187 protein-coding genes, 4 tRNA genes, 3 rRNA genes, 2 pseudogenes and 1 riboswitch (2 of these 197 only partly in view) are annotated in these 230,686 nt (G+C 63.7%); of the genes and pseudogenes, 115 read left to right on the top strand and 81 right to left on the bottom strand.

Annotation, left to right across the window (positions count from 1 at the left end):
* Positions 1–1,864 carry the 5' portion of an FtsX-like permease family protein gene (locus CLU88_RS09415; RefSeq protein WP_099656365.1) on the bottom strand. The gene continues 851 nt to the left of window position 1, outside the view, so the window shows 1,864 of its 2,715 coding nt (coding positions 1–1,864); its start codon is at positions 1,862–1,864; its stop codon lies beyond the left edge, outside the window.
* Between the two features lie 243 nt (positions 1,865–2,107).
* On the opposite strand from CLU88_RS09415, the gene CLU88_RS09410 reads away from it, so the two are divergent.
* On the top strand, positions 2,108–2,539 hold the full coding sequence (locus tag CLU88_RS09410) for an Hsp20/alpha crystallin family protein (protein WP_099656364.1): 432 nt from the start codon (positions 2,108–2,110) through the stop codon (positions 2,537–2,539).
* A gap of 214 nt (positions 2,540–2,753) precedes the next feature.
* Here the strand turns inward: CLU88_RS09410 and CLU88_RS09405 are convergent, their stop codons facing one another.
* The 6 genes from CLU88_RS09405 to gdhA form a co-directional block, all read right to left on the bottom strand.
* Positions 2,754–3,449, bottom strand: a complete 696-nt coding sequence (locus CLU88_RS09405; protein ID WP_369827620.1) for an ABC transporter ATP-binding protein — start codon at positions 3,447–3,449, stop codon at positions 2,754–2,756.
* A gap of 42 nt (positions 3,450–3,491) precedes the next feature.
* On the bottom strand, positions 3,492–4,517 hold the full coding sequence (gene miaA, locus CLU88_RS09400; protein ID WP_099656363.1) for a tRNA (adenosine(37)-N6)-dimethylallyltransferase MiaA: 1,026 nt from the start codon (positions 4,515–4,517) through the stop codon (positions 3,492–3,494).
* A complete protein-coding gene (locus CLU88_RS09395) occupies positions 4,507–5,760 on the bottom strand; it encodes a multidrug effflux MFS transporter (protein ID WP_099656362.1) in 1,254 nt (417 codons plus the stop codon). Before CLU88_RS09395 ends, miaA begins: the two co-directional genes overlap by 11 nt.
* 68 nt (positions 5,761–5,828) lie before the next feature.
* Positions 5,829–6,668, bottom strand: a complete 840-nt coding sequence (locus CLU88_RS09390) for an alpha/beta hydrolase (protein ID WP_099656361.1) — start codon at positions 6,666–6,668, stop codon at positions 5,829–5,831.
* 225 nt (positions 6,669–6,893) lie between these two features.
* Positions 6,894–8,027, bottom strand: a complete 1,134-nt coding sequence (locus tag CLU88_RS09385; RefSeq protein WP_099656360.1) for a PilT/PilU family type 4a pilus ATPase — start codon at positions 8,025–8,027, stop codon at positions 6,894–6,896.
* 169 nt (positions 8,028–8,196) lie between these two features.
* Positions 8,197–9,540, bottom strand: a complete 1,344-nt coding sequence (gdhA, locus tag CLU88_RS09380) for an NADP-specific glutamate dehydrogenase (protein ID WP_099658758.1) — start codon at positions 9,538–9,540, stop codon at positions 8,197–8,199.
* A 278-nt stretch (positions 9,541–9,818) separates the two neighbouring features.
* Between gdhA and CLU88_RS09375 the strand changes: the two genes are divergently transcribed.
* A complete protein-coding gene (locus CLU88_RS09375) occupies positions 9,819–11,030 on the top strand; it encodes a glycerophosphodiester phosphodiesterase (RefSeq protein ID WP_233205421.1) in 1,212 nt (403 codons plus the stop codon).
* A 97-nt stretch (positions 11,031–11,127) separates the two neighbouring features.
* On the opposite strand, the gene CLU88_RS09370 is transcribed toward CLU88_RS09375, so the two are convergent.
* Entirely contained in the window at positions 11,128–12,231 is a 1,104-nt protein-coding gene (locus tag CLU88_RS09370) for a LysR family transcriptional regulator (protein ID WP_233205420.1), read from the bottom strand.
* Between CLU88_RS09370 and CLU88_RS09365 the strand changes: the two genes are divergently transcribed.
* Both CLU88_RS09365 and CLU88_RS09360 read left to right on the top strand, forming a co-directional pair.
* On the top strand, positions 12,230–13,441 hold the full coding sequence (locus tag CLU88_RS09365) for a M20 aminoacylase family protein (RefSeq protein ID WP_099656359.1): 1,212 nt from the start codon (positions 12,230–12,232) through the stop codon (positions 13,439–13,441). The genes CLU88_RS09370 and CLU88_RS09365 overlap by 2 nt on opposite strands.
* A gap of 36 nt (positions 13,442–13,477) precedes the next feature.
* On the top strand, positions 13,478–14,497 hold the full coding sequence (locus tag CLU88_RS09360) for a tripartite tricarboxylate transporter substrate binding protein (RefSeq protein WP_099656358.1): 1,020 nt from the start codon (positions 13,478–13,480) through the stop codon (positions 14,495–14,497).
* Between the two features lie 60 nt (positions 14,498–14,557).
* Here CLU88_RS09360 and mutL read toward each other — a convergent pair whose 3' ends face one another.
* On the bottom strand, positions 14,558–16,603 hold the full coding sequence (mutL, locus tag CLU88_RS09355; protein ID WP_199173437.1) for a DNA mismatch repair endonuclease MutL: 2,046 nt from the start codon (positions 16,601–16,603) through the stop codon (positions 14,558–14,560).
* A gap of 224 nt (positions 16,604–16,827) precedes the next feature.
* On the opposite strand from mutL, the gene CLU88_RS09350 reads away from it, so the two are divergent.
* Positions 16,828–17,478 carry a DedA family protein gene (locus CLU88_RS09350; protein WP_099656356.1) on the top strand — a complete coding sequence of 217 codons (651 nt, stop codon included), beginning with the start codon at positions 16,828–16,830 and terminating at the stop codon, positions 17,476–17,478.
* Between the two features lie 78 nt (positions 17,479–17,556).
* Here CLU88_RS09350 and CLU88_RS09345 read toward each other — a convergent pair whose 3' ends face one another.
* The 3 genes from CLU88_RS09345 to tsaE all read right to left on the bottom strand — a co-directional run bounded on the left by CLU88_RS09345 (position 17,557) and on the right by tsaE (position 20,006).
* Positions 17,557–17,796 (bottom strand): glycine zipper 2TM domain-containing protein, encoded by a 240-nt coding sequence (locus CLU88_RS09345; RefSeq protein ID WP_099658755.1) that lies wholly within the window; start codon positions 17,794–17,796, stop codon positions 17,557–17,559.
* A gap of 186 nt (positions 17,797–17,982) precedes the next feature.
* Positions 17,983–19,449, bottom strand: coding sequence for an N-acetylmuramoyl-L-alanine amidase (locus CLU88_RS09340; protein WP_199173436.1), 1,467 nt, complete (start codon positions 19,447–19,449; stop codon positions 17,983–17,985).
* Positions 19,446–20,006, bottom strand: coding sequence for a tRNA (adenosine(37)-N6)-threonylcarbamoyltransferase complex ATPase subunit type 1 TsaE (gene tsaE, locus CLU88_RS09335; protein ID WP_099656354.1), 561 nt, complete (start codon positions 20,004–20,006; stop codon positions 19,446–19,448). The genes CLU88_RS09340 and tsaE overlap by 4 nt, the downstream gene beginning before the upstream one ends.
* Before the next feature lie 12 nt (positions 20,007–20,018).
* Between tsaE and queG the strand changes: the two genes are divergently transcribed.
* Positions 20,019–21,080, top strand: coding sequence for a tRNA epoxyqueuosine(34) reductase QueG (queG, locus tag CLU88_RS09330; protein ID WP_099656353.1), 1,062 nt, complete (start codon positions 20,019–20,021; stop codon positions 21,078–21,080).
* Positions 21,081–21,196: 116 nt separating this feature from the next.
* Here the strand turns inward: queG and CLU88_RS09325 are convergent, their stop codons facing one another.
* Positions 21,197–22,102, bottom strand: a complete 906-nt coding sequence (locus CLU88_RS09325; RefSeq protein ID WP_099656352.1) for an AEC family transporter — start codon at positions 22,100–22,102, stop codon at positions 21,197–21,199.
* Between the two features lie 152 nt (positions 22,103–22,254).
* Here CLU88_RS09325 and CLU88_RS09320 point away from each other — a divergent pair, with 152 nt between their 5' ends.
* From CLU88_RS09320 to CLU88_RS09310, 3 genes are all read left to right on the top strand, one after another.
* On the top strand, positions 22,255–23,217 hold the full coding sequence (locus CLU88_RS09320) for a tripartite tricarboxylate transporter substrate binding protein BugE (protein WP_099656351.1): 963 nt from the start codon (positions 22,255–22,257) through the stop codon (positions 23,215–23,217).
* 259 nt (positions 23,218–23,476) lie between these two features.
* Positions 23,477–24,376 carry a site-specific tyrosine recombinase XerD gene (gene xerD / locus CLU88_RS09315; RefSeq protein ID WP_099656350.1) on the top strand — a complete coding sequence of 300 codons (900 nt, stop codon included), beginning with the start codon at positions 23,477–23,479 and terminating at the stop codon, positions 24,374–24,376.
* A 64-nt stretch (positions 24,377–24,440) separates the two neighbouring features.
* Positions 24,441–25,403 carry a tripartite tricarboxylate transporter substrate binding protein gene (locus tag CLU88_RS09310; protein WP_099656349.1) on the top strand — a complete coding sequence of 321 codons (963 nt, stop codon included), beginning with the start codon at positions 24,441–24,443 and terminating at the stop codon, positions 25,401–25,403.
* A 105-nt stretch (positions 25,404–25,508) separates the two neighbouring features.
* Here the strand turns inward: CLU88_RS09310 and CLU88_RS09305 are convergent, their stop codons facing one another.
* The 3 genes from CLU88_RS09305 to CLU88_RS09295 form a co-directional block, all read right to left on the bottom strand.
* Positions 25,509–26,792, bottom strand: a complete 1,284-nt coding sequence (locus tag CLU88_RS09305) for an EAL and HDOD domain-containing protein (protein WP_099656348.1) — start codon at positions 26,790–26,792, stop codon at positions 25,509–25,511.
* Between the two features lie 124 nt (positions 26,793–26,916).
* A complete protein-coding gene (locus CLU88_RS09300) occupies positions 26,917–28,185 on the bottom strand; it encodes an EAL and HDOD domain-containing protein (protein WP_099656347.1) in 1,269 nt (422 codons plus the stop codon).
* 85 nt (positions 28,186–28,270) lie between these two features.
* The gene (locus tag CLU88_RS09295) at positions 28,271–29,074 is read right to left on the bottom strand and encodes a ferritin-like domain-containing protein (RefSeq protein WP_099656346.1); all 804 of its coding nucleotides are present in this window, start codon (positions 29,072–29,074) and stop codon (positions 28,271–28,273) included.
* A 111-nt stretch (positions 29,075–29,185) separates the two neighbouring features.
* Here CLU88_RS09295 and CLU88_RS09290 point away from each other — a divergent pair, with 111 nt between their 5' ends.
* The 3 genes from CLU88_RS09290 (at position 29,186) to CLU88_RS09280 (ending at position 31,439) form a co-directional block, all read left to right on the top strand.
* Positions 29,186–29,710: a gamma carbonic anhydrase family protein gene (locus CLU88_RS09290; RefSeq protein ID WP_099656345.1), complete on the top strand. Its 525-nt coding sequence runs from the start codon at positions 29,186–29,188 to the stop codon at positions 29,708–29,710.
* A 58-nt stretch (positions 29,711–29,768) separates the two neighbouring features.
* A complete protein-coding gene (locus tag CLU88_RS09285; protein WP_099656344.1) occupies positions 29,769–30,761 on the top strand; it encodes an Hsp33 family molecular chaperone HslO in 993 nt (330 codons plus the stop codon).
* Positions 30,762–30,959: 198 nt separating this feature from the next.
* Positions 30,960–31,439: a CZB domain-containing protein gene (locus CLU88_RS09280; RefSeq protein WP_099656343.1), complete on the top strand. Its 480-nt coding sequence runs from the start codon at positions 30,960–30,962 to the stop codon at positions 31,437–31,439.
* A 186-nt stretch (positions 31,440–31,625) separates the two neighbouring features.
* Here CLU88_RS09280 and CLU88_RS09275 read toward each other — a convergent pair whose 3' ends face one another.
* The 6 genes from CLU88_RS09275 to CLU88_RS09250 form a co-directional block, all read right to left on the bottom strand.
* Positions 31,626–32,114, bottom strand: a complete 489-nt coding sequence (locus CLU88_RS09275) for a hypothetical protein (RefSeq protein ID WP_099656342.1) — start codon at positions 32,112–32,114, stop codon at positions 31,626–31,628.
* Between the two features lie 54 nt (positions 32,115–32,168).
* Entirely contained in the window at positions 32,169–32,447 is a 279-nt protein-coding gene (locus tag CLU88_RS09270) for a septum formation initiator family protein (RefSeq protein ID WP_099656341.1), read from the bottom strand.
* 82 nt (positions 32,448–32,529) lie between these two features.
* Positions 32,530–33,816, bottom strand: a complete 1,287-nt coding sequence (eno, locus tag CLU88_RS09265) for a phosphopyruvate hydratase (RefSeq protein WP_099656340.1) — start codon at positions 33,814–33,816, stop codon at positions 32,530–32,532.
* Between the two features lie 100 nt (positions 33,817–33,916).
* Entirely contained in the window at positions 33,917–34,207 is a 291-nt protein-coding gene (locus tag CLU88_RS09260) for a DUF1330 domain-containing protein (RefSeq protein WP_056173684.1), read from the bottom strand.
* Between the two features lie 3 nt (positions 34,208–34,210).
* The gene (gene kdsA / locus CLU88_RS09255; RefSeq protein WP_099656339.1) at positions 34,211–35,068 is read right to left on the bottom strand and encodes a 3-deoxy-8-phosphooctulonate synthase; all 858 of its coding nucleotides are present in this window, start codon (positions 35,066–35,068) and stop codon (positions 34,211–34,213) included.
* An 11-nt stretch (positions 35,069–35,079) separates the two neighbouring features.
* Positions 35,080–36,738 (bottom strand): CTP synthase, encoded by a 1,659-nt coding sequence (locus CLU88_RS09250; RefSeq protein ID WP_099656338.1) that lies wholly within the window; start codon positions 36,736–36,738, stop codon positions 35,080–35,082.
* Between the two features lie 93 nt (positions 36,739–36,831).
* On the opposite strand from CLU88_RS09250, the gene coaBC reads away from it, so the two are divergent.
* The 3 genes from coaBC to CLU88_RS09235 all read left to right on the top strand — a co-directional run bounded on the left by coaBC (position 36,832) and on the right by CLU88_RS09235 (position 39,326).
* Positions 36,832–38,046: a bifunctional phosphopantothenoylcysteine decarboxylase/phosphopantothenate--cysteine ligase CoaBC gene (coaBC, locus tag CLU88_RS09245; protein ID WP_099656337.1), complete on the top strand. Its 1,215-nt coding sequence runs from the start codon at positions 36,832–36,834 to the stop codon at positions 38,044–38,046.
* 125 nt (positions 38,047–38,171) lie between these two features.
* Complete coding sequence (gene dut, locus CLU88_RS09240; protein WP_099656336.1) at positions 38,172–38,618, top strand: dUTP diphosphatase; 447 nt, start codon at positions 38,172–38,174, stop codon at positions 38,616–38,618.
* A 198-nt stretch (positions 38,619–38,816) separates the two neighbouring features.
* Entirely contained in the window at positions 38,817–39,326 is a 510-nt protein-coding gene (locus CLU88_RS09235) for a glycine zipper 2TM domain-containing protein (protein ID WP_099656335.1), read from the top strand.
* 55 nt (positions 39,327–39,381) lie between these two features.
* On the opposite strand, the gene CLU88_RS09230 is transcribed toward CLU88_RS09235, so the two are convergent.
* Positions 39,382–39,906: a peptidylprolyl isomerase gene (locus tag CLU88_RS09230; RefSeq protein ID WP_099656334.1), complete on the bottom strand. Its 525-nt coding sequence runs from the start codon at positions 39,904–39,906 to the stop codon at positions 39,382–39,384.
* A 53-nt stretch (positions 39,907–39,959) separates the two neighbouring features.
* Here CLU88_RS09230 and CLU88_RS09225 point away from each other — a divergent pair, with 53 nt between their 5' ends.
* From CLU88_RS09225 to CLU88_RS09215, 3 genes are all read left to right on the top strand, one after another.
* Positions 39,960–41,099, top strand: a complete 1,140-nt coding sequence (locus tag CLU88_RS09225) for a cupin domain-containing protein (RefSeq protein ID WP_099656333.1) — start codon at positions 39,960–39,962, stop codon at positions 41,097–41,099.
* The gene (locus tag CLU88_RS09220) at positions 41,096–41,623 is read left to right on the top strand and encodes a hypothetical protein (RefSeq protein ID WP_099656332.1); all 528 of its coding nucleotides are present in this window, start codon (positions 41,096–41,098) and stop codon (positions 41,621–41,623) included. Before CLU88_RS09225 ends, CLU88_RS09220 begins: the two co-directional genes overlap by 4 nt.
* A gap of 249 nt (positions 41,624–41,872) precedes the next feature.
* Positions 41,873–42,139: a hypothetical protein gene (locus CLU88_RS09215; RefSeq protein ID WP_099656331.1), complete on the top strand. Its 267-nt coding sequence runs from the start codon at positions 41,873–41,875 to the stop codon at positions 42,137–42,139.
* Between the two features lie 153 nt (positions 42,140–42,292).
* Here CLU88_RS09215 and CLU88_RS09210 read toward each other — a convergent pair whose 3' ends face one another.
* The 6 genes from CLU88_RS09210 to CLU88_RS09190 form a co-directional block, all read right to left on the bottom strand.
* Positions 42,293–43,078: an MBL fold metallo-hydrolase gene (locus tag CLU88_RS09210; RefSeq protein WP_099656330.1), complete on the bottom strand. Its 786-nt coding sequence runs from the start codon at positions 43,076–43,078 to the stop codon at positions 42,293–42,295.
* A gap of 99 nt (positions 43,079–43,177) precedes the next feature.
* Positions 43,178–44,278, bottom strand: a complete 1,101-nt coding sequence (bamC, locus tag CLU88_RS09205) for an outer membrane protein assembly factor BamC (RefSeq protein WP_099656329.1) — start codon at positions 44,276–44,278, stop codon at positions 43,178–43,180.
* A gap of 38 nt (positions 44,279–44,316) precedes the next feature.
* Complete coding sequence (gene dapA / locus CLU88_RS09200; RefSeq protein ID WP_099656328.1) at positions 44,317–45,213, bottom strand: 4-hydroxy-tetrahydrodipicolinate synthase; 897 nt, start codon at positions 45,211–45,213, stop codon at positions 44,317–44,319.
* A gap of 30 nt (positions 45,214–45,243) precedes the next feature.
* A complete protein-coding gene (locus tag CLU88_RS09195) occupies positions 45,244–45,798 on the bottom strand; it encodes a bifunctional 2-polyprenyl-6-hydroxyphenol methylase/3-demethylubiquinol 3-O-methyltransferase UbiG (protein WP_099656327.1) in 555 nt (184 codons plus the stop codon).
* A 72-nt stretch (positions 45,799–45,870) separates the two neighbouring features.
* Positions 45,871–46,044 (bottom strand): hypothetical protein, encoded by a 174-nt coding sequence (locus CLU88_RS22975; RefSeq protein WP_158235589.1) that lies wholly within the window; start codon positions 46,042–46,044, stop codon positions 45,871–45,873.
* A 32-nt stretch (positions 46,045–46,076) separates the two neighbouring features.
* Positions 46,077–47,294, bottom strand: a complete 1,218-nt coding sequence (locus CLU88_RS09190; protein WP_099656326.1) for an MFS transporter — start codon at positions 47,292–47,294, stop codon at positions 46,077–46,079.
* 155 nt (positions 47,295–47,449) lie between these two features.
* Here CLU88_RS09190 and CLU88_RS09185 point away from each other — a divergent pair, with 155 nt between their 5' ends.
* Genes CLU88_RS09185 through parC form a run of 3 tightly spaced genes read left to right on the top strand, consistent with a single transcriptional unit; the run spans position 47,450 to position 52,679 of the window.
* On the top strand, positions 47,450–49,432 hold the full coding sequence (locus CLU88_RS09185) for a DNA topoisomerase IV subunit B (RefSeq protein WP_099656325.1): 1,983 nt from the start codon (positions 47,450–47,452) through the stop codon (positions 49,430–49,432).
* Between the two features lie 33 nt (positions 49,433–49,465).
* Positions 49,466–50,311, top strand: a complete 846-nt coding sequence (locus tag CLU88_RS09180) for a lytic transglycosylase domain-containing protein (RefSeq protein WP_099656324.1) — start codon at positions 49,466–49,468, stop codon at positions 50,309–50,311.
* Between the two features lie 10 nt (positions 50,312–50,321).
* Complete coding sequence (gene parC, locus CLU88_RS09175; RefSeq protein WP_099656323.1) at positions 50,322–52,679, top strand: DNA topoisomerase IV subunit A; 2,358 nt, start codon at positions 50,322–50,324, stop codon at positions 52,677–52,679.
* Between the two features lie 72 nt (positions 52,680–52,751).
* Here parC and CLU88_RS09170 read toward each other — a convergent pair whose 3' ends face one another.
* On the bottom strand, positions 52,752–53,210 hold the full coding sequence (locus CLU88_RS09170) for a RidA family protein (protein ID WP_099656322.1): 459 nt from the start codon (positions 53,208–53,210) through the stop codon (positions 52,752–52,754).
* Positions 53,211–53,454: 244 nt separating this feature from the next.
* Between CLU88_RS09170 and CLU88_RS09165 the strand changes: the two are divergent.
* The 3 genes and pseudogenes from CLU88_RS09165 to CLU88_RS09155 all read left to right on the top strand — a co-directional run.
* Positions 53,455–54,210 (top strand): annotated as a pseudogene (locus CLU88_RS09165) (ComEC/Rec2 family competence protein); the annotation flags it as partial.
* A gap of 143 nt (positions 54,211–54,353) precedes the next feature.
* Positions 54,354–55,811: a circularly permuted type 2 ATP-grasp protein gene (locus CLU88_RS09160; protein WP_099656321.1), complete on the top strand. Its 1,458-nt coding sequence runs from the start codon at positions 54,354–54,356 to the stop codon at positions 55,809–55,811.
* Between the two features lie 52 nt (positions 55,812–55,863).
* The gene (locus tag CLU88_RS09155; RefSeq protein ID WP_099656320.1) at positions 55,864–56,823 is read left to right on the top strand and encodes an alpha-E domain-containing protein; all 960 of its coding nucleotides are present in this window, start codon (positions 55,864–55,866) and stop codon (positions 56,821–56,823) included.
* Between the two features lie 25 nt (positions 56,824–56,848).
* Here CLU88_RS09155 and CLU88_RS09150 read toward each other — a convergent pair whose 3' ends face one another.
* A complete protein-coding gene (locus CLU88_RS09150) occupies positions 56,849–57,202 on the bottom strand; it encodes a VF530 family DNA-binding protein (RefSeq protein ID WP_099656319.1) in 354 nt (117 codons plus the stop codon).
* A gap of 61 nt (positions 57,203–57,263) precedes the next feature.
* On the bottom strand, positions 57,264–58,187 hold the full coding sequence (locus CLU88_RS09145; protein ID WP_099656318.1) for a LysR family transcriptional regulator: 924 nt from the start codon (positions 58,185–58,187) through the stop codon (positions 57,264–57,266).
* Between the two features lie 199 nt (positions 58,188–58,386).
* On the opposite strand from CLU88_RS09145, the gene CLU88_RS09140 reads away from it, so the two are divergent.
* The 5 genes from CLU88_RS09140 (at position 58,387) to CLU88_RS09120 (ending at position 67,381) form a co-directional block, all read left to right on the top strand.
* A complete protein-coding gene (locus CLU88_RS09140; protein WP_099656317.1) occupies positions 58,387–59,259 on the top strand; it encodes an alpha/beta hydrolase in 873 nt (290 codons plus the stop codon).
* A gap of 311 nt (positions 59,260–59,570) precedes the next feature.
* The gene (locus CLU88_RS09135; protein ID WP_099658754.1) at positions 59,571–60,833 is read left to right on the top strand and encodes an efflux RND transporter periplasmic adaptor subunit; all 1,263 of its coding nucleotides are present in this window, start codon (positions 59,571–59,573) and stop codon (positions 60,831–60,833) included.
* Between the two features lie 36 nt (positions 60,834–60,869).
* Complete coding sequence (locus CLU88_RS09130) at positions 60,870–64,112, top strand: efflux RND transporter permease subunit (protein WP_099656316.1); 3,243 nt, start codon at positions 60,870–60,872, stop codon at positions 64,110–64,112.
* 104 nt (positions 64,113–64,216) lie between these two features.
* Positions 64,217–65,710 carry an efflux transporter outer membrane subunit gene (locus CLU88_RS09125; RefSeq protein ID WP_099656315.1) on the top strand — a complete coding sequence of 498 codons (1,494 nt, stop codon included), beginning with the start codon at positions 64,217–64,219 and terminating at the stop codon, positions 65,708–65,710.
* A 234-nt stretch (positions 65,711–65,944) separates the two neighbouring features.
* Positions 65,945–67,381, top strand: a complete 1,437-nt coding sequence (locus CLU88_RS09120; protein WP_099656314.1) for an NAD-dependent succinate-semialdehyde dehydrogenase — start codon at positions 65,945–65,947, stop codon at positions 67,379–67,381.
* 220 nt (positions 67,382–67,601) lie between these two features.
* Here the strand turns inward: CLU88_RS09120 and CLU88_RS22770 are convergent, their stop codons facing one another.
* Both CLU88_RS22770 and CLU88_RS09110 read right to left on the bottom strand, forming a co-directional pair.
* On the bottom strand, positions 67,602–68,009 hold the full coding sequence (locus CLU88_RS22770; protein ID WP_143225971.1) for a hypothetical protein: 408 nt from the start codon (positions 68,007–68,009) through the stop codon (positions 67,602–67,604).
* Positions 68,010–68,100: 91 nt separating this feature from the next.
* Positions 68,101–68,505: a hypothetical protein gene (locus CLU88_RS09110; protein WP_099656312.1), complete on the bottom strand. Its 405-nt coding sequence runs from the start codon at positions 68,503–68,505 to the stop codon at positions 68,101–68,103.
* 129 nt (positions 68,506–68,634) lie between these two features.
* On the opposite strand from CLU88_RS09110, the gene CLU88_RS09105 reads away from it, so the two are divergent.
* The 5 genes from CLU88_RS09105 (at position 68,635) to CLU88_RS09085 (ending at position 74,835) form a co-directional block, all read left to right on the top strand.
* Positions 68,635–69,654, top strand: coding sequence for an IS110 family transposase (locus CLU88_RS09105; protein WP_099656311.1), 1,020 nt, complete (start codon positions 68,635–68,637; stop codon positions 69,652–69,654).
* Positions 69,655–70,320: 666 nt separating this feature from the next.
* Positions 70,321–71,115 (top strand): hypothetical protein, encoded by a 795-nt coding sequence (locus CLU88_RS09100; protein ID WP_099656310.1) that lies wholly within the window; start codon positions 70,321–70,323, stop codon positions 71,113–71,115.
* A 307-nt stretch (positions 71,116–71,422) separates the two neighbouring features.
* The gene (locus CLU88_RS09095; protein ID WP_099656309.1) at positions 71,423–72,466 is read left to right on the top strand and encodes a helix-turn-helix transcriptional regulator; all 1,044 of its coding nucleotides are present in this window, start codon (positions 71,423–71,425) and stop codon (positions 72,464–72,466) included.
* A 219-nt stretch (positions 72,467–72,685) separates the two neighbouring features.
* Entirely contained in the window at positions 72,686–74,314 is a 1,629-nt protein-coding gene (locus tag CLU88_RS09090; RefSeq protein ID WP_233205419.1) for a tannase/feruloyl esterase family alpha/beta hydrolase, read from the top strand.
* Between the two features lie 251 nt (positions 74,315–74,565).
* Positions 74,566–74,835 (top strand): hypothetical protein, encoded by a 270-nt coding sequence (locus tag CLU88_RS09085; RefSeq protein WP_143225970.1) that lies wholly within the window; start codon positions 74,566–74,568, stop codon positions 74,833–74,835.
* Between the two features lie 43 nt (positions 74,836–74,878).
* On the opposite strand, the gene CLU88_RS09080 is transcribed toward CLU88_RS09085, so the two are convergent.
* From CLU88_RS09080 to CLU88_RS09050, 7 genes are all read right to left on the bottom strand, one after another.
* Positions 74,879–77,044 (bottom strand): TonB-dependent siderophore receptor, encoded by a 2,166-nt coding sequence (locus CLU88_RS09080; RefSeq protein ID WP_099656306.1) that lies wholly within the window; start codon positions 77,042–77,044, stop codon positions 74,879–74,881.
* 184 nt (positions 77,045–77,228) lie between these two features.
* On the bottom strand, positions 77,229–79,352 hold the full coding sequence (locus tag CLU88_RS09075) for a TonB-dependent siderophore receptor (protein ID WP_099656305.1): 2,124 nt from the start codon (positions 79,350–79,352) through the stop codon (positions 77,229–77,231).
* 179 nt (positions 79,353–79,531) lie between these two features.
* Complete coding sequence (locus tag CLU88_RS09070) at positions 79,532–81,667, bottom strand: TonB-dependent siderophore receptor (protein WP_099656304.1); 2,136 nt, start codon at positions 81,665–81,667, stop codon at positions 79,532–79,534.
* A 138-nt stretch (positions 81,668–81,805) separates the two neighbouring features.
* Complete coding sequence (locus tag CLU88_RS09065) at positions 81,806–82,543, bottom strand: DUF4198 domain-containing protein (RefSeq protein WP_099656303.1); 738 nt, start codon at positions 82,541–82,543, stop codon at positions 81,806–81,808.
* Between the two features lie 275 nt (positions 82,544–82,818).
* Positions 82,819–85,014, bottom strand: coding sequence for a TonB-dependent siderophore receptor (locus tag CLU88_RS09060; protein ID WP_099656302.1), 2,196 nt, complete (start codon positions 85,012–85,014; stop codon positions 82,819–82,821).
* Between the two features lie 639 nt (positions 85,015–85,653).
* A complete protein-coding gene (locus CLU88_RS09055; RefSeq protein ID WP_099656301.1) occupies positions 85,654–87,231 on the bottom strand; it encodes an esterase-like activity of phytase family protein in 1,578 nt (525 codons plus the stop codon).
* A gap of 105 nt (positions 87,232–87,336) precedes the next feature.
* Positions 87,337–88,479: a porin gene (locus CLU88_RS09050; protein ID WP_099656300.1), complete on the bottom strand. Its 1,143-nt coding sequence runs from the start codon at positions 88,477–88,479 to the stop codon at positions 87,337–87,339.
* A 377-nt stretch (positions 88,480–88,856) separates the two neighbouring features.
* On the opposite strand from CLU88_RS09050, the gene CLU88_RS09045 reads away from it, so the two are divergent.
* Positions 88,857–91,010, top strand: a complete 2,154-nt coding sequence (locus CLU88_RS09045) for a M48 family metallopeptidase (protein WP_099656299.1) — start codon at positions 88,857–88,859, stop codon at positions 91,008–91,010.
* 278 nt (positions 91,011–91,288) lie between these two features.
* On the opposite strand, the gene CLU88_RS09040 is transcribed toward CLU88_RS09045, so the two are convergent.
* The 5 genes from CLU88_RS09040 to bfr all read right to left on the bottom strand — a co-directional run bounded on the left by CLU88_RS09040 (position 91,289) and on the right by bfr (position 96,840).
* Positions 91,289–93,478, bottom strand: coding sequence for a TonB-dependent siderophore receptor (locus tag CLU88_RS09040; RefSeq protein ID WP_099656298.1), 2,190 nt, complete (start codon positions 93,476–93,478; stop codon positions 91,289–91,291).
* A gap of 140 nt (positions 93,479–93,618) precedes the next feature.
* Positions 93,619–93,951 (bottom strand): DUF3325 domain-containing protein, encoded by a 333-nt coding sequence (locus CLU88_RS09035; protein WP_099656297.1) that lies wholly within the window; start codon positions 93,949–93,951, stop codon positions 93,619–93,621.
* 4 nt (positions 93,952–93,955) lie between these two features.
* A complete protein-coding gene (locus CLU88_RS09030) occupies positions 93,956–95,725 on the bottom strand; it encodes a PepSY-associated TM helix domain-containing protein (protein WP_099658753.1) in 1,770 nt (589 codons plus the stop codon).
* Positions 95,726–95,730: 5 nt separating this feature from the next.
* Entirely contained in the window at positions 95,731–96,039 is a 309-nt protein-coding gene (locus CLU88_RS09025) for a DUF3649 domain-containing protein (protein ID WP_099656296.1), read from the bottom strand.
* Positions 96,040–96,363: 324 nt separating this feature from the next.
* Entirely contained in the window at positions 96,364–96,840 is a 477-nt protein-coding gene (bfr, locus tag CLU88_RS09020; protein WP_099656295.1) for a bacterioferritin, read from the bottom strand.
* Between the two features lie 262 nt (positions 96,841–97,102).
* On the opposite strand from bfr, the gene ahpC reads away from it, so the two are divergent.
* The 8 genes from ahpC (at position 97,103) to CLU88_RS08980 (ending at position 106,395) form a co-directional block, all read left to right on the top strand.
* Positions 97,103–97,678 (top strand): alkyl hydroperoxide reductase subunit C, encoded by a 576-nt coding sequence (ahpC, locus tag CLU88_RS09015; protein WP_099656294.1) that lies wholly within the window; start codon positions 97,103–97,105, stop codon positions 97,676–97,678.
* Between the two features lie 181 nt (positions 97,679–97,859).
* Positions 97,860–99,428, top strand: a complete 1,569-nt coding sequence (gene ahpF, locus CLU88_RS09010; RefSeq protein WP_099656293.1) for an alkyl hydroperoxide reductase subunit F — start codon at positions 97,860–97,862, stop codon at positions 99,426–99,428.
* A gap of 302 nt (positions 99,429–99,730) precedes the next feature.
* Positions 99,731–101,977: a TonB-dependent hemoglobin/transferrin/lactoferrin family receptor gene (locus tag CLU88_RS09005; protein ID WP_099656292.1), complete on the top strand. Its 2,247-nt coding sequence runs from the start codon at positions 99,731–99,733 to the stop codon at positions 101,975–101,977.
* Between the two features lie 44 nt (positions 101,978–102,021).
* A complete protein-coding gene (locus tag CLU88_RS09000; protein ID WP_099658752.1) occupies positions 102,022–102,366 on the top strand; it encodes a hypothetical protein in 345 nt (114 codons plus the stop codon).
* Positions 102,363–103,484, top strand: a complete 1,122-nt coding sequence (locus tag CLU88_RS08995) for a hemin-degrading factor (RefSeq protein ID WP_099656291.1) — start codon at positions 102,363–102,365, stop codon at positions 103,482–103,484. The genes CLU88_RS09000 and CLU88_RS08995 overlap by 4 nt, the downstream gene beginning before the upstream one ends.
* An 8-nt stretch (positions 103,485–103,492) precedes the next feature.
* Complete coding sequence (locus CLU88_RS08990) at positions 103,493–104,398, top strand: hemin ABC transporter substrate-binding protein (RefSeq protein WP_233205416.1); 906 nt, start codon at positions 103,493–103,495, stop codon at positions 104,396–104,398.
* Positions 104,399–104,419: 21 nt separating this feature from the next.
* Complete coding sequence (locus CLU88_RS08985; protein ID WP_233205415.1) at positions 104,420–105,541, top strand: iron ABC transporter permease; 1,122 nt, start codon at positions 104,420–104,422, stop codon at positions 105,539–105,541.
* Between the two features lie 17 nt (positions 105,542–105,558).
* Entirely contained in the window at positions 105,559–106,395 is an 837-nt protein-coding gene (locus tag CLU88_RS08980; RefSeq protein WP_099656290.1) for a heme ABC transporter ATP-binding protein, read from the top strand.
* A gap of 220 nt (positions 106,396–106,615) precedes the next feature.
* Here CLU88_RS08980 and CLU88_RS08975 read toward each other — a convergent pair whose 3' ends face one another.
* Together CLU88_RS08975 and CLU88_RS08970 are read right to left on the bottom strand one after the other, a co-directional pair.
* The gene (locus tag CLU88_RS08975; protein ID WP_099656289.1) at positions 106,616–107,548 is read right to left on the bottom strand and encodes a hypothetical protein; all 933 of its coding nucleotides are present in this window, start codon (positions 107,546–107,548) and stop codon (positions 106,616–106,618) included.
* A 144-nt stretch (positions 107,549–107,692) separates the two neighbouring features.
* Positions 107,693–108,514: a pyruvate, water dikinase regulatory protein gene (locus CLU88_RS08970; RefSeq protein ID WP_099656288.1), complete on the bottom strand. Its 822-nt coding sequence runs from the start codon at positions 108,512–108,514 to the stop codon at positions 107,693–107,695.
* 257 nt (positions 108,515–108,771) lie between these two features.
* Here CLU88_RS08970 and ppsA point away from each other — a divergent pair, with 257 nt between their 5' ends.
* From ppsA to CLU88_RS08950, 4 genes are all read left to right on the top strand, one after another.
* Entirely contained in the window at positions 108,772–111,162 is a 2,391-nt protein-coding gene (ppsA, locus tag CLU88_RS08965; RefSeq protein WP_099656287.1) for a phosphoenolpyruvate synthase, read from the top strand.
* Between the two features lie 57 nt (positions 111,163–111,219).
* Positions 111,220–111,591 (top strand): DUF4212 domain-containing protein, encoded by a 372-nt coding sequence (locus tag CLU88_RS08960; protein ID WP_099656286.1) that lies wholly within the window; start codon positions 111,220–111,222, stop codon positions 111,589–111,591.
* A gap of 22 nt (positions 111,592–111,613) precedes the next feature.
* The gene (locus CLU88_RS08955) at positions 111,614–113,677 is read left to right on the top strand and encodes a VC_2705 family sodium/solute symporter (RefSeq protein WP_099658749.1); all 2,064 of its coding nucleotides are present in this window, start codon (positions 111,614–111,616) and stop codon (positions 113,675–113,677) included.
* A gap of 176 nt (positions 113,678–113,853) precedes the next feature.
* Positions 113,854–114,342 carry a hypothetical protein gene (locus tag CLU88_RS08950; RefSeq protein ID WP_099656285.1) on the top strand — a complete coding sequence of 163 codons (489 nt, stop codon included), beginning with the start codon at positions 113,854–113,856 and terminating at the stop codon, positions 114,340–114,342.
* Positions 114,343–114,440: 98 nt separating this feature from the next.
* Here CLU88_RS08950 and CLU88_RS08945 read toward each other — a convergent pair whose 3' ends face one another.
* The 3 genes from CLU88_RS08945 to CLU88_RS08935 all read right to left on the bottom strand — a co-directional run bounded on the left by CLU88_RS08945 (position 114,441) and on the right by CLU88_RS08935 (position 116,413).
* Positions 114,441–114,797 (bottom strand): FKBP-type peptidyl-prolyl cis-trans isomerase, encoded by a 357-nt coding sequence (locus CLU88_RS08945; RefSeq protein ID WP_099656284.1) that lies wholly within the window; start codon positions 114,795–114,797, stop codon positions 114,441–114,443.
* Positions 114,798–114,909: 112 nt separating this feature from the next.
* Positions 114,910–115,221 (bottom strand): helix-turn-helix domain-containing protein, encoded by a 312-nt coding sequence (locus CLU88_RS08940; protein ID WP_099656283.1) that lies wholly within the window; start codon positions 115,219–115,221, stop codon positions 114,910–114,912.
* Between the two features lie 271 nt (positions 115,222–115,492).
* On the bottom strand, positions 115,493–116,413 hold the full coding sequence (locus tag CLU88_RS08935; protein WP_099656282.1) for a LysR family transcriptional regulator: 921 nt from the start codon (positions 116,411–116,413) through the stop codon (positions 115,493–115,495).
* A 119-nt stretch (positions 116,414–116,532) separates the two neighbouring features.
* On the opposite strand from CLU88_RS08935, the gene CLU88_RS08930 reads away from it, so the two are divergent.
* From CLU88_RS08930 to CLU88_RS08920, 3 genes are all read left to right on the top strand, one after another.
* Positions 116,533–117,504 (top strand): hydroxymethylglutaryl-CoA lyase, encoded by a 972-nt coding sequence (locus tag CLU88_RS08930; RefSeq protein WP_233205414.1) that lies wholly within the window; start codon positions 116,533–116,535, stop codon positions 117,502–117,504.
* A gap of 18 nt (positions 117,505–117,522) precedes the next feature.
* On the top strand, positions 117,523–118,764 hold the full coding sequence (locus tag CLU88_RS08925; protein ID WP_099656281.1) for a CaiB/BaiF CoA-transferase family protein: 1,242 nt from the start codon (positions 117,523–117,525) through the stop codon (positions 118,762–118,764).
* 107 nt (positions 118,765–118,871) lie between these two features.
* Complete coding sequence (locus CLU88_RS08920; protein ID WP_233205413.1) at positions 118,872–119,945, top strand: tripartite tricarboxylate transporter substrate binding protein; 1,074 nt, start codon at positions 118,872–118,874, stop codon at positions 119,943–119,945.
* Between the two features lie 85 nt (positions 119,946–120,030).
* Here the strand turns inward: CLU88_RS08920 and CLU88_RS08915 are convergent, their stop codons facing one another.
* Both CLU88_RS08915 and CLU88_RS08910 read right to left on the bottom strand, forming a co-directional pair.
* Entirely contained in the window at positions 120,031–121,605 is a 1,575-nt protein-coding gene (locus CLU88_RS08915; RefSeq protein ID WP_099656279.1) for a methyl-accepting chemotaxis protein, read from the bottom strand.
* Positions 121,606–121,865: 260 nt separating this feature from the next.
* The gene (locus tag CLU88_RS08910) at positions 121,866–122,876 is read right to left on the bottom strand and encodes a tripartite tricarboxylate transporter substrate binding protein (RefSeq protein ID WP_369827618.1); all 1,011 of its coding nucleotides are present in this window, start codon (positions 122,874–122,876) and stop codon (positions 121,866–121,868) included.
* A 419-nt stretch (positions 122,877–123,295) separates the two neighbouring features.
* Here CLU88_RS08910 and CLU88_RS08905 point away from each other — a divergent pair, with 419 nt between their 5' ends.
* The 5 genes from CLU88_RS08905 to CLU88_RS08885 are packed head-to-tail and all read left to right on the top strand — an operon-like array spanning position 123,296 to position 127,941.
* Entirely contained in the window at positions 123,296–123,928 is a 633-nt protein-coding gene (locus CLU88_RS08905) for a PepSY-associated TM helix domain-containing protein (protein ID WP_099656277.1), read from the top strand.
* Between the two features lie 24 nt (positions 123,929–123,952).
* Positions 123,953–124,489, top strand: coding sequence for a DUF2271 domain-containing protein (locus CLU88_RS08900; protein ID WP_099656276.1), 537 nt, complete (start codon positions 123,953–123,955; stop codon positions 124,487–124,489).
* A 58-nt stretch (positions 124,490–124,547) separates the two neighbouring features.
* Positions 124,548–125,372, top strand: a complete 825-nt coding sequence (locus CLU88_RS08895; protein ID WP_099656275.1) for a DUF4198 domain-containing protein — start codon at positions 124,548–124,550, stop codon at positions 125,370–125,372.
* 50 nt (positions 125,373–125,422) lie between these two features.
* Positions 125,423–126,523, top strand: a complete 1,101-nt coding sequence (locus CLU88_RS08890) for an FAD:protein FMN transferase (protein ID WP_369827690.1) — start codon at positions 125,423–125,425, stop codon at positions 126,521–126,523.
* 17 nt (positions 126,524–126,540) lie between these two features.
* Complete coding sequence (locus tag CLU88_RS08885; protein WP_233205412.1) at positions 126,541–127,941, top strand: sulfite reductase subunit alpha; 1,401 nt, start codon at positions 126,541–126,543, stop codon at positions 127,939–127,941.
* A 228-nt stretch (positions 127,942–128,169) separates the two neighbouring features.
* On the opposite strand, the gene rpoD is transcribed toward CLU88_RS08885, so the two are convergent.
* Complete coding sequence (gene rpoD, locus CLU88_RS08880; RefSeq protein WP_099656274.1) at positions 128,170–130,551, bottom strand: RNA polymerase sigma factor RpoD; 2,382 nt, start codon at positions 130,549–130,551, stop codon at positions 128,170–128,172.
* 402 nt (positions 130,552–130,953) lie between these two features.
* Complete coding sequence (gene dnaG / locus CLU88_RS08875) at positions 130,954–132,999, bottom strand: DNA primase (RefSeq protein ID WP_233205411.1); 2,046 nt, start codon at positions 132,997–132,999, stop codon at positions 130,954–130,956.
* A 116-nt stretch (positions 133,000–133,115) separates the two neighbouring features.
* Between dnaG and CLU88_RS08870 the strand changes: the two genes are divergently transcribed.
* Positions 133,116–134,762 (top strand): acyl-CoA synthetase, encoded by a 1,647-nt coding sequence (locus tag CLU88_RS08870; protein ID WP_099658744.1) that lies wholly within the window; start codon positions 133,116–133,118, stop codon positions 134,760–134,762.
* A gap of 11 nt (positions 134,763–134,773) precedes the next feature.
* Here CLU88_RS08870 and CLU88_RS08865 read toward each other — a convergent pair whose 3' ends face one another.
* The 4 genes from CLU88_RS08865 to CLU88_RS08850 all read right to left on the bottom strand — a co-directional run bounded on the left by CLU88_RS08865 (position 134,774) and on the right by CLU88_RS08850 (position 140,159).
* Positions 134,774–135,355, bottom strand: a complete 582-nt coding sequence (locus CLU88_RS08865) for a DUF5329 domain-containing protein (RefSeq protein ID WP_233205410.1) — start codon at positions 135,353–135,355, stop codon at positions 134,774–134,776.
* A 228-nt stretch (positions 135,356–135,583) separates the two neighbouring features.
* Entirely contained in the window at positions 135,584–137,152 is a 1,569-nt protein-coding gene (locus CLU88_RS08860; RefSeq protein WP_099656273.1) for an alkaline phosphatase, read from the bottom strand.
* Between the two features lie 364 nt (positions 137,153–137,516).
* Complete coding sequence (locus CLU88_RS08855; RefSeq protein ID WP_099656272.1) at positions 137,517–139,046, bottom strand: diguanylate cyclase; 1,530 nt, start codon at positions 139,044–139,046, stop codon at positions 137,517–137,519.
* A 135-nt stretch (positions 139,047–139,181) separates the two neighbouring features.
* Positions 139,182–140,159 (bottom strand): NADPH:quinone oxidoreductase family protein, encoded by a 978-nt coding sequence (locus CLU88_RS08850; protein WP_099656271.1) that lies wholly within the window; start codon positions 140,157–140,159, stop codon positions 139,182–139,184.
* Between the two features lie 243 nt (positions 140,160–140,402).
* Between CLU88_RS08850 and surE the strand changes: the two genes are divergently transcribed.
* The 37 genes from surE (at position 140,403) to ntrC (ending at position 179,355) form a co-directional block, all read left to right on the top strand.
* On the top strand, positions 140,403–141,203 hold the full coding sequence (gene surE, locus CLU88_RS08845) for a 5'/3'-nucleotidase SurE (RefSeq protein WP_099658742.1): 801 nt from the start codon (positions 140,403–140,405) through the stop codon (positions 141,201–141,203).
* Positions 141,203–141,979 carry a protein-L-isoaspartate(D-aspartate) O-methyltransferase gene (locus tag CLU88_RS08840; RefSeq protein WP_099656270.1) on the top strand — a complete coding sequence of 259 codons (777 nt, stop codon included), beginning with the start codon at positions 141,203–141,205 and terminating at the stop codon, positions 141,977–141,979. The genes surE and CLU88_RS08840 overlap by 1 nt, the downstream gene beginning before the upstream one ends.
* A gap of 12 nt (positions 141,980–141,991) precedes the next feature.
* Positions 141,992–142,930 carry a peptidoglycan DD-metalloendopeptidase family protein gene (locus CLU88_RS08835; RefSeq protein WP_099656269.1) on the top strand — a complete coding sequence of 313 codons (939 nt, stop codon included), beginning with the start codon at positions 141,992–141,994 and terminating at the stop codon, positions 142,928–142,930.
* A 2-nt stretch (positions 142,931–142,932) separates the two neighbouring features.
* Positions 142,933–144,036, top strand: a complete 1,104-nt coding sequence (locus CLU88_RS08830; RefSeq protein ID WP_369827617.1) for an RluA family pseudouridine synthase — start codon at positions 142,933–142,935, stop codon at positions 144,034–144,036.
* Between the two features lie 148 nt (positions 144,037–144,184).
* Complete coding sequence (gene scpB, locus CLU88_RS08825; protein WP_099656268.1) at positions 144,185–144,925, top strand: SMC-Scp complex subunit ScpB; 741 nt, start codon at positions 144,185–144,187, stop codon at positions 144,923–144,925.
* Positions 144,918–146,339, top strand: coding sequence for a pseudouridine synthase (locus tag CLU88_RS08820; protein ID WP_099656267.1), 1,422 nt, complete (start codon positions 144,918–144,920; stop codon positions 146,337–146,339). The genes scpB and CLU88_RS08820 overlap by 8 nt, the downstream gene beginning before the upstream one ends.
* Before the next feature lie 78 nt (positions 146,340–146,417).
* Positions 146,418–146,843: a nucleoside-diphosphate kinase gene (ndk, locus tag CLU88_RS08815; RefSeq protein ID WP_099656266.1), complete on the top strand. Its 426-nt coding sequence runs from the start codon at positions 146,418–146,420 to the stop codon at positions 146,841–146,843.
* Between the two features lie 87 nt (positions 146,844–146,930).
* On the top strand, positions 146,931–148,052 hold the full coding sequence (rlmN, locus tag CLU88_RS08810) for a 23S rRNA (adenine(2503)-C(2))-methyltransferase RlmN (protein ID WP_099656265.1): 1,122 nt from the start codon (positions 146,931–146,933) through the stop codon (positions 148,050–148,052).
* Between the two features lie 26 nt (positions 148,053–148,078).
* Positions 148,079–148,912 (top strand): type IV pilus biogenesis/stability protein PilW, encoded by an 834-nt coding sequence (gene pilW, locus CLU88_RS08805; protein ID WP_099656264.1) that lies wholly within the window; start codon positions 148,079–148,081, stop codon positions 148,910–148,912.
* Positions 148,905–149,828, top strand: coding sequence for a RodZ domain-containing protein (locus tag CLU88_RS08800; RefSeq protein ID WP_099656263.1), 924 nt, complete (start codon positions 148,905–148,907; stop codon positions 149,826–149,828). The genes pilW and CLU88_RS08800 overlap by 8 nt, the downstream gene beginning before the upstream one ends.
* The gene (gene ispG / locus CLU88_RS08795) at positions 149,828–151,105 is read left to right on the top strand and encodes a flavodoxin-dependent (E)-4-hydroxy-3-methylbut-2-enyl-diphosphate synthase (protein ID WP_099656262.1); all 1,278 of its coding nucleotides are present in this window, start codon (positions 149,828–149,830) and stop codon (positions 151,103–151,105) included. Before CLU88_RS08800 ends, ispG begins: the two co-directional genes overlap by 1 nt.
* 125 nt (positions 151,106–151,230) lie before the next feature.
* Positions 151,231–152,502 (top strand): histidine--tRNA ligase, encoded by a 1,272-nt coding sequence (gene hisS / locus CLU88_RS08790; protein WP_233205588.1) that lies wholly within the window; start codon positions 151,231–151,233, stop codon positions 152,500–152,502.
* A 17-nt stretch (positions 152,503–152,519) separates the two neighbouring features.
* Entirely contained in the window at positions 152,520–153,206 is a 687-nt protein-coding gene (locus tag CLU88_RS08785; RefSeq protein ID WP_099656260.1) for a tetratricopeptide repeat protein, read from the top strand.
* A gap of 14 nt (positions 153,207–153,220) precedes the next feature.
* Positions 153,221–154,372 (top strand): outer membrane protein assembly factor BamB, encoded by a 1,152-nt coding sequence (gene bamB / locus CLU88_RS08780; RefSeq protein WP_099658740.1) that lies wholly within the window; start codon positions 153,221–153,223, stop codon positions 154,370–154,372.
* Positions 154,373–154,388: 16 nt separating this feature from the next.
* The gene (gene der, locus CLU88_RS08775; RefSeq protein ID WP_099656259.1) at positions 154,389–155,735 is read left to right on the top strand and encodes a ribosome biogenesis GTPase Der; all 1,347 of its coding nucleotides are present in this window, start codon (positions 154,389–154,391) and stop codon (positions 155,733–155,735) included.
* Between the two features lie 146 nt (positions 155,736–155,881).
* Positions 155,882–156,139, top strand: a complete 258-nt coding sequence (gene hfq, locus CLU88_RS08770; RefSeq protein WP_099658739.1) for an RNA chaperone Hfq — start codon at positions 155,882–155,884, stop codon at positions 156,137–156,139.
* A gap of 70 nt (positions 156,140–156,209) precedes the next feature.
* Positions 156,210–157,370: a GTPase HflX gene (hflX, locus tag CLU88_RS08765; RefSeq protein ID WP_099656258.1), complete on the top strand. Its 1,161-nt coding sequence runs from the start codon at positions 156,210–156,212 to the stop codon at positions 157,368–157,370.
* A gap of 53 nt (positions 157,371–157,423) precedes the next feature.
* Positions 157,424–158,758, top strand: coding sequence for an FtsH protease activity modulator HflK (gene hflK / locus CLU88_RS08760; RefSeq protein ID WP_099658738.1), 1,335 nt, complete (start codon positions 157,424–157,426; stop codon positions 158,756–158,758).
* A gap of 9 nt (positions 158,759–158,767) precedes the next feature.
* Positions 158,768–159,673 (top strand): protease modulator HflC, encoded by a 906-nt coding sequence (hflC, locus tag CLU88_RS08755; RefSeq protein WP_099656257.1) that lies wholly within the window; start codon positions 158,768–158,770, stop codon positions 159,671–159,673.
* A 140-nt stretch (positions 159,674–159,813) separates the two neighbouring features.
* Positions 159,814–160,962 (top strand): ATP phosphoribosyltransferase regulatory subunit, encoded by a 1,149-nt coding sequence (locus CLU88_RS08750; protein WP_099656256.1) that lies wholly within the window; start codon positions 159,814–159,816, stop codon positions 160,960–160,962.
* 27 nt (positions 160,963–160,989) lie between these two features.
* On the top strand, positions 160,990–162,366 hold the full coding sequence (locus CLU88_RS08745) for an adenylosuccinate synthase (protein WP_099656255.1): 1,377 nt from the start codon (positions 160,990–160,992) through the stop codon (positions 162,364–162,366).
* 16 nt (positions 162,367–162,382) lie between these two features.
* The gene (locus tag CLU88_RS08740; RefSeq protein WP_099658737.1) at positions 162,383–162,907 is read left to right on the top strand and encodes a phosphoribosyltransferase; all 525 of its coding nucleotides are present in this window, start codon (positions 162,383–162,385) and stop codon (positions 162,905–162,907) included.
* Positions 162,908–163,366: 459 nt separating this feature from the next.
* A 16S ribosomal RNA gene (locus CLU88_RS08735) occupies positions 163,367–164,895 on the top strand.
* Positions 164,896–164,986: 91 nt separating this feature from the next.
* Positions 164,987–165,063: transfer RNA gene (locus tag CLU88_RS08730), tRNA-Ile, on the top strand.
* A gap of 32 nt (positions 165,064–165,095) precedes the next feature.
* Positions 165,096–165,171 (top strand) — tRNA-Ala (locus CLU88_RS08725).
* Between the two features lie 371 nt (positions 165,172–165,542).
* Positions 165,543–168,421 (top strand): 23S ribosomal RNA (locus CLU88_RS08720).
* A 153-nt stretch (positions 168,422–168,574) separates the two neighbouring features.
* Positions 168,575–168,687 (top strand): 5S ribosomal RNA (rrf, locus tag CLU88_RS08715).
* Together the 16S, 23S and 5S rRNA genes with 2 tRNA genes alongside form the textbook arrangement of a ribosomal RNA operon.
* A gap of 92 nt (positions 168,688–168,779) precedes the next feature.
* Positions 168,780–169,529 carry a 16S rRNA pseudouridine(516) synthase gene (locus tag CLU88_RS08710; RefSeq protein WP_099656254.1) on the top strand — a complete coding sequence of 250 codons (750 nt, stop codon included), beginning with the start codon at positions 168,780–168,782 and terminating at the stop codon, positions 169,527–169,529.
* 105 nt (positions 169,530–169,634) lie between these two features.
* Complete coding sequence (locus CLU88_RS08705) at positions 169,635–170,588, top strand: YncE family protein (RefSeq protein ID WP_099658736.1); 954 nt, start codon at positions 169,635–169,637, stop codon at positions 170,586–170,588.
* 22 nt (positions 170,589–170,610) lie between these two features.
* Positions 170,611–171,393: a polysaccharide deacetylase family protein gene (locus CLU88_RS08700; protein ID WP_099656253.1), complete on the top strand. Its 783-nt coding sequence runs from the start codon at positions 170,611–170,613 to the stop codon at positions 171,391–171,393.
* Between the two features lie 45 nt (positions 171,394–171,438).
* Positions 171,439–172,452 (top strand): sterol desaturase family protein, encoded by a 1,014-nt coding sequence (locus tag CLU88_RS08695; RefSeq protein ID WP_099656252.1) that lies wholly within the window; start codon positions 171,439–171,441, stop codon positions 172,450–172,452.
* 41 nt (positions 172,453–172,493) lie between these two features.
* A complete protein-coding gene (locus CLU88_RS08690) occupies positions 172,494–173,405 on the top strand; it encodes an EI24 domain-containing protein (protein ID WP_099656251.1) in 912 nt (303 codons plus the stop codon).
* Positions 173,402–174,223 carry a molybdopterin-binding protein gene (locus CLU88_RS08685; protein ID WP_099656250.1) on the top strand — a complete coding sequence of 274 codons (822 nt, stop codon included), beginning with the start codon at positions 173,402–173,404 and terminating at the stop codon, positions 174,221–174,223. Before CLU88_RS08690 ends, CLU88_RS08685 begins: the two co-directional genes overlap by 4 nt.
* Positions 174,224–174,393: 170 nt before the next feature.
* Entirely contained in the window at positions 174,394–175,809 is a 1,416-nt protein-coding gene (glnA, locus tag CLU88_RS08680; protein WP_099656249.1) for a type I glutamate--ammonia ligase, read from the top strand.
* Between the two features lie 220 nt (positions 175,810–176,029).
* Positions 176,030–176,542, top strand: a complete 513-nt coding sequence (locus tag CLU88_RS08675) for a hypothetical protein (protein WP_099656248.1) — start codon at positions 176,030–176,032, stop codon at positions 176,540–176,542.
* Positions 176,543–176,615: 73 nt separating this feature from the next.
* Entirely contained in the window at positions 176,616–177,638 is a 1,023-nt protein-coding gene (gene glnL, locus CLU88_RS08670; protein ID WP_099658735.1) for a nitrogen regulation protein NR(II), read from the top strand.
* A 37-nt stretch (positions 177,639–177,675) separates the two neighbouring features.
* Positions 177,676–179,355, top strand: a complete 1,680-nt coding sequence (gene ntrC, locus CLU88_RS08665) for a nitrogen regulation protein NR(I) (protein WP_099656247.1) — start codon at positions 177,676–177,678, stop codon at positions 179,353–179,355.
* A 130-nt stretch (positions 179,356–179,485) separates the two neighbouring features.
* On the opposite strand, the gene xth is transcribed toward ntrC, so the two are convergent.
* Entirely contained in the window at positions 179,486–180,277 is a 792-nt protein-coding gene (xth, locus tag CLU88_RS08660) for an exodeoxyribonuclease III (protein ID WP_099656246.1), read from the bottom strand.
* A 317-nt stretch (positions 180,278–180,594) separates the two neighbouring features.
* Here xth and CLU88_RS08655 point away from each other — a divergent pair, with 317 nt between their 5' ends.
* Positions 180,595–181,926: a diguanylate cyclase gene (locus CLU88_RS08655; RefSeq protein WP_158235588.1), complete on the top strand. Its 1,332-nt coding sequence runs from the start codon at positions 180,595–180,597 to the stop codon at positions 181,924–181,926.
* A gap of 52 nt (positions 181,927–181,978) precedes the next feature.
* Here the strand turns inward: CLU88_RS08655 and CLU88_RS08650 are convergent, their stop codons facing one another.
* The 4 genes from CLU88_RS08650 to CLU88_RS08635 all read right to left on the bottom strand — a co-directional run bounded on the left by CLU88_RS08650 (position 181,979) and on the right by CLU88_RS08635 (position 185,867).
* Positions 181,979–183,463: an FAD-binding oxidoreductase gene (locus tag CLU88_RS08650; RefSeq protein WP_099656244.1), complete on the bottom strand. Its 1,485-nt coding sequence runs from the start codon at positions 183,461–183,463 to the stop codon at positions 181,979–181,981.
* 185 nt (positions 183,464–183,648) lie between these two features.
* The gene (locus CLU88_RS08645) at positions 183,649–184,158 is read right to left on the bottom strand and encodes a dihydrofolate reductase (protein WP_099656243.1); all 510 of its coding nucleotides are present in this window, start codon (positions 184,156–184,158) and stop codon (positions 183,649–183,651) included.
* 28 nt (positions 184,159–184,186) lie between these two features.
* The gene (locus CLU88_RS08640) at positions 184,187–184,807 is read right to left on the bottom strand and encodes a DUF4337 domain-containing protein (protein ID WP_099656242.1); all 621 of its coding nucleotides are present in this window, start codon (positions 184,805–184,807) and stop codon (positions 184,187–184,189) included.
* 205 nt (positions 184,808–185,012) lie between these two features.
* Positions 185,013–185,867 (bottom strand): thymidylate synthase, encoded by an 855-nt coding sequence (locus CLU88_RS08635; protein ID WP_099656241.1) that lies wholly within the window; start codon positions 185,865–185,867, stop codon positions 185,013–185,015.
* A gap of 466 nt (positions 185,868–186,333) precedes the next feature.
* Between CLU88_RS08635 and CLU88_RS08630 the strand changes: the two genes are divergently transcribed.
* The 12 genes from CLU88_RS08630 to CLU88_RS08575 all read left to right on the top strand — a co-directional run bounded on the left by CLU88_RS08630 (position 186,334) and on the right by CLU88_RS08575 (position 198,453).
* Positions 186,334–187,665, top strand: coding sequence for a sugar ABC transporter substrate-binding protein (locus tag CLU88_RS08630; protein ID WP_099656240.1), 1,332 nt, complete (start codon positions 186,334–186,336; stop codon positions 187,663–187,665).
* 196 nt (positions 187,666–187,861) lie between these two features.
* Entirely contained in the window at positions 187,862–188,722 is an 861-nt protein-coding gene (locus CLU88_RS08625) for a carbohydrate ABC transporter permease (RefSeq protein WP_099656239.1), read from the top strand.
* A gap of 12 nt (positions 188,723–188,734) precedes the next feature.
* On the top strand, positions 188,735–189,574 hold the full coding sequence (locus CLU88_RS08620; RefSeq protein ID WP_099656238.1) for a carbohydrate ABC transporter permease: 840 nt from the start codon (positions 188,735–188,737) through the stop codon (positions 189,572–189,574).
* 52 nt (positions 189,575–189,626) lie between these two features.
* On the top strand, positions 189,627–190,676 hold the full coding sequence (locus CLU88_RS08615; protein WP_099656237.1) for an ABC transporter ATP-binding protein: 1,050 nt from the start codon (positions 189,627–189,629) through the stop codon (positions 190,674–190,676).
* 60 nt (positions 190,677–190,736) lie between these two features.
* Complete coding sequence (gene dalD, locus CLU88_RS08610) at positions 190,737–192,176, top strand: D-arabinitol 4-dehydrogenase (protein WP_099656236.1); 1,440 nt, start codon at positions 190,737–190,739, stop codon at positions 192,174–192,176.
* A 35-nt stretch (positions 192,177–192,211) separates the two neighbouring features.
* Positions 192,212–193,141, top strand: a complete 930-nt coding sequence (locus tag CLU88_RS08605) for an AraC family transcriptional regulator (protein ID WP_099656235.1) — start codon at positions 192,212–192,214, stop codon at positions 193,139–193,141.
* Between the two features lie 239 nt (positions 193,142–193,380).
* Positions 193,381–194,898, top strand: a complete 1,518-nt coding sequence (gene xylB / locus CLU88_RS08600; RefSeq protein ID WP_099656234.1) for a xylulokinase — start codon at positions 193,381–193,383, stop codon at positions 194,896–194,898.
* A 263-nt stretch (positions 194,899–195,161) separates the two neighbouring features.
* The gene (locus tag CLU88_RS08595) at positions 195,162–196,193 is read left to right on the top strand and encodes a PfkB family carbohydrate kinase (protein WP_233205409.1); all 1,032 of its coding nucleotides are present in this window, start codon (positions 195,162–195,164) and stop codon (positions 196,191–196,193) included.
* 102 nt (positions 196,194–196,295) lie between these two features.
* On the top strand, positions 196,296–196,655 hold the full coding sequence (locus tag CLU88_RS08590) for a hypothetical protein (RefSeq protein ID WP_099656232.1): 360 nt from the start codon (positions 196,296–196,298) through the stop codon (positions 196,653–196,655).
* Positions 196,656–196,725: 70 nt separating this feature from the next.
* On the top strand, positions 196,726–197,427 hold the full coding sequence (locus CLU88_RS08585) for an alpha/beta fold hydrolase (RefSeq protein ID WP_099656231.1): 702 nt from the start codon (positions 196,726–196,728) through the stop codon (positions 197,425–197,427).
* A gap of 144 nt (positions 197,428–197,571) precedes the next feature.
* Positions 197,572–197,841: a hypothetical protein gene (locus CLU88_RS08580; RefSeq protein WP_099656230.1), complete on the top strand. Its 270-nt coding sequence runs from the start codon at positions 197,572–197,574 to the stop codon at positions 197,839–197,841.
* A gap of 96 nt (positions 197,842–197,937) precedes the next feature.
* Entirely contained in the window at positions 197,938–198,453 is a 516-nt protein-coding gene (locus CLU88_RS08575) for a GNAT family N-acetyltransferase (protein ID WP_099656229.1), read from the top strand.
* A 65-nt stretch (positions 198,454–198,518) separates the two neighbouring features.
* On the opposite strand, the gene CLU88_RS08570 is transcribed toward CLU88_RS08575, so the two are convergent.
* Positions 198,519–199,283, bottom strand: a complete 765-nt coding sequence (locus tag CLU88_RS08570) for an SDR family oxidoreductase (protein ID WP_099656228.1) — start codon at positions 199,281–199,283, stop codon at positions 198,519–198,521.
* A gap of 173 nt (positions 199,284–199,456) precedes the next feature.
* On the opposite strand from CLU88_RS08570, the gene CLU88_RS08565 reads away from it, so the two are divergent.
* On the top strand, positions 199,457–199,990 hold the full coding sequence (locus CLU88_RS08565; protein WP_099658734.1) for a GNAT family N-acetyltransferase: 534 nt from the start codon (positions 199,457–199,459) through the stop codon (positions 199,988–199,990).
* Between the two features lie 135 nt (positions 199,991–200,125).
* Here CLU88_RS08565 and CLU88_RS08560 read toward each other — a convergent pair whose 3' ends face one another.
* The 3 genes and pseudogenes from CLU88_RS08560 to CLU88_RS08550 form a co-directional block, all read right to left on the bottom strand.
* Entirely contained in the window at positions 200,126–200,593 is a 468-nt protein-coding gene (locus tag CLU88_RS08560) for a GNAT family N-acetyltransferase (protein ID WP_099656227.1), read from the bottom strand.
* A 52-nt stretch (positions 200,594–200,645) separates the two neighbouring features.
* Positions 200,646–202,076, bottom strand: coding sequence for an FAD-binding oxidoreductase (locus CLU88_RS08555; RefSeq protein ID WP_099656226.1), 1,431 nt, complete (start codon positions 202,074–202,076; stop codon positions 200,646–200,648).
* A gap of 130 nt (positions 202,077–202,206) precedes the next feature.
* Positions 202,207–202,617 (bottom strand): annotated as a pseudogene (locus CLU88_RS08550) (DUF2069 domain-containing protein); the annotation flags it as partial.
* Between the two features lie 176 nt (positions 202,618–202,793).
* Between CLU88_RS08550 and CLU88_RS08545 the strand changes: the two are divergent.
* Entirely contained in the window at positions 202,794–204,044 is a 1,251-nt protein-coding gene (locus CLU88_RS08545) for a YihY family inner membrane protein (RefSeq protein ID WP_099656224.1), read from the top strand.
* A 262-nt stretch (positions 204,045–204,306) separates the two neighbouring features.
* Here the strand turns inward: CLU88_RS08545 and CLU88_RS08540 are convergent, their stop codons facing one another.
* From CLU88_RS08540 to CLU88_RS08525, 4 genes are all read right to left on the bottom strand, one after another.
* Positions 204,307–206,040, bottom strand: coding sequence for a GDYXXLXY domain-containing protein (locus CLU88_RS08540; protein ID WP_233205408.1), 1,734 nt, complete (start codon positions 206,038–206,040; stop codon positions 204,307–204,309).
* Positions 206,037–207,074: a DUF2157 domain-containing protein gene (locus CLU88_RS08535; protein ID WP_099656222.1), complete on the bottom strand. Its 1,038-nt coding sequence runs from the start codon at positions 207,072–207,074 to the stop codon at positions 206,037–206,039. Before CLU88_RS08535 ends, CLU88_RS08540 begins: the two co-directional genes overlap by 4 nt.
* Before the next feature lie 85 nt (positions 207,075–207,159).
* Entirely contained in the window at positions 207,160–207,969 is an 810-nt protein-coding gene (locus CLU88_RS08530) for an alpha/beta fold hydrolase (RefSeq protein WP_099656221.1), read from the bottom strand.
* Between the two features lie 3 nt (positions 207,970–207,972).
* Positions 207,973–209,283, bottom strand: a complete 1,311-nt coding sequence (locus tag CLU88_RS08525; RefSeq protein WP_099656220.1) for an O-acetylhomoserine aminocarboxypropyltransferase — start codon at positions 209,281–209,283, stop codon at positions 207,973–207,975.
* A 116-nt stretch (positions 209,284–209,399) separates the two neighbouring features.
* Between CLU88_RS08525 and CLU88_RS08520 the strand changes: the two genes are divergently transcribed.
* Positions 209,400–209,852, top strand: a complete 453-nt coding sequence (locus CLU88_RS08520) for a CBS domain-containing protein (protein ID WP_099656219.1) — start codon at positions 209,400–209,402, stop codon at positions 209,850–209,852.
* A gap of 88 nt (positions 209,853–209,940) precedes the next feature.
* Here the strand turns inward: CLU88_RS08520 and CLU88_RS08515 are convergent, their stop codons facing one another.
* A complete protein-coding gene (locus CLU88_RS08515; RefSeq protein ID WP_099656218.1) occupies positions 209,941–212,187 on the bottom strand; it encodes an EAL domain-containing protein in 2,247 nt (748 codons plus the stop codon).
* 102 nt (positions 212,188–212,289) lie between these two features.
* Here CLU88_RS08515 and aroC point away from each other — a divergent pair, with 102 nt between their 5' ends.
* The 3 genes from aroC to CLU88_RS08500 all read left to right on the top strand — a co-directional run bounded on the left by aroC (position 212,290) and on the right by CLU88_RS08500 (position 216,506).
* A complete protein-coding gene (gene aroC / locus CLU88_RS08510; protein ID WP_099656217.1) occupies positions 212,290–213,387 on the top strand; it encodes a chorismate synthase in 1,098 nt (365 codons plus the stop codon).
* A gap of 86 nt (positions 213,388–213,473) precedes the next feature.
* Positions 213,474–214,676 (top strand): MFS transporter, encoded by a 1,203-nt coding sequence (locus tag CLU88_RS08505; RefSeq protein WP_099658733.1) that lies wholly within the window; start codon positions 213,474–213,476, stop codon positions 214,674–214,676.
* A 15-nt stretch (positions 214,677–214,691) separates the two neighbouring features.
* Positions 214,692–216,506 carry a bifunctional UDP-sugar hydrolase/5'-nucleotidase gene (locus CLU88_RS08500; protein ID WP_099656216.1) on the top strand — a complete coding sequence of 605 codons (1,815 nt, stop codon included), beginning with the start codon at positions 214,692–214,694 and terminating at the stop codon, positions 216,504–216,506.
* A 303-nt stretch (positions 216,507–216,809) separates the two neighbouring features.
* Here CLU88_RS08500 and nrdR read toward each other — a convergent pair whose 3' ends face one another.
* From nrdR to CLU88_RS08485, 3 genes are all read right to left on the bottom strand, one after another.
* Positions 216,810–217,259 (bottom strand): transcriptional regulator NrdR, encoded by a 450-nt coding sequence (gene nrdR / locus CLU88_RS08495; protein WP_044402746.1) that lies wholly within the window; start codon positions 217,257–217,259, stop codon positions 216,810–216,812.
* A 28-nt stretch (positions 217,260–217,287) separates the two neighbouring features.
* Positions 217,288–218,532, bottom strand: a complete 1,245-nt coding sequence (gene glyA / locus CLU88_RS08490; RefSeq protein ID WP_099656215.1) for a serine hydroxymethyltransferase — start codon at positions 218,530–218,532, stop codon at positions 217,288–217,290.
* Between the two features lie 37 nt (positions 218,533–218,569).
* Positions 218,570–218,720: riboswitch (ZMP/ZTP riboswitch) on the bottom strand.
* Between the two features lie 117 nt (positions 218,721–218,837).
* Positions 218,838–219,692: a lytic transglycosylase domain-containing protein gene (locus tag CLU88_RS08485; protein WP_099656214.1), complete on the bottom strand. Its 855-nt coding sequence runs from the start codon at positions 219,690–219,692 to the stop codon at positions 218,838–218,840.
* Between the two features lie 988 nt (positions 219,693–220,680).
* Here CLU88_RS08485 and CLU88_RS08480 point away from each other — a divergent pair.
* Positions 220,681–223,422, top strand: coding sequence for a DUF349 domain-containing protein (locus tag CLU88_RS08480; protein WP_099656213.1), 2,742 nt, complete (start codon positions 220,681–220,683; stop codon positions 223,420–223,422).
* Positions 223,423–223,430: 8 nt separating this feature from the next.
* Positions 223,431–223,880: a GNAT family acetyltransferase gene (locus tag CLU88_RS08475; RefSeq protein WP_099656212.1), complete on the top strand. Its 450-nt coding sequence runs from the start codon at positions 223,431–223,433 to the stop codon at positions 223,878–223,880.
* 204 nt (positions 223,881–224,084) lie between these two features.
* On the opposite strand, the gene CLU88_RS08470 is transcribed toward CLU88_RS08475, so the two are convergent.
* A tRNA-Leu gene (locus CLU88_RS08470) sits at positions 224,085–224,169 on the bottom strand.
* Between the two features lie 166 nt (positions 224,170–224,335).
* Positions 224,336–224,420, bottom strand: a tRNA-Leu gene (locus tag CLU88_RS08465).
* Positions 224,421–224,439: 19 nt separating this feature from the next.
* Here CLU88_RS08465 and rnr point away from each other — a divergent pair.
* On the top strand, positions 224,440–226,803 hold the full coding sequence (gene rnr / locus CLU88_RS08460; protein WP_099656211.1) for a ribonuclease R: 2,364 nt from the start codon (positions 224,440–224,442) through the stop codon (positions 226,801–226,803).
* A gap of 48 nt (positions 226,804–226,851) precedes the next feature.
* Here the strand turns inward: rnr and CLU88_RS08455 are convergent, their stop codons facing one another.
* From CLU88_RS08455 to CLU88_RS08445, 3 genes are all read right to left on the bottom strand, one after another.
* Positions 226,852–228,414 (bottom strand): NAD(P)H-hydrate dehydratase, encoded by a 1,563-nt coding sequence (locus tag CLU88_RS08455; RefSeq protein ID WP_099656210.1) that lies wholly within the window; start codon positions 228,412–228,414, stop codon positions 226,852–226,854.
* Positions 228,415–228,519: 105 nt separating this feature from the next.
* Positions 228,520–229,734, bottom strand: coding sequence for an FAD-dependent oxidoreductase (locus CLU88_RS08450; protein WP_099656209.1), 1,215 nt, complete (start codon positions 229,732–229,734; stop codon positions 228,520–228,522).
* Between the two features lie 52 nt (positions 229,735–229,786).
* A protein-coding gene (locus tag CLU88_RS08445; protein ID WP_099656208.1) for an amidase crosses the window boundary here: on the bottom strand, positions 229,787–230,686 show its 3' portion. It continues 444 nt past the right edge of the window; the window shows 900 of its 1,344 coding nt (coding positions 445–1,344); its start codon lies off the right edge, out of view; its stop codon occupies positions 229,787–229,789.

Genomic DNA, 230,686 nt, shown 5'->3' with positions numbered 1-230,686 from the left:
GGCCGGGGCGCACGCCATACAGGTCCACCACCGCTTCGCTCACATACACGCCGATCTGCCCCGCGGGCACGGGAAGGGCGGGGCCGGTGAGGGGCAGCACCTGGGCGGGGTCGCTGCCCAGCGGGCGGCTCAGCACGGTGAGGGCGGGGCGGGCGGCGCTCAGCTGCAGGGGGCTGGTGCGCAGGGGCGATACCTTGTCCACGCCGGGCAGGCGGGCCACCGCTTCGGCAAAGCCGGGGGGCAGCAGGGCGGCGTCGCCACCCGCGGCTTGCAGGGCCGAGCGCACGTACAGCGGCGAGGGCAGCACCGCGTCCAGCCACTGGATGACCGAGCCGCGAAAGCTGGCCACCATCACCGTCAGCGCCACGGCCAAGCTCAGGCTGGCCACCACGCCGCCCACGGCAATGGCGGCGGTGCCACGCATGCGGCGGGCGCGCTCCAGCGCCAGCAGGGTGAGCGGGTGGCGCACGGCCAGCGGCTGCAGGCGCTGCAGCAGCCAGGCCACGCCCCAGGGCAGCAGCGCAATGCCGCCCACCAGCAGCAGGCCAATCGCTACATAGGCCGCCAGTGGAATGCCAAAAACGGGCGGAAGCGCCGCCAATAAAGCGCTGGCAGCTATCAAAACCATACCAACCCAGCCCCGCCCAGCGCGCCCGCTGGCACTGCCCATGCCTTTGAGGGTCTGGGCCGGGGGCAGGGCCTGCGCGGCGCGGGCGGGCCACCAGCCGCCTGCCACCGCAGCGGCCACGCCCAGGCTGCCGTACAGCAGGGCGGCGCTCAAGCTCCACTGCAGGCGGGGCTGCACCCCGGCAAAGTAGCCACCGCCCAGGTCACCGCCTAGCAACTGCAGCGCCGCGCTGGCCAGGGCCGTGCCCAGCGCCAGCCCGGCCAGGCTGCCCACCACGCCCAGCAGGGCCGATTCGGCCAGCACCAGCGCCAGCCGCTGGCGCGGCGTGGCACCCAGCACGGCCAGCAGCGCAAACTGCGGCCCGCGCTGCGCCACGCTGAGGGCCAGCACCGAGAACACGAGGAAGGCCCCGGTGAACAGCGCCACCAGCGCCAGCACCGTCAGGTTGACGCGGTACGCGCGCGAGAGGTTGCTCACCCGCTGCGCGGCGTCGCCCGGCTCTGCCAGCGTGGCCTGGGCGGGCCAGCCGGGCAGGGCTTGCAGCGCAGGCATGACGGCGCTGCGGTCGGTGCCGGGCTGCAGTTGCAGGTCGATGCGGGTGAGGTGGCCCACGCGGCCCAGCAGGTCTTGCGCGGCGCCAATGTCCATCACCGCCAGTGGGGCGCCCGGCGCACTCACGGTGCCTGCCACCTGCACGGTCAGGGTTTGCAGGCCGGTCTGCAATTGCAGGCTGGGGCGGGGCTGGGTGCCCTCGGGCGGCACGCCCAGTGCCTGCAGGGCGGCGGGGTTGAGGTAGACGGTGGCGGGGGCAAAGAGCGCATCGCGCGCAGCGCCTTCCCACGTGCGGGGCATGAGGGCCGGGGCCATGGCGGGCAGCAGCAGGGCGTCGGCCCCCAGCAGGCGCAGGGGGATGGAGGCATTGCCTGGGGCCTGTGCCGCAGGGCGGGCCATGGCCGTGGCTTCCAGCACAGGGTTGGCGCGGGCCACGTCGGGGTGGTTGGCGATCTGGGCAAACAGGTCTTCGCCCAGCGTGCCCTGCATGGCGCGCACTTCCAGATCGGGCTGGCCGTTGACGGCGCGCACGGCCTGCGAAAACTCGTCCAGCGCTGATGCGTTGATGACGTGCACGGCAAACGCCAGCGCCACGCCCAGCATGACGGCAGCCACGGCGGCGGCGCTGCGCCAGGGGTGGTGGCGCAGGTCTTGCCACGAGAAGGTGCGAAGCAGTGCGAGCATGTGGGCATTGTGCCGCCGGGGTGGGGCTGGGCGAGCGGCGGGGGCCCTTTGAGGAGGATCAAAAGCCTTCTCGCTACCTCTTGAAATGGCGGAGGGCGCGCCGTAATTTGCGAGAGGTGAGTGCGTGAAGGCGTGCTGTGATCTTTGGGATGCCTTGCCGCACTCTGTGGTCTGGCGCGCATGCGGGGCTCAGCCCATGCGCCAGGAGGTTTGTTTCACTGACTTTCTTCAAGGAGCATCACCATGAGTTCTCTGATTCCCCGTGGCGGCAGTTTGCTGGACGAGTTCTTCAAAGATGTGGCGCCGGGCTTTTACGTGCGCCCGCTGCACGGCGACGGCCTGCCCTCGCCTGCACAGATCAAAGTGGATGTGAAAGAGTCAGACGGCGGCTACACCGTGCACGCCGAGGTGCCGGGTGTGGCCAAGGAGGACATCCATGTCTCGCTCGAAGGCAACGTGGTGAGCCTGCGTGCCGAGGTGCGCCAGCACGATGCGCAAAAGGATGGCGAAAAGCTGCTGCGGTCTGAGCGTTACTTTGGCTCGGTGGCCCGCAGCTTTGCACTGCCTGCTGACGTGGACGCCAGCCAGGCCAAGGCCAAGTACGACAACGGGGTGTTGACGCTGACCCTGCCCAAGAAGCAGGCGAGCAACGCGCAGCGGCTGCATATTGAGTAAGGGAGGGTGGGGTGAGGGCCCTGGCTTCGGCGGGCTCAGCCTGAACGGGTAGGTTGCTGTGTAGGTCGGGTTAGCGCAGCGTAACCCGACGCCCATACGGCTGAGCGCGGTGGGGGCGTGCTGTGAACGCGGCGTGCCCTGTGGGTGTCGGGTTACGCCCTTGCGGGCTAACCCGACCTACGAGGTCTGGGGGCGTGCAACGGCGTCGATGGGCTCAGCCCACCATGCCGCTGGCCGTCAGTCGCAGCACCCGGTCGGCCCGGGCTGCGGCGGCATCGGAGTGGGTGACCAGCACCAGCGATGCGCCGTGCTCGCGGGTCTGGGCCAGCAGCAGGTCCATGACCAACGCCGCCGTGGTGGGGTCGAGGTTGCCGGTGGGTTCGTCGGCCAGCAGCAGGCCGGGGCGGTGCACCAGGGCGCGGGCGATGGCCACGCGCTGCAGTTGCCCGCCGCTCAGTTGCTGCGGCAGGCGGTTGCCCAGCGTGCCCAGGCCCACGGCATCGAGCATGCGCTGCACGCGGGCGGGGTTGGCTTGGCCCAGCAGCATCAGCGGCAGGGCCACGTTCTGCGCCACGTCCAGGTGCGGCAGCACATGGAAGGCCTGGAACACAAAGCCCACATGGGCGCGCCGCCACAGGGCGCGGGCGGTGTCGTCCAGGTCCGCCAGGCGGGTGTGGGTGCCACCCTGGGCGGTGTAGGTGATGTTGCCTTCGTCCCATTGGTCCAGCCCGGCCAGGCAGTTGAGCAGGGTGGATTTGCCCACGCCCGAATCACCCACGATGGCCACAAACTCACCGGGCGCCACGCTGAAGTCCACCTGCGAAAACACCGGCGTGCTGCCGTAGTGCTTGCCCAGGTGTTGCACGCGCAGGGTGGCGGGGGTGGTGTCGCTAGCGGTGTGGGCCATCATGGGGTTGTGCGGCGCGTGGCGTTGACGCTGGCGCGCAGGCCGTCAAGCGGCGGCGGGGTTGGGGTTGGTTTTGGGGGACTGGGGCTGGTCCAGCCGCTGCAGCACGGCCTGCACCAGCGAGGCCACGGCGGTGGGGTGGTCGCAGGCGATGGCGTGGCGCTCGGGCATGCTGCGCAGCCAGGTCACCTGGCGCTTGGCCAGCTGGCGCGTGGCGACGATGCCGCGCTCGCGGAAGTGGGCGATGTTCAGCGGCGCGTCGGGGCCTTTGCGGGCCTGGTAGTCCAGCTCGTCCCACGCTTGCCGGTAGCCCACGCAGCGCATCGATGGCAGGTCGGCATGCAGGTCGCCGCGTGCGCGCAGGGCGCGCACCTCGTCCATAAAGCCTGCGGCCAGCATGGCGTCAAACCGCTGGGCTATGCGCTCGTGCAGCCAGGCACGGTTGTCGGGTTCTAAAGAAAAAAGGGCTGTAGCGCTTGCTGCGCTTGCGCTGGCAGCTCCTTTTTTTGTAGTGTGAAAGCTCGACAGCGGCTGGCCCGACACATGCCACACCTCCAGCGCACGCTGGATGCGCTGGCTGTCGCCCGGCGCCAGGCGCGCGGCGGTGGTGGGGTCTACCTTGGCCAGCTCGGCGTGCATGCCGGGCCAGCCAATGGCCTGGGCCTGGGCTTCGAGCTGGGCGCGCACCTCGGGGTCGGCGGCGGGCATGTCGTCAATGCCGTCGATCAGCGCCTTGAAGTACAGCATGGTGCCGCCCACCAGCAGGGGCAGGGCACCGCGTGCGCGGATCTCGGCGATGAGGCGGGTGGCGTCTTGCACAAACTCGGCGGCGCTGTAGGCCTGCAGCGGGTCGCGAATGTCGATGAGGTGGTGGGGCACGGCGGCACGCTCTGCCGCCGTGGGCTTGGCGGTGCCAATGTCCATGCCCCGGTAGACCAGGGCCGAGTCCACGCTGATGATCTCGACCGGCATGCGCCGCCCCAGCACCGCTGCCAGGGCCAGCGCCCCGGCGGTTTTGCCCGAGGCGGTGGGGCCTGCCAGCGCAATGTTGGGCAGGTGTTCAGGCAGCATGTCGCGGTTCTCCAAATTTTTGTACCAAAGTCCAGGACGTGGTGCCCAGCACCACCGACCAAAACAGCACGCCGTAGATCAGCGGCCAGATGGTGCCGTTGAGGTGGGCGCCAATCCAGCCGCCCGTGGCAAAGGCGGCCAGCATCATCACAAAACCATTGAGGGCCGAGGCCACACCCGCCGCCTGCGGAAACGGCCCGACCGAGCCCGTTTGCCCGCAGGGCTGGTGGATGCCGTGGCCCAGCATGAACAGGTAAAACGGCGCCAGCAGTGCCACGGGCTGGTGCCAGCCCGCCAGTGCCACCAGTGCCATGCCGCAGCCCCCCAGCAGGCTCATGCCCCCGGCCACCGCCACGGTGCGGCGCAGCCCCAGGCGCGCGAGCAGATAGCGGCACAAGAAGGTGCCCACAAAATACGCCGCGCTGGTGGACAGCAGCATCCAGCCATATTCGGTGCGCGTGAGCTGCAGCACCTCGATGAACACAAACGACGATGCGGCCAAAAAGGTGAACAGCCCGCCATAGGTGGCGCTGGTGAGCAGCGAAAACGCCCAGAACGTGGGGTGCCCCAGCACCTGCCGCCAGGTGCGCAGCAGGGTGGCGGGCTGCAGTGCCTGCGGGTTTTTGTGCTGCACGGTTTCGGGCATGCGCAGGGCCACCAGGGCCAGCGTGCCCACGGCGTAGGCCGTGAGGGCCAGCAGCGCGGCGCGCCAGCCCAGCCACTGCGCCAGCATGCCGCCCAGCGGCGCGCACAGGCAGGCCACCACGCCCAGCCCCGTCAGGGCTTTGGACATGGCGCGTGCCCCGGTCAGCGGCGTGTACAGGTCGCGCACGATGGCGCGGGCGCACATCACCACGGCGCCCATGGCCGCGCCTTGCAGCACGCGCCACACGATCAGCATGCCCATGCTGGGCGCCAGGGCGCTGGCCACCGAGGCGGCGGTGTAAATGCCCAGGCCCGCCAGCAGCACCGGGCGGCGGCCAAAGCGGTCAGACAGCGGGCCCCACACCAGTTGCGAGCAGCCAAAGGCCAGCAGCAGCGCGCTGAGCGTGAGCTGGCCTGCGGCCACGGTGGCCCCCAGGTCGCGGGTGAGGGCGGGCAGCGCGGGCAGGTACAGGTCGGTGGTGACGGGCTGAATGCTCAGCAGCAGGGCCAGCACCAGAATGGCCAGGCCGGGGGTGGGCGAAGGCGGCGTGGCAGGCGTGAGCGGCGCAGCGCCTGCGGTGGCAGAAGGGGCAGACATAACCGGCTGAGGGTACCAGATGGGGAGGCTGGAGAATCCCTCTGCGGACGGGTGGATGCCCGCTCGATTCAGGGGGCTTTGATCTGAAACAGCGAGGCCAGCGCCTGCCGGTATTGCCCCTGGCCCACGGCGTTGGTGTTGTGGTGCGAGCCGCCTTCGACCAGGATGAACTGCTTGGGCTCCTGGGCGGCTTCAAACAGCTTGCGGCCCAGTGCGGGCTGGATGAGGGTGTCCTCGCTGCCGTGCACCACCAGCAGGGGCGAGCCAATGTCTGCCACCTTGCGCACCGATTCAAAGCGCTGGGTGATGAGGGGCGACACCGGCAGCCAGCCCCAACGGAAGGTGCTCACCACATCGGCGATGCTGGTGAAGGTGCCCTCCACCAGGGTGCCCCGTTCGTCGTCCACACTGCGGGCCAGCTCGATGGCGATGGCGCCACCCAGCGAGTGGCCGAAGATGTAGCGGGGCGCATCGGGGTGCTGCTGCGCCAGCCACTGCCAGGCGGCGCGGGCGTCTTCGGCAGCGGTCACCTCGGAGGGCAGGCCCGCGCTGCTTTTGCCAAAGCCCCGGTAGTCAATCGCCAGCACCGAAAAGCCCAGCTCGTGCATGCGCCTTATGCGGCCAGACGAGCCCGCCACGTTCCAGCGTGCGCCGTGCAGGTACAGCAGCACGGGCGCGCCGGCGCGCGGCTGCGGCATCCACAGGCTGTGCAGGCGCTCGGCCCGGCCGGTGGTGGTCGATTGGAATTCGATCCACATGTCCTGCATGTCTTCGGTGGACTGGGCGCCGCCCCAGCTGCGGTCGCTGGGCTGGAAGATCCATTCGCGCTGCTTGGCGTCCAGCGTGGCGCAACCAGCGGTGATGGTCACGGCGGCGGCCAGGGCGATGAAGAGGGGCGTGCGTCTCATGAAAGCGACTGAGTCGGCCCGGGGGCAGAAAGTTCTGCCACGAAGGTTCTCAGGACCAGCCGTGTAGGTCGGGTTAGCGCAGCGTAACCCGACGTCAGTGCTGCGCGCCCTGTGGGCGTCGGGTTACGCCCTTGCGGGCTAACCCGACCTACGCGGTTTGGGGGGCGCCCTGGCCTCGACAGGCTCAGCCCGAACGGGTATTGCGGGCTCACACCTGCAGACGCATCAAAAATGCTGCGAAGCCCGGTGCTGGGGCGATGTGGGCTCAATGGTCAAATCCCCGGCGTCCGAGGTGTTGACCCCTGCCGCCAGGCGCACGCGTAGCGCCAGATCGGTGCGCGAGTCGGCGTTGTGCAGGGCCTCATCCAGGGCAATGCGCCCTTCGGTGTAGAGCTTGTACAGCGCCTGGTCAAAGGTGCACATGCCGATTTCGGTGCTGTGGCCCATGGCCTCCTTGATGCCCGAGAACTCGCCCTTGCCAATCAGGTCGGCAATGTAGGGCGAGGTGAGCATCACCTCGACCGCAGGCACCAGCTTTTCTTGCAGGCCGGGGATGAGCCGCTGCGACACCACGCCCGCCAGGTTCAGGCTCAGGTCCATCAGCAGTTGGTGGTGCGCGTCTTCCGGGAAGAAGTTGATCACCCGCTCCATGGCCTGGTTGGCGTTGTTGGCGTGCAGGGTGGACAGGCACAGGTGCCCGGTCTCGGCATAGGCAATGGCCTGCTTCATGGTGTTGCGGTCGCGGATCTCGCCGATCATGATCACGTCGGGCGCTTCGCGCAGCGCGTTTTTCAGCGCCTCTTCGTACGACTGGGTGTCGATGCCAACCTCGCGCTGGTCGACCACCGAGAGCTTGTGCGAGTGCAGAAACTCCAGCGGGTCCTCGATGGTGAGGATGTGGCCCGTGGTGTTCTCGTTGCGGAAGTTGAGCATGGACGCCAGCGTGGTGGACTTGCCCGAACCCGTCGCGCCCGTCACCAGCACCAGCCCGCGCTTGAGCATGACCAGCTTCTCCAGCACCGGGGGCAGGCCCAGGGCGGCCAGCGGGGGAATCTTGTTCTTGATATAGCGCACCACCATGCCGGTCTCGCCGCGCTGCACAAACACATTCACCCGAAAGCGCCCCAGGTTCTCTGCCGAGATGGACAGGTTCATCTCCTGCTTGGCCTCGAACTCGCTGATCTGGCGCTCGTTCATGATCGAGTACGCCAGCTGCTTGACCTGGCCCGGCAACAGCGCGGGCATCTTGAGCGGATGGGTGATGCCCTCGATCTTCACGTTGACGGGCGCGCCCACGCTGAAGAACAGGTCCGAGCCCGCCTTCTCGACCATGAGGTTCAGGAAGTTGAAGATTTCCATGCGCTGTGTTCCTTCACGGGTTGCACCGCCGGGGCCATGAAGGTGTTCTTGGCCTCAGGCGGGAGACTGTCGGCCAGCATACTGGCATTGGAGTGGTCGGCCAAATGAAAAAGGGGGCTTGGAACAGGTTCCTGTAGCCCCCTTGCTTAGCGGCCCTGAGGGCTGCGCGTTACACCACGCCCTGGGCCAGCATGGCGTCGGCCACCTTCACAAAGCCCGCCACGTTGGCACCGTCGATGTAGCTCACGCTGCCATCGGCGCGCTGGCCGTAGCGCAGGCAGGCGGTGTGAATGCCCTGCATGATCTGCAGCAGGCGTGCGTCCACTTCTTCGCGCGGCCACGACAGGCGGGCCGCGTTCTGGCTCATCTCCAGGCCCGAGGTGGCCACGCCGCCGGCGTTGCTGGCCTTGCCGGGGGCATACAGCACGCCTGCGGCTTCAAAGGCCTTGGCCGCTTCGATGGTCGAGGGCATGTTGGCGCCTTCGGCCACGCACAGCACGCCGTTTTGGATGAGCAGCTTGGCGTCGTTGGCGTCCAGCTCGTTTTGGGTGGCGCAGGGCAGGGCCACATCCACCTTCACATGCCAGGGGCGCACACCCGCTTCAAACTTCACTCCCGTACGCTCTGCGTAGTCGCTCACGCGGCCATAGTGGTGGTTCTTCACGTCCATCAAGATGGCCAGCTTCTCGGGGGTGAAGCCGTCTTCGTCCACGATGGTGCCGCTCGAATCCGACACCGTGATCACCTTGGCGCCCAGCTCCATGGCCTTTTCCACCGCGTATTGCGCCACATTGCCCGAGCCAGAGACGGACACGCGCAGCCCGTCAAACGAGCGGCCACGGGTCTTGAGCATCTCTTGCGCAAAGTACACCGTGCCGTAGCCCGTGGCCTCGGGGCGGATCAGTGAGCCGCCAAACGACAGGCCCTTGCCGGTGAACACGCTGGCCGCGTTGTTGGCCAGCTTTTTGTACATGCCTGCCATGAAGCCCACCTCGCGGCCGCCTACGCCGATGTCGCCTGCGGGCACATCGGTGTCGGGGCCCACATGGCGGTACAGCTCGGTCACAAAGGCCTGGCAAAACCGCATCACCTCGCCCGCGCTCTTGCCCTTGGGGTCAAAGTCGCTGCCGCCCTTGCCGCCGCCCATGGGCAGGGTGGTCAGTGCATTCTTGAAGGTCTGCTCAAACGCCAGAAACTTCAGCACTGACAGGTTCACCGAGGGGTGAAAACGCAGCCCGCCCTTGTAGGGGCCAATCGCCATGCTGTGCTGGATGCGGTAGCCCCGGTTGACCTGCACGCTGCCGTGGTCGTCCACCCACGACACGCGAAACATCACCGTGCGCTCGGGCTCCACCAGGCGCTCCAGCAGGCCGTGCTCAGCGTAGCGGGGGTTCTTCTGGATGAAAGGCCACAGGCTTTCCATCACCTCTGTGACAGCTTGCAGAAACTCGGGCTGACCCGGATTGCGAAGAGAGACCTGGGAGAGGAAGCTGTCCACGGATTCGTATTTCATGTCGGAAAAGGCTTTCTGCATCAAAACAACAGGCAAGGCGCTGCGCACCAAATTATGTCAAACCGTCATAAGGTAATGCACAGACTTGGTGATTCGATAGACCAATTGCATTGTTTTGGTGCTTTTGCCTTCTGTTTTTGCTCTGTTTTTGCTCTGTTTTGGTGCTTTGATGCTGTGGGTATGTCTGGCATATGACACGGCTGGCACACCGTCATGGCGCTGTCACAAGGCGGGCCCACAGTGCGCCGCTGGGATCACATACAACGAGGAGAACCGCAATGCACACCTACATCGATCGCATTTCCAAAGACATTGCCCGGGGCATTCCCCATGGCATTCGGCCCGCTGCGCTGGCCCTGGCCGCCGCGCTGGCCCTGGCGGCCTGCGGCGGCAACGACAGCCCCAGCTACCCCACACTCAATGGCGAAACCCCTTTGGTGATTGGCCACCGGGGCACGGCCGGTTACCGGCCTGACCACACGCTGGAGGGCTACAAGCTCGCCATCGACATGGGCGCCGACTTCATCGAACCCGACCTGGTGGCCACCAAGGACGGCGTGCTGGTCGCCCGCCACGAGCCCAACATCACGGGCACCACCGATGTCTCCACCCGCGCTGAATTTGCCAGCCGCAAGACCAAGAAGGTGGTCGATGGCGTGGAAGAAGAAGGCTGGTTTGTTTCGGACTTCACCCTGGCCGAAATCAAGACCCTGCGCGCCGTGCAGCCCCTGTCGGACCGCGATCAGTCGTACAACGGCAAATTCTTGATTCCGACCCTGGAAGAAGTGCTGGACCTGGCCAAGACCGAAGGTGCCAAAGCGGGCCGCACTGTGGGCGTGTACCCCGAGACCAAGCACCCCACCTTCCACGCCAAGCTGGGCCTGCCGCTGGAAGACCGCCTGCTCACCATCCTGGCCAAATATGGCTACACCACCAAGGCTTCGCCAGTGATCGTGCAGTCGTTTGAGGTGTCCAACCTCAAGTACCTGCGCACCAAGACACAAATCCGCCTGGTGCAACTGGTCGATGCCGACGATGTGAACCCCAATGGCACCATGTCGCTGGTGGCCCCGTACGACAAGCCCTACGACTTTGCGGTGGCCGGTGATGCCCGCACCTTCGCCAGCCTGCTCACCCCCGCAGGCCTCAAGGAAGTCAAGACCTACGCTGACGGCATTGGCCCCTGGAAGCCGTACCTGATCCCCTCCAAGCAAGTGGACGCCAACAACGATGGCAAGGCCGACGACCTGAACGGCGACGGCAAGATCGACGAGCGCGACCGCGTGATGATGCCCGCCACCTCGGTAGTCAAGGACGCCCACGCCGCCGGCCTGTTTGTGCACGCCTACACCTTCCGCAACGAAGCCAAGCGCCTGGCCTCGGACTTCAAGGGCGACCCCAAGGCCGAGTACAAGCTGTTCTTCAACCTGGGGGTGGACGGCGTGTTCAGCGACTTTGCCGACACGGCCAAGGCTGCGCGGGACAACTGATACCGGGCACCGGATGAGCGCGTGCCGCAGCGCGGCACGCAGCACCAACGGCCATGCAAGCCCATCGCCTGCATGGCCGTTGTCTTTGTGCAGGTTCCTAATCCAGCACGTCGATCGAGCGGAACACTCGCTGCAACTGCGGGTCGGCCGTGTGCTGGCAGGCGTGCACCTGTTGCAGCAGGTGCGCCACAAACCGCTGCGCTGCAAAGGGCAGGGGGCCGTGGCCGCGCTGTAGCACTCCGGCGGTGTGGGGCTCAAAGGGTTCCTGCAGCCGCAGCGGCGTGATGCGGCCGTGGGGGCCTTCGGTCTCTATCAGCGGCCAGGGGCAAAACGACACCATGTCGCTGTGCGCCACCAGGTGCAGCAGCAGCGATGCCGAGTGCACCAGGTGGATGCGCCGGGTGGGCACCGCGATGCCGTGCCGCAAAAACAGCTTTTCGAAAATGGCGCTTTCTTCGCTGGGCGTGTAGTTCAGCAGCCAGTCGCAGTCGTGCAAATCGTGCAGCGACCGGGCTTGCACCAACGGGTGTCCGGTGCGCGCCACCACGGCCGCCTCGTAGCGAAACAGCGGCGTGGCATGCAGGTCTTGTGCGGCGCTGCCGGTGGGCACGCGGCCAATCAGCAGGTCGATGCTGCCCTCGCGCAGGCGGGGCAGGGCCACGGCCGACAGGCCCTCGAACAGCTCCAGCCGCACCTGGGGCAGCTCGGCACGGAAGCTGGCCAGCACCGGGGGCAGCAGGCTGTGGGCAATCCATGGGGTGACGGCCACAGACAGGCGGATGTGGGCCTGTGGGTCGCGCAGCGCGGCCATCTCGGCCTCGGCTTGCTCTAGCTGGCCGGTGACGAGCTGGGCGTGCCGCAGCAGCACTTGCCCCGCAGCCGTGAGCACCATGCCACTGCTGTGGCGCTGGAACAGGGGCAGGCGGTGGGCCTCTTCCAGCTCGCGCAGGCCCTGGGTCACGGCGGCTTGCGTCACACCCAGGGTGCGCGCTGCGGCCCGCACGCTGCCGCACTCGGCCAGCGCCACCAGGTAGCGGATCTGGTGCAGCTTCATCGACAGGTGAGGGGGCGTGCGCGTGGCGTCCATGCCTGGGATGATGCACTTTCTGTGCCTTGGGTCTGCAGGGGCATGGCGCAGCTTGTCGGGCCAAGCAATGCTGGTCTTCTGCCGCTGCCAGGCGCTGCCTAGACTGCGCCGCATGACCCAAGACCTTTTGCAAACCGCCGTGCTGCCCGGCATCCGCGCGCTGGAGACCGAGATGGTGGCCCTGCGCCACCACATCCACGCCCACCCCGAGCTGGCTTTTGAAGAATTTGCTACCAGCGACCTGGTGGCCGAGCGCCTGACCGCCTGGGGCTACGAGGTGCACCGGGGCCTGGGCGGCACGGGCGTGGTGGGCACGCTGCGTGTGGGCCAGGGCAGCAAGCGCCTGGGCCTGCGGGCCGACATGGACGCGCTGCCCATCCACGAGGCCACGGGCCTGCCCTACGCCAGCCGCCACGCGGGCAAGATGCACGCCTGCGGGCACGATGGGCACACCGCCACGCTGCTGGCCGCAGCGCGCCACCTGGCCCAGACGCGGTCTTTTGATGGCACGCTGCACCTGATCTTCCAGCCCGCAGAAGAGGGCCTGGGCGGGGGGCGCAAGATGGTGGAAGACGGCCTGTTCAAGCTGTTTCCGTGCGATGCCATCTTTGCGCTGCACAACATGCCGGGCTTTCCGGCAGGGCAGTTTGGCTTCATGCCGGGCTCGTTCATGGCGTCGTCTGACACCGTCATCATCAAGGTGCGTGGCAAGGGCGGGCACGGCTCGGCGCCCCATTTGTCGTGGGATCCGGTCGTGGCCTCGGCCCATTTGATTCTGGCGCTGCAAACCGTGGTGTCGCGCAATGTGGACCCGCGCGACATGGCCGTGGTCACCGTGGGCGCCATCCATGCGGGCGATGCGCCCAACGTGATTCCGAACGAGGTGGAACTGCGCCTTTCGGTGCGCGCCTACCGGCCCGAGGTGCGCCAGCAGCTGCGTGAGCGCATCACCGCGCTGGCCCATGCCCAGGCCGCTGCGCTGGGGGCTGAGGCCGAGGTGGAGTACCGCTGGCGCTACCCCGCGCTGGTCAACGACCCCGCCTGCACTGCCATCGCCCGCCAGGTGGTGGTGGACTGGCTGGGGGAGGAGGCTCTTATCTCCAACCTGCAACCTCTGACGGGCAGCGAAGACTTCTCTTTCATGCTCGAAGCCTGCCCGGGCAGCTACCTCATCGTGGGCAACGGCGTGGGCGAGACGCATGGCACCGGCGGCTGCATGGTGCACAACCCGGGCTACGACTTCAACGACCGCATCCTGCCCGTGGCGGCCTCGTACTGGGTGCAGCTCACCGAGCACTTCCTGGCGGCCAACGCGGCGGCCTGACGCTCTTTTCCATCTTCCCTTCTGCGAGCCACGACCATGAACGACTTCCTCACCTCTGCCGACGTACTCCACGGCACCTCTTCATCACGCCGTGACGTGCTGCGCGCGCTGGCCGCCCTGGGCGCCGCCGGGCTGGCCCTGCCGGGGCATGCGCAGGCCTACCCCTCCAAGCCCATCAAGCTGGTGGTGGGCTACCCCGCCGGGGGCTCGGTGGACCTGATTGGCCGCGTGCTGGCCGATGCCATGGCCCCGCGCATCAAGGCCACGGCCGTGGTGGACAACCAGGGCGGCGCTGCGGGCGCGATTGCCGCGCAGCGCGTGGCCACCTCCGCGCCTGATGGGTACACGCTGCTGGTCGGCTCCAGCAACGAGCTGGTGGGCACGCGCATGGTCAACCCCGCGCAGCGCTACGACGGGCTCAAGGACTTCACCCCCATCGGCATGATGGCCACCGCCCCGGTGGTGCTCACGGCGGCGCCGCACACGGGCATCAAGTCCATCCCTGAGCTGCTGGACCTGCTGCGGCGCAACCCGGGCAAATACAGCTACGGCAGCTCGGGCGTGGGCTCCACGCTGCACTTTGCGGGCGAGCTGTTCAAGCAAAAGGCGGGCGTGTACATGACGCACATTCCCTACCGGGGCGTGGCGCCGCTCACCAGCGACCTGGCCGGTGGCAGCCTGGACTTTGCCGTGCTGTCGCCCAGCTCGGCCATGCCCTTCATCCGCAGCGGCCGCATCACCGCGCTGGCCGTGAGTAGCACCCAGCGCCTGGGCAGCCTGCCCCAGGTGCCTGCGATGACGGAGTTTGCGCCCCTCAAGGGCTATGAGCTGGTGGGCTGGTACGCCCTGATGGCCCCCAAGGGCCTGCCCGCCGACGTGACCGCGCTACTGGCGAGCCACCTGCAAGCCACGCTGCAAGACCCCGTCGTGCGCAAGAAACTGGAAGACGCCGGCATGGTGCTGGCCACAGGGCGCGAAGACATCGCCCGCTTCATGGCCGAAGAAAGCGGCAAGTACGAGAAGCTGGCGGCCTTCGCGAAAATGCGCGAATCCTGAGCTGGCTAGACAGCTGGCAGGTGTGCGTTGGCGCGAACAGGGAGGGGCTGGCGCGCTGGCTCAGCGCCCGCGCAAAAACAGCCCGTCCAGCTCTTTCATCGACAACTGCCGCCAGGTGGGGCGGCCGTGGTTGCACTGGTCCGATCGGTCTGTGGTTTCCATCTGCCGCAGCAGGGCGTTCATTTCGTCCAGCGTGAGCTTGCGGTTGGCCCGCACGGCGCCGTGGCAGGCCATGGTGCCCAGGATTTCGTTGCGGGCGCGTTGCACCACGGTGGTTGCGTCGTGTGCGGCCAGCTCGGCCAGCACGCTGCGGGCCAGCTCCACGGCATCACCCTGCGCCAGCGTGGTGGGCACGGCGCGCACGGCCAGGGTTTTGGGTGAGAAGGGCACCACCTCCAGCCCCAGCGTGGCCAGCACCTCGGCAGACTCTTCGGCCGTGGCCACTTCCTGCGGCGTGGCGGCAAAGGTGGCGGGGATCAGCAGAGGCTGGCTGGCAATGCGGGCGCCGCTGTCTACCTGGGCCTTGAGGCGTTCGTACACGATGCGTTCGTGCGCAGCGTGCATGTCCACAATCACCATGCCCTGGGCGTTTTCGGCCAGGATGTAGACGCCGTGCAGCTGCGCCACGGCGCGGCCCAGCGGCCAGGCAGATGCGTTGTCGCCGCGCTGCTCGGGCCACACCATGGCCTCGCTGGGGGGCGCATCGCCTGAGGCATTGTTCACGGCCCCACCCGCTGAGCTGGGGGGCAGAGCCATTGAGGCTGCGGCGGTGCCATGGGCCGTGGCCTCGCCGGGCTGCACGGCCGCAGGCTGCGCCGAGGGCGCCCACAGGCCGCCCAGCGCAGCGTCGGGTGCCGCTGCTGGAGGGGTTTCGCGCGGCGCCCACAGGGCCTGCAGGTCTTGCACGCGGTGGCCACGTTCTTCAAATTTCATAGCTGCTTGCGCTTGCCAGGCGGGCGCTAGAGGCCTTTTTTGTTCTAAGTCTGCAGTGTGGGCCGCAGGTGCCGCACCTTCGCCAGCGGCTTGCGCGGCGTTGGCGGCTGCCAATGCCGCAGCACGGGGCGCGGCCAGGGCGTTTTCCACCGCGTGGCGCACGGCCTGGTGCACCTCGCGGCTGTCCCGAAAGCGCACCTCGATCTTGGTGGGGTGCACGTTCACGTCCACGCGGGCGGGGTCGATCTCGACATACAGCGCGTAGATGGGCTGCTTGTGGCCATGCAGCACGTCCTCGTACGCGGCGCGGGCGGCGTGGGTGAGCACCTTGTCGCGCACAAAGCGGCCGTTGACGTAGCAGTACTGGTGGTCGGGCCGCGAGCGGGCGGCATCGGGCAGGCCTGCGCGGCCAGTGACGGTGACGGGCCCCACGCGGTGCTGCACGGTGACGGACTGCTGCACAAAGTCTTCGCCCAGCACGTCTGAGAGGCGGCGGGCCAGCGCGTCTTGCGGGTTGCCTTCGCCGGGGACAAAGGTGGCACGCCACTGCTCCACCAGCTTGCCCTCGTGCCAGATGGCAAAGCCCACATCGGGCCGTGCCAGCGCGTGGCGGCGCACCGATTCAATGCAGTGCGCCAGCTCGGTGGCGTCGGTCTTCAAGAACTTGCGGCGGGCGGGGGTGGAGAAGAACAGCTCTTTGACCTCAATGGTCGTGCCCTGGCTTCGGGCGGCTGGGCGCAGCTCGCCGCTGCGGGCGTCCAGCAAAAAGGCGCTGGCCTGCGTGGGCGGGCGCGAGAGCAGGGCCATCTCCGACACCGAGCTGATGGCCGCCAGCGCCTCGCCCCGAAAGCCCATGGTGGCCACGGTTTCCAGGTCGTGCAGGTTGGTGATCTTGCTGGTGGCATGGCGGCGCAGCGCCACGGGTAACTCCTCGGGGGGAATGCCCAGGCCGTCGTCCTCGACCGATATCAACCGCACGCCACCGGCCAGCAGCCGCACGGTGATTTGCGTGGCCCCGGCGTCCAGGGCGTTGTCCACCAGCTCGCGCACCACCGAGGCGGGGCGCTCCACCACTTCACCGGCCGCAATCTGGCTGATGAGTTCGTCGGGCAGGTCACGGATGGGACGGCGCGAGGCCAGGGGGGCGTCGGTGGTGGAGTCGGTTGGGTTCACCGGACGGATTTTAGGCGTCGCTCTGGTGGGGATTTGGTTACAGGGCGATAGCGATAATGCGCCCTGCTTTTTATTGAGCAGATTCTTAGAACTTGAAATATCCGTTCGGGTTGAGTTTGTCGAAACCTTGCGCAGCGCTTCGACTGCTCTCAGTGAACAGTTCATTGGGATGCATGCTGAACCCAAAGCCCCCTCAACCCGCTCAAAGCCCTCAAGGCCAGCCCATGGAAATAGTGACCTTTCTGATCGACTTCATCCTGCACGTGGACAAGCACCTGGAGGCCTTTGTGCAGACCTACGGCATGTGGGTGTATGCGCTGCTGTTCCTGATCGTGTTTGTGGAGACCGGCGTGGTGGTGATGCCGTTTTTGCCGGGCGATTCGCTGCTGTTCATCGTGGGCGCGCTGTGCGGCGCAGGGATGATGAGCTTTCCGCTGGCGTGCGCCGTGCTGGTGGCCGCCGCCATTTTGGGCGACCAGTGCAACTACAGCATTGGGCGTTACTTTGGCCCCAAGGTGTTCCAGTGGGAAGACTCGCGCTGGTTTAACCGCAAGGCGTTTGACCAGGCCCACGCGTTTTACGAACGCTATGGCGGTATCACCATCGTGATCGCGCGCTTCATGCCCTTCATCCGCACGTTTGCGCCGTTTGTGGCGGGCGTGGCCGAGATGGGCCGTGCCAAGTTCACGGCCTTCAACGTGGGCGGCGCGCTGCTGTGGGTGCTGGGCATTGCCACGGCGGGCTACTTCTTTGGCAACTTTGCCTGGGTGAAGGAGAACCTGGACAAGATCATCTGGGCGATGATTTTTGTGCCTGGTCTGATTGCCATCTTTGGTGCCTGGCGTGCGGGCCGCACATCCAAGGCAACGGCCTGATTGATTTTGCTATCAATTAAATAGCTGTCAGCGCTTGCTAATCAAGCGATAGCAGCTATTTTTTAGAGATTTTTCGGATCAGCGGCGTCTTTGGCGCTGGTCCTTGTCTTCCCCAATCTCATGGCCCACCAGGGCGCCCGCTGCGGCCCCGCCAATGGTGCCCAGGGGGCCGCCCAGCAGCACATGGCCTGCCACGCCGCCTGCCGCAGCCCCTACGCCGGTGCCGATTTGTGCATTGGTGGGGTTGGAGGCGCAGCCGCCCAGGGCCAGGGCGGCGGTGAGGGCGGTCAGCCCGATCCAGTGACGAGATTGCAGCATGGTGTGCTCCTTTGGCATGGGGTTGGGTGAGAACCTTTTTCTTGAGCCGCTGCGGTGCAGCAGCCCATGCCTAGACTGTGGCGCAGGCGCGGCGTTTGCCGCGTCGGCCAACGGAATGGGAGCTTGTAGGAAGACAGGCCTGAAGCGCGACAGGCTCCTCAGGCTGTGCCCCCAGGCCAGGGAGCGTTACACCGACCGGCTGCGCGCCAGCGGCGGGTTCTTGGCGAAGTAGCGGGTGATGCCGCGCATGAGCGCATCCGCCAGCTCTTGCTGGTAGGTGCTGCTGCGCAGGCGGGCCTCTTCTTCGGGGTTGCTGATGAAGGCGGTCTCCACCAGCACGCTGGGAATGTCAGGGGCCTTGAGCACGGCAAACCCGGCTTGCTCCACGCGGGGCTTGTGCAGCTTGCCGATGTTGCCAATCTCGCCCAGCAGCACGGTGCCGAGCTTGAGGCTGTCGTTGATCTGGGCGGTGGTGCTCATGTCCAGCAGGGCGCGTTGCACATGCTGGTCCTTGCTTTGCACGTTCAGCCCGCCCACCAGGTCGGCCTGGTTTTCTTTGTTGGCGAGCCAGCGGGCGGCGGTGCTCGACGCCCCGCTTTGGCTCAGCGCAAACACGCTGGCGCCGCGTGCGGCCGGGGTGGTGAAGGCGTCGGCGTGGATGCTGACGAACAGGTCGGCCTGCACGCGCCGGGCTTTTTCCACCCGCGTGCCCAGGGGCACGAAGAAGTCGCCGTCGCGGGTGAGGAATGCGCGCATGGGGTTGCCGCCCACGGTGGTGGCGTTGATGCGGTCGCGCAGCAGGTGGGCCACGCGCAGCACCACGTCTTTTTCACGCGTGCCTGCGGGGCCGATGGCGCCGGGGTCTTCACCGCCGTGGCCGGGGTCCAGCGCCACGATGATGATGCGGTCGGTCTGCGTGGCCGTGGCGCGCCCGCCAGCGCGGTTGGTCGCCACGTTGGAAGGGGCGGGGGCTGCGGCGGTGGTGGTTGCAGGCTCGGCAGCAGAGGGTGCTGCGCTGGGGCCAGGGCGGTTGCTGCGCTGTGCGATCAGGTCGCCCAGCGGGTCGGCGGGCTCTGCCGCCTTGGCAGGCGCTGGCGCAGGTGCTGCGGCGGTCTTGTCGCCGCCGTGGCCTGGGGTGCCCGCGTCGCGCAGCCGCTCGGCAATCAGCGCTTCCAGTGGGTCCACGGGCTCGGCCGGGTACAGGTCAAACACCAGGCGGTGCTGGTAGGCCGCGATGGGCGGCAGGGTGAACACCTGCGGCTGTGCGGCCTGCTTCAAATCGACCACCAGGCGCACCACGCCGGGGGCGTTCTGGCCCACGCGGATGCCTGCGATGTTCGGGTCGTCGGGCTTGACCTTGGCCACCAGCTCGCGCAGCTCGGGGCTCAGGTCGATGCCTTCAATGTCCACCGCCAGGCGCGGCGGCGTGGTCACAAAGAACTGCTTGGCCACCAGCTTGGTGTCGGATTCGATGGTGACGCGCGAATACTCGGGCGCGGGCCACACGCGCACCGCCAGGATGGTGGCGCCGCGTGCAATCTGCTGGGTGCCCAGCAGCAGCACCAAGCTGCCCGCCTGCAGCAGGTGGCGGCGGTTGGGGGTGTAGGCGTTGTCCGTCTTGGCGGGGTGGTCCATGCTTGCGTCAGCGGTCATGCGCTCGGTCCTTGGCTCCATCCTGGGCTGTTGCCTTGGCTGCATCCGTGGGTCAGGCCTTGCACCAGGCTGCGCCCGGTGGCGGTGCCTGCGTGCAGGGTGACTTTCCTTTCGGTCTCGTCCATTGCTTCAATGGTGATAGCAAGGTCCGCAGTCGGGGTCAGCGCTGCAGCCTTTTCAGGCCATTCTGCCAGCTTGAGGCCCGGGCTGGCAAAGATGTCTCTGAACCCCGCGTCTTCCCACTCACGTGGGTCGTCAAAGCGGTAGAAGTCAAAGTGCCAGATGGCCAGCTGCGCTGTCTCGTGGGGTTCCACCACGGCATAGGTGGGGCTTTTGATGCGGCCTTGCACGCCCAGGGCGCGCAGCAGGTGGCGCACCAGCGTGGTCTTGCCTGCGCCCAGGTCGCCGTGCAGGGTGACGAAGGCATGGGCCAGCGCAGGCTGCGCGGCCAGCTGCTGGGCCCAGGCGGCGGTGTCTTCTTCGCTGCGCCAAACGAATGTGGCTGGGCCAGGGCTGGGGCTTTCTACAATCTGGCCGGTATGTGGTGCAACAGTCAACTCGTTCCTCAAATGCAGGAGTGGGCCCGCGAGCTGGGATTTTCCCAAATCGGCGTGGCCGGGGTGGATTTGTCCGCGTCAGAGCCTGGGTTGATGCAATGGCTGGCGCAAGGGTTCCATGGTGACATGCATTACATGGCCGCACATGGCTTAAAGCGTGCGAGGCCCGCAGAGCTGGTGCCCGGCACCGTGAGCGTGATCACCGCGCGCATGGACTACCTGCCCCAGGGGCGCGACCACCACCCAGCCGTGGCCCAGGCGGGCGGCTGGCAGGCGATGGAGTTGCAGCGCCTGCAGCAGCCCGGTGAGGGCATTGTCTCGATGTACGCCAGGGGGCGCGATTATCACAAGGTATTGCGTGCCCGGCTGCAAAAGCTGAGTGACCGCATTGCCGAGGCGGTGGGCCCGTTCGGCCACCGCGTGTTCACCGACTCAGCCCCCGTGCTGGAGGCCGAGCTGGCCGCCCGCAGCGGCCAGGGCTGGCGCGGCAAGCACACGCTGGTGCTCAACCGCGAGGCGGGCTCGACCTTCTTTCTGGGCGAAATCTATGTGGACATGCCTTTGCCCGCCACAGAGCCTGTGACGGCCCACTGCGGCAGTTGCAGCGCCTGCATCGATGCCTGCCCCACGCAGGCCATCGTGGCGCCGCACCGGGTGGATGCGCGGCGTTGCATTTCGTACCTGACCATCGAACACGCGGGCGCCATCCCGCTGGAGCTGCGCCCGCTCATGGGCAACCGCATCTATGGCTGTGACGACTGCCAGCTGGTGTGCCCGTGGAACAAGTTTGCCCAGGTCAGCCGCCTGCCCGATTTTGACGAGCGCAAGGGCCTGTCGGGCCAGCAACTGGTGCACCTGTTTGCGTGGGACGAGCCCACCTTTTTGCGCCTGACCGAGGGCGGCCCCATCCGCCGCATTGGCCACGAGCGCTGGCTGCGCAACGTGGCCGTAGCCCTGGGCAATGCCCTGCGCCAGACGGGTGCGGCCGACCTGCGCGCCGCCCTGGCGCTGCGCGCGCAAGACCCCAGCGCGCTGGTGCGCGAGCATGTGGCCTGGGCGCTGGCGCAGGCGTGATGCCAAATTTTTTTAAGTGTTTTATGCCTCTAGTGCTTATCTAATAAGCGCTAGAAGCTATCAAATAAGTAGCGCTTTGCCCCGGGGCTGCCGATGGGCCCCGCGCCGCTGCGGGTTCAGCGCAAAAAGCCCAGCGCAAACGGCAGGCTCACCACCCCCAGCACGGTCGACAGCGTGACCAGCCCCGCCACATACGGCCCGTTGTAGCCCATGCGGGCGGCCAGCACATAGCAAGTCGATGCCGTGGGCAGGGCCGAGAAGGCCAGCAGCACCGTGGTCTGCACAGCGTTGAGGCCAAACAGCAGCGCCAGGCCCCAGGCGATCAGCGGCTGCAGCCAATGCCGGATGGCCAGCACCGAGGCTGTGAGCACCTTGCCCCGGCTGAGCAGGCCAAACTGCATGCCCGCACCCGCTGCCATCAAGCCCAGCGCCAGCGACGCTGCGCTGATGCGGCTCACCGTGGGCTCCAGCCAGCCGGGGATGCGAAACCCCAGCAAATTGGCCACCAGCCCTGAGGCCGTGGCGAGGATGAGCGGGTTGCGCAGCAGCTCGCGCACAAAGCCCTGGCCACCATGGCGCGCCATGGGCCACACGGCGGCCACGTTGAACAGCGGCACGCACACGCCAATGAGCACCGCAATCATCAGCAGGCCCTGCGTGCCTGCCAGCCGCTCGGCAATCGCCAGGCCAATGAAAGAGTTGAAGCGAAACGCAATCTGCGCGCTGGCCGCGTGGTCGCGTCGGTCGATGAAGCGGCCCAGCCAGGGCCAGTGGGGCAGCGAATACGCCAGCGCAATGCCCGCCACGCCCGACAGCAGCCCCGCCGCGATCAGGCTGGAGGCCGCGCCCACATCGATGGGGCTTTTGACGATGGACTGGAACAGCAGCACCGGAAACAGCAGGTAGTACACCAGGCTCTCTACCGGCTGCCAGATGGAGCGATTGAGGGCGGTGTACCGGCACAGCAGGTAGCCAAACAGGATGAGCGAAAAATCGGGGATCAGGAGCTGGGCGTAGTTCACGTTTCGAGAATAACTGAAGCCGCCTGCGCCCGTGGGCGGCAGGCAGCGTGGCCGTCAGATGGCTCGGGCGCTTGTGCGTAATCCCCAGGCGGTGGGGGGATTCATTGCGCATAACATCGCGGGTGTTTGAAAACCTCACAAAGGAGCATGCAATGAACCGTCGCCACTGGATGGCCCTGGCGCTGGCCGCTGCCGCAGGATCTGCCGCAGCGCAAAGCTACCCCAACAAGATCATCAAGCTGCAGGTGCCCTTCGCCCCCGGCGGCACCACCGACATCATTGCCCGCGTGATCGCTGACCCGCTGGGCAAGGCCCTGGGCCAGAGCGTCATCGTGGAAAACAAGGCGGGTGGCGGCGGCATCGTGGGTGCCAACGAAACGGCCAAGTCGGCCCCCGATGGCTACACCCTGGGCATTGCCACGGTGTCGACCACGGCCGCCAATCCGGCCATCAACCCCAAGACGCCCTACAACCCGCTGACCGACTTCACCCCCATCGTGAACATCGCGGCCACGCCCAACATCATTGCGGTGCACCCCAGCTTTCCGGCCAAGGACTACAAGGCCTTCATTGCCGAGCTGAAGAAATCGGCGGGCAAGTATTCGTACTCTTCGTCAGGCACCGGGGGCATTGGCCACCTGCAGATGGAGCTGTACAAGAGCCTGACCAACACCTTCGTGACGCACATTCCCTACCGCGGTGCAGGCCCGGCCTTGAACGACACGGTGGCGGGCCAGGTGCCCATGATTTTTGACAACCTGCCCTCCGCGCTGCCCTTCATCAAGGAAAACCGCCTGGTGCCCATCGTGGTGGCCGCACCCCAGCGCGTGGCAGCCTTGCCCAATGTGCCGACCTTCAAGGAAGTGGGGCTGGAGCCTGTGAACCGCATGGCCTATTACGGCATCCTGGGCCCCAAGGGCTTGCCCAAGGAAGTGGTGGACAAGGTGAATGCCGCCGTGCGCAAGGCGCTGGAAGACCCGGCCGTGCGAAAGCGCATCGAAGACACCGGCTCTTTGGTGGTGGGCAACACGCCAGAGCAGTTTGCCGAGCAAATCAAGGCCGAGTACAGCGTGTACAAGGAAGTGGTCGCCAAGCAGAAGCTGACGCTCGACTGATCGGCCTGATGGGTCCTCTTCTGCAAAGCCGCGCTGGCCATGCCTGCGCGGCTTTTTTCATGAGAGAGGGATGTCCTGCATAACTCTCTGCGGACGGTGACAGCACGGCTTCGGGCGGTCCACTGCGTTGCTTTTCTTGCCAATAGCACGGCTATTGGCTGCAAAAAGACGCCTTGTGGCCCATCCCGGCCCGCACTATCACCGCCTCGCGAGGGTTATGCAGGACATCCCTTGCCGCTTCGCGTGCTATCGTTTTCAGATGCTTGACGACAGCCTGAGTGCCATCGATACCTTTGTGGACGCCTTGTGGCTGGAAGACGGCCTTTCGCGCAACACCCTGGCGGCCTACCGGCGCGACCTGACGCTGTACGCCCAATGGCTGGCGCAGCAGCAGCCCCCGCTGGCGCTGGACGCCACCGAAGAGGCGCACCTGAACGGCTACTTTGCCGCGCGCCACGAGCAGACGCGGGCCACCTCGGCCAACCGGCGGCTCACGGTGTTGCGCCGGTACTTTCACTGGGCGCTGCGCGAGCGGCGCATCACCCAAGACCCGACACTGCGCCTGCAGGCCGCCCGCCAGCCCCTGCGGGTGCCCAAGACCTTGTCGCAAGCGCATGTGGAGGCGCTGCTGAACGCCCCCGACCTGGGCAACCCCCTGGGCCTGCGCGACCGCACCATGCTGGAGCTGATGTACGCCAGCGGCCTGCGCGTGACAGAGCTGGTCACGCTCAAGACCTTTCAATTGGGGCTCAACGAAGGTGTGCTGCGCGTGATGGGCAAGGGCAGCAAAGAGCGGCTGGTGCCCTTTGGTGAAGAAGCCCGCAGCTGGCTGCAGCGCTACCTGCAGGAGGCGCGCGGCGCCATTCTGGGCGGGCAGCAGACCGAAGACCTGTTTGTGACCCAGCGCGGCGAGGGCATGACCCGCGTGATGTTCTGGGTGATCGTCAAGAAATGGGCGCAGGTGGCGGGCATCACCGTGCCGCTGTCGCCGCACACGCTGCGCCACGCGTTTGCCACCCACTTGCTCAACCACGGCGCCGATTTGCGGGTGGTGCAGCTGCTGCTGGGGCATGCCGACATTTCGACCACCACCATCTACACCCATGTGGCACGTGAGCGCCTCAAGGCGCTGCATGCGCAGCACCATCCGCGCGGCTGAGCGTGTGGCGCTGCCTGCGGTGTTTCTCGTTTTTTTGCTTCCTCTATTTCTCTGTTCTCTGACCATGAAAAAACTGTTGACGGGCCTTTTTCTTCTGGGTGCCTGCACCTGGGCTGCGGCCCAGGCCTGGCCCACCGCCAAACCCATTCGCATCGTGGTGGCCTACCCCGCAGGGGGCGTGAGTGACAACGTGGCGCGTGCCCTGGCCGACAAACTGGCGGCGCAATTGGGCACGCCCGTGGTGATCGAAAACAAGGCCGGTGCCAGCGGCAGCCTGGGCATGGACGCGGTGGCCAAGGCCGCGCCAGACGGCTACACGCTGGGCTTTGCGGCCGTGAGCCCGCTGGCGCTGAACCCGCACCTGGGCAAGTCGCCGTTTGATCCGCAAAAGGACATTGCCCCGGTGGTGAGCGTGATGTATTCGCCCGTGCTGCTATTGGGCACCCCGGCCAGCAAGGCGGTTGATTTCAATGCCCTGGTGGCCGCAGCGCGGGCGCAGCCGGGCAGTGTGCACTGGGCTACTTCGGGCCAGGCGTCCCTTGGGCACATCATGCTGGAGCAGATCCAGTCGGTGGCTAAGGTGCAGATCACGCACATCCCCTACAAAGGGGGCGGCCAGCAAATGAACGATGCGTTGGGCGGGCAGTTTGAAGTGCTCTCCACCAATGCGGGACCGGCCGTGCTGCAACACATCAAGGCAGGCAAGCTCAAGCCGCTGGCGGTGGGCGCGCCTGCACGGCTGGATTCGCTGCCCGATGTGCCCACCCTGGCGGAGCTGAAGCACCCGGCGGCCAACCTGTCCTCGCTGTTTGGTATTTTTGCCCCGGCGCAGACACCTGCTGCCGTCGTGGCGCGCCTGAATGCTGAGGTGAATAAGGCCCTGGCCCAGGCGGACCTGCGCGCCAAGCTGGACGCGACCGACAACGTGCCCACCGGCGGCACCACCGCCGACTTTGCCCGCCAGATTGCGCAGGAGTCAGAGAACAACGCCCGCATCATCCGCGCGGCGCGCATCCAGGGGGACTGAGCCGGGTAGATGCACTGAGCGCGCTGGGTGCACTGGGCGCAGATGCAAAAAGGGCTCCACCATGGGAGCCCTTTTTGATGGGGTCATTGGTATGCCGATGACCGCTCAGTCCATGCTCAGGCTTTCGGCCCAGGTCAGGGCTTGCAAATGGGCCCAGTTCACCTGCCGGTTGGACAGGTGCAGCTCGTCGGCCATCTTGGCAAACATGGCGTCGTCGCCACTTTCGCAGGCCTTGGTCAGTGCCAGGAACGGTGCAAACACGCCGGTGCCGTGCAGCAGCGCATCGGTCACGGGCTGGGGCAGGGCCACCGATTCCAGGGCTTTCTCCATCGTGACGTTGAGCATCGAGTCCAGCAGTGAGAAAACACCCACCACGAAGGCGTTGTCGCACTCTTCGGCGGGCAGCATTTCGGCGGCCAGCAGCTCCATCAGGCGCCCGCGCACCACCGCGGTCTGGCCCACGGCGGGTGGGGCTCCATCGCGTGACGTGGTCATGAGCAGCGCCGCCCAGCGGAACAGCTTTTTCAGGCCCAGGATCATCACGGCGTGGCGGAAGGAGGTCACCTCGCACGACAAGCCAAAGCCCGACGAATTGATGAAGCGCAGCAGGTTGAAGGACAGCGTGGGGTCCTTTTTGAGCAGGTCTTCGATCTCGCTGGTGTCGGCCTGTTTGCGCACCAGGTTGATGAGCTGGATGATGGTGGCCTGCGAGGGGCGGATGGTGGTGGCCTTGACCAGCGAAGGCTTGGCAAACCAGAAGCCCTGGAACAGTTTCACGCCCAGGTCGGACATGAGCTTGAACTGCTCGGCCGTCTCCACTTTTTCGGCCACCAGCTTGGCTTTGGCGAATTGGCTTGCAAACTTCACCAGCGGGCCTGCCAGCTCGGGCTTGAAGGCTTGCAAGTCCAGCTTGATGAAGGAGGCCAGAGGCATCCAGCTGGCGTAAGGCTTGCGCAGCGCATTCTGGTTCAGCGCTAGGCGAAAGCCTCGCTCGCACAGTGCTTGCAGTGCGGGCACGCGCTGATCGATCTGTTCTTGGGTGGCCGTGTCTGGCAGGGGGGGCACTTCCAGCACCACCTTCTCGGGGTGGATCAGCTCCAGGTGGCCGCCAGCCAGGCTCTCGTGTGTGCAGTTGATGAACACGGTTTTCTTGCCCACCAGCGCCTCAGTGCCCGCGTAGGACAGGGCGTTGAAGAGCAGCGCTGCATCGCTGGCCGCCGTGTGGGCGTCTGCGGCGGTAGAGCGGTCAAACAGCTCGTAGCCATAGACCATGCGGTTGTGGTCCACGATGGCCTGACGGGCAATGATCGCCAGGTTGCTGGCATCAACGTCTTCCTGTGGGGCTGCGGTCTCGACGTCGGGGGTGTCTTGGTCTGGGGTACTCGACATGGTGCGGCTAAAGAATGGGTTGAGCGAAGCGCTTCACAAGATTCTAGGGCCTGCCGGGCCGGTCCATGCGCCTGTGGCCGTGCCAGGTGGCGCAGCGCACACACCCGAGCGCAGGGCGCGTCCCTCAGTCGGCCATCTGATCGGCCCAGGCCAGTGCCTGCAGGTGGGCCAGGTTGATTTGCTGGCTGGTGAGGTGCAGGGTGCCCGCCGCCTTGTGGAATACCGCGTCATCGCTGGATTCACAGGCTTCGGCCAGGGTCAGCAGATCGCCCAGCACGCCCTCGCGGCGCAACAGGGCTGCGGCCACGGCGTCGGGCACGGTCAGCAGGCCCAGGGCCGATTCCATGGGGATGGAGAGCATCACATCCAGCAGCGAGAAGATGCCCACCACGAAGGCCTGATCGGCTTCTTCCGCAGGCATGCTCTCCAGGGCCAGCAATTCCATCAAGCGGCCGCGCACCACTGCCGTTTGGCCCACCGACGAGGGTGCGCCGCCCGTGCGTGCAGCAGTGAGCAGCAGCGCCGCCCAGCGGAACAGTTTTTTGAGCCCCAGCAGCATGACGGCCTGGCGAAAGGAGGTGATCTCACGGTTCAGCCCAAAGCCTGCAGAGTTGATCAGGCGCATCAGGTTGAAGGCCAGGCCTGCGTCTTTCTTCAGCACCTCTTCGATGTCGTCGGTGCTGGCCTGTTTGCGCACCAAGTTGATGAGTTGCACGATGCTGGTCTGCGCGGGGGACAGCAGCTTGGTCTCGACCAGCGAGGGGCGCGCAAACCAGTAGCCCTGGAACAGCTGCACGCCCTGGCTGGAGACCATGTCGTACTGCTGCGCGGTCTCCACTTTCTCCGCAATCAGCTCGGCCTGGGTGTGGCGGGCCGCGTAACGGATGAGCACCGTCAGCTGGTCCGCTGCCAGCACCGACAAGTCCAGCTTGATGTAGTCCGCCAGGGGCAGCCAGGCCGCGTAGGCCGATTCGAGCACGGTGTGGTTGAACGCGAGATGGAAACCGCGTTCGCGCAGTCCGATCAGGATGGGCAGGCGGGTTTCCACTTCCTGTGCCGCCGCATGGCCCAGGGGGGGGATCTCCAGCACGACCTTGTCGGGGTCCAGCAATTCCAGGTGGCCGCCCGAGAGGCTCTCGTGCGTGCAGTTCACAAAAATCAGCTTCTTGCCCACCAGCTCTTCGGTGCCTGCGTGCGACAGCGCTGTGAACACCAGGGTGACGTCTGTGGCCGCCGTGTGCCCAATGCCCGTGCGTGATCGGTTGAACAGCTCATAGCCAATGACCGCTTGCTGCGCATTGACGATGGCCTGGCGAGCAATCATGGCCACAGCGGATTGCCCCGGTGTGGCGCTTGCAGGGTAGGCTGCTGCAGGGGCTGGTGTGTTGGACATGGTGAGTTACTCACGGGTGGACGGTTCATGAAAGGCATCTGGCAGGGCCATCGATTGTAGGTAACGCGCAATTCCGACAGGCTTTTCAGCCTTGCTGTAGCCACTGCAACTCTGCTTCGGTAAAGCCTGCCTGGCGGCGGGCCGCGTTGTTGAACGGGGGCTTGAGCCGGGGGGCTTCGTACTTTTTGACCAGTTCGGCGTAGTGCGTCTCGGGGTTGATCCCCTGGCGCTCACACAGCCAGCGGTACCAGTGGTTGCCTATGGCGACATGCCCGACCTCGTCGCGCAAGATGGTGTTCAAAATCTCGACCGCTGCCAGGGCGTCGGGCGTACCCACTTGCCGCAGTTTTTTCTGGATCTGTGGGGTGGCGTCCAGGCCCCGCGCTTCCATGGTGCGGGGCACCAGCGCCATGCGCGCCACGATGTCGTGCTGGGTTTTCTCGCACATGGTCCACAGGCCCTGGTGCGCGGGAAAGTCGCCATAGTCATGCCCCTGGGCCCGCAGGTGGTCGCGCAGCAGACCAAAGTGCATGGCTTCTTCTGCCGCCACCTGCACCCAGTTCCGGTAATAGTCAGCGGGCATGGCGTCAAAGCGCCATACGGCGTCCAGCGCCAGGTTGATGGCGTTGAACTCAATGTGCGCAATGGCGTGGATCAGGATGGCGCGGCCCTGCGCCGTAGCGGGTGAGCGTCGGGCCACTTCGGTGTGGCGCATCAGCGCGGGGCGGGCCGGGTGGCCTGGCAGGCTGGCCGGGTCTACGGTGTCGGTGGGGAATGTGTCCGCTATCGAATATGTAGCTAGTTGCGCTTGTAAATCAAGCGCTGCGGCCGCTTTTTGGTCTGGGTCTGTCAGGCATAAAACCTGCAGTGCACGTTGGCGAAGCTCCATCCTTACAATTCTAGGCCCTGCCACCTACCGCACTGCTCACGCTTTGTAAACAATTGGCAGCCATTTGTTTCTTGATGGGTTTCTTTCTTTACCTCAACCGGAGTGTGTGGCATGGCTTTGTATGAACTGGATGGTGTGGCCCCCCAGGTGCCCGCATCGGCCTGGGTGGCAGACAGCGCCCAGGTGATGGGGCGGGTGGCGTTGGGTGAAGACGCCAGCGTGTGGTTTGGTACGGTGGTGCGGGGCGACACCGACAGCATCACCATCGGTGCGGGCACCAACATCCAGGACGCCAGCGTGCTGCATGCCGACTTTGGCAAACCCCTGGTGGTGGGGGCGCGCGTGACGGTGGGCCACCAGGTCATGCTGCACGGCTGCACGATTGGGGACGAATCGCTGATCGGCATTGGCGCTGTGGTGCTCAACGGCGCCAAGATCGGCAAGAACTGCCTGGTGGGTGCCGGGGCCCTGGTGACCGAGGGCAAAGAGTTTCCCGATGGCTCCATGATCATCGGCAGCCCGGCCAAGGCGGTGCGCGAGCTGACGCCCGAGCAGATCGAGGGCCTTCGCCAAAGTGCGCTGCACTACATCGAGAACGCCCGCCGCTTCAAGGCGGGCTTGCGCCGCATCGACTGACGCGCGGCAGCCCCGCTGGTTGTGCGTCTCCTTTTTTACGTTTTTCTGGAATCCCTGAGTGTCTGAACTCCACAAGTTTCTTTTCGAAGGCCAGCCTGTGCGCGGCATGATCGTGCGCCTGACCGATGCCTGGACCGATGTGTTGCAGCGCCGTGCCAGCAACTCAGCCACGGGCGCCTATGCGGCCCCGGTGCAGGAGCTGCTGGGCGAGATGGCTGCGGCTGGTGTGCTGATGCAGTCCAACATCAAGTTCAATGGGGCGCTGGTGCTGCAGGTCTTTGGTGATGGCCCCGTCAAGGTGGCCGTGGCCGAGGTGCAGTCTGACCTCAGCCTGCGGGCCACTGCCACGGTCAATGGCGAGGTGCCGCCAGATGCCAAGCTGAGCCAGATGGTGAACGTGGGCGGCGGTGGGCGCTGCGCCATCACCCTGGACCCCAAGGACCGCCACCCAGGCCAACAGCCCTACCAGGGCGTGGTGCCTTTGCATGGCGACCACCATGAGAAGCTCGATCGCCTGTCAGATGTGCTGCAGCACTACATGCTGCAGTCCGAGCAGCTCGATACGGTGCTGGTGTTGGCTGCCAACAGCCAGGTCGCCGCTGGGCTGCTGATCCAGCGCATGCCGCTCAAGGGCGAAGGCAATCTGGCGCAGGGGCTGACGCACCGTGAGAACGAAGACCAGATCGGCCACAACGAAGATTACAACCGCATTGCGCACCTGGCCTCCAGCCTGACGCGCGATGAGCTGCTGACGCTGGATGTGGACACCATCCTGCGCCGCCTGTTCTGGGAAGAAAAGCTGCTGCGCTTTGAGCCGCAGCAAGGGGAGTCGGGCCCCCGCTTTGCCTGCACCTGCAGCCGAGAGCGCGTGGCCAACATGCTGCGCAGCCTGGGGGCGGAAGAAGCCGAGAGCATCCTGGCCGAGCGCAACGAGATCGAAGTGGGCTGCGAGTTTTGCGGCCAACAGTACCGCTTTGATGCCGTGGATGCTGCTCAGATCTTTGTGCCCCCCACGGTGGCGCAACCGCCCGCACCTTCAGGGGTGCAGTAACGGCGGCGGCGCCCTGGCTTGGGGCGCCGATCTGTTGCTTTGCTTCTGATTCCTAGCCAAAACGCGCACCTTGAATGCTGCCCATGGCGGGCTGCGGCCTGTGGCAGGCCCCTAGAAACCGCTCCCCGTATGTGACGATTGTTGACACATTGGCGACAAGTCCTCACATAAGATTCGCCCCCATAAGGGAGGGTTTTCATGGATTTTCTTCGCCGATTTTTGGGGGCGTCGGCCCAGAATTCCGTGTCGTCAACCGCACCAGCCGATGGCCTGCTGGCATTGGCCTCGCCCCCCGTTGATTCGGTGCCCGCCGCGCTGGATGTGGATGCCGCCATCAATGCCCATGAGCGCTGGAAAGCGCGGCTGATGGACTATCTGGAAGGGCGCTCTCAGGTGGGGCTGGACCCCGAAGTGATTCGGCGCGACAACTACAGCGCCTTGGGCCGCTGGCTGCACGGCGTCGGGCGCGAAATGCTGGGTCACCACCCCGAATACCCCATGCTGCTGGCGCGGCACCGCTACTTTCACGAGCAAGCCGCCGAGATCGTGGAGCTGGCCCAGCAAGGGGAGTGGGAGCGTGTGGTGGCCATTCTCAACGGCGGTTACCGTTTTGCCTCCAACCAGATCGTCATCCTGCTCAAGTCCATTCGGCACAGCGTGAGCCAGGAGAGTGCCTAGGAGCCTGTCGGACTTGGAAATCGTCGGCTGCAAATCGACCGCAGCGGTCCATTTTTCACCGCCTTTTTGCCCCATAGCTCGGCTATGGAGCTGCAAATTCGGCAAAAACTGTCCTCGCTGGGGCCGATTTTTGCTATCGACGCTCCAAGTCCGACAGGCTCCTAGGGCCAGGCCCCAAGGCTGCTTCTAGGCTGGTGGCGCCAGTTTCAAAGACGTAAAGAGCCGGTGCTCGCACACCGGATCGCTGCATTTCTCGCATCCCCATGCGCGCAGCCTGGCTCGGGTGTCTGGGTTGCTTTCACTGCCTGGCGCGGTGGGCGCCGATGCCGTCATGGCGGGCTGTGGCGGTTTGGTTTTGCCCTCGTCCAGTGCTGCCAAAACACTGGACAACCTGCGCTCCAGAGGGCCGTACAACACACGGTAGGCGATACCGCGCAATGCCAGCCCTTGGCGCAACTGGGCATCCTGTTCGGCGCGCTGGGGCTGTTCCGCAGCGGAGCAGGGCCAGTCCAGGCCCATCAGCACCACCAGGGCGGGCAGAGTCAGGGCGGGCGCCTCATCGGGCACGGCCCCTGGTGGGTGCAAGCGCCCAGCCAATGGCCCCAGCCGCTCGGCCAAGGCCTGCCAGAGCGCTTCTGCGCCCGTGTGGGCGGCACCCAGGATGTGGACGGTCATGTAAGGAGTGGGCTGGCAAAGGCCAGCCGGGAGAGCGCGATCGCTTGCGAGCGATCAGCGCGGCGTGAACTGAACGTACACCTCGTTGGGCTTGACCATGCCCAGCTCGTTGCGGGCCTTTTCTTCCACCATGTCCAGCCCTTCCTTGAGGTCATGGACTTCAGAGGCCAGACGCTCATTGGTCTGGCGCACTTGGGCATTGGCGGCCTTTTGTTCATCGATCTTCTGCTGCATTGCTGTCACCTGAGGCAAGCTGCCGCGCCCCAGCCAAAGCTGGGCGTGCACTGCGGCCAGCAAGGCCAGCAGGATCACAGGGACAAGGCGGGTGCTCATGAAGTCGGTGAAGGGTGCGAGGGATCGAGGGCTCGGTCAGTCGGTGTCGTTCAGCCGGTGCGGCGCACCGCCCGTGGTGGCGTCAGCGCAGGTTGTAGAACGCTTCGCGGCCGGGGTAGTGGGCGATGTCACCCAGGTCTTCTTCGATGCGCAGCAGCTGGTTGTACTTGGCGATACGGTCCGAGCGTGACAGCGAGCCGGTCTTGATCTGGCCCGCATTCGTGCCCACCGCGATGTCGGCAATGGTGCTGTCCTCGGTCTCGCCCGAGCGGTGCGAGATCACGGCGGTGTAGCCCGCGCGCTTGGCCATCTCGATCGCAGCGAAGGTCTCGGTCAGCGTACCGATCTGGTTGATCTTGATCAGGATCGAGTTGGCAATGCGCTTGTCGATGCCTTCCTTCAGGATCTTCGTGTTGGTCACGAACAGGTCGTCACCCACCAGCTGCACGTTCTTGCCCAGGCGGTCGGTCAGGATCTTCCAGCCGTCCCAGTCGCCTTCGTGCATGCCGTCTTCGATGCTGATGATGGGGTACTTGTCGCACCAGGATGCCAGCATGTCCGTCCATTGCTGGGCGGTGAGTTTGATGCCGCCTTCGCCTTCGAGCACGTAGTGGCCGTCCTTGTAGAACTCGCTGGCAGCGCAGTCCAGGCCCAGGGCGATTTGTTCGCCAGCGGTGTAGCCTGCGGCTTCAATCGCTTGCAGGATCAGCAAGATGGCGGCTTCGTGGCTTTCGACGCTGGGGGCAAAGCCGCCTTCGTCGCCCACGGCGGTGCTGATGCCCTTGTCGTGCAGGATCTTCTTGAGGGCGTGGAACACTTCCGCACCCCAGCGCAGGGCTTCACGGAAGGTGGGGGCGCCCACGGGGATGATCATGAACTCTTGCAAGTCCAGGCTGTTGTTGGCGTGCGCGCCACCGTTGATGACGTTCATCATGGGCACGGGCAACTGCATGCTGCCCATGCCGCCCAGGTAGCGGTACAGGGGCAGGCCAGATTCTTCGGCAGCAGCGCGGGCCACGGCCATCGATACGGCCAGCATGGCGTTGGCGCCCAGGCGGCTCTTGTTCTCGGTGCCGTCCAGATCGATCAGGGTCTTGTCCAGGAAGGCTTGCTCGGAGGCATCGAGGCCCAGCACGGCTTCGCTGATTTCGGTGTTGATGTGTTCCACGGCCTTGAGCACGCCCTTGCCAAGGTAGCGGCTCTTGTCGCCATCGCGCAGCTCAATGGCTTCGCGGCTGCCGGTGGAAGCGCCCGACGGCACCGCAGCGCGGCCCATCACGCCCGATTCCAGCAGCACGTCGCATTCGACGGTGGGGTTGCCGCGGCTGTCCAGCACTTCGCGGCCTACGATGTCAACGATGGCACTCATGGTTTTCCTTTTGCAGAAGTTTTAAATCAAATCGGGCTCTAGCGCTTATCTAATAAGCGCTAGCAGCTATCAATTAGTGAGCGATCAGGTGCGAAGACGGTCAAACGCCTTCGACACACACCATGCGCATGATGGCCGCACCTTCGCGCGCGGCCTTGGCCTTTTGGTACTCGGGCGTGTCGTAGAACGCGCGGGCCGCGTCAAAGCTGGCGAACTTCAGGATGACGGTGCGGCCGGGGTTCCAGTCGCCCTCCAGCACTTCCACCTTGCCGCCGCGCACGCACACTTCGGCGCCGTGGGCTTGCATGGCCAGGGTGCTCCACTTGCGGTACTCCTCGTACTGCGTGGGGTTGGTGACGGTGACGGATGCGATGACGTAACCACTGCTCATGTCTCAGGCTCCAAAGTTGTTTTCGAGGAATCCGTTTTTCTTGGTGACATCGTCCAGCGCCACCAAGGTCTCCAGCAGCGCCTTCATGTGCTTGAGCGGCACGGCGTTGGGGCCGTCCGACCAGGCTTCGGCGGGCTTGGGGTGGGTCTCCATGAAGAGGCCCGCCACACCCACCGCCACACCCGCGCGGGCCAGCACGGGCACCATGTCACGGGCGCCGCCACTCACTGCGCCCAGGCCGCCGGGCTTTTGCACCGAGTGGGTCACGTCAAACACCACCGGCGCGCCCGAGTTGCGCATCTCGGCCAGGCTGGTCATGTCGGCCACGAGGTTGTTGTAGCCAAAGCTCACACCACGCTCGCAGGCCAGGAAGCGGTCTTCCGACAGGCCGGCTTCCTTGGCGGCAGCGCGGGCCTTGTCGATGACGTTTTTCATGTCCCAGGGCGCAAGAAACTGCCCCTTCTTGATATTCACCGGCTTGCCACTTTGCGCCACCGCGCGGATGAAATCCGTCTGGCGGCAGAGGAAGGCAGGCGTTTGCAGCACATCGACCACGCTGGCCACCTCGGCCACGTGGGAGGTGTCGTGCACATCGGTAAGGATGGGCAACTGCAACTGGCGGCGCACTTCATCGAGGATCTTCAGGCCCGCATCGATGCCCACGCCGCGCTGGCTGGTGCCGGACGAGCGGTTGGCCTTGTCAAACGAGCCCTTGTAGATCAAGGGAATGCCCAAGGCCGTGCAGGCTTCCTTGAGCTGCCCCGCGACGTCGAGCGACATCTCCAGGCCTTCGATGGAGCAAGTACCTGCGATCAGGAAAAAGCGCTGCTGCAGGCCAACGTCAAATCCGCACAGTTGCATAGCCGTTTTCCTCAGGCTTTCGCCGCTTGCTTTTGGTGTTCCACCGCCGCCTTGATGAAGGCGTTGAACAGCGGGTGGCCGTTCCAGGGGGTGGACTTGAACTCAGGGTGGAACTGCACGCCGATGAACCAGGGGTGCACGTTTTGTGGCAACTCCACGATTTCGGTGAGCTGCTCGCGCTGCGTCAGGGCCGAAATCACCAGGCCCGCCTTGCGTAGCTGGTCCAGGTAGTTCACGTTGGCTTCGTAGCGGTGGCGGTGGCGTTCGGTCACCACATCGCCGTAGATGCTGTGGGCCAGCGTGTCCTTGGACACGTCCGAGCTTTGGGCGCCCAGGCGCATGGTGCCGCCCAGGTCCGAGTTCTCGTCGCGCTTCTTGATGGTGCCGTCCGCGTCCTTCCACTCGGTGATCAAGGCGATCACGGGGTGGGGCGTGGTGGGGTTGAACTCGGTGCTGTTGGCATCGGCCAGCCCGGCCACATGGCGGGCGTATTCGATGGTGGCCACTTGCATGCCCAGGCAGATGCCCAGGTAAGGCACTTTGTGCTCGCGGGCAAACTGGGCCGTGCTGATCTTGCCTTCCACACCGCGGCTGCCAAAGCCGCCGGGCACCAGAACCGCGTCGTACTTGGTCAGCTTGCCAGCAGCGTTGGCGCTGTCGATGGTCTCCGAGTCCAGGTGCTCGATCTTCACGCGCACATGGTTCTTCATGCCCGCATGGCGCAGTGCTTCGTTGACGGACTTGTAGCTGTCCGACAGGTCCACGTACTTGCCCACCATGGCGATGGTGACTTCGCCGCGAGGGTGTTCGGTTTCGTACACCAGCTCATCCCAGCGCTTGAGGCTGGTGGGCGGGGTGTTCAGGCGCAGCTTGTCGCAGATCAGGCCGTCCAGGCCTTGCTCGTGCAGCATGCGGGGCACCTTGTAGATGGTGTCCACATCCCACATGCTGATCACGCCCCATTCGGGCACGTTGGTGAACAGCGAGATCTTTTCGCGCTCTTCTTCGGGCACCTGCTTTTGTGCACGGCACAGCAGCGCATCGGGCTGGATGCCGATCTTGCGCAGCTCCTGCACGGTGTGCTGGGTGGGCTTGGTCTTGAGCTCGCCGGCCGTGGCAATCCAGGGCAGGTAGGTCAGGTGCACAAAGGCAGAGTTGTTGGGGCCCAGCTTGAGGCTCAACTGGCGCACGGCTTCAAGGAACGGCAGCGACTCGATGTCGCCCACAGTGCCGCCCACTTCGCAGATGGCCACATCCACCGCGTCGTCGGTGCCAATGCCCGCGCCGCGCTTGATGTATTCCTGGATTTCGTTGGTGACGTGCGGGATGACCTGCACGGTCTTGCCCAGGTAGTCGCCACGGCGCTCTTTTTCGAGCACGGACTGGTAGATCTTGCCGGTGGTGAAGTTGTTGGACTTCTTCATGCGCGTTTCAATGAAACGCTCGTAGTGGCCCAGGTCCAGGTCGGTTTCCGCGCCGTCGTCGGTCACAAAGACCTCGCCGTGCTGGAAGGGGGACATGGTGCCTGGGTCTACGTTGATGTAGGGGTCAAGCTTGATGAGGGTGACTTTGAGTCCCCGCGATTCGAGGATCGCGGCAAGGGAGGCTGAGGCGATTCCCTTACCGAGGGAAGACACCACACCGCCGGTGACGAAGACAAATTTGGTCATGTCGTTTTATGGTGGTGGGAAATTGGGATTATAGATGGGGCATGAAAGCAGCAGCCGGCTGAGCCCTGGTCGGGGTCTGCTAAATTCGCGCCCATGAATGAGCTTGCTGGCAAACACATTGTTCTGGGTCTGAGTGGGGGCGTGGCTTGCTACAAGGCGGCCGATTTTTGCCGCCAGCTCATCAAGGCCGGGGCCACCGTGCAGGTGGTGATGACCGAAGCGGCTGGGCAGTTCATCACGCCTGTCACCATGCAAGCCCTGTCGGGCCGCCCTGTGTACGGATCGCAGTGGGACGCGCGCGAGCCCAACAACATGCCGCACATCAACCTCAGCCGCGAGGCCGATGCCATCGTGGTTGCGCCTTGCAGTGCCGACTTCATCGCGCGGCTGGTGCAAGGCCGCGCGGACGAACTGCTGAGCCTGATGTGCCTGGCCCGGCCCATCGACCGCGTGCCCCTGTTGCTGGCACCTGCCATGAACCGCGAAATGTGGGCCCACCCCGCCACGCAGCGCAACCTGGCCCAGGTGGCAGCAGACGGCGCCACGGTGCTGGGGGTGGGCAATGGCGACCAGGCCTGCGGCGAGACGGGCGATGGCCGCATGCTGGAGCCCAGCGAGTTGCTGGAAGAATTGATCGCCTTTTTTGCACCCAAGGTGCTGGCCGGGCAGAGGGTGCTGATTACCGCCGGCCCCACGTTTGAGGCCATCGACCCGGTGCGGGGTATTACCAACCTCTCCAGCGGAAAAATGGGCTTTGCCATTGCCCGTGCGGCGCGCGAGGCTGGGGCCGACGTGACCCTGGTGGCCGGGCCTGTGCACTTGCCCACCCCCCGCGGGGTGCGGCGCGTGGATGTGAAATCTGCACAAAATATGCTGCAAGCGGTTGAGGAACAAGCGCAAGGCGCTACTGTATTCATAGCAACTGCGGCGGTGGCCGATTGGCGCGTGGCGGCGCAGTCGACCGAGAAAATCAAGAAAGACGGCTCGGGCCAACCCCCCGCGCTGCATTTTGTGGAGAACCCCGACATCCTCGCCCGCGTGGCCCAGTCGCCCCAGGCCCAGTCGGGGGCGCTGTATTGCGTGGGCTTTGCCGCAGAAAGCCACGACCTGCTGGCGCACGCCACGGTCAAGCGTGCCCGCAAGGGTGTGCCGCTGCTGGTGGGCAACATTGGCCCGGCCACGTTTGGGCAGGATGACAATGCCTTGCTGTTGGTGGATGCGCAGGGGCACAGCGAACTGCCGCGCGCCTCCAAGCGCGCCTTGGCCCAGCAACTGGTGGGCGAAATCGCCCGGCGCCTGCAGCGCTGAGAGCCCTGTAGGCAACGAGTACCACCGGCCCCTCCTTTTCTACGCACCGCCTTCTGCCGGGCCATGCCGGCGCAGAGGGCTTTTTTTATGGCATTGCGCCTGGTTTTATTTCGAGAGCGAACCTTATGAAGATTGACGTCAAGATCCTGGATCCCCGCATGGCCGAGCAGCTTCCGGCTTACGCAACCCCTGGCAGCGCGGGGCTGGACCTGCGCGCCTGCCTGGATGCCCCCCTGACCCTGCAGCCCAATGCCTGGCAACTGGTGCCCACGGGCATTGCCGTGTACCTGAAGGACCCCGGTTACGCCGCGCTGATCCTGCCCCGCTCGGGCCTGGGGCACAAGCATGGCATCGTGTTGGGCAACTTGGTGGGCTTGATCGACAGCGACTACCAGGGCCAGTTGATGGTCAGTGCCTGGAACCGCAGCGATGTCGCCTTCACCATCGAGCCCATGGAGCGCTTGGCCCAGATGGTCATCGTGCCCGTGGTGCAGGCCGAGTTCAACGTGGTGACGGACTTTGTGGCTACCGAGCGTGGTGCGGGCGGGTATGGTTCTACAGGCAAGGCCTGATCGCTGCGGTGCCTCTGGCGCGCCGCCAGCATGGGCGTCGGTCGATTCTTACGTTTCGTTGGGCTTTTTACCGACGCTTCATCAGGGGGCTGTGCACTGGGCGCATCCTTGGCGCGTTGGTGTAATTTGTACCTGATCCCCGTGCGGGGGCCTTGCAATCCACAGGGCCTTCGGCACATCCTCTCAAGGAGACCTTTTATGCCCCAATTCAATCGCTCTGCCGTCGTGGCTTGCTCCATCGCCGCAGTGCTGGCCCTGTCCGCCTGCGGCCACAACCGGCCCGACCCTTACTACGGCGGCGGTTATGGCGGTGGTTACCAAGGGGCCGCACCGTCCTATCCCGTGAACAACAACCCCCGTGGTACGGAGTTTGGGCGTGTCTCCAACATCGAAGTGCTGCAAAGCCGTGGCTCTGGCCAGACCTCGGGTGGCGGCGCCGTGCTGGGGGCCGTGGTGGGTGGTTTGCTGGGCAACCAGGTGGGCAAGGGCAGTGGGCGCGCTGCAGCCACTGCCGTGGGGGTGATCGGCGGTGCCGTGGCGGGCAACGCCATCGAGGGCCGCAACAGCTCTGGCGACTACGTCGAGGGCTACCGGATTTCCGTCCAGCTGGACCATGGCGGCTACCGCGTGTATGACGTGGGTTCGCCGGGCGATCTGCGCATCGGAGACCGCGTGCGCCTCTACAACGGGCAAATCTCCCGCCAGTAAGCTGAACAGCTACTGCACCCACGCCCACCGCGCGCTGGCGGGCGTGGGGTGCGGGTCAGTGCAGCAATTGACTGCCGGGGGTTTGGGCTTCAATGCGGAAGAAGCCCGTGCCTGTGGTGCCCCGGCCCACTTCTTCTTCGGTGGCTTCGCGCACCGATTCCACTTTCAGCTGCAGGCGCAGCGCAATGCCGGCCAGCGGGTGGTTGCCGTCCAGCACCACATGCTCGGGGTAGATTTCGGTCACGGTGTACAGGCCGCTGCGGGGCGCAGCCGGATTGCATTCGGCGGGCAGGGCGGAGCCCTCGAAGGTCATGCCTTCCTCGATCTCGGCCGGGAACAGCTGGCGCGGCTCCAAAAAAAGCAATTGGTCGTTGAAGTCGCCAAAGGCATCCTCAGGCTCCAAGTGCAGCGCCAGCTTGGCACCTGCGCTGTGGCCTTGCAGGGCTTCTTCGATGCGGGGCAAAAGATCGTTGCCGCCGAGCAAGAACTCCACCGGCTCATCCAGCACGTCCAGCTCTTCTCCGAGGGTGTCTTTGAGGGTCCAGGTCAGTGCGACCACACATTGTTGGGTAATTTCCATAGGAGAATTGTCGCAGTTTGACCAACAGCCCCGCCAGGGGCAGGTGCCTTTTCATGGATATCCAACAACCTTTGTCCCTGCTGGGCGGGCTTACACCCGAGCAGTTCATGCGCCGCCATTGGCACAAAAAGCCTTTGCTGGTGCGCCAGGCGATCCCGAATTTTCAGCCCCCGGTGCTGCGTGCCGAGATGTTTGCGCTGGCGGCGCAAGAGTCTGTGGAGTCCCGTCTGGTGCAGCAAGTCAAGGGTGGCTGGAAGCTGCGCCACGGCCCATTTTCGCGCCGAGCCCTGCCAGCGCTGAACCAGCGCGAATGGACTTTGCTGGTGCAGGGCGTGGACTTGCACGACGACGCTGTGCACCGCCTGATGCAGCAGTTTCGCTTTGTGCCTGAGGCCCGGCTGGACGATCTCATGATCAGCTACGCCACCGATGGTGGCGGGGTGGGGCCGCACTTTGACAGCTATGACGTGTTTCTGCTGCAAGCCCATGGCCGCCGCCGTTGGCGCATTGGCCGCCAGAAGGACCTGACCCTCAAGGAGGGCATTCCCCTGAAGGTGCTGGCCGAGTTTGAACCCGAGGAAGAGTTTGTGTTGGAGCCAGGCGACATGCTGTACCTGCCGCCCCGCTACGCGCACGACGGCATCGCCGAAGGCGAGTGCATGACGTATTCCATCGGCTTTCGCTCTCCAGCCCGAGCTGAGCTGGCGCAGGAGCTGCTGGTGCGCTTGTCGGAAGACGCGGCCGACGACGAGCAGGTGCAGATGTACCGCGACGCCAAGCAAGAGGCCGTGGCCGAGCCTGGTGCCATCCCTGCCACCCTGCAGGCCTTTGCCCGCGAAGCGCTGGAGCGTGCCTTGTCGCAGCCCTTGGCGCTGGAGCGCGCGCTGGGTGAGTACCTTACTGACCCTAAGCCCAGCGTCTGGTTTGATGCCAGTGGTAAAGGCGCCATGATGGAGGCGGTGCGCCTGGACCGCCGCACCCGCATGATGTACGACGCCCAGCATGTCTTCATCAATGGTGAAAGCTACCGTGCCGCAGGCAAGGATGCGACCTTGATGCGCCGCCTGGCCAACCAGCGTTACCTCAGTGCCAAAGAGGTCCAGCGCGCCAGCGACGATGCGCTGGAGCTGCTGTCCATCTGGTGCGATGACGGCTGGGCACATGCCTGCACCGACGACGAAGCCACCCCATGACCACCAAAGACCACCCCGTAAATGGCTCCCCCGAGCAGCCCGGCTTGCCAGAGGGCCGCTTCAGCGGGCGAGAGGCGTTTCAGCAAATGGTGCGCGATGCCTTTGCCACGGCGGCGCGCGAGGGGTGGCCTGAAATCTGGATCAGCGACGCGCACTTTCACGATTGGCCGCTGGGTGAGCGGGCGGTGGTGGAGTCGCTCCAGGCCTGGGCGCGGAGCGGGCGCCGTTTCAGCATGCTGGCAGTGAACTACGACGAGGTCATCCGGCGCCATGCCCGCTTTGTGCAGTGGCGTGGCACCTGGGACCACATCATCACTTGCCGCAAGAGCCCTTCGGCAGATCCCTTGGACTTGCCCAGCGTGCTGTGGTCGCCTGCCTGGGTGATGCAGCGGCTTGACCCAGAACGGTGCGTGGGCGTGGCGGGCCCCGAGTCGGATCGCCGCGTTCTGGTGCGTGAGTCGTTGAACGAGTGGGTGCGCAGCAAGAGTTCCCCAGGTTTTCCGTCCACCACACTGGGGCTTTGACCCGAATCAAGAGGCTGTGGCTTGGCCTGAGGGGCTGCCACGCGCGGCGGTGTTGCGTCTGTGCCTATGTCAACTTGCCGTAAACCTTTTTTCGGTGTTAGTCACTATTGACTAAATACCAATATAATTTATGGCTGCGCCTGAAAATGGTGCAACCCTCAAGTGCATTGCGCCAATGCGTACCAGGGCTTTAACTGGCCGGTCGCCGTGGCTTTTCAAGCTTTTTGTCTGTCCAACTAGGAAATTGAAATGAAGAACTCCGTCGTTCTGGCCGCCCTGATCGCTGCTGCTGCCCTGGCCGCTTGCGGTAAGCAAGAACCTGCACCCGCTGCAGCTCCAGCACCCGCTGCTGCACCCGCTCCAGCTCCAGCACCTGCCGCTTCTGAAGCTGCTCCTGCTGCCTCCGAAGCCGCTCCTGCTGCTTCCGCTGAAGCCGCTCCTGCTGCTGACGCTGCCAAGGCTGCTGCTGACACTGCTGCCGCTGCTGCCACCGGCGCTGCTTCGCAAGCCAAGTAATTCGTGGAGGGGTCGTAGCCTCCCGCAAGGGGCGGCTTGAACCACACACCAAAGCCCTGCTTTTGCAAAAAAGCGGGGCTTTTGCATTGGGGCGTCCTTTTTTCGGAAGCGCTGGCTGTTCCGGCCCCATGTGAACTCGGTGGCCCCTTGCGACTACGCGGCCCCGACGGTGATCCAGGGCGTTCCATTGACCGGGCTGGCCACGGTGATGCGATCGGTGGGCCAGCCCAATGCAGCCCCCAGCGCCTGCTGGGCCAGAGCCGGGGTGTTGTTCTGTGCGCTGAGGTGGGCTGCAATCACACAGGCCAAACTGGGGTGTTGCAAGGCGCAGAGCAGTTCGGCCGCTGCAGTGTTGGCCAGGTGGCCGTATTTGCCACTGATGCGGCGCTTGAGGAAGGCCGGGTAGCGCGATGCCTCCAGCATCTGCGGATCGTGGTTGGCCTCCAGCATCAGGGTGTGGCAGCCTGCCAATTGCTCTTTGACATGCGCGCTGGCGTGCCCCAGGTCCGTCAGCACCCCTAGGCGTGTGGCGCCATCGGTGCAGTGCAATTGCAGGGGCTCCCTGGCGTCGTGCGGCACCGTGAAGGGGGTGGCTTGCCAGCTGCCCAGATCAATGGGCTCCAGATCGTGTGCGGTGCGCAGCAGACCGTCCAGGTCGGGGGTGCCCAGGGCGGCATGGGTGCCATGGCTCATCCAGACGGGAATGCGGTGTTTCAGTGCCAACGAGCGGGCGCAACCAATGTGGTCGGAATGCTCGTGGGTGATGAAGATGGCGTCAATCTGGGCCAGTGCCAGCCCGGCCTCTGCCAAGCGGGCCTCCAGCTGGCGTATGCCCAGGCCGCAATCGACCAGCAGACGCCTTGTGTGCAGGCCATCGCTGCCTTCAATCAGGCTGGCATTGCCCGAGCTGCCGCTGCCAAGGTTTTTGAGGCGCAGCATGTCCAGCGTCCCGTGTTGTCCATTAAAAAAGCCCCGCAGCTCCTGTGTGGGGCTGCGGGGCGGGATGGGGGCACGGTGCTGTGCCCCGCATTGGGCTAGTTACTTCAGTTCGTCCGCAATCACGCGTACGATGCGCTCGGCATTGGCCGACGTTTCAGGGGCGCCAGCTTCATTGAGCACGGACACGGTGGAGGCGTTGCCCTCGCTGCGCACGGCGATGCGGTACTTCAGTGGCGGAATGGCTGCCGACGATCCGCCAAACAGCTTGCCGAAGAAGCCTGGCTCCTTCTTGTCGGCGTTGGGGGCGACGTAGCGCACAAAGTACAGGCCGTCCTTGCGGTTGCGGTCTTCCACGGTGAAGCCGGTGCGGTCCAGTGCCAGGCCTACGCGGCGCCAGGCGCGGTCAAAGTTCTCCGCCAACTGCACAGCGGGTGCGTTATTGACGGTAGCGATACGGGCTGCGGGTGCCACTTGCACTGGGGTGGCGGTGGCTGCAATCGCTTTGGATTGCTCCTGGCTCACGCCCAGCTTGACCATGAGGCGGCGCAAGAATTCGGTTTCCAGCTCGGGGTCGGCGGCGCGGGGCTGCCAGATGGTCTGGTCTTTTTGCGTGTTGGTGTACACCTCGATCATGCCGCGGTGGCTGATGTAGATGTCGGTGCCGCCATTGGCATTGCGCTCCAGGCGGGTGCGGAACTTGTCGCGCTCGCCAGTCGAATACAGCGATTCAAACACCTTGCCCAGGGTCGAACGCACGATGTCCTGGGGCAGCTTGGCGCGGTTTTCGGCCCAGTCGGTTTCCAGAATGCCGAGGTTGGACTGGTCTTGGGTGAAGATGAATCCACTCTCCAGCCAGAACTCACGCACAGGCTCCCACAGCTTGTCGGCAGGGCGGTTTATCACCAGCCAGCGTTGGTTGCCGTCTCGCTCAATGCGCACATCACCAATGGTGGTGGCGGCTGCCTGGCTGGCTGCGGAGGGCTGTGCAGCCTGTTGGCTGGCCTGCAGCGCGGCGGCAGACACGGCGCCGCCGGGCACGGCGTAGCGCGAATCTTTGGAGAGCTGGGTCAGATCCGGGGGCACTTCCAGGGTCGAGCCCTTGGTTGCGCTTTTGTAGTCGATCTTGTCGCCCTCAAGGGTCGAGCAGGCTGACAGGGCAGCAACAAGGGCCAGCAGGCCCAGACGGGTATTTGCTTTCACTCGGAAATCCTTGGAATGTCGGTGAGGGGTGGGCAGGCTCAAAGCAGGCCGCTGCTGCGCAGGGCGCCTTCGACCACGGCTTCGTTGCCCTGGGTCAATGGAGTCATGGGCAGGCGCATGGTTCCGCCGCACAAGCCCATGCGGGCCATGGCCCACTTGACGGGGATGGGGTTGGCTTCGACGAACAGGTGCTTGTGCACGGGCATCAGCTTGAACTGGATTTCCATGGCGCGGCGCGCGTCGCCCGCAATGGCGGCCACGCACAGCTCGTGCATCAGCTTGGGCGCCACGTTGGCTGTAACGCTCACGTTGCCGTGGCCGCCACACAGCATCAGTGCCACGGCGGTCGGGTCGTCACCTGAGTAGATGCCAAAGCCCTTGGGGGCTTCGCGGATGAGCCACTGCGCGCGTTCGATGTTGCCCGTGGCTTCCTTGATGCCGATGATGCCGGGCACCTGGGCCAGGCGCAGCACGGTGTCGTGCTGCATATCGGCCACCGAGCGGCCGGGCACGTTGTAGAGGACGGTAGGCAGATCGCCCACGGCCTCGGCAATCGCCTTGAAGTGCAGGTACTGGCCTTCTTGGGTCGGCTTGTTGTAGTAAGGCACGACCTGCAGCTGCGTGTCGGCACCGACCTTCTTGGCAAACTTGGCCAGCTCGATCGCTTCGGCGGTGGAGTTGGCGCCGCAGCCCGCCATGATGGGCACGCGCTTGGCGGCTTGCTCCACGGCCACGCGGATGATCTCGCAGTGTTCTTCGACATTCACCGTGGGCGATTCGCCCGTGGTGCCCACCACGCCGATGCAGTCTGTGCCCTCGGCGATGTGCCAGTCGATCAGTTTGCGCAGGGTGGGGTAGTCCACGCTACCGTCCTCGTGCATGGGGGTGACGAGGGCGACGATGCTGCCGGTAAGAGGCACGGAGGAAGAGGTCATGTCCGCAGATGAAAACGGTAAAAGGGCATTCTAACTAGACGCGGGCTGCAGCCCATGGCGCGCGGGGGCCTCTGGGTGAGGTGTTTCCCGTACCGCCGCGATCCGCTGCACGAACCGGGCCGGGTTTTCGAGGTAGCCGTCCTCGTAGGCCACCGTGCGCAGCGCCCCAAAAGCCTGCAGCAACTCGCCCGGGCGCAGCAGAAAGTCGGCCCGGCTGGGGCGCCCTACGGTTTCGTGCCCTTGTGCAAAGGTTTCGTAAATCAGCACGCCGCCGGGCGCCAGGCTGGCGAGCAAGGTGGGCAGCAGCGGGCGCCACAGGTAGTTCGTCACCACCACGGCGCCAAACTGCTGGCCTTGCAGGGGCCAGGGGCCGTTTTCGATGTCGGCGCAAATCAACTCACCCAACCCGGCGCAGGCGGCGATGGCCTCGGGCGAACGGTCTACGCCCGTGACGGTATGGCCCTGGGCTTGCAGCCAGCGCATGTGGCGGCCCGCGCCACAGGCCACGTCCAGAACATGGGCGTGCGGTGGGACGAGGTGCGTCCATTGCTGAACCCAGGCAGAGGGGGCTTCCGTGCCGTGCATGTGTTGTTTGCTATTAAATTGGTAGCTGCTGGCGCTTATCTATCAAGCGCTAGGGGCCTAAAATACCACAAATCAAAAGCACGACCAGACTTTGTCGGCCACCATGACCATGAAGTCTGGCACGGTGTACATCGCAAACACCGCAAGGCAAACGGCCACGGCCGCTAGCCAGCCCAGCGCCCGCAGCCAGCTGCGCCGCGCGCGGGGGACGTGCGGTGATGGGGTGGTGGGCTGGGAGGGGTTCACGGCAGGCCTCTTTCAATACGGTTTTTAAGGTGTCAGGCCGCGTGGGGTTGCGCCCGCTGGATGGGGGCTTCCTTGATCGGCAGGTTCACCAGCCCCGCCAGCACGCCCAGCGCAATGGCGATGTACCAGACGATGTCGTAGCTGCCCGTGGCGTCATACAGATAGCCACCCAGCCACACGCCCAGGAAGCTGCCGATCTGGTGGCTGAAGAACACAAAGCCGCCCAGCATGGACAGATGCTGCACCCCAAAAATCTGGGCAATGGTGGCATTGGTGGGTGGCACCGTGGACAGCCACAGCGCACCCATCACGGCCGAGAACACATACACCGACAGCGGTGACAGCGGCACCAGCAAGAAGATGGTGATGACCACGGCGCGGGCCAGGTAGATGAACGACAGAATGAACCGCTTGGGCATGCGCTGCCCCAGCGTGCCTGCGATGTAGGTGCCAAACACGTTGAACAGCCCGATCAGCGCCAGCGCATAGCTGGCCACCTGGGGCGACAGGCCGTGGTCCTTGAGATAACTGGGCATGTGCACCCCGATGAACACCACCTGGAAGCCGCAGACAAAGTAGCCCGCCATCAGCAGATTGAAGCTGGGGTAGCTGAAGGCTTCCTTGAGCGCGTGGCCAATGGTTTGCTCACGCTTGGGCGCCGCAGCGCCCTGAAACCCGGGCTCGCGCAGACCAAAGGCCAGCGGCACGATCATCAGCACCGCCATCGACAACACCAGCAGCGCCTGCTGCCAGCCCAGCCCGGTGATCAGCCAGCCCTCCACAGGCACCATCAAAAACTGCCCGAACGAGCCAGCCGCCGCCGCTACGCCCATGGCCCAGGAGCGTTTTTCGGGCGCAATCTGGCGGCCCAGCACGCCGTAGATCACCGCATAGGTGGTGCCCGCCTGCGCCGCGCCAATCAGCAGCCCGGTGGTCAACGCAAACAGCAGCGGGGTGGGCGACAGGGCCATGCCCGCCAGCCCCAGCCCATACAGCACGGCGCCCCCCATCAACACCCGGAAGGCGCCAAACCGGTCTGCCGCCATGCCCGCAAAGATGCCCATCACCCCCCACGACAGGTTTTGCAGCGCAATTGCAAAGGCAAATGACTGCCTGGTCCAGCCCATCTCTTGGGTGATGGGTTGCAACCACAGGCCAAAGCCATGGCGAATGCCCATCGACAAAGTGACGATGGCCGCGCCGCAGGCCAGCACCTGGAGCATGGATAGTTTGGGAGGATTCATATGCATGCGGGGGAATGTAGCCAGATTGCGGGAAACGCGCTGGTACAGAGGCGACCAATACAGTTGGCAGCAGGGGCGGGGCTGCGGGCGGAGGGCGGCTGAGGCGTTTGGGCTGTTGTTTTATCCAGCCTTTGTTGCGCTGCCGCACTACAATCCGCGCCATGGCTGCCAAACCCACTACTGTCTCCGCTAGCGAATATTCCGAAGGCTCGATCCGCGTGCTCAAGGGCCTGGAGCCCGTCAAGCAACGCCCGGGCATGTACACCCGCACCGACAACCCGCTGCACATCATCCAGGAAGTGCTGGACAACGCCGCCGACGAGGCTTTGGCGGGTTACGGCAAAAAGATCAAAGTCACGCTGCACGCCGACGGCTCGGTCAGCATCGAAGACGACGGCCGGGGCATTCCGTTTGGCATGCATCCCGAAGAGAAGGCTCCGGTGATTGAGTTGGTCTTCACCCGCCTGCATGCGGGCGGCAAGTTCGACAAGGGCAAGGGCGGGGCCTACAGCTTCTCGGGCGGCCTGCACGGCGTGGGCGTGAGCGTGACCAACGCGCTGGCCACGCGGCTCGAAGCCACCAGCCACCGCGAGGGCCAGTCGGCCCGCCTGGTGTTCTCGGGCGGCGATGTGGTCGAGCCGCTGGTGGCCCGCCCGCTGGAGGCGGGCGAGCGCAAGCAGGGCACCTCGGTGCGGGTGTGGCCTGATGCCAAGTATTTCGAGTCGAGTGCGCTGCCCATGGGCGAGCTGACCCACCTGCTGCGCAGCAAGGCGGTGCTCATGCCGGGCGTGTCCGTATCGCTGGTCAATGAGAAGACGCGCGACACCCAGACCTGGCAGTACAAAGGCGGTCTGCGCGACTACCTGATGCAGACGCTCAACGGCGACCCGGTGATCCCGCTGTTTGAAGGCGAAGGCTTTGCCGACAGCGGCAATGAGAGCTTTGCAGAAGGCGAAGGGGCCTCGTGGTGCGTGGCCTTCACCGAAGACGGCCAGCCCGTGCGTGAGAGTTACGTCAACCTGATCCCGACCAGCGCGGGTGGCACCCACGAAAGTGGTCTGCGCGACGGCCTGTTCAACGCGGTCAAGAGCTTCATCGAACTGCACAGCCTGTTGCCCAAGGGCGTGAAGCTGCTGCCCGAGGACGTGTTTGCGCGCGCCAGCTATGTCCTCTCAGCCAAGGTGCTCGACCCGCAGTTCCAGGGCCAGATCAAGGAACGCCTGAACTCGCGCGACGCGGTGCGCCTGGTCAGCGGCTTTGTGCGCCCGGCGCTCGAACTCTGGCTGAACCAGCACGTTGAATACGGCAAGAAGCTCGCCGAGCTGGCCATCAAGGCTGCCCAAACCCGCCAGAAGGCCGGGCAGAAGGTCGAAAAGCGCAAGGGCTCTGGCGTGGCCGTGCTGCCTGGCAAGCTCACCGATTGCGAAAGCAAGGACATCGCCCACAACGAAGTCTTCCTGGTCGAAGGTGATTCCGCTGGTGGCAGTGCCAAGATGGGCCGTGACAAGGAAAGCCAGGCCATCCTGCCGCTGCGCGGCAAGGTGCTCAACACCTGGGAAGTGGAGCGCGACCGCCTGTTTGCCAACAACGAAATTCACGACATCTCGGTGGCCATTGGCGTGGACCCCCACGGGCCCAACGACACGCCGGACTTGAGCGGCCTGCGCTACGGCAAGGTCTGCATCCTGAGTGATGCCGATGTGGACGGCTCGCACATCCAGGTGCTGCTGCTCACGCTGTTCTTCCGCCACTTTCCCAAGCTCATCGAGACCGGCCACATCTACGTGGCGCGCCCGCCGCTGTTCCGCGTGGATGTGCCCGCACGCGGTAAAAAGCCCGCCGCCAAGATGTATGCGCTGGACGATGGCGAGCTCACGGCCATCCTCGACAAGTGCGCCAAGGACGGCGTGGCACGCGAGAAGTGCCAGATCAGCCGCTTCAAGGGCCTGGGCGAAATGAACGCTGAGCAGCTGTGGGAAACCACGCTCAACCCCGACACCCGCCGCCTGCTGCCCGTGCAGCTGGGCGACGTGGACTTTGCCGCCACCGAAGGCCTCATCACCAAGCTCATGGGCAAGGGCGAAGCCGCCGCGCGCCGCGAGCTGATGGAGCTGCATGGCGATGCGGTCGAGATCGATATCTGACGGGCTGAGCCACAGACGCCCACGCTGCTTGCCATGAAATCACTTCGCAAAATCGGCCTCTTGCGCTGGTCTGTATTGGGTTTGCTGCTCTGCTTTTTGCAGCAGCATGCCCATGCCGACCTGTGGGCGCATGTGGACGAACGCGGGGTGACGCACTTTGCGGCCGAGCAGCTCGATGCGCGGTACCAGCTCTTCTTTCGGGGCACCGAGTTCGATTCGACCCGTGACATGCCTGCAGGCACACCCGCCACCCCGCATGGCATGCCCAGCGCCGGTGCGCGCCTGCTGGCGTTTTTTGACATCGCGCCCGGCTACAAAAGCATCAAGCACCACCTGCGCGCCGCCGCAGAGCAGCAGGCTGTGGACTACGAGCTGCTGCAAGCGCTGATTGCCACCGAGTCGGGTTTTGATGCGCAGGCCGTCTCGCCCAAGGGCGCGGTGGGCCTGATGCAGCTCATGCCCGCCACGGCCAGCCGCTTTGGCGTGCGGGCCGATGCCAAGCGCTCGCTGGAGCAAAAGCTGACCGACCCCGCCGTGAACGTGCCCACCGGCACGCGCTACCTGCGTTACCTGCTCGACCTGTTCCCCGGCCGCATGGACCTGGCCCTGGCGGCCTACAACGCGGGCGAGGGCGCGGTGCAAAAGGCCGGTAACCAGATCCCCGCCTTCAAAGAAACCCAGAACTACGTGCGCACGGTGCTGGCGCTGTACACCCAGCTCAAGCCGCCCGCCCCCGTGCTGGCCCAGCGCGCAGCGCCGGGGCGGGTGCGCATGCAACTGCAGGGCGGCGCCCAAGGCCGTGGCAATCTGCCGCCCGACACTTTGGTGGCGCACACCCGCGCCAGCAACGAACCTCTACCGACGATTCCGAACGAATGAGCGCTAACGAATGAGCGACCAACCCACTCTCGATTTCACCACCGCAGGCGATGACGGGGGCGACTCCCTGGGCCTGGCGGGCTACGCCCAGCGTGCCTACCTGGAATACGCGCTGTCGGTCGTCAAGGGCCGCGCGCTGCCCGATGTGTGCGATGGCCTCAAGCCCGTGCAGCGGCGCATTCTGTATTCGATGGACCGCATGGGCCTGGGCTATAGCGGCCCCACGCGCAGTGCGGCGGCCAAGCCGGTCAAGAGCGCCCGCGTGGTGGGCGATGTGCTGGGCCGCTTCCACCCGCACGGCGACCAGTCGGCCTACGACGCGCTGGTGCGCATGGCGCAGGACTTTGCCCAGCGCTACCCGCTCATCGACGGCCAGGGCAACTTCGGCAGCCGCGACGGCGACGGCGCTGCGGCCATGCGCTACACCGAAGCTCGCCTGTCACGTATCACCAGCCTGCTGCTGGATGAGATCGACGAAGGCACCGTGGATTTCATGCCCAACTACGACGGCAGCACCGAGGAGCCGCGCCAGCTGCCCGCACGCCTGCCGTTCGCGCTGCTCAACGGCGCCAGCGGCATTGCCGTGGGCCTGGCCACCGAAATCCCGAGCCACAACCTGCGCGAGATCGCCGACGCCTGCGTTGCGCTCATCAAGACGCCGTCGCTCAGCCAGGAAGAACTGCTGGCCCTGGTGCCCGGCCCGGACTACCCCGGTGGCGGCCAGATCATCAGCAGCGCGGGCGACATTGCCGATGCCTACCGCACGGGCCGGGGCAGCCTCAAGGTGCGCGCGCGCTGGAAGATCGAAGACATGGCGCGTGGCCAGTGGCAGCTGGTGGTCAACGAGTTGCCACCCGGCGTGAGCACGCAAAAGGTGCTCGAAGAGATCGAGGAAATCACCAACCCCAAGGTCAAGGCGGGCAAGAAGGCGCTCTCGCAAGACCAGACTCAGCTCAAAGCCAGCATGCTGGCCGTGCTGGACGTGGTGCGTGACGAGTCGAGCAAAGACGCCCCCGTGCGCCTGGTGTTCGAGCCCAAGACGGGCAAGACCCCGCAGCAGGAACTGATCACCGCGCTGCTGGCCCACACCAGCCTCGAATCCTCGGCCCCCATCAACCTCACGATGGTGGGGCTGGATGGCCGACCCACCCAAAAATCCCTGCGGCAGATGCTGGAAGAGTGGATTGCCTTCCGCCAGACCACCATCACCCGCCGCACGCAGCACCGTTTGAACAAGGTGCTGGAGCGCATCCACATCCTCGAGGGGCGGCAACTGGTGCTGCTCAACATCGACGAGGTGATCGCCATCATCCGCCACGCCGAGGAGCCCAAGGCGGCGCTGATTGCGCGCTTCAACCTGAGCGACCGGCAGGCCGAGGACATCCTTGAAATCCGCCTGCGCCAGTTGGCGCGCCTAGAAGCGATCAAGATCGAGCAGGAGCTGAAAGAACTGCGCGAAAGCCAGGGCAAGCTCGAAGACATCCTGAACAACCCTGGCTCGCTGCGCCGCACCATGGTCAAGGAGATCGAGGCGGACGCCAAGACCTTTGCCGACCCCCGCCGCACCCTCATCCAGGCCGAGAAGAAGGCTGTGGCCGAAGTCAAGGTGGTGGACGAGCCTGTGACCGTGGTCGTCTCGCAAAAAGGCTGGGTGCGCGCACGCACCGGCCATGGCCACGAGGCCGCGAGCTTTGCCTTCAAGGCGGGCGACGGGCTGTATGGCACGTTCGAGTGCCGCACGGTCGACACCCTGCTGGCCTTTGGCAGCAATGGCCGCGTGTACTCGGTGGCCGTCTCGCTGCTGCCCGGTGCACGTGGCGACGGCCAGCCGGTGACCACGCTCATCGAGCTGGAAACTGGCACGCAGGTGCTGCACTACTTTGCCGGGCCTGCCAACGCCACGCTGCTGCTGTCCAACTCGGGTGGCTACGGCTTCCTGGCGGCAGTCGAGAACATGGTGTCGCGCCAGAAGGGCGGCAAGGCCTTCCTCACGCTGGGCGAGGGCGAAACCGTGTGCGTGCCATCGCACGCCACAGGCACCACGGGCAGCAAGCCGGTGCTGCCCGCCACGCATGTGGCTTGCGCTTCCACGGGGGGGCGCATCCTCACGTTCGAGATCACCGAGCTGAAAACCATGGTCAACGGCGGCCGGGGCCTGATGCTGATCGACCTGGAAGACAAAGACCAGCTCGCAGGCGCTGCAGCCTACACGCGCAGCATTCGCCTCGATGGCATTGGCCGGGGCGGCAAGGTGCGCGATGAAACGCTGGAGATTCGCAGCCTGAACAACGCCCGTGCTGCACGGGGCCGCAAGGGCAAGGCGGCGGATTTGGGCTTCAAGCCCAACGCGGTGACCCGCGTGGAGTGACACCCGCTGGCCTGAAAGTAAAAAAGCCAACCGTCGCCGGTTGGCTTTTTTGTTGTGCGCAGTAGCTCGGTATCAAGCCAGTTCGGCAATCAGTTCAATCTCCACGCAAGCGCCCATGGGCACTTGGGCCACGCCAAAGGCGCTGCGGGCGTGCACGCCCTTGTCGCCAAACACCTGGCCCAGCAGCTCGCTGGCACCGTTGGTCACCAGGTGTTGCTCGGTGAAGTCGCCGGTCGAGTTGACCAGGCTCATCACCTTGACGATGCGCTGAATGCGGTTGAGGTCACCGCCTGTGGCCGCGTGCAGTGTGCCCATCAGGTCGATGGCCACGGCGCGGGCGGCCAGCTTGCCTTCTTCGGTGGTGATGTTCTTGCCAAACTGCGCGGCCCAGGGCTTGCCGTCCTTGCGGGCGATGTGGCCGGAGAGGAACACCAGGTTGCCCGTTTGCACATAAGGCACGTAGGCGGCTGCGGGGGCCGACACGGGGGGCAGGGTGATGTTGAGTTCGCTCAGTTTGTCGTAAACGCTCATGGTTGGCTTCCTTGGTTGATGTGCGCCATCGGCGCGGGAAAACGGTGCGAGAAATAGAGGCCCGGTGCTGGCAATGCCTGCATCGGGCTGTGGCGCCAAGTGTTACACAGCCGGGGCTGTGCACTGCGCGCGCAGGGCTGCTGCAAGGCGCATTAGCATCAGCCCATGTTTGCCATAAGTCCTTCTAATGTCCCGCCGCCGCTGCCCCGTGAGGTGGGTGAGGGCGATGGCGGCGCCACGGGGCACGCACACCTTGCTGTACGACGCAGGCCCGCGCTTCAGCCGCGAGAGCGATGCGGGCCACCGCGTGCTGGTGCCGCTGCTGCGGGCATTGGGCGAGCGGGTGGATGTGCTCATGCTCAGCCACCGCGACGCCGACCACACCGGGGGTGCGGCTGCCGTGCTGGCCCAGCAGCCCGCAGCGGCGTTGACGGGCTCGATCGAAGCCGAGCATGCGCTGCAGGCCCTGCGCCCGGCCACCCCTTGTGTGGCCGGGCAGCGCTGGGAGTGGGATGGCGTGGCGTTGGAGGTACTGCACCCCACAAGCGCTGAGCTGGACCGCAGCGACCACCTTGATCGCCCTGTTCGCCCCAACACCCTGAGCTGTGTGCTGCGGGTGGCCGGCGCACCAGGCATGCCTGGTGCGCCGGCCGTGGCCTTGCTGGTGGGCGACATCGAAGCCCCGCAAGAGCAGGCCCTGCTGGCCCGCGCGGCGCCCCTGAAGGCCGATGTGCTGCTGGTGCCGCACCACGGCAGCAAAACCTCGTCCAGCGGCGCGTTCCTGGATGCTGTCCAGCCTCGCACTGCTTTGGTGCAGTCTGGCTACCGCAACCGCTTTGGCCACCCCGCGCCCGAAGTGCTGCAGCGCTATGCCCAGCGCAATGTGCCGGTGGTGGAGTCTGCCCGCTGCGGCGCGGCGAGCTGGTCGTCTGCGCAGCCCCAGGCCGTGGCCTGTGAGCGCGACACCGGGCGCCGGTATTGGCAGCACGCGGTGCCCTGAGAGCAGGTTCTGAGAGATCCCCCGAAGGATGGGGCGCGCAACGGCGTTCGCCTTCGACCCTTGTCAGGGTTTGTGCTGGTTTCGGGGCATCCAGCCGAGAGTCGGGCGCACAACTTGCTATCCTGACCGCAGGAGGCCAGTTCATGCAGAAATTTGACGAGATGTACGCCACGCTTCCTTATGCAGGCAGCGATGTGCGCGAACACTACAAGCGCTATGCGCAGTGGTTGTCCCAACAGCCCCCTGACGTGATGCAGGCCCGCCGGGCCGAAGCCGAAATGATCTTCCGGCGCGTGGGCATCACCTTCGCCGTCTATGGCGCCAAGGACGAGGGCGGCGCGGGCAACGAACGGCTCATCCCGTTCGACCTCATCCCCCGCATCATTCCTGCGCACGAATGGAGCAGCATGCAGCAGGGCCTGGTGCAGCGGGTCACGGCGCTCAACCGCTTCATCCATGACGTCTACCACGGGCAAGACATCATCCGCGCGGGCATCGTTCCTGCCGACCTGATCCTCAACAACGCCCAATACCGCCCCGAAATGGCCGGTGTGCAGGTGCCGCAGAACATCTACGCGCACATTGCAGGCATCGACATCGTGCGTGCGCCCGATGCCCAGGGCAAGGGCGAGTACTACGTGCTCGAAGACAACCTGCGCGTGCCCAGCGGCGTGAGCTACATGCTCGAAAACCGCAAGATGATGATGCGGCTGTTCCCCGAGCTGTTCAGCCAGTACAAGGTGGCGCCGGTGGCGCATTACCCCGACATGCTGCTGGACACCCTGCGCGCCAGCGCCCCCGCCACGGCGGACGACCCCACCGTGGTGGTGCTCACGCCGGGCATGCACAACAGCGCGTACTTTGAGCACGCCTTCCTGGCCCAGCAAATGGGTGTGGAGCTGGTCGAAGGGCAAGACCTGGTGGTGCGCGACAAGTTCGTCTACATGCGCACCACGCGCGGCCTGCAGCGGGTGGACGTGATCTACCGCCGTGTGGACGACGACTTCCTTGACCCTCAGGTCTTCCGGCCCAAGTCCACCCTGGGCTGCTACGGTCTGATGGAGGCTTATCGCGCTGGTAATGTGGCCATCTGCAACGCTGTGGGCACTGGCGTCGCCGACGACAAATCGGTCTACCCCTATGTGCCCGAGATGATTCGCTTCTACCTGGGTCAGGAACCCATCCTGAAAAACGTGCCCACCTGGATGTGCCGCAAGCAGGACGACCTGCAGTACGTGCTGGCAAACCTCAAAGACCTGGTGGTCAAGGAAGTGCACGGCGCGGGCGGCTACGGCATGCTCATCGGCCCTGCCGCCACGCAGACCGAGATCGAAGCCTTTCGCGGAGCCCTGCTGGCCAACCCAGCGGGCTACATCGCGCAGCCCACGCTCAGCCTGTCGAGCTGCCCCACCTTTGTGGACAGTGGCATTGCCCCACGCCACATCGACCTGCGCCCCTTCGTGCTCAGCGGGCGCGAAGTGCAGATGGTGGCCGGTGGTCTCACGCGCGTGGCCCTGCAAGAGGGCTCACTCGTGGTCAATTCGTCACAAGGCGGCGGCACCAAAGACACCTGGGTGCTGGGAAATGGAGGGACTGAATGATGCTGAGCTGTAGCCCTATTACCGACTTGCCCTGCTCGATCAAGGAGGCCGCATGCTGAGCCGCACTGCCGACCATTTGTTCTGGATGTCTCGCTACACAGAGCGGGCAGAGAACACCGCCCGCATGCTCAACGTGAGCTACGACACCTCGCTGTTGCCCCAGGCGGCCGAGGCCGCGCAAGAGGGGTGGGAGGGCTTGCTGTCCATCAGCGAACTGATCCCTGCCTACACCACCAAGCATGGCGAGGTGACGCCCGAGCGTGTGCTGGAGTTCATGGTGCGTGATGGCAACAACCCATCGTCCATCGTGTCGTGCCTGCGCGCAGCGCGCGAAAACGCACGGGCCGTGCGCGGGGCCTTGACCACCGAGGTCTGGGAAACCATCAACCAGACTTGGCTGGAGCTGCACCGCCAGCTGGAAGGCAATGCGTTTGAGCGCGACCCGGGGCAGTTTTTTGAATGGGTCAAATACCGCTCGCACCTCTCGCGCGGCGTGACGCTGGGCACCATGCTGCAAGACGAGGCGTTTCACTTTCTGCGCATGGGCACGTTCCTGGAGCGGGCCGACAACACGGCGCGTTTACTGGATGTGAAATTCCATGCCGTGCAGAACGACTTCTTTGGCCGCGCCAGCGAGCGCAACCAGGAAAACGACTTCTACCACTGGAGCGCTATCTTGCGCAGCGTCTCGGCGTTTGAGGTGTACCGCAAGGTGTACCGCGACGTGATCACGCCTGGGCGGGTGGCGGACTTGCTGATCTTGCGGCGCGACATGCCCCGCTCGCTGCACGCCAGCCTGCACGAAGTGGTAGAGAACCTGAGCGTGCTGGCCAACGACCACTCGTCAGAAACCCAGCGCCGCGCAGGCCGTCTGCTGGCCGATCTGCAATATGGCCGTATCGACGAGATCCTGTCGCAGGGCCTGCATGCCTTCCTGACCCAGTTCCTGGACAAGGTGAACGAGTTGGGCGCGGGCATCAGCCGCGACTTTTTGGTGGCGGTCAGCGACTGAGGCTGACCACTGTGCCAGGCGCGGTTTACCCGTTGCGCCGTTGCTGGCGCAGCATGAAAAGGTAGAGGCTCTCTACCTTTTCGCGCGCCCACGGCGTCTTGCGCAAAAACTTCAGGCTGGAGCTGACGCTGGGGTCGCTTTGAAAGCAGCGCACCGGCACCAGTCGGCCCAGCTCTGCCCAGCCATAGTGGTCTGACAGTGCCACCACGATGGCCTCCAGCGTGATGCCATGCAAGGGATTGCGCGCCTGCTTGGCGGGTGGGGCAGGGGCGGCCACCGTGGGCTCTGGGGTGGTGGGGGGGGCGGCCACGGGGCTGGTGCCGTCTGGCGCGTCAGTGCTGTGGGGCTGCGGCCCCTGGGGCGCTTGGGGTGTGTTCATAGGCCCAGAGCATAAAGCGACTGGATGCTGTGGGCACCGGCCTTTGAACAGGTTCTTACGCCTAAGGCGATTCGGTGCGCTGCATGTAAGGTTCGCGCTGAAACAGCTCTGCGGCCCAGTCCACAAACGCGCGCACCTTGGCGCTGAGGTGTCGGTTGGGCGGGTACACCACATAGACAGGCAGCAAGGGCTGGGTCCACTCCGGCAGCAGTTGCACCAGCGCACCGCTTTGCAAGTGCCGCTGCGCCTGAAAGCTGGTGATCTGCGCGATGCCCAGGCCTTGCACCGCTGCAGACACATAGGCATTGGCCTCGTTCACGCTGACCTGGTAAGGCCCGTGGATGTCGATGGACTCGGCGCCCTTGCGGAACTCCAGCGGGTAGTGCCGCCCGGACTGGGGCGAGAAATACAGCAGGCTGGAGTGCTTTTCTTCGACTTCCAGGGGGTGCGCGGGCGTGCCTTTGCGCGCCAGGTAGTCGGGCGACGCTACGGTGAGGAACTCCAGGTTGCCGATGCGCCGCGCCACCAGCGACTGGTCGCTCAGCGCCCCGCCGCGAATGACGCAGTCCACGTTGTCACCAATCAGGTCTACGGTGCGGTCGCTCACGCCCAGGTCCAGCTGGATGTCGGGGTAGCGGGCCTGGAACTCGGCCAGGTGCGGAATGATGAGCAACTGCGCCACCGAGGTGCCCACGTCCACCCGCAACCGCCCCAGCGGGTTGGCGCGGGCGTTGGTCATGCTGGCTTCAATGTCGTCCAGGTCCGCCAGCAGGCGCACCGTACGCTCGTAGTAAGCGGCGCCGTCGGCCGTCACGGTCACGCGGCGCGTGGTGCGGTTGAGCAGCTTCACGCGCAGTCGCTCCTCCAGCGCCTGCACATGCTTGGTGACGGTGGCTTTGGGCAGCGACAAAGAGTCGGCTGCCCGCGTGAATGTGCCTGCTTCTACGACACGGGTGAATATGCGCATGGCCTGAATTTGGTCCATGGCCCCTCCTCGAAACGGGTTGATCAGCCCCCGCAGAACTTTGTTCTGCGGGGGCTGAAGAATTCTCACACGCAACCTATGGCTTGATTGTTGAGCTTTTGGAAACACTGCGGTGGTGTTTGCCGGGTTTATCAGGTGCTGCTGTGTCGGTACATTTCAACCATCCCAAGATTTAGGGTCCCCTTTCCGGGGCCATGCCATGCAACCCGACGCCCCCCGTCCCGCCCCGCAGTCCAAGCCAGCCGCCGCACCCAAGGTGCAGCCAGCCGCAGCGCGTTGTGTCGATAGCGCCATTGAACTGGCTGCCGGCCAAAGCGTGGCGGTGCGCATGTACGGCCGCAAGAAGACGGGCCAGACCTCGCCAGTGGTGGTGCACTTTCATGGCGGCGCCTTTGTGTCGGGTGACCTGGACAATGGCTGCACCGTGGGTGGCTTGCTGGAAGGCGCTGGCGCCGTGGTGGTGTCGGTGGCTTACCCGCTCACTCCGTTTCCGCAACCCGTGGACACCGGCTACGACGTACTCAAGTGGGTGCACCGCAACCGCACCAAGCTGGGCGGACAGGGCGCGCTGGTGTACCTGGCGGGCGAAGAGGCTGGTGGCAACCTGGCTGCCGCCGTGGCCCTGATGGCGCGTGACCAGTCCCACCCTCCGCTGGCTGGGAAAATTTTGCTCTCGCCCATGCTCGACCCCTGCGTGGGCACAGCCTCGCAGCGGCAGGTGACAGGTGACGCGGTGGACTGCAAGTGGGTGGAGGGCTGGCGCAACTTCCTGCGCTGCCCACGCGATGCCGAGCATCCCTACGCGGTACCGGCTTCTGCGCACCGCTTGGCAGGCTTGCCCCCCACGCTGATTTTGGTGGGTGACACCGACCCCATGCACGACGAGGCCCTGGCCTATGCCGCCCGGCTGCGCGCCGCAGGCTTGGTGGTGACGCAGCATGTGTTTGCGAAGGCCGAGAAATGGCCAGAGCCTTTGCTGGAGACTGGCCCGCACGAATGCCCTTGCGCCGGTGCGGTGCAAGAGGAGTTCCGGCGGTTTTTTGAAGCCACCCGATGTCGGGCCCCGTCCTGACACAGATCGCACCGATGACCTTGACCCCTTGACCGGCGCTTGATCGCCGCTGGCCCAGCCTGCTTGCAGAGCTGGCTGGGCGCAGCCTTGCCCTTGGATTTCGCAACCTATTTTGAATCTGGCCCCAAGTGCCGGAGGGATGTGCTTTGCCTGGATTTTTGTGCTTTGCCGCGCGCTCCTGTATGGGGCATTTGAGACGGCTCCGAATGGCGCGGAGAGCCTTTTGAGCCCTGCGGGCCCGCCACCAGCGGCATGCCCGGCAGACCTGGACAGACCTGATGAACCGAATCAATGACACGGAGGAAAACACCATGAACAACGCACTTCTCTCTTCGCCCCGCCGCCGCTGGTGGGCCACGGCAGGCGCCATTGCGGCAGCTGTGGCTGTGGGGGGCACGGCCTTGGGCCTGCAAGACTCGCACGCTGAATCGCCCGCGGCAGGGGCCGCCCCGCAGGGCGTGCCCGTGTCGGTGGCCGCTGTGCTGCAAAAAGACATAGCCCTGTGGGACGAGTTCTCGGGCCGCCTGGAGGCCGTGCAGCGCGTAGAGGTGCGCCCCCGCGTTGCGGGTGCGCTGCAGGCCGTGCACTTCAAGGAGGGTGCCCTCGTCAAGCAGGGCGACCTGCTGGTGACGGTGGACCCCGCCCCCTACGCCGCCGAGGTGGACCGCGCCGAAGCCCAGGTGGCCGCCGCGCAGGCCCGGGTGTCATACACCCGCAGTGAGCTGGACCGCTCCACCCGTCTGCTGCAAGAAAGCGCCATCGCCCAGCGCGAGCACGACGAACGCCAGAACGCCCACCGCGAGGCTGATGCCAACCTGCGCGCTGCGCAGGCCGCATTGCAAACCGCACGCCTGAACCTGTCGTACACCCAGGTGCGCGCGCCGGTGGCGGGCCGCGTGGGTCGCATCGAAGTCACGGTGGGCAACCTGGTGTCCGCCGGTGCGGGCGCGCCGGTGCTGACATCGCTCGTCTCTGTCAGCCCCATCTACGCGAGCTTTGACACCGACGAGCAGATCGTGGTGAAGGCCCTGCAAGACCTGGGCAGCGGCTCCAAGGGGCAAAGTGCGCGCCAGTTGCTGGAGCGCATCCCCGTGCAAATGGGCACGGGCACCAGCACCAGTGGCGGCACGCCGCACGCCGGCCACCTGCAGCTGATTGACAACCAAGTGGACGCCAAGAGCGGCACCGTGCGCGTGCGTGCGGTGTTTGACAACGCCGACGGCGCACTCATCCCCGGCCAGTTTGCACGCATCCGCATGGGCCAGGCGCGCAACACCCAGGCGGTGCTCATCAACGAGCGTGCCGTGGGCACCGACCAGAGCAAGAAGTTTGTGATGGTGGTGGCCGAAGGCAACAAGGCCGAGTACCGCGAGGTGACGCTGGGCGCCCCGGTGGACGGCCTGCGCGTGGTCACCTCGGGCCTGAAGGCGGGCGAGACCATTGTGGTCAACGGCCTGCAGCGCGTGCGCCCCGGTGCTGTGCTGGCACCGCAAGCCGTGCCCATGTCGGCCAAAGCAGAGGTGCCCGGTGAGCGCAAGCAAGCCCAAGGCGCCACCAAGTCGCCCGCTGTGTGAGCGCAGCGAGTGATTTGAGCCATCAGGAATATTTGTATGAACCTGTCCCGTTTTTTCATTGACCGCCCCATCTTTGCCGGGGTGCTGTCGGTGCTCATCTTCCTGGGGGGGCTCATCGCATTGCGCGGTCTGCCCATCTCTGAGTACCCCGAGGTCGCGCCGCCGTCTGTGGTGGTGCGCGCCCAGTACCCAGGTGCCAACCCCAAGGTGATCGCCGAGACCGTGGCCACGCCGCTGGAGGAATCCATCAACGGTGTGGAAGGCATGCTCTACATGGGCAGCCAGGCCACGACCGATGGCGTGATGACGCTGACGGTGACCTTCAAGCTGGGCACCGACCCGGACAAGGCACAGCAGCTGGTGCAAAACCGCGTCTCGCAGGCCGAACCGCGCTTGCCTGAAGAAGTGCGCCGCCTGGGTGTTACCACCGTCAAGAGCGCGCCGGACCTGACCATGGTGGTGCACCTGGTCTCGCCCAATAACCGCTACGACATCGACTACCTGCGCAACTACGCCGTGCTCAACGTGAAGGACCGGCTCGCCCGCATTGGCGGCGTGGGCCAGGTGCAGATCTTTGGCGGCGGCGACTATTCGATGCGTGTGTGGCTCGACCCCCAAAAGGTCGCGCAGCGCGGCCTCTCGGCCAGCGATGTGGTGTCTGCCATCCGCGGGCAGAACGTGCAAGCGGCTGCCGGTGTGGTGGGTGCTTCGCCCGGCCTGCCGGGCGTGGACCTGCAACTGTCCATCAACGCCCAAGGCCGTTTGACGACCGAGGAAGAGTTTGGCGACATCATCGTCAAGACCAGCGCCGACGGCGCGGTGACACGCCTGCGCGACATCGCCCGCCTGGAGCTGGGTGCTGCCGACTATTCGCTGCGTTCGCTGCTCAACAACGACCCCGCCGTGGGCATGGGCGTGTTCCAGGCCCCGGGCTCCAACGCGCTCGACATCTCGGCCAATGTGCGCAAGACCATGGACGAGATCCAGAAGAACATGCCCGAAGGTGTGGAGTACCGCATTGCGTACGACCCCACACAGTTCGTGCGTGCGTCCATCAAGTCCGTCATCCACACATTGATTGAAGCCATCGCTCTGGTGGTGATCGTGGTGATCCTGTTCCTGCAGACCTGGCGCGCCTCCATCATCCCGCTGCTGGCCGTGCCGGTGTCGGTGGTGGGCACGTTTGCTGTGCTGCATTTGCTGGGCTTCTCGATCAACGCGCTGAGCCTGTTCGGCCTGGTGCTGGCCATCGGCATCGTGGTGGACGACGCCATCGTGGTGGTGGAGAACGTCGAGCGCAACATCGAGGCGGGCCTGACCCCGCGCGAGGCCACCTACCGCGCCATGCGCGAAGTCTCCGGCCCCATCATCGCGATTGCGCTGGTGCTGGTGGCGGTGTTCGTGCCGCTGGCCTTTATCAGCGGGCTCACAGGCCAGTTCTACCGCCAGTTTGCGGTCACCATCGCTATCTCCACGGTGATCTCGGCCATCAACTCGCTGACCCTGTCACCCGCGCTGAGCGCACTGCTGCTCAAGGGCCACCACGAGCCCAAGGACGCACTGACGCGCGGCATGGACAAGGTGCTGGGCCGCTTCTTTGGCGCCTTCAACCGCGTGTTCCAGCGCGGCTCGGACGCCTACAGCGGTGGCGTCAAGCGCGTCATTGGCCGCAAGGCGCTGATGCTGGTCATTTACCTGGCCTTGGTGGGTGCCACTTGGGGCCTGTTCAAGGTGGTGCCTGGCGGCTTTGTGCCTGCGCAAGACAAGCAGTACCTAGTGGGCTTTGCCCAGCTGCCCGATGGCGCCACGCTGGACCGCACCGAAGATGTGATCCGCCGCATGGGTGAAATCGTCAAGACCAACCCCAATGTGGAAGACGCCATCGCCTTCCCGGGCCTGTCGATCAACGGCTTCACCAACAGCTCCAACTCGGGCATCGTGTTCGTCACGCTCAAGCCCTTTGCCGAGCGCACCCGTGCTGACCAAAGCGGCGGTGCCGTGGCCATGCAGTTGAACCAGGCGTTTGGCAGCATCCAGGAAGCGTTCATCGCCATGTTCCCGCCGCCACCCGTGGCGGGCCTGGGCACCACCGGCGGCTTCAAGCTGCAGATCGAAGACCGTGCCTCGCTGGGCTACGAAGCCATGGACGGCGCCGTGAAGGCCTTCATGGGCAAGGCCTACCAGACGCCCGAGCTGGCTGGGCTGTTCACCAGCTGGCAGGTCAACGTGCCGCAGCTGTACGCCAACATCGACCGCACCAAGGCGCGCCAGCTGGGCGTGCCCGTGACGGACATCTTCGACACCCTGCAGATCTACCTGGGCAGCCTGTACGCCAATGACTTCAACCAGTTTGGCCGCACCTACAGCGTGCGCGTGCAGGCCGATGCGGCCTACCGTGCGCGGGCTGAAGATGTGGCGGCGCTCAAGGTGCGCTCCAGCACGGGCGAGATGGTGCCGCTGTCTGCACTGATGAAGATCGAGCCCAGCTTTGGCCCTGAGCGTGCCATGCGCTACAACGGCTACCTGGCCGCCGATGTGAATGGTGGCCCTGCGCCCGGCTTCTCGTCGGGCCAGGCCCAGGCCGCTATCGAGCGCATTGCAGCCGAGACGCTGCCCCAGGGCATCACGTTTGAATGGACCGAGCTGACCTACCAGGAAATCCTGGCGGGTAACTCTGCAGTGCTGGTGTTCCCGCTGGCCATCTTGCTGGTGTTCCTGGTGCTGGCTGCGCAGTACGAAAGCCTCACGCTGCCCATTGCCATCATCTTGATCGTGCCCATGGGCCTGCTTGCGGCGATGACGGGGGTGTGGCTTACCAAGGGCGACAACAACGTGTTCACGCAGATCGGGCTCATCGTGCTGGTGGGGCTATCGGCCAAGAACGCGATCCTGATCGTGGAGTTTGCGCGCGAGCTGGAGTTTGCGGGCCGCAGCCCGGTGCAGGCCGCCATTGAGGCCAGTCGCCTGCGCCTGCGCCCCATTCTGATGACCTCGCTGGCGTTTGTGATGGGCGTGCTGCCCCTGGTGCTGTCCACCGGTGCGGGCGCAGAAATGCGCAGCGCCATGGGCGTGGCCGTGTTCGCCGGGATGATTGGGGTGACAGCCTTTGGCCTGTTCCTCACGCCCGTGTTCTACGTGCTGCTGCGCAAGCTGGCAGGCAACCGCCCGCTGGTGGAGCATGGTGCGCATGTGGCGCCCATCTCGCATGCTCCGCACGCCGCAGGCAGTGCCGCACACCCCGTGCTGGCAGCGCCCCGCCACCCCCATGAAGGTGCCTGAACGCCTTTGTGCCTTTGAGCTATTTGCAATGGGCCCAGGCCCTGCGCCCTAAGCCGCCCACAGCCCCGGAAGACCTGGGTTGTGGGTCCGGCAGGAGATTCAACATGACAGACAACGCAAATCACCCCGGGGCCGTGCCAACCCCCGCCGCCCGCAGGCGCAGCCTGCTGGCGCCCCTGGCCGCAGCGCTGGTGCTGGCCGGCTGCATGACGCAGCCCGTGGTGCCCGCACCGCACGCCGGTGTGCCCGTGCCCGAGGCCTTCAGCGCAGGCAGCCAGCAAGCCGCCGTGCCGCCCGCCCCCTGGACGGTGGCCCCGCCCGCTGAGGCCCAACCCCGCGGCGAGTGGTGGCTGGGTTTTCAGGACGCCACGCTGGCCGACTTGGTACAGCGCGCAGGCAGCGCCAACACCAGCATCCAGCAAGCCGCTGGGCGGCTGGCCGAGGCCCGCTCGCTGCTGCGATCGGCCGACGCTGCGCGCTCGGTGCAGGTGGGCGCATCGGCCGGTGTCACCCGCCAGGCCGGTGCCGCCACCACGGGCAGTGCCACCCCCGCCACGCTGGGCACGGCCGGGCTCAATGTGTCGTATGAGCTGGACCTGTTTGGCAAGCTGTCGCAAACCAGCGATGCCGCGCGGCTGGACGCCGATGCCCGCGCCGCACTGCTGCAAAGCACGCGCCTCCTGGTGCAGGCCGACGTGGCGCAAACCTATTTGCAGCTGCGGGCTGCGCAGACCGAGCTGCAGCTCGTCAACGAAAGCCTGGCTGCGTACCAGGACACCCTGCGCTTGACGCAGCGCCGCCAGCAGGCCGGTGATGTGGCCGAGCTGGATGTGGCCCGCGTACAGACCGAGGTGGCTGCCACCGAGTCCGAAGCCCTGGCCTTGCAGCGCCAGCAAGCGTTGCTGACCAATGCCCTGGCCGTTCTGGTGGGAGAGGTGCCCGGCAGCTTTGCCTTGCCCGCCGCTGCCAGCGATGCGGCCCTGCCAGTCATCCCGCCCGGTGTGCCTGGCACCGTGCTGGCCCGCAGGCCCGATGTGTCGGCTGCGCAGACTGCAGTGATGGCCGCGCAGGCCCGTGTGGGTGTGGCGCAAACGGCCTGGTTCCCGGCCATCACGCTCACGGGCAATGCGGGCCACGCATCGCCCGAGCTGGGCGACCTCTTCAAGTGGTCGGCCCGCGCCTGGGGCGTGAGTGCCTTGCTCTCGCTGCCCCTGTGGGACGGCGGCCAGCGCGACGCGCAAGTGCAGGGCGCCAACGCCCGGTTGGAGCAGGCCCTGGCCAGCCACCGCGAGCAGGTGCTCACCGCCTTCCGCGAGGTGGAAGACCAATTGGCTTCGCTGCGCTGGCTTGCGGGCCAGGCCGAGGCACAAGGCCGCGCAGTGACGGCCGCCCGCCGCGCCACGCAGCTGTCCGACACGCGCTACCGCAATGGTCTGGTCAGCCAGCTGGAACTGCTCGACGCCCGCCGCAGCGAACTGCGCAACCGCCGCCAGGCGCTGCAGGTGCGCACCGCGCAGTACACGGCCACCGTGGGGCTCATCCGTGCCCTGGGCGGCGACTGGGGCGATGCGGCCCCGCGTGTGGCCGCAGCCCCCTGACCAGCAGGCGAGGGCGCAGCGCGACGGCGGGCGTGGACAGGGTGCGAAGGGCAGGGGGCAAGTACCCCCACCTTCGCCTCGGGTTGTCATACAACCACGGCGGCCCGCTGGCGCTGCGCCTATAGTGTGGGGCGCGCTTGGCCCCCAACGCCTTGTTGGGGCTCAAGCAGATTCACCAGGGTGCCCGGCCCGGGGCTGGCCACCGTCTTTTGTTCCATCCACAGGAGTTTTTGCATGAGCTACCCCCACACCCGTCTTTTCATTGCAGGCACATGGCAGGACGCTGCGGACGGCAAGACCATTGCCGTGCACAACCCCGCCACCGGCAAAGAAATTGGCCGGGTGGCCCACGCGGGCAAGGCCGACCTGGACCGAGCCCTGGAAGCCGCCCAAAAGGGCTTTGAAGCCTGGCGCGACATCCCCGCTGTAGACCGCGCCAAGACCATGCGCCGCGCCGCTGCGTTGATCCGCGAACGCGCCGACGCCATCGCCGCCATCATGGTGCAAGAGCAGGGCAAGCCCCTGGCCGAGGCCAAGGTGGAAACCATGTCGGCCGCAGAAATCATCGAATGGTTTGCTGACGAATCCCAGCGCGTGTACGGCCGCATCGTGCCTTCGCGCAACCTCAAGGCACAGCAGCTGGTGATCAAGGACCCCGTGGGCCCCGTCGCCGCCTTCACGCCCTGGAACTTCCCCATCAACCAGGTGGTGCGCAAGCTCGCTGCCGCCCTGGCCGCAGGCTGCTCCATCCTCGTCAAAGCGCCTGAAGAAACCCCCGCCAGCCCTGCCGAACTGATCCGCGCCTTTGCCGATGCAGGCGTGCCCGCAGGCACCGTGGGCCTGGTCTATGGCGACCCAGCAGAAATCTCCAACTACCTCATCCCGCATCCGGTCATCCGCAAGGTCACCTTCACCGGCTCTACCCCCGTGGGCAAGCAACTGGCGGCCCTGGCTGGCAAGCACATGAAGCGCGTGACGATGGAGCTGGGCGGCCACGCCCCCGTCATCGTGGCCGAGGACGCCGACGTTGAGCTGGCCATCCGCGCCGCAGGCGGTGCCAAGTTCCGCAACGCGGGGCAGGTGTGCATCTCGCCCACGCGCTTTCTGGTGCACGAAAGCATCCGTGGTGAATTTGTGGCCGCACTGGCCCGCCACGCGCAGGGCTTGAAGGTGGGCGACGGTTTGGCCGAAGGCACACAGATGGGCCCCCTGGCCAACCCCCGCCGCATCACCGCCATGGCCGACCTGCTGGCCGACGCCGTGCAAAGCGGTGCCCAGGTGGCCGCAGGTGGCCAGCGCATCGGGTCGGAAGGCAACTTCTTCCAGCCCACGGTGCTCAACGACGTGCCCCTGTCGGCCCGCATCTTCAACGAAGAACCCTTCGGCCCCGTGGCCGCTGTGCGTGGCTTTGAAAAGATCGAAGACGCCATCGCCGAAGCCAACCGCCTGCCGTTTGGCCTGGCCGGTTACGCCTTCACCACCTCGCTGAAAAACGCCCACTTGCTGTCCCAGCGCCTGGAAGTGGGCATGCTCTGGATCAACCAGGCTGCAGCCCCTGCGGCTGAACTGCCGTTCGGCGGTTTGAAGGACTCGGGCTATGGCTCAGAAGGTGGAACCGAGGCCGTTGAGGCGCACTTGAATACGCGTCTCGTGTCGATCATGAACGCTTGATTTTCTGAGACTGCAGGCGCTGGTGGGCGGTGCGCGCAAGGCGTACTGCCCACAGTGCATGAGGTTGACATGGGTTGCGTTGCCGATGGGCCAAAACAGTATCCAGCCGCTGATTGTTTCTATCGGAATGGACAGCTGTTATCGGCCAGGAGCAGCCGGTCAACTGTCCAGCTAAGCGGATCAGCCAGCGTAGCTGGCGCAGGTCCGCTTGAGCGCAGGGTTAAACAGCAGCTTCTCGCCGTTCCTCGGCGGTGACACGCTGGACTGAATACGGCTCGATCTGCGCCGGCCAGAAGCCCCACGGACCGAACCCGCCGCGCCCAAGTGAACCAAAGGGCGGAAGGGATAGGTAGCTGCTCAAGATGCCATGGATGCGGACACGCTTGCCAACCCAGCGATTAAGCGCATCGCGATTCGGCTGAAGGCTGCCATTGCCAAACCCCACCCAAACGCCAGCCCGGTATTGATGCTCACCGTCTTGCGGTCCGGACATGCGCTCGGCCTTCGGATAGTGCAGCAATTCGAAGCCTTCAGCGTGAGCCTCCAGGATGCCTTCGAGCTCAAGCGGCTGCTCGTCGGGACTTCCCAGATCGGCAAGCACTTCATTCACAGAGCGGCGGGCTGTCATGCTGTTTAACGTTGGAGCTGACCGGCACGCAACACTTGCCGCGAAGCGGCCTCCTGCTGTTTCGTGTCCGTGTCGGGCGAAAGGTTCGCCATCATGACGCTCCCTTCATAAAGGGCCACTCACCCCACATTGCGACGTAGAGCGCCCGGAGATTCACTGGAATCCGTCTCCATCCTTCCCGCTTTAGTTTGTCGTCCTTGATGTCCCACATTAGGGATTCAACGTACGCAACGTCGATGCACCGCACAGTTGGCTCGTCCCCGCCAGCCACGATGCCAGAAAGCAGGTTGAGATGATCGGTTGCCCTAGTGAAATCGAGTCGTTTGATGGCATCGGTTGTGAACTGGGAAAAATGCTCAAGCCATGTGAAATGCGCATCCTCTTCATACCCATCTCGGAGGAGAATTGCATCCGCCATCGCAGCCTCCTCCGGGAAGGCTGCACGTACAGCTTCGACGATTCGGAGTGCAGCGAGATTACTGTCGTCTGGGGACATGAGGCCTAACGAATGAAAGGGACTTCCCCGTCCCGAGTGAACCGCACAGTTGCGGAATACGGCATCCAGGTGCCACGATGGGAAGTTCGATATCTCATCAACTCACTCGTTTGTTGGAAGGGGAAGTCCATGACTGACATTGTCACCATCGGAATCGATCTGGCAAAGAATGTGTTTGCTGTCCATGGCGTTGATGCCACAGGCAAGCCAAAACTTTTGCGACCCAGTGTGCCGCGCGCCAAGCTGCTCGAACTCATCGCCGCACTGCCGCCATGTCTCATCGGCATGGAAGCGTGCTCTGGCGCCCACCACTGGGCGCGTGAGTTTCAGAGGTTTGGCCACACTGTGCGCCTGATGGCACCCAAGTTCGTCGCCCCCTACCGCCTGTCAGGCAAACGCGGCAAGAACGATGCGGCCGATGCGGCGGCTATCTGTGAAGCCGTGACCCGACCCAATATGCGCTTTGTGCCCATCAAGAGCTTGGAGCAGCAAGGCCAGCTCATGGTGCACCGCGCCCGCCAGGGGTTTGTCGAGCAGCGCACCGCAACGCTCAACCGAATTCGCGGCCTACTCTCGGAGCTGGGTATCGTGCTGCCACTCAAGGCAGCCGTCGTGCGCCGTGAAGCCTTGGCCAGCCTGGAAGATTTGCCCGGCTGGGCCAACACAGTGATCGGTGATCTGCTCAGTGAAGTCACCCGGTTGGATGAGCGCATTGCCCAATACGACCAGCACATCACAGCGCTGGCACGGTACAACACCGAGGTCAAACAATTGATGCAATTGCCCGGGGTGGGACCCACAACGGCTACAGCGCTGTTGAGCACCATCGGCCATGGCCATGATTTCCAATGCGGTCGCCAACTCAGCGCCTGGCTGGGACTGACTCCAGGGCAATACAGCTCGGGCGGTAAATCGCGCCTGGGGCATATCACCAAGGCGGGAGATCCGTACTTGCGCTCTTTGCTGGTGCTGGGAGCGCGTTCGGTCTTGCAAACAGCCAAGAACCGCTCAGACCCCATCAGTCGCTGGGCTTGTGCCTTGGCTGAGCGCAGAGGTTACTGGCGTGCGGTGGTTGCGATTGCCGCCAAGAATGCCCGCATGTGCTGGGCAGTATTGAACCGAGGCGAGGCGTTTCGCTTGCCTGCATGAGACAAGTTCCACCGCGTGAAAGCTAGCGTTGATGAGCAAAGGGTAGGACCTGCGCGAGGGGTTACCGAATACATCGCGGAGGCAAGGAGTCCTCGGCTAACGAATGGGTACCTCGCGTGCGTCTTTCATCAGGGTCCGCGGGCACAGACCGCCTGCATCAATGACCGTTTGTAGTTTCGCTGTCCGCATTCTTTGCACTCAGACACAGCGCCATGTTGAGTGCGGTGGTAGCAAAGTGAAGTGAATTCAAATTCCGCAATGAATCGCTGCGCGATTCATTGCGGGGGAGTATTCGTTTGACTTTTTGGGGGAAGCCCTTGTAGTGATGTAGACGGCAAAACACGGTTGATACATCCGGGGCGTGACGATCATCTTTTGAGAAAAAGTCTCGCAACCGGCTTGCCTATTGGCTTGCGAACCTGGTTGCTGTGTAAATAAACAGGTATAAATTTCTCATGAAACCCGGCAAGCATTAAGTCGACAAACTATAGCGTGACAGTAAGCCAACCGAGTTCATCTACTGCGTGCTCTTTAGCACCGATCCATCTGTTTTGAATCAACGGCAACTTGCGGGTGGCACTCCCGAAAGACAGCTCAGGGCCCGACGCAGCCATTGAGTCCACACCCATCGCGTTAGCATCCTCGCGTTATTCACAAGAAGCTGCCATGACCCTGCCACGTCTGCTCGCCCCCTTGCTGGCCCTCGCCTGCACCTTGCCCGTTTTTGCCGGAATGGAAAAGGAAAGCCAAAGCACCCGTGGCGGCCTCTTCTTTGCCATGATGACGCCCGATATGGAGCGGGTGCTGGCATCGTTCGACAATAAGGCACCGCTGCAGCAATTGGCGCAGCACTGCAATACAGGCAAGGCCGTGTTTGCGTTGCAGGCCGGGGTCAAGTACCAGTGCAAGGCCGAGGTGTTCAAGAACGCTTCCGGCGCTGAGCAGTGGGACTCTGTGGGGGTGACGGTGCAGGGCACTGCACGTCCGAGCGATCGCCAGAGTGACCGCAGGGAGTACGGACTGTTCTCGCTCACGCCACCTGCCACGCCCGGGTGGGATGTGCGCAAGATCGAGCCTGTGCACCGCACAGGATTGCAAGCCTATCTGCAATCCGACACGCGCCGCTTTGGCTGGCTGCAGCCCCAGTTGCGGTGGGAATCGGCCATGTCTGTTCGTCTGCCCCAGGCGACGGCGGATGCGCGCACCACGTTGGTGGTGCCGGGCAAGGTGGTGCGCGATGTGAATGCGTTCTACGAAGCCCAGCGGCACCATGTGTTTGTGCGCAAGCAGGACGCTTACGTCTACATGGGCGAGGTGCCGGGCGCGCCCGAGAGCTATGTCGACATCGACGGAAATGACCTGCCTGGATTGGTGGTGGTGGAGGGCTGTGACGGTTGGTGCATCAGCCTGTGGGGCCTGACGGGTGGGCTGCGGCAGCTGGGGACGTTTGGCGGGCATTGAGGCCTGGGGACGGAGCCAGACTGTCCCCGTGGCATTGCCCATGATGGGGCAGCTTCGGCTCTGAAGCGCTTGCACAGGCGGGGTATGTGCGCCTGGAGTTCCACTGATTTTGCGCTGATTTGCTGCATTTTTGATAGCTGCTAGCGCTTATTGAATAAGCGCTAGAGCCTGATTTGATCTGAAATATGCACTGCGCTGAGGGCGTTTGCACGCCAATCGGCCTCGCGTGTGCGGCAGGGCATGTACGGGTACGCAGCCCCTGGGTGTTTCGGTACATTGGTTATGAAAAATAACCAGGAGACGCCCCATGCCCCCCTCCGTTGGCAGCGCACCCCGCCCACAGCGTTGGCTGCACGCGCCGCCCCTGCCACCCTTGCAAGCCCTCAGCGCCAGCCTGCTGGATCTGACGGCACTGGCCCATCAAACCCCGCCGCAGCAGATGCTGCACGACGCGCTGCATCTTTTGCAGCGGCTGGTGCCGTTTGATTCAGCATGGTGGGGCGAAGTGTCCGCAGGCAATGCACAGGCTGCGCCGCGCAACTGGTTGCATGGCAGCATCGGCCTGAGCCAGCGGTTTGCCCAGGAGTGGAACGCGCTGGCGGCGGGCGACGAGTTTGCGCGCATGTCCATGGAGCGCCTGGGCGAGGTCATCTGCGAGAACGGTCCGGATGCACCCGGCGCCATCCCTCCGGAGCTGGAAGCCTTCTGCCGCCGCCACGGCCTGTTCCACTGCATGGCCATCACGGTGGAACTGCCGGGCAGCGGGATGATGTTCTTCGTCTCTGTCTACCGTCCACCGCAAGGTCCGCCGTTCTCGGGGTTGGAGGCAGCGTTATTTGGCGAGTTTGTTGCCCACCTGCTGTGCCACTGGCGCCATGCGTTGCAGCGCCTGCAGGCGCTGCCATCGGCCCACCCGTGGGATGGCCATGCGCTGGCCGAGCCAGATGGCAATTTGCTTTACGTGGGTTTGCGCCTGGGGCAGGCGCTGCACCAGGCCCACCCGCAGTGGTCCGGCCCTGCGCTGCCTGCCGCCTTGCATGCGGGGTTGTGCAAGCTGCCGGGCACCATGGCGCTGGGCAAGAGCACCCGGCTGCGGTTTGAGGCCTGTGGCCCGTTGGTCCTCATCAGCTTGGTGGTGCGCCAGCCGGGCAGTGCGCAGCCACCGTCGCAGTCGCCTTTGGCACCGCGTGAGCTGGGTGCGGCCACGCTGTATGCGCACGGGCATTCGTACAAAGACATTGCGCTGGCACTGGGCTTGTCACCCGCCACCGTGCGCACCTATCTGCGCAGTGCCTACGGCCTGCTGGGCGTGCGCAACAAGGTCGAGCTGGTGAGCGCCCTGCGCAAATAGCGGGGTCTTCTGGCGCGGCAACATCGGCTGTGGCCGTCTTCACCGGCGCTCAGGACTTTCCCTTCCCCTCTGCATTTGCAGAGGCTTATTTGTGCCCCTGGCCTCCTATCGTGGCGCCCGGAGCCATTGCAGCGGCAGGCATGTGGGGCACTCTGCTCATCTGCCTGCATACCGCCAGCAGGGCTCCTAAAACCATCACGACATATGGAGACTTTGCACATGACTTCCCCCACCTTTCACGCGTCTGCGTTGCGCTCGCCGGGCAGGGCCCTGCGGGCCCGCAACGCTGCGGGCACAGCGCTGGCTGTTGTGGCCGCACTGGCCCTGAGCGCCTGCGGCGGCAGCGACGGCACGCCGTCGCCGTCTTCCCGCCCTCTGGCCGAAGCCTGCCCCACCTACCGCCCGGCTGCATTGCCCGGCGGTGCCAAGGTCACGGCCACGGAGGTCCGCAAATCCAACGGCAGCCTGCCAGACGTGTGCATCGTGCGTGGCGAAATCGTTTCGTCGGCCGATTCCACCATCCACTGGGCGGTGGAGCTGCCCAGCGGCAGCCTGTGGAATGGCAAAACGCTCACCATCGGGGGCGGCGGGTTCGATGGCTTCATCCCCACGGACGATGTGTTCTACCAGCAGCTCGTGGGCCCATCGGCCAACCCTTACGTCAAGATCAGCTCGGACTCGGGGCACGGGCCAGCAGGCTTCTCATGGGGCTCTAGCGACGCAGCGCTGCGCAACCATGCGTTTGAAGCCAACCACCTGGTGCTGGAAGTGGGCACGGCGATGGCGACCGACTTCTACGGAAAACGGCCTGTGCGCCGCTACCACATGGGACATTCCAACGGCGGCCGATCGGCCCTGGCCGCGACCCAGCGCTACCCCAAGGATTACGACGGCGTGATCGCCATGGAGCCCGCCATCAGCCAACAGGCGCACCAGGTCAACCTGGGGCCTACGGTGCTCAAGCACATCTTTTCCAAACCCGAGAACTGGCTTAGCGCTGAGAAGATCGCCCTGTATGCCAAGGCCGAGACGGCGGCCTGCGATGCACTCGATGGACTCAAGGACGGCATCATCGGCAATGTGGCGGCTTGCAACTACGTGCCCACCGAGCTGCTGTGTACTGGGGCCGAAAACGATGCGTGCCTGACGGCTGGACAGATCGAATCCATCCGCCTGATCTACGCCGACCACGACACACCTGTCACGCTCTCGCGGGGCGCACGGGGTTACCCCCGTTATGGGCGGGGTGGTGCTTCCACGTCAGACTGGAAGGACTACATGTTCGGCAACAGCTTTGCCGCACGGGATTCGTTCAACTTCATGGCGGCGCAAGAGGCCGCGCGCCTGGTGGAGGGCAACCCCAAGCTCAGCCTGCTCGACCACGACCCGACCCGCTTCCCGTCCCAGTACCTGCGGCTGGCCGAGATGATCGATTCAACCAACCCCGACATCTCTGCCTTCGCGGACAACGGCGGCAAGCTGCTCATCTGGTACGGCCTGGCCGATGCTTGCGTATCGGTGTACCGCACGGCCGACTATTTTGAGTCGATGAAGCAACAGGTGGGCGCCACCAAGGCACGGGGCTTTGCGCGCATGCTCACCTCACCATCCGTGGGCCACAACCTGGATGGTGCAGGCACCGACCCGCTGTCCATCGACCTGCTCACGGCCCTGGACAACTGGGTAGAAAAGCAGACCGCGCCCGACAAGCTGGTAGCCACCAAGTTTGCTGCTGGCAGCAAGACGCCTGTGCTGCAGCGCCCGGTGTGCGAGTTTCCGCAGTTCCCGCGCTACAACGGCACGGGAGACCCCGCCAAGGCAGAGAGCTTTAGCTGCTCTGCCACCTGACGGGGCGGCATGGAGGCTGGTCGTGTTCGGCACCGCGTGCTTGCACAAGGCCGGTATGCGGTAGGCTTCGCGTCTTTCTGCACCTGCTGCGCAAGCTGCGGGCCCACGCTTTCGATATTGTCTCCATGCCTTCTTCGACCTCATCGTCCTTGCCGCAACCCAGATCTTTCGCACGCGAGTGGGGTCCTCTCATCGCTTTCGGTATTGTCGTCCTCGCTCTGTTAGTGGGATGGCGTCTGTGGACGGACCATATGGCACAAGCCCCTGTGGAGGCTGAGTACGCCGAGTATCTGAGCGCGTTGGCCGAGCATTCGGAGAGCGCGAGAGAGCTTCTGGAGCGCTATCAAAAGCGGTACGAGCGCAATACGATTGCCTCCAAGCACTTTGAAGCCATGTGCGCTGCGATGACCGAGTTTGCGCAAGACGACGGGGTGGACCCCGATAGTTTCTCCCAAGGAATCGCTGACACCTGCAGGCAATTCATTCATGGCACAGCGACAGGTGAAGTGCCCGACCTGTGACGGCTGAACTCCAGCGTGCGGGGACACCCCGCACGCTGTCCATTCAAAACCGGTAGGTCGACGTCAGCGTATACGTCCGCGCCTGCCCATAGAAGCAGTCCCCACGCGCCAGGCATTGGGTGATCTGCACCTTGTCGGTCAGATTCACCACATTGAAGGCCACGCGCCAGTCGCCAGCGTCGTAGGCGAGCATGGCGTCGGCGATGGTGGAGGCCGGGGTGCTGATGGCATACGTGCCGCTGCTGCTTGACTGTGAGCCGGTGTAGCGCACGCCTGCGCCCACCGTCCAGCCGCCACGCCCTTCGGCCGCAAACCGGTGGCTCAGCCAGGCCGATGCGGTGTGCTTGGGCACGCTCTCCAGCCGCTGGCCCTGGTCGCCGTCGTTGCTGCGCGAGATGCGGGCATCGGTGTAGGCGTAGCCCAGGCTCACATCCCAATGGCGCGCCAGGCTGGCTTTCACTTCGGCCTCCAGGCCGCGCACCTTGGCTTCGCCCACCTGCAGGCTGTTCATGGGGTTGGCGGGGTCGTTGGTCTTGCGGTTGGTTTCGCGCAATTGGTACAAGGCTGCGTAGGCGCTGATGCCCTGGCCTGCGGGCTGCCACTTCACGCCAGCCTCCCACTGTTTGCCGCGCGTGGGCTTGTAGGGCTTGCCGTAGAAGTCAACGCCGCCCAGCGGCAGGAACGACTCCGCATAACTCACGTACGGCGCCCAGCCGTTGCCCAGCTGGTAGGTGGCGCCTGCGCGCTTGCTCCAGGCCTTGTCTTCGGTCGATGCCTCGGGGCTGCCATCGGTGGCAGAGCGGTCCTTGTCGTGGCGCAGGCCGAGTGTGAAGGTCCAGGCGTTCCAGCGAATCTGGTCTTGGGCGTAGAAGCCCAGCTGGCGCTCGCTCACGCTGGGCTGCAGGGTCAGGTCTGCCGCCGTGGGCGGAGTGAAGTTGCCGTACACGGGGTTGTAGAGGTCCAGGTCGGCCGCGTTGGACTGGAACCAGTCTGATGCACCCGAGCGCACGCGCTGCACGTCCATGCCCATGAGCAGGTTGTGCTCGGTGGCGCCCCACTGCTGCTTGCCTTGCAGTTGGGTGTCTACCAGCAGCATGCGCACGTTGCCCAGGTGCCAGTTGGCATCGCGCTGGACGGTGCGGTTGTCTGCCGTGAACACGGGGCGCGGAGAGAAGCTGGTCCACAGCGTCTTGTAGTCCACATCGCTCACGGTGCGGCGCAGGTTCTGGCGCAGCGTCCAGCTGTCGTTCAACTGGTGGTTGAACTGGTAGCCAATCGCGTCACTGCTGGCGTTATAGGCGTCCCAGCCCGGCTCGCCATTGAACCGAGACGTCGGAATCTGGCCGTAGGTGTTGGGCTGCAACGTGCCTTGCCACGGAAAGAAGCCGATGAGCGAGCCGCTTTTGTCGCGCTGGTGGGTGGCCTGCAGCGTGAGCGATGTGGCGGCGTTGGGCTTCCAGGTGAGCGATGGGGCAATCACCACCCGGTCGTCCTTGACGTAGTCCACCTGGGTGTCGCTGTCGCGCCCCACGGCAACCAGGCGATAGAGCCACTCACCGTCCTTGTCGATGGCCCCTGTCAGGTCTGCGGCGATCTGCTTGCGGTGGTGGTTGCCCAGTTCGATCTGTACTTCGCGTTGGGTTTCGGCCAGGGGCTTCTTGGTGGTGAGCGCCAGCACACCGCCCACCGTGCCCTTGCCGTACAGCACGGACGATGGTCCGCGCAGCACCTCCACGCGCTCCAGCGTGTAGGGGTCGGGGCGGGTGTCGTTCCAGTAGCCGGTCTGGCGCAGAAGCCCGTCCAGGTACTGCGACAAGTCGTTGCCCCGTGCCGAGAACGAGTCCTGGCGGCTGTCGAAATAGTTGGACACCACCCCTGTGGTGTACGCCGTGGTCTGGCGCAGCGTTTGCGCGCCTTGCGCCTCCATCTCGTCGCGCGTGATGACGCTGATGGCCTGCGGGGTTTCCAGCAGTGGCGTGTCGGTCTTGGTGGCGCTGAGGGCCCGCTTGGCCACAAAGCCGGTGACCGGGCCGGTAGCGGTTTCGCCCCCTTCGGCTGCGGCATTGACGGTGACCGAGGGCAGGGCTTTGTCGACGGCCGGTGCTGATGCGCTTTGCGCCTGCGCTTGCGCTGCGCAGGCGCACAGCAGCGCCAAGGTGGCATGCGCCACGGCAGTCAGCGCGGGCCGGTGGGGTGGGAATGTGGTCATGGCTTTTACATGGGTAGAAGGTTGGAGAACCGTTGGAGGGCCAGTGGTGTGATCGACCCGCGTTGCTTCGATCGCGGGATACCGCTTGGGGTCTGACCTGGCTTGGCAGGGGGGCAGGCCTGGCGGGCGGGCCCGGTGCCAGGGCGGGCACGCCTTGGCACCGGGGAGTGGGGCGGGGTGCGCTTCAGAAGCGGTAGGTCGACGTCAGCGTGTACGTGCGCGCCTGCCCATAGAAGCAATCCCCGCGCGCTTGGCACTGGGTGATCTGCACCTTGTCGGTCAGGTTCGCCACGTTGAAGGCTAGGCGCCAGTCGCCTGCGTCGTAGGCGAGCATGGCGTCGGCAATGGTGGCTGCCGGTGCACTGATGGCGGTGGTGCCGCTCCATTGCGAACCGGTGTAGCGCACGCCTGCCCCCACCGTCCAGCCGCCACGGCCTTCGGCGGCAAAGCGGTGGCTCAGCCAGGCCGATGCGGTGTGCTTGGGCACACTGGCCACGGGCAGGCCCTGGTCGCCTGCATTGCTGCGGCTGATCTTGGCGTCGGTGTAGGCGTAGGCCAGGGTGAAGTCCCACTGGCGGGCCAGGCTGGCCTGCACTTCGGTTTCAAAGCCATTGACCTTCACCTCGCCAATCTGCAGGCTGTTGAGTGGGTTGCTGGGGTCGCTGGTCTTGCGGTTCTTCTCGCGCAGGGTGTACACCGCGGCAAAGGCGCTGATGCCCTGGCCCGGCGGCTGCCACTTCACGCCAGCCTCCCACTGCTCGCCGCGCTGGGGCTTGTAGGGCGTGCCGTACACGTCCACGCCGCCCAGGGGCTGGAAGGATTCGGAGTAGCCCGCGTACGGTGCCCAGCCGCCGTCCATCTGGTAGGTAACGCCCGCGCGCTTGGTCCAGACCTTGTCGTCCACGGCTGCGGCAGGGCGGCCTTCGGTTTCGGTCTGGGCGCTGTCGTGGCGCAGGCCCAGCGTGGCGGTCCAGCGGCCCCATTTGATCTGGTCTTGCGCGTAAAAGCCCAGCTGCTTTTGCTCCACGCTGGGCTGGCGCACCAGTTGCGATGCCGTGGGGGGCGTGAAGTTGCCATAAACAGGGTTGTAGACATCGATGGACGATGCGAGATCACGCCAGACCGACTGGCCTGTGTGGTTGCGCTGGATATCGATGCCAGTGAGCAGGTTGTGCTCGGTGCTGCCTGCCTTGAGCTTGCCTTCGAGCTGTGTGTCGATGAGCAGCATGCGGCCGGTGTTGAATTGCCAGACCGCATCGCGCACCACGGTGCGGCCATCGCTGTTGAACACAGGGCGAGCGGGGCGGCCTGCAGCGGCGTTGGCCGCGAAGCTGGTGTACAGGGTGCGGTAGTCCACCTCGCTCACGGTGCGGCGCAGGTTCTGGCGCAGGGTCCAGTCGCTGTTGAACTGATGGCTGAAGAGGTAGCCCCAGGAGTTGTTGGTGGTGTCGTAGGCGTCCCAGCCCGGTTCGCTGATGAAGGTGTTGGTGGGGATTTGCCCATAGCGGTTGGGCAGTTGCGTACCTTGCCAGGGGAAGAAGCCGATCAGCGAGCCACTCTTGTCCTTTTGGTGCAAGCCTTGCAGCGTGAGCGAGGTGGCGGCGTTGGGCTTCCAGGTGAGTGAGGGCATCAGCACCACGCGGTTGTCGTCCACATGGTCGACCTGGCTGCCGCTGTCGCGGCCCACGGCCACCAGGCGGTAGAGCCACTGGCCTTCCTGGTCGAGTGCACCCGTGAGGTCGGTGGCGATTTGCTTGCGGCTGTGGTTGCCCAGCTGCACTTGCACTTCGCGCAATGGCTCGGCCTGGGGCCGCTTGCTGCTGAGGTTGAGCACCCCGCCCACGCTGCCCTGGCCGTACAGCACCGAGGTGGGGCCGCGCAAAAATTCCACCCGCTCCAGCGTGTAAGGGTCGGGGCGGCTGGTGTTATAGGTGCCGTAGCTGCGCAGCAGCCCGTCTTGGTACTGGCTCACGTCACTGCCCCGTGCCTTGAAGCTGTCCACGCGGCTGTCGAAGTAGTTGGACACGGCACCCGCCGTGTAGGCCGTGGCCTGGCGCAGGGTTTGCACGCCTTGGGCTTCCATCTGGTCGCGGGTGATCACGCTGATGGCCTGTGGGGTTTCCAGCAGGGGCGTGTCGGTCTTGGTGGCGCTCAAGGCGCGCTTGGCCACAAAGCCGGTGACGGGGCCGGTGGGGTTCTCTTTTCCTCCGTTGGCATTGACCGTAACGGGGGCCAAGGCCTTCTCTGCCGACGGGGCCGTAGCATCGCTGGCCGTTTGTGCGTAGGCTGCGCCGCACAGGGCAAGCAGGGCGGCTTATGCGATGGCCGTGCGGCACAGGGTGGTGCATGGGGTCATGGTGTGGTCTTTCCAAAAATAAAAACACGAAAGGGCGCGCGTTGTGCGCGTGGCATGTGCGCCGGGCTGCGCTGGCCTTGCAGGGCGCCCGCAGTGCGCGGTGGGGTAGGCACTGCGAGCACGGTGCAGCGTCAGAACGTGTAGTCCAGCGACACCTGCAGGCTGCGCGGCTGGCCGGGTACCACGGCGCCAAACCCTGCGGCCGTGGTGGTGCCGTCTATGTAGTAGCGCCGGTTGCCTGCGTTTTTCAGGTTGGCTTGCAGCCGCACGCCGCCTGCGAACTGGTAGCCCATCGCCAGGTCCACCACGGTGTAGCCGGGCAGGCGCCATTTGTTGTCGTTGGCGGTGAATTTGTCGCCCTGGTGCACCAGGCCACCACCGACCCACAGGCCTGGCAGTTGCGGCACGCGGTACTGCGTCCACAGCGATGCGGTGCGGCGCGTGGCCTGCTGGATGCGGTTGCCTACGTTGGCGCCGGCCGTGGTGTCGGTCAGCACCTTGGGGTCCAGGAAGCTGGTCTGGGCGGTGACCGTCCAGCCGGGGCTGATGCGGCCTTGCAGCTCCAGCTCTACGCCTTTGATGCGCTGGCGTGCCGTGAGCACGGAGTAGCCCGTGTGTTCCGGATCGGCGGCGGGGGCGTTGGTGAACTCCAGGTCAAATGCCGAGACCGTGGTCATCAGGCGCTGCCCCAGCCACTCTTGCTTCCAGCCCACTTCGAACTGTTTGCCTTCGGACGGCGGCGCGGCGCGGTCGCCCCACAGCAGCGTGCCCGAGTTGGCCTGGAAGGAGCGTGCATGGCTGGCGTACAGCATGCTGCCGGGTTGCACTTGCCAGCTCAGCGCGGCGCTGGGCTGGGTCTTGCTCACGTCGGTGATGGGTGTGGTGTATACGTCCTTGAACTGGTCATGCCGCAGGCCCAGCAGCAAGCCGAAGTCGCCCCACACCATGCGGTCTTGCACGAACACGCCGGTGTTGAGGGCGTCGGAGGAGAGCTTGCCCACGCCGGTGGAGGCGACGGGCGGCACCAGACCTGCGATGGGGTTGTACAGGTCGATGCTGCCCAGATTGCCCGAGGTGCGCGCGCCGTAAAAGCCAGAGATGGTGCGCCAGTCCACACCCGCCAGCAGCGTGTGCTTCACGGCGCCGGTTTGCAGCTGAGCGCGCAGCTCGGCCAGCGCAGTGTCCGACGTGTACTTTTGCCCTGGCGCCATCCAATAGGTGCGGGCCACGCGCCCGTCGGTCACTGGGCCCATGGGCGAGACGATGTTCACGTTGCGAAAGGTCTCGTTGCGCGACAGGTGCACGCGGCCTTCCAGCTGATCAGAAAAACGGTGCTGCAGCTCGGTGGAGTAAAAGCGCAGATGGCCGTCGGTGTTCAACCAGGGCTCGCCATAAAACGCGCCCACGGGCAGCGCATCGGCGCTGCGTGGGTTCTTGGGGTCAGGCACGGCCAGCCCCGAGGTGGAGATGCCGTCGGCGCTTTGGGTCTCCGCCTGCGCGCGCCAAACGGTGTCGGGTGTGATCTGCCACTCCAGGCTGCCCGCCACGCCCTGTTTGTGCGGGGTATTGCCATCCACAAAACTGCCGCCCCGGCTGGCGCCGCCATCCAGCCGGTAGCGCAGTGTGCCTTCGGCGTTGAGTGGGCCCGTCAGGTCGAACTCGGCACTGCGCCAGCCATCGCTGCCTGCACCGATCTTCACGGTGCGCAGTGGGTCGGCCTGGGGGCGCTTGCTCACGTAGTTGACGAGGCCGCCCGGTGCGACCTGGCCGAACTCCAGCGCGGCAGGCCCCTTGATGACCTCGACGCGCTCGATGTTGAACAGCGGTGGGTCCAGCAGGTGGACGAACTTGGCGCCGTCGCGCAGGAAGTTGTAGGTGTTGTTGGCCCACAGCCCCCGGATGGCGAACTGCGAGTACGAGCCGTAGTACTCGCTGCGCGCAGAAACGCCCGAAGCGTTGCGCAGCACGTCGCGCTCGGTGGTCGCCATCTGCTGCTCCAGCAGCGCGTTGTCGATCACGCTGACCGAGCGCGGCGTCTCCAGCACCGACAGGCCCAGGCGCGAGCTGCTTTGCGCGCGCCGCGCAGGCATGGCCGCTGCGCCCGCCGTGGAATCGACCACGTCCACCTGGCGCAAAGAGGGCGCTGCCGTGGGGGCTTCTGCAGTGTTGGCAGCGGGCGTTGTGCTGGTCTGTGCCCAGGCTGTGCCGCACATGGCGAGCAGCACGGCGTGGGCTACGGCCGTGCGCAAGAAATGGGGGTGAATCATGGTGCTGTGCGATGGGGCGCAATGGGTTGCAATGGGCCAAACGTGAGGCCAAAAATGGGGCAACTCCGCGCCACCGGTGCTCACCGGCCACCATGGGGGTGGCCGGTGGCGTCAGAGCCAGCCAGCGCGGTGTGCGGCTCAGTGCGCGTGGGCTGAGGGCATCGCTGGCGATGCCATGCCTTCGGCTTGCACAAAGCTCAGCGTGATGAGGTGGCTCACCTCGCCGTACTTCTGGCCTTGGGCCTCGCCAGGGGTTTTGTCGCTGTGCTTGACTTCGGCCACGTACTGGCCCTTCCAGGGCAGGGCGAAGGTGACGGTGCCGTCGTCGCCGCTGGTGGCTTCGCGCGCCCAGCCTGATGGGGACACCAGCTCGACTTTGGCCTTGGGCAGCGGGGCGCCGTTGAACACGACCTTGAGCTGACCGGGCTTGCCGGTGGGCACCAGGTCCAGCGCGGCGGTGGGGGCCACGGGCTGGGCCAGGCTGGCCACCCAGCGGGCAGTGGGCTTCCACAGCAGTGCGGGCAGGTTGGCCTTGGTGCGGTCGATCACGGGGTAGGCGGCGTCTGCAAACAGCGTCTCGGCATTCGCAGCGGCGGTGTAGGTGAAGGCTTCCTTGGTGAGCTGGCCTTCCACGCGCTGCTTGGCGCCTGCCACCGATTGCTCCAGCACCGGCACGCCCTTGAACTTGTCGAGCAGGCCGGGCGAGGTTTCGCGCAGGTTGTCGTTGTATTCGCCAAAGTGCAGCTTGGCTTGGCCGCCAGAGTTCTCCAGCCACACTTGGTGGGCTTGTGCGGCCAGGCCGGTGGTGGCCAGCAGGGCGGCGGCCAGCAGGTTACGGGCCAGGCCTGGGGTGCGGGTGTTCAAAGGTTGGTTCATGTCAGTCAGCTCCTTGCGGTGGGTTCAACGAAACGGGTTTCAGAAATCACAGGGCGAGCACATCCCGCCCCACGTGGGTGGGGACTAAAATGCTCATGTTTTGATAGCTACCTGCGCTTGTTAGATAAGCGTTGGTGGCTGTTTTTGCTTAAAACCTTTGGGTGCAGCCCCTGTTCTGCAGGGGGCTGCGGGCCTGTACGGCGTCACGGCGTCAGGCGATGGGTGTGCTGGGCGCGGGCTGCGCAGAGCCTGCGCCCAGGTGGGCCCTGGAGGGCTTAGAAGTCCACGCTGGCGCTCAGGCTCACGGTGCGCGGTGCGCTCACCGTCAGGTAGCCTGAGCCGGGGTAGCCACCGACCGAGGCCCAGTAGTTCTTGTCGGCCACGTTGTCGATGCGCAGGCGCAGGGTGACGAGCTTGCCCTGCATTTCGGTGAGGTAGCGCACGCCCAGGTCCAGGCGGTTCCAGCCGCCTACCTTCAGCGTGTTGGTAGCGTTGGCGTAGCTCGATCCGGTGTGCACCAGGCGCCCGTCCACGGCCAGGCCGCGCACGCCGGGCACATCCCATTCGGCGCCAATGTTGGCCTGCACCTCAGGCACGCCAATCACGCGCTTGCCGTCGGTGGTGGCCGAGCCGGTGGTCTGCTGCTTGGCGTCCAGCCAGGTCAGGCCGCCCAGCAGGCGCAGGCCCTTGGTGGCTTCGCCCTGCACGGCCAGCTCCAGGCCCTGGTGGCGGTCTTTGCCGTTGGTGCCAAAGAGGTTGTTGGCGTCCAGATAGGCGCGGGGCTTGTCGGTGCTGAAGAAGGCCAGGCTGCCGCCCACGCGGCCCGCGTCGTACTTCACGCCCACTTCCTTTTGCTTGGCGACGTAGGGCTTGAGCATCTCGCCCCGGTTGGTGGCGGTGCTGGGGGCGGTTTGGCCCTGGCTCAGGCCTTCCACGTAGTTGGCGTACAGCGACACGCTCTTGTCCAGCTTGTACACAGCGGCCAGCAGTGGGCTGGTGCGGCTTTGCTCGTAGCGGTCGGTGAGGGCGCTGTTGGCATACAGGTAGTTGGCAATGTTGATCTTCTGGTGGCGCAGGCCAGCGGTGAGCAGCAGGCGCTTGTCCAGCAGCGTGAGGGTGTCACCCACGGCAAAGCTGGTCAGGCGTGTGGTGCCGGTGCGCAGCGGGTTGGCCAGGTCGCCGCCGTACAGCGTGCCCGCGCTGAAGGCGGGCAGGTTGGTGGACACGGGGCCATACAGGTTGGTGGCCTGGGTGTTGCCCCAGTCCATGGCGTAGGCGTTCTTCTTTTCAAAGTCGTACACCGATGCGGTGGCCACCCATTCGTGCCCCACGCCTGCGGTGAGCAGCTTGCCGCGCACGCCCAGCTCGCCGGTGTTCACGCTGTCCTCGCGGGTGTTGTCGAAGCGGTAGGTGGTGGCTGCACCGGTGCTGCCGTTGTTCACGGTCAGGTTGGCCAGCGAGTTGGCCTCTTCGCTGCGGCGCGCACCGGCCGCGGCCCAGGCCGTCACGTCAGGGGTGATGTCCCATTCGCCACGGAAGGTGCCAAAGGTGTCGCGCTCGTTCGAGTAGCTCCAGGGCTGGGCGTAGTTGGCCTGGTTGTCAGGCACGGCGGGCACGCTGGTCACGTTGGCGCCCAGGGTTACGTTGGTGCGGGTGCGTTTGAGCTTGTGGTCTTGCCAGCCGATGTCGCCTGACAGGCGCACATCGCGGCTGCGCCAGTCCAGGCCTACGGCCAGCAGGCCCAGCTTGGCGTCTTCGTCGTTGATGGCGGTGCCGCCGTTGTGGGTGGCCGCGTTCAGGCGCACACCGGTGTTGCCGTCAGGCCCAAAGCGGCGGGCAATGTCGGCCGCCAGCTGCGTGCTGCCGCCACTGCCCACGCCAAAGCTCACGCGGTTCAGGGGGTCGTTAGGCGCGCGCTTGGGCAGCAGGTTGATGCTGCCGCCAATGCCGCCGCCTGCGGGGCTGGCACCGTTCAAGAAGGCCGATGCGCCGCGCAGCACCTCCACGCGCTCAAACAGCTCGGTGGCGATGTACTGGCGTGGCAGCAGGCTGTACAGGCCGTTGTAGGCGGTGTCGTCCGAATCGAGCAGGAAGCCGCGAATGAAGTACGACTCCTGGAAGTTGCCAAAACCGCGCGCCACGCGCACGGTGGGGTCGTTTTGCAGCACATCGCCCACGCTGCGGGCGTGGCGGTCCAGGATCAATTCGTTGGTGTAGCTGATGGCCGAGAACGGCGTGTCCATCGCATCGCGCGTGCCCAAGATGCCCGCACGCGCGCCGCGCGCCACTTGGCCGCCGGGGTAGGCGGGCGACAGGCCCTGGGCCGACGCGTCGGCACTGGCGTTGACGGTGACGGTGGACAGGGCTTTGTCTGCCGTGTCTTGTGCGTGGGCGGCAGACACCGTCAGCAGGCAGGCCAGGGCGGCGGCCAAGGCGGTGGGTTGGAGGGCGGGGCGGCGTTGGCTGTGCATGAAAGAGTGACCCAAAGGCGTGAAGAAATGCATGGCGATGGACCCAGAGCGAAGGCGCGGCGGCAGCGTTTGGTGCGCAGGGCGCACGCTGTGGCAGCGGTGTCGTCAGAGGGGGCGATAGCCCTGGCCCCGGGGCAGCTGGGTGTGGGCCGGAGGAGGGCGCGCAGGCCATGGAAAAGAAAAGCGCAGGGCCAGCCCATCTCCAACCCTGTCCAGCCCGCGAAAGGGGTGAAGGGCGATTGCTGGCTGGTGCGCGGGGGGGGCGGCGTGTCGCCTGGGTGCCCGCTGCGGTGGCTCGCAGTGAGGCTACATTCTAAATGAGAATGGTTCTTTTTATCGATTTTGTGTGTGATTGCAACAGTGCGGGGGCGGGTCGCAGCGGTTAGCGATGGCGCAGCGCTGAGAAAGAAAACCGCCGTGGGCGCGAAAAATCGGAATCTTCAAGGGTGAAGGGGGATGCAAGAAAACGCCCCATTGCAAAGGCATTTCAGTCCCTGCCATCACCTTGAGCCACCCTGCGTGGGATGTGCGTTACAGCCCGCGCAGACAAGCGCTAGTCTTCGTGCAATCGGGTCGACTGACGCCGGTGCAGCGACGCATGGCACTGAAGCAGAAAGCCGCTTGCGCAGCCGCTGTAGTTCAGGGAGCGCCGTATTCGCTCAACTTTTTGCTGAACTGAAAGGTCCACAGTCGCTGGGCGCGATCGTTGACGTCATTGGTGGTAAAGCGCAGGCTCGCAGCACCCTTGGCGCAGTGGCCATCGTTCGCGATTTTGCCGTCGGCATCTACCGTGCATTGGGTTACGTCGGAGCCTTCGATCTCCTTGCCGCTGGCATCCAGCACGGCCAGCGAGACACCGAAGTCCGTGTCGTTGGTCAGCGCCAAGGTGTGGTCGTCGACCAGTGCCAAGCCCTCGGCCTTCTCGGCCGTCCAGCCGGTGGCATTCAAGTTGAAGAGCCGGGTTTTCTTGAGCGCCACTACCTTGGAATAGTCCGCCCCATGGACCGGCTTGCCGGTCATGCTGCTCTTTTCCAGGTCGGAGCCCAGCGCGGTGATGTCGGTAGCGTTGGCCGGAAACTCAATCAACACTAAATCGTTAAAAACCTTTTTGTCTTTGCCTGTGCCTTGCTCAATGGCGATGAACTTGCCCTTGCCCAGCGAGACCACATCACCAAACTTGGCATTGCCGGTCTTGCCCTGGCTGTACCAACTGCTGTCCACGGGCAATGCAAACAGACGGGTTTTCTCTGTCGTCGGGTCAAACTCCACCCAGCGCACAAAGCGGGCGTAATCGCGCACGTTTTCCGACTTGCCGGTCGCGTCAGGAACGGCCGCGGTGGTGTAGTCAGCCTTGCCGTCGTTCAGCGGGCTTTGCAGGAACCCGTGCAGCTTGCCGCTGGCCAGATCAATGCTGAGGCCCTCCATGCCACGGTTGGCACGGCGCTTGGCAAGGATGGCAGGCAGATCGGCCTCACCAGTGCCGGGCTTGTATTTCTTCTGGATGATGCCGGTAGCCGGATCAATTTTCACGATGAAGGGCCCGTATTCGTCGGACACCCACAGCGCATTGCGTGCGGTATCCACCACCACGGATTCGGTGTCCAGGCCGAACTCGCTGTAGCCCTTGACCATACCGGGGTAGGTGAAGGAGTCGTCTAAAACTTGTTCGCCTGTGTTGCCTGTGATGCCGCGTGGCTGGACGCGACCATTGGCATTTTGCGTGGCGCTGAACTTGATCGGCAGGGTGGAGACGAGCTTGGCTCCGTCCTTGCCGAGGGTGATCACGCCGATGGACGGTGTGAAGTTAGGCGAAGGAAACACCGTGGAGCTGGAGAACCCCATGGGGTTGGAGCCGTCGGTGATCTGCGTGACTGGGCCGGTGGTGGCGTTTGGGCCGCGGTCGGTGATGGCGTAGAACTCCAGCGTTCCGTCGGCGCGCCTGCCCTTCAAGGCCAGGCCCGAACCATAGGCCGGCAGAAAGCCCTTGGGGAAATCGGCCTTGGTAGCCGGGTGTTGGCCTTCGTAAGGGAAATAGAACTTGTCGTCGAACTGGATGTCCTGGCGCGTGACGATGGCGCTGACGCTGCCAACGCCGGTGGTCTGCGTGACCGTCTCGGAGCTAGCGACGTTGGATGGGCGGGTGTTGGCGCAGGCGCTCAGCAAGGCAACTGCGGCGGTCACTGCCATCAAGCAGGATGAAGAAGTGAGGTGGCGCATGGTGAGAATGGCTTGGAGAAGTTGAAGCCCCAAAAAAACAGGCCCTCGTGGAAAAGGGCCTGCTCAACCTTGGCGACTTCGTGATGGAAAGAAGCGTTGTGCGACTCAGAAAGAGTGGCTGATGCCCAGGTCCAAACCGGTCGATCCGGTATTTGCCACACCTGCGGGACCGCCGATCAGGCCAGTGCTGGCACCGTTTTTGTTGCTGACACGTGCAACCCCTGCGTACAACGAGGTGCGCTTGGAGAAGTCGTAGACGTAACCGACGGAATACTTGTCGGACTTGCCACCACTGCGAGTGAGGGCTGTGGCGTTACCACTGAACTTGGCGCTGGCGTACTTGATGCGAAGGCTGCCCGGCCCCACTGGGATGGTTGTGCCCAGGTAGAACCCATCCACCTTCCCGGAGGTTGTGCCGTTGGCGGGTTCCCACTTCAGGCTGTTGTATCCGCCATTGAGCACGAAACTACCGAAGTTGTAGGAAGCGCCCAGCACCAAATCTTCCAGATCGCTGGTTGCCGCAATGGCGCTGGGCGAAGTCACGGCTGCAGTGCCGTTCATCTTGCCGTAGCCGATGCCAACGTTCAGTGGCCCAGAGCGATAGCCCAGGTTACCCCCGACGTATTTGCGCGCCTTGCTTGCGCCAGAGTTGGAGGCGTTTTCATCACCAAAGGAAACCGCGACCTGGCCGTAGAAACCGCCCAAGTCCTGCGGGAGCAAGTAGCCTACGGAGTTGCTGATGCGCGTGCGATCCACGGTGCCGCTCTGGCTGGCTGCGCTATAGGCAGTCTGGCGGATCGTCTGGAACAGGTTGGCCTGCACGCCTGTCGTGGTGTCGGGACCGCCAAACGCGGTAAAGATGTTGTAGCTGGGGGTGTAGTCGCGGCCCAGGCGGATTTCTCCCCAAGAGTCGTTCATCAGCCCGATCGTGGAACGGCGCTCGAAGCCCAAAGAGCCGTTGCTACCGCCACTGCCGGTGTCTGGGTTGAGGCCGCCTTCGAGCCAGAACTGAGCACGGTTGCCACCGCCGAGGTCTTCAGTGCCGCGAAAGCCAATCAGACTGGTCTTGCCTTGGCTGGAATTCAATGCATTGAGCCTGGCGTTGCCAACCTTGGCGCTGGTGATGCCGACGTCCACTACGCCAAAAACGGTGACGGAGGATTGCGCCAATGCCAAGCTGGAAGCCGAGGTCACCAATGCGCCAATGGCAAGTGCCAGGTAGTGCGAGCGCGTTCTTTTTGTTTTCATTGCCGTGATATGAGTTGAATTGATCGAAGAGGATGACGGTGACTTTCTGGCAGCCGCTGTTACCAATTTAAACAACGCATAAGTCATGTTTGTTACAGCTGTGGTGCATGGCATGAAAGCCAGGGCGGTGACAGGCAATGCGATGCGCACGCCCCTTCGTGCACAAATACACAAACGGTTGCTTCTTGGTTGCGCGGGCTGTGCGCTGCGGCCTTGTGCGGCGGCAGAATCGGCCCGCTTGACGTGGTGGCGCCTGGGAAGGTGCCCACCACGCGGGGTTGCGGAGGAGGCAGCCCTTGTGCGCTCAGCACTGTGCGCTTTGCGCACCCTCTGGGCCACGCCCTACCTGTCCATTCAAACCAACGATTCAAATCACTATGGCATCTTCATTGGGTCAAAAATTCCGCAAGGCCTGGAACCGCTTGCCCAGCAGCGCACAGCTGGTGCTGTGGGCGGTGTGCATTCCCTTGCTGCTGTCTGGCATCGGGTTGTGGGAGTACCGCCAGTACCAGCACCCGGCTTTGTCTCCAGCGCAGCTACAACTGCTGCAAGAGGTGGCGCAGGCCCAGGCCGCACTGGCCGAGAACCCGCGCGCCTCACTCACCATCGATGGGCAAAAGTACAGCGGTTTCTCTGCATCGCTCAAGCTGCAGCAGATCGCCAAAAGCACCAAGGGCGACAGCGAAGCCCATGACCAGGTGGCGTCGGTGGTGCGCCCGGCCAGCATCGTGACCATGGTGATGGGTGTGCTGGCGTCCCTGGTGGCGCTGGCAGGGCTGTGGGGCGTCAACGCCGCAGGCCGCCGGGCCTTGCAGTCGCGCGATGCGTTGATGGTGCAGTTTGCCCGTTGGCGCAACCTGCTGCCCACCTACCTCACGGTGCACATGGGCCTGCTGCTGGCCACCGTGGGGGGCTTGCTGGTGGTGCGCCTGGGCGTGGCGTACCAGGTGGTGATCCTGGGCCATGCAGGCAAGGGCGAGATGAAGTTCCAGGCGCTCATCTTGATCCTGGCGGGCACGGTGCTGTGGTGCGGCGTGACGCTGCTGCGCGCGCTGTACAAGTCGCTGCAAGAGCTGCACGACGAGCCCAGCGAAGTGATGGGCGTGACCGTGTCGCGCCAGGAGGCCCCCGCGCTGTGGGCCTATGTGGACACCCTGGCCCAGGGCGCCGGTGCCGCCGCCCCTGCCCACCTGGTGGTGGGGTTGACCGATGGCTTTTACGTCACGGCCCATGCCATGCGCCTGGTGCCCAGCGGCCAGCAGCTCACGGGCGAGACGATGTACCTGCCGCTCACCTACCTGTCGCTGCTGCAGCGCGATGAGATCAGCGCCATCCTGGCCCACGAGCTGGGCCACTTTGCCGGGGCTGACACGGCCTACAGCCTGCAGTTCTCGCCCATCTACCAGCGGCTGGTGGCCAGCCTGCACGCCATTTATGGGCGCGAGGACAGCAGCCCGTGGATGGACCTGCCCGCCACCTCGTTCATCGAATACCTGCTGGAGCGCTTTGACCTGGCGGTGAAGCACTGGAGCCGCGAGCGCGAGTTTGCCGCTGATCAGGTAGCGGCAAAGCTGGTCAGCGGCGACGCCATCGCCCGCTCGCTGGTGCGTGTGACGGCCTTGCATGAGGTGGTGAGCGATGTCCTCCATGAGATTGGCCGCCGCCCGCAAGACGTGGGCAGCGACGTGGTGCAGATGCTGCACGACGCTGTGCAGGCCAAGGGCCTGACGGCCCCCAACTTCGCCACCGAAGTGGCCACCGTGCACCCCACCGACACCCACCCCCCCACGCTGGAACGCGCCAAGGCCGTGAACGCCCCCGTGACCGATGCCATGGTGCAAGCCGCCCTGGTGCAGCCCGATGCGCAGGCGCTGGTGTGGGTGCGCTCACTGTTCGCCGACAGCCAGGGCCTGCAGGCACGGCTGTTGAATGACTTCAAAGGCGTGGCGCAAGAGCACAACGAGCAGGTGCGCAAGGACCTGGCCGAGGCGGTGCAGCAAGCGCAAGGCTCGCTGGACCTGTATGAGCGCCGGGGCAATGTGTGGCTGTTTGGTGGGATGGCGCTGGTGGCTTTGGTCAGCGCCGTGGCCATCACCGCCCAGGCCCTCGCAGCGGGCAAGTCGTTTGCCCGTGTGCAGGATGTGGTGATGATTGCCCTGGCCTGTTTTGGTGGGCTCGGTGGCATGGCCTGGTGGTTCTGGCGCCGCACGTCGGTCATGCTGATGCAGCTCACGGCCGAGGGCATGCGCGTGCCGGGCTGGCCGCAGGTGGTGCCCTGGTCGGCGGTGGCGGACTATTCCTCCACCGTGGTCAATGGCTCCAACATGGTCATGACTTTTGACCTGGACCCCAACGCACCGCACCTGGACGCCCCCCACAAAAACATGGGCCGTGTGGCCTACCGCCCCAAGAAGCACAAGCTGGTGGTGAGCACCACCAAAGTCAAAGGCATGGACTTGGAGGCCCTGCACGATGCGGTGCAGCGCTACCTTTCGGGTTGGCATGCGCGCCAGCATCTGGAGTCCATGTGAGTCATCTGTTTGCTATATAAATAATAGCTGCTAGCGCATATCTGTAAAGCGCTGGAGGTGATTTTGATTTGATTGGCTACTTGCCTTGGATACCACACCACCCGTTCGGGCTGAGCCCGTCGAAGCCAGGGCTTGCTGCGTGCAAGGCTTCGACGGGCTCAGCCCGAACGGGTGGGGACGAGAAGGCGTCGTAGGCACCTCGCCAATCAGGGATTTGGATAAAAAAAGGCTGGCAGCACGTGGGTGCTGCCAGCCTTTTTCGTTTCAGAAGCCAGGCTTCAGAAATGCGTGCGCAGCGTGACCTGCAGGGCGCGGGGCGAGCCCGGCAGGATCAGGTTGTCGTTGCTGCCGTGGCTCGATACGTAGTACTTGCGGTTGGCCAGGTTCTTCACGTTCACGTCCAGGTCCCACTGGCCCAGCGTGTATTGCAGGGCCGCATCCACCGTGGTGTAGGCGGGCAGGGTGACCAGGTTGGTGAGCGAGGTGAAGCGTTCACCCACATGGTTCACACCGCCGCCCAGGCGCAGGCCTTGGCCCAGGTCCTTCATCACCCAGGCAAAGGCGCTGTTGCGGGGCGTGAGGGCGGGCACCTTGCCCAGGGCTGGCACGGCGGCGGTGGGCAGCTGCGACGAGGTGGTGGTGGCCAGCGACTTGGTCATGCGGCCGTCCAGGTAGGCGTAGCCTGCGCTCACATCCCAGCGGCCGGGCAGGCGGCCGTTGGCGGTCAGCTCAAAGCCATTGGTGCGCTGCGTGCCCACGTTGATCTGGCGCGATGGGTTGGCGGGGTCGGTGTTCTTGATGTTGGTGCGCTCGAGGTTGAAGAGGGCGCCCGTCAGGTTCAGCTTGCCATCGAGCAAGTCCAGCTTCACGCCAATTTCTTTGTTCTGGGTGATTTCTGGCTCGGCCGCCGTGATGTTGGTGGCCAGGGCAAAGGCCTCGGCCGAGGGCTGGAACGACTTGCTGTACGACACGTAGTACGAGACGGTATCGCTGGGCTGCCACACCAGACCGGCGCGGGGGCTGAGCTTTTTGTCGGTGCGCGAGAGCGTGGCGAGTTTGCGGTCAAAACGCGTCTCTTGCCCGTACACGTCCCAGCGTGCACCCACCAGGGCCTTCCACTGGGGGGCCAGGGTGATCTGGTCTTGCCAGTACAGCGCGGCGGTGTCTTGTGTGGTGTGGCTGGGGATGGCGCTGTCGGCGTTGTAGTTGGCCGCCGGGATGACGGGTGCCGCCCTGCTGGGGTTGAGGATGGACACGCGGTCGGCCCCGCCCGAGACGGATTCCGAGCGCTTCTTTTGCTGGCCCAGTTCCATGCCCATCAGCCACTCTTGCTTGAGCCCGCCGAGCTGGTTGCGCCAGGTCACATCGGTCTGGTTGAACACACCCTTCTCATCGCGCAGGATGAAGGCGCGGGTGCGGCCCACCGTCATGGCGACGGGGTCGGTGGTGCCACCGGGCAGGGTGTTGTAGCGGTCCAGGCTGTAGTCGTAGGCGCGCGTCACGTTGCGCACCGACCAGTCGTCGTTGAAGCGGTGGTTGAGCGTGGCGGTGAACGACTGCATGGCGCTGGTGGTGGTGTCGTCCTGCGCGGCGTTGCTGGAGCCGTAGTAGGTGCTGGCCGCCACGTTGACCGGGCGCCCGTTCAGCGCCGGGATGCCGAAGTCCGTCAGGCGCTTGTCGCGGGCGTGGGTGTATTGCAGCAGCAAATCGGTTTGCGGCGCGAGCTTGAGGGCCAGCGACGGCGCAAAGTTGTGGCGCTTCACAAACTGCTGGTCGCGGTAGCTGCCAGAGTCTTCCACGGCGGCATTGAGGCGAAAGGCCGCCGCATCGCTGATGCCCACGTTCAGGTCGGCCGTGGCGCGGCGATAGTCAAAACTGCCCACGCCCACCGAGGCTTCGCCAGAGGTCTCGCCAAACTGCGGCTTTTTGGTGACGCGGTTGATGAGGCCGCCCGAAGACCCGCGCCCATACAGCACGGCGGCCGGGCCCTTGAGCACTTCGATGCGCTTGATGTCGGCAAGGTCGCGGAAGTACAGCGCGTCGTCGCGCACCCCGTCCACAAACTGGTCGGCAATGGCGGTGAAGCCGCGAATCACCACCTGGTCGCGCTGGCCGTCGCCGTGGCTCATGGCCACACCGGGCACGTTGCGCAGTGCGTCTTCCATCGAACGGGCGCCCTGGTCGCGCAGCAACTGGGCAGGCACCACGTTCACGGCCTGTGGCACATCGCGCAGGGGCGCGCTGCCCTTGGTGGCGGTGGAGGTGGCCGTGGGGGTGTAGGTGTCGTCTTGCGGCGCGGCCTTGATGGTGACTTCGCCCAGCGCCTTGGGGGCTGCGGCGTCGGCCGGGGTGCCTTGGGCCAGGGCGGAGCCACAGGCCAGCAACAGCACCGCCGCAGCGAGTGGGCTGAGGGTGTGGGCCAAGGGCGCGGTGTGCCGCAATGCGGGCGATAGGGAGGATGAACGCATACGAGATTCCTGACGGAGAGTGGATGAAACACAGGGGCGCCGCACCACCGCGCAGGCAACAGCCTGCGCACGGTGGCGCTGCACTGGGAGATGGGTCAACGGCGGCAGTGAAAGCCGCTTGGGTGTTGCAACCCGCTGGGCTAAAACCCGCTGAAGTACGCCAGCAGCCCTGCCGCCAGCGCTGTGGCGCCCAGTGGGGGGGCGCGCTGGGGCAACCAGGTCACGGTGGCGGTGGCCGCCACGGCCGCCACCGACAGGGCTGCGGCCCACACCGTGACACCGATGGAGGCTGGCACGCCCGTTGGCGTGCGGGTGGCCAGCCACAACGAGGCCAGCAAGATGACCCAGCCCACGCGGCGCAGCGTACGCAGGCGTGCGGCGGCGGCCTCTTGGCCCAAGGCGTCTTCGTGGTGTTTGTCCATGCCCAGGGCCATGGCCAGCCAGGCCGCAAAGCAAAACAGGAAGGCAGACATGGGTTCAGGTTCCTGCGGTGATTTTTGAGGCCGCGTTGGGCAGGGCATGCGCCGCTGGTGCGGGGGCTTGGGGCGCCGCCGTGTGGGTGCGGGCGGGCCGTTGTTGGGTGGGGGACGCCTTGGTCGGCTGGCGGCGGTGCAGGTGCCACGCCACGGCGCCCAGCACGGCGCCCGTGGCCAAAAAGGCCAGGTCCAGCCCCGCCCAGGTCCAGTCGCCCGCAGGCAAGGTGATGCCCAGGTGGGCGGATGTGGTCAAGGCATTGAGCACGGGCAGCAAGGCCCACACCACAGCGGCCAGGGCCACCACCACGGTCCAGCCCATACGCCGAGGGCACAACAGGCCCCACACCAGGGCCAGGGCCCAGGTGGTAAAGAAGCAGGCCAGCTCGGTGTCGGCGCGATCGGGCAGGGCCAGCGGCAGCAGCCGGTTGGCGGCCAGGAACACGCCGCAGGCCAGCGGCAGGCCCGCCAGGGTGGCAATGTTCAGGCCCGCCACCAGGCGCTCGCCCAGCGGCAGGCGCGGCGGGGTCTGGGTGGTGCTCTTGCGCTGGGCCTGCGCGCTGCGCTTGACGGACCACAGCACCATGCCGGTGGCAATCATCAAACTGCCCAGCAGGCCAAAGCCAAACAGCGTCCACCGCAGGCCCGTGCCTGCAAAGCGGGCCAGGTGCAGCCCATACAGCACGCCATAGGTGGTGATGCCAGCGCTGGTGGGATTGGCCTCGGCAATGGGCTGTGCGGTGGTGGCATCAAACAGCAGGCGGGGCGGGCGGTATTGCAGGCGGTCGCCCTCGTGGCGGGTGACTTCCACCACCGGGTTGCCCTTGGTGTCGCGCCGCGCCTGGATGGCGCCAATGCGGCCGCCCTCCCAGTGCTTTTGCGCCGCGGCCATGATGGTGGCCATGGGCACCAGCGGCAGGGGCTCGACCTTGGCCCCTGGGTCGCGCCGAGCCCGGCGCTCGGGCTTGTCGCCCTGCAGGTCGGCAAAGTAGGTGTTCGAGTCCACCTTGCCATCGGCCCCGACATACGCCGTGGCGATGCCGCTGGGCAGGTACAGCGAGTGGAAGATCATCAACCCGCTGAAAGTGATCATCAGGTAAAACGGCAGCACCAGCACGCCCGAGACGTTGTGCGCATCCAGCCAGGCCCGCTGGCCGCCTTTGCTGGGGCGGAAGGTGAAGAAGTCTTTGAAGATGCGCCGGTGCGTGACCACCCCGGTCAGCAGGGCAATGAACATGAGCAGCGTGGCCACGCCCACCACCCAGCGGCCTTCCAGCGTCCAGCGGCCCTTTTGCGCAGTGCGCAGCTCAAAGTGAAAGCGGTAGAAGAAGTCGCCCCCCATGGACTGGCGGATGTCCACCGCCTCGCCCGTCTGCGGGTTCATGCGCAGGGTTTCAAAGCGGCCATTGCCCGTGTCGCGCCACAGCACGTTCACGGCGGGGTCGCGCTCGTCGGGCAGGTGCATGATCCATTGGGTCACATCCGGCACCCTGCGGTGCAGGGCGGCCAGGGCTTTTTCTGCCGTGTTCGTCTCGGTGTCTGCGGCGGTGGCAGGCAGCCCGTGCAGCTCGGGGTGCGTCCACAGGTTCAGCTCGTTTCGGAAGAACGACAACGTGCCCGTGAGGAAGATGGCAAACAGCAGCCAGCCCAGCACCAGCCCGGCCCAGGTGTGCAGCCACGACATGGCTTGGCGAAAGCCTTCGCGGTCGTTCGGTGTCTTGGCTTTGGCCCTGGCCCCTGCCTGTGCGGGCAGGGCGCTCTCGGTGGCTGGCATCGTGCTCATGCTGCGGCCCCCAGCCAGCGCGGCGCCATGGCCACGGCGCCCATCACGGCTGCGGGTGCCAGCGTGCCCAGCCAGGCGCCCCAACTGGTGCGCGCATAAAACACCCAGGCCACCGCCGCAGCGTAGGCCAGCCAGGCCAGCATGGTGGCCGTGAGCACCGCATCCACCCGGGGCATGGCCTGTGCCAGCGCCAGCGACAGTGCCGCCGCAAACCCCGCCGCCACGGCATAGCCCCCAGCGGCAGCGGCCAGGGTGCGTGAGGCAATGGTGAGGCGGTACCGCCAATCGACTTGGGCGGTTTTCATGGCTGCACCCGTGGGGCAAAACGATGGGTGCAGAGTGCGCGGCGCGGCATGGCAGGGGCTCCAGTTTGGGGTGGTTCTCAGAACCAATTCAAAGGCTGGCTGCTCACCGGGTTGGCTCCGGTCATGCTGGCTTGCTGGGCCGCGATTCTACTTTTATTGAGAAGTATTCGTATTCATTTTGTAAAGATTTGCTTGTGTTGGCGCAAGATTGCAACGACCTAAAGCGGGTGCGTGGGCCAAGCCTGGGCGAAAAAAAACGGGCCTGGGCCCGTTGAGAGTGCGGTGGTGCCGCAACGAGGTCGTGCCAGGCACGCCCCGGTGTGGTCAGTCCGCGTCGCCCATTTGCGACTGCAGGTAGTTTTGGATGCCCACCTTGTCGAGCAGGTCGATCTGGGTTTCCAGAAAGTCGATGTGCTCTTCGGTGTCGTCCAGGATTTTTTGCAGCAGGTCGCGCGAGACATAGTCGCGCACGCTTTCGCAGTGGGCAATGCCTTCCTTGATGGTGGCTTGTGCGCCTTGTTCTGCGCGCAGGTCGCAGGCCAGGATCTCTGGCACGTCTTCACCCACTTGCAGCTTGGCCAGGTCTTGCAGGTTAGGCAGGCCGTCCAGCATGAAGATGCGGTCCATCAGCCAGTCGGCATGCTTCATCTCGCCAATCGACTCTTCGTATTCCTTCTTGGCCAGCTTGTCGAAGCCCCAGTGCTTGAGCATGCGGTAGTGCAGGAAGTACTGGTTGATGGCCGTGAGTTCGTTCTTCAGTTGCGCCTGCAGGTGCGCGATGACTTGTGCGTCGCCTTTCATGGGGGCTCCTTCCTTGTTTGTGTGTGGATGCGCGATTGTGCCGGGCCTGAGAGTGCGCTGACAACACAAGCCCCTGTTGGCCCGCATTGGCTGCGTGTGATGCGCAATACCGTTTGCATTCGCGGGCCTTTGGGGGCGCAGATACTCTTTCATAAAATAGTCATAGGCAATTGATTCAATGAAATCAATTAATTGGATGCATGGCTCCAATGCGCCTAGACTTCAGTCCTGTTCAGTCAACCAACCCTTTAAGGAAACAGCAATGTCCCTGATCAATACGCAAGTCCAGCCTTTCAAGACCGAAGCTTTTGTGAACCGCAATGGCAAGGGTGAGTTCATCACCGTGACGGAAGAAAGCCTGAAGGGCAAGTGGTCCGTGCTGATCTTCATGCCTGCCGCTTTCACTTTCAACTGCCCCACCGAAATCGAAGACGCTGCCGACAACTACGCTGCCTTCCAGGCCGCTGGCGCAGAGGTCTACATCGTGACGACCGACACCCACTTCTCGCACAAGGTGTGGCACGAAACCTCCCCCGCCGTGGGCAAGGCCAAGTTCCCCCTGGTCGGCGACCCAACGCACACCCTGACCAACGCTTTTGGCGTGCACATCCCTGAAGAAGGCCTGGCACTGCGCGGCACCTTCGTGATCAACCCCGATGGCGTGATCAAGACCCTGGAAATCCATTCCAACGAAATCGCCCGCGACGTGTCGGAAACCCTGCGCAAGCTCAAGGCTGCCCAGTTCACCGCCGCCAACCCTGGCCAAGTGTGCCCCGCCAAGTGGAAGGAAGGCGCCAAGACTCTGGCTCCATCCCTGGACCTGGTCGGCAAGATCTAAGCCCTGCATTGCATCGGCTGAGCGCGCGACTGCAGCGCGCTCCCCAAAGCCGGACAGCGCCATGGCGTTCACGCCATGCCGTCCGGCTTTTTTTCGCCCGGAATTTGGCAATCAGGCTTGAAAGCACAGCCGCTTGCCCTTAAACCTACAAGACCACAACTCGAATTTTTAGGAAGCCACCATGCTCGACGACCAACTCAAATCGCAACTCTCGGCCTATCTGGAACGCGTGCAACAGCCGTTTGAACTGGTGGCTTCTCTGGACGACAGCGACACCGCCCGCGAAATGCGCGAGTTGCTGGAAACCATCCAGTCCCTGCGCAGCGACAAGATCACCCTGCGCACCGATGGCAACGACGCCCGCAAGCCATCGTTCAGCCTGCAGCGCGTGGGCAGCGACAACAGCCTGCGCTTTGCCGGTTTGCCCCTGGGCCATGAGTTCACCTCGTTAGTTCTGGCCCTGCTGTGGACCGGCGGCCACCCACCTAAGGTGGAGCAAGAAGTCATCGACCAGATCAAGGCGCTGGATGGCGACTTCAATTTCGAGATGTACATGAGCCTGACCTGCCACAACTGCCCGGACGTGGTGCAGGCGCTGTCGCTCATGGCCATCTTGAATCCCAAGGTTAAGACCACGGTGATCGAAGGCGGCGCCTTCCAGGCCGAAGTGACCGAGCGTGAAATCATGGCCGTGCCCATGGTGTTCCTGAACGGCCAGCTGTTTGGCTCGGGCCGCATGACGCTGGAAGAAATCGTCGCCAAGCTCGACACCGGCTCCGCAGCCCGCGAAGCCGCCAAGCTCAGCGCCAAGGATGCGTATGACGTGCTCATCGTCGGCGGTGGCCCTGCAGGTGCTGCAGCCGCCGTGTATGCCGCCCGCAAGGGCATCCGTACCGGTGTGGCCGCCGAGCGCTTTGGCGGCCAGGTCAACGACACGCTGGGCATTGAGAACTACATCTCGGTGCTCGAAACCGACGGCCCCAAGTTTGCCGCTGCGCTCGAAGCCCACACCCGCGCCTACGACGTGGACATCATGAACCTGCAGCGCGCCGAAAAGATCATCCCCGCCGCGCAGCCCGGCGGCCTGATCGAGGTGCAACTGGCCAACGGCGGCACGCTCAAGTCCAAGACGGTGATCCTGTCCACCGGCGCCCGCTGGCGCAATGTGAACGTGCCCGGCGAAGCCGAGTACAAGAACAAGGGCGTGGCCTACTGCCCTCATTGCGATGGCCCGCTGTTCAAGGGCAAGCGCACTGCGGTGATCGGTGGCGGCAACTCGGGCGTGGAAGCGGCGATTGACCTCGCTGGCATCGTGCAGCACGTCACGCTGATCGAGTTTGCCGACCAGCTCAAGGCCGACGCGGTGCTGGTCAACAAGCTCAAGAGCCTGCCCAACGTCACCATCCACGCCAACGCCCAGACCACCGAAATCACCGGTGCCGACGGTAAGGTGAACGGCCTGAAGTACAAGGACCGCGCCACGGGCGAAGAGCACCTGGTGCCGCTGGAAGGCGTGTTCGTGCAGATCGGCCTGGTGCCCAACACCGAATGGCTCAAGGGCACGGTCGAACTCTCCAAGTTCGGCGAGATCGTGATCGACGCCAAGGGCCACACCAACGTGCCCGGCGTGTTTGCCGCCGGTGACTGCACCACAGTGCCGTATAAGCAGATCGTGATTGCGGCGGGTGCCGGGGCCACGGCAGCGCTCAGCGCGTTCGATCACATGATTCGCATGCCTGTGGCAGCTTGATGTGAGTTAAATTGGGCTCTAGCGCTTATGGATAAAGCGCTAGAAGCTATAGAAAACGTAGCAAATCAGGCGCCTTCAGCGCGGAACAGAAAGCCGGGGTGGCAATGCTGCCCCGGCTTTTTTCATGGGGTGGCTGTGCCAAGTTCCTTGGAGGGCGTGGGGTAGTTGTTGGTATTGATAATTATTCTCATGTAATATATTGCATCCACGCCAGCCAGCGCAGGCCTCCCCATGCTTGGGGCATGGTCTGCACGCGGAGCCAGCTTCTTGTCACGCATTTTTGACCCAGGAAGAGGCCCGCTTTGGCGCACGTTCACGCATCCTTTTTTCGTTCTCCGCTCCCCCTCAAGCCGGTCGCGCTGGCAGCGGCCCTCACCGTCGCGTCCTTGTCGGCAGTGCACGGCCAAGAGCTGCTGGCCCAGGCCGGTGGTACGCCGCAGCTCAAAGAGGTGGTTATCAGCAGCACGCGCAGCGAGCAAAACCCGGACGACCTGCCCATGCGCATTGATGTGATCAATGCCCAGGCGCTGGAAGAGGGCCAGGTGCGCGACCTGCGCGATGTGGCGCGCGACCAGCCCAACATCACCGTGCCGCGCTCGCCTGCGCGCTTCACGCTGGCCAGCGGCTCCACGGGGCGTGACCAGAATGCGGGCTTCAACATCCGGGGCCTGGAGGGCAACCGGGTGCTGATGCTGGTCGATGGCATTCGCCTGCCGCGCAGCTATGTGTTCAGCGCCAACGCCTTTGGCCGCGACTATGTGGACGTGGGCCTGCTGCAGCGCATCGAGGTGCTGCGTGGCGCAACCTCGGCCCTGTATGGGTCTGACGGCATGGGCGGGCTGGTCAACTTCATCACGGCCGACCCATCCGCCTTTTTGAAGGACGGCAAAACCCTGGGTGGCCGCGTGAGTGCGGCCTATGACGGTGATGACGATGGCAAGCGCCTGGGCGCCACGCTGGCGGGCCGCACCAACGATACGGTGCAGTGGCTCATCAGCGCCAACGTGGGCCGCGCCAACGAGCTGGAGAACATGGGCACCAACAGCGCGGCCAATGTGGACCGCACGCTGCCCAACCCGCAAAAGGACAAGAACGCCTCGGTGCTGGGCAAGGTGGTGGTCACCCCCGGCGGTGGTCAGCGCCATGTGTTCACGCTGGAGCATGTGGACAAAACGGCCGACTATGAGCTGCTGAGCGCCCGCAGCAAGGCGCCGCTCACCAGCACCTCGGTGCTGGGTTCCACCTCGTTCACCGACATGCAGCGCAGCCGCGCCACGTGGGAGGGCAACTGGCGCGTGAACACAGCCTGGGCCGACGATGTGAAGGCGGTGCTCAGCTACCAGGATGCGCAGTCGCGCGAGTACATCACCGAAGACCGCAACACCGCCGCCGACCGCGTGCGCGATGTGACCTATGACGAGCGCACGTTGCAGGCCAATCTGCAGGGCAGCAAGCTGATCCGCATGGGCTCGGGCGCCGACGCCTGGGCGCAAAAGCTCACCTACGGGCTGGACTACACCCGCGCAGAGGTCGAAAACCTGCAGACCGGCGTGACGCCGCCTGCGGGCGAGACCTTCCCGCTCAAGCGCTTCCCCGACACCACCGAGAGCAGCGCTGCGCTGTATGTGCAGGACGAGTTCATCCGTGGGCCGTGGAGCATCACGCCTGGCGTGCGTTTCGACAGCTTCCGCATCAAAGCCGACCAGGCTGGTTTTGCGGCCAACGCTGTCTCGCTCTCGGGCCACGCCACATCGCCCAAGCTGGGTGTGCTCTACCGTGCCAACGAGGCATGGAGCCTGTATGGCAACTACGCAGCGGGCTTCCGTGCGCCCAATGCCGGGCAGGTGAACGCGTTCTTTGAGAACACCGCCCAGGGATACAAGAGCATTCCCAACCCCAATCTGCGCCCCGAGAAAAGCCAGAACTTTGAGGTGGGTGCACGTGGGCGGCTGCAGGCCTTGTCCATCGAGGCGGCTGCTTTCACGGGGCGCTACAAAGATTTCATTGAGGACTTGCAGGTCGTTGGCGGCACGGGTGCGCCTGGCAATCCTGTGGTCTATCAGTCCGTCAACCTGGGCCGCGTCAAGATCGACGGCTTTGAAATCAAGGGCAACATGGCCTGGGGCGACTGGCTTGGCGGGCGCATCAGCACGCCCTTTGCCTACGGCCAGGCGCGCGGGCGCGACACCAACACGGGCCGAGCCGTCAACTCGGTGGAGCCGCAGCGCTTGACGGCCGGCGTGCGCTACGACACCGCCGCCTGGCATGTGCGCCTCGATGCCACCCACAGCGCTGCCAAGAAGGCAGACGACGTCTACACCGCTGCGGGCAGCACGCAGTACCTCACCCCCGCATACACCACGCTGGACTTGAGCGGCCAGTGGCGCATCCGCAAGGACCTGCGCCTGAATGCAGGCATCTACAACCTCACCGACAAGAAGTACTGGCGCTGGGCCGATGTGCGTGGGCTGGCTGCTGGCAACAGCACCATCGACGCCTACAGCCAGCCAGGGCGCTCGGTGCGCGTGTCGCTGGTGGCGGACTTCTGATGCACGCCACCCCAACCCCTGTCCACCCCAACCAGGAGAACCCCATGGGCACCATCCCCGGTGACAACACCGCCACCCCAGAGGCCAACCGCGACGAGGAATACAGCATGCCATGCATGGAAGCCCTGCTGGCAGGCACGTTGGCGCTGATGACCGGTTACGCGCAGGCTTGCTGCGACAGCCACCGCGAAGCCATGGCCCGCAAGATTGCCACCAACCTGGAGGCGCTGGGCCAGGCCCAGGCGCTGAGCCCGCACTTTCGCACCATGCTGTGGAACTTGCAGGCGCGCTGGCAACCGCAAGGCCTGCAAGAGCACGCCAGCGCAGCCCTCACGGCGGCAGAGCAGCGCCGTGCGCTGTGGCTGGCCGCACCGGAGGCTGTGCAATGAGTGCCGTGCTGTCTTCGCCGTTGGACGCTGTGCCGCCCGCGGCCCTGGCCCCCGCCATCCGTGAGCAGTTTGCCGCGTTGCGCGCCCAGGGCCTGCGCGCCCGCGATGCGGCCGAACGCATGCAGCAGCCCGAGGGCGCTGTGGTGGCGGCCCATGCGGGCGAGCACGCTTATGCCTTGAAGGCACTGGCGCTGCGCGGGCCGTGGTTGGAGTTGCTGCAAGCCTTGCAGGCCTGCGGCCCGCTGATGGCGTTGACCCGCAATGAATCCACGGTGCACGAGAAGACCGGCGTGTACCAGAACGTCTCGGCCACTGGGCCTGTGGGGCTGGCGCTGGGGCCAGACATTGACCTGCGCCTGTTCTTTGTCCAGTGGCATGCCGGCTTTGCCGTGACGGAGCCGGGCCGCCCCGGCCACCCGAGCGCGCAAAGCCTGCAGTTCTTCAACGCCCAGGGCCACGCGGTGCACAAGATTTATGTGCGCGAGCAGACCGACCTGGCTGTGTGGAACGCCGTGGTGGCGCGCTTTGCCGAGCCCAGCGCGGGCTATGTGTTCCAGCCCGCAGGCCCCAAGCCTGCCGTGCAGACCGATGGGGACATTGACGCCCCGGGCCTGCGCCAGGGCTGGAGCGACATGCAGGACACGCACGAGTTCTTTGGCCTGCTGCGCCAATTTGGCGCAGAGCGGCAGCAGAGCTTTCGGCTGGTGGAGGGGCAGTTCACCCAGCGCCTGCAAGCCCAGGCCGTGCCCTGGCTGCTCGAGCGCGCCGCACGCGACGCGCTGCCCATCATGGTGTTTGTGGGCAGTGGTGGCTGCATCCAGATCCACACGGGGCCGGTGCACACCATTCGCCCCATGGACACGGCCGAGGCCCGCTGGATCAATGTGCTGGACCCGGGCTTCAACCTGCACCTGCGCACCGACCGCATCGCCGCCGTATGGGCGGTGGAGAAGCCCACGGCCGATGGCGTGGTGACCTCGGTCGAGGCCTTTGACCACGACGGTGAGCTGATGTGCATGTTCTTTGGCGAGCGCAAACCCGGCCAAGCAGAGCTGATGGGTTGGCGCGACCTGGTGGCGGGCTTGCCCCGTGTCGACATGCCGGTGCTGCAGCCATGAAGCACGAGATGAAAACCGCCAGCTCTGCAGCCGGTTCATTGCCGCGCAGAGCCGTGCTGGGCGCGATGGGCGCATGGGGTGCGTCGGCATGGGCTTTCCCTATTGCAGCGTCGGCGCAGACCACCCCTGCACGTGCGGCGCAGCGCCTGGTGGTGCTGGGCGGCGCGCTGACCGAAGTGGTGTACTTGCTGGGTGCGCAGGCCCAACTGGTGGGCACCGACACCACCAGCCTGTTCCCCGAAGCCGCCCAGCGCACGCCCAAGGTGGGCTACATGCGGCAGCTCTCGGCCGAAGGGCTGCTGTCGCTGCGGCCTGATTGTTTGCTGGGCACCGAAGAGGCCGGGCCCCGTGTGGTGCTGGACCAGGTGCGCAGCGCCGGGGTGCGCATCGAGCTGGTGCCCGCCAGCCACAACTGGGCCGAAGTGCAGCGCAAGGTGGCCGTGGTGGGCCAGGTGGTGGGGCGCGAGAGCGCCGCCCAAGCCCTGTTGGTGCGCCTGGATGCCGACTGGGCCCGTGTGCAGCAGCAGGTGGCTGCCGCCCCGCGCAGGCCGCGTGCACTGTTCATCCTGTCGCACGGCGGCAGTCCCATGGTGGCGGGCACAGGCACGGCGGCCGATGCGCTCATCCGCTATGCGGGCGGTGTCAATGCCGTCACCGGGTTTGCGGGCTACCGCCCCTGGACGGCCGAAGCCCTGGCCGAGGCCGCGCCCGATGTGCTGCTCAACACCACCCAGGGCATCGAAGCCATGGGCGGTGAAGAGGCCTTCTGGCAGCGGCCCGAGTTGGCCCTGACCCCTGCCTTTGCCCGCAAGGCCCTGGTGGCCATGGAGGCCAACCACCTGCTGGGCTTTGGGCCCCGCCTGCCCGGTGTGGTGCAAGCGCTGCACACGCGCATGCGCAGCCTGCTGGCTTGATCCGCACGGACAGGGACTTTCATGCCATCCACGGCCATTGCCATGGCTGCTTTGAACACCCGCCTGCCCTGGTGGCAGCGCGCCAGCCGTGCCCTGCAGGCCCTGAGCCAGCGGCGTTTGCCCGCACGGTGGGTGCTGGGCCTGACCGGGGCCTTGGCGTTGCTTGCCCTGGGCATTGCCAGCACCCAGGGTGCCTACGCACTCAGCCCCCGAGAGTTGCTGCAGGTGCTGCTAAGCGCGCTGACCGGTGCGGAGCCTGCGGGCTCGGGCCATTTGGTGTTCATGCACATCCGTCTGCCGCGCCTGCTGCTGGGCGCCGCCGCAGGCGCTGGGCTGGCCCTGGCGGGGGCGTTGATGCAAGGTCTGTTCCGCAACCCCCTGGCCGACCCGGGCCTGGTGGGCGTGAGCAGTGGCGCGGCATTGGCGGCGGCCACGGCCATCGTGCTGGGTGGCCTGTGGTGGCCCAGCCTGCCGCGCTCTTTGGGCAGCTGGCCGCTGCTGGGTATGGCGTTTGCCGGTGGGCTGGTGGTCACGCTCGCCATCTACACGCTGGCCCAGTCGGCCAGTGGCACGCGGGTGGGGCTCATGCTGCTGGCGGGTGTGGCGGTGAATGCGCTGGCCATGGCGGGCCTGGGGTACCTGAGTTTTGTCTCGACCGATGAGCAACTGCGCAACCTGCAGATGTGGCTGATGGGCAGCCTGGGTGGCGCGCGCTGGGACACGGCTTCGGCGGTGGCGTTGGCCGTGTGCGTGGCGGCGGCAGGCGCTGGCTGGTTGGCCCGCCCGCTCAATGCCCTGGCGCTGGGCGAGGCGCAGGCGCGCCTCTTGGGTGTGCCGGTGGAGCGCACAAAGCGCCTGGCCATCGGTGTGTCCGCCTTGGCGGTGGGCGCCGTCACCGCCGCCACGGGCGTGATCGGCTTCATCGGCCTGGTGGCACCGCACGGCGTGCGCTTGCTGGCGGGGCCAGACCACCGCGTGGTGTTGCCCGCATCGGCCCTGCTGGGGGCTGCGCTGGTGTTGCTGGCCGACACGGTGGCGCGCACAGCGGTCAAACCGGCTGAGCTGCCGCTGGGCGTGCTCACCGCGGTGCTGGGTGCGCCGCTGTTTCTGGTCATGCTGCGGCAATTCAAGGGGCGGGTGTGAGGCGCTACCCCGACGGGATGACAGAGGGAGAAGGAGAGGCGGCCGCGCGGCCACCGCTGGCCCGCGCTGGGCACGGGTTGCAATGCCTGGATGTGGGCGTGGCCCCGCCGGGGCAGCCCGTGTTGGTGCGGGCCAGCGGCACCTTTGCGCCGGGGCGCGTGACGGCCATCCTGGGCCCCAACGGCGCGGGCAAATCCACCCTGCTGGGCTTGCTGGCGGGGCTGGCCGAGCCCGCACACGGGCAGGTGCTACTGCAAGGCAGGGCGGTGACGGCGCACCCGCCCGAGCACATCGCCCGCTGGCGCGCCGTGATGCCGCAGGACACTGCCGTGGCGTTTGACTTCACGGTGCGCGAGGTGGTGGACATGGGCCGCTACCCGCACCGCCGCCAGCCCAGCGCCAACGAGGCGCAGGTGGTGGACGCCGCCATGCAGGCCACCGGCGTCGCGCATCTGGCTGGGCGCAGCGTCACGACCCTCTCAGGCGGCGAACGCGCCCGCACGCACCTGGCACGGGCCTTGGCGCAAATCTGGGAGCCGTTGCCAGACGCCCCGCACCGCTGGCTGCTGCTGGATGAACCCACTGCCGCCCTGGACCTGGCCCACCAGCACCAAACCTTGCGCCTGCTGCGACACTGGGCCGAGCAGCACGGTGTGGGCGTGGTGGTGGTGCTGCACGACCTGAACCTGGCCCTGCGCTACGCGCACGACGCGGTGCTGCTGGCCGAGGGCTGCGGGCAGTTTGGTGCTGTGGATGCGGTCATCACGCCCGAGACCGTGGGCCGTGTGTGGGGCGTGGTTTGCACCGAGGTGCAGGTCGCCGACGGGGTGCGCCAGCTGCTTTTGTGCGGCTGAATCGACGGTGTGCGGCGGATGAGGTTTTTGAACTATTTGGCTGCTAGCGCAATATAGTCAAGCGCTAGGTGCTATATAAAAAATAGCAAATAGCCTCTTGGCGGGATCGCCCTTTGTTCTCTGTCCCGGTGGGCTGTGGGGCGCTGCGAAAGAGGGCCGGTGGGCCATCGCCAAGACCTGGCACTGTCTCGGCGATTTTTGGCATCGGGGTGCAGCCCTTTCAGCGCGCCGACCGCCCCACTGCGTCCTGCACTGCCGGCAACACATCTTCGTAGTTGAAGCCATTTTGTGTTTTCTGTGCCGGTATAGCGACCTGCTTGTTGAGCCACTCGCGCAAGCTCTGCCCTTCGCCGGGCCGCACCAGCGGGTCATGGCTGTTGCCAGCGTAGCGAAACTCCGTGAGGTTTTCCGGGTGGTCCTTGAACTTTTCCTGAAACCCCACGGCGGGCCGCTGCTTGCTGCCTCCGGCCCAGGGGTCTTCGTCTTCGATGGAAGACCACATGGGCAGCCGCGTGTCCCACTTCCACAGGTGCTCGTACTGCCGGTTCACGCTTTGTTTGTGACAGATGCCACCCACGACCTGAGGATCCGCGCGATCCCAGTGGTAGGTGGTGCGGCAGCCTTCGCTGTGGCCGCTCAGCAAGATGGGCAGGTTCGAGTAGGCCTTGAACCAGCGGATGACCTCCGCAATGTCATCGCCCCGTGCGTCAAGCCGGGCCGGGTTGATCGCTTGATACACGCCTTCGCGCGCACGCTCGCTGGCCCGCTTGAGCATTTCTTCAGACGTTCCTCCAGGGCAACCCAGCTTGTTGCCTTCGCGGGTCACGAACTCTGGCGTGATGACCGCAAAGCCCTCGCGGTAGTAGAACTGCGCCACGGTGGTTTCCCAGCCCCACATGCCGCCGCAGCCATGGTTGTGAATGACCAGCCCGCGCAGATTGGGGTGGCGCGGCAGCAGTGCCGTGAATTTGTCGCGGTACACCGCGCCAAACATCGGTAGATAGAAGACGCTGCGGTCAAGCACCGTTCGGGTCTGGGCTTTGTCGTAGGCAGGCACTTGGCGGCTTTGCTGCGCATGGGCGTGCGGCATGAGAAGTGGCTGGGCAATCAACAAGCCGATAGCGCCCCACAGCGCGTGTTTACAGGTCAGCATGGGTCCGGTTCTCCCCCGTGGTGGTTGTTTTTGCGTTCTTTGATGGATGGCCAGGCCGTCGAGGCCGTGATCCGACACTTCAGGCACCTGCCGTCTTGTGCCAGATCCTCGTGCTGCCATGCAGCCGGATGGAGCGCTGCCGTTTCAATACACCAGCCGCTCAGGCCGCACTTCCTGCAAGATGGTGGTGGCGATCTCTTCGATGGACTTGGTGGTGGTGGACAGCCAGCGGATGCCCGAGCGGCGCATCATGGATTCGGCCTCGGCCACTTCGGCGCGGCAGTTTTCCAGGCTGGCGTATTTGGAGTTGGGGCGGCGCTCGGCGCGGATCTCCGCCAGGCGGTCGGGGCTGATGGTCAGTCCGAAAATCTTGCTGCGAAACGGCACCAGGGCAGGGGGCAACTGGCGGCGCTCGAAGTCTTCGGGGATCAGCGGGTAGTTGGCCGCTTTGAGGCCGCACTGCATGGCCAGGTACAGGCTGGTGGGGGTCTTGCCGCTGCGGCTCACGCCCACCAGGATCACATCGGCACCCGCCAGGTCGCGGTTGCTCTGGCCGTCGTCGTGCGCCAGGCTGAAGTTGATGGCCTCGATGCGGTCGTTGTATTCCTTGCTGCGGCTCACGTCGCTGAAGCGCCCGATGCGGTGGTTGGACTTGATGCCCAGCTCTTCTTCCAGTGGGTTGACGAAGGTGCCAAACATGTCCAGCAGCATGCCCTTGCAGCCGTCCTGGATGACCTTGAGCACTTCCATGTTGACCAGGGTGGTGAAGACCACGGGCTTCTTGCCCTCGACTTCGCCGGTGTGGTTGATTTGCCGCACCGCCTGGTGGGCCTTGTCCACGGTGTCGATGAAGGGCAGGCGCACATGGCGGGGCTTCATCTCAAACTGGGCCAGGATGGCGTTGCCGAAGGTCTCGGCGGTGATGCCGGTGCCGTCAGACACGAAAAATACGGTGCGGGTGTGCATGGAGGCCCTTTTGTAAACATGATGGACGCCAAACAGGGTTGGGGCAGGCGTTGCGTCCCGATTTGTGTCCGTCCTATTGCGTCGTCAGCCCGTTGCCAGAAGCTCGGGCCTACAATTGTCACAATTATCCAAATTCTCACCATGCACACCGTCGGCCTACAACCACAACGACAAAGCTGCAGCCTGTGCATGGCCGCTTGCCTGACGCCCGCCGGGGCCAGGCATGCAGACCCGGTTTCAACTTCTGGAGCTTTCCCATGTCTGCACTTTTCAGCCCGACCGCCCTGGTCGTACCGTTTGAAAACCTGAGAATGACCGATGTCGAGTCGGTAGGCGGTAAAAACGCCTCCCTCGGCGAAATGATCTCGCAGCTGCCCCAGGGCGTGCGGGTGCCCACCGGCTTTGCCACCACGGCCCATGCCTTCCGCCAGTTCCTGGCCCACGACGGCTTGGCCGACAAGATCAGCGCCAAACTGGCGAAACTTGATACCGAAGACGTCCGCGCCCTGGCGCAGGTCGGCGCTGAAATCCGCGCCATGGTCGAGGCCCAGCCGTTCCCGGCCGATCTGCAAAAGGCCATTGCCGACGAATTCGCCAAGCTCAGCGCGGGCAACCCCAGCGCATCTTTCGCTGTGCGCTCATCCGCCACGGCGGAAGACCTGCCCGACGCCTCGTTCGCGGGCCAGCAAGAAACCTTCCTCAACGTGGTGGGGATCGACGACGTGCTGCACAAGATGAAGGAAGTGTTCGCGTCGCTGTACAACGACCGCGCCATCTCCTACCGCGTGCACAAGGGTTTTGAGCACGATGTGGTCGCTCTGTCGGCCGGTGTGCAGCGCATGGTGCGCTCGGACCTGGGCGCCGCAGGCGTGATGTTCACCATCGACACCGAATCCGGCTTTGAAGATGTGGTGTTCATCACCAGCAGCTACGGCCTGGGCGAAACCGTGGTGCAGGGCGCCGTGAACCCTGACGAGTTCTATGTGCACAAGCCCATGCTCAAGGCGGGCAAGAAGGCCGTGATCCGCCGCAACCTGGGTAGCAAGCTGATCCAGATGGTGTTCTCCACACCCGAAGAAAAGGCTGCCACCGGCAAGCTGGTAAAAACCACGGATGTGCCCACCGAGCAGCGCAACCGCTATTCGCTGACCGATGCCGATGTGGAGTTGCTGGCCCAGTACGCGCTGGTGATCGAGCAGCACTATGGCCGCCCCATGGACATTGAGTGGGGCAAGGACGGCACCGACGGCCAGCTCTACATCCTGCAGGCCCGTCCTGAGACCGTGAAAAGCCAGTCCAAGGGCCAGGCCGAGCTGCGCTACAAGCTCAAGGGCCAGGGCGCCGTGCTGGCAGAAGGCCGCGCCATTGGCCAGAAGATCGGCACCGGCCCCGTGCGCCTGGTGCACCACATCTCCGAGATGGACAAGGTCCAGCCCGGCGACGTGCTCGTGACCGACATGACCGACCCCAACTGGGAGCCCGTGATGAAGCGCGCTAGCGCCATCGTCACCAACCGCGGCGGCCGCACCTGCCACGCCGCCATCATTGCGCGCGAGCTGGGCATTCCCGCTGTGGTGGGCTGTGGCGATGCGACCGAACGCCTGAAGGACGGCACCCTGGTCACTGTGAGCTGCGCCGAGGGCGACACTGGCCACATTTACGACGGCCTGCTCGAAACCGAAGTGACCGAAGTGCAGCGCGGCGCCATGCCCCCCATCAAGACCAAGATCATGATGAACGTGGGCAACCCCCAGCTGGCGTTTGACTTTGCCCAGCTGCCCAATGAAGGCGTGGGCCTGGCTCGCCTGGAGTTCATCATCAACAACAACATTGGTGTGCACCCCAAGGCCATCCTGGACTACCCCCAGATCGATGCCGACCTGAAGAAGGCCGTGGAGTCCGTGGCGCGCGGCCACGCCAGCCCCCGTGCCTTCTACGTGGACAAGGTCGCTGAAGGCGTGGCCACCATTGCGGCCGCCTTCTGGCCCAAGCCCGTCATCGTGCGCCTGTCGGACTTCAAGTCCAACGAGTACCGCAAGTTGATTGGCGGCAGCCGCTACGAGCCGGAGGAAGAGAACCCGATGCTGGGCTTCCGCGGTGCGGCGCGCTACATCAGCGCCGACTTTGGCGAAGCCTTTGCCATGGAGTGCGAGGCGCTCAAGCGCGTGCGCAACGACATGGGCCTGACCAACGTGCAGGTGATGGTGCCTTTTGTGCGCACGCTGGGCCAGGCCGAGCGCGTGACCAAGCTGCTGGCCGCCCACGGCCTGGAGCGCGGCAAGGACGACCTCAAGGTCATCATGATGTGCGAGGTGCCCAGCAACGCCATCCTGGCCGAGCGCTTCCTGGAGTTCTTCGACGGTTTCTCCATCGGCTCCAACGACCTGACCCAGCTGACCCTGGGCCTGGACCGCGACTCGGGCCTGGAGTTGCTGGCGCACGACTTTGATGAGCGCGACCCTGCGGTGCAGGCGCTGATCCACCAGGCCATCAAGGCCTGCCTGGCGCAGGGCAAGTACATCGGCATCTGCGGCCAGGGCCCCAGCGATCACCCCGACTTCGCGCAATGGCTGTCCAGCGAAGGCATCTCGTCCATCTCGCTGAACCCTGACAGCGTGGTTGCCACCTGGCAGCAACTGGCGGGCTGATCGCCCTGGCCAGAGGCGGGGCACTTGGGGCATGCACGGCTGAAGAGACGCTGACCGATGCGAGCCCCTGCGCCCCGATCCACTGTTCCCCCGCAGCCCGAACCTGAGCTTGCGGGGCCGTTTCCGCCCGACCTGCACGACGTGCGCCACCTGTGGCTCAAGGCCGGGTTGCTGGGCGTGTGGGTGCTGGTGTCTTTTGTGGCCACCTACTTTGCACGCGATCTGCAGCACATCACCCTGGGTGACTGGCCCCTGGGCTACTGGATTGCCGCTCAGGGCGCCGTGCTGGTGTTCATCGGCATCGTGGTGGTATACGCCTGGGCCATGAGCCGGTTTGAACGCCAGGATGCTTCGGCACGCGCCGCAGCGGCTGCCCACGCACCAGGGGGTCAGCCGCCTGGCCCATCGGCGGAGCGTTACCGTGCCTGAGCGCCGCCCCACGGGGTGGTGGCTGCCTTCCTTTTTACGCCCCCACCGGTTTTTTCTGCTGTATGTGCTGGGGGTGCTGGGCTTTTTGGCCCTCATGACCTGGGCCGAGAGCCAGGGCCTGTCGCGCCACTGGATCGGGCCGATCTTTCTCTTTCTCACCGTGATGGTGTACGCCGGCATCGGTGTGTACGGGCGCACGTCTGACTCGGAGGAGTACTACGTGGCCGGGCGGCGCATACCGCCCATGTACAACGGCATGGCCGCTGCCGCCGACTGGATGAGCGCGGCATCGTTCATCAGCCTGTCCGGGGCGCTGTACCTGCAGGGGTTTTCTGGCACCTCGGGGCAGGCCGGTGGGCTGGCCTATTTGCTGGGCTGGACGGGTGGCTTTTGCCTGGTGGCGATGCTGATTGCGCCGCACCTGCGGGCCATGGGCCTGTACACCGTGCCCGATTTTTTCCATGTGCGCTTTGGCGGGCGCTGGCCACGCATCATTGCGGCGCTGGCGGCGGTGCTGTGCTCTTTCACCTACGTGGTGGCACAGATTTACGGGGTGGGGCTCATCGCCTCGCGCCTGACGGGGGTGCAGTTCGAGATCGGCATCATGCTCGGCCTGGGGGGCGTGTTGCTGTGCTCGTTTCTGGGCGGCATGCGCGCCATCACCTGGACGCAGGTGGCGCAGTACGTGGTGCTGCTGCTGGCATTTTTGATTCCTGTGTCCTGGCTGGCCTACAAGCAACTGGGCAGCCCGTTGGCGCCCGCCGTGTATGGTGCGCAGATTGGCAAGATTGCGGACCTGGAGGCGCAGCTGCTGGATTCGCCGTCTGAGCACCAGGTGGTGCAAGCCTATCTGCGCCGTGCCAAAGAGCTGGAGGCGCGGCTGCAGGATGTGGAAGGCGCCTTGGAGCGCGAGCGCGAATTAGGGCGCGAGCGCATTCACCTGCTGCGTGCCCAGAACGCCGACGTAGGACTCATCGTCTCGGCCAGCCGCGAACTGGCCGCCTTGCCCCGCGATGTGGCAGGTGCTCGCGAACGCTGGACCCGCGAAATGCACGAGAACTACGAGCGCGCCAAACCCTTGGGTGGGCTGCCGCTACACAGCCAGGCCTATGCGGGCGATCCCAATGGGACGCCTGAGGAGCAGCATGAATACGACCTAGCTCGCCGCAACTTTCTGGCGCTGATGTTCTGCCTGATGGTGGGCACGGCGGGGCTGCCGCATCTGCTCACCCGCTACTACACCTCGCCTACGGTGGCGGGGGCGCGGGCGTCGGTGGCGTGGTCGCTGTTTTTCATTGCCCTGCTGTATTTGAGCGCGCCCGCCTTGGCGGTGCTGGTCAAGTTCGAGGTCATGCAAAACCTGGTGGGCAGCAGCTTTGAGGCCCTGCCCAACTGGATGGCCCAGTGGGCGCGGGTGGACAGCTCGCTGCTGTCGATTGAGGACGTCAACGGCGACGGCATCGTGCAGTTTGGCGAAATCCGCCTGGGGGCCGACCTCATCATGCTGGCCACGCCAGAGCTGGGGGGCTTGCCCTATGTGGTGTCGGGCCTGGTGGCGGCGGGGGGGCTGGCGGCGGCGCTGTCCACGGCCGATGGGCTGCTGCTCACCATCAGCAATGCGTTGGTGCGCGACCTGTACTTCAGAGGCACCAAGCGCGATGCATCGCCAGAGCAGCGGGTGATTCTCACCAAGTTCACGCTGCTGTCGGTGGCGCTGTCGGCTGCCTTTGTGGCAGCGCTCAAACCGTCCGAGATCCTGACCATGGTTTCGGCATCGTTTTCGCTGGCAGCGTCGGCCTTTGTGCCGGTGATGGTGCTGGGCATTTTCTGGCGCGGCACCACCCGCAAGGGGGCGGTGGCGGGCATGTTGGCGGGCTTGGGCGTGGCGGTGTATTACCTGCTCTCGCATGTGCCTGCTGTGCGCGGTGCGCTGCCTGGATGGCTGCTGGCCAATGGCCTGTGGTTTGGCATCCAGCCCATCTCGGCCGGGGTGTTTGGTGTGCCGGCGGGGTTTGTTGCGGCAGCGGTGGTCAGCCGCATCACGCGCCCGGCGCCCGTGCCCACCGGGGTGCGGCTCGAAATCTGAGAATCTGTCTCAGCCACCTGCGGTGGCGATTCGGCTTCTGTTCCGGCGCGGCACGGCGTTCGGCAAAGGTGAACCAATTCTTATGGATAAACCCCATACCCAATTGTCACCAAATGTGCCACGCTGTGCCCCAGGTTGCGCCCAGCGGTGCAGCCTGATTTAAACCCAGGAGGCACATGGTTCTCGTCAAAACGCAGGCAGGTCAGGATGCAATGAAGGATCGGCACGGTGGGCTGACGTCCAGGCAACGCTCGGCATTCATCCTGTTTGATGGCAAGCGGACTTTGGGCGAGGTGCTGGCCGCCACGGCCGCCATGGGCATTACGCAGGACGATGTGCAGGCGATGATCGAGCAAGGCCTGCTGGCCCCTGTGGGCGGTGGTGCCCTGCCCGTAGCAGCGGTTGCAGCACCTACCGCCGCGCCATCGGCAACCCCTGCGGAGGGCGGGGCGGGCGAGACTGCCAGGCCGTCACAGCAACGCTACAAAGATGCCTACCCGGTGGCCACGGCCATGACAGCCGCCCTGGGCCTGCGCGGTTTTCGGTTGAACCTGGCGGTGGAGGCGGCTTCGAGCTTTGAAGACCTGGCTGCACTGGCCCCCAAGATCAAGGAAGCGGTGGGAGAGGCCAAGTACGAACCCCTGCGCAAGGCGCTGTTTGGGTGATGGAGGGGCGCCCCAACCCACCGGATTTACCATGAAAAAAGCCAACCGATCCGGTTGGCTTTTTTGTTGGGGGGCGTGAGCCGCGGGGCTGACAGCGCTCAGCGCACCTTCAGCAGTTCCACATCAAACTTCAGGGTGGCGTTCGGGGGGATCACGCCGCCCGCACCGCGTGCACCGTAGCCCAGGGCTGCGGGGATGATCAGCGTGCGTTGGCCGCCGATCTTCATGCCTTGCACGCCTTCGTCCCAGCCCTTGATGACCATGCCAGCGCCCAGCGAGAACTCGAAGGGGTCATTGCGATCGTGGCTGGAGTCGAACTTGGCGCCTTGCTCGCCATCCTTGTACAGCCAGCCGGTGTAGTGCACCGAAACGCTGGCGCCCTTGGTGGCTTCGGCGCCTTCGCCCACAGTGGTGTCTTCGTATTGCAGGCCAGAGGCGGTGGTGGTGAGGGCCATGGAATGTCCTTTTGCTATTGAAAATATAGCTTGTAGCGCTTGTCTATCAAGCTTTAGGGGGTTTTTGCTTGATGTTTGCGCCGCCTGGGGCGCTGCCATCAGCGGGCCGGGTTCAGGCCTGCTTTTTGGCGCGGCCTGCCACCCAGCGTGTGGCAAAGGCTTGCACATCGTTCAGGCGCTTGAGCAGGTCGGCGCCCGAGGCGGTCACGGTGTAGCCGTCGTTGCCGTGGTCCAGCAGGCCGGCTTCGCGCAGCTCTTTGATGCGGGTGTTCAGGGTGTTGGGGGTGATGCCGCCCACGCTGTCTTGCAGCAGGCGGAAGGTTTGGGGGTGCCCGTCCCGCAGGGCCCACAGCACGCGCAGCGCGTAACGGCATTCGAGCCGTTCAAACAGCTGGTGGATGGCGGCGTTTTCTTTGGAGCTCATGGATGCTTCTCCTTGCGCGAGTGTTGGGTCGGTTATTTGGGAGCAGGGTGCTTGCGCACCTGCCAATGCGCTGCGACTATAGCGCGGAACCTATTTTGCTACAAGTTTGGTAGCTCAAAAGGCAATCTGCATATGCGATAGACCCTTGATTTTGGGCCTTGTTTTTATGCCTGCCCAGCGGGGTTTTGTCAGGGGTTTTCGCCCGTGCGGCCACGGCTTTTTGGCACAGGCAACCCAGGCCATGGGTGGGCTGGGCAGTGTGGCACGCAGGCTACGCGGGCAGGGCCTGCGCAGCCGTTCGTTGCACGGCCAAGTGCTGCAGCAGCAGCTGCGCTGCAGGGGGCAGCGCCGTCTCATCGCGAAAGCAAATGGCAAAGCGGCGCTGGGCCCACGGGTCACTCAGCGGCACGATACGCACCGGCGCCGTGCTGGCAAAGGGCGCAGCCACCTCGCGGGGCACCACGCTGATGGCCAGGTTGGCCCGCACCACGCGCAGGGCCGCGTCAAAGTTGGACACCAGCACCCGGTGGGCCAGCGTCTTGCCCTCCACCGCCGCCGCGCGGGCCAGCAGCACCTGCACCGCGCTCAGCGCGGGCATGCTCACAAACTCGTAGCCCAGCACATCGGCAAAGCGCACCGTGGGCAGTTGTGCCACAGGGTGCGATGCGTGGGCCACGATGGCCAGGTGGTCGCTGCGGTAGCTGCGCGTTTGCAGGCCACTCAGGTCGGCTGCGTCCCAGCAGATGCCGATTGACGCGCTGCCCTCGCGAATGCCCTGCACCACGTCCGGGCTCACCCGCTCTTCCATGCTGATCTGGATGTCGCGGTGGGCAGGGTCTTGCAAAAACGCCGCCACATCATCGGCCAACGATTCCGCCATGACCGAGGCAGTGACCAGCATGCGCACATGGCCCCGGGTGCCGGTGGCATACGCGGCCATGTCGCGCTCGATTTGCCCCACACTGGCCAGCATGGTGCGGGCGTGCTCCAGCAGCGTCTCGCCCGCCGGGGTGGGCACCACGCCCCGGCGCTTGCGCAGCAGCAGGGGCGTGCCCACGGTGTCTTCCAGCTGGGCCAGCCGCTTGCTGATGGCCGAGCCCACGATGGATTCCTGCTCGGCCACCCGCGCAATGCTGCGTTGGTCGCACACGGCGGCAAACAGGCGCAGGGTCTGCAAATCAAGGTCGCGCATGGCAAGTCTCCAGGGGGTGTGATGTTCCGCTTGGGAATGTTATGGATTCCGAGATGTATTTTCTGATTCTTTTTGGAATTTTTAGAATCGTCCCCAAACCCACCCCAAAGAGACATCCCGTGAGCACTTCCCCGATCCCGTCAGACCTGCAGCCCCAAGTGGCCCGCGCCATCGTTCGCGAAGTGGGGCTGCGTGACGGCCTGCAAAGCATTGCCCGTGTGCTGCCCACGGCCCAGAAGATCGAGTGGGTGAACGCCGCCTACGCCGCCGGGCAGCGCGAGATCGAGGTGGGCTCTTTCGTCCCCGCCCGCATGTTGCCCCAACTGGCCGACACGGCCGAGGTGCTGGCCCACGCGCAAACGCTGCCGGGCCTGCGTGCCTCGGTGCTGGTGCCCAACCTCAAAGGGGCAGAGCGTGCGCTGGAATGTGGCGCGCACCTGATGGTCGTGCCCCTGTCGGCCAGCCACGCCCACAGCCTGGCCAACCTGCGCAAGACGCCCGACGAGGTGGTGGCCGAGGTGGCCCGCATCCGCGCTGCCCGCGACGCTGCCGGCAGTGCCACGCTGATTGAAGGCGGCGTAGGCACCGCGTTTGGCTGCACGCTGCAGGGCGAGGTGGCCGAGAGCGAAGTGCTGCGCTTGATGCAAGCCCTGCTCGACGCGGGGGCCGACCGCGTGAGCCTGGCCGACACCGTGGGCTTTGCCGACCCGGCCAGCGTGCAACGCCTGTTTGCCAAGGCCCGCGCCCTGGTGGGCGACCGGCTGGCCTGCGCGCATTTTCACGACACGCGCGGCATGGGCCTGGCCAATGCCTACGCCGCCTGGCAAACCGGCATCACCCGCTTTGACGCTTGCCTGGCGGGCATTGGCGGCTGCCCCCACGCGCCCGGCGCCAGCGGCAATGTCACCACCGAAGACCTGGAATACATGCTGCAGCGCATGGGCGTGGCCACCGGCGTGGATGTGCCTGCGCTGCTGGCGCTGCGCCATCGCGTAGCCGGCTGGCTGGCGGGCGAGGTGTTGCACGGTGCGCTGTGGCAAGCAGGCCTTCCCCGCCACACACCGCTCCACCTGGCCGCTGCAGCGGTTTGATTTCTGTATCGTTCGCCCATGACAAGCACCACCTCTACTTCTTCTTCCCCGTCCGAATCGCCCAAATCGTCCGCGGGCCCCTTGCCCCTGGCGGGCCTGCGGGTCGTTGAGTTCACCCACATGGTCATGGGCCCCACCTGCGGCATGGTGCTGGGCGATCTGGGGGCCGAGGTCATCAAGGTCGAGCCCGTGGAAGGCGACCGCACCCGCCACCTGTTGGGGGCTGGTGCGGGCTTCTTTCCCATGTTCAACCGCAACAAGAAAAGCATCGCGCTGGACCTGCGCAACCCCGAAGGGCTGGAGGTGGCCCGCAAACTGGCGGCATCGGCCGACGTGGTGGCGCAAAACTTCAAGCCCGGCGTAATGACCAAGTACGGCCTGGATTACGCAGCGCTGTCGCAGCTCAACCCCCGGCTCATCTACGTGAACCACACCGGCTTTCTGGCTGGGCCGTACGAGCACCGCACTGCGCTCGATGAAGTGGTGCAGATGATGGGCGGCCTGGCCTACATGACCGGCCGCCCCGGCGACCCGCTGCGCGCGGGCAGCAGCGTCAACGACATCATGGGCGGCATGTTTGGCGCGATTGGCGCCATGGCGGCGCTGATGCAGCGCGGCATCACCGGGCGCGGGCAAGAGGTGGACTCGGCCCTGTTCGAAAACAACGTCTTCCTGGTCGGCCAGCACATGATGCAGTACGCCGTGACCGGCAAGCCCGCCGCCCCCATGCCCGACCGCATCTCCTCGTGGGCGCTGTACGACGTGTTCACGGTCAAAGAGGGCGAGCAGATCTTCCTGGCCGCCGTGAGCGATGCGCAGTGGCTCACCTTCTGCGACGCCATGGGCTATGCCGACCTGAAGGCCGACCCGCAGCTCGTTACCAACAACGACCGAGTGCGCGCCCGCCCCACGCTGATGCCCGACCTGCGCCAGCGCCTGGCCGTCCACAGCGCGGCGGAATTGGCCGCCATTTTTGAAAAGCACGGCCTGCCGTTTGCCCCCATTTCGCGGCCCGAGCAGTTGCTGGACGACCCGCACCTCAATGCCACTGGCGGCCTGGCCGACATCACCTTGCCCGACGGCGAGCGCGCCGGGCAAACCGCCCGCACTACGCTGCTCCCGTTGGCCATGGACGGCCAGCGCCTGGGCGTGCGCCTGCAGCCCCCGGTGCTGGGCCAGCACACGGCGGCTTTGATGCAGGAGATGGGCTACACGCCCGAGCAGGTGCAGACGCTGCAGCAGGCGGGCGCCGTGGCCTGAGTGGCCGCGAATTGCCTGAAATTGCCCTGAATTTCCCCGCCTGGGACCAGCACAGCAACAGACTGCGCGGCCCACGGCGGATTGACCACCACAACGGAGACAACACCATGACGAAGCAGCCCCCGAATGTCCCGAAAGCCATGGCCCCAGGCCTGTGCGGCCCCCTTGCACCCTCTACCACCCCGGCATCTTTGGCATCCCCCACCCGTCGTCAGGCGCTGTGGCTGGGGGCCGCCGCCTTGGGCGCTGCCGCCATCACCCGCCCGGGCCTGGTGCGGGCGCAAAGCCTGGGCGACCGGCCATTGCGCATCATCTTGCCGCTGTCTGCAGGCTCGGGGGCCGATGGCGCCATCCGCGCCATCAGCAACAGCCTGGCCAAGGCACTGGGCCAGCCGGTGGTGATTGAAAACCTGCCCGGCGCGGGCGGCATCACCGGCACCGCTCAGATCGTGCGTGCACCCAAAGACGGCTCGGTGATCGGGGTGGTGTCGAACAACCATGTGGTCAACCCCAGCGTGTACAAGAACATCCCGTTCGATTCGCTGGCCGATATCACGCCCATCACCATCCTGGGCGCCACGCCGTTTGTGCTGGTGGCCCACCCGTCGGTGCCTGCCAAAAATGTGCAGGAGCTGATCGCCTACGCCAAGACCAAGCCCGGGGTGCTCAACTACGGCTCGTCGGGCAACGGCACCATCCTGCATCTGGGGGCTGCCATGTTTGTGGACCAGGCCAAGGTCGCCATCCAGCACATTCCCTACAAGGGCATGGGCCCGCTGATGAACGACGTGCTGGGCGGCCAGGTGCAGCTGGCGGTGGTGGCCGTGGCGCCAGCGGCCGCGCACATCAAGTCGGGATCACTGCGCGCCCTGGGCGTGACCACGGCCACGCGCGTGGCCTCGCTGCCCGGCGTGCCCACCATTGCAGAGCAAGGTTTGCCCGCGTACGAGTTGGACGGCTGGATCGCCCCTGTGGCGCCCACCGGTCTGCCCAAGGCGGAGCTGGCCCGCCTGTTCAACGGCTTCAAGGCCGCCATGGACATGCCCGAGGCGCGCGATGCCCTCATCGCCCAGGGCTACGACATCAAGCTCACCCCGCCCGATGCCGCTGCCGCCTTCTTCCGCACGGAGGCGGCGCGCATGGCGCAGGTGGTGAAAGCCGCCAACGTGAAGGTGGATTGAGGCGGGGTTAAGGGTGTTTTTGCCCGCTAGCGCTTGATAGTAAAGCGCTGGAAGCTATGAATATGTGAGCATTTGGGCGTTGCTCTCAACGCAACAAGGCCGGTGCGTGGGAGCCCTGTTGCCGCACGCGGAACACCGCCACCGCCTGCACCAGCTCGCTGGCCTGGCCGCTCAGGCTGCCTGCGGCGGCCGCGCTTTCTTCCACCAGGGCGGCATTCTGCTGGGTGGCCTCGTCCATGCGCACGATGGCCTGGGTCACGCGCTGCATGTCGTTGGTCTGGTCGCTGCTGGCGTGGCTGATCTCCTGCATCAGCTCGCTCACCCCACGAATGGAGGCCACTACCTCGGCCATGGTGCCGCCCGCGTTCTGGGCCAGGGCCGAGCCTGCCTGCACGCGCTCCACGCTGGTCTGGATCAGGGTCTTGATCTCTTGCGCGGCGCTGGCGCTGCGGGTGGCCAGGTTGCGCACCTCGCTGGCCACCACGGCAAAGCCCCGGCCTTGTTCGCCTGCTCGGGCGGCTTCCACGGCGGCGTTCAGCGCCAGGATGTTGGTCTGAAAAGCAATCGAGTCGATCACGCCAATGATGTCGGCGATGCGGCGCGAGCTTTCCTGGATGCCTTGCACCACCTGCACCATCTGCTCTACCACGGCGCCGCCGCGCTCGGCCACGGCCGAGCCGTTGCGGGCCAGTTCGCTGGCGCGCTGGGCGTTGGCGGCGTTTTGCTGCACGGTTTGTTGCAGCTGCTGCATGGACGAAGCGGTCTCGTCCAGGGACGAGGCTTGCTCTTCCGTGCGCATGCTCAGGTCGGCGTTGCCCTGGGCAATTTCGGCGCTGGCGCTGGCCACGCTCTCGGCGCTGCTGCGCACGCCAGACACCACGTTCTCCAGGTTCTCTTGCATGGCCTTGAGGGCTTGCAGCAGCCGGGCGGGCTCGTCTTGGCCCTCCAGTGCAATGGTCGATGTCAGGTCGCCCGCAGCCACCTTGTGCGCCACAGCCACCGCCTCGCGCAGCGGCCGCACCACCGAGCGGGTGAGCACCAGCCCGGCCGCCACGCCCAGCCCTGTGACCAGCGCCAGCGCCACCAGGCTGCTGACCAGCGCGCGGCGTGCGTCCTGCGCGGCTTCTTGTGCAATGGCGGCGCTGCTGCTGGCCACTTGCTCGCTCAGTGCGGTGAGCAGCTTGGCCGGGCCCTGGTCGATGTCGGCCACATCGGCATCGCCTGCGGAAGGCACAAACCCGAGCGACTGGAACACTTCAAACCCCTTGCGGTAGCCCTGGGCCATCTGCGTGTGCGCCTCGGTGAACTTCTGCAGCGCTGCCTTTTCTTGCGGATCGGTCAGCTGGGGCTCCAGTGCCTTTGCGGCCTCGGCCACGCGCTTCTCGCTGGCCTGGAAGGCGCCCCAGTGCAGCTCGCGCTTGCGGGCATCTTCGCCGCGCAGCAGGGTGTTCTTCCACTCCAGCACCTGGGTTTTGAACTCGCTTTCCATGCGGCTCACGGCGCGTTCTTGCGCCACACGTTGCAGCACGGTGCTGTCGTAGGTGCCCAGGGTTTTGTACAGCGCGGCAATGCCAAAGAGTGCGGCACCAATCAACAGCGCCAGCACCAGCCCAAGCGCTCCCGCCATGCGTGCACCAATGGAGAAGTGGGACATTTTCATAAAAAGCCTCGCGGGTCAGGGCGGGTCAAAAATGGGATGCACTGCGGCTCCAGGCCCCTCTGGCATGGGCACAGCCTGCCTGGCTGTGCAGCCATCCAGAAAAGCACCTGGGCTGAATCCAGTGTGCCGAGGGCGACGGCGCCCCGCAAGCGGGGCTGTGCGGGGGGCGTGTTGGGTGAGGGCGGCTTACAACACCCGCCGGATGGGCCGTGCGGACCCAGACCCCGCAGTGGGCTGAGTCAGGGGGCTGGAGAGTGGGCTCAGGCCTTGAGCTTGAGCAGGTACACCATCACGCGTGCGGTGGTCAGGTCCAGTTCCATGAACTCGGTCAGGTCCTTGCCCGCCAGCCAGGAGGCTTCCCAGCGGTTTTGCTTGAGCGTTTGCAGCCAGCTTTCGTGGTGGGTGGCTTGCTCTACCGCCGCCAGCAGTTCTGCGGTGCGGGCGGGGCTCACGCCCTTGCCGGTGAACACGCCGCGCCAGTTGGCCATGACGGCGTCAATGCCCTGGTCTTTGAAGGCCGGGATGCCAAACGCATTGCGCCGCGCCGATACGCCGATGGCCCGCAGTTTGCCCGCTGCCAGGGCATCACTGAACTCGCTGTAGCCCGAGATGCCCACGGCGGCATCGCCTTTGAGCAGCGACTCCACCACCTCTGGGCCGCTGGCAAACGGGCGGTACACCAAGGTTTCGGGCTTGGCCTTGGCGGCGCGCGCCAGCACACCGGCGTAGATGTGGTCCACACCACCGGCGGAACCCCCGGCCACGGGCAGGGCAGGCAGGTCGCCGCGCATGGCTTCGGCCAGGTCCTTGCCGCTCTTGATGGGGGACGAGGCTGGCACCGCCGTGACCAGGTAGTCGCTGGTCAGTCGGGCAATGGGCTGGATGTGCCCCATGTCCACGGCGGGCTTTTGCAGGGCTACAGCGCCCACCATCACCATGCCGCCCATCAGCAGGGTGTTGGCGTCGTTGCCGTACTTCTCTGCGTATTTGGCCAGGCCGATGGTGCCTCCCTTGCCGCCAATGTTCTCAAACTCCACCTGGTCGGCCGCGCCCACGGCCTTGAGGGCGGCGCCCAGTGCGCGGCCTGTCTGGTCCCAGCCGCCGCCGGGGTTGGCTGGGATGACGATGCGCAGCGTGCCCGCCACCTTGGCGGCCTTGGGGGCGGGTGCGCCGGGGCGCGGCGCGGTGGCCTGGGCCAGGGCGGCAGGTGCCAGCGGGGTCAGGAGGGCTGCCATTGCGGCGCTGCGCGCCAGGATCTGTCTGCGTTGCATGGTCATGGAACCTTGGGTAGTGGGCTGAAGCGGGTGCGGGCTCATGGCCTGCACCCAGACAACGAACGATGAAACAACGAACGGTTGGGGTGTCTGTGGGCCCTGCTTTGTTGTCTCCATAGGCTCTGCGGTGGGTGCAGTCGGCGCCACGCCAAGTCATGCAGCCCGGCGAGCGGGCCCATGCCTGGAAGTTTTTGTAATGGATGTAATCGTGACTTGCAAAGCTGTCAGTTTGCTGTCTGGGTTGTAGGGGTTACTACCATTGCGGTCACGGTGAGAAGGCCCCTAGTTGCGCGTCATGTGGTGTGTAAAGTTTTTGCAAATGAGAATGATTGTCGTTTTGAAAACTACAATGCCGGGTTTGGGCTGTGCCTCTCCAAGGCGGGTTGGGGCGGCCTCGCGTTCTTTTTTCCCCAGGCATGACCAAGTTACAAGACCACCGGCGGCGCTCTTTTTGGCTCAAAACCCTGCACGAGTGGCACTGGGTCAGCTCGGCCCTGTGCCTGCTGGGCATGCTGCTGTTTGCGGTGACGGGCATCACGCTCAACCATGCAGGGCAGATCGAATCCAAGCCCCGCGTGTTGCGAGCCCAGGCGCAGGCCCCGCAGGCGTTGCAGCAGGTGCTGTCAGCGCGGGCCCAGAGTGCGGGCAAGCGCTCTGCCGTGCCGCCAGAGCTGGCGCAATGGGCCCACGCGCAGTGGGGTGTCTCGCTGGCCGGGCGCGAGGCCGAGTGGGCTGACGACGAGGTCTATGTCTCCTTGCCGCGCCCCGGCGGCGATGCCTGGCTGCGCCTGGGGCTGCAAGACGGCGAGGCCGAATACGAAAGCACCGACCGGGGCTGGATTGCCTACCTGAACGATCTGCACAAGGGCCGCAACACCGGAGTGGCCTGGAATTGGTTCATCGACCTGTTTGCCGTGGCCTGCTTGGTGTTCTCTTTCACGGGCCTGTTCATTTTGAAGATGCACGCGGGCAACCGCCCCTGGACCTGGCCCATGGTGGGGCTGGGCCTGGTGGTGCCTGCGCTGCTGGCGCTCTTGTTTATCCACTGAACTTTCACGAAAGAAAGCCTGCCTATGCTGAAGCCTTCCCCATCCAAACTGCGCTACACCGTGGCCCTGGGCGCGTGCCTGGGCGCCCCTGCCTTTGCGGCGGGGCTGAATGTGGGGGTGGAAATCCCCCGCCTGGACGTGGCCGAGTACCACCGCCCCTATGTGGCCATCTGGCTGGAGCGCGCGGACAACACCGTGGCCTCCACCCTGTCGGTCTGGTACGACGTCAAGCTCAAGAACGCCGAGGGCACGGGCACCAAGTGGCTCAAGGACATGCGCCAGTGGTGGCGCCGCGCTGGGCGCGATCTGGAGATGCCCATCGATGGCGTGACCAGCCCCACACGCCCCGCAGGCAAGCACCAGCTGCAGTTCACCGAAGGCAAGAATCCGCTGGCCGCCCTGCCCGCAGGCAACTACAAGCTGGTGGTGGAAGCCGCCCGCGAGGTAGGTGGGCGTGAGGTGGTGTCGGTGCCCTTCACCTGGCCTGCGGCCAAGGCGCAGCAACTGCGCGCCGCAGGCAGCAGCGAGCTGGGCGAGATCACCCTGGAGCTGAAGCCCTGAGCCGCTCCGGCACATCCCCTTTTTTTGATTCGCTCTCTTCGCTCAACTGGAGTCATTGATGAAATTTCCTGTTCTTGCACGCGCCCGGTGGGTGCACCTGGCCGCTGGCGTGGCGCTGTTGATGGCGGCTGCTTCGGCCGCCCAGGCCCACAACGTGTGGCTGCTGCCTTCGAGCACTGTGCTGTCCAAGGCGGAATGGATCACGGTGGACGCTGCGGTGTCCAACGACCTGTTCTTCTTCAACCATGTGCCGCTGGGTTTGGACAACCTGGTGGTGACTGCGCCCGATGGCTCCACGCTGGCGCCTGAAAACGCCCACAAAGGCAGGCTGCGCAGCGTGTTTGACCTGAACCTGACCCAGCCTGGCACCTACCGCCTGGCCGTGCTCAATGGCGGCCTGATGGCCACCTACAAGGACAAGGCCGGGCAGCCCAAGCGCTGGCGCGGTACCCCCGACAAGTTCGCTGCCGAAGTGCCAGCCGATGCGCAAGACTTGAAAGTCACCCAGTCTGCCGGGCGGGTGGAAACCTATGTCACCGTGGGCAAGCCCAGTGCCGTCAAGGCCAGCGGCAAGGGGCTGGAGCTGGTGCCCGTGACGCACCCCAACGACCTGGCCCAGGGCGAGAAGGCCACCTTCGCCTTCCATGTGGATGGCAAGCCTGCCGCAGGCGTAGAGGTTGTTGTGGTGGCGGGCAGCTCGCGCTACCGCGACAAGCTCGGCGAGATCAAGGCCAAGACCGATGCGCAGGGCCAGTTCAGCATCACCTGGCCAGCGGCTGGTATGTACTGGGTGGATGCCGATGTGAAGGACGACAAGACCTCGGTGCCCCAGGCCAAGGAGCGCCGCCTGTCGTACGTCGGCACCCTGGAAGTGTTGCCCTGAGCGCACCGCACACCTTGTACGCCCAGCACACCACACCCCAGGCCCCGCGCATCCGCGTGCGCTACGGGGCCGGTTGCCAGCCCGGTGCCCTGCCGGCCGCACCTTTGGCTTCTGCCGCCGCTGGCTATGCCGCGGGCCCGGCCGCAGTGCTGCGCGCGCGCGATCCGGCGGCGTTGCACACCCTGGCAGGCGCCACCATGGGTACCACCTGGTCGGTGCGCCTGGCCAACCCGGGGTTTGAGGTACTGGAGCCTGTGCAGGCTGCGGTGCAGCAGGCGCTGGACACCGTGGTGCAGCAGATGAGCCACTGGGAGGCTGACTCGGAAATCAGCCGCTTCAACCGCGCGGAGGCGGGCGCTTGGCAGGTGATATCGCCCGAGTTCATGGAAGTGCTGGCGTGCGCGCTGCACTGGTCGCGCGCCAGCCAGGGCGCGTGGGACCCCACCGTGGGCCCGCTGGTGGACGCCTGGGGCTTTGGCCCGCGTGCCAACCCCTTGGCAGACCACCGTGCCCAGTTGCCCCACCCGCAGCGGTTGCAGGAGGCCCGGGCCCGTGTGGGTTTTGATCGGCTGCAACTGAGCCCGGCCGAGCGCCGCGTGCTGCAGCCCGGCGGCGCGCAGCTGGATTTGAGCGGCATTGCCAAAGGCTTTGGGGTGGACCTGGTGGCGCGCACCCTGCAGCGCCTGGGCTTTGGACATTTTTTGGTGGAGGTGGGCGGCGAGTTGCGCGCCAGCGGCCAGCGCCCCGATGGGCAGCCCTGGCGGGTGCAGATTGCGGGCGTGGCCGATGGGGCGCGCCAGCCCCCACGGGCTGCCCCCCGCGTACTGCCGCTGTGCGATAGGGCCGTGGCCACCTCGGGGGACCATTGGCATGCGTTCGAGCTGGGCGGGCGCCGCTACTCGCACACGCTGGACCCGCGCAAGGGCGAGCCGGTGTTGCACCGGCTCCGCAGCGTCACGGTGCTGCATGCCGAATGCATGCAGGCCGATGCCCTGGCCACGGTGCTCACGGTGCTGGGGCCGCACGAGGGGCTGGCCTTTGCGCAGCACCACGGCATTGCCGCGCTGCTGTGCGAACACACGGATGCAGGGTTGGTGGTGCACACCAGTGCTGCTTTTGAACAGCTGGACCCGCCCGCTCGGGTGGTTTGATTTTTTGGGAAAACCCCATGGGGCTCTTGGGTGAAATGGCGATGGTGGGCGCTGCACGCTGGATGGCCGCCGCAGGCCTGGTGGCCCTGTATGCCGCCTTGTGCGCTGCCGTGTGGTGGCGCGAGCGCCGCAAGCGCCAGGCGGCCCAGGCGCAAGCCGCGTCGCTGGCCGCTGCCCGCGAGGGGCTCCATGCGCTGCTGGTGGTGTACGCCAGCCAGACCGGCCAGGCCCAGGAGCTGGCGCAAGAAACCGCCCGCCTGCTGCACGCCGCCGGAGAGCCCGTGCAACTGTGCCCCGTGCACCAGCTCACCCCCGAGGCGCTGGCCCAGGCGCGATGCGCGCTGTGGGTGGTCAGCACCTGCGGCGAGGGCGACCCGCCCGACCACGCCGCCGCCTTTGCCAGCCGCACCCTGGCCAGCGCACCGCAGCTGGCGCACTTGCGCTACGGCCTGCTGGCGCTGGGCGACCGGAAGTACACCCACTTTTGCGGCTTTGGGCGCCAGGTGGACGCGTGGCTGCAGCGCTGCGGGGCCAAGCGCCTGTTTGACACCGTGGAGATGGACAACGGCGATGCCCAGGCGCTGCAGCAGTGGCAGCACCACCTGGGGCAGGTGGCCTATGTCAGCGATTTGCCCGCCTGGCAGGCGCCCGAGTTTGCCGACTGGGTGCTGGCTGGCCGCACGCACCTGAACCCCGGCAGCGCGGGCGGGGCGGTGTTTCACCTCGAACTGGTGCCCCCCGCAGACCTTGCAGGCGCTGCCGTGGCATGGGAGTCGGGCGACCTGGTGCAGGTGCGCGCCCCGCAAGACCCCGATCACCCGCGCGAGTACTCGGTGGCCTCCATCGCCAGCGATGGCAGCGTCCACTTGCTGGTGCGCCAGGCGGTGCGGGGCGATGGCTCGCTCGGCTTGGCCTCGGGCTGGCTCACGCAGGGCGCGGCCGTGGGGGCCGCCATACCCCTGCGGCTGCGTGCGCACAGCAACTTCCGGTTGGAGGGCAACGCCCAGCGCCCCCTGATCCTGATTGGCAACGGCACGGGGCTTGCCGGGCTGCGCGCCCACCTGCGTGCCCGGGCGGCCATGGGGGCCGGGCCCAACTGGCTGCTGTTTGGCGAGCGCAATACCGCGTACGACTTTCACCACCAGGCCGAGCTGGAGGGCTGGCACCGGCAAGGCACCCTGCAGCGGCTGGATGTGGCCTTCTCGCGCGACCAGCCTACCCGCGTGTACGTGCAGCACCTGCTGGCGGCCGAGGCCGAGACCGTGCGCGCCTGGGTGGCGCAAGGCGCCGCGGTGTACGTGTGCGGCAGCCTGCAGGGCATGGCCCAAGAGGTAGACAGCGCACTGCGCCAGATTCTGGGGGCAGACGCCCTGGACCATTTGCTGCGCGAAGGGCGCTACCGGCGCGACGTGTATTGAGGGGATTGAACAGAGGCCCTCAGCGCAGGCGCTGCATCGTGTGGCAATTTGCTATAAAAAACATAGCAGATAGCGCTTATCTAGATTGCGCTAGGGCCTGATTTTGTTTAAATAATCCACCCCGCCAATGAAAAAGCCCGCCAGCCTGTTCAAAGGCGGCGGGCTAGGGGCCCAATGACTAGGGCAGGGACACCGGCTGGCGGGCCCTGTACCGAGCTTTGCAGCGCTTTACAGCGAGTCGATGAAGCTGCGCAGCTTGTCCGAGCGCGAAGGGTGCTTGAGCTTGCGCAGCGCCTTGGCTTCTATTTGGCGAATGCGCTCGCGGGTCACGTCGAACTGCTTGCCCACTTCTTCCAGCGTGTGGTCGCTGGTCATTTCGATACCGAAGCGCATGCGCAGCACCTTGGCTTCGCGGGGGGTCAGGCCATCGAGGATGTCCTTGACCACGTCGCGCAGGCCGGCCTGCATTGCGGCTTCGATAGGCGCGGTGTTGGCTCCGTCCTCGATGAAGTCGCCCAGGTGGCTGTCGTCGTCGTCCCCGATTGGTGTTTCCATGGAGATCGGCTCCTTGGCGATCTTCATGATCTTGCGGATCTTGTCTTCCGGGATCTCCATCTTGGCCGCCAGGATGGACGCATCGGGCTCGAAGCCAAACTCTTGCAAGTGCTGGCGGCTGATGCGGTTCATCTTGTTGATCGTCTCGATCATGTGCACCGGGATACGGATGGTGCGCGCCTGGTCGGCGATCGAGCGGGTGATGGCCTGGCGGATCCACCACGTGGCGTAGGTCGAGAACTTGTAGCCGCGGCGGTATTCGAACTTGTCCACCGCCTTCATCAGGCCGATGTTGCCTTCCTGGATCAAATCGAGGAACTGCAGGCCACGGTTGGTGTACTTCTTGGCAATCGAGATCACGAGGCGCAGGTTGGCCTCGATCATTTCCTTCTTGGCATCGCGCGAGGTGGCTTCACCTTCGTTCATGCGCTTGTTGATGCCCTTGAGCTCGGTCAGCGGCACGACCACGCGCGACTGCAGGTCCATCAGCTTTTGCTGCAGGTCCTGGATGGGCGGGATGTTGCGCGCAATGATGGACGACCAGGGCTTGCCAGCGGCGGCTTGCTTCTCGACCCACTGCAGGTTCAGCAGGTTGGGTGGGAAGTCCTTGATGAACGTCTCTTGGGGCATGCCGCACTTGTCCACGATGATGCGGCGCAGCTCACGCTCCTTCTTGCGCACATCGTCCACCTGGCCGCGCACCATGTCGCACAGCTTCTCGATGGTCTTGGCGGTGAAGCGGATGGTCATCAGCTCTTCCGACAAAGAGGCCTGGGCCTTCATGTAGGCAGGGGTGCCGTAGCCTTCCTTGTCATAGATCTTGTGGATCTTCTCGAACAGCTCGCGCAGCTTGTCAAAGCGCTCCAGCGCCTGCTTCTTCAGCTCTTCGAGCTTCTTGGTCAGCGCCTTGGAGCCGCCCTTGCCGTCGTCGTCGTCGGCTTCGTCGAACTCGTCGAAGTCTTCTTCGGCCACATAGTCGTCGGCCTCATTGGGGTTGGAGAAACCGTCCACGATGGTCGAGATGACGACCTTGCCTTCGCGGATCTCTTCGCCCATGTTCAGGATTTCGGCAATGGTGGCGGGCGATGCACTGATCGCCTCCATCATGGCCATCAGGCCGCCTTCGATGCGCTTGGCGATTTCGATTTCGCCTTCGCGGGTCAGCAGCTCCACGGTGCCCATTTCGCGCATGTACATGCGAACGGGGTCGGTGGTGCGGCCGAATTCCGAGTCCACGGTGGACAGCGCGGCTTCAGCGGCTTCTTCGGCTTCTTCTTCGGTGGCGCCTGCGGGGGCGTTGTCCGTGATGATCAGCGCTTCGGCGTCAGGCGTTTGCTCGTACACCGCCACGCCCAGGTCGTTCAGGGTGGTGATAACGGCTTCGAGGGTTTCGGCATCGACCAGCTTGTCGGGCAAGTGGTCGTTGATTTCAACGTGCGTGAGGTAGCCGCGTGTCTTGCCCAGCTTGATCAGCGTCTTCAGGCGCGAGCGGCGCTTTTGCAGGTCTTCTTCGGACAGGACGGTTTCGTCCAGGCCGAATTCCTTCATCAAGGCGCGTTCCTTGGCCTTGCTGATCTTCATGCGCAGTGGCTTGACCTTTTCGACCGTGGCTGCTGCTTCGGTGGACTCTTCGACTTCGCCTTCCAGATCGGCTTCGATGTCGGACAGGTCGGCGTCGTCGCCCACGTCATCGCTGGCAGCTGCGGCCTTGGGCTTGCGGCCACGCTTGGCAGGGGCCTTGGCTTCGCCACCAGCGGCTGCTGCCTTGGCAGGGCGGCCGGGCTTTTTCTTGGGGGCTTCTTCGTCGTCAGTGGCCGCGGCGGCTGCCTTGGCGCGCGCAGGCTTCTTCTTCAGCAATTCATCAGCAGCTTTAATCAGCTCGGCAGTACTTTTCACAGGCACGTTTTTCACTTTCTTGGCGTCCGCAGCCTCGGCAACAGCAGCGGCCTTTTTGGGCGCGGCTTTGGCCGGTGCTTTGGCAGCGGTTTTGGAGACAGCCTTGGCGGCGGTGTCTGGAGCAGTCTTGGGCGGCTTCGCGGACTTTTGAGCGGGCATGAAAAACCTCAGATTCAAAAACTGACACAAAGAAAACGCTAACGAACGCCACAGATCCCGGCGCGGGTGGCAACGCCAAAGCAGTACGGCTTGGCGTTTTGAGGGGAGACCCTCAGGGGCAAGATGTCTGGGCGATCATTTGGTGTGCAGTCCTTGCGATAAGTGGGCCTATCCGCGCTGAGGTGCGCGCGTGTCAGGGGGCCCGGCTCGGAGGTGCTGCTGTCGCTCTTGCCGATGAACCCTACATTATACCAAGAGGGGTGAATTTCAAGTGCTTTTGCGGCCGTATTGGCGCGGATGCGGCCGTTATGTGGCTTTTTGGTCTTGCACGCAGGGCTTGGGGTGCCCCCGTATCGGTTCTGATCCGCCCCTGCCAGGGCTGTGCGCAGGCGCTTGGCGCGCTTATTTGGGCGCTGGCGGCGCCACCACCGCTTTCAGGGCGCGCGAACGCGCATCCAGTTCGCGCCAGCGGTTGAGGTCGCCGCTGGCCAGGGCGTATTGCAGCTGTTCCTTGATCTGCTCGATCTGGATGCGGGCCAGCAGGTCGGTCAGTTCAGACCGCAGCTCGGCTTCGTCGCCTTCGGTTTGCGCATGGGCGCCAGTCATGACCTTCACGGCCACGGCCTCGCATTCGTGCCCGCGCAGACTTTCACGCAGCACGGCCCAGGGCTGGGGACCATGCTCGTGGAACTGCGCCTCCAGCCACGCAAACAGGGGGCCGTGCGGCGCAGGCTGGGCGCACAGCGCGGTGTGGTCTTCTTGCGCCAAATGCTCCAAAAAGCCCATGTGCGACAGCAGCAGCCGTGCGGCATGGTCCACCCGGCTGGCCATGGGCGTGGCGGGCAGGCGGGGCTGGGGCGGCCAGGGGCTGTCGTCGCGCTTTTTCCAAGGGCCCTTGCCTTTCCAGTCGCCTTTGCCCTTCCAGTCTCCGCTCTTGCGGTAGGGCGCGCTGGTAGAGGGATAGGCGCTGCCGTAGTTCGCGTCGTAACCGGCATCGTGGCTGCCTTGCCAGGGTGGGGCGCCGTCTGCGCCAGCGCCCCACGGGGAATCGTCGGTGGGGTGGGGCTGTGCATGGGCAGCGTGCCCTGCGCCCGCGCCAGCAGGGGCGCGGCGGTGCGTGTCGTGGGCCGATGCCTGGCTCCACAAGGCCGCCAGGTCGTTGGCGGGCAGTTGCGTGAGCTGGGCCAGCTCGCCCAGCAGCTGGCGGCGCAACACGCCGTCGGGCAGGGCAGACCACAGGGGGCGGGCGTTGCTGGCCATGTGGGCGCGGCCCTCGGCGGTGGCCAGGTCGCAGCCGTCGCTGGCTGCTTCGATCAGGAAGCGGCTCAGTGGCATTGCCTCGGCAATGCAGCGGGAGAAGGCATCGGCGCCGTGCTCGCGCACGTAGCTGTCGGGGTCGTGCTCTGCTGGCAAAAACAAGAACTTGATGCTGCGCGTATCAGTGGCGTGGGGCAGGGCGCCATCGAGTGCCTTGCGCGCGGCGCGGCGCCCGGCAGCATCGCCGTCAAAGCTGAACACCACGGCGTCGGTAAAGCGCAGCAGCTTTTGTACATGCTCGGGCGTGCAAGCGGTGCCCAGCGTGGCCACGGCGTTGGGAAAGCCCAGTTGCGCCAACGCCACCACGTCCATGTAGCCCTCGGTCACCAGCGCATAGCCCGCCTCGCGGATGGGCGTGCGGGCTTCAAACAGGCCGTACAGCTCGCGCCCTTTGTGGAAGACCGGGGTTTCGGGCGAGTTCAGGTACTTGGGCTTGTCGTCGCCCAGCACCCGCCCGCCAAAGCCAATGCACTCGCCTTTGACATTGCGGATCGGGAACATCACCCGGTCGCGGAAGCGGTCGTAGCGCTTGCCGCCGTCTTCATCGTTGACGATGACCAGGCCGCTTTCTTCGAGCAGCGGGTCGTCGTACGCCGGGAACACGCTGGCCAGGCTGCGCCAGCCCTCGGGCGCGTAGCCCAGGCCATATTGCTTGGCCACATGGCCCGACACGCCCCGGCCCTTGAAGTAGCCAATGGCGCGCTGCGACTCGCGCAGGTGGCGGCGGTAGGCGTCGGCGGCTTTTTCCAGCACATCGGTCAGCGTGGCCTGCTTTTGCCGTGCGGCAGCGGCGCGCTCGCGCTCCTGGGGGGAGATGTCGTCGTCAGGTACCTGCAGGCCCACGCTTTGGGCGAGGTCGTTCACGGCCTCGATGAAGCCCATGCCCGCATGGTCCATCAGGAAGCTGATGGCGTTGCCGTTCTTGCCGCAGCCAAAGCAGTGGTAGAACTGCTTGGAGGGGCTGACACTGAACGAGGGCGACTTTTCCCCGTGGAAGGGGCACAGCCCCATGAAGTTGGCGCCGCCTTTTTTGAGCTGCACGTAGCGGCCCACGATATCGACCACGTCGACGCGCGAGAGCAACTCTTGGATGAACGACTGGGGGATGGACACGGGGGTATTTTCGCCCATGCGTGGCGCTTCCCGGGCGGGGCGCCGTAAATTGCGGCCAGGGCGCTTTCAGCGCGCTGTCAGCCCGGGGGGCTGTAATGGGAAATTACCTGTTTTTCTGCCCAAGGATGGATGTGATGACCTCTGCGTACGACCAGCACCTGCCGCGCAATCCGGCCAACTTTGCGCCCTTGTCCCCGTTGGGGTTCTTGGAGCGGGCAGCTGAGGTCTACCCCGACCGCCTGGCCATCGTGCACGGTGCGCAGCGCCAGACCTGGGGGCAGACCTACGCCCGCTGCCGTCAGCTGGCCAGCGCCTTGCAGCGCAGCGGCATCGGCAAAAACGACACCGTGGCCGTGATGCTGCCCAACACCCCGCCCATGGTCGAGGCCCACTTTGGCGTGCCCATGGCCGGGGCTGTGCTCAACGCGCTGAACACCCGGCTCGACCCTGAAACCATTGCCTTCATGCTGGACCACGGCGAGGCCAAGGCCGTGATCGTGGACCCGGAGTTCACCACCACCCTGGCCAAGGCCCTGGCGCTGCGCCAGTCCACCGCCCCGCTGCTGGTGGTGCAGGTGCAAGACGACCTGTACGGCGCACCAGCCCAGACCTTGCCAGGCCCAGACTACGAAGCCTTTGTGGCCAGCGGTGACCCGCAGTTTGCCTGGGAGCTGCCCGCCGATGAATGGGACGCCATTGCCCTGAACTACACCAGCGGCACCACCGGCAACCCCAAAGGCGTGGTCTACCACCACCGGGGTGCGGCCACCAACGCCATCAGCAACGTGCTGGAGTGGGACCTGCCCAAGCACGCCGTGTATTTGTGGACGCTGCCCATGTTCCACTGCAACGGCTGGTGCTTTCCGTGGACGATTGCGGCACGTGCGGGCGTCAACGTTTGCCTGCGCCGCGTGGAGGCACAGGCGATTTTTGACGCCATTCGCACCCACGGCGTCACGCACTACTGCGGCGCGCCCATCGTGCACGGCTTGCTGGTCAACGCCCCCGACGCGATGAAGGTGGGCGTGCCCGCAGGCGTCAAGGCCATGGTGGCGGGCGCGGCGCCACCGGCCTCGATGATCGAGGGCATGGAGAAGATGGGGTTTGATTTGACCCACGTGTACGGCCTGACCGAGGTGTATGGCCCCGCCACTGTGTGCGCCAAGCACGAGGCGTGGGATGCCCTGGACATTGGCGAGCGCGCCCGCCTCAACGCCCGCCAGGGCGTGCGCTACCACCTGCAGCGCGATGTGCGCGTGCTGGACCCGGAAACCCTACAGCCCGTGCCCTGGGATGGCGAGACCATGGGCGAGATCATGTTCAAGGGCAACATCGCCATGAAGGGCTACCTGAAGAACCCCAAGGCCACCGAAGACGCCTTTCGTGGCGGGTGGTTCCACAGCGGTGACTTGGCCGTGCAGTACCCCGACGGCTACATCAAGATCAAAGACCGCAGCAAGGACATCATCATCTCGGGCGGCGAGAACATCTCGTCCATCGAAGTTGAAGACGTGCTCTACCGCCACCCCGACGTGCTGGCCGCTGCTGTGGTGGCCAAGCCCGATACCAAGTGGGGCGAAACCCCCTGCGCTTTTGTGGAGCTGAAGGCGGGCGCCACCGCCACCCCCGAGGACATCGTGGCGCACTGCAAAAAGCACCTGGCGGGCTTCAAGGTGCCCCGCGCCGTGGTGTTTGGCGAGCTGCCCAAAACCAGCACGGGCAAGATCCAGAAGTTTGAGCTGCGCAAACAGGCCGGGTCGGCCAGCGCGATCGACGTGTGAAGCGGTTGGGCTTACTTGGCCGCAGGCGCTGCAGGAACGGCAGGAGCGGAGTGCACCATCGGCGCCGCAGCGCCTGAGCGCAGGGCTTTGAGCTCACCCTTGAGCCAGGGCCCGGCATCCACTGCTGCCGCCCCGGCGCAGCGCACCTGGTAGGCCTTGCCACTGGCGCTGCTGGACGACGCCCCCAGTTCAATGAACTGCTCGGTGGTCTGCACCGCATTTTTGCCATCCAGGTAGTCCAGCTTTTTGAGCAAATGCGCCTTGGCCTCGGCGCCGCTGTACCAAGAGCCGTTGCGGTTGAAATCGCAGCCAGACGCCTGCAGCCGGGTGAGAAGGGCGTTGACCTCGGCCTTGGCGGCTGCTGGCAGGCTGCCTGCTGCGCTGTAGCCCGCCAGCGCCCACAGCGTGGCCGCCAGGCAGGCGGTGCGCAATGCAGGAGGGCAAGGCAGGGCCAGTGTGGGCAAGCGGCGGGGCGTGGTGTGCATGGTGGTGCGGGGTAACAGGGTGGAGGGGCCGCAAGGCGGCAGCAAGAACCGGGTCACGACCTCTTGCGAGATCGTTGGCAGGCTCTCCAGAGCGGGCAATCTTGCCATGATTGCTCATGTTTTGATAGCTGCTCGCGCTTATTCGGTGAGAGCTAACCCTCTTTTTTGTTAAAAATTGCGCAACAGCACCGTGCTGAAGCATCGCAGCCGCCTGGCACCAGCCTTGGGCAGGCTTTGAGGGGCTGGGGTTTCAATGATTTTGGCCCCTAGCGCTTGATTGATAAGCGCTGGCAGCTATTTATTTGATAGCATTTTAAGCCACCTGGCACCGCAGGCCTACGCCACCACGGGCCCCGGCTTGCGGTCTTCCACCACAAAGCGGGCCTGGGTGCTGGCGGTGCTGGCCGCGTCCATCGGGTTGTCCACCACGCGCAAGGTGGTGGTCCAGCGCGTGGGGGTGATGTCGGCCAGACCGTAGCCGCGTTGCTCGCAACGGGCCAGCAGCACATGGGGGTTGTGGCGGACGATGGCATCCACCTTGTCTTGCGTGGTGCCCGCGCGCGAGCTGATGGAGGTGCCGCAGAACTCGCTGGCCAGCACCGGCAGGCTGCCACCGCTGGCGCCCGCACCGGGGGCGTGCACATTGCACACATAGTTCTGGTGGATGTCGCCGCCCAGCAGCACGGTGTTGCGCGGCCGGTGGCGCTGTACCGATTGCAGCAGGCGCTCGCGTGCCGCAGGGTAGCCGTCCCAACCATCGGTAGCCACTTGGCCGCTGGGGTAGTGGCGCGGCGAGAACAGGGTCTGCTGGGCCAGCACGCTCCAGCGGGTGTGGTCGCTTTGGGCGTCGGCGGCCAGGCCGGCGTCCAGCCATTGCTCTTGCGCAGGGCCCAGCAGGCTGCGGGCGGGGTCGGCCAGCTCGGCGCAGTCGCCTGGGCGCACGGCGCCTGCGTTGCTGGCACCCGGTTTGCGGCAGGCTTGCAGGGCGCGGTATTGGCGGTCGTCCAGCAGGTGCAGCTGGGCCAGCCGCCCCCAGCGCAGGCGGCGGTACACCTGCAATTGCCCAAACTGTGCATCGACCAGGCTGCTGGCGCGCAAAGGCATGTTTTCGTAGAACGCCTGCCACGCGGCGGCGCGCTGCGCCAAGAAAGCGGTGGCATCGCCCTGGCCATTGCTGGTGCCCGCGTAGTCGTTTTGCACCTCGTGGTCGTCCCAGGTCACAGCCCAGGGGCAGGCAGCGTGGGCGGCTTGCAGGGCGGGGTCGCTTTTGTGCAGGGCGTAGCGGTCGCGGTAATCGGCCAGTGTGGTGGCGTGGCGCAGGCTGTGGGTGCGTGCCAGCCCCTCGGTGTTTTTGGGGGTGGCGTATTCGTAGATGTAGTCGCCCAAAAAGAGCACCAGCTCCGGCTGATCGGCGCACAGGTGGCGCCAGGCGGCGTAGTGGCCGTGCTCCCAGCGCTGGCAGGAGGCAAAGGCCACGCGCAGCCTGGCCACCAGGGCGTCAGCCGCCGGTGCGGTGCGGGTGCGCCCGGTGGCGCTGGTGGCCTGCCCCAGCAAAAAGCGGTAGTGGTACCACCGGGCGGGCTCCAGCCCCTGCACCTCCACATGCACGCTGTGGCCCCGCTCAGGGCTGGCGGTGGCCTGGCCTTTTTGCACGATGCGTTGAAAGCCCTCGTCGTGGGCGACTTCCCAGTGCACCGTTTGTTCGGGCAGGGGCTGGCCGGGCGGAGCGATGAGGCGCGTCCACAGCACCACGCCATCAGGGGCCGGGTCGCCACTGGCCACCCCCAGGGCAAAGGGGTCGCCCGTCAGGTGCGCGGTTTGCAGCCAGGCCCAGCGGGGCAGGGTGGTGGCGGCTGCAGCGAAGGCGGCGCGCTGCAAAAAGAGTCGTCTCTGCTTGGGGGGCATGGCAGCTGCGAGGTTGTTTTGTTCCCTTACTTTACTGGCTCCGCTTGCAGCTTCAGGGGCGGTGATCGTGGTGCGCAGCGCTTCAAAAAGGCGCGGCTAGTGGGCCTCTGCACGAATCGCTACGCCGTGTGCATCTGCGGTCTCGGGCGGTCTGCGTCGTTGCAAATACTCGCAATAGCGATGGCTATTGCTGCGTTTTGCGCCTTGCAGCCGTTCCCGATCCGCAGCGCCCACTTGCAGGCCCCCGGGGCGCGCAGCCGCCGCGCAAGGGCCGCCCCGACATGCCAATGTCGGCTTCGCTCCGTGCGCTGGCGGCGTCCCCCGGTGGGGGAAGGCACCGCAGGCGACTCAGGGGGCTTCATCCTCAAGCGGCCATCACCCGGTTTTTGCCCGAGCGTTTGGCCAGGTACATGCTCTGGTCGGCCCGCTTGAGGGCGTCTACGCTGGTTTCACTGTCGTGCAGTTGGGCCACGCCCGCGCTGAAGGTGATGAGGATTTTTTCGCTGCCCTGCAAGAAAAAGCGCGTGGTCAGCTCGCGTTGCAGCCGCGTCATGGCGGCCACGCCGCTGTCCACGTTGGTGTCGGGCAGCAGTAGCACGAATTCTTCGCCGCCGTAGCGGGCCAGCAGGTCCTGGGGGCGCATCACTTCGCGGGTGACTTGTGCCAGGTGCACCAGGGCCGCGTCGCCCACGGTGTGGCCCAGGCGGTCATTGATGTTCTTGAAGTTGTCGATGTCCAGCAGCGCCAGGCACAGGGGGTTGCCCAGGCGGCGGGCACGGGCCACCTCGCGCTCCATGGCCTCGTCCAGCCCTTTGCGGTTGAGGGTGCCGGTCAGCGGGTCGTGCCTTGCCTGGGCGCTGGCACGGTCCAGCTCTTGCTGCAGCTTGGCCACCTCGGCGTGCTTGGCGTCGGTGCGTTCGCGCAGCTCTTGCAGCTCGGTGTGGGTGAGCTTGGTGTCCAGGGCCATGGCGCGGGTGGCGGTCATCACCTCTTCGAGCACCGGGGCGATTTCCTGGAGGTTGTTGGCCTTGCCGATCAGGTCGGCGCAGCGCTCCATGGTGTCGTGGTAGGTGGTGCTGGAGGCCGTCATCTGCGCCAGGCGCTCGATGAAGGTGGCCAGCATGTCCTTCATCTGCTCCTGGGCCTCGGCCGTGCGGGCCTTGGCTTCGGTCTGCTTGAAGATCACGTCCTTCAGGCGCAGTTGCACGTCGTCCAGGCGGCGCAGCGTGAGCGGCGGGGTCGAGGCAGCCATCAGCGCCTCGGCCTGCCCGCGCAGCCAGCGGTCGTCCACGCTGAGCACGGCAATGTTCTCAAACACCATGTGCAGCAATTGCAGCAGGCTGGCGCGGATGGCGGCCTGGTCTTCGGTGGCGAACGACAGGCGGTAGGTGAAGTTGCCCAGCATGAGTTGCACGGTGGACAGTGGCGGCGCAGGTTCGCGCAGAAAACCGGTGAGCTGCCCGGCCATGTCGTGCACGCGCGCATCGTCTTCGCCCAGGGCGGGCAGGGTGTTGTCGATGAGGCGGGCCAGCAGCTCGGCAAAGTCGGGGGGCAGCACGCCACTGGTGGCGCCCTCTGGGGCGGCTGCGGGCGTTGCGGCCACAGGGCTCAGTCCCAGGTTGGCGTAGCCCACCATCACGCTTTGCAGCGCTGACCAGTCTTTGTTGGCAATGGCTTTTTCAAACTGGGTGAGCAGCCGCTTTTGGGGCGGCGTTTGCGCCGGCAGCAGGCGCTGGATGCTGCTTAACTGGGCGTCAGGAAAAGGCTGGCTGCTACGGGTGCCGGCAATCTCGTCGTAAATGGCCAGGTAGTTGTCTGGCGTAGGGGCCAGCCGGCGGGTGGCCAGTTGTTTGAGCGTTTCGCGCGCGATTTCGTAAGGTTGACGGTCTGCCATGTGCGAACACCAGTATCAAGGACAGCAAGGGTGCCCGAGTGTGACACAGCCCCGCTGCGGCGCGGTGGCCTTTTGGTGGCCTTTGGGACGTCTGCACGCCCCTGGCTGGGGCGTGGTGGCTGGCACCGTGGGCGGTCAGCCGTTGACCATGACCAGTTTGCCCATGACGCCCCGCGAGCCCATGTGGGCGTAAGCCTGGGGCAACTCGGCCATGGGCATGGTGCGGTCGATCACAGGTTTGATCTTGCCCTGCCCGTACCACTGGGCCAGCTCGGCCATCATGGCGGCATTGGCCTGGGGCTCGCGCTTGGCAAAGTCGCCCCAGAACACGCCCACGATGGACGCGCCTTTGAGCAGCGCCAGGTTGAACGGCAGCGCTGGGATGGGCCCCGAGGCAAATCCCACCACCAGGTAGCGGCCCCGCCACGCGATGGAGCGGAAGGCGGGCTCGGCAAAGTCGCCCCCCACGGGGTCGTAGATCACGTCGGGGCCTTTGCCATCGGTCAGGGCCTTGATGGCATCGCGCAGGTTCTCTTTGCTGTAGTTGATGGTGGCGTCTGCCCCGATGGAGGTGCACAGCGCGCACTTTTCATCGCTGGAGGCGGCCGCAATCACCCGGGCGCCCATGGCTTTGGCAATCTGGATGGCTGCGGTGCCCACGCCCCCGGCGGCGCCCAGCACCAGCACGGTTTCACCCGCCTTGAGTTGGGCGCGGTCTACCAAGGCGTGGTGCGAGGTGGCGTAAATCATGATGAAGGCCGCAGCGTCCACCGCCGGAAATCCTGCGGGCAGTGGCATGCACAGCGCCGCTGGCGCCAGGGTGTGGGTGCCAAAGCCCCCGGTGCCGGAGAGGCAGGCCACGCTTTGCCCCACCTGCAGGTGCTTGACGCCATCGCCCACGGCCACCACGGTGCCCGCGTACTCAGAGCCCGGCACAAACGGCAGCGGTGGCTTCATCTGGTATTTGTTCTGCACGATCAGCAGGTCGGGGAAGTTCAGGCTGGCGGCCTTGATCTCGATGAGCACCTCGCCCGCTTTGGGGGTGGGCGTGGGCAGTTCTGTCCAGGCCAGCGCGTCTACGCCAGTGGGGTTGGTGCAAAGCCAGGCGTGCATGGTTGTCTCCTTGGGTCGTTATGGGCGCGGATGATAGGTGGGGCCGGGGTGGGGCGATGTCCCACGAGCGACCCCCGGGAACCGACAGCAAAGACCCTCGGCAGGCGCCGGCCCGGGTCTCGGCCGCTTCGTGGCCAGGATGGTTGGGCCCGGGTTGATCTGTATCGCCAAAGCAGCGAATGTCCACTTGGGGCATTCTTGGGCACCCCTCCTACAATGCGCTGCAATCAGCACCCGTACCCCATGAAAATTCTCATCTCCAACGACGACGGTTACCAGGCGCCCGGAATTGTGGCGTTGTACGAGGCGCTCAAGTCTCTGGCGGATGTTGAGGTGGTGGCCCCAGAGCACAACAACAGTGCCAAGTCGAACGCGCTGACCCTGCATTCCCCCCTGTACGTGCACAAGGCGGCCAACGGGTTCCGCTACGTGAATGGCACCCCCGCAGATTGCGTGCACATTGCGCTCACGGGGTTGCTGGGTTACCGGCCCGATCTGGTGGTGTCTGGCATCAACAACGGCGCCAACATGGGGGATGACACCATTTACTCGGGCACCGTGGGGGCGGCGATGGAGGGCTATCTGTTCGGCATTCCGGCCATCGCTTTTTCACAGGTGGACAAGGGTTGGGGCGAGATTGACGCAGCGGCCGCCAAGGCGCGTGAGATCGTGGCGCAGTTGCTGCACAGCAATTTGGTGGCCCCTGTGGCGTCTTCGGCGGCAGCGCCTTGGCTGCTGAATGTCAATATTCCCAACATGCCGCTGCAAGCGCTGAAGCCCCTGAAGCTGTGCCGCCTGGGGCGTCGCCATGCTGCAGAGCGGGTCATCACACAGGAAAGCCCCAGGGGCGAGGTGATGTACTGGATCGGCGGCGCGGGGCCTGCCAAGGACGATGCCGAGGGCACGGACTTCCATGCCACGGCGCAGGGCCATGTGTCGATGACGCCCTTGAAGGTTGACCTGACAGACCACGACCACCTGGGGTATTGGGCGCAAACTGCGGCCCGCATGCAGTCTGGCGGTACTGGCGGAGGCGGGCACTGATGCAGCGGCGCCCAGGTTTCCCTGCCAAATTGCCGGGGGCGTCCAACGCCCCGGCGGCCAAGCCCCCGGCACCAGCCTTGCCCGTGGCGGGCCGGGTGACTGTGCCGACGGCGGTGGGCACGGGGCTGGATTCTGCGGCGGTGCGTGCCCGCATGGTGCAAAAGCTGGCAGCCGCAGGCATCTCTTCACCCCAGGTGCTGCAGGCCATGGGGGCGGTGGAGCGCCATCGCTTTGTCGACAGCGCCTTGGGTAACCAAGCCTACGAAGACACCAGTTTGCCCATCGGCATGGGGCAGACCATCTCCAAGCCCAGCATCGTCGCCCGCATGTGCGAGTTGCTTCTGGGTGCTGAAGGTGCGCGCGCGGGTGGGATGGGGCGTGTTCTGGAAATTGGCACGGGCTGTGGCTACCAGGCGGCGGTGCTGAGCCTGCTGGCCCGCGAGGTCTACACGCTGGAGCGTGTGCGCAATCTGCATGAAAAAGCCCGTGACAATTTGCGCCCCTTTCGCTTGCCCAATGTGCATCTGCTGTTTGGCGATGGAATGCTTGGATATGCCAAGGGCGCCCCTTACGCCGCCATCATTGCGGCGGCGGGTGGCGACTCGGTGCCGCAGGCCTGGTGCGACCAATTGGCCGTGGGGGGGCGCTTGGTGGCCCCTATGGCGGTGGCCGGTGGTCAGCAAATGTTGCTCGTAATCGACAAAACAGTGCACGGTTTGAAACAAAACGTGCTCGAGCCTGTTCATTTTGTCCCTCTAAAATCGGGGATTGCCTGAAGGGAATTGCTTATGTTCGTATCGCGTGGTCTTGTCGTTGGGTTTTCTGTGGCGATGGCGGGGGTTCTGCTGTCCGGCTGCGGCACCCGGCTGAGCAAGGCCCCAGTGGAAGATCGGGGAACGTCTTCTGGCAACGCGTCTGGCTCCAGCTCTCAGCCTGGTGTGGTGGTGGCAACCCCCATCAAGCCGTTGCCTGGCGCTGAAAATGCCGGCAAACCGGGCTACTACACCGTCAAGCCTGGGGATACCCTGATCCGCATCGGCTTGGAAAACGGCCAGGGCTGGAAAGACATTGCCCGCTGGAACAATCTGGAGAACCCTAACCTGATTGAGGTCGGGCAGGTGTTGCGAGTGAGTGCCTCAGTGCCTGCTCCCGCGCCAGCCGCCTCTGCGGCCGTTGCTTCCGACACCGGCGTGGTGACGCGTCCCGTCACATCGTCGTCTGTGACGCCAGCCGCTGCGGCCAGCGCATCCAGTGCTCCCAAGACGCCTGCCTCTGGGGCAGCGCCTGTGGTGGCTGTTGCAACGCCAACGCCTGCCGCAGCCCCTGCACCAGCGGCACCTCCCGCAGGTGCGGTCGAAGACGATGTGTCTTTCATCTGGCCTGCGTCCGGCGCTTTGTTGGCGGGGTTTGATGAGGCCCGCAACAAGGGCTATGACATCGCCGGTAAGGCTGGAGACGCGGTGCTGGCTGCAGCAGACGGCCGCGTGGTGTATTCGGGGGCTGGTTTGCGTGGCTATGGCAACCTGATCATCCTCAAGCACAACAACACGTTCTTGACAGCGTACGCCCACAACCAGACCTTGCTCGTCAAGGAGGACCAGGCGGTGCGGCGCGGTCAGAAGATTGCCGAGATGGGCAACACGGATGCAGACCGGGTGAAGTTGCATTTTGAAATTCGCCGTCAGGGCAAGCCGGTAGACCCGGCGCGCTACTTGGCGGCCCGTTGAGCGTGGCCAAGTCTGTGGCAGTCAAAGGGGCGAAAGCCCCTTTGAGCGTTTTGGAGGGCGCAAACGCAGCACCGCCCGTCGCGCAGCCTGAATCCGAAGATGGGACCCTGGGCGTCATCCAGTCTGTGGCAGAGGAGGGTTTGGAGGGCGAGCTGGCCGATGGCATTGCGGCAGAGTCTGAGTTGCGGACCATGTCTGTGCCTGTATCGCAGCACGGCGAGCGCCTGGATCGCGCTCTGGCAGAGTTGGTGCCTGAGTTTTCACGCAGCTATTTGCAGCAACTGCTGGGGCAGGGGTTGGTGGCGGTCAATGGCCGGGTGGTGCCCAAGCCGTCAACCCGCGTCAAGGCCGGTGATGCGGTGGTGCTGGAAATGCGCCCTACGTTGCAAAGCCAGGCGTTTCGTCCAGAGTCCATGCCCATTGAGGTGGTGTACGAGGACGCCCATCTGCTGGTGATTAACAAGCCTGCGGGTTTGGTGGTGCACCCTGCGCCTGGCAATTGGAGTGGTACCTTGCTCAATGGCCTTTTGGGGCGTGATGAGCGGGCTGCTTTGGTGCCCCGTGCGGGCATTGTGCACAGACTCGACAAGGACACGAGTGGCCTGATGGTGGTGGCGCGCGATCGGTCAACGATGGACGCGCTGGTGACCATGATTGCGGCCCGCGACGTGAGCCGCAAGTACCTGGCTTTGGCGCACAAGCCTTGGGCCGGGAATGCCTTGCGTGCGGTGAATGCACCAATAGGGCGTGATCCTCGCAATCGGCTGCGCATGGCGGTGGTGGATCTCTCTGCCCACGCAGGCAAGGCGGCGCGCACTGATATTCGCCTGCTGCAGTCTTGTGGGCAGGGGTGCTGGGTGGAATGCACCTTGCACACGGGGCGCACACACCAGATTCGCGTTCACATGGCCTCGCTGGGGCATGCGCTGGTAGGGGACGCGTTGTATGGCGGCTCTCCCGTGGGGGCAATACAACGGCAGGCGTTACATGCCTACCGTCTGGCCTTCAGGCATCCGGTCACAGGTGAGGACTTGGTGCTGGAGGCGCCTGTGCCTGCGGATATGCGCCTGGCGCTGTCCGATTGGGGCCTGAGCTACAATCCGTAGCAATGGGCCGTGAGGCCTGAGAATGCCCGAAGACGGAATCCCGCCGGGCCCTGTCGTATACCGACCGCGCTTTCAGCGCCCTTTGACCAATCCCTGCTATCGGTGAGCCCTTCCTGTTGCGAGGGCCATTTTCCGGAATCGCTGAACCATGAATACGGTGGATGCCAAGCGGGTCCTAGAGACTGCCCTGATCTGTGCTCCTCAGCCCGTGCCTTTGCGTGAGCTGAGGGTGCTGTTCAATGATGCCCTGGGTTCAGACACGCTGAAAATGCTGCTGCAAGACTTGCAGCGCGACTGGGAATCTCGTGGTGTGGAACTGGTGCAAGTGGCGACAGGTTGGCGCTTTCAGAGCAAGCCTGAGATGCGCGAGTATCTGGACCGCCTGCATCCTGAAAAGCCGCCCCGGTATACCCGCGCCACGCTGGAAACTTTGGCCATCATTGCGTACCGCCAGCCGGTCACCCGGGGGGATATTGAAGACATTCGCGGTGTGACCGTGAACAGTCTGATCATCAAGCAACTGGAAGACCGAGGGTGGGTGGAGGTGATTGGTCACCGGGAAACGGTGGGTCGTCCTGCATTGTTTGCAACGACCCGGCAGTTTTTGGATGACCTGGGGCTTTCATCGCTGGACCAACTGCCGGTGTTGGACGATCCTTCGTCCCACGCCAATGTGCTGGAGGCGATGGCAGCGGCCCAGTCCACAGGTGTACAAGAAGGTGGCGGGAGCGACTTGACTCCGCTGGAGGCTGCAGCTGATGTGCCGTCAGCGCCGGCTGCGGGCGCGGGTGGTGCTTTGGGCGGTGATTTGTTTGAAATGGCGGAGGACACGCTCCGCAATGACCAGGTAGATGCCAGTGATGGCGTCACAGGAACCCCACATGAATGATTCGACTCCAGTGAATGCGGAAGACCTTCCGCGCGAGCCACTTGCCCAAGATGATGCTGCACCTGCAGCACGGGCTCCACGCAAGCGTGCCGCAGCCAAAAAACCAGCATCCTCTGCGGCGGACTTGGCGAATGATGTTGGCGCTGCTGTGGAGCCAGTAGTGTCTGGCGCCGCACTGGAAAATTCTGCACCCGAGGCTTCGGCCGTTAAGCCCCGTGGCGGGCGTCCTGGTGCCAAGCCTCAGCCCTCTGCAGGTGCTGCGCAGGGTTATCAATTCTCTGACGTGGTGTCGGGCCGGTTTGACGATGAGGATGCCGAGGGCGATGCTCTGCCAGTCAAGCGGGTGCTGTTGCCACAGGTGGAAACCCCCAAGTTGCACAAGGTCTTGGCCCAGGCGGGTTTGGGGTCGCGCCTTGAGATGGAGCAATTGATTCTGGAGGGGCGGATCTCTGTCAATAATGAGCCTGCCCACGTGGGTCAGCGCATCCAGTACGGCGACCAAGTCAAAGTCAACGGCAAGCCCATTCGCTACCGTATCGACCCGCCGCCACCCAGGGTGATCGCATACCACAAGCCCGTCGGCGAAGTGGTGACCCACGACGATCCGCAAAATCGGCCCACGGTGTTTCGCAAATTACCCCGACTCCAAAATGGCAAATGGCAGTCTGTGGGGCGTTTGGACTTGAACACCGAGGGCTTGTTGCTGTTTACCAGCTCCGGAGAGCTGGCCAACAAGCTGATGCACCCCCGGTTCGGGCTGGAGCGCGAGTACGCTGTGCGTGTCTTGGGCGCGCTCAGCAACGAAGAGAAGCAGCGGCTGCTCGATGGTGTGCGCCTGGACGATGGCATGGCCGCCTTTGGCTCCATTGAAGACGGTGGCGGTGAGGGATCAAACTGCTGGTATCGGGTCACGATCTCTGAGGGGCGCAATCGGGAAGTGCGCCGCATGCTTGAGTCGGTCGGGCATGCCGTCAGTCGTCTGATTCGCATCCGATATGGCGCCATGATGCTGCCCCGAGGGCTCAAGCGCGGGGCCTGGATGGAGCTGGATGATTCCGATATCCGCTCGCTGTTGCGCGCCGCAGGTGAGGGCAACGGTGCCGCGCCTGACCGTGATGGCGATGCGGGCGCGCAGCGGCGCGCAGGTGCAAACCCCCGTGGCAAAAGTGGTGGCCCGGGTGCGCCAGCTCGCCGCAACGACCGAGGTGCTGTGGGCGCCTTTGGTGGACAACGTTCACGCCGCCGTGATGATGGTGGTGCAGGCTCGGCAGGTGATCGCCAGCGTGGTGGAGCCCAGCCCGACCCGATGAAAACGTCGGTGGGATACATCGGATCCGATAGCCTCTCCCGTCAACGCCAGGCGCAACGCGCCCCGGGTGGCGGGGGCGCTCGACGCGGCCGTGGTCGCTCTTGATCGCGCAGCACGGTTAGAATCGAGGGTTTTGTCTGCTAGGCAAAAGAATTTTAGTAACATTTATTCAGGAATATCAACATGGCTATCGAACGCACTCTCTCCATCATCAAGCCTGACGCAGTGGCCAAGAACGTGATCGGCCAGATCTACGCCCGTTTTGAGGCTGCTGGCCTCAAGGTGGTGGCTGCCCGCATGGCCCACCTGTCGCGCCTGGAAGCAGAGCAGTTCTACGCTGTGCACAAGGCACGTCCTTTCTTCAAGGACCTGGTGGACTTCATGATTTCCGGCCCTGTGATGATCCAGGCTCTGGAAGGCGAAAACGCCATCCTGAAGAACCGCGAGCTGATGGGCGCTACCGATCCTAAGAAGGCTGACGCTGGCACGATCCGCGCTGACTTTGCAGACAGCATCGATGCCAACGCCGTGCACGGTTCTGATGCTCCTGAAACAGCGCAAGTGGAAGTTGCCTTCTTCTTCCCTGGCCTGAACATTTACTCCCGCTGAGATGGCGGTCCCCATGACCTGTCCCACCTGTGTGGGGTGTATGTGCCATGGGGACAGCTGCGAGCGGTCTCGCGCAAGGCTGCCGCAATGACCACCAACCTCCTTGAATTTGACCTGGATGCGCTGATCGCTTTCTGTGAGCGATTGGGCGAGAAACGTTTTCGCGCGACCCAGTTATTTCGTTGGATTCACCAGCGCGGGGCCAGCGATTTCGATGCCATGAGCGATTTGGCCAAGGCATTGAGAGAAAAGCTCAAAGGTTGCGCGCACATCGAAGCGTTGCCTGTCATCAGTGAGCATGTGTCTGCGGATGGCACCGTCAAATGGCTTTTTGACGTGGGCGATGGAAACGCGGTGGAGTCGGTCTTTATCCCCGAGGATGATCGAGGCACCTTGTGTATTTCATCCCAGGCCGGTTGTGCCGTGGGGTGTCGCTTTTGCTCCACGGGTCACCAAGGTTTCAGCCGCAATCTCACTTCGGGTGAGATCGTTGCGCAGCTTTGGTTTGCCGAGCATGCGCTGCGTGCCCGGTTGAATACCTCTGACCGGGTGATTTCCAATGTGGTGATGATGGGCATGGGTGAGCCCTTGCAGAACTACTCTGCGTTGGTTCCGGCTTTGCGCGTAATGCTGGACGACCATGGGTATGGTCTGTCCAGGCGGCGGGTGACGGTTTCTACATCAGGCGTTGTTCCGATGATGGATCGGTTGGCCCAAGACTGCCCTGTGGCGCTGGCGGTTTCGCTGCATGCCCCGAATGATGCCCTGCGGGACAACTTGGTCCCGCTCAATCGCAAATATCCCATCCATGAATTGCTGGATGCCTGTCAGCGTTATTTGGAGCATGCTCCGCGTGACTTCATCACCTTCGAATATTGCATGCTGGACGGCGTCAATGACCAAGCTGAGCATGCCAGGCAGTTGATTGAGCTGGTTCAACCCGCACGCGGTCGCGGTGTTCGGTGCAAGTTCAATCTGATTCCATTTAATCCATTTCCAGCATCGGGTTTGACGCGATCGCCGCAGAATCAGGTGCTTGCTTTCGCCAAATTGCTCAGCGATGCAGGTATTGTCACGACAGTTCGTAAAACGCGCGGTGATGATATCGATGCTGCTTGCGGGCAACTGGCTGGAGATGTTAAGGACAGAACGCGCGCTGCAGAGCGCATGGCTAAACAACGCACCATTGTGCTGAAGCCGATAGCTTGATTCACTGACACAAAGAGGGGCGTTGTATGGTGAGATTGGTGGGGCGTATTCGAATCTATTGCCGTGGGGCGCTTTGGGTGTTGGGTGTAGCAAGCACGGGTTTTCTACTTCCTGGTTGTGCGACAAATGGGGGGGTGCAGGCCTCTGACACCAGTTCCAGTGTGGTGACGCCCTCTGACGAGTCAGACGTGCGTCGGCGTGCCCGCATCCGGCTTGAGTTGGCGGCCAAGTATTTCGAAAACGGACAGGCCAGCGTCGCGTTGGATGAGGTCAAGCAGGCACTCGCAACCGATCCCACCTATGTAGATGCCCTCAATATGCGTGGGTTGATTTACATGCAGCTGAATGATGTGGCCCAAGCGGAGGACAGCTTCCGCCGTGCGATTTCTATGCGTTCTACAGACTCGAATCTGCTGCATAACTATGGCTGGTTGCTCTGTCGGCAAAGAAAGTATGCAGAAGCAGATCAGCAATTCGATAGGGCGTTGGCGAACCCCGCTTACGTAGCCAGAAGCAAGACCTTGATGGGCAAGGGTCTGTGTCAGTCGAGTTCTGGAAAATTAGAGGATGCCGAGCAGTCCTTGCTCAAGTCATACCAACTGGATGCCGGCAATCCGGTGGTGAGTTATCACCTTGCTTTGCTGCTGTTTCGCCGCCAAGAACTGACGCGCGCGCAGTTTTATATTCGGCGATTGAACAACAGCGGCATGGCCAACTCCGAGTCCCTTTGGCTGGGAATTAAGGTCGAGAAGGCGCTGGGCGACAACGTAGCAATGCTTCAGTTGGCTGACCAACTGCGCAAGCGCTTCCCAGAGTCTGCTGAGATGGGTGCGTACCAGCGTGGAGCCTTCAATGAGTGAGCCCACGGTTGCCTTGGCATTGGCTCAAGACGGTGCGACTCAGCCCACTGCGGGTGAAATTTTGCGCAGTGCCCGTGAGGCGTCGGGTGTTCACATTGAGGCGTTGGCAGTGGCCCTGAAGGTGCCTGTCAGCAAGCTGGAAGCGTTGGAGTCCAATCGGCTTGAGTTGCTCCCCGATACCGTATTTATGCGGGCTTTGGCTTCCAGTGTGTGTCGGACACTCAAGCTGGATCCTGCGCAAGTCTTGTCTCTTCTGCCTCAGTCAAAAAATCCGCGCTTGATTCCTGAGCGATCCGATATCAACACACCCGTGAAAAGTGTGGCAGGCAAGACTTTTGTTTCCAACGGTGGTTCGAGACATTCGTCGTGGTTGATGTTCGGTGTGTTCGTGCTGTTGATTGGAGCTGCTGCCGTTTTTTATTGGCCTGCTGGCTTTCAGCCTTGGAATTCGGGACCACTCTCCTTGGTGGGTAGCGCCGCTGTTACCCCTTCGGGCCATGAGGCGTCGGCTTCAAAGACTGAGGAGATCGCTGCTGCTGTTCAGCCGCCGGTGGCGGTAGAGCCAGCGCCTGCTGTCATCAATACGGTTGCCAGTAGTGCGGTTGCCTTGCCCGTGGTCCCTTCTCCTGCAGTCGCTCCACCCGCTTCTGCTGCGTTGCCAGCGATCGCTGATACGTCTGCTGCATTGTTGATGCTGCGCGCGCGAGGGGACTCCTGGGTTCAAGTGCGTGATGCATCAGGGCGCGTGGTTTTCGAGAAGAAGTTAGCTTCAGGCGATGCAGCACCCGTGTCGGGGGTTTTGCCCTTGAGCGTGGTTGTGGGGCGTGTCGATGTGACTGACGTCTTCGTTCGTGGCAAGCCCCTGGAGCTGAATGCTGTGTCGCGTGAGAACGTCGCGCGCTTCGAGGTGAAATAGTGAGCAACTTCACAAACGTTTCCGATCCCATTCCGTTGGTGACTCCTGCCGTGCGTAAATCTCGCCAGGCGCGAGTGGTTTGGGGCGATCGTGTTGTCACGGTGGGTGGTGGTGCCTTGGTACGCGTGCAGTCGATGACCAACACGGATACCGTCGACGCTATCGGCACCGCGATTCAAGTCAAAGAGCTCGCCCAGGCTGGCTCTGAGTTTGTGCGCATCACGGTCAATACGCCTGAAGCCGCGGCGGCCGTTCCATACATCCGTGAGCAACTGGATCGTATGGGTGAGAACGTTCCGCTTGTGGGTGATTTTCACTACAACGGGCACACGCTCCTCACGCAGTTTCCTGCTTGCGCAGAGGCTTTGTCAAAGTACCGGATCAACCCGGGAAATGTAGGCAAGGGTGAGAAGCGTGATCGCCAGTTTGGTCAGATGATTGAAGCTGCGATGCGCTGGAATAAGCCCATTCGCATCGGCGTTAACTGGGGGAGCCTGGACCAGGAGTTGCTGGCGAGTTTGATGGATGTGAATAGCCGCCGAAGCCAGCCTTGGGATGCCCGTCAAGTCATGTACGAGGCGCTGATTTCCTCGGCTATTGAATCTGCGCACCGCGCAGAGGAAATGGGGATGGACGGCAACCAGATCATTTTGTCGTGCAAGGTAAGCGGTGTGCAGGACCTCATCGGTGTGTACCGTGAGTTGGCACGCCGGTGTGACTACGCATTGCACTTGGGGTTGACAGAGGCAGGTATGGGAACCAAAGGCACTGTGGCGTCTGCTGCAGCCCTTTCGGTGCTTCTGCAAGAAGGAATTGGCGACACGATCCGCGTGTCCTTGACACCCCAACCTGGTGAGTCTCGGAATCAGGAAGTCGTGGTTGCTTCCGAGATTTTGCAGGCCCTGGGTTTGCGCGTATTTGTCCCTAGTGTGACGGCTTGCCCTGGCTGTGGGAGAACCACCAGCACGACCTTTCAAGAGCTTGCCAAGCAGATTGATGACTTCTTGCGCTCGCAGATGCCGGTGTGGCGTGTCAAGTACCCCGGTGTTGAGGGATTGCGTGTGGCTGTCATGGGCTGCATTGTGAATGGCCCTGGGGAGAGCAAGCATGCGGATATCGGTATCAGCTTGCCTGGCACGGGTGAGTCGCCTGCGGCCCCCGTGTTTATCGATGGAGAAAAAGCCCTGACTCTGCGTGGCGAGAACATTGCCGCCGAATTCCATCAGATCGTTGAAAGCTACATTGAACGCCGATTCGGTGGCGTGGTTGCTGCCTAGCCATCTCTCGATGAGGTGCGCGTTTTTTGCACCCTTGAAATATCAGATTTTAGAAAAGCAAAGCTGTGAGCACAGACAAAGTCGTAACCGCTTCAAAGGCGGAAAAAGTGACCTCGGTGAAGGGGATGAACGATATCTTGCCCCCAGACTCCGCACGTTGGGAATGGCTGGAGGGTAAGGTTCGTACGCTGATGGATCGCTACTCCTACCGCAACATCCGCACCCCCATTGTGGAGCCTACAGCGTTATTTGTGCGCGGCTTGGGCGAGGTGACGGATATCGTGGAAAAAGAGATGTATTCGTTTGAAGACCGTCTCAACGGAGAGCATTTGAGCTTGCGCCCAGAAGCCACTGCTGGCGTTGTGCGGGCTGTCTCTGAAAACTCCATGCTCTATGACGGTGGGAAACGCCTTTATTACATGGGGCCTATGTTTCGTCACGAACGGCCGCAGCGTGGAAGATATCGCCAGTTTCACCAGATCGGTGCCGAAGCGCTTGGCTTTCCAGGGGCGGAGGTGGATGCGGAGCTGATACTTCTGGCCAATTCTTTGTGGCGCGAGTTGGGATTGCAAGGCGTGCGCCTGGAGTTGAATAGCCTTGGTCAGCCGCAGGAGCGACAAGCCCACCGGGCAGCGTTGATTGCGTACTTGGAGCAACACAGCGAATCCCTTGACGAAGAGGCCCGTCGCCGACTCCATAGCAATCCGCTGCGTATCCTGGACACGAAGAACCCTGGGCTGCAGGCCATTGTGAATGCGGCGCCGAGATTGATCGATTTCTTGGGTCCAGAGTCACTGGCCCACTTTGACAGGGTCAAGGCGATTTTGGATGCGAATGGTGTGGCATGGACCCTCAATCCGAGGTTGGTCCGTGGCATGGACTATTACAACCTCACTGTTTTTGAGTTCGTGACGGACCAGCTTGGGTCTCAGGGCACTATCTGTGGTGGCGGGCGCTATGACTATTTGATGGAGCAAGTGGGTGGTAAGGCCGCTCCTGCCGTCGGCTGGGCTTTGGGAGTTGAGCGTGTGTTGGAGTTGTTGAAAGAGCAGGACAAGGCCGCGATTTCGTTAGCCCCCGATGTGTATGCCGTGATTCCCAGCACCTCATCCCTCCCTGTGGCAATGAGGACGATGGAGCAACTCCGTGCTTTGGGCCTCTCTATTCAGATGCACGCATCGGCATCTGCTGATGGCTCGATGGGTAGCATGAAATCCCAATTCAAGCGGGCCGATGGCAGTGGTGCTGCGTACGCGCTCGTTTTTGGTGATGAAGAGCTAACGCGTGGCGTCGTATCCATCAAGTCACTCCGCGATGGGGTGGGGGCCCAGGTCGAGCAATCCTTGGAAACCGTTTCTCTTTGGGCTGGCAACCTACAATCGCGCCCAACCAACTGAACTGACGTAAAGCATTCATGGCAAATCACTTAGATCTGGAAGAACAAGAACAGCTTGATCAGCTCAAGCATTTTTGGAACACCTGGGGTACACCTATTTCGGCAGTCTTGCTGGTGGTGATGGGGGGGCTTGCGGCTTGGAATGGCTACCAATATTGGCAGAATCGACAAGCCTCCCAGGCGGCTGCTTTGCTGGATGCCGTAGAAGTTGCCGCCCAAGCAAAAGATCAATCACGTGTAGAGCAGGCGTTTACCGATATCAAGGCGAAGTACTCTGGCACGCCACAGGCTGATATGGCGGGTTTTGCTTTGGCAAAGACGATGCAGGAAGCTGGCAACCTGGATGCTGCTAAATCCGCGCTTGGTTGGGTGGCCGAGCAATCTACGGATGCGGGTTACAAGGCCATTGCCAAGCTGCGGTTGTCTAGTGTGCTGATGGAGCAAAAGCAGTTTGATGCAGCTTTGCAGCAATTGCAGGGCAGCTTCCCGCCTGAGTTTGAGGGTGTCGCAGCCGACCGCAAAGGTGATGTTCTGATGTTGCTTGATCGCCGGTCAGACGCTGTGGTTGAGTACGGCCGGGCCTACAAGGCACTGGATGAAACCATTGAATACCGGCGCATGGTGGAAGTCAAACTGAATGCACTGGGTGTCGATCCTCAAAGCACGTCCTCTGGTGCCATTGCTTCGCCGGATGTAAAGAAATGAAATCAATAGCTTCCATGTCTTCACTTCGTCCGTCCAGATGGTGTGCGCGAGTTGCTCCTCTGGTGATTGCAATCGCTTTGAGCGGCTGCTCCATGTGGGGTGGAAGCAAAGCTGTCGCCCCTGATTTGGGAGAAAACATCCCGGTTCTGGGTGTTCGTCAGGCTTGGAGTGCCAAGGTTGGCGCTTCGTCTGGCGCAGCGTTGGATGTCCGTGTTCAGGACTATCGGGTGACGATTGCATCGTCCGAAGGTAGCCTGGTTGCGATTGACGCCCGAACCGGTGGTGATTTGTGGCGTGCAAGTCTTGGGGAGCCTTTATCGGCTGGCGTCGGTGCTGACGCTCGGTATACGGCGGTTGTCTCTCGATCCAATGCCCTGATCGTGCTGGACCAGGGTAAAGAAGCGTGGCGTCAAAGTCTTGCTTCGCAGGTATTTACGGCACCTTTGGTCGCTGGTGGCCGCGTATTCGTCTTGGCTGCAGATCGTTCGGTTTCAGCGTTTGATTTGAATACGGGGCGAAAGCTCTGGAACCAGACACGGTCCGGAGGCGAAGCCTTGGTCTTGAGGCAAGGTGGCGTGATAGCTGCTGTGGGTGATACCTTGGTGGTTGGTATGTCAGGTCGACTGGTCGGATTGAATCCTGACACCGGGACGGTCCGTTGGGAGGCTCCTTTGGCCAGTCCACGTGGAATCAATGACGTTGAGCGTTTGGTGGAGTTGGTGGGACGCGTCAGCCGTGTGGGGGATTCGGTTTGTGTGCGTGCATTCCAAGCCTCTGTGGGCTGTGTGAATGTGGTCCGAGATCGGGCTAGTGTTGTTTGGTCTCAGCAGGCCAGTGGCTCTGAAGGTGTTCACGGGGACTCTGAAGCCATCTATGGGACTGAGAGCAATGGACATGTGATTGCTTGGCGCCGCGATGATGGAACACGCTTGTGGTCTTCTGATCGACTCAGGTTGCGAAAGTTGACAGCACCCTTGGTCTTGGGGCGATCTGTGGTCTTGGGCGATGAGTCCGGTTGGGTCCACTTTTTGTCGCGTGCCGATGGCGCACCTCTGAATCGCGTCATGACTGATTCCTCGGGCATGGTTACGGCCCCAGTGGTTGCTGCAGATACTTTGGTTGTTGTCACGCGTAGTGGCGGCGTGTACGGCTTCCGTCCAGATTGATAGTGATAGGTATTGAATGAAGCCAGTTATTGCCCTTGTCGGGCGCCCAAATGTTGGGAAGTCAACACTTTTCAACCGTTTAACCAAATCGCGGGACGCTATCGTTGCTGATTTTGCGGGTCTCACGCGTGATCGTCACTATGGCAATGGGCGGCAGGGCAAGCACGAGTACATCGTGGTGGACACTGGTGGATTCGAGCCAGATGCCTCTGCGGGGATTTACCGCGAGATGGCCAAACAAACCCAGCAAGCGGTTGCCGAAGCTGATGTGGTCTTGTTTATCGTGGATGCTCGCGCTGGCGTTTCCGCACAAGACCATGACATTGCCAAATACCTGCGACGCCTGAGCAAGCCCTGCCTGCTTGTGGCGAACAAGGCCGAAGGTATGGTGGAGGGTGTTCAGCTTGCTGAGTTCTATGAGTTGGGTTTGGGGGCTGTGGTCCCTGCATCCGCGGCCCATGGCCAGGGTATTCGCGGCATCGTCGATGCCGCGTTTGCTCTTCTCAACATCCCCGACCTTGATGATGAGGCGGTTTCGGAAACTTCCTCTGATGTCATCAAGCTGGCTGTAGCAGGGCGACCTAATGTCGGGAAATCGACGTTGATCAATACTTGGCTGGGTGAGGAGCGCTTGGTCGCTTTTGACATGCCGGGTACCACGCGAGACGCGATTTCTGTGCCGTTTGAGAAAAATGGTCAGAAATTTGAGTTGATTGACACGGCGGGCTTGCGACGCAAAGGGCAGGTCTTTGAGGCGATCGAAAAGTTTTCGGTGGTCAAGACCCTGCAGGCGATTGAGTCCTCCAACGTCGTCTTGCTGCTCTTGGATGCGACCCAAGGGGTGACAGATCAAGATGCTCACATCGCTGGGTACATTCTTGAGAGTGGGCGGGCTGTTGTGATAGCAGTGAACAAATGGGATGCTGTGGATGATTACCAGCGTCAACTGCTCGAGCGTTCTATCGAGTCTCGGCTGTCCTTTTTGAAATTTGCATCTTTGCACTACATCTCTGCGAAGAAGAGGCAGGGCCTTGGTCCGTTATGGGCATCCATTGCGCAGGCACACAAGGCAGCAAACTGCAAAATGCCTACACCTGTCTTGACAAGGTTGCTATTGGAGGCTGTGCAGTTTCAGAGTCCTCAGCGATCAGGCATGTTCAGGCCCAAGCTGCGTTATGCCCACCAGGGTGGCATGAATCCACCAGTGATCGTGATCCACGGTAACTCGCTGGAACATGTGACGGCGGCGTATAAGCGGTTCCTTGAAGGTCGTTTTCGCAAAGAGTTTGAACTGGTCGGTACGCCACTGAGAATCGAGATGAAAACGTCTCACAATCCCTTCAAGGACGGCGAGAGCTCGTAGCTTGGTGGCTTCAAGGCGCTTGAACCAATGGTTCGGTGGGTTGACTGTCCATCGGGGCCAAAGGGCAATGCATCATTTCACCTGCCAGCTATCCTTGGTGTGGTATGGTCCTGCTTTACAACAACATTTTGAACACGGAGCATATCGTGAGCAATAAAGGTCAACTTCTTCAAGATCCATTCCTGAATGCACTGCGGCGTGAACACGTCCCAGTGTCCATTTATTTGGTGAATGGAATCAAGTTACAAGGTCAAATTGAGTCTTTTGATCAGTACGTTGTTTTGCTGCGTAATACTGTGACCCAGATGGTCTACAAGCACGCGATCTCCACGATCGTTCCTGGGCGTGCTGTGAATTTTTCGTCAGCAGAGTCATCGGACACGGACGTTAGTGCTCAGTCCTGACGCTCATCACCGCCCTAAACTCTCCTTTGCTTGTGGCATATCTCATTAAGAGCGTGCCGAGGTCTGCACAATGAAGCCCCAAACGACACCTCCAGTCATCTTGGTCGGTGTTGATATGGGGCTTCCTCATTTTGATGCTGAGCTGGAAGAATTGGGTTTGCTTGCTCAAACGGCGGGATTGAACCCTGTTGCGCGCGTGACCTGCAAGCGCAAAGCTCCGGATGCAGCTTTGTTCGTTGGTAGTGGCAAGGCCGATGAGATCAGAATGCTGGCGCAAATGCATGGCGCCGTCGAGGTGCTCTTTGACCAGTCTTTAAGTCCTGCGCAGCAGCGCAACCTTGAGCGACATCTGGAGCTTCCTGTCAACGACCGTACTCTCCTCATTCTGGAGATTTTTGCTCAACGTGCCCGCAGCCACGAAGGCAAGCTGCAGGTGGAACTTGCCAAGCTGCAGTATTTGAGCACGCGTTTAGTGCGCAGGTGGTCCCACTTGGAGCGGCAGCGTGGTGGTATCGGCACACGTGGTGGCCCTGGGGAGACGCAGATTGAGCTTGATCGGCGCATGATTGGAGACGCCATCAAGCGGACGAAGGAGCGGTTGCTCAAGGTCAAGCGCCAGCGTTCTACGCAGCGCAAGCAGCGCGAGCGGCGTGACGCGTTCACCATCTCATTGGTGGGTTACACGAATGCAGGCAAATCGACTTTGTTCAATGCCTTGGTCAAAGCGCGTGCCTATGCTGCCGATCAGCTGTTTGCAACGTTGGACACTACGACGCGACAGCTGTACCTTGCTGACGCGGGCCGATCAATCTCTTTGTCTGACACGGTCGGCTTCATTCGTGATCTTCCGCACGGACTTGTCGATGCGTTTCAGGCGACCTTGCAAGAGGCTGTGGATGCCGATTTGTTGCTCCATGTTGTGGATGCGGCCAACCCTGCTTTTCCAGAGCAAATTCAGCAAGTGCAGCGCGTGCTGACCGAAATTGGCGCTGACCGAATTCCTCAGATTTTGGTATTTAACAAGTCTGATGCTTTGGCGGAGGTGTCTCATCCTCTTGTATCAAAAGACACTTACGACTTGAATGGCATTTTGTGCACGCGGGTTTTTGTGAGTGCCTTGACGGGGACGGGTGTCGGCGCGCTGAGGGAAATACTCTCTGAGATTGTTTCGCGTGAAGCCGCAGAGATGTCCCCAGCTGACGGGGCTGAATTTTCAGAGCTTTCGGCTTGATTGGGCACAATGCTGCTCTGATCGTTACCTATAGAGACCAAGAGATTTTGCGCATGAATTTTCAAAATCGCGATTCGCGCTTAGCTGCATTGCAGAGGTTGGCATTAGGGGTTTTCAATCTGAATGACCCTAGATGGGGGCGGGGCGAAGATAAGCCCGATGAAGGTCGCCAACCCGGGGACAAGACGCCCAGTCCAAGAGACCGTGGCCAGGCGGCAGGCGGCGGGCAGTCCTCCGATCTAGATGAACTCTGGCGAGATCTCAACCGCAAGCTGAGCGGTCTCTTTGGTGGAGGCTCGGGTGGCGGGGCTCCTAAAGGTGGGCAGCCTGACATGCGCAATGCGGGTGTTGGCATCGCCCTGATTGGGGGGGTTGCTTTGGCGGTGTGGATGGCCTCGGGCTTTTTTATCGTCAAAGAAGGTCAGCAGGCCGTCATCACCCAGTTTGGAAAGTACAAATCAACTGTAGGGGCTGGTTTCAACTGGCGATTGCCCTATCCAATCGAGCGCCACGAGTTGGTGTTCGTGACCCAAATTCGTTCTGCGGATGTTGGCAGGGATTCGATTGTCAAGAGTACTGGGCTTCGTGAATCTGCGATGTTGACCGAGGATGAAAACATCGTCGAAATCAAGTTTGCTGTGCAGTACCGATTGAGTGATGCCAGAGCTTGGTTGTTTGAGAGCAAAAACCCCTCTGACGCCGTAGTCCAGGCAGCAGAAACCGCTGTGCGTGAGGTCGTTGGCAAGATGCGAATGGACACGGCGTTATCTGAGGAGCGAGACCAAATCGCTCCTCGGGTGCGTCAACTCATGCAGACCATCCTGGATCGATACAAGGTGGGTGTTGAGGTTGTCGGCATCAATTTGCAACAAGGTGGGGTTAGGCCTCCTGAGCAGGTACAAGCCTCGTTCGATGATGTCTTGAAGGCAGGGCAAGAGCGTGAACGCGCGAAAAATGAAGCGCAGGCCTATGCCAATGACGTTATCCCGCGAGCTGTGGGGGCGGCGTCTCGGCTTGCTGAAGAGTCTTCTGCATATAAGGCAAGAATCGTTGCCCAAGCCCAAGGTGATGCACAGCGGTTTTCCTCGGTTTTGACGGAGTACCAAAAGGCGCCTCAGATCACCCGGGATCGCATGTATCTTGATGCGATGCAGCAAATTTATGGGAATGTGACTAAGGTGATTGTGGAGTCTCGCCAAGGTTCAAACCTGTTGTATATGCCTTTGGACAAGATCATGCAAAGTGCTGCCAGTGCTCCGGGGGCTGCTTTGGTTGAGCCTGCTTCCGGTGTTTCGGGGAATGTTGTTCCGCAAGCCTCTTCAAACTCGGCGCCCGTTGACGTCAGGGGGCGTGACACTGGTCGTAGCCGTGAGCGCGAAGTTCGCTAGGAGAGTTTTGTGAATCGAATTGGATTTATTGCTACAACTTTTCTGGTTGTGCTGGCCTTGATGAGTTCTATGTTCTTCGTGGTCGATCAACGCCAGTTTGGTGTCGTCTACGCACTAGGACAAATCAAAGAGGTCATCACCGAACCCGGTTTGAACTTCAAGTTGCCGCCGCCTTTCCAGAATGTTTCATACATTGACAAGCGGCTTCTAACGCTGGACAGCAAGGACACGGAGCCTATGCTGACGGCAGAAAAGCAGCGGGTCGTGATTGATTGGTACGTACGCTGGCGCATTTCGGAACCTGCCCAATACATCCGCAATGTCGGGCTGGATGAGGAGGCAGGCGCCGCTCAACTCAATCGCGTTGTTCGGAATGCTTTCCAGGAAGAAATCAATAAACGTACGGTCAAGGAACTCCTCTCTCTGAAGCGAGAAGCCGTCATGGAAGACGTCAAGCGAGAGGTATTGGGTGCCGTGCGTGGCGCAAAGCCTTGGGGTGTCGATGTTGTTGATGTCCGCATCACACGGGTCGATTATGTGGAAGCTATCACCGAATCTGTGTACCGTCGGATGGAGGCGGAGCGTAAGAGGGTTGCCAACGAGCTGCGCTCAACAGGTGCTGCTGAAGGTGAGAAAATTCGCGCCGATGCAGATCGTCAGCGCGAAGTTGCGATTGCAAATGCGAATCGAGACGCTCAGAGAGTCAAGGGTGAGGGTGATGCCGAGGCTGCTCGCGTCTATGCCGAGGCTTTTGGTCGCGATGCTCAGTTTGCACATTTTTATCGCAGCCTGGAGGCTTACAAAGCGACTTTGAGCAAGAAATCTGATTTGATTGTTGTGGATCCATCGACATCAGATTTTTTCAAGGTCTTTCGCGATGGGCAGGGGGCTGGCAGTGCCTCTGCTCGTCGCTAGTCGCTTGCTCGATCGCATGATTCTTCGGCACCGATCTGTCTTAAGTTTTTGCATGCTGATCGGCACTAACCGGTAGGGATTGCTGGTCCTTGTTCGCTCACCCGGTAGAATTGCGGTTTTAACAGAATCCCTCTTTCTACATGTCTGCTTGGATCCTGCCGGATCACGTTGCCGATGTTCTGCCCTCAGAGGCTCGACACATCGAAGAGTTGCGCCGAGGCATGCTCGATACTGCGCGCAGCTATGGGTACGAATTGGTCATCCCACCCATGTTGGAGCACTTGGATTCTTTGTTAACGGGTGCGGGTGAAGCATTAAGTTTACAAACGTTCAAGTTGGTCGATCAGTTGTCTGGCCGTTCTATGGGCTTGCGTGCTGACACTACACAACAGGTGGCACGGATTGACGCCCATCTGCTCAATCGCTCAGGCGTAACTCGGCTTTGTTATTGCGGGCCCGTTTTGCATACGCGACCCGATAGGCCGCATGCTACGAGAGAGCCGCTCCAGTTTGGAGCTGAAATTTATGGCCATGCAGGGCTGGAAGCTGACGTTGAGGCTCTGACTCTGGCTGTTGAGTGCTTGCATCGGGCTGGCATTGTCAAAATGACGATTGATCTTGCAGATGTTCGTATCGTTCGTTGCCTGCTTGCTGGTGTGCAAGTGAGCCCGTCTGTATTGCGAGATTTGCATGGAGCATTGGCTCGCAAAGATTTGACGGAAATTGACCGTCTTTCGCAGCCCTTTCCAAAGGCAAGCCGGGATGGGTTGATGGCCCTTCCGGGGCTTTTCGGTGATGCGTCGGTTTTGGACAAGGCTCTGCGGGTGTTGGGTAGCTTCCCTGGGGTGGCTGACTTGGTTGACGAGTTGAAGCGTTTGGCTTCGGCATTTAGCGATCAGATCGTTACCTTTGACTTAGCGGATTTGCGTGGATATTCGTACTACAGCGGTGTGCGTTTCGCTGTGTTCGCTCCTGGCGCCCCTGACGCTATGGCCCGCGGTGGTCGATATGACGAGGTCGGTGCTGCGTTTGGGCGCAACCGACCTGCTGCGGGCTTTAGTTTGGATATCAAGCAGATTGTGGGCGTCGTTCCTGCTAGATCTCTTCAAACAGCAATACGCGCTCCTTGGGTGGATTGTGTGGCCGTCAACCAAGCGGTTATCGCATTGCGCAGTCAAGGTGAGACTGTTGTCTGCGTACTTCCTGGACATGAGAGTGATGCTGATGAATTCAACTTTGACCGAGAGTTGGTTGAAATATCCGGTCGTTGGACTGTTCGTGCAATCTAAGATTTTGAAAATTGAATTGGGTTTGAGATGAAAGCAACCAAAGGTCGTAACGTCGTCGTAGTTGGTACCCAATGGGGTGACGAGGGCAAGGGCAAGCTCGTTGATTGGCTTACCGAGAGTGCTCAAGGGGTGGTCCGCTTTCAAGGGGGTCACAATGCTGGTCATACATTGGTGATCAACGGAGTAAAGACGGCTTTGCACCTTATCCCCAGCGGCATCATGCGGCCTGGGGTCAAGTGTTATATCGGCAATGGTGTAGTGGTGTCTGCTGCCAAATTGTTTGAGGAAATTGAAGGTCTTGAGCGTGCAGGTGTTGAAGTCCGCTCTCGTTTGCGTGTGAGTGAAGCCTGTCCTCTGATCCTCCCTTTTCATGCGGCATTGGATGTGGCCCGTGAAGCAGTACGTGAGCAGGGTGGGGTAGAAAAAATTGGAACGACTGGTCGCGGTATCGGCCCAGCATACGAGGACAAGATTGCCCGTCGTGCCTTGCGCATTCAAGATCTCAAGTATCCAGATCGTTTTGCTGCGAAGCTCAAGGAATTGTTGGCCCTCCACAACCATGTTCTAACGACCTACCTGGGCTCGGCCAAGTTCGTGTTCGGGGAGTCGCTTGCTCCGTATCTCAAGAATGGAGAAGTCCAATTCGATCCGGTCTACTCCGAAGCAATGCGGCATGCCGAGTTGTTGCGTCCCATGATGGCGGACGTGTCGTGCGAGTTGAATGCTGCACACGGTCAAGGTAGCAATCTATTGTTCGAAGGTGCGCAGGGTACGTTGCTTGATGTTGATCACGGCACCTATCCCTATGTGACTTCTAGCAACTGTGTTGCTGGCAATGCTGCTGCGGGGGCAGGGGTTGGGCCGGGAATGCTTCACTATATTTTGGGGATTACCAAGGCTTATTGCACGCGTGTCGGCGGCGGCCCGTTCCCCACGGAATTGGATTGGGAGGTTCCAGGAACTCCTGGATATCACATGAGCACGATCGGTGCAGAAAAGGGCGTGACGACTGGTCGGAGCCGCCGTTGCGGTTGGTTTGATGCTGCGCTGCTGAAGCGCAGTGCCCAAGTGAATGGTTTAAGTGGTTTGTGCATCACAAAGTTAGACGTCTTGGATGGTTTGACCGAGTTGCAGCTGTGTATTGGTTACGAGCTTGATGGTGAGCGTGTTGATCTGCTCCCCATGGGGGCAGACGATATTGCCCGCTGCGTTCCTATCTACGAAAGCGTCCCCGGTTGGGCAGACTCTACAGTGGGTGTGACGGAGTATGCAAAGTTGCCAGCGAATGCGCGGCGCTATTTGGAGCGCATAGAAGAGGTTACTGGCGTCCCGATTGCGATGATTTCGACCAGTCCGGACCGTGATCACACGATCCTGATGCGTCACCCCTATGCAGTGAACTGACGCTTGGAGCAAGATGATGCTGACAGAAGATGGCAAGCACCTATACGTAAGCTACGATGAGTACCATAGCCTGATTGAAAAATTGGCACTCAAGGTGCATCAATCTGGCTGGGAATTTGACACGATTCTTTGTTTGGCACGAGGTGGCTTGAGGCCGGGAGACATTCTCAGTCGAATTTTCTCGAAACCGCTGGCGATCATGTCTACGAGTTCATACCGAGCGGAAGCGGGCACTGTTCAAGGCCATTTGGACATCGCGCGCTTCATTACGACACCCAAAGGCGAAATTGCTGGGCGAGTGCTGTTGGTGGATGACTTGGCCGATTCGGGTCACACGCTCAGGGCCGTGCTGGATATGTTGAGAACAAACTATGCACCGATCACAGAGCTTCGTAGTGCTGTGATTTGGACAAAGGGGGTATCTTCTTTCACCCCGGACTACTCTGTTGAATTCTTGCCCTCAAACCCTTGGATACATCAGCCTTTCGAAGGTTACGACAGTTTGGGGCCCGATAGATTGTTGGAAAAGTGGAAGCTTTGAGGTTTTGGGGCTCAAAGTAGTGCTATGATCGAGGGCTTCGCTACTGAGACGGTTTAGATTGTTGGGGTAGCGAAAGGGGTTGCAGAAAGTTGGATTTTTGTTGTCGGCGGGTTAAAAACTGTTGTACAATCTAAGGCTGCGCTAAATGCGGTAGTTGTTCTGAAAAGGGTAATTGCTGCAAACTGCAAAGACCCTCAAGTTTGACGGGACTTTAAAACCTGTGCTAGAATTCAAGGCTCAGCTGATTGCAGCTAAGTCGGGAAAGCAAAGAAAACTTCGGTTGCTTTGTGATCCGGTTCATTAAAAATATACAGCCGATAAGCGTGGGCGTTTGATGGCGAGTGCCAAGTTCTTTGGAACTAGTGCTTAGCACTACAAACGCTCATGAGAATAGAAGTGAAGTTCACTTCAATTCCGTTTTTATGAGTTAAGTCGAAAGACTTTAAATTTATCAAGATCGAACTGTAGAGTTTGATCCTGGCTCAGATTGAACGCTGGCGGCATGCCTTACACATGCAAGTCGAACGGTAACAGGTCTTCGGATGCTGACGAGTGGCGAACGGGTGAGTAATACATCGGAACGTGCCCGATCGTGGGGGATAACGAAGCGAAAGCTTTGCTAATACCGCATAAGATCCAAGGATGAAAGCAGGGGACCGCAAGGCCTTGCGCGAACGGAGCGGCCGATGGCAGATTAGGTAGTTGGTGGGATAAAAGCTTACCAAGCCGACGATCTGTAGCTGGTCTGAGAGGACGACCAGCCACACTGGGACTGAGACACGGCCCAGACTCCTACGGGAGGCAGCAGTGGGGAATTTTGGACAATGGGCGAAAGCCTGATCCAGCCATGCCGCGTGCAGGATGAAGGCCTTCGGGTTGTAAACTGCTTTTGTACGGAACGAAAAGACTCTGGTTAATACCTGGGGTCCATGACGGTACCGTAAGAATAAGCACCGGCTAACTACGTGCCAGCAGCCGCGGTAATACGTAGGGTGCAAGCGTTAATCGGAATTACTGGGCGTAAAGCGTGCGCAGGCGGTTATATAAGACAGATGTGAAATCCCCGGGCTCAACCTGGGAACTGCATTTGTGACTGTATAGCTAGAGTACGGTAGAGGGGGATGGAATTCCGCGTGTAGCAGTGAAATGCGTAGATATGCGGAGGAACACCGATGGCGAAGGCAATCCCCTGGACCTGTACTGACGCTCATGCACGAAAGCGTGGGGAGCAAACAGGATTAGATACCCTGGTAGTCCACGCCCTAAACGATGTCAACTGGTTGTTGGGTCTTCACTGACTCAGTAACGAAGCTAACGCGTGAAGTTGACCGCCTGGGGAGTACGGCCGCAAGGTTGAAACTCAAAGGAATTGACGGGGACCCGCACAAGCGGTGGATGATGTGGTTTAATTCGATGCAACGCGAAAAACCTTACCCACCTTTGACATGTATGGAATCCTTTAGAGATAGAGGAGTGCTCGAAAGAGAGCCATAACACAGGTGCTGCATGGCTGTCGTCAGCTCGTGTCGTGAGATGTTGGGTTAAGTCCCGCAACGAGCGCAACCCTTGCCATTAGTTGCTACGAAAGGGCACTCTAATGGGACTGCCGGTGACAAACCGGAGGAAGGTGGGGATGACGTCAAGTCCTCATGGCCCTTATAGGTGGGGCTACACACGTCATACAATGGCTGGTACAGAGGGTTGCCAACCCGCGAGGGGGAGCTAATCCCATAAAGCCAGTCGTAGTCCGGATCGCAGTCTGCAACTCGACTGCGTGAAGTCGGAATCGCTAGTAATCGCGGATCAGAATGTCGCGGTGAATACGTTCCCGGGTCTTGTACACACCGCCCGTCACACCATGGGAGCGGGTTCTGCCAGAAGTAGGTAGCCTAACCGTAAGGAGGGCGCTTACCACGGCAGGGTTCGTGACTGGGGTGAAGTCGTAACAAGGTAGCCGTATCGGAAGGTGCGGCTGGATCACCTCCTTTCTGGAAAACTGCATTCAATATTGAACGCCCACACTTATCGGTTGTTGGAACAAGCTGCTGACTTGCGAAGTCATTCGCAAGAAGGCGGAATGGGTCTGTAGCTCAGCTGGTTAGAGCACTGTGTTGATAACGCAGGGGTCGTTGGTTCGAGCCCAACTAGACCCACCATATTCCAATAGACGGATACGTGAGAGGAAACTGGGGGATTAGCTCAGCTGGGAGAGCACCTGCTTTGCAAGCAGGGGGTCGTCGGTTCGATCCCGTCATCCTCCACCACCAACAAGCATCGGACTTCAACACCAAAGCGGCTTTGCAAAAGGCCACTTTGTTGTTGATCAATATCGATTGATCAATCGGCTGTTCTTTAAAAATTCATAGAGTCGAATCAGAGTTGTCAGAGGAAACTGTACATTCGTAAAGGTTTAGTGCAGACCGTGCCTCTGATGACAATTTTTTGATTGCGTCAAAACGAATATTCAATAAGCGAAAGCTGATTGAAATTCAGTAATGACGAATGTTCTCAGATGAAAGGTAGAAATACCTAGAGTCGAGGAATTATTCACATTACGGCATAACGCGTCAGGTGAAAGACCTGGCAAGTCCTTGAAAATAATGGCGATATCTCGAAAGAGATGTCAAAGTTATAGGGTCAAGTGACTAAGAGCATGTGGTGGATGCCTTGGCGATTACAGGCGACGAAAGACGTGATAGCCTGCGATAAGCTTCGGGGAGCTGGCAAATAAGCTTTGATCCGGAGATTTCTGAATGGGGAAACCCACCTCGCAAGAGGTATCGCATACTGAATACATAGGTATGCGAAGCGAACCGGGTGAACTGAAACATCTCAGTAGCTCGAGGAAAAGACATCAACCGAGATTCCGAAAGTAGTGGCGAGCGAAATCGGAAGAGCCTTCTAGTGATAGCACGACTGTTAGCAAAACGGAATGGAAAGTTCGGCCATAGCAGGTGATAGCCCTGTATGCGAAAACAGACGTGTGGTACTAAGTTAGAGAAAAGTAGGGCGGGACACGAGAAATCCTGTCTGAATATGGGGGGACCATCCTCCAAGGCTAAATACTCGTAATCGACCGATAGTGAACCAGTACCGTGAGGGAAAGGCGAAAAGAACCCCGGGAGGGGAGTGAAATAGATCCTGAAACCGCATGCTTACAAAAAGTAGGAGCCCGCAAGGGTGACTGCGTACCTTTTGTATAATGGGTCAGCGACTTACATTCAGTGGCAAGGTTAACCGAATAGGGAAGCCGTAGAGAAATCGAGTCCGAATAGGGCGAATCAGTCGCTGGGTGTAGACCCGAAACCAAGTGATCTATCCATGGCCAGGATGAAGGTGCCGTAACAGGTACTGGAGGTCCGAACCCACTAGTGTTGCAAAACTAGGGGATGAGCTGTGGATAGGGGTGAAAGGCTAAACAAACTTGGAAATAGCTGGTTCTCTCCGAAAACTATTTAGGTAGTGCCTCAAGTATTACCGTCGGGGGTAGAGCACTGTTTAGGCTAGGGGGTCATGGCGACTTACCAAACCTATGCAAACTCCGAATACCGACGAGTACAGCTTGGGAGACAGAGCACCGGGTGCTAACGTCCGGACTCAAGAGGGAAACAACCCAGACCGCCAGCTAAGGTCCCTAAAATTGGCTAAGTGGGAAACGAAGTGGGAAGGCTAAAACAGTCAGGATGTTGGCTTAGAAGCAGCCATCATTTAAAGAAAGCGTAATAGCTCACTGATCGAGTCGTCCTGCGCGGAAGATGTAACGGGGCTAAGCCAGTTACCGAAGCTGCGGATGTGCAATTTATTGCACGTGGTAGGAGAGCGTTCTGTAGGCCTGTGAAGGTGTCTGGTAACGGATGCTGGAGGTATCAGAAGTGCGAATGCTGACATGAGTAGCGTTAAAGGGGGTGAAAAGCCCCCTCGCCGTAAGCGCAAGGTTTTCTACGCAACGTTCATCGGCGTAGAGTGAGTCGGCCCCTAAGGCGAGGCAGAGATGCGTAGCTGATGGGAAACAGGTCAATATTCCTGTACCGATCAATAGTGCGATGTGGGGACGGAGAAGGTTAGCTCAGCCAACTGTTGGATATGTTGGTTCAAGCCTGTAGTCGTGCCTGGTAGGCAAATCCGCCGGGCTTAGATGAGGGGTGATAACGAGTCTGCTTGCAGACGAAGTGAGTGATACCCTGCTTCCAGGAAAAGCCACTAAGCTTCAGCTATTGACGACCGTACCGCAAACCGACACTGGTGCGCGAGATGAGTATTCTAAGGCGCTTGAGAGAACTCAGGAGAAGGAACTCGGCAAATTGATACCGTAACTTCGGGAGAAGGTATGCCCCAAGTAGGTGAACTCGTACAGAGGGAGCCCAAAGGGGTTGCAAAAAATCGGTGGCTGCGACTGTTTAATAAAAACACAGCACTCTGCAAACACGAAAGTGGACGTATAGGGTGTGACGCCTGCCCGGTGCTGGAAGATTAAATGATGGGGTGCAAGCTCTTGATTGAAGTCCCAGTAAACGGCGGCCGTAACTATAACGGTCCTAAGGTAGCGAAATTCCTTGTCGGGTAAGTTCCGACCTGCACGAATGGCGTAACGATGGCCACACTGTCTCCTCCTGAGACTCAGCGAAGTTGAAATGTTTGTGATGATGCAATCTCCCCGCGGAAAGACGGAAAGACCCCATGAACCTTTACTGTAGCTTTGTATTGGACTTTGAACAGATCTGTGTAGGATAGGTGGGAGGCTTTGAAGTGAGGACGCTAGTTCTCATGGAGCCAACGTTGAAATACCACCCTGGTGTGTTTGAGGTTCTAACCTAGGTCCATTATCTGGATCGGGGACAGTGCATGGTAGGCAGTTTGACTGGGGCGGTCTCCTCCCAAAGCGTAACGGAGGAGTTCGAAGGTACGCTAGTTACGGTCGGACATCGTGACGATAGTGCAATGGCATAAGCGTGCTTAACTGCGAGACTGACAAGTCGAGCAGATGCGAAAGCAGGACATAGTGATCCGGTGGTTCTGTATGGAAGGGCCATCGCTCAACGGATAAAAGGTACTCTGGGGATAACAGGCTGATACCGCCCAAGAGTTCATATCGACGGCGGTGTTTGGCACCTCGATGTCGGCTCATCTCATCCTGGGGCTGTAGCCGGTCCCAAGGGTATGGCTGTTCGCCATTTAAAGAGGTACGTGAGCTGGGTTTAAAACGTCGTGAGACAGTTTGGTCCCTATCTTCCGTGGGCGCTGCAGATTTGAGGAAGCCTGCTCCTAGTACGAGAGGACCGGAGTGGACACACCTCTGGTGTATCGGTTGTCACGCCAGTGGCATTGCCGAGTAGCTAAGTGTGGAAGAGATAACCGCTGAAAGCATCTAAGCGGGAAACTCGTTTCAAGATGAGATCTGCCGGGGCCTTGAGCCCCCTAAAGAGTCGTTCAAGACCAGGACGTTGATAGGTCAGGTGTGGAAGCGCAGTAATGCGTTAAGCTAACTGATACTAATTGCTCGTGAGGCTTGACCCTATAACTTTGATAGCCAACGCTCAAGCAGTCATGCTTGTGTGAAAAGCTCAAAGATTGTTATGCCAAGTTGACGCAGTCAAAACACATAAAATCTGATTCCAAACTCTATGAATTCGCTAGGCTGTTCCATGAACAGCCCAGCACCAAGTTATGCCTGATGACCATAGCAAGTTGGTACCACTCCTTCCCATCCCGAACAGGACAGTGAAACGACTTTGCGCCGATGATAGTGCGGGTTCCCGTGTGAAAGTAGGTCATCGTCAGGCTCTTATAGCCCCAATACCCCCCAGTCCATAAGGATTGGGGGGTTTTGCGTTATGGGTATTGAATTTGCAATAAATGGCAAGTCCGAATCGCAATGCAGTTACAAGATATTCTTTTTTCTCAGGGATTTGGTACGCGTCGCGTGTGTGCAGGGCTGGTTCAGCAAGGTTGGGTGTCGGTCGCCGCTGTTCCTTCCTCTGACAGTTTTGAGTTGATTACCGATTCAGCCCGGGATTTCAATCCTAAGGATTTGCGGTTACGTGTGCAGGGTCTTGAGTGGCCATGGTGTGAGAAGGCCTACATTCTGTTGTACAAGCCCGAGGGTACAGAGTGTTCCCAAAAACCCTCAATGCACCCTAGCGTTTACACGCTTTTACCAGCCCCCCTAAGGCAGCGACCCAACAAAAATGCGATTCAGGGGGTCCAAGCGGTTGGGCGCCTAGACCAGGACACTACAGGTTTGCTGCTGCTCAGTGATGATGGGCAGTTCATCCATCGGATGACCTCGCCTAAAAAGCATGTGCCTAAGGTTTACGAGGTCGCAACAAAGCACCCTCTTGATGAAAATCAAATTCAACGCCTGTTAGGTGGCGTGGTTTTGGATGATGATCCCGTGCCTGTGCGAGCCGCTGCGGCTCAGATGGTGGGTTCGACGCATCTGAAGCTCACTTTGCTGGAAGGCAAGTACCATCAAGTCAAACGAATGCTTGCAGCAGTGGGGAACCGCGTCGAGCGTTTGCACCGGTCGCAGATTGGGGCGCTTGCTTTGCCTGAGTCGATGAAGCCCGGCGATTGGATGTGGCTGGATGCAACCCATCTGAAAGAGTTGGGCTTCCACGCGTGATTCGTTTCATGAGGTCTGTGAACATTGCACGTGCTTTGCATGCTTAGAGTGCGTTTATTCAAAAGGTAGCTTGTGGGTTTTTCTGTCTATTTCCGTTTTGTCCCCATCTTTTTGGCATCGACACTGCTCTCCGTGTCAGCTTTCGCCGCTCAGTCCCCACCATTGTTTGTGCTGAACTCGCTGGATGCAAACGTCAGCGTGATCAACCCAGAGACCTGGACTGAGACACAGCGGATTGCTACCGGCAAAGAACCGCATCACCTGTATCTGACGCCCGATGAGCGTTCGCTGATCATTGCGAACGCCTTGAGTGACACTTTGACGTTTATCGATCCTCGTACTGCAGAAGTGCAGCGGACAGTCCGGGACATTGTCGACCCCTACCAATTGCGTTTTACGCCAGACATGAAGTGGCTGGTGACGGCTGCCAACCGTTTGAATCACGTGGATTTTTATAAATGGGATGGCAAGGATTTGACCTTGGTGAAGCGGGTTGCTACCTCACGCACCCCTAGCCATGTTTGGATTGACAGCAAAAGCACCACGGCTTACGTCACAATGCAGGACAGTGACGAGCTGGTTGCAATGGACATCGCCTCTCAGTCCATCAAGTGGCGCATCAAAACCGGACCTATGCCTGCCGATGTGTATGGCAGCGCAGATGACAAAAAGCTATTTGTCGGGTTGACCGGCAGTGACAGCGTAGAGGTCTTTGACGTGTCTGCTTCGCAGCCTCAGAGCATCAAGAAAATCAAAACGGGCAGTGGCGCACATGCTTTTCGCGCGACAGGGGACGGCAAACATCTGTATGTGAGCAACCGAGTGGCCAATACGATCAGCAAGATTGATATGCAACGCCAGGAGGTGGTTGAGAGCTATCCAGTGCCGGGTGGCCCCGATTGCATGGATGTGTCTGCAGATGGTCGATATATTTATGTGAGTTCCCGCTGGGCGAAGAAGCTGTCGGTCGTCGACACCGTTGAGAAAAAAGTCGTCCGCCAGGTTCCGGTAGGCAAATCACCCCATGGCGTCTGGACTTTGCAGCACGCACCGCGTTGATACGCACAAAAAGTAGCTCAACATGCGAGCCTTGGTTGTGCCTTTGCTGTCTTGGGGATTGTTGTTTGCTTCTTCAGTCTTCGCAACGTCCGTCGAGCCTTGTCGTCAGCCGCTTTATTTGACATTTGATACGGGCCACATGGGCGTGGCTCCATTGATCGCGGATGTGTTGGCGAGACACAAGGTGCTGGTCACTTTTTTCGCGGCAAATGAGAAAACCAAAGAAGGCGATGGCAGCCTGGGTGACTATTGGGCTCCTTGGTGGCGTGATCGGGCAAAAGAGGGGCATGCGTTTGCATCGCACACCTTTAACCACGTTTACTGGCAATCGGATGTGAGCGCGTCTGCTTTCAGGGTCAAGCCTTCGGCAGGGTCTCGCCAAGGCGAATCTTTTGTGATGAACACCGCAGCCTATTGCTCTGAACTCACACAAGCTTCACAACGACTTGAAGCTCTCACCGGGCAGGCGACCTTGCCACTGTTCCGGGCGCCTGGTGGAAAGCTCTCCCCGGCATTGGAGCAGGCCGCAAAATCCTGCGGCTACAGCCACGTAGGCTGGGCTCAAGCAGGTTTTTTGGGTGATGAACTGCCCAGCGAAAAGTTCGGTAACGCCAAGTTACTTGCCCAGGCTCTGCGGGACATACGCAGTGGCGATATTTTGATGGCCCATCTTGGAATCTGGTCACGGCAAGAGCCCTGGGCTCCCGCCGTGTTGGAGCCTTTGATCGTGGGATTGAAGCAAAAAGGGTTTTGCTTTAAGACCTTGAGAGAACATCCCCAGCTTGGTCTTGTTGGTCGTCGATGATTCTTTGCGGTCGCTTGCGTTGAAAGAAATTGAGGTCGCTGTTTTATGGAATGGGTCGCCAGTATTTTTGATGCCGCGCAGCAGTGGATTTTTGAAAGCGTCATGCAGCCGCTTTTGTTTGCGATGGGCTTGGGGGGCATCCTTGAGTCAGGTTACGACGCGGCAGGTTGGCTACTGGTTGGTGCGCTTCAAATTGCAGTGATTTGTCTGGTGATTGGGCCCTTGCAGAAATGGCGGCCTGTAGAGCTGGTGGTGGATCGCGCCGCAGTGCGCGTGGATGTGCTTTACACCTTGATCCATCGACTTGGGTTGTTCCGCGTCGCGATGTTCTTTCTTTTGGCGCCAGTGATGGATTCGCTGTTTGGCGTGCTGAGGCTGGCGGGTTTCAGCCCTTTGCAACTAGACGGATTGCTGCCTGGCTGGACAGATATTCCTTGGGTCAGCTTGATCGTTTACTTGGTGGTATTCGATTTTGTGGACTACTGGATTCACCGAGGTCAACACCATTTTGAATGGTGGTGGAAGCTGCACGCACTGCATCACTCGCAGCGGCAAATGACCATGTGGACCGATAACCGCAATCACCTGTTGGATGACGTATTGCGGGATGTCATTTGGGTGGTCGTTGCACAGTGCATTGGCGTGGCACCGGCCCAGTTCATTGCGATCGTGGCGATTGCCCAGTTGAGCGAGAGCTTTCAGCACGCTAACCTACGAGTGTGGTTTGGAGTGATTGGTGAGCGCTTCTGGGTGAGCCCGCGATTCCACCGCCTGCATCACAGTGTCGGTATCGGCCATGAAACTGTGAAGGACGCCCGCCATGGTGCAGATGGGCAAGTTGTATCGGCAAAACATGTCGTGCTGGGTGGCCATAATTTTGGTGTGCTCTTACCCTGGTGGGACATGTTGATGGGGACCGCTAATTTCGAACAACGCTATGACCCCACTGGAGTCCGCGATCAGATCGAGCCCGACGCCAATGGCAGGGTACGTGACTATGGGCAGGGATTCTGGTCGCAGCAATGGCGCGGAATGTTGCGTTTGTTGGGGCGCGCGTAGGCGTATTCAAGGCTTTTCTGCAGGCGCGTTATGCTCGCGCTATGGGTCTGCTTTTTGATTCCTTTTGGCGTGCTGCCGCATATTGTTTGCGCCCACGCGTCATGCTGCTGTCTGCGGCGCCGCTGGTATTGATGGCGATTTTGGCGTTGGTGTCGCATCACTTTTATTGGGATAGCGCCGTTGCTGCAATGACCCGATTGCTGGATGGCTCCTCCCTCTTGTCCAGTGTTTTGACGTGGCTGGAAGCCTGGGGCGTGTCGAGCGTGCTGGACTGGCTGGCGCCGCTGATGCTGGTGCTACTGGTGTCTCCTGTTTTGGTTGTGTTGTCACTCCTGGGGGTGGCACTGCTCATGACGCCTGCCTTGGTCAACATGGTGGCTGCCAGGCGATTTCCCCAGCTGATGCGTAAGCAAGGGGGGACTTTCATCTCTGGCCTGCTTTGGTCCATCGCGTCCACGCTGATGGCTCTGGTGGCTTTGGTGGTCTCTATGCCCCTCTGGCTGGTGCCACCTCTGGTGCTGGTGCTGCCGCCATTGATTTGGGGCTGGCTGAGCTACAGGGTCATGGCATTTGATGCCTTGGCAGAGCATGCGACCCAGGAAGAGCGCATGGAGCTGTTTAAACGGTACCGCCCCAGCTTGCTAGGAATCGGCATATTGACGGGATACCTGGGGGCTGCACCGAGCATTGTTTGGGCCTCCGGTGTGGTGTTTGCCGCGGCTTTTGTGGTGCTGCTACCGTTAGCGATCTGGATTTACACCCTGGTCTTTGCGTTTTCCTCGCTCTGGTTTGCCCATTTTTGCCTTCATGCGCTGGAGCGTTTGCGAGCGGAGCGTGAACTGCGGGCCCAACCTGTCGAGGGGAACTCCCTGGCCCGGGATGTCTCGGCGTCTGACCCTCCCCATGCGCCTGATGCCAACAACCTCACAGAGCAACATAGAGCTGCGCCATGACCCCTCACTTTGGTTTGATCATCGTTGGCGATGAAATCCTGTCCGGCAAACGTGCGGACAAGCACATGCCCAAGGCCATAGAGTTGCTTGCAGCCCGTGGCCTGTCTCTGTCCTACGCTGACTACGTGGGGGACAACCCCGCCCGCCTCACGGCCACGTTGCAGCGAGCCTTTGCCTCGGGTGACGTGGTCTTCTCCTGCGGTGGGATTGGCGCAACGCCTGACGATCACACCAGGCAATGCGCTGGGGCTGCGTTGGGGCGTGAGCTGGCGCTGCACGAAGGTGCCGCAGCGCTGATCCGCGAGCGAATGCAGGATGTGGCGCGGGAGCAGGGCGTTGCGTATGAGCCCGAGCGCGCGGACAATCTGCATCGATTGAACATGGGCGTCTTCCCTCAAGGGGCAGAAATCATTCCTAACCCGTACAACAAAATTCCGGGTTTCAGTTGTCTGGGCAAGGGTGGTGGCAGGGTACATTTCGTACCCGGCTTTCCCGTCATGGCCTGGCCCATGATGGAGTGGGCGTTAGATCACTACTACCAGGACCACTTTCACTCAGCCCCCCAAGTCGAGCGCTCGGTGATTGTGTTTGGCGCCATGGAGTCGTCGCTGACGCCGCTCATGGAGCAGATTGAGCAAAGCCACCATGGCCTGCGTGTTTTCAGCCTGCCCAGTGTGGACCACCCCCAATATGGGCGCCACATTGAGCTCGGGGTGAAGGGGCCCAAAGACCTGGTGCCCGCCGGTTGGAGCAGCTTGCTGCAGGGTTTGCACTCAATTGGTGCAAATTTGGGCCCTGAATTGGTGCGATCTTTGTGAGTGGGTTGGTTTTTTGTGAGATGTGATTGCTTTTGGTGCATTGCTTTGTCCTCGGCACTTCAGATGCCAAGGCTTTGCGCCACGGTAGTGCAGTGGTTGTGGCCAGTTGGCACGCAACCTGCTTAATTCCGTTAAATTTTTTCAACAAGCGCTTTACCCAGGAGAACCTGATGGCCAAGACCGTTGCAGATGTGATGAAGATGGTGAAGGAAAACGAAGTCAAGTTCGTTGACTTCCGTTTCACCGATACCCGTGGCAAGCAGCAGCACACCACGGTGCCTGTCTCTCACTTCGACGAAGACAAGTTCATTTCGGGCCACGCCTTTGACGGCTCTTCAATCGCTGGCTGGAAGGGCATTGAAGCCTCCGACATGCAGCTGATCCCTGACCCCAGCACGGCCAACATCGATCCCTTCTTTGAAGAAACCACGCTGATCCTGACCTGCGACGTGATCGAGCCCAGCGATGGCAAGGCCTATGACCGCGATCCACGCTCCATCGCCAAGCGCGCTGAAGCCTACCTGAAGGCTTCTGGCCTGGGCGACACAGCTTACTTTGGCCCCGAGCCAGAATTCTTCATCTTCGACGGCGTTCGCTGGAGCACAGAGCCCAATAACACCTTCTACGAAATCGACGAATACGAAGCCCCCTGGAACACTGGCGCCAAGCTCGAAGGTGGCAACCGTGGTCACCGTCCCACCGTCAAGGGCGGCTACTTCCCTGTGCCTCCGGTTGACAGCACGCAAGACATGCGCGCTGAAATGTCCTTGATCCTCGAATCCCTGGGCATTCCCGTCGAAGTGTTCCACCACGAAGTGGCGGGCGCTGGCCAGAACGAAATCGGCACCCGTTTCAGCACGCTGGTTGAGCGCGCTGACTGGACCATCCTGCAAAAGTACGTGATCCACAACGTGGCCAACGCCTACGGCAAGACGGCTACGTTCATGCCCAAGCCATACCACGGTGACAACGGCTCCGGCATGCACGTGCACCAGTCCGTCTGGAAGGATGGCAAGAACCTGTTCGCTGGCGACGGCTACGCAGGCCTGTCTGACTATGCCCTGTACTACATCGGCGGCATCATCAAGCACGCCCGTGCCCTGAACGCCATCACCAACCCTGGTACCAACAGCTACAAGCGCCTGGTGCCCCACTTCGAAGCCCCGGTGAAGCTGGCTTACTCGGCCAAGAACCGTTCTGCCTCGATCCGCATCCCTTACGTGGCCAACCCCAAGGGCCGTCGTGTGGAAGCCCGCTTCCCCGATCCACTGATGAACCCCTACCTGGGCTTCGCAGCCCTGCTGATGGCGGGCCTGGACGGCGTGGAAAACAAGATCCATCCTGGCGAAGCCGCTACGAAGGACCTGTACCATCTGCCCCCAGAAGAAGACAAGCTGGTGCCTACCGTGTGCCACAGCCTGGACCAAGCGCTGGAGCACCTGGACAAGGACCGTGCATTCCTGACCAAGGGTGGTGTGTTCACCGACAGCATGATCGACGCCTACATCGATCTGAAGATGAATGAAGTGACCCGCTTCCGCATGGCAGTGCACCCTGTCGAGTACGACATGTACTACTCGCTCTGATAGCCCGCAACGCGGCTGTCACTTGCCAAAAAGGCGGCTTCGGCCGCCTTTTTTTATGGAACATTGGTGAGCGCGGTTTATCCACCCCAGCAGGGCCGTCGTGTAAAGCGTTGCATCCTTACACAAATCCCTGCCAGCCGTGCCCATCGCTACATTGGCGATGCGGAGTGATTGGGAGATACTCCACGGCAACCCTGCATGCACTGTGCGAGGAAAATCTATGAACAAAACGCTACTCACCCTGTGGATCTTGGCGGCGCTGCCAGTCGCCGCCCTGGCGCAAGACCGCATCTACCGCTGCGGCAACGAATACACCAACAATGCCACCCAAGCCAAGGAGCGTGGCTGCAAACTGGTTGAAGGTGGCAACGTCACCGTCATCCAGGGCTCGCGGCCTTCGGGCGGCGGCGGGGCCTCGTCTGGTGGCTCCTCTGCTTCTTCCTCTGCCTCATCGTCATCCCCCGCTGGAGCACCGCGCGTCAGCAACAACGACCAGCGTGCGCGCGACTCTGATGCACGCGCAATCCTCGAGTCCGAGTTGCGCAAGGCCGAGGCCCGGCAGGCGGAACTGGTCAAGGAATACAACGGCGGGGCGCCAGAGCGCAATGCGCTGGATTTGCGCAACCCACAGCGCTACATGGAGCGCACTGCCGAGCTCAAGGCCGCAGTCGCCCGCAGCGAGAGCGATGTCGCTGGCATCAAACGCGAACTGAGCCGTTTACCCGCCAACTGATATTTTCACTGTGACAACCAACCACACGGCTGATGCCACTCAGGGCCTCAGCCGTTTTCATTCGCTGGACCTGCTGTCCACCCTGATCGCCGTGTTGCGCACCGATGGCTCGGTGCAGTTTGCCAATGCGGCTCTGGAGAACACGCTGGGGCTGTCGCGCCGCACGCTCGAGGGGGCTGACTTCTCCGCCTTTTTCACCGACCCCGCCTTGCTGCAAACGGCCCTGTCGGGTGCCAAGGTGCAGGACTTTGCCGCGCTGCGCTTTGAGGCCAGCCTGCGCCGCCTGACCCAGGACCCGGTGCCTGTGCATGTGAACGTGGCGGCTTCAGAGCGCTTGGGCGAAATGCTGGTGGAACTGTGGCCGCTGGAACAGCAGGCCCGGCAGGACCGCGAGGAGCGCCTGCGGGAACAGGCCCTGGCCAACAAAGAGCTGATCCGCAACCTGGCGCACGAAATCAAGAACCCCTTGGGGGGCATTCGCGGCGCGGCGCAGTTGCTGGAGATGGACCTGGAAAGCCGTGAACTCAAGGAGTACACCCAGGTCATCATCCACGAAGCCGATCGGCTGCAAAGCCTGGTCGACCGTCTGCTGGCCCCCCACCGCCACCCCCACTTGGTGGGTGATGTGAACATCCACGAGGTGTGTGAGCGTGTGCGTTCGCTGGTGTTGGTGGAATACCCGCAGGGCCTCAAAGTCGTGCGCGACTACGACACCTCCATCCCTGAGTTTCGAGGCGACCGCGCCCAGCTGATTCAGGCCTTGCTCAACGTGGTACAGAACGCCGCCCAGGCCCTGACCGAGCGCATTGCGCAAGGCGATGCCGTGATCACCCTGCGCACCCGCGTGGCCCGGCAGGTCACCTTTGGCCGGCAGCGTTATCGCCTGGCATTGGAATTGCATGTCATCGACAACGGACCGGGGGTGCCCGATGCCATCAAAGAGCGGATTTTTTACCCTCTGGTGTCGGGGCGCGATGGCGGGTCGGGCTTGGGTTTGACGCTGGCACAGACGTTTGTGCAGCGCCACCATGGGTTGATCGAGTGCGACAGCGTGGCGGGTCGCACCGACTTCCGAATCCTGATTCCACTCCCCTGAGGTCCGAGGCACACAACCACAGGGAAGGTAGAAACACATGAAGCCGATCTGGTTAGTAGATGATGACCCGTCGATCCGCTTCGTCCTGGAAAAAGCGCTGGCCCGCGAGAACCTGCCCACGCGCAGCTTCACCCACCCCCGCGAAGTGCTGGATGCACTGGCCGATGTGACCGCGGGCGACCCCGCCCGGCAAGGCCCGCAGGTGCTGGTCAGCGACATCCGCATGCCTGGCGGCTCGGGCCTGCAATTGCTGGAGAAGGTGCGCGAGCTGCAGCCTGGGCTGCCCGTCATCATCATGACGGCGTACTCCGACCTCGACAGCGCCGTGTCGGCCTTCCAGCGCGGTGCGTTTGAATACCTGCCCAAGCCTTTTGACTTGCCCAAGGCGGTCGAGCTGATCCGCCGTGCGGTGGAAGAAAGCCAGCGCGAAGAGGTGACTGAGGAGCGCCAGGCCGAGACGCCAGAGATGCTGGGCCAGGCGCCCGCCATGCAGGACGTGTTCCGCGCCATTGGCCGCCTCTCGCAGAGCCAGGTCACGGTGCTCATCACGGGCGAATCGGGCTCGGGCAAAGAGCTGGTAGCGCGTGCGCTGCACAAGCATTCGCCCGTGGCAGACGGCCCCTTTGTGGCCATCAACACCGCAGCCATCCCCAAAGACTTGCTGGAGTCCGAGCTGTTCGGCCATGAGCGGGGCGCCTTCACCGGCGCGCAAACGCAGCGGCGTGGCCGCTTTGAGCAGGCCGAGGGCGGCACGCTGTTCCTCGACGAAATTGGCGACATGCCATTTGACCTGCAGACCCGCTTGCTGCGCGTGCTGTCGGATGGGCAGTTTTACCGCGTGGGCGGCCATGCGGCCGTCAAGTCGCATGTGCGCGTGATCGCTGCAACCCACCAGAACCTGGAGCAGCGCGTCAAAGAGGGCGGGTTTCGCGAGGACTTGTTCCACCGCCTGAACGTGATTCGCCTGCGCTTGCCGGCACTGCGCGAGCGCCATGCCGACGTGCCCATGCTCACCCGCCATTTCCTACAGCAAAGCGCGCGGCAACTGGGGGTGGAGCCCAAACGCATTGCCGACGCGGCCTTGGCCCGCCTGGAGCAGTTTGCCTTTCCTGGCAATGTGCGCCAATTGGAGAACATTTGCCACTGGCTCACGGTGATGGCGCCCGCCCAGGTGATTTCGTTGCAAGACCTGCCCCCTGAGGTGCTCGAAGCCCCCTTGGTGCCGGTGGCCGCTGCAGCGCCAGCCGCCGCACCTGTGGCAACACACGAGCCTGCCCTGGCCGTGCCTGTGGCATTGGCACCCGTGGCTGCGCCTGCGGCGGCGGTGCCTGCCGATTGGCAACCTGCGGGTGTGAGCCCAGCGGTGCCCTATGCCGCCCCGGCTGCTGCCGTCCCCGTGGGCGCTGGTGCAGACCGCTATGACGTGTCGGTTGCGGGTCCGGCTTCCATCGCCCCTGCGGCCCTCGCGTCGCAAGCGCCTGCCGCCGTACTTGGCTGGGAGCATTCGCTGGAGAGTGATGCGCAGAAGCTGCTGGCCTCTGGCCAGCCCGATGTGTGGGACGCGCTGACCCGCCGCTTTGAGTCGCGCCTCATTCGCACGGCCTTGGCGGCCACCCATGGCCGCCGCATGGAGGCCGCACAACGCCTGGGCATTGGTCGCAACACCATCACCCGCAAGATCCAGGAGCTGGGGCTGGATGCGCCGGATGAGGGTTAAAAAGCACTCTAGCGCTTTTTAATAAAGCGCTAGCAGCTATTAAATTTATAGTGATATGTTGATTTCCAGGGGCAGCGCGCACCATGCTCGCTGCCCTTGGCGCTTTTGCACATTGGCCTTGCGGCGGCGGTTATTCGCTGGGTGACTCGCCCAGCGTCACCACCACGGGGGTGTGGTCGCTGGGCTGCGGGTTTTTGCGTGGCGCACGGTCTACCACGCAGGCCGTCACGGTGGCGCGCAAGGCCTCGCTGACCAGGATGTGGTCAATGCGCAGTCCCCGGTTTTTCTGGAACCCCAGCATGCGGTAGTCCCACCACGAAAAGCTCTTTTCAGGCTGCTCAAACAGGCGAAACGCATCGGTCAGGCCCAGTGCCAGTAGCGCCTTGAAGTGGTTGCGCTCTTCGGTGGTGTGGTGAATCGTCTCGCGCAGGCCCTCAGGGTCGTAAGAGTCGCGGTCTTCCGGGGCCACGTTGAAGTCGCCCACCAGCACCAGGCGTGGGTGGGCGGCCATTTCTGTGGCAATCCAGTCGTGCAGGGCCTGCAGCCAGCGCATCTTGTAGGCAAACTTTTCCGAGCCTGGTTCCTGCCCATTCACGAAATAGCCATTGAGCAATCGCAAGGGCCCTTCAGGTGTGTCCAGCGTGGCTGCAATGACGCGGGACTGCTCGTCGGCAAAGCCCGGGATGTTGCGCACCACATCGCGCAGCGGCTGGCGGCTGAGGATGGCCACGCCGTTGTACGTTTTTTGCCCAAAGGCGGCAGCGTGGTAGCCCGCCTCTTGCAACGCGGCGTGGGGGAACTTGTCGTCGGTCAGCTTCAGCTCTTGCAGGCACAGTGCATCGACCGGGTTGGTGGCCAGCCAGGCCAGCACTTGGGGCAGGCGAACCGAGAGGGAGTTGACGTTCCAGGTGGCAAGCTTCATGGGATGGGGGGGGGTGAGGGCCAAAGATGGAGCGCATTAGAACCCCGTTTGGGCACCCCGGTGCGGCACGGGGTCGATGCGCAAGGCCGCATTGTGGTGGCCGCTCGACTCTGAACCGGTTTGAGGGGGCTCTGAGGCCCGATTGCCCTGCAATTTGGGGTGTTGTTTGGGGTGGCCTGGGTTATCCTAGTGGCGCTACGCGGTGGTTTCAGCCCTCGGCGGTTTTCATTGGCTTGGGGGATGGCGTTGGAGCGAGGGTCCCGGATGGGCTTGGACCCCGCGCGCAACGGTTGCTACGCGGTGTCGACCTGTCCTCTATGAACGATCGCCTGTCTTATTCCTCTGCCCTTGTCGAGTCACTGCCAGCGCCGCATTTGCTGGAGATTGTCACTCGCCATACCGGCGCGACGATCTGCGTGGTCGATAACGATTTGAACATCCTGTATGCCAACGAGGCCTATGCGAACTGGTTCAAGGCACGGCCCAGTGAGCTGCTGGGGCGCACTCTGATCTCGCTTTACAGCGAAGCCGCCCGTGTGCAGTTCCAGCCCCACATCAACCGCGCTCTGGCAGGCCACGAGGTGACCTACCAGCGGCAGATTTGCGGCTCCGATGGGCAAGAGGTCTGGTTCTCCATCAGCTTGCACCCTTGGCTGGACCGGGATGGGCAGGTGGGGGGCGTAGTGAATTCGGCCCTGGAGGTGCACGAACTCAAAGTCACCACCGAGGCGTTGCGTGCGGCCAACCAGAAGCTTTTCTCGCACATGGAAAACAGCCCGCTGGCCGTGGTGGAGCTGGATGCCCAGCTGGGGCTGGTGCATTGCTCCAGCCGTGCCACCGAGTGGTTTGGCTGGCACCACGCCTCGCACCAGGGGGAGTCGGTGCTGAACCTGGTGGGTGAAGGTGCGCGAGTGACCGTGCTGCGCAAGGGACTGGGTCAGCTGCTGTCAGGGGCCGAGCGCCAAAACCGCGTAGAGGCCTCTTTTGTCCGACCAGATGGCAGCGTGCAGCATTGCATGTGGTTCAACTCTGCGCTCATCAACCTGCGTGGCGAGACGATCTCCATCATGTGCCAGATCGAGGACATTACCGAACGTGTGGCCGCCGCCGAGCGCCTGTTGCACCAGGCACAGCACGACTCTTTGACGGGTTTGCTGAACCGGGGGGCGTTCATTGTCCGGGCCCAAGAAGCGGTGAGCAGCCTGGACGAGGCAGATGGCGCGACCGATGGCGTGGTCATCTTGTTCATGGACCTCGATGGCTTCAAGGGCGTGAACGACTGTTATGGCCACCACATGGGCGACACCGTGCTGCGCCTGGTGGCCCAGCGCCTGGCCCACGTCGTGCGCGCGGGCGACACGTTGGCCCGGCTGGGGGGCGATGAGTTCACCATCTTGATGCGTGGCAACCCCAGCCCGCACGACCTCAAGCTGTTCATCGAACGCCTGATGCAGGCCTTTGCCACGCCCTTTGCGCTGCCCGACACCGATGGCGTGCGGGTGACCTTGGGCGTGAGCATTGGGGTGGCCGCCCACCCACCGCTGCCTGCGCAGGTGGACGAGCTGCTGACCCGCGCGGACCATGCCATGTACGAGGCCAAACGGGGCGGTAAGGGCAGCGTGCATTACGCCGTCCCATCCCCCGTTTAATGGGCTGCGCAAGCAGCCCGGCAAGGCGCGGCGCCCACGGGCGCCGCTTCGCTCACAAAGGCGCAATGCTCTGCTCGTAGCAGAAGAAGTTGGTCGGGTCGTACTTCGTCTTGACTTCGCGCAGCCGCAGGTACGCCTCGTCGCCCCAATAGGCCTGGGCAAAGTCCTTGAGGTCCCGGTTGGGGTAGTTCTGGTACACGTGCCCGTTCATGTAGGGGCGCAGCAGGTCGTACAGCCCGTCGATCCAGGCCTGCACCTTCACGCGCTCTTCCTCGTCGCGCCAGCAGCCATCGATCACGATGTCCATGTCCACATGGCGGTGCACGAAGGCGCTGTCTTTCACGGGGTAGCGGGCAATCGCGCCGCCATAGGGCTCGGTGTAGACCATGCTCCAGGGGTTGACGGCCTTGTGGAACTGGTCGATCACCTTTTGCCACACCGTCTGGGGGATGGGCTTGTCGACATACCCACTGGCCTTGGTCTCGCGAATGCCGTCGGGCAGGTCTTGCGGCAGGGGGTAGGGGTGGTCTTCAAAGTAGTTGTTCAGATCGGGGTAGGTACCTACCTTGTCCACTACCAATTGCGCGCCAGGGATTTGCAGCAGCGACTGGATGGCTGCGTAGCCCTCGTCGCGCGGGCCGCAGTACATGCCCTGCACCATATACACCACCTCCCCGTTGTAGTAGCCCAGGTTCATCATGTAGCCCAGCTGGTCGGGGGCTCCCTGGCGGGTGTAATCCCTTTGCAGCAGCTCCAGCACCTGCGCGGCCTGCTCGGCCTGCCAGGTGATGGACCAGCCCCACACCGATGGCAGGCGCACCATGTGGTAGCTGACCTGCAGCACCACGCCAAAGTTGCCGCCCGTGCCGCCCCGCAAGGCCCAGAACAGATCGGCATGTTCGCCGTCGGCCTTGGCGGTCACCACCTTGCCACTGGCCAGCGCCACGCGAAACGCCGCCGCCTTGTCGCTTTGGATGCCATAGGTCCGCGAGGTATAGCCATAGCCCCCGCCTTGCACAAACCCGGCCACGCACACGCTGCCGCAAGCCCCCGTGGGCACGTGCCAGCCCGTGCCGTTGAGTGCGCCGTTGAACACCTCAAACGGCGTGCCGGACAGCACATGCACCAGGGCCCGGTCTTCGTCCAGCACCACGCCCTTCATCTCGCTCAGGTCAATCACCATGCCGCCGGTGTTGACGGAATAGCCTGCTGTGCTGTGCCCGCCCGAGCGGACAGATACCACCAGCCCCGCGTCCCGTGCGACGGCCATGCTCACCAGCACGTCGGTTTCGCAAGCGCAGTAAACAATGACCAGGGGGTAGTACTGGAACGCAGGGTTGGTCTCCTGCCGGTCCGTGTCGTAGTCGGGGTCCCACGGGAACACCACGTGCCCCACGGTGCGGGCTTCCAGGTCTGCCTTTTGGGCCGCCGTCAGCGTGGCGCTTTGGCCAGGGGCCGCCGCTTGCAGGGGCTGTGACAAGAAGTGCGCGATGCGGCGTTGCTTTGCCGTGCGGTTGAGACTTTTCCGATGGGCCATGGACGCTTTTCCTCCGAAGAAAGTCGTCGTTGTAACACGCGTGTTACGTCAAGCCAATGAAAAACAGGCAAGGCCGATGGGCCTGTGGTTTGGATGAAAAAGGCCTCTAGCGCTTTTCGAATAAGCGCTAGCAGCTATGAAATAAGGAGCGGTTAGCGATTGGCCGTGTGCGGTGTGGCTATCGCTCAGCCCCGCACATAGCTCACAAAGTGAAAAGGCAGGCCGTTGGTGCTGACGTGCTCGGAGCGCGCGGCCTCCACCCACTGGGCGTCCAGTGTGGGGGCGTAGGCATCGCCGTCAAAGTCTTGCGCAATCTCTGTCACCTCGACCCGGCTGGCCAGGGGCAGGGCCTGGGCGTAGATTTGCGCGCCGCCCATCACCCACACCGGCCGGCCGGGCTCGGTGCTGGCCGCCTGGGCTTGCTGCAAGGCCTGCTCCAGGCTGTCTGCGCGCAGCGCACCCTCGGCCTGCCAGTCGCCCTGGCGGGTGACCACGATGTTGGTGCGTCCAGGCAGCGGGCGAAAGCGAGGGGGCAGCGAGTCCCAGGTCTTGCGCCCCATGATGACCACGCAGCCCTGCGTGAGCTGCTTGAAGTGCGCCATGTCTTCCGGCAGATGCCAGGGCATGGCGTTGTCTCTGCCGATCACGCCATTGGCAGCGCGGGCGTAGATGAGGTGCAGTGGCGGCAGGGTCATGGCGCGGGGGCTTCGGTCAGTGGTGCGATCAGATGTGCAGCATGGCCAGCACGCCAACGCCCAGGCCAATGCTTGCTACGCCGTACATGCCCCATTCCAGCCACTTCTTGCGCGTCAGCAGGGCAATGGCGGCGAGGGCAATGGCCACTTGCAGCGCCGTGGTGGCCTGGGCCCAGCGGTGGTGCTGGTGCATCTGGGCATCGCTTTGGTTGTCAAATGCGCGGGCATCGGCCTCCAGGCCCTCGGCCACTTTCTTGATCTCGTTCTTCTCGGTCTCGTAGCGGTCAATCTTGGCCTGGTACTTGGTCTTCTCTTGCTCGCCCGGTGTCAGGTCACGGGCCAGCTCGGCCAGGGACTGCTTGGTGCTTTTGGACTGGAAGTAATTCCACTGGTTGGAGGCCTCGGTCTTCTTGATTGCGGCGTCGTTTTTCATCAACCCCGCATTGGCCTGCGTGGCGCCGCCCATGTAGGCAAAGATGGCGCCCACCGTGGCCACGATGGCGGTGAACATTGCGATCTTGTTGGTGCTGCTGCCGCCGCCGTGCCCTTGCTCGCCGTGGCTGGGGGCGTGGTCGTCCCCGTGGCCTTGGGTGGCGTGCTCGATGGCATGGTCGTGGGGGCCGTGTACGTGGAATCCGCCGGAAGACATGGTGGGTGCTCTTTGTGATGGTGGTTGAGTGGATGCCGCAACGGCAATTAGGGCCGCCCTGCGCGAGGAACCGCTGCAGCGCAAAGCGAACGGGGGACTGGTGTCATTCCGTTTCCAGATTATTCGTGTCTAGGCGCGAAGCCGCAGACAGTGCTGTAGCACGGCAAGGCGAAGCAACAACGACACGGATGATGTGGAAATGGAATCACACCGCCACAGGCGCCTTGATGGCGGGGTGGCATTGGTAGTCCAGCACCTCAAAGTCTTCGTATTCGTACTCGAAGATGCTGGCGGGCTTGCGCTTGATGTTCAGTGTGGGATAGGGGTGGGGCGCACGCGCCAGCTGCGTGGTGACTTGCTCGTAGTGGTTGCTGTAGATGTGGCAGTCGCCACCCGTCCAGATGAAGTCACCCACGTCCAGATCGCACTGCTGCGCCACCATGTGCGTGAGCAGCGCATAGCTGGCAATGTTGAACGGCACGCCCAAAAAGATGTCGGCGCTGCGCTGGTACAGCTGGCAGGACAGCGTGCCGCGCCCGCCGGGCTCCTGCGCTGGCGCCACGTAGAACTGGAAGAACGCGTGGCAGGGCATCAGCGCCATCTTGTTCAGGTCGGCCACGTTCCAGGCGCTGACGATGATGCGACGCGAGTCCGGGTTGGTCTTGAGGGTCTTGATCACATCGCTGATCTGGTCGATGTGCCCGCCGTCAGGGGTGGGCCAGCTGCGCCACTGCACGCCGTACACGGGGCCCAGCTCGCCGTCCTCGCGCGCCCATTCGTCCCAGATGCTGACGCCGCGCTCCTTGAGCCAGTTGTTGTTGCTCGACCCCGTGAGGAACCACAGCAGCTCCTGAATGATGGAGCGTAGGTGCACCTTTTTGGTCGTGACCAGCGGAAAGCCTTCCTTCAAATCGAACCGCATCTGGTGGCCGAACACGCTCTTGGTGCCCGTGCCGGTGCGGTCCGCCTTTTCCACCCCGTGGGTGAACACTAGCCGCATGAGGTCTTCGTACTGAGACCGGACGGGGCGTTGCAGTGTGGGGGCGACAGGCTGGTTCATGGGAGGGGGCTCGCAGGGTGAAACGGCACACGGCAGGGGCCGGAGACCAAGCGGCCGATTTTAAGCGGGCCAGCCCATCCGCGCTGCAGGTCTTCAGCGGCCGGTGGACGGGCTGGATGGCGGCCCACGCCGCGCGCGCCATCTGCCGCTGGTATTTGAATGAAAAGTGCCTCTAGCGCTTTATGGAAAAGCGCTGGCAGCTATTGTTTTGATAGTGAAGGTGATGCTGCGGTGCACAAAATGCCGCCTGATAGGTGCCTGTGCGTACCCATTTGGCCGTACTAGGGATAAATCCTAGGTTTTTGGTGCAATGAAGTATTGGTGTTGGTGTTTTGAGTACCAATTGGGCAAGCGGAGATCGGTATCGTTCAAACCCTCAGCGCAGGAACCTGGGGTTTGCACAGGTTCCGCCCGCCCTGCGGTGCTGAACCCCGGAATCCATACCAACTATCCAGGAGACCTTTCGATGTCCTCTTCCCTTCGTGCCGTGCCCGCCCGCCTGGCCTGGGCTGCTGCCCTGGCGCTGACCGTGTGCGGTGGCGCCGCCCAGGCGCAGACCGAGCTGGTGATCGCCACCGTGAACAACGGCCACATGATCGAGATGCAAAAGCTCAGCAAGAACTTCGAGCAGGCCAACCCCGACATCAAGCTCAAGTGGGTGACGCTGGAAGAGGGCGTGCTGCGCCAGCGCGTGACGACCGACATCGCCACCAAGGGCGGCCAGTTCGACGTGATGACCATCGGCCTGTACGAGGCGCCCATCTGGGGCAAGAAGGGCTGGCTGCAAGAGCTCAAGACCGACGCCGCCTACGATGCAGACGACCTGCTGCCCGCCGTGCGCAGCGGCCTGTCGGTGGATGGCAAGCTGTTTGCCGCGCCGTTCTATGCCGAAAGCTCCATGCTCATGTACCGCAAGGACCTGGCCGACAAGGCGGGCGTGCAGGTGCCCGAGCGCCCCACCTGGCCGCAGATCAAGGACCTGGCCGCCAAGATGCACGACCCCAAGAACGGCGTGTACGGCATCTGCCTGCGCGGCAAGCCCGGCTGGGGTGACAACATGGCCTTCATCACCACGCTGGTCAACACGTTTGGCGGCCAGTGGTTTGACATGCAGTGGAAGCCCCAGCTCGAATCCAAGCCCTGGAAGGACGCGATCACCTTCTACGTGGATCTGCTCAAGAACTACGGCCCCCCCGGCTCGTCGTCCAACAGCTTCAATGAAATCCTGGCGCTGACCAACTCGGGCAAGTGCGGCATGTGGATCGACGCGACCATTGCGGCTTCGTTCGTGAGCGACCCCAAGCAGTCCAAGGTGGCCGAGCACATGGCCTTTGCGCAGGCCCCCACCATGAACACGCCCAAGGGCGCCAACTGGCTGTGGTCGTGGAATCTGGCCATCCCTGCGGGTTCCAAGAAGGTTGATGCCGCGCAGAAGTTCATCACCTGGTCTACCAGCAAGGACTACATCCAGCTCGTGGCCAAGACCAATGGCTGGGCCAACGTGCCCACCGGCACGCGCAAGAGCACCTACGCGTCGCCTGAATTCCAGAAAGCCGCGCGTTTTGCCGCCGCAGAAAAGACGGCCATCGACTCGGCCAACCCCACCGATTCGACCCTGCCCAAGAGCCCGTATGTGGGCGTGCAGTTTGCTGCCATCCCTGAGTTCCAGGCCATCGGCATCGCTGTGGGCCAGCAAATGAGTGCAGCCCTGGCGGGCAAGACCACGGTGGACGCCGCGCTCAAGGCCAGCCAGGTGACCGCCGAGCGTGAGATGAAAAAGGGCGGGTATTACAAGTAAGCCGGGGCTCTGCAAACCCGCGACGCGACCGGGATCATCGGTGTGATCCCCGTTCGCCCTGAGCCTGTCGAAGGGCTGTGTGCCAGAGTGCCCTGGCTTCGACAGGCTCAGCCCGAACGGTTTGGGGTGTCGTTGGTTTTGTCAGACCTTGGCGTGCTGATCGCTCGCCCTTTTTTTGCGCCATTTCGGACCTCCCATGAACCGCCTGCTTCCCCGCCTGCTGCTCACACCAGCCATGGCCACGCTCTTCCTGTGGATGATCGTGCCGCTGGTGATGACGATCTACTTCTCGCTCATCCGCTACAACCTCATGCAGCCCGACCAGTCGGGCTTTGCGGGGCTGGAGAATTTCGAGTACTTCGTCACCGACCCGTCGTTTGGCACCGCCGTGCTCAACACCGTGTGGCTGCTGGGCAGTGTCATCCTGATCACGGTGGTGGTGGGCATTGCGATTGCGTTGCTCATCAACGACCCGTTTCCGGGGCGCGGCATTGTGCGGGTGTTGCTGATTTCGCCGTTCTTCGTCATGCCCACCGTGAACGCGCTGATGTGGAAGAACATGATGATGAACCCCATCTACGGCGTGCTGGCGCAGGTGTGGATGTTCTTTGGCGCGCAGCCGGTGGATTGGCTCACCGACTTTCCGCTGTTCTCCGTCATCGTCATGGTGTCGTGGCAATGGCTGCCGTTTGCCACGCTCATCTTCATGACCGCGCTGCAAAGCATGAACCACGAGCAGCTTGAAGCCGCCCGCATGGACGGCGCCACCTACCTGCAGCAGCTGCGCTACCTGTACCTGCCGCACCTGGGCCGCTCGGTGGCGGTGGTCGTGATGATCGAGCTGATCTTCCTGCTCAGCATCTTTGCCGAGATCTACACCACCACAGGCGGTGGCCCGGGTGATGCGAGCACCAACGTCACCTTCCTCATCTTCAAGCAGGCACTGCTCAACTTTGATGCGGGCGTGGCCTCGGCCGGGGCGCTGTTTGCGGTGGTGCTGGCCAACATCGCGGCCGTGTTCCTGATCCGCATGGTTGGCAAGAACCTGGACAAATAAGAAAGAACGCCCATGACTGCTCGCCGCCGTTCCAAATTCCCGCTCGGCCTCTTGGCCCTGCGCACCGCTGTGGCCTGGGCCGTGGCCTTGCTGCTGGTGTTTCCGCTGGCCTGGCTGTTCCTCACCGCCTTCAAGACCGAGCTGCAGGCCATTGCAGTGCCCCCGCAAATCCTGTTCACGCCCACGCTCGAGAACTTTCATGAAGTGCAAGAGCGCAGCGACTACCTGCTGTACGCCAAGAACTCGGTCATCACCAGCGTGCTCTCCACGCTGCTGGGCCTGCTGCTGGCCGCACCGGCGGCCTATGCCATGGCGTTCTTCAAGGGCAAGTACACCAAGGACATTTTGATGTGGATGCTCTCGACCAAGATGATGCCCGCCGTGGGCGCGCTGGTGCCCATCTACGTGCTGGCGCAAAAGAGCCACCTGCTCGACACGCAGCTCGCACTCATCATCGTGTTTGCGCTGTCCAACCTGCCCATCATGGTCTGGATGCTGTACTCGCACTTCAAGGACATTCCGCGCGAGATTCTGGAGGCCGCCCGCATGGACGGCGCCACGCTGTGGCAAGAGGTGCGGCTGGTGCTGCTGCCACTGGGCATGGGCGGCCTGGCATCCACCGGCCTCTTGTGCCTGGTGCTGTCGTGGAACGAAGCCTTCTGGAGCCTGAACCTCAGCGCCGCCAAGGCAGGCACGCTGGCCACGCTGATCGCGTCGTACTCCAGCCCCGAGGGCCTGTTCTGGGCCAAGTTGTCTGCCGCGTCGCTGATGGCCATTGCGCCCATCGTGGTGTTCGGCTGGTTCAGCCAGAAGCAGCTCGTTCAGGGCCTCACGTTCGGCGCGGTGAAGTAAATCCGCAGCCTGTCGTCTCCACAGTTTTTCAAGATTTCAGGAACCTGATTCCATGGCCTACCTTCAACTGCGCGGCATCGAAAAATTCTTTGGCGAACACCGCGCCATCAAGGGCATTGACCTCACCATCAACCAGGGCGAGTTCATCGTCTTCGTCGGCCCTTCGGGCTGCGGCAAGTCCACGCTGTTGCGGCTGATCGCGGGGCTCGAAGCCATCGACGGTGGCACGCTCATGCTCGACGGCCGCGACATCACCGACCAGCCATCGAGCAAGCGCGACCTGGCCATGGTGTTCCAGAGCTACGCGCTGTACCCGCACATGAGCGTGTACGAAAACATGAGCTTTGCGCTCAAGCTCGCCAAGGTCGACAAGCAGGTCGTCGACGAGAAAGTGCAGAACGCGGCGCGCATCCTCAACCTCACGCAGTACCTGCAGCGCACGCCCAAGGAGCTGTCGGGCGGCCAGCGCCAGCGCGTGGCCATTGGCCGCGCCATCGTGCGCGCACCCAAGGTGTTTTTGTTTGACGAGCCCTTGTCCAACCTCGACGCCGCCCTGCGCGGCCAGACCCGTGTGGAGATTGCCAAGCTGCACCGCGACCTGGGCGCCACCACCATCTACGTCACGCACGACCAAGTCGAGGCCATGACGCTGGCCGACAAGGTGGTGGTGTTGCGCGACGGCCAGATCGAGCAAGTGGGCACGCCGCTGGAGCTGTACGACCGCCCCGCCAACCAGTTCGTGGCGCAGTTCATCGGCACCCCGCAGATGAACGTGGTGCCCCTGGCGCAATTGCCTGCGGCGGTGCAGCAACTGGCGCCTGGCGCGGCAGCGGGGGGCTCCATCGGCCTGCGACCCGAGGCCGTGACGGTGCTGCCCAAAGGGCAGGGCGCCATCACCGGCCAGGTCGAGCTGGTGGAAGCCCTGGGGGCTGAGACGCTGTTGTATGTGCGCACCGCCGAGGGCGCGCAACTGGTGGCCCGCCTCAATGAACGCACGCTGCTGCTGCCGGGCGATGCCGTGTCGCTCAACGTGGCCACCGAGCAGGCCCACTGGTTTGACAGCGCAGGCCGTGTGGTGCTGGCCCAGGCCAATTCCCGTTGACTGCCCGCTGATTCCCCATTCGTTTGCAACCCCGATTTCGCATTTCAGACGCCGCATTCCATGACCACCGCACAAGACACGCTCACCATCCTGCACTTGGGGCTGGGCTCTTTCCACCGCGCGCACCAGGCGCTGTACCTGCACCAGTTGCACCAGCTGGGCGACACCCGCTGGGTGCTGGCCGGTGGCAACCTGCGCCCCGACATGCAAGACACGATTGCCGCCCTGCAAACCCAAGGCGGCGCCTACACGCTGGAGACGGTGACTGCCCAGGGCGAGCGCAGCTACACCTGGGTCGAGTCCATCCGCACCGTGGTGCCCTACACGCCCGATCTGGCGGGGCTTGTGGCCATTGCCGCGCAGCCCGGCACCCGCATCATTTCCTTCACTGTCACCGAGGCGGGCTACTACCTCGACAGCCGCCACCAGCTCGACTGGGCCAGCGCGCCCGATCTGCAGGCCGACCTGCAAGCCCTGCGGGAAGGCCGAGCGGGCAGCACCATCTACGGCGCGCTCACCACTTTGCTGCGTGCGCGCAGACAGGCCGGGGCAGGGGCTGTGACGCTGCTCAACTGCGACAACCTGCGCCACAACGGCGACCGCTCGCGCAGCGGCCTGCTGCAGTTTGTGCAGGCGCTGGGCGATGCCGATCTGGTCGCCTGGATCGAAGCCCACACCACCAGCCCCAACGCCATGGTGGACCGCATCACCCCCCGCCCCACGCCCGATGTGGCAGCCCGCGTGCAAGCGGCCACCGGCCGCGCCGACCCCGCTGCGCTGATGGGCGAGAGCTTTATCCAGTGGGTCATTGAAGACCGCTTTGCCAATGGCCGTCCCGCGTGGGAGCGCGTGGGCGTGGAGTTGGTCGAATCTGTCGCGCCGTACGAAGAGGCCAAGATCCGCCTGCTCAACGCCACGCACAGCTGCATTGCCTGGGCGGGCACCTTGGTGGGCTACCGCTTCATCCACGAAGGCACGCACGACGCCGCCATCCGCCAGCTGGCGTTTGACTACGTGACGCAAGACACCATCCCTGTGCTGCAACCCAGCCCCATTGATCTGGCCGTTTACCGAGACGTGGTGCTGGAGCGCTTTGGCAACCCCGCCATTGAGGACACCAACCAGCGCGTGGCCATGGATGGCTACAGCAAGATCCCCGGCTTCATCGCGCCCACGGTGCGCGAACGCCTGGCCCGGGGCGAGGGCATTGCCGCCGTGGCCGTGCTGCCTGCGCTGTTCCTGGCCTATCTGCAGCGCTGGCACGCGGGGCACATCCCCTACACCTACCAAGACCAGGCCATGGACCCGGCCGCCGCCCATGCCATCTGCGAAGCCGCTGACCCCGTGGCCGCGTTTGCTGCCGACAAGGTGCTGTGGGGCGAGCTGGCGGGCGATGCACGCCTGGTGCAGGCCCTGCGTACGGCCAGCGCCCAGGTGGCCGCGTTTGTGGCCCGGCACCCGCGCACGGTGGGGCTGGGCAGCAGCACCGCCGCACAATAAGCCGTCACGTCACCCGACTCTGCATTCCAAACACCATGTCCTCGCTTCATGCACTGCCGCGCCAGACCAAGCCCGAGCTGGAGCATGCCTACTCCCGCTCACCCGAGCTGGGCTACGAGCCACCAGAGACTGCGGGCTTTATCCGCTGCCTGTCGCACGGCTTTCCGACCCCGCTGGCGCGCTGGCATTACCACGACGAGTACGAGCTGCACCTCATCACGGCCTCGTCGGGCAAATTGTTTGTGGGCGATTGGATTGGCCAGTTCGCTCCCGGCCAGCTGGTGCTGACAGGGCCGCGCCTGCCGCACAACTGGATCAGCATGGACGTGCCCGAGGCGGGCTACCCCGAGCGCGACTTGGTGGTGCAGTTCCCGCACCAGCCACTGGTCGATGCCAGCGAGGGCATCCCCGAGCTGCGCGAGGTGCTGCCTCTGCTGGAGCGTGCTCGCCACGGCATCGAGTTTTTTGGCCAGCAGGCCCAGGCCACCGAGCATTGGCGGCGCATCAAGTCCACCCAGGGGCTGGCGCGCTTTGCGGCGTTTTGCGAATGGATGGGCGAGCTGGCCCGCTGCACGGACTATCGCCTGCTCTCCAGCGCCCAGCTGCAAAGCGAAGACAGCGATACCCAACTCGCGCAGATCAACGCCATCGTCAGCCGCATCACCGACCACCTGGCCGATCCGCTGTCGGCTGCCGATCTGGCGCAAGAGCTGGACATGACCGAAAGCCGCTTCTCCCGCTTCTTTCGCCGCGCCACGGGCAACACGTTTACTGATTTTGTGAACCTGGTGCGCGTAAACCGCGCCTGCCAACTGCTGATGGAGACCGACCGCTACATCACCCACATTGCTTATGACGTGGGCTTTAACAACATGGCCAACTTCAACCGCCGCTTTCTGGACATCAAGGGCATGACGCCCAGTGAATACCGCAAGCAGGGCGTGGGCCGGTTTGGCAAGGGGTGATGTCTGAGAACCTGTGCTCCCAGCTTTCCCCCAACCGTTCGGGCTGAGCTTGTCGAAGCCAGGGCATAGCATCATCAAAAACCATAGCTGCCAGCGCTTTATTTATATGGTCTGCAGGCCATTTTTATCCAAACGGCCGTCGCCACAGCCGTCCGGTCTGAGCCTGTCGAAGCCAGCACGCCGCACTCGCTTTCACACTGTCCTGGCCCTCTTGGGCTGACCCATTGCATCACTACCCCATGTACCTCGGAATCGACTTAGGCACCTCCGGCGTCAAGCTCTTGCTGCTGGACGAAGCGCACACCGTCATCGCCACGGCCGATGCCGCCGTGCCCCAGTACCGCCCCCAGCCCACCTGGAGTGAGCAGCACCCGGCAGACTGGCTGGCCGCCGTCGAGACCGCCGTCGCCCAGTTGCGCGCGCAGGTGCCCACCGCCTGGGCCCAGGTGCGTGGCATTGGCTTGTCGGGCCACATGCACGGTGCGGTGGTGCTGGGTGCACAGGGCCAGGTGCTGCGCCCCGCCATTCTGTGGAACGATGGCCGTGCCAGCGCCGAATGCGCTGCGCTCGAACAGGCCGTGTCCACTGCGCGCCAGATCACCGGCAACCTCGCCATGCCCGGCTTCACAGCCCCCAAGCTGCTGTGGCTGCGCACGCATGAGCCCGCAGTCTTCGCTCAAATCCGCAAGGTGCTGCTGCCCAAAGACTGGCTGCGGCTGCAGCTCACCGGTACGGCGGTGAGCGATATGTCCGATGCATCAGGCACCTTGTGGCTGGACGTGCAGGCCCGCGCCTGGAGCCCGGCCATGCTGCAGGCCTGCGGGCTGGACGCCTCGCACATGCCCGCCCTGGCTGAGGGCAATGCACCCACCGGCACGCTGCTGGGCGACATAGCCCGCCGCTGGGGGCTGGGCGAAGGCGTGGTCGTGGCTGCAGGCGCGGGCGACAACGCCGCCAGCGCCGTGGGCGTGGGAGCGCGCACCGCCGGGCAGGGCTTTGTGTCGCTGGGTACGTCGGGCGTGGTGTTTCGGGTGACCGATGCCTTTGCCCCCGCCACCGAGCGCGCCGTGCACGCCTTTGCCCACGCGCTGCCCCAGCGCTGGCACCACATGTCCGTCATGCTCAGCGCGGCCAGCGCCTTTGGCTGGGTCACCCGCTTGACCGGCCGGGGCGACGAGGCCCAGTTGTCCGCCGCCGTCGGGGCTTTGCCCAGCAGCCGTCAGGCCCAGGCCCCGCTGTTTTTGCCCTACCTGAGTGGTGAACGCACCCCGCACAACAACGCCGCTGCCACCGGCGTCTTCATGGGCTTGCGGGCCGAGCACGACGCTGCTGACCTGGCCTATGCCGTGATGGAGGGCGTGGGTTTTGGTTTGCTCGACGGCCTCAACGCCATACGCGCTGCGGGTTCCACCCCAGCCGTTCAGGCTGAGCCTGTCGAAGCCCGCCCCCGTTCCGCCACTGAAATCCACTCCAGCCCCTTGGCCCTGGTCGGCGGTGGTGCCCGCAGCAACCCCTGGGCCCAGCTTCTGGCCAGCGCCCTGGGCACCTCATTGCAGCGCCCCGAGGGCGCCCACGCCGCCGCCGCCTTGGGCGCGGCCCGCCTGGCCGCCATGGCTTGCGGTGGCGACGAAGTCCATTGGTGCCAACCCCTGGCGGCCGATGCCACCTTCGATCCGCAGCCCGCCCAGCAAGCCCTGCTGGCCGAGCGCTATGCCCGCTATGTGGCGTTGTACCCGGCGCTGCAAGCGCAGTTCTGACGGCCGTAGCGCATTGCTGCCCATGCAATCCCGCTGTGAACTCCTCCCACCGTTCGGGCTGAGCCTGACGAAGCCTGGGCACAGAATCATCAAAAATCATAGCTGCCAGCGCTTGATTTATATGGTCTGTAGGCCGTTTTGTATCCAAGCCACCACCACCATTCAGTCTGAGCCTGTCGAAGCCAGGGCGTGTGCCATGCAGGCCCTTCGACAAGCTCAGGGTGAACGGGATGTGTGCCTGAACCACCCCACCACCGATTCCCATGAACGCTGTTGATCTCTCTCCAATGCCCGCCGCAACCTCCATCCAGGTCGCCATCGCGGGCGAAGCCCTCATCGACCTGATCCGCCGCCCCGATGGCAGCTACCTGCCTTGCCTGGGCGGTGCGCTCTACAACCTGTGCCGCGCACTGGCCCGCCAGGGGGTGGGCACGCAGTACCTCAACCCCTTGTCCCGAGACTGCTTTGGCCGCGAGCTGGAGGCCCAGTTGGTGGCCGATGGCGTGCACCTGGCGCAGCCCGATCCGGTGCAGCAAGTCACCTCGCTGGCCGTCGTCAACCTCAACGCCCACGGCCACCCCGACTACGCCTTCTACCGCGAAGGCGTGGCCGACCGCGCCGTGTCGGCGCACGGCCTGGGTGAAGCCTGCACCGCCTTGCCCGCTTTGCAGGTGGTCTGCACCGGCGCCCTGGCGCTCGATGCCCGCGACGCCGCCACCTACCTGCCCTGGCTGGCCGCCCAGCGCACCGCAGGCCACTGCGTGATGGTCGATGCCAACCTGCGCCCCTCCGTCATGCCCGACCTGGCCGCCTACCGCAGCACCGTGCACGCCGCCCTGGCGCACGCCCACCTCATCAAGGCCAGCGACGAAGACCTGGACCACCTCGCCGTGCCCGGCGCCGACGCCCTGGCCCGCGCCCGCCACCTGCTGGCCGCCAACCCCCAAGCCCACCTGCTGGCCCTCACGCTCGGTGCCAACGGCGCATGGCTGCTGCACCGCAACGGCACCCAGTGCTTTGCCCAAGAGGCCCAGCCCTTGCCAGTGGCCGACACCGTGGGCGCGGGCGACAGCTTTCTGGCGGGCCTGCTGGCCCACCTGCTGCGCCAGTCTCAGCCAGCGGGGGCGGGGTCGTTTGCGCGGTTTGTGGCGGCGCTGTCAGACACCGCCTGCCAGCAGGCCCTGCGCCACGCCCTGGCCAGCGCCAGCCTGTGCGTGATGGAGCAGGGGTGTGTGCCACCAGGGTGGGAGGCTGCGGTGGATTGGGCGCAAGAGCATCCGGCGCAGACGGCGTGACTGAGTAAGCCAAACGATGCGGCATGACGCTCGCTTGGGGCCATTGCAAAATGGGAATGTCACTTGGCTACAGTGGCTCCAAGTAGCTCTCATATCCCATTCATGCGCACGACCAAGATCCACCAATTCCTCGCAGGTTCGGAAATTTCCAATGTGTCGTACGACCTACAGAATCTGCGCATACATGTCGGTCACTCTGTAGTTCTGTTCACCGATGCCGTTGGTTTTCGTGTGCTGGATGAGGGAGATTTGCTGGAGTTCTGGCCGACCTGCTCCACTGCTCCGGGGGGCGGTCTTTTTGAAATACATGACGGCGGCTGGTTAGAGCAGGAGTCGAGACGCAAGGGATTCATGTCATCCAGCACTCGCCCAGCCCTGCGGGAGTTTTTGGTCACAGGCCTGGACGACTGCGTGGGTGTTTTTGCGTTCAGTGCGCCTGAGCTGAAGGTGGGGCCCGAATGAGGTGCGGCGACGTGCTTTCGTCTGTCTCCTGTCCTTGTGCTGATGCGGCGTCCACGCATCCCCTGTTCCCATGACTGCCATCGTTTTACTCCCTGGTCTGGACGGCACGGGCGAGCTGTTCGCTCCGCTGGTTGCCGCTTGGGGTGATCGGTTCCGAACGCAGGTGGTGTCGTATCCGCGCGCAGAGCGCCTGGGCTACGCAGCGTTGGCGGATCGGGTGCGTGCGCTGTTGCCGCTGCATGAAGACTATGTGCTGTTGGCCGAGTCGTTCTCGGGGCCGCTGGGCGTGATGCTGGCGGCAGAGCGGCCACAGCGCTTGCGGGGGCTTGTGCTGTGCGCCACGTTTGCCCGCTCGCCTCTTCCGTTGTTGCGGTGGATGGCGCCATTGGCTCAGGCCGTTTCTCCGGCTGTGCTGCCAGATCTTGCTCTGGCGTGGGGGCTGCTGGGGCGCTACGCGACGCCCTCGTTGGTGGTGGCGATTCGGCAAGCCGTATCTTTGGTCGATCCCTCCGTTTTGGCAGAGCGCATCGGCGCCGTAGCTGAAGTGGATGTAGCGGACTTGTTGTCTGAAGTACGGGTGCCAGTTTTGTATCTCCAGGCTCGCAACGACAGGGTGGTGTCGCAGCGTGCCGTGAAGCCTTTTATGGTGTTGGGTGAGCGTCTTCGGGTGGTTTCCTGCGCTGGGCCCCACTGCTTGCTTCAAGCAAGCCCTGGCGACGCGGCTGCGGTGATATCTACATTCATCAGCAGCCTGCCAAAGACCTCTGAATAAACTCCGTGAGTACCCTGTTTTCGCTATGCCTCATAGCTCAGGGACCCGCAGTCCTCTGCCAAGCCGTATGTTGATCGGACTTGTGACTGGCCTTGCAAAGCGGCTGCGTGTATCGTGCCTTGCCCGTAGCGCCTGGAGAATGAAATGCTTGAAGCCCTTGCGATGCTTTTGTGGTGTGCGTTTGAGCTTGCTCTTGTCCTCACCGGAAAGTTGTTCGTCTCCACTCTCAGTCTGGGCCGTTGGCGCGGTGAGTCGCTGGACGGTCTGGAGGGCCGCATGCATGGGACCGCAGGCGCGCTCTCGTTCAAGCGTGATGGCCAGCGGGTGTTGACTTCGAGCGGTCTTCTTTTTGCGGGGTTGGCGTTTTACGTGCTGTTGGGCCTGGCCGCCGCTGGGGTTGCATCGTTGGCCTGACGCGTGTGAACGGGTTCCTTGAATGCGTGCTCCGTTGCTCATTCACTGGTAATTTGCCTCGCTGCCCCTGCTTGCGGCTCATCTCTGCTCCATTCCATGAAACCTCGCATTGACCTTCGCTCACCTGCTGCTGCGGACGAGCCCGCCTTTCTTCAATCCGTACGGCAGAGCAAGCCACTCCATCGCCCTTGGGTCTCGCCACCCAGCACGCCCGATGCGTTTGGGCAGTATCTCGATGCCATGGCGCTTCCAGCCAACCAGGGGTATCTGGTTTGTCTGCGCGCTACGGACGAGATGGTGGGCGTCATCAACATCACCAACATCGTTCGAGGTTGCTTTCAGAGTGCGTACTTGGGGTACTACGCATTCGCGGGGCATGAACGCCAGGGGCTGATGCGCGAGGGGCTCCAGGCGGTGGTCAAGCAGGCGTTTGGCGTTCTCAAACTGCATCGGCTGGAGGCGAATATTCAGCCTGCAAACCAGGCCTCGTTGGCATTGGTGGAGGCCTGTGGATTTCGCAAAGAGGGGTTCTCAGCCCATTACCTCAAGATTGGCGGACGTTGGCGCGATCATGAGCGGTGGGCTGTCAATGCCACCGCCGCGCGCTGCTAGCCAGACCTGCGAACAGCCTCGCTACGTGCCTCGCCTGCGTTGTGCAGATGTTTCCTGCACGCCTCTCACGTCCTGTTGATCGACACCCCACCATCCACCAACATGGCCGTGCCGGTCATGAATGACGATGCATCTGACGCCAGGTACAGCGCGGCCTGGGCGAGTTCTTCGGGCTGGGCCAGGCGCTTCAAGGCGTGCAGGCTGGCGACTTGGGCCAAGGCCTCGGGGGTGCCGTTCATGGCGTGGGCCATGGGGGTGAGGGTGCCGCCGGGCAGTAGGGCGTTCACGCGCACGCCGTGGGGGCCGCACTCTGCGGCCAGGGCCTGGGTCAGGCCGATCAGGCCTGCCTTGCTGGCGGCGTAAGCCGCCACGCCTGGAAAGCCCACGGTGTGCCCCACAAAGGTGGATGTGAAAAGGATGGAGCCACTGCCCCGCGCCAGCATGGCGGGGATCTGGTGCTTGGCGCCGTAGAAAGCGCTGGTCAGGTTGGTGTCGATGGCCTCTTGCCAGCCTGCGGCCGAGATGCCGGGCGTTGGGCCGCTCTCGCCGATGATGCCCGCGTTGTTGAACGCCACGTCCAGCCCCCCAAAGTGCTCTACCGCTCGCTGTACCAGGCGCTGTGCAAAGGCCTCATCGCGCACGTCACCCGCCACGCTGTGTGCCTCTCCGCCTGCTGCGTGGATCTGTGCGACCAAGCTGTCCAGTTCGGCCTGGCGCCGCGCGCCCACCACGACGCGTGCGCCGTTTTGTGCAAACAGCAGGGCCGCTGCGCGCCCAATGCCTGAGCTGGCGCCCGTCACGATGGCCACTTTGCCGGTCAATGCATTCATAGGTTGTCCTTCTCAATCGTTGCTTTGCGGTTGCGTTGAAATCAGGCGCCCAGTTTGTGCAAAGCGGACGCTGCCGTCGCGCTGGAAACGGACATGCAATGCCGTGCGTTAGGGCGCACTGAGCACCGGTCTGCTGTGCCGGGGCCGTGGGCGGGCGTGTTGAAATGCGGGCCATGCCAGACACGCCTTTTCTGCCCCCCACAGCGGTGCGCCGCGCCCAAGCCACGCAGGCCGCGCAGGCCTGCGAAGTGGTTCGCCAGTCCATCACCCACTGCTGTGCTCTGGACCATCACCACGACCCGGCAGTGCGGGCCGCTTGGCTGGCCAACAAAACGGCAGATCACCTTGCCGCATGGATGGCTGCGCCGCACGCGATGGCCTGGGGAGCCTATTGGGGCGTTGGCTTGGGTGCTGACCGTGGTGCTGACCGGGGCGCAGAGGCGGGCTCAACGATGGTGGGCTTTGCGCTGCTCACGCAAGACAAACTGGCCCTGTGCTATGTGGTGCCGCAGGCATTGCACCAGGGCGTAGGCCGGGCTTTGCTGCTGGCGGCAGAAGCGGGTGCGCGGCAGGTGGGCGTCGCTGCGTTGGTGCTGGAGAGCACGCGCACGGCAGAGGCTTTTTACCGGCGCCATGGCTACGAGCCTGCGGGCGCTGTGCAGACCTGGGCGGGGTTGCAGGCACAGCCCATGCGCAAGCGGCTTTGAGCGGGTCCCACAACGCGGCGCTGCGGGTTGCGTGTGCAATGCCTGCCTGTACACAAGGAGATTTCAATTAAAAAATGCCTCTAGCGCTTTATTTGTAAGCGCTAGCAGCTATTGTTTTGCTAGCGTTGGGTGCGCTCAAAGCTCGTGCGCATACACGATGAAGCCTTGGTGCTTGGCCAGCTTGTCGTACAGCTGGCGCCCAGCGGCGTTGGTGGCTTGGGTTTGCCAGTACACCCGCTGCGACCGGGCTGTGCGGGCGGCGGCATACACCCCTTCGATGAGCGCCCGCCCCACCCCCCGGCCCCGGGCGGCTTCGCGGGTGAACAGGTCGCTGAGGTAGCACACAGGCTCGATGCGCGTCATGCTGCGGTGGAACACGCAGTGCGCCAGGCCCAGCAGGTCGCCGCTGGCATCGTCCTGCGCGACCAGGCAGAGCATGGGTTCGGCCGCGTCATGCAAGCGTTGCCAGGTGGTCTGCGTGATGTGCTCGGGCAGCGCGGTGGCGCCAAAGCGGCCATAGAAGGCGTTGTAGCCATCCCAAAGCGGTCGCCATGCGGCGTAGTCGTGTGGCTGGGCGGGGCGCACTGAAACGGATGAGGTCATGGGCAACCTTGGGATGTGGGTGTCATTGCCAGCGTGGCATGGTGGTGGCCGTTCAGGCCTTCAGCACCCGCCCAGGGTTCATCAGGCCCTGCGGGTCTAGCGCGTTCTTGATAGCGCGCATCATCGACAGCGCCACGGGCGACTGGTACTTCTCCAGCTTGTCGGCCTTCAGCGCGCCGATGCCGTGCTCGGCCGAGAACGAGCCGCCGAATTCGGCCACGGCTTCGTAGACCAGGTGGTTGACCTGCGCCTCGTAGTCGCGCAGGAAGGCCTTGGCATCGCCCTCGGCCGGTGCCTGCACGTTGTAGTGCAGGTTGCCGTCGCCCAGGTGGCCAAAGTTGACCAGGCGCACGCCAGGGATCTGGCTTTGCAGCAGCGCATCGGTGTGGGCCACAAACGCAGGGATGCGCGAGATGGGGATGGAGATGTCGTTCTTGATGTTCAGGCCCTCTTCGGCCTGGGCCAGCGGAATGCTCTCGCGGATGTGCCAGAGCTGGTGCGCCTGGGTGAGGTTCTCGGCCACCACGGCGTCGGTCACGCAGCCGGCTTCAAAGGCGGATTCGAGCAAGGCTTCAAACCGCGCGCGGGCGTGCTCTTCGGATTCGCTGTCGGAGTTTTCGAGCAGCACACACCAGGGGGCGTCGTCTTGGCCCAAGAAAGGCACGCGCAGCTGTGGCATGTGCTTGCCCACCAGGCTCAGCGCAAACTGGCCCATCACCTCAAAGCCCGTCAGGCCCGCGCCCAACTGCTTGTGGGCCATGCCCAGCAGCTGCACGGCGTGCTCGATGGAAGGCACTGCGGCCCAGGCGGTGAGCTTGGCGGCGGGCTGGGGGTAGAGCTTCATGCTGGCGGCGGTGATGATGCCCAGCGTGCCTTCGCTGCCGATGAACAGGTCGCGCAGGTCGTAGCCGGTGTTGTCCTTGCGCAGGCCCTTGAGGCCGCTCCACACCTCGCCCTGCGCGGTGACCACTTCCAGCCCCAGGCACAGGTCGCGTGTGTTGCCGTAGCGCACCACCTGCGTGCCGCCCGCGTTGGTGCCCAGGTTGCCGCCAATGGTGCAACTGCCCTCGGCCGCGAGCGACAGCGGGAACAGCAGGCCCGCGTTGCGCGCCACCTCTTGCAGGTTTTGCAGGATGCAGCCCGCCTCCACCGTCATGGTGAGGTTGGCGGTGTCCACGGCGCGCACAGCGTTCATGCGCGTGAGGCTTAGCACGATCTGCGTGCCGGTGTCGTCGGGCGTGGAGCCCACGGCCAGCCCGGTGTTGCCGCCCTGCGGCACGATGGCGGTGCCCGCGGCGGCGCAGGCCTTGACCACTGCAGCCACCTCGGGCGTGCTGGCGGGGCGCACCACGGCCAGGGCCTTGCCGCGCACGCGGCGGCGCCAGTCTTGCTCCCAGGCGGTGAGGTCGCCCTCGGTCAGCACATGGGCATCGCCCACGATGGAGCGCAGGGTATCGAGCAGCGGGGTGGTCAGGTTCGGCATGGCATTAGTCCTTTCGCGCGAGAGGTTCGGTGAGGGCTGTGGGTGCGCTGGCTGCATCGCTTTGCGGGGTGTCAGTTCGCGAGGGGTCGGCTTGCGCGGTGTCCGGGTGGGCTGGCTTGGCGGGCTGGGTTGGTTCTTGCGTGGCGGCCAGCGCACGCGCATTGCGCTGGCGCAGCCGCACGTGCAGTGTGCAGGCCGTGAACAGCACCAGGCACAGCGTAATCTCGGCCATGGCCAGCCAGTTGCCGGGGGCCTTGTCGCTCCAGGCGCGCACCACGCCTTCAGTGAAGTACAGCCAGATCACCAGGCTGACCCAGCGGTAGGTGTACATGCGGTTTTTGAGAATGCCTGCCAGCGGGATGCACAGCGGCAGTGCCTTGATGGCCAGCCAGGTGCCGCCTGGGCGCAGTGGTGCCAGCACCAGCTCCCAGGCCACGCACAGCGCAATCAGGGCGATGAGGCTGGCGGTGGCCACCCAGCGGGTGGCCGCCACTTCGGGGGGGGCGGCTTGGAGCGTGGCGGGGTGGGCGGTGTCGGTCATGGGCAAACGTTGGGTGCAGGGGGATGGGCGCCATGGGCAGGCGGCCGGGCAGGGCAGGGGGCGGCAAGCGGTCACAATGCGCGCTGTTGCCCTGGCAGCTGCAGGCCATGGGTCTGCAGCTGCCAGGCGCCCGTTTAACCCTTGGGGCCCATCACGGGCTTTGGATCATATAGGCCATGCGATTGACCTTGCAGACAGTGGCCCAGCGCATTGAGATGCTGCTGGAAGATCTGTCGAAATTTCCTTGGCGCACCACGGCGCAGACGCTGCGCGAGCGCTTTCGCGAGGACCAGTTGGGCCTGACGGCCAGCAGCCTCACCTTCACCACGGTGCTGGCGCTGGTGCCATTTTTGGCGGTGGCACTGGCGGTGTTCACGGCCTTTCCCATCTTTGGCAAGCTGCAGGGCGTGGTGCAGAAGTGGCTGGTTGAAAGCCTGGTGCCCGACAGCATCTCGCGCCAGGTGCTGGGCTACCTCACCCAGTTTGCGGCCAAGGCCAGCGGGCTGGGGGCACTGGGCTTCAGCATCTTGCTGGGCACAGCGCTCATGCTGATCCTCACCATCGACCGCACGCTCAACAACATCTGGCGCGTGCGGCGGCTGCGCCCGCTGGGCCAGCGGGTGCTGATCTACTGGGCGGCCATCACGCTGGGGCCTTTGCTGCTGGGCGGCAGCCTGGCGCTCACGTCGTATGTCATGTCGGCATCCAGCGGGCTGGTGCGCACGCTGCCCGATGGGGTGGGGCTGCTGGTGGATTCGATCCAGTTCCTGGTGCTGGCGGCGGGCATGGCGGGGCTCTACCACTATGTGCCCAACACGCCGGTGAAGTGGCAGCACGCCTGGGTGGGCGGCCTGTTTGTGGCCGTGTGTATGGAGCTGGCCAAGAAGGTGCTGGCCGCCTACCTGGCCAAGGTGCCGACCTATTCGGTGGTGTACGGCGCGTTTGCCACGCTGCCGATCTTGCTGGTGTGGATTTACGTGGCCTGGGTCATCGTGCTGTTGGGTGCGGTGGTCACGGCGTATTTGCCCAGTCTGCTGGCAGGCGTGGCGCGGCGTGGGACGGTGGCGGGCTGGGGATTTCAGCTGGCGGTAGAGGTGCTGCAAGAGCTGCACCGCGCACGTCAGCTGCCCAGCAAAGGCCTGCGGGCAGCGCAACTGGCCGAACTGCTGCGCGTGGATGCATTGCAGCTGGAGCCAGTGCTGGAGACCTTGACGTCGCTGGACTGGATTGCCCAGGTGAGCGATGCGGTGGCGGGCCCGTCCGACGCCCCCGAGCTGCGCTACGTGCTGCTGGCCGACCCCGAACGCACCGCGCTGGAGCCGCTGGTGCAACGCCTGCTGCTGGACCAGACCGTGCGACTGGCCCCCCTGTGGGATGCCGCTGGATTTGCGCGGCTTCGGTTGCAGGATTTGCTATCAATTAAATAGCTGCTGGCGCTTGTGAAATAAGCGCTGGAGGCTGTTTTTCTGCAAGGCTAATTGCCTCAGATACCACTCCATCCGTTCGGGCTGAGCCCGTCGAAGCCAGGGCTTGCTGCGTGCGTGCAAGGCTTCGACAGGCTCAGCCCGAACGGCTTGGGGGTAAGCGGTCTGGGGCCGGTTGCTAGTCAGGCGTTTGGTGTGAATTAGATTGCGGCGCGGGGGGCAGCCGCTCGCGTCGCGCTCTGCCCCCTTTGCACCCTTTGCTCCGTCAGGGGGCAATGCCGCGCAACTGCGCATCCGCCAAGCCCACCAGCAGGGCCTTGCCATCGGGCTCTACACGAAACTCTCCAAACTTCGCGGCTTCCCACCGGGCCGCATCGCCCTCACGGAAGTACCAGGCATCGGTCACCAGCGTCCATTGCCCGTCGCGTGGGGTCAGTGCAAAGCGCATCTCCCCGGCCTGCAGCGGTGCTTCGGCCAAGTCGATGCGCAGCCACTGCACCACGCCGCGCTCGTCCAGCGTGCCCACGGCGTGGGGGCGCTGGCCCCAGGCCAGTTCCTCGTAAGTGATGCGCTCTGCAGGCAACTGGAAGTTCAGCCGCATGTAGTCGCCCTGCATCAGCGAGCGTGGGTCTACCGGAGCCAGGGGCACAAACACCTTGCGGCCCTGGGCAATGGTGTGTTCCTTTTGCGCAATGCCCACATTGGCCACCAGCAGGGTGCAGGCCAGGCCTAGCACCAGGGCCCAGGTGGCGATGCGCGGTGCAGCTCCGATAGCCCCGATAGCACCAGCAGCCTGGGCTGCGGGCGCGGTGCTGTCGGCGGGCTGGGCGGTGGCGGTGTGTTGCGCTGTGCGCAGTGCCGTCCAGGCCAGCAGCCCCAGCACGGCGCCGCAGCCCGCCAGCACCATGGCCTTGGTGGCCAGGGGCCAGGCCAGTTGGTAGTAAAAGCTGCCCACCATCCACGCCGCAGCCAGCGCGGCCACAGCGGCCTGGCGCCAGCGCTGCGTGGTGCCGGTGATGGCCAGCGCCAGCAGGGCGGCCCCCAGCGTGGGCATGAAAAAGCCCAGCACGGCCAGCACCAGCAGCAGCGCGGCCGCCTGGGGTTGGCGCAGCGCAGGCCAGGCCCGCTGCGCCACCCAGCCTGCCGCCAGTACCAGCGCCACAGAACCCACCTGGTTCACGGACACCAGCGACGAGGCTCCCGACCCCGTGGTGTGGCTGGCAGGCTCCCACAGCCCACCGCTGCTGCCCAGCACGCCCGCCAGCATGAATGTCATGCCCGACAGCTGGGCCAGCCCGCACAGCACCGCCACCACCCAGCCACAGGCCAGGGGCTCCAGCGCTACGGCCAACCGGTTGTGCTGGCCCAGGGCTTGGTGTTGCAGGGCCAGCAGGCCCACCCAGGTGAGCAGCGCCACATGCAGGGCCCCCCACAAAATAGTGACGTCGATGCTGCGGTGCAGGTGGTGCCAACTGCCCCCCACCGTCCAGGCCCACAGGCCTGCGGCCGCGCCCCCCAGCAGGGTGCGCAGCCAGTGTTGGGGCACGGCTGCGGCCACGGCCAGCGTGATCAACAGCAGCGTGGCCGCGGCCAGCAAGTGAGGCCCATCGCGCACCAGGGCAAAGCCCAGCAGCCACCCTCCGGTGAACAGCGCAGGGATGGCGATCTGCTCCAGAAACAGGGCAAGCCCCTGTGCGCGCAGCAGCGCCACGGCACCCGCCAGGGCCAGCGTGCCCACCACGTAGGTGCCCGCACCGTCCAGCAGCCAGCGGCCGGCAAACAGCGCAAAAATCGCCAGCACGGGCAGGGCTGCCAGCCATGCGCCCAGCAGGGTCAGCAGCACCACGGGCCAGGGGCGGCCGGGGTCTGCGGGGGGCTGAGCGTTGGCGGGCAACAGGCCGAGGGCTTGGGCGCTGTGCAGCATTTTTTCTAGCGGCGATCCAGGCAAATCGTTGTCTGCCTGGGTGTTGTCCGTATGAGGCATCGCGGTCTGGCTCATGCGTTGTCCTTGGTGGCGTCTGCGTGGGCATCGGCACTGTTGTGGGCTGGCTGGGGTTGCGGGTCCAGGGCCTGGGCATTGCGCGCCATGCGCATCACCAGCTGCACGCTGCCTGCCAGCAAACCTGCGGCCATCAGGCCCACCATCAGCAGCCCGCCTATCAAATCGCCGCGCGAGCCCTCCAGAAGCAAGCGTGCCAGCCCGGTGACCAGCAGCACGTTCAGCCCCAGCGTGGAGGCACTGAGCAAGAACAGGTCAAAACACCGGCGCTGCCCCGTGACGGCCGCAGTGCCCGCCAGCAGCAACAAGCCCAGCGCGTAGTGCGGCGCCACTGGCGAGTGGAACAGTGCGGGCAGGGCTGTGGTGGTCACCAGTGTGATGGCCAGCGCGCCCGCGGTGCGCAAGGACCACAGCCCGGCGCCCGTCACGCGCTGCAAGGCGGGCAGGGGCAGCATGGCGGCCGTGACGCCCAGCGCCGCCGACAGCGCCAGCAGGTGCACGCCCAGGTCCTGGGGCAGCACGCGCCAGCGGTGGCCCGTGTGGGCCTGCGCCCACAGCGCAATGCCGGTGGTGGCCACCAGCACCCACGGGGCCCACAGCGCATCGCTGCGCCCGGCTACGGCCAGGGGCAGCGTCAACACGGCCCACCAGGCAAACAGCTGCCAGGGGTCGGCCCCGGTTTGGTAGGTTTGCCCGAAGTAGGCAAACAGAGCGCCCGTGCCCAGCAGCGCCAGAATGCCCAGCGGCACCCGCGCCGCCGCACGCCACAGCGCCCCGGCATACATCACGGCCACAAAGCCTTGCAGCAAGGCAAAGCGGGCGGGGCGGCCCAGCGTGTCCCAGTTCGATGCGATCCACATCACGATGCCCAGGCCGCCCAATGCGGCCGCCAGCACGGCCACGGTGCGCCACAGGTGGCGCTGCAGCTGGGGCGGGGGCTCGTGCCAGGGGGCCAGGGATTCGAGCTGGAGCGCGGTGGGGTGGTCCAGCGCGTGATGCTGGACGAGGGCCAGCCAAGCGGTGCGCAGATTCATGTTTTCTCCCTCGAGGAACGGGGCCTGGAGTGCCTACCTGCGCTGGGTAGACGGTGGCCCGCTGCATTCCTCGTGAGTGCGCACTTTACTGCGCCAGAAAATCGCGCAGCGCTGCCAGCGTCTCCTCAGGGGCTTCGGTCATCTGGTGGTGGCCGCTGGGCAGGTGGCGGATCTGCACCGCTTTGCCTGCGGCCTGGGCGGCCTTCACCAGGGTCTGCGCCGCTTTGGGCGGGGTCATCTGGTCTTGCTCGCCCAGCGCAAACAGCACCGGGCAGGTGACTTGCGCCATGGCCTGTTCGCCGTTCGCGTAGGTGTTGCAGGCGTTAAAGCCCCGGTGAAACACGTTGACCATGGGATTGCTGCGCAGCACCTTGCGCCCCAGCGCCATGCCCGCACCAAACACCCAGAACCCTGCGCCCGAGGGCGATGCCAGCGAGCCGCGCGAGAACACGTTGACCATGTGCAGGGCTTTTTCGGGCTCGCTCAGGGCCGATTCGAGCAACGCGGGCGAGACCTTCATGGGGTAGGCCGTGCCCACCAGGGCCAGGTGTGTGGCGCGCTCGCCCAACTGGGCGGCGGCCTGCAGCGCAATGAGCGAACCCCAGCTGTGGCCCACCAGCGCAGCGCGGGCAACGCCCAGGGCATCGAGCAGCGCCACGATGAAGTCGGCCGCCTGCTCTACCGTGGCGGGGGCATCGCCCGCGCTTTTGCAGTGGCCTGGCAGGTCCACGGCCAGCACGTTGTAGCCGTGGTGCGCCAGGTAGCGGCTTTGCAGGGCCCACACGCTGTGGTCGTTGAGCACGCCGTGGACCATGACCACGGTGGGCTTGGCGGCATCGAAGGGCTTGCCGCCGGTGTAGCAGAAGGTGCGGTGTCCATTGACGGTGGTGTACATGGCTCAGGCCCCCGCTTTCTCTGCCGCTTTGAGTGCCCGCTTCAGGTCGTCGATGAGGTCGTCCGCATCTTCCAGACCAATGGACAGGCGGATGGTGCCCTGCGTGATGCCCGTCTGCACCAGCGCCTCATCGCTCATGCGGAAGTGCGTGGTGCTGGCGGGGTGAATGACCAGGCTGCGGCAGTCGCCCACATTGGCCAGGTGGCTGAAGACCTTGAGGGTTTCGATGAACTTCTTGCCTTGCTCGCGGTTGCCCTTGAGGTCAAAGCTGAACACCGAGCCCGCGCCGCGCGGCAGCAGCTTTTGCGCCAGCGCGTGGCTGGGGTGCGATGCGAGCATGGGGTGGCCCACGCGCGAGACGAAGGGCTGGCTGGCCAGGAATTCGACCACGCGCGCTGTGTTGCGCATGTGGCGCTCCATGCGCAGGGGCAGGGTCTCAATGCCCTGCAGGATGAGCCAGGCCGTGTGCGGGCTCATGCAGGCGCCAAAGTCGCGCAGGCCTTCGCGCCGCGCACGCAGCAAAAAGGCGCCCACCGAGCTTTCTTCGGTGAACACCATGTTGTGAAAGCCCGCGTAGGGGGCCGTGAGCTCGGCAAAGCGGCCCGCCGCGCGCGGGCCATCCCAGTCAAAGCTGCCGCCGTCCACCACAATGCCGCCCACCACGGTGCCGTGGCCCGAGAGGAACTTGGTGGCCGAGTGGTAGACCAGATCGGCCCCATGCTCCAGCGGCTTCATCAGCCAGGGCGAGGTGAGGGTCGAATCGACCAGCAGCGGCACCCCGGCCTCGTGCGCAATCGCGCTGATGGTGGGGATGTCCAGCACATCCAGGCCTGGGTTGCCCACGGTCTCGCCAAAGAACAGTTTGGTGTTGGGGCGCACGGCTGCGCGCCAGCCGTCGATGTCGCCGGGCTTCACAAACGTGGTTTCAATGCCGAAGCGGCTCAGCGTGTAGTGCAGCAGGTTCTGGCTGCCGCCGTACAAGGCCGTGCTGGCCACAATGTGGCTGCCCGCGCCCATCAGCGTGGCAATGGCCAGGTGCAGCGCGGCCTGGCCGCTGGCCACGGCAATGGCGCCCACGCCGCCTTCCAGAGCGGCCACACGCTGCTCCAGCACCGCGTTGGTGGGGTTGCTGATGCGGCTGTACACATGGCCGGGCCGCTCCAGGTTGAACAGCGAGGCAGCGTGTTCGCTGGACTCGAACACGAACGAGGTGGTCAGGTGGATGGGCACCGCACGCGCGCCGGTGGCGGGGTCGGGCACGGCGCCTGCGTGCAAGGCGAGCGTGTCAAAGCCGGGGTCTGAATATCCGGGCATAGGTGTCTGTCTCCGATGTTGTCGATATGGGCGCAAATTGTGGGCTATATTTACCCGGAATCAGCCTTAAGACGCAGCCTACAGCGCTGCGCGCATCCCCTCGGAGACCCTGCCCCATGAAAGTCAGCGACATCCTGCGCGTCAAAGGAAACACCCTCTACACCGTGACACCGGACGAGCCCTTGGCCGATGCCGCTCAGGTGATGGCCGAGAAAGACATTGGCTCGCTGGTGGTGATGGAGTTGGGTGACCTGGTGGGCATGCTCACCTTCCGCGAGGTGATCCAGGCCGTGGTGCGCAATGGGGGCTCGGTGGGCACGCTGCGGGTGCGATCGGCCATGGACGATGCGCCGCTGACCTGCACGCTGGAAACCGAGATGGACGAGGTGCGCCGCATGATGCTGGACCGCCACGCCCGCTACATGCCCGTGATGGACAAGCGCATGCTCATGGGGGTCATCAGCTTCTACGACGTAGCCAAGGCCGTGGTGGACAGCCAGAACTTTGAAAACCAGATGCTCAAGGCCTACATCCGCGACTGGCCCGCTGAGGACGACACCAAGGCCTGACAAGGCACGGTGTTTTTAGGGTGCCAATGTGATGCCTGCCCAGGTGGGGCAGGTCATCACTGGCAACCCCAGTCCCTGCCCGGCAGCATTAGGCGCAGCAGGCCGTACTAGCCCCTGGCATCCACGACGCCAGCATCTCTGCTGGCATGGGGCGGCCCAGCAAATAGCCCTGCATCACCTCGCAGCCGTGGTCTTTGAGCCAGCGGCATTGGTGCTGCGTTTCCACCCCTTCGGCAACCACCGTCATGTGCAGGCTTTTGGCGATGCTGAGCACCGAGATGGTCAGCGCCCGTGCGGTTTCGCTGTGTTCCAGGTCTTGCACAAACGATTTGTCCAGCTTGAGCTCTGCAATGGGCAGGCGGTGCAGATAGCTCAGGCTGGAATACCCGGTGCCAAAGTCATCCAGCGATAGCTTGAAGCCCTGCTGACTGAGTTGCTCGATGTTCTCCTGGGTGACGGCGCGGCCATCCATCACCACACGCTCGGTAATCTCCAGCAGCAGGTCTTGGGCACAGAGCCCGTGCTGGAGCAGGGTTGCGCTGATGCTTTGCGCAAAGCCTTTTTGGTGGAAGCTGCGGCCCGACAGGTTCAGTGCGACATGTGGCACGGCCAGGCCCGCAGCGCGCCAGGCCGTGAGCTGCGTGCAGGCCTCGTCCACCAGCCATCGCGTCAGAGGGTGGATCAGCCCCGTTTCTTCGGCCAGCGGGATGAACTGGGCTGGCGAGATGGCGCCCCATTCGGGGTGGCTCCAGCGGGCCAGGGCTTCCACGCCGTGCAGGGTGAGCACTGGGTCCGCTGTGGTCTGCGGCTGGTAGTGCAGCGTGAGCTGGCGCTGCTCCAGCGCCTGGCGCAAGGCCCTTTCCATGGCCGCGCGCTCTTGGGCGCGGCGGTTCATCTCCAGGCTGAAGAGCTGCAGGCTGTGCAGATGATCGCTTTTGGCCTGGTACATGGCCTGGTCTGCGTGCAGCAGCAGGGTGTCGATGTCGGTGCCGTCGTCTGGGTAGATGGCAATGCCGATGCTGGCGCTGGGCAGGTTGACCTGGCCCTGGATGTCCACCGGGCGGGTGATGCTGGACAGCACGCGCTGGGCCGTTTGCACCGCCTGCTGGCTGCTGCAGTTGGACAGCAGCAGCACGAATTCATCACCCGAGAGGCGACCAATGCCGTCTTGCGCACGCACGCATTCGCCCAGGCGCTGTGCCACTTCGCGCAGCAGTGCGTCGCCCGCTGCGTGGCCCTGGGTGTCATTCACCTGCTTGAACCGGTCCAGGTCCACAAAGAGCACGGCGCCGCTTTGGTGGTCTCGCTCCATCTGGGACAGGGCCCGCTCGGCATTGCTGCGGAACATGGCGCGGTTGGGCAGACCGGTGAGTGCGTCAAAAAACGCCAGTTGGTGGATGCGCTGGCGTGCGGCATCGCGCTCGATGGCCAGGGCGCACAGGTGCAGGCACACCTGCACCAGGCTTTGGTGCAGTGCGTTGGGTTCGCGGGGCTCTTTGAAGTAGAAAGCAAAGGTGCCCACCACCAGGCCCTGGTGGTCGCGGATGGGGCTGGACCAGCAGGCCTTGAGCCCGGTGGGCTGGAAGAGGGCTCGGTAGTCGTCCCAGCGGGGGTCGGTGGCAATGTCGGTGGTCACCACGGGCAGCCCCCAGTAGGCGGCGGTGCCGCACGAGCCCGCCTTGGGGCCAATGCGCAAGCCGTCCAGCGCTGCACAAATATCTGGCGGCAAGCCAGGGGCTGCCAGCGGGTGGATCAGGCCGTTGGCATCCACCGCCAGGATGGAGGCAGTGACTTCGGGGGCAATGCCTTCGACCTCTTTGCACACCTGGGCCATCAGCGCGGGCAGGCTGGTTTCGCTGACCATGCTCTCCAGCACGCGCTTTTGCAGCACTTCGTGCATCTTGGTGAGGGTGATGTCGGTCAGCACGGTGATGGACCCACCGGGCCCGCCCACGGCTTCGTCGGCCGCATTGACCACCATCGACACCCAGCGGGGCTGGCCGTCGCGGCTGTAAATGAGGGCATCGCCGTGGTAGTGCCCGTGCAGTCGCAGCCCGTTGCGAATGGCGTCGGTCAGCCCTTGCTGTGTGTGCGGCCCTTGCAGCAGGTTGCTGAGGTATTTGCCGCGAATGTCTTCCATGCTGAAGCCAAACAGGCGCGTGAAGCCGTGGTTGACGTACACGACCTGGCGGTCGCTGTTGGTCATGGCGATGGCGTTGTCGCTGCAGTCCAGGGCGTTGCGCAAAGGGCCATTGGCCAGCTCCGGCAACGGGGCCGGTGCTGGCTGCGTTGCAGCGGTGGCTGGGTCTCCGGGGGGCAGTATGGAGGCTGGCATGCGCTTCTCAGGAGGAGTCGTACCCCATGCTAGCCCTTGGCGAGCGCTCTGCCAAGCGCTGGATACGCATGCGGGACAGGTTTGCTCTGGGATAATCCTTGAATGAGCGGCAATACCCTAGGCACCCTTTTCGCTGTCACCAATTTTGGTGAATCCCATGGTCCAGCCATTGGCTGCGTGATTGACGGCTGCCCCCCCGGCATGCCGCTGACCGAGGCCGACATCCAGATCGACCTGGACCGCCGCCGCCCTGGCACCAGCCGGCACGTGACCCAGCGCAACGAACCTGACGCGGTGGAAATCCTCTCGGGCGTGTACGAGGGCAAGACCACCGGCACCCCCATTGCCCTGCTGATTCGCAACACCGACCAGCGCAGCAAAGACTACGGCAATATCGCCCAGAGCTTTCGCCCCGGCCACGCCGATTATTCGTACTGGCACAAGTACGGCATTCGCGACCCCCGGGGCGGTGGCCGCTCGTCTGCACGCCTGACGGCCCCCACCGTGGCGGCGGGCGCCGTGGCCAAAAAGTGGCTACAGCAGCAATATGGCACGCAGTTTCGTGCCTGCATGACGCAGCTGGGCGAGCTGGAGATTCCCTTCGAGAGCTGGGACCACGTGCGCAGCAACCCGTTTTTTGCCCCGGTGGCCGATGTGGCCCAGTACGAGGACTACATGGATGCCCTGCGCAAAGCGGGTGATTCGTGCGGTGCGCGCATCCGGGTGCAGGCCACGGGTGTGCCAGTGGGCTTGGGCGAGCCCTTGTACGACAAGCTGGATGCCGACATTGCCTTTGTCATGATGGGGCTCAATGCCGTCAAGGGCGTGGAGATTGGTGCCGGTTTTGCCAGCGTGGCCCAGCGGGGCACCACGCATGGCGATTCGATGGCGCCTAACGGCTTTCTCTCGAACAACGCGGGCGGTGTGCTCGGCGGCATTAGCACCGGGCAAGACCTGGAAGTGAGCATTGCCATTAAACCCACCAGCTCCATCATCAGCCCGCGCGACTCCATTGACATCCACGGCAACCCCACCGAAGTCATCACCAAGGGCCGCCACGACCCGTGCGTGGGCATCCGTGCGGCCCCTATCGCAGAAGCGCTGCTGGCGCTGGTGGTGATGGACCATGCCCTGCGTCACCGCGCCCAGTGCGGCGATGTGGTGCACGACGTGGCACCGATCAAAGCCTCGTTCCTCTGAAGACCCGCACGGCCTGTGCGCAATTTGCAGCGTGATGGCATGGGCGTTGCTGCGCGGGCACGTTGTGCCTGCGCGGCCTGACAGGCATGAACAGGCTGCGCACGGCCTGGGCGAGCCGCCCCTTGCTGCCATTTGCTGCGCTGTCGGCCAGCTATTTTGCGCACATCGGGTTCTTTAACCCGTACCTTCCGCTGTGGCTCAAAAGCCTGGGCTTGCCATTGCTCACCATCAGCGTGCTGACGTCGGTGCAGTCCCTCACGCGGCTGTTTGCGCCCTATGGCTGGGGCATGCTCAGCGACCACACAGGCGAGCGGGTGCGCTGGCTGCGCTTGTGTGCCACGGTGGCCTTGGTGGTGTCGCTGGGCTTGTGGTGGGAGGCTGGTGTGTTCTGGCTGGCTGCTGTGCTGCTGCTCATGTTCACCCACACCAGCGCCATGATGCCCATGAGCGAGGCTGCCATGGCGCACCTGGTCAGCCAGGGTGGCAGCTTTGATGCGCGGCGCTATGGCCGGGTGCGGCTGTGGGGCTCGCTGGGCTTTTTGGTCACGGTGTTTGCGGCTGGGGCCTGGTTTGAGCGCCATGGTATGGCGCATTTCCCGGGCTGGACGCTGGGCACCTTGCTGGCCGTGGTGGTCAGCACCTGGCTGCTGCCGGGGCTCAAGGAAGACGCTGCCGAGGCCGCTACGCCCGGCACCCTGAACCCGCCTGTGTGGCCGGTGCTGTGCCAGCCCGTGGTGCGGTGGTTTTTTGCGTCCGCGTTTTTCCATGTGCTGGCGCACATGGCGGTGTATGTGTTTTTTTCGCTGTACCTGGACGCGCTGGGTTACGCCAAATCCACCATTGGCATTTTGTGGGCGGTGTCGGTGGTGGTCGAGATCGTCTGGTTCTTTACCCAAAGCCGGTGGCTGCCGCGTTGGCCCTTGACGGGCTGGCTGCTGGTGTGCGCTGCCGCCATGGCTTTGCGCATGGGCATGACGGCGGCAGGCGGCGAGTGGTGGGCGGTGTTGTGCGCTGCGCAGGTGCTGCACGCCCTGACGTTTGCCGCGCACCACACGGCGTGCATTGCGTTGCTGTCGCAGTTCTTTCCAGGGCGTTTGCGTGGCCGGGGGCAGGCGCTGTACTCGGTGCTGGCCTATGGCCTGCCAGGGGTGCTGGGGGCCTTGGCCGGTGGCGCGGTGGGCGCGGCGCTGGGTCTGGCCTCGGTGTACTGGCTGGCCATGGGCAGCAGCCTGCTGGCCTGTGTGTGTGCGTGGAGGGTGGGGCGGCTGGCTGCCCGCCTTCCGCAGTGAATAGGGAGAGATGACATGAATCAGATTCAAACGGGCAAAGTGCGATGGGTGGGTGCTGCGGCCTGCGTGCTGGCTGCGGCCGCATTGGTGGGCTGTGCCCATGGCCCTGAAGCGGGCCCGGCGACGCAGCCCAGCGCGGTAGCCCCCGGCGCCGCCACGATGGACATCGGGCTGATCGCATTCAATGACCTGCATGGCAACCTGGAGCCACCGCACATCGCAGTGCCCATCCGTGGTGCCGCTGGCGTCGAACGCGTGCCTGCCGGTGGAGCGGCCTACCTGGCCAGTGCCATCGCCCAGCTCAAGTCGCGCAACCCGCACCACGCCGTGATCACGGCCGGGGACATGGTGGGGGCCTCTCCCTTGGTCTCGGCCTTGTTTCTGGACGAGCCCACCATCGAAGTGGTGAACCACATGCAGATCGACTTTTCTGCCGTGGGCAACCATGAGTTTGACCGGGGCTGGCAGGAACTGCTGCGCCTGCAGCGGGGCGGCTGCGAGAAGTTCACGGTGCGCGAGCCTTGCCAGATCAGCAAGCCCTTTGAGGGTGCGCGTTTTGGCTTTCTGGCCGCCAACACCCTGCGTGAAGACGGGCAGCCGCTGCTGCCTGCCACGGGTATCAAGCGCTTTACCCAAGGCGGGGTGACCGTGACCGTGGGCTTCATCGGTATGACCCTCAAGGCCACGCCCACCATGGTCAGCCCCTCGGGGGTGAAGGGCCTGCGCTTTGAAGACGAGGCGAGCACCGCCAATGCGCTGATTCCCCAGCTGCGTGCCCAAGGCGCCGATGTGATTGTGGTGGCCATCCATGAAGGCGGCTATACCAACGCCAAGGTGCTGGAGCAGAGCTGCTCGGGCATCAACGGCGACATCGTGCCCATCCTGGAGCGGCTGGACCCTGCGGTGGATGTGGTGGTGTCGGGCCACACCCACCAGGCCTACGTGTGCGACTACGGCCGGGTAAACCCCTCACGGCCATTTTTGCTGACCAGTGCGGGGCAATATGGCTCGTTGGTGACCGAGGTGGCTTTGCAGGTGGACCTGAGCACCCGCCGCGTCGTGCGCAAGACGGCACACAACCACATCGTGCAAGGCGAGGCCTTTACCGGCAGCCAGGGGCTGGTGCCGCTGAACCCGGCCGTGCCAGCCTTCACTGCAGACCCCTTCGTGCACCAACTGGTGGCCCGCTACCGCACTGCGGCCGAGCCGCTGGCCCAGCGGCCTGTGGGGCGGGCCAGCGCCCCGGTGCTGCGGGCGCGTGCCGCATCCCAGGAAAGCGCGCTGGGCAACCTGATTGCCGACGCGCAGCTGGCCGCGACCCAGGCGCCCGACAAGGGCGGCGCCCAGCTGTCGTTCATGAACCCCGGCGGCCTGCGTGCCGACCTGGTGCCTGATGCCCAGGGCCGCTTGAGCTATGGGCAGCTGTTCAGCGTGCAGCCCTTTGGCAACAACATCATGGTGCGCACCTACACCGGGGCTCAGATTCGCGCGGTGCTGGAGCAGCAGTTCAGCGGCGGCACCAGCCGGCCAGAGGCACCCCGGGTGCTGTCGGTGTCTGAAGGCTTTGGCTACCGGTACGACCTTTCGCAACCTGCGGGGGCTCGCATCAGCCACATGACTTTGCACGGCAAGCCGCTGGAAGAGGGCGCCCAGGTGCGCGTGGCCATCAGCAGCTTTCTGGCCAGTGGGGGCGATGGGTTCACCGTATTTTCTGAGGGGCGTGACACCCTGGGGGGGGATCAGGACCTGGATGCCCTGGAGGCCTATGTGCGGGCGCAGAACCCGGTGGTGCCGCCTGCCACCGATCGCATTCAGCGGGTGGTGCGCTGATGGGTTGAGGGGCTTCGCCCTGCGAGGTGGCTACCAGGTCTACGGACCCGGCCCACTGCGGGGTGAGCCCGCCGCCTGGGATGGATGCCTGTGGGATCGTTGCCTCGCACCGCACATCAGGCGGCAAGCGCGCTGGGGCTTTTGCTGGAGGTTTAAGCCAAATAGGCCTCTAGCGCTTTTCGTTAAAGCGCTGGCAGCTATAAATTTGGTAGCGGTCGGGCGCTGGGCTACCGAAGAAGTGGACTGACTGGAGTGCAGTCTGCGGCAGCTTTGCCCTGGGTCGCCAATGCGAGGTGCAGTGACTTACTTGCGTACTTCGTCTACGAGTGCCCGGAACTCATCAATGTCTTCAAAGCTGCGGTACACGCTCGCAAAGCGGATGTAGGCGACCTTGTCGAGCTTCTTGAGCTCGCGCATCACCAACTCGCCGATGCGGCCCGAGTTCACTTCGCGCTGGCCCAGGTTCAGCAGCTTTTCTTCAATGCGCTCAATGGCGCTGTCGATCTGCTCGGTGCTCACCGGGCGCTTGCGCAACGCCAGGTTGAAGGAGGCGAGCAGCTTGCCGCGCTCGTACTCGATGCGGCGGCCGTCTTTTTTGACGATGGCTGGGAAGTTCACTTCCGGCCGTTCGTAGGTGGTAAAGCGCTTGTCGCACGCGCCGCACTGGCGGCGACGGCGAATGAACACCCCGTCTTCAGACACCCGTGTTTCAACGACTTGCGTTTCCAGGTGGCTGCAGAAGGGGCATTTCATGGTCGCTGGTCGCTAACGGCTTGACGGCTTAGCGGTAGACAGGGAAGCGTGCGGTCAGGGCGTTGACCTTGGCGCGCACGGCGGCGATGTTGGCTTCATCGCGTGGGTTGTCCAGCACGTCGGCGATCAGGTTCGCGGTGATGCGGGCTTCTTCTTCCTTGAAGCCGCGTGTGGTCATAGCAGGGGTGCCAATGCGCACGCCGCTGGTCACCATCGGCTTTTCAGGGTCGTTGGGGATCGCGTTCTTGTTGATGGTCATGTGGGCGGCGCCCAGCACGGCCTCGGCTTCCTTGCCGGTGATGCCCTTGGCGCGCAGGTCGACCAGCATCACGTGGCTTTGTGTGCCGCCCGACACAATGCGCAGGCCGCGTGCGGTCAGCGTCTCGGCCACGACCTTGGCGTTCTTGGCCACTTGTTCCTGGTAGGCCTTGAACTCGGGCTGCATTGCTTCCTTGAAGGCCACGGCCTTGGCTGCGATCACGTGCATCAGCGGGCCGCCTTGCAGGCCAGGGAAGATGGCGCTGTTGATGGCCTTCTCGTGCTCGGCCTTCATCAGGATGATGCCGCCACGGGGGCCGCGCAGGCTCTTGTGGGTGGTGGATGTGACCACATCAGCGTGGGGCACGGGGTTGGGGTACACGCCCGCAGCGATCAGGCCCGCGTAGTGGGCCATGTCCACCATGAAGATCGCGCCGATTTCCTTGGCGATCTTGGCGAAGCGGGCAAAGTCGATGTGCAGGCTGTAGGCGGATGCACCGGCCACGATGAGCTTGGGCTTGTGTTCGCGGGCCTTGGCTTCCATTGCGTCGTAGTCAATGGCTTCGTTCTTGTCCAGGCCGTAGCTGACCACGTTGAACCACTTGCCCGACATGTTCAGCGGCATGCCGTGTGTCAGGTGGCCGCCTTCGGCCAGGCTCATGCCCATGATGGTGTCGCCGGGCTTCAAGAAGGCCAGGAACACGGCTTCGTTGGCAGATGCGCCGCAGTGGGGCTGCACGTTGGCGGCGTCGGCGCCGAAGATCTTCTTGACGCGGTCAATGGCCAGTTGCTCGGCCACATCCACATGCTCGCAGCCACCGTAGTAGCGCTTGCCTGGGTAGCCTTCGGCGTACTTGTTGGTGAGCTGGGTGCCTTGCGCCCACATCACGGCGGGGGAGGCGTAGTTCTCGCTGGCGATCAGCTCGATGTGGTGCTCTTGGCGGGCGTTTTCAGCCTGGATGGCGGCAAACAGCTCGGGATCGGTTTGTTCGACAAGAATATTGCGGTCGTACATGGTGTTGGCAGTCCTATGAACTTGTGTCCCTTGAAACAAGGGCTGCCCAGGCGAACGGCGGAACGCAAAGTCTTGGGACCTTGCGGCACGCTCCCCAGTGGTTCACAAGAAGCAGGTTCTTGCTGGTTTCCACGTCAGCGGCAACACCCGTGAGGGCCTTGCGCCTATCGCCAGTTGCGTACCCGCGTAGTGTAGCTGAGGTCTGGGGACTGCCACTTTGCCTGACTTTGCTGTGGGGCTGTGCGAAGCAATGTGCTCCCGCTGCGGGCCATGGCGGTGCCTTGGTGGCCCCCTGACCAGGGCTGTCAGAGCCCGGTCGTGAGCAGCGCGACCTTGCTGTCGTTCCCTGCTGCGGAAGGCGTGTTGCGCGAGGTGGCGGGGGTTGCCTGGGCTGGTGTCGCTGGCGCCTGGGTTGACAGCATCGTTGGTGCGTTCAGTGGCACCGAGCGGCCGCTGGCCACTTGCTTCAGGCGGGCATGTTCGGCCATCACCTTGGCGGTGTAGCCGCCGTCGTCTGGCAGGTTGGCTGCGCCCACGTAGTAGCGCAGCCCGCCTTCGATCGAGCCTGCACGTGCAATGCATTCCTGCAGCACTTTGACGCCAACCCGGAGGTTGGAGACGGGATCAAACGCGGCAAAGTGACCGCCAAAATTCTGGTACTTCTCGGTGTGCACCGTGGTCATCACTTGCATGAGGCCCTGCGCACCCACCGCGCTTTGCGCAAAGGGGTTGAAGTTGGACTCAATCGCCATGATGGCGAGGATGAGCGTGGGGTCCAGCTTGGTACGCCCGCCGATTTCGTAGGCTTCTGCCACAAGCGCGCTCAGGGGCTCCGCTGCCACCTTGTATTTTTTGCTGAGCCAGAAGGCTACCGCAGCCTGCTCTTTGGGCAGGTCTTTGGGGTTGCTGGCCGTGGCGCGCTCGCTGGCCTCGGGCTCAACGGGCATGCCAATGGCTGCGACCTGCCGGGCCTGAAGCCAGCCCATGAGCTGCTCCTCGCCGGCTTGGCGCAGGTCGGGTCGGGCCGTCAAAGTGATGGCCACAAAGGCAACGGCCAAGCCGATGAGGGCAAAGCTGTTGTGGGTGATCTCAAGAAAACCGTTGGTCACATCGGCAACGAAGGTTCGTACGCCGGAGACTATTTTTCCTGACGCTGTCATAGCTCTTCCTTTCTGAGGCGGATTCCGCACGGGGCGCCTGCCGGTGTTGGCAGTGCGGTTGCGGGTGTCCGCTTGGATTGGTACGCCATCAAACTCTGTGTCGGTGCGATCGCAGGTTGCGACGCTGGCAGAGTTGACTTAGCCGGGTTCGGCAGCGGGTTGGGGTTTTTACCAGCCTTGGTTTTGAAGGCTGGCGGATTCTAGGAGGGTACTTAATTCATGGTCAATACTATCAAAAATTGTTTTAAGACATAAAAATTATAAAAATACTGTGATTGCATCCATATTTTTGACGGAAGAAGTGCTTTGTGGCCTCGGTTTGTCGAGGAGAGGGTGTTGTTTGAAAGATTTTTTCAATCAATTGATTTGTGGTGATTGAAATTGCTGTTTGAAGCGGTTGGCGTAGTTTGTTAACGTGGAGGCGCCTGAAAGATCAGGCATCGCCGGACGAAGCCAAATCTCCCTCCAACCGCATTCAGTGCCTAGGTGCAGCAGACGAGGCTTTCATGGCACCCCATGGGGGCAATCCATTGCCCCCTCGCAGCGGGGACGTGAACCTCCGCGTTGCGAAGCGATGGCAAAGACCGTTGTGTCAGCCGTCAAGCCCGGTGAGCAAGCCACATGGCCGTGTTCATCGGGCTTTCTTGTTTGTGGGCTGGCGCTTGGTGTGGTTGACACCCCTTGGGTTTTTCCTCGGCTCCAGGGGCTGTCAATCGGTGCCTTTGCATATATATAGATAATGGGCGCTGTTGCCCTTGGGGTTGCCCTAGACCCTGGTCACTGGCCAGCAGGGTTGCTGTGCATGGGCAGGGGGTGTTTGTGCCATGTCATGTTGATCGGGCGGATGCCCGGGCATCATCCCCACGCAGGTCGGTTGGCCTGTCTGTGACAATAGTTTCTTTTGCCATGGCCTGTCTGTAAGGCCGGTGCCATGGCTGGTCTGGTTAGGGGTGTTGGCCTCCAGGCCCCATTCGTTTTTGATTGATCCATGTTTCCTTTTTTTTCCCGCAGCAAAATGTCTGAAGCCCCTGAAGTGAATCCGGCCCCGGCCAAAACCCAAGAGTTGCACCCGCTGGACGCACTGACTGGTGGTGCTTTTTCAGCAGCGACCTCTGGTGAGCGCGCTTCGCGTATCCGCGATTGGCTCACCACGCAGCCGGCGCCTGAGCAACTGCAAGAGGTGTTCAAGGAGCTGAGTGGCCGGGACAAGGGCGCGGCCCGCGCGGTGCGCGAGCGTCTGGATGAGATTCGCCGGGCCAAGGGGCAAGAAGCGATCGCGGCCGAGTGGGCCGAGAAAGCCCAGGCACTGCTGGCGGCCTCCAAGCTCAACATCGCTGACGCTTTGGCCTGGCAGCGGGATGCGGCCAAGGCAGGTGCGCCTCTGTCGCGTGAGCCCCTGTCTGTGCTCAAGGTGCAAATTGCCGACCGCGTCAAGGTGATTGAAGACCTGCAGCACCGTGTTCAGGTGCAGCGCGAAGCGGCCGTACTGCTCGCGCAGCGCATTGAAGTGCTATCGACCAAATCTTGGCGTGATGCGCAGGCCGCCTTGGAATTGCTGGGGGCGGATGTCGCCCGTTGGCAAGAGCAAGCCCTTGGTCTGGCGGGCGATGCCAGCTGGGCCAGTGTGGAAGCCCGCTTTCCCCCGCTGTTGGATGCTTCCAAGTCCCAGCTGCTGGTGGTGTGGGAGGCATTTCAGCCTGCGCTGGCCCAAGCGGTTGCGGCGGCTGAGGATGCCAATGCCCCACTGCCGCCTGTGCCTGTGTGGGCTGATGAGTTGCGTGTGGCGCGGGGCCTGCCCTCTGAGGCGGCTGCCGCAGCGGCCAAGGCGGCCCGTCCGGCCAAGCCCAAGGTGGCCCCCGAGGTGCGCGACAAGGCGGTGCAGGCCGTACGCGAAGCGCTGGTCGTGCTGGAAAAGGAAACTGCCGAAGGCCACGGCAAGGCCAGCGCGGGTGCGGCTGCCGCTTTGCGTGCCGTGCTGAAGGTCCATGGCAAGCACCTGGATGCCGCGTTGGAGCAGCAGGTGCATGCTGCCTTGGTGGCTGCTGGTGAGCTGGAAGGCTGGCAGCGTTGGAGTGCCGATCAGGTGCGTGAAGAGTTGGTTGCCAAGGCCGAAGCGCTGCTCAATCGCCCTGAAGGCCAGGCCTTGGGTGGGCGCAAGATGCAGGAGACCCTGCGCCAGCTGCGTGAGCAATGGAAGCAAGCCGACCAGGGTGGCGCACCCAACCACGGGCTGTGGAAGAAGTTTGACGAGGCCTGCAATGCAGCCCACAAAGTGGTGGAAGCATGGCTGGACAAGATCCGGGCGGAGGCTGCTGAGCACAAGGCCCAGCGCCTGGCTTTGATCGAAGAGGTCAAGGCCTGGGCCCAGGAGCATGCAGCGTCTGGCGATTGGAAGGGCATCCATCGTGCGCTGTACCAGTTTGGCGACCGTTGGCGCGAAAGCGGTCATATCGGTGAAAAGCTGTTTGCCGAGTTGCAGCCGTTGTGGAAGCAGGCCATTGCCGCCGCTGCCGCGCCGTTTGAGGCAGCCCAGAAGGAAAGTCTGGCCCGGCGCCATGCCATGATTGAAGAGGCTACGGCCTTGGGCGCCGCGCCTATGTTGCGCATTGATGCGGTCAAGGCGCTGCAGCAGCGCTGGCAAGGCGAGGCACAGTCTGTGCCTCTGGACCGCAAGCACGAACAAAAGCTGTGGGATGCTTTCCGTAAGCCGATTGATGAGGCGTTCAATCGCAAGTCTGCAGACCGTGAGCGCGCAGTGACTGAGTTGAGTGCCAGAGACCGTGTGGTGGTGGATGCCTCCAAGGCGCTGGAGGCTGCTAACGCCACGGGTGACGCACAGCAGATTCGCTCTGCCATGCAGGCCCTGGAGGCTGCTTTGCGTGGACAAGCGCAAGCTGCCCAAGCCGTGGAGACGGCGCAAAAAGATGAGTCAAATCAGGCGCCAGCGCCCGTTGAATCAGCGCAAGATGCTCCTAAAGAAGGAGCGGTTGAGACTTCTTCAGAAACTTCTGAGGACGTGGCGACCCCTGCGCCTGTTGCAGCGCCCAAGCCAGTGGCCCGTCCAGTGGTGGCTGTGCGTGGTGATGATCGACCCGGTATGAAAAAAGAAGCCCCGGCCGCCCCCGGTCGTGGAGCACGCCCAGGTGATCGCCGCGATGCGCGCCCTGGTGACCGCGATGCCAATCGTGGTCCTCGCACGGAGGGGCGTTTCGGTGATCGCAATGACCGTCCAGGCCGCTTTGGCGACCGTGCAGAGCGCGAAGACCGTGGCCCTCGTCTGGGGGACGCTGCTTTCCGAGCCCAGCGCGATGCCATGGAGCATGCCCAGCAAGCGCTGAAAAAGTTGGCGGCACAGGCCCATGGCGAAGCCCTGACCCAGTTGCTGTCGGCCTGGGAAAAGCGCGATGCGGCGCAGGTGCCCAGCGCTCAGGATCTGGGCGGGCGTGTCACGCCAGCCGTTCGCTCTGCCTGGACGCAGGCTTTGTCTGCAGCGCCCAAGGGTGATGCGGCCCAGGCGCTGTTGCGCTTGGAAATGGCTGCGGAAGTGCCCACTCCGGCAGAGCACATTGCCGCTCGCCGCATGCTGCAACTGCAATTGCTCACGCGCCGCAACGATCCAGCGCCAGACCAAACCTGGGGCGCTGATGCAGCCCAGGTGTTGGCCAGTGCCAGCGACGCCGCCGGTGCACGGCGTTTGCAAAATGTGCTGAAGGCATTGCTGCGCAAGTAACTCTGCTCATGCCCGCTGCTGCGCTGTGCATCCGCACCTTCGACTCGACTGACGAGTCGGAGGTGGTGGCGCTTTGGCATGCCTGCGGGCTGGTGCGCCCCTGGAATGATCCGTACAAGGATATCGAGCGTAAACGAAGCTTTCAGCCCGGACTTTTTTTGGTGGCCACGCAGGCTGATGCGGCGGGTGTGGAGGTGTTGGTCGGATCTGCCATGGCGGGGTACGACGGTCACCGTGGATCGGTGTACTACCTTGCTGTCGCGCCAGGGCATCAGCGGGCGGCTTTGGGTCGTCGGCTGATGCAGGAAGTGGAGCAGCGTCTGCTGGCGCTAGGCTGCCCCAAGGTCAATGTGCTGGTGCGGACCAGCAATGTGCAGGTGCTTGGCTTTTATGACGCGCTGGGTTACGCGCGGGATGAGGCTTTTTGCCTTGGCAAGCGATTGATCCCTGACCATTGAGTGCGGATTGGGTGCTCTGGTGTGTCAGCGTGATCTTGCTCCAGTGTCGACCCTGAACCATCCTTCTTTCTCTCCTGAGTTTCGGCGAGGTCTGTAACGCATTTGGCATGCGTGGAGGCCAATGGGCTGCGGCGAGGTACTTTGCCAAAAAGGGTTAGCGCAAAACAAAAAAGCCGTTGCATGTGCAACGGCTTTTTAATGATTTGGTGCCCAGGAGAGGACTCGAACCTCCACGATGTTACTCGCTAGTACCTGAAACTAGTGCGTCTACCAATTCCGCCACCTGGGCATTTCAGGAAAGATTTGAATTATAGAACAGGTTTTTCCTGTTTTTATAAGTTGTCTTGATTTTTTTGAAGAATGGCTTGTGCAGTCCGTTTGCCATCCATAAAAAAAGCCACCGCAGAGGCAGTGGCTTTTTTATTTAGAAAACCGTCATCGGTTGTCGTTAAACTTGGTGCCCAGGAGAGGACTCGAACCTCCACGATGTTACTCGCTAGTACCTGAAACTAGTGCGTCTACCAATTCCGCCACCTGGGCATTTCAGGAAAGATTTAGATTGTATATCAAAAAAAACACCCCCGGCGCAGCGCCTGCACACCTGTCTGACGAAATCGAAGGCAGCATTCAGGGGCACCGAGATGGGCATGGGTTTGTCATCCGCGACGACGGGGATGGCGATATCTTCATCCCTCCCAACGAGATGCGGGCTGTGTTGCACAAGGACCGTGTGCGTGTGCGCATCGTTCGCCAGGACCGCCGCGGTCGCCCTGAGGGGCGGGTCGTTGAGATCATTGAGCGTCCTTTTCAGCCCATCATTGGCCGTTTGTTGCAGGAAAGCGGCGTATGGCTGGTGGCCCCTGAAGACAAGCGCTATGGGCAGGATGTCCTGATCCCCAAGGGGGCCACTGGCGCTGCCAATCCGGGGCAAGTGGTGGTGGTGGAACTGACCGAGCCGCCTGCTTTGTTCGGGCAACCTGTAGGCCGCATTGTGGAAGTGCTGGGCGAGGTCGATGACCCAGGGATGGAGATTGAGATTGCGGTGCGCAAGTACGGTGTTCCGCATGAGTTTTCTGCGGACTGTCTGGCGCAGGCCAAGGCGCTGCCAGACAAGGTTCGGGCGTTGGACAAGAAGCGCCGGGTGGATTTGACCGATGTGCCTTTGGTCACCATTGACGGAGAAGACGCGCGCGACTTTGACGATGCCGTGTATTGCGAGCCCGCCAAGGTGGGGCGCAGTAAAGGCTGGCGCCTGCTGGTGGCGATTGCCGATGTGAGCCACTACGTCGAAACCGGCAGTGACATCGACATTGACGCCTACGACCGAGCCACCAGCGTTTACTTTCCGCGCCGCGTGATTCCCATGCTGCCTGAAAAGCTCAGCAATGGCCTGTGCTCTTTGAACCCCGAGGTCGAGCGGCTGTGCATGGTATGCGACATGCTGGTGACCGCCAAGGGCGAGGTCCATGCCTACCAGTTCTACCCGGCAGTGATGTTCAGCCACGCCCGCTTCACCTACACCGAAGTGGCCGCGATTTTGGCCAACACCCGTGGTCCTGAGGCCAGCAAGCGCAAGGACCGGGTGAAGGATTTGCTGAACCTTCACGATGTGTACCGCGCCCTGCTGGTGGCGCGCCGTGAACGCGGGGCTGTGGACTTTGAGACCACTGAAACGCAAATCGTGTGCGATGAAAACGGACGCATCGAAAAAATCGTCCCCCGCACCCGCAACGATGCCCACAAGCTGATTGAAGAAGCCATGCTGGCTGCCAACGTTTGCAGTGCCGACTTCATCGCACAGGGTGGGCAGCCCGGATTGTTCCGGGTGCACGAGGGCCCAACCCCTGAAAAGCAAGAAATTCTGCGGGGCTACCTCAAGGCCATGGCGGTGGGGATGTCGATCAGCGACAACCCCAAGCCTTCGGAGTTTCAGGCGATTGCCGAGGCGACCAAAGACCGCCCGGATGCGCAGCAGATCCACACCATGCTGCTGCGCTCCATGCAGCAGGCGATCTACACGCCCATCAACAGTGGGCACTTTGGTTTGGCGTTTGAGGCTTACACGCATTTCACCAGCCCGATTCGCCGCTACCCCGACTTGCTGGTGCACCGCGTCATCAAAGCCATTTTGAGCAAGACGCAGTACAAGTTGCCCGCCTTGCCCACCCCTGGTGAGGCCCATGCCAAGCTGGCCAAGCGGCTGGCGGCGCGCGTGGCGCCCCCGGGCACCAAGCCAAGAAAAGAAGCCAAGCCTGCCAGCCGTGAAACCCAGGCCTGGGAGGCGGCGGGCCTGCACTGCAGTGCCAATGAGCGCCGCGCCGATGAGGCCAGCCGTGATGTGGAGGCTTGGCTCAAGTGCAAGTACATGCGCGAGCATCTGGGCGAGGAGTACAGCGGCGTGGTCAGCGCGGCCACCAGCTTCGGCATCTTTGTGACGTTGGACGCCATGTATGTCGAAGGGCTGGTGCACATCACCGAGCTGGGGGGCGAGTACTTCAAGTTCGATGAAGCGCGCCAGGAGTTGCGCGGTGAGCGCACGGGCATCCGTTACGCCATTGGCACGCGGGTGCGGGTGCAGGTCAGCCGTGTGGACCTGGACGGGCGCAAGATTGACTTCCGTCTGGTGCGTGAGAACGAAGAGCTGATCGGCCGTGCGCTCAGGGACAAGGGGGTTGGCGGTGATTCGGCCACCGCACCGGGCGGTAAAAAAGGGCGCTCTGCGGCAGAGCGCAAAGGCTCTGCCGCAGGGGCGGCGGGCAAGGGCCGCAGGCCTGCGGCAGATGCATCGGCCTTGGACGCGACCCCGTCCGCGCGTGACCGGGGCAACCGTTCCCCCATCCAGTCACTGAAGGCCTCGGTCAAGCAGGCTGTGGCCAGTGGCAAGCCCGCCAAGGGCAAGGGCCGTAAGGCGCGCCGCAGTTGAGCACAGTGCCACCGGGGGGCGTCCCCGGTGGCGTGTTGGACTTGGCGGCTAGGCCAAGCGTTGCGCTAGTGTTCCCGCAGTCAACGGCATTTGCTCTGGCCACTGGTCTGCTGCTTGCCCATGGACAAAGACGGCGGCCATGGCCGCCTGCTCGGGGGGCATGCCTTGTGCCAGATAGGCACCAATCATGCCCGCCAAGACATCGCCGGTGCCCGCCGTTGCCAGGCGGGCATTGCCCGTGGGGTTGATGGTGGGGGTGCCCTGGGGGTTGGCGATGACGGTGCCTGAGCCTTTGAGAACCACCACACACTGAAATTGACGGGCGAGTTGCTGCGCTGCAGTCAGCCGGTGGGCTTGCACCTGGGCGGTGTGGGTGTGCAGCAGGCGTGCGGCTTCCAGCGGGTGGGGGGTCAGCACGGTGGTGTGCTGGCGTGCGGCGCGCGCCTTGAGCACCTGTTGCAGGCTGCCCTCTGCGCCGAGGGCGTTGAGGGCATCGGCGTCCAAGACCAAGGTGCCTGCCCGTTGCAGCACGGCTGGCAGCACGCCACGCACCGCTTGCCCGCCGCCACAGCCGCACACTATGGTGAGGGCCTCCAGCTCCAAGGCTTCAAAACGGCGCAGCATCAGCTCAGGCTGTGTGCTGATCTCGGTGGTCTCCGCAGGGTCCAGCAGGCTGACTAGCACCCTGCCAGCGCCTGCATGCAATGCTGCTGATGCGGCGAGCAGCGCGGCCCCTGTCATGCCCATGCCGCGCTGGGCCAGCCCTTCGCCGCCCACGATGGCGACATCACCATAGCTGCCTTTGTGGCTGGCATGGTGGCGCTGCGCTCTGGCGGGTGGGCCTGCCAGCCAGGCGGTGGGGGGCTCCTGGTTTTCCTGTGCGCGGCTGTGCGGTGTGTGCGGATGGGGTGGTGCGCTCAAGTCGTCCAGCCACACCTGTCCTGCTGCGTCTCGCCCGTGGGCGGTGAACAGCCCCGGCTTCAGGGTTAGCAGACTGAGGGTGTAGCGTGCCCCTGCGCCACCCGTGAGGCCTGCGCTGGCAGCGGCTTCTAGCCCGTGGGCATATTGCCCGGTGTCGGCATCCAGCCCCGATGGCACGTCGACTGCCAGCACCGGGGCCGTGCAGGTGTGCAGTTGTGCCAGCCATTGGGCGAGCACGCTGCCTGCGGTGTTGGGGGCTGGTGTTGGTGGGGTGGAGGCGCGCACGCCAATGCCCAGCAGGGCATCGATGCACAGGTCTTGTGGCGTCAGGTGCTCGGGTGGGGTGTCGCTCCAGGTGATGTGGGCGGTGTTTCGGGCTTTCTCCCAGGACTTCCGCGCGTCGTCTGGCAGCGCCTCGGGCGAGCCCAGCCAAGTGATGATGACCTGGCGGTCGCTGCGTGCCAGATGGGTGGCGGCCTCCAGCCCATCGCCGCCATTGTTGCCCGGGCCGCAAGCAATCCACACGGTGCGTGCGTGCGGGGCAATCGCCTGCGCCAGCCGGGCCACGGCCCGTCCGGCGCGTTGCATCAGGGTGTGGGGTGGGAGTGCGGCCGCCATGGCCTGTTCTTGTCGGCGGGTGGCGGCGGTGTCGAATAACGGGTGGGCTTGGTCGGGCGTGATGCGTTGCATGGCAGGGTCCCGCAGCGCAAAGGGCTGCTTATCCCTTGATTTTGCGCTGCTGGGGGTCTGTTGACGATCTCGCGAGGGTGAGAGGCCCCCATGCCTTGAGCAAGCTTAAAAGCGCTGCGCCTCCAGCCCCTGCAGGTTGACTTCCGGGGTGCGTTGGCCGATCAGATCGGCCAACACGCGGGCGCTGCCGCAGGCCAGGGCCCAGCCACCGGCGCCGTGCCCGGTGTTAAGCCAGATGCCGGGCAGGCCGCTGTTGCCCAGGGCGGGCGCTCCGTCGGGCAGGGTGGGGCGTGCGCCCCGCCAGATTTGCAGGCTGCCAGACAATTGCGCGCCGCCGGGAAACCAGTCATTGACGGCGCGGTACAGCTTTTGCAGGGTGGCGTGGTGGTGCGGCGCCTGCGGCGATCCGACTTCGGCGCCGCCAGCAATGCGAATGCGCTGGCCCTGCCGTGTGATGGTGATTTGCTGTTGCGCGTCGATGGCGCTGGTCAGCGGCGCATGGGTGGCCTCGCGCAGGGGGGCGCTGACGGAGTAGCCAAACACCGAGGCCATGGGCAGCTTCAGCCCGCGTGGGCGCAGCAGGGCGGGGGAGGCGGCGCCTGCGCAAAGCACCACGGCGTCAAACCGGCGCACGTCGGGCTCGCCTTGCAGCCACAGGCCGGTGGGCTCGCTGGACAGCGCGGTCACTGGGGTGTTGAACGCAAATTGCACCCCGGCACTTTGCATGCCTTGGCGCAGCATCTGGGCAAACAGTCGGCAGTTGCCGGACGCGGCGGAGGGCAGCAGCACCACGCTGTCCAGTGGTGCTTCGGGCGACAGGCCGGGCTCCAGTTGGCGCGCATTGTCTGGGCTGATGTCTTGGACCGGGGTGCCGGATTCGCGCAGCCAGTCCAGCAGTGGCTGGAGCTGCGCGCGGTCTTTGGCGGAGCGGAAAAGAACCAAGCGGGCGGTATTGCTTTCAAAATCCAGCTCGTGGCGCGCGGCAAGGTCCAGGGTGCGTTGGCGGCTGTAGCGGGCCAGGCCCTCCAGTGCTGCCAGTGGTGTTTGGCTGCGCCGCCAGCGCCACAGCCAGGCCAGCTCCTTCAGTCCGGCGCCTTGCGCCATGCGGATGCCCGCTGGTGTGCCGCCCAGCAGCCCGGCTTTGCCAGCCAGTGCACAGGGGGTGGTCAGGTAGGGGGCCAGCAGCCCGGCGTTGGCAAAGCTGGCTTCCTCGGCGGCGGCGCTGCGCTGTTCCAGCACGGTCACTTCATGGCCGTCGTGGGCCAATTCGTATGCGGTGGTCACGCCGATGATCCCGGCGCCCACAATGGCGATCTTCATGGTTTTGAATTAAATGGTGCTCTAGCGCTTTTTCTATAAGCGCTAGCAGCTATTATTTTTGTAGCAATTCTTCGATGCGCAGGCCAATGTTGAGCACGGCGTCATCGTGCTCCCCCGCGTGCCAGACCATCAGTCCGGTGGGCAATTCGCCGCGCACGTGGCAGGGCAATGAGAGTGCGCAGCCGTCCAGCATATTGACCACGCTGGTGTTGCGCAGCACCAAGGCGTTGGCCTTGAAGAAGGCCTCGTCACGCGCTTCGCCTGGTGCTACATCGGCCATGAGTGGGGCGGGGATGGGGGTGCAAGGGGAGAGCAGGGCATCAAAAGAGGCCATGCGGGCTTGCATGCGGTTGATCCAGTCTTGTCTGGCTTGCTGCAGGTCGATGTAATCGGCGGCGCCCATGGTGCCGCCCCGCTCGATGCGGCTGCGGACCCGAGGGTCGTACCGATGGGCCGACTGGGCTAGCAGGGGGCGGTGCCATGCGTAGCTCTCGGCGGCGGCCAGGCTGCCCTGTGCTTGCATGGGGCCCAGTTCGGCTGTTTCACGCAGATTGATGGTCTCGATGTGTGCGCCCGCTTGCAGCAGTGCGTCCAGGGAGCGCTGGAACGCGGTGCGAACCTCTGGGGCGAGGTCTTCCAAGAAGGTGGTGGCGGGTACCGCAAGGCGCCACTGTGACAGGGGGGCAGCGCTGCGCACTACGTGCCGTGCGGCCAGAACCTCGTGCACTAGGATGGCATCGCGCACGCTGCGCGTCATGGCGCAGGCGGTGTCGAGGGTGGTCGACAGGGGAATGGCGCCCCCGGTGGGCACCAGCCTTGCCGTGCTTTTGAAACCGACCAGTCCATTGAAGGCCGCAGGGATGCGGATGGACCCCCCTGTGTCTGAGCCCAGCGCGGCAAAGCAGGCGCCACTGGCCACCGATACAGCGGCACCCGAGGACGAGCCGCCTGG

The organism is Acidovorax sp. 56 (genome assembly GCF_002749705.1).
Lineage (GTDB): Bacteria > Pseudomonadota > Gammaproteobacteria > Burkholderiales > Burkholderiaceae_C > Acidovorax.
This window is presented reverse-complemented; position numbering and strand designations above follow the sequence as displayed.

Bases quoted from the DNA above. Each gene is read 5' to 3' on its own strand.
- CLU88_RS09410 (WP_099656364.1), top strand. From the start codon at position 2,108: ATGAGTTCTCTGATTCCCCGTGGCGGCAGTTTGCTGGACGAGTTCTTC.
- CLU88_RS09405 (WP_369827620.1), bottom strand. From the start codon at position 3,449: ATGATGGCCCACACCGCTAGCGACACCACCCCCGCCACCCTGCGCGTG.
- miaA (WP_099656363.1), bottom strand. From the start codon at position 4,517: ATGCTGCCTGAACACCTGCCCAACATTGCGCTGGCAGGCCCCACCGCC.
- CLU88_RS09395 (WP_099656362.1), bottom strand. From the start codon at position 5,760: ATGTCTGCCCCTTCTGCCACCGCAGGCGCTGCGCCGCTCACGCCTGCC.
- CLU88_RS09390 (WP_099656361.1), bottom strand. From the start codon at position 6,668: ATGAGACGCACGCCCCTCTTCATCGCCCTGGCCGCCGCCGTGACCATC.
- CLU88_RS09385 (WP_099656360.1), bottom strand. From the start codon at position 8,027: ATGGAAATCTTCAACTTCCTGAACCTCATGGTCGAGAAGGCGGGCTCG.
- gdhA (WP_099658758.1), bottom strand. From the start codon at position 9,540: ATGAAATACGAATCCGTGGACAGCTTCCTCTCCCAGGTCTCTCTTCGC.
- CLU88_RS09375 (WP_233205421.1), top strand. From the start codon at position 9,819: ATGCACACCTACATCGATCGCATTTCCAAAGACATTGCCCGGGGCATT.
- CLU88_RS09365 (WP_099656359.1), top strand. From the start codon at position 12,230: ATGACCCAAGACCTTTTGCAAACCGCCGTGCTGCCCGGCATCCGCGCG.
- CLU88_RS09370 (WP_233205420.1), bottom strand. From the start codon at position 12,231: ATGCGGCGCAGTCTAGGCAGCGCCTGGCAGCGGCAGAAGACCAGCATT.
- CLU88_RS09360 (WP_099656358.1), top strand. From the start codon at position 13,478: ATGAACGACTTCCTCACCTCTGCCGACGTACTCCACGGCACCTCTTCA.
- CLU88_RS09350 (WP_099656356.1), top strand. From the start codon at position 16,828: ATGGAAATAGTGACCTTTCTGATCGACTTCATCCTGCACGTGGACAAG.
- CLU88_RS09345 (WP_099658755.1), bottom strand. From the start codon at position 17,796: ATGCTGCAATCTCGTCACTGGATCGGGCTGACCGCCCTCACCGCCGCC.
- CLU88_RS09340 (WP_199173436.1), bottom strand. From the start codon at position 19,449: ATGACCGCTGACGCAAGCATGGACCACCCCGCCAAGACGGACAACGCC.
- queG (WP_099656353.1), top strand. From the start codon at position 20,019: ATGCAGGAGTGGGCCCGCGAGCTGGGATTTTCCCAAATCGGCGTGGCC.
- CLU88_RS09320 (WP_099656351.1), top strand. From the start codon at position 22,255: ATGAACCGTCGCCACTGGATGGCCCTGGCGCTGGCCGCTGCCGCAGGA.
- xerD (WP_099656350.1), top strand. From the start codon at position 23,477: ATGCTTGACGACAGCCTGAGTGCCATCGATACCTTTGTGGACGCCTTG.
- CLU88_RS09310 (WP_099656349.1), top strand. From the start codon at position 24,441: ATGAAAAAACTGTTGACGGGCCTTTTTCTTCTGGGTGCCTGCACCTGG.
- CLU88_RS09305 (WP_099656348.1), bottom strand. From the start codon at position 26,792: ATGTCGAGTACCCCAGACCAAGACACCCCCGACGTCGAGACCGCAGCC.
- CLU88_RS09300 (WP_099656347.1), bottom strand. From the start codon at position 28,185: ATGTCCAACACACCAGCCCCTGCAGCAGCCTACCCTGCAAGCGCCACA.
- CLU88_RS09295 (WP_099656346.1), bottom strand. From the start codon at position 29,074: ATGGAGCTTCGCCAACGTGCACTGCAGGTTTTATGCCTGACAGACCCA.
- CLU88_RS09290 (WP_099656345.1), top strand. From the start codon at position 29,186: ATGGCTTTGTATGAACTGGATGGTGTGGCCCCCCAGGTGCCCGCATCG.
- CLU88_RS09280 (WP_099656343.1), top strand. From the start codon at position 30,960: ATGGATTTTCTTCGCCGATTTTTGGGGGCGTCGGCCCAGAATTCCGTG.
- CLU88_RS09275 (WP_099656342.1), bottom strand. From the start codon at position 32,114: ATGACCGTCCACATCCTGGGTGCCGCCCACACGGGCGCAGAAGCGCTC.
- CLU88_RS09270 (WP_099656341.1), bottom strand. From the start codon at position 32,447: ATGAGCACCCGCCTTGTCCCTGTGATCCTGCTGGCCTTGCTGGCCGCA.
- eno (WP_099656340.1), bottom strand. From the start codon at position 33,816: ATGAGTGCCATCGTTGACATCGTAGGCCGCGAAGTGCTGGACAGCCGC.
- CLU88_RS09260 (WP_056173684.1), bottom strand. From the start codon at position 34,207: ATGAGCAGTGGTTACGTCATCGCATCCGTCACCGTCACCAACCCCACG.
- kdsA (WP_099656339.1), bottom strand. From the start codon at position 35,068: ATGCAACTGTGCGGATTTGACGTTGGCCTGCAGCAGCGCTTTTTCCTG.
- CLU88_RS09250 (WP_099656338.1), bottom strand. From the start codon at position 36,738: ATGACCAAATTTGTCTTCGTCACCGGCGGTGTGGTGTCTTCCCTCGGT.
- coaBC (WP_099656337.1), top strand. From the start codon at position 36,832: ATGAATGAGCTTGCTGGCAAACACATTGTTCTGGGTCTGAGTGGGGGC.
- dut (WP_099656336.1), top strand. From the start codon at position 38,172: ATGAAGATTGACGTCAAGATCCTGGATCCCCGCATGGCCGAGCAGCTT.
- CLU88_RS09235 (WP_099656335.1), top strand. From the start codon at position 38,817: ATGCCCCAATTCAATCGCTCTGCCGTCGTGGCTTGCTCCATCGCCGCA.
- CLU88_RS09230 (WP_099656334.1), bottom strand. From the start codon at position 39,906: ATGGAAATTACCCAACAATGTGTGGTCGCACTGACCTGGACCCTCAAA.
- CLU88_RS09225 (WP_099656333.1), top strand. From the start codon at position 39,960: ATGGATATCCAACAACCTTTGTCCCTGCTGGGCGGGCTTACACCCGAG.
- CLU88_RS09220 (WP_099656332.1), top strand. From the start codon at position 41,096: ATGACCACCAAAGACCACCCCGTAAATGGCTCCCCCGAGCAGCCCGGC.
- CLU88_RS09215 (WP_099656331.1), top strand. From the start codon at position 41,873: ATGAAGAACTCCGTCGTTCTGGCCGCCCTGATCGCTGCTGCTGCCCTG.
- CLU88_RS09210 (WP_099656330.1), bottom strand. From the start codon at position 43,078: ATGCTGCGCCTCAAAAACCTTGGCAGCGGCAGCTCGGGCAATGCCAGC.
- dapA (WP_099656328.1), bottom strand. From the start codon at position 45,213: ATGACCTCTTCCTCCGTGCCTCTTACCGGCAGCATCGTCGCCCTCGTC.
- CLU88_RS09195 (WP_099656327.1), bottom strand. From the start codon at position 45,798: ATGCACGGCACGGAAGCCCCCTCTGCCTGGGTTCAGCAATGGACGCAC.
- CLU88_RS09190 (WP_099656326.1), bottom strand. From the start codon at position 47,294: ATGCATATGAATCCTCCCAAACTATCCATGCTCCAGGTGCTGGCCTGC.
- CLU88_RS09185 (WP_099656325.1), top strand. From the start codon at position 47,450: ATGGCTGCCAAACCCACTACTGTCTCCGCTAGCGAATATTCCGAAGGC.
- CLU88_RS09180 (WP_099656324.1), top strand. From the start codon at position 49,466: ATGAAATCACTTCGCAAAATCGGCCTCTTGCGCTGGTCTGTATTGGGT.
- parC (WP_099656323.1), top strand. From the start codon at position 50,322: ATGAGCGACCAACCCACTCTCGATTTCACCACCGCAGGCGATGACGGG.
- CLU88_RS09170 (WP_099656322.1), bottom strand. From the start codon at position 53,210: ATGAGCGTTTACGACAAACTGAGCGAACTCAACATCACCCTGCCCCCC.
- CLU88_RS09160 (WP_099656321.1), top strand. From the start codon at position 54,354: ATGCAGAAATTTGACGAGATGTACGCCACGCTTCCTTATGCAGGCAGC.
- CLU88_RS09155 (WP_099656320.1), top strand. From the start codon at position 55,864: ATGCTGAGCCGCACTGCCGACCATTTGTTCTGGATGTCTCGCTACACA.
- CLU88_RS09150 (WP_099656319.1), bottom strand. From the start codon at position 57,202: ATGAACACACCCCAAGCGCCCCAGGGGCCGCAGCCCCACAGCACTGAC.
- CLU88_RS09145 (WP_099656318.1), bottom strand. From the start codon at position 58,187: ATGGACCAAATTCAGGCCATGCGCATATTCACCCGTGTCGTAGAAGCA.
- CLU88_RS09140 (WP_099656317.1), top strand. From the start codon at position 58,387: ATGCAACCCGACGCCCCCCGTCCCGCCCCGCAGTCCAAGCCAGCCGCC.
- CLU88_RS09135 (WP_099658754.1), top strand. From the start codon at position 59,571: ATGAACAACGCACTTCTCTCTTCGCCCCGCCGCCGCTGGTGGGCCACG.
- CLU88_RS09130 (WP_099656316.1), top strand. From the start codon at position 60,870: ATGAACCTGTCCCGTTTTTTCATTGACCGCCCCATCTTTGCCGGGGTG.
- CLU88_RS09125 (WP_099656315.1), top strand. From the start codon at position 64,217: ATGACAGACAACGCAAATCACCCCGGGGCCGTGCCAACCCCCGCCGCC.
- CLU88_RS09120 (WP_099656314.1), top strand. From the start codon at position 65,945: ATGAGCTACCCCCACACCCGTCTTTTCATTGCAGGCACATGGCAGGAC.
- CLU88_RS22770 (WP_143225971.1), bottom strand. From the start codon at position 68,009: ATGACAGCCCGCCGCTCTGTGAATGAAGTGCTTGCCGATCTGGGAAGT.
- CLU88_RS09110 (WP_099656312.1), bottom strand. From the start codon at position 68,505: ATGTCCCCAGACGACAGTAATCTCGCTGCACTCCGAATCGTCGAAGCT.
- CLU88_RS09105 (WP_099656311.1), top strand. From the start codon at position 68,635: ATGACTGACATTGTCACCATCGGAATCGATCTGGCAAAGAATGTGTTT.
- CLU88_RS09100 (WP_099656310.1), top strand. From the start codon at position 70,321: ATGACCCTGCCACGTCTGCTCGCCCCCTTGCTGGCCCTCGCCTGCACC.
- CLU88_RS09095 (WP_099656309.1), top strand. From the start codon at position 71,423: ATGCCCCCCTCCGTTGGCAGCGCACCCCGCCCACAGCGTTGGCTGCAC.
- CLU88_RS09090 (WP_233205419.1), top strand. From the start codon at position 72,686: ATGACTTCCCCCACCTTTCACGCGTCTGCGTTGCGCTCGCCGGGCAGG.
- CLU88_RS09085 (WP_143225970.1), top strand. From the start codon at position 74,566: ATGGCACAAGCCCCTGTGGAGGCTGAGTACGCCGAGTATCTGAGCGCG.
- CLU88_RS09080 (WP_099656306.1), bottom strand. From the start codon at position 77,044: ATGACCACATTCCCACCCCACCGGCCCGCGCTGACTGCCGTGGCGCAT.
- CLU88_RS09070 (WP_099656304.1), bottom strand. From the start codon at position 81,667: ATGATTCACCCCCATTTCTTGCGCACGGCCGTAGCCCACGCCGTGCTG.
- CLU88_RS09065 (WP_099656303.1), bottom strand. From the start codon at position 82,543: ATGAACCAACCTTTGAACACCCGCACCCCAGGCCTGGCCCGTAACCTG.
- CLU88_RS09060 (WP_099656302.1), bottom strand. From the start codon at position 85,014: ATGCACAGCCAACGCCGCCCCGCCCTCCAACCCACCGCCTTGGCCGCC.
- CLU88_RS09055 (WP_099656301.1), bottom strand. From the start codon at position 87,231: ATGCGCCACCTCACTTCTTCATCCTGCTTGATGGCAGTGACCGCCGCA.
- CLU88_RS09050 (WP_099656300.1), bottom strand. From the start codon at position 88,479: ATGAAAACAAAAAGAACGCGCTCGCACTACCTGGCACTTGCCATTGGC.
- CLU88_RS09045 (WP_099656299.1), top strand. From the start codon at position 88,857: ATGGCATCTTCATTGGGTCAAAAATTCCGCAAGGCCTGGAACCGCTTG.
- CLU88_RS09040 (WP_099656298.1), bottom strand. From the start codon at position 93,478: ATGCGTTCATCCTCCCTATCGCCCGCATTGCGGCACACCGCGCCCTTG.
- CLU88_RS09035 (WP_099656297.1), bottom strand. From the start codon at position 93,951: ATGTCTGCCTTCCTGTTTTGCTTTGCGGCCTGGCTGGCCATGGCCCTG.
- CLU88_RS09030 (WP_099658753.1), bottom strand. From the start codon at position 95,725: ATGCCAGCCACCGAGAGCGCCCTGCCCGCACAGGCAGGGGCCAGGGCC.
- CLU88_RS09025 (WP_099656296.1), bottom strand. From the start codon at position 96,039: ATGAAAACCGCCCAAGTCGATTGGCGGTACCGCCTCACCATTGCCTCA.
- bfr (WP_099656295.1), bottom strand. From the start codon at position 96,840: ATGAAAGGCGACGCACAAGTCATCGCGCACCTGCAGGCGCAACTGAAG.
- ahpC (WP_099656294.1), top strand. From the start codon at position 97,103: ATGTCCCTGATCAATACGCAAGTCCAGCCTTTCAAGACCGAAGCTTTT.
- ahpF (WP_099656293.1), top strand. From the start codon at position 97,860: ATGCTCGACGACCAACTCAAATCGCAACTCTCGGCCTATCTGGAACGC.
- CLU88_RS09000 (WP_099658752.1), top strand. From the start codon at position 102,022: ATGGGCACCATCCCCGGTGACAACACCGCCACCCCAGAGGCCAACCGC.
- CLU88_RS08995 (WP_099656291.1), top strand. From the start codon at position 102,363: ATGAGTGCCGTGCTGTCTTCGCCGTTGGACGCTGTGCCGCCCGCGGCC.
- CLU88_RS08990 (WP_233205416.1), top strand. From the start codon at position 103,493: ATGAAAACCGCCAGCTCTGCAGCCGGTTCATTGCCGCGCAGAGCCGTG.
- CLU88_RS08985 (WP_233205415.1), top strand. From the start codon at position 104,420: ATGCCATCCACGGCCATTGCCATGGCTGCTTTGAACACCCGCCTGCCC.
- CLU88_RS08980 (WP_099656290.1), top strand. From the start codon at position 105,559: ATGACAGAGGGAGAAGGAGAGGCGGCCGCGCGGCCACCGCTGGCCCGC.
- CLU88_RS08975 (WP_099656289.1), bottom strand. From the start codon at position 107,548: ATGCTGACCTGTAAACACGCGCTGTGGGGCGCTATCGGCTTGTTGATT.
- CLU88_RS08970 (WP_099656288.1), bottom strand. From the start codon at position 108,514: ATGCACACCCGCACCGTATTTTTCGTGTCTGACGGCACCGGCATCACC.
- ppsA (WP_099656287.1), top strand. From the start codon at position 108,772: ATGTCTGCACTTTTCAGCCCGACCGCCCTGGTCGTACCGTTTGAAAAC.
- CLU88_RS08960 (WP_099656286.1), top strand. From the start codon at position 111,220: ATGCGAGCCCCTGCGCCCCGATCCACTGTTCCCCCGCAGCCCGAACCT.
- CLU88_RS08950 (WP_099656285.1), top strand. From the start codon at position 113,854: ATGGTTCTCGTCAAAACGCAGGCAGGTCAGGATGCAATGAAGGATCGG.
- CLU88_RS08945 (WP_099656284.1), bottom strand. From the start codon at position 114,797: ATGGCCCTCACCACCACCGCCTCTGGCCTGCAATACGAAGACACCACT.
- CLU88_RS08940 (WP_099656283.1), bottom strand. From the start codon at position 115,221: ATGAGCTCCAAAGAAAACGCCGCCATCCACCAGCTGTTTGAACGGCTC.
- CLU88_RS08935 (WP_099656282.1), bottom strand. From the start codon at position 116,413: ATGCGCGACCTTGATTTGCAGACCCTGCGCCTGTTTGCCGCCGTGTGC.
- CLU88_RS08925 (WP_099656281.1), top strand. From the start codon at position 117,523: ATGACAAGCACCACCTCTACTTCTTCTTCCCCGTCCGAATCGCCCAAA.
- CLU88_RS08920 (WP_233205413.1), top strand. From the start codon at position 118,872: ATGACGAAGCAGCCCCCGAATGTCCCGAAAGCCATGGCCCCAGGCCTG.
- CLU88_RS08915 (WP_099656279.1), bottom strand. From the start codon at position 121,605: ATGAAAATGTCCCACTTCTCCATTGGTGCACGCATGGCGGGAGCGCTT.
- CLU88_RS08910 (WP_369827618.1), bottom strand. From the start codon at position 122,876: ATGCAACGCAGACAGATCCTGGCGCGCAGCGCCGCAATGGCAGCCCTC.
- CLU88_RS08905 (WP_099656277.1), top strand. From the start codon at position 123,296: ATGACCAAGTTACAAGACCACCGGCGGCGCTCTTTTTGGCTCAAAACC.
- CLU88_RS08900 (WP_099656276.1), top strand. From the start codon at position 123,953: ATGCTGAAGCCTTCCCCATCCAAACTGCGCTACACCGTGGCCCTGGGC.
- CLU88_RS08895 (WP_099656275.1), top strand. From the start codon at position 124,548: ATGAAATTTCCTGTTCTTGCACGCGCCCGGTGGGTGCACCTGGCCGCT.
- CLU88_RS08885 (WP_233205412.1), top strand. From the start codon at position 126,541: ATGGGGCTCTTGGGTGAAATGGCGATGGTGGGCGCTGCACGCTGGATG.
- rpoD (WP_099656274.1), bottom strand. From the start codon at position 130,551: ATGCCCGCTCAAAAGTCCGCGAAGCCGCCCAAGACTGCTCCAGACACC.
- dnaG (WP_233205411.1), bottom strand. From the start codon at position 132,999: ATGGGCGAAAATACCCCCGTGTCCATCCCCCAGTCGTTCATCCAAGAG.
- CLU88_RS08870 (WP_099658744.1), top strand. From the start codon at position 133,116: ATGACCTCTGCGTACGACCAGCACCTGCCGCGCAATCCGGCCAACTTT.
- CLU88_RS08865 (WP_233205410.1), bottom strand. From the start codon at position 135,355: ATGGCAAGATTGCCCGCTCTGGAGAGCCTGCCAACGATCTCGCAAGAG.
- CLU88_RS08860 (WP_099656273.1), bottom strand. From the start codon at position 137,152: ATGCCCCCCAAGCAGAGACGACTCTTTTTGCAGCGCGCCGCCTTCGCT.
- CLU88_RS08855 (WP_099656272.1), bottom strand. From the start codon at position 139,046: ATGGCAGACCGTCAACCTTACGAAATCGCGCGCGAAACGCTCAAACAA.
- CLU88_RS08850 (WP_099656271.1), bottom strand. From the start codon at position 140,159: ATGCACGCCTGGCTTTGCACCAACCCCACTGGCGTAGACGCGCTGGCC.
- surE (WP_099658742.1), top strand. From the start codon at position 140,403: ATGAAAATTCTCATCTCCAACGACGACGGTTACCAGGCGCCCGGAATT.
- CLU88_RS08840 (WP_099656270.1), top strand. From the start codon at position 141,203: ATGCAGCGGCGCCCAGGTTTCCCTGCCAAATTGCCGGGGGCGTCCAAC.
- CLU88_RS08835 (WP_099656269.1), top strand. From the start codon at position 141,992: ATGTTCGTATCGCGTGGTCTTGTCGTTGGGTTTTCTGTGGCGATGGCG.
- scpB (WP_099656268.1), top strand. From the start codon at position 144,185: ATGAATACGGTGGATGCCAAGCGGGTCCTAGAGACTGCCCTGATCTGT.
- CLU88_RS08820 (WP_099656267.1), top strand. From the start codon at position 144,918: ATGAATGATTCGACTCCAGTGAATGCGGAAGACCTTCCGCGCGAGCCA.
- ndk (WP_099656266.1), top strand. From the start codon at position 146,418: ATGGCTATCGAACGCACTCTCTCCATCATCAAGCCTGACGCAGTGGCC.
- rlmN (WP_099656265.1), top strand. From the start codon at position 146,931: ATGACCACCAACCTCCTTGAATTTGACCTGGATGCGCTGATCGCTTTC.
- pilW (WP_099656264.1), top strand. From the start codon at position 148,079: ATGGTGAGATTGGTGGGGCGTATTCGAATCTATTGCCGTGGGGCGCTT.
- CLU88_RS08800 (WP_099656263.1), top strand. From the start codon at position 148,905: ATGAGTGAGCCCACGGTTGCCTTGGCATTGGCTCAAGACGGTGCGACT.
- hisS (WP_233205588.1), top strand. From the start codon at position 151,231: ATGAACGATATCTTGCCCCCAGACTCCGCACGTTGGGAATGGCTGGAG.
- CLU88_RS08785 (WP_099656260.1), top strand. From the start codon at position 152,520: ATGGCAAATCACTTAGATCTGGAAGAACAAGAACAGCTTGATCAGCTC.
- bamB (WP_099658740.1), top strand. From the start codon at position 153,221: ATGTCTTCACTTCGTCCGTCCAGATGGTGTGCGCGAGTTGCTCCTCTG.
- der (WP_099656259.1), top strand. From the start codon at position 154,389: ATGAAGCCAGTTATTGCCCTTGTCGGGCGCCCAAATGTTGGGAAGTCA.
- hflX (WP_099656258.1), top strand. From the start codon at position 156,210: ATGAAGCCCCAAACGACACCTCCAGTCATCTTGGTCGGTGTTGATATG.
- hflK (WP_099658738.1), top strand. From the start codon at position 157,424: ATGAATTTTCAAAATCGCGATTCGCGCTTAGCTGCATTGCAGAGGTTG.
- CLU88_RS08750 (WP_099656256.1), top strand. From the start codon at position 159,814: ATGTCTGCTTGGATCCTGCCGGATCACGTTGCCGATGTTCTGCCCTCA.
- CLU88_RS08745 (WP_099656255.1), top strand. From the start codon at position 160,990: ATGAAAGCAACCAAAGGTCGTAACGTCGTCGTAGTTGGTACCCAATGG.
- CLU88_RS08740 (WP_099658737.1), top strand. From the start codon at position 162,383: ATGCTGACAGAAGATGGCAAGCACCTATACGTAAGCTACGATGAGTAC.
- CLU88_RS08710 (WP_099656254.1), top strand. From the start codon at position 168,780: ATGCAGTTACAAGATATTCTTTTTTCTCAGGGATTTGGTACGCGTCGC.
- CLU88_RS08700 (WP_099656253.1), top strand. From the start codon at position 170,611: ATGCGAGCCTTGGTTGTGCCTTTGCTGTCTTGGGGATTGTTGTTTGCT.
- CLU88_RS08695 (WP_099656252.1), top strand. From the start codon at position 171,439: ATGGAATGGGTCGCCAGTATTTTTGATGCCGCGCAGCAGTGGATTTTT.
- CLU88_RS08690 (WP_099656251.1), top strand. From the start codon at position 172,494: ATGGGTCTGCTTTTTGATTCCTTTTGGCGTGCTGCCGCATATTGTTTG.
- CLU88_RS08685 (WP_099656250.1), top strand. From the start codon at position 173,402: ATGACCCCTCACTTTGGTTTGATCATCGTTGGCGATGAAATCCTGTCC.
- glnA (WP_099656249.1), top strand. From the start codon at position 174,394: ATGGCCAAGACCGTTGCAGATGTGATGAAGATGGTGAAGGAAAACGAA.
- CLU88_RS08675 (WP_099656248.1), top strand. From the start codon at position 176,030: ATGAACAAAACGCTACTCACCCTGTGGATCTTGGCGGCGCTGCCAGTC.
- ntrC (WP_099656247.1), top strand. From the start codon at position 177,676: ATGAAGCCGATCTGGTTAGTAGATGATGACCCGTCGATCCGCTTCGTC.
- xth (WP_099656246.1), bottom strand. From the start codon at position 180,277: ATGAAGCTTGCCACCTGGAACGTCAACTCCCTCTCGGTTCGCCTGCCC.
- CLU88_RS08655 (WP_158235588.1), top strand. From the start codon at position 180,595: ATGAACGATCGCCTGTCTTATTCCTCTGCCCTTGTCGAGTCACTGCCA.
- CLU88_RS08650 (WP_099656244.1), bottom strand. From the start codon at position 183,463: ATGGCCCATCGGAAAAGTCTCAACCGCACGGCAAAGCAACGCCGCATC.
- CLU88_RS08645 (WP_099656243.1), bottom strand. From the start codon at position 184,158: ATGACCCTGCCGCCACTGCACCTCATCTACGCCCGCGCTGCCAATGGC.
- CLU88_RS08640 (WP_099656242.1), bottom strand. From the start codon at position 184,807: ATGTCTTCCGGCGGATTCCACGTACACGGCCCCCACGACCATGCCATC.
- CLU88_RS08635 (WP_099656241.1), bottom strand. From the start codon at position 185,867: ATGAACCAGCCTGTCGCCCCCACACTGCAACGCCCCGTCCGGTCTCAG.
- CLU88_RS08630 (WP_099656240.1), top strand. From the start codon at position 186,334: ATGTCCTCTTCCCTTCGTGCCGTGCCCGCCCGCCTGGCCTGGGCTGCT.
- CLU88_RS08625 (WP_099656239.1), top strand. From the start codon at position 187,862: ATGAACCGCCTGCTTCCCCGCCTGCTGCTCACACCAGCCATGGCCACG.
- CLU88_RS08620 (WP_099656238.1), top strand. From the start codon at position 188,735: ATGACTGCTCGCCGCCGTTCCAAATTCCCGCTCGGCCTCTTGGCCCTG.
- CLU88_RS08615 (WP_099656237.1), top strand. From the start codon at position 189,627: ATGGCCTACCTTCAACTGCGCGGCATCGAAAAATTCTTTGGCGAACAC.
- dalD (WP_099656236.1), top strand. From the start codon at position 190,737: ATGACCACCGCACAAGACACGCTCACCATCCTGCACTTGGGGCTGGGC.
- CLU88_RS08605 (WP_099656235.1), top strand. From the start codon at position 192,212: ATGTCCTCGCTTCATGCACTGCCGCGCCAGACCAAGCCCGAGCTGGAG.
- xylB (WP_099656234.1), top strand. From the start codon at position 193,381: ATGTACCTCGGAATCGACTTAGGCACCTCCGGCGTCAAGCTCTTGCTG.
- CLU88_RS08595 (WP_233205409.1), top strand. From the start codon at position 195,162: ATGAACGCTGTTGATCTCTCTCCAATGCCCGCCGCAACCTCCATCCAG.
- CLU88_RS08590 (WP_099656232.1), top strand. From the start codon at position 196,296: ATGCGCACGACCAAGATCCACCAATTCCTCGCAGGTTCGGAAATTTCC.
- CLU88_RS08585 (WP_099656231.1), top strand. From the start codon at position 196,726: ATGACTGCCATCGTTTTACTCCCTGGTCTGGACGGCACGGGCGAGCTG.
- CLU88_RS08580 (WP_099656230.1), top strand. From the start codon at position 197,572: ATGCTTGAAGCCCTTGCGATGCTTTTGTGGTGTGCGTTTGAGCTTGCT.
- CLU88_RS08575 (WP_099656229.1), top strand. From the start codon at position 197,938: ATGAAACCTCGCATTGACCTTCGCTCACCTGCTGCTGCGGACGAGCCC.
- CLU88_RS08570 (WP_099656228.1), bottom strand. From the start codon at position 199,283: ATGAATGCATTGACCGGCAAAGTGGCCATCGTGACGGGCGCCAGCTCA.
- CLU88_RS08565 (WP_099658734.1), top strand. From the start codon at position 199,457: ATGCCAGACACGCCTTTTCTGCCCCCCACAGCGGTGCGCCGCGCCCAA.
- CLU88_RS08560 (WP_099656227.1), bottom strand. From the start codon at position 200,593: ATGACCTCATCCGTTTCAGTGCGCCCCGCCCAGCCACACGACTACGCC.
- CLU88_RS08555 (WP_099656226.1), bottom strand. From the start codon at position 202,076: ATGCCGAACCTGACCACCCCGCTGCTCGATACCCTGCGCTCCATCGTG.
- CLU88_RS08545 (WP_099656224.1), top strand. From the start codon at position 202,794: ATGCGATTGACCTTGCAGACAGTGGCCCAGCGCATTGAGATGCTGCTG.
- CLU88_RS08540 (WP_233205408.1), bottom strand. From the start codon at position 206,040: ATGAGCCAGACCGCGATGCCTCATACGGACAACACCCAGGCAGACAAC.
- CLU88_RS08535 (WP_099656222.1), bottom strand. From the start codon at position 207,074: ATGAATCTGCGCACCGCTTGGCTGGCCCTCGTCCAGCATCACGCGCTG.
- CLU88_RS08530 (WP_099656221.1), bottom strand. From the start codon at position 207,969: ATGTACACCACCGTCAATGGACACCGCACCTTCTGCTACACCGGCGGC.
- CLU88_RS08525 (WP_099656220.1), bottom strand. From the start codon at position 209,283: ATGCCCGGATATTCAGACCCCGGCTTTGACACGCTCGCCTTGCACGCA.
- CLU88_RS08520 (WP_099656219.1), top strand. From the start codon at position 209,400: ATGAAAGTCAGCGACATCCTGCGCGTCAAAGGAAACACCCTCTACACC.
- CLU88_RS08515 (WP_099656218.1), bottom strand. From the start codon at position 212,187: ATGCCAGCCTCCATACTGCCCCCCGGAGACCCAGCCACCGCTGCAACG.
- aroC (WP_099656217.1), top strand. From the start codon at position 212,290: ATGAGCGGCAATACCCTAGGCACCCTTTTCGCTGTCACCAATTTTGGT.
- CLU88_RS08505 (WP_099658733.1), top strand. From the start codon at position 213,474: ATGAACAGGCTGCGCACGGCCTGGGCGAGCCGCCCCTTGCTGCCATTT.
- CLU88_RS08500 (WP_099656216.1), top strand. From the start codon at position 214,692: ATGAATCAGATTCAAACGGGCAAAGTGCGATGGGTGGGTGCTGCGGCC.
- nrdR (WP_044402746.1), bottom strand. From the start codon at position 217,259: ATGAAATGCCCCTTCTGCAGCCACCTGGAAACGCAAGTCGTTGAAACA.
- glyA (WP_099656215.1), bottom strand. From the start codon at position 218,532: ATGTACGACCGCAATATTCTTGTCGAACAAACCGATCCCGAGCTGTTT.
- CLU88_RS08485 (WP_099656214.1), bottom strand. From the start codon at position 219,692: ATGACAGCGTCAGGAAAAATAGTCTCCGGCGTACGAACCTTCGTTGCC.
- CLU88_RS08480 (WP_099656213.1), top strand. From the start codon at position 220,681: ATGTTTCCTTTTTTTTCCCGCAGCAAAATGTCTGAAGCCCCTGAAGTG.
- CLU88_RS08475 (WP_099656212.1), top strand. From the start codon at position 223,431: ATGCCCGCTGCTGCGCTGTGCATCCGCACCTTCGACTCGACTGACGAG.
- CLU88_RS08455 (WP_099656210.1), bottom strand. From the start codon at position 228,414: ATGCAACGCATCACGCCCGACCAAGCCCACCCGTTATTCGACACCGCC.
- CLU88_RS08450 (WP_099656209.1), bottom strand. From the start codon at position 229,734: ATGAAGATCGCCATTGTGGGCGCCGGGATCATCGGCGTGACCACCGCA.